The 230,686-nt window shown below is 53.5% G+C and carries 199 protein-coding genes, 14 pseudogenes and 1 riboswitch (1 of these 214 cut by a window edge); of the genes and pseudogenes, 90 read left to right on the forward strand and 123 right to left on the reverse strand.

All coding sequences use genetic code 11. From position 1 onward, the window contains the following. The 4 genes and pseudogenes from MELB17_RS04640 to MELB17_RS04655 all read left to right on the forward strand — a co-directional run. A partial coding sequence (locus MELB17_RS04640; protein ID WP_007348978.1) for a CoA transferase occupies positions 1-278 on the forward strand: 278 nt, incomplete at its 5' end. A gap of 12 nt (positions 279-290) precedes the next feature. Beyond that, a pseudogene (locus MELB17_RS04645) lies at positions 291-1,520 on the forward strand (NAD-dependent succinate-semialdehyde dehydrogenase); the annotation flags it as partial. Positions 1,521-1,583: 63 nt separating this feature from the next. After that, on the forward strand, positions 1,584-1,982 hold the full coding sequence (locus MELB17_RS04650) for an aminotransferase class III-fold pyridoxal phosphate-dependent enzyme (RefSeq protein ID WP_007348980.1): 399 nt from the start codon (positions 1,584-1,586) through the stop codon (positions 1,980-1,982). Positions 1,983-2,205: 223 nt separating this feature from the next. Next, positions 2,206-2,409, forward strand: a complete 204-nt coding sequence (locus tag MELB17_RS04655) for a hypothetical protein (RefSeq protein WP_007348981.1) — start codon at positions 2,206-2,208, stop codon at positions 2,407-2,409. Between the two features lie 192 nt (positions 2,410-2,601). On the opposite strand, the gene MELB17_RS23150 is transcribed toward MELB17_RS04655, so the two are convergent. The 3 genes from MELB17_RS23150 to MELB17_RS04670 all read right to left on the reverse strand — a co-directional run bounded on the left by MELB17_RS23150 (position 2,602) and on the right by MELB17_RS04670 (position 7,142). Then, on the reverse strand, positions 2,602-5,088 hold the full coding sequence (locus MELB17_RS23150) for an EAL domain-containing protein (protein ID WP_007348982.1): 2,487 nt from the start codon (positions 5,086-5,088) through the stop codon (positions 2,602-2,604). A gap of 3 nt (positions 5,089-5,091) precedes the next feature. Next, positions 5,092-6,042 (reverse strand): spermidine/putrescine ABC transporter substrate-binding protein, encoded by a 951-nt coding sequence (locus MELB17_RS04665; RefSeq protein ID WP_227498798.1) that lies wholly within the window; start codon positions 6,040-6,042, stop codon positions 5,092-5,094. Positions 6,043-6,203: 161 nt separating this feature from the next. Next, positions 6,204-7,142, reverse strand: a complete 939-nt coding sequence (locus MELB17_RS04670) for a spermidine/putrescine ABC transporter substrate-binding protein (RefSeq protein WP_227498799.1) — start codon at positions 7,140-7,142, stop codon at positions 6,204-6,206. A 360-nt stretch (positions 7,143-7,502) separates the two neighbouring features. On the opposite strand from MELB17_RS04670, the gene MELB17_RS04675 reads away from it, so the two are divergent. The 5 genes from MELB17_RS04675 (at position 7,503) to MELB17_RS04695 (ending at position 11,656) form a co-directional block, all read left to right on the forward strand. Continuing rightward, positions 7,503-7,757, forward strand: a complete 255-nt coding sequence (locus MELB17_RS04675) for a hypothetical protein (protein WP_007348985.1) — start codon at positions 7,503-7,505, stop codon at positions 7,755-7,757. A 17-nt stretch (positions 7,758-7,774) separates the two neighbouring features. Then, a complete protein-coding gene (locus MELB17_RS04680) occupies positions 7,775-8,083 on the forward strand; it encodes a diguanylate cyclase domain-containing protein (protein ID WP_007348986.1) in 309 nt (102 codons plus the stop codon). Between the two features lie 161 nt (positions 8,084-8,244). Continuing rightward, positions 8,245-9,567: an HD-GYP domain-containing protein gene (locus MELB17_RS04685; RefSeq protein WP_007348987.1), complete on the forward strand. Its 1,323-nt coding sequence runs from the start codon at positions 8,245-8,247 to the stop codon at positions 9,565-9,567. 484 nt (positions 9,568-10,051) lie between these two features. Continuing rightward, positions 10,052-10,498: a YaiI/YqxD family protein gene (locus tag MELB17_RS04690; protein WP_007348988.1), complete on the forward strand. Its 447-nt coding sequence runs from the start codon at positions 10,052-10,054 to the stop codon at positions 10,496-10,498. A gap of 135 nt (positions 10,499-10,633) precedes the next feature. Continuing rightward, entirely contained in the window at positions 10,634-11,656 is a 1,023-nt protein-coding gene (locus MELB17_RS04695; RefSeq protein WP_227498800.1) for a PQQ-dependent sugar dehydrogenase, read from the forward strand. Positions 11,657-11,667: 11 nt separating this feature from the next. Here the strand turns inward: MELB17_RS04695 and MELB17_RS04700 are convergent, their stop codons facing one another. The 5 genes from MELB17_RS04700 to MELB17_RS04720 form a co-directional block, all read right to left on the reverse strand. Then, positions 11,668-12,183 carry a CIA30 family protein gene (locus MELB17_RS04700; RefSeq protein WP_007348990.1) on the reverse strand — a complete coding sequence of 172 codons (516 nt, stop codon included), beginning with the start codon at positions 12,181-12,183 and terminating at the stop codon, positions 11,668-11,670. Positions 12,184-12,244: 61 nt separating this feature from the next. After that, complete coding sequence (locus tag MELB17_RS04705; protein ID WP_007348991.1) at positions 12,245-13,009, reverse strand: sulfite exporter TauE/SafE family protein; 765 nt, start codon at positions 13,007-13,009, stop codon at positions 12,245-12,247. 10 nt (positions 13,010-13,019) lie between these two features. Continuing rightward, positions 13,020-13,934, reverse strand: coding sequence for an AEC family transporter (locus MELB17_RS04710; RefSeq protein ID WP_007348992.1), 915 nt, complete (start codon positions 13,932-13,934; stop codon positions 13,020-13,022). A gap of 186 nt (positions 13,935-14,120) precedes the next feature. Beyond that, complete coding sequence (locus MELB17_RS04715) at positions 14,121-15,098, reverse strand: GGDEF domain-containing protein (RefSeq protein WP_036183589.1); 978 nt, start codon at positions 15,096-15,098, stop codon at positions 14,121-14,123. A gap of 138 nt (positions 15,099-15,236) precedes the next feature. Next, on the reverse strand, positions 15,237-16,019 hold the full coding sequence (locus MELB17_RS04720) for a substrate-binding periplasmic protein (protein ID WP_007348994.1): 783 nt from the start codon (positions 16,017-16,019) through the stop codon (positions 15,237-15,239). A 269-nt stretch (positions 16,020-16,288) separates the two neighbouring features. Between MELB17_RS04720 and MELB17_RS04725 the strand changes: the two are divergent. The 4 genes and pseudogenes from MELB17_RS04725 to MELB17_RS23155 all read left to right on the forward strand — a co-directional run. Further along, a pseudogene (locus MELB17_RS04725) lies at positions 16,289-16,597 on the forward strand (IS5/IS1182 family transposase); the annotation flags it as partial. 11 nt (positions 16,598-16,608) lie between these two features. Beyond that, positions 16,609-16,764 (forward strand): annotated as a pseudogene (locus MELB17_RS25340) (isochorismatase family protein); the annotation flags it as partial. A 1-nt stretch (position 16,765) separates the two neighbouring features. Beyond that, positions 16,766-17,545, forward strand: a complete 780-nt coding sequence (locus MELB17_RS24945; protein ID WP_007348996.1) for a sodium:solute symporter family transporter — start codon at positions 16,766-16,768, stop codon at positions 17,543-17,545. Between the two features lie 5 nt (positions 17,546-17,550). Next, complete coding sequence (locus MELB17_RS23155; protein ID WP_007348997.1) at positions 17,551-17,847, forward strand: hypothetical protein; 297 nt, start codon at positions 17,551-17,553, stop codon at positions 17,845-17,847. A 289-nt stretch (positions 17,848-18,136) separates the two neighbouring features. Here MELB17_RS23155 and MELB17_RS04735 read toward each other — a convergent pair whose 3' ends face one another. Further along, positions 18,137-18,625 (reverse strand): Lrp/AsnC ligand binding domain-containing protein, encoded by a 489-nt coding sequence (locus MELB17_RS04735; protein WP_007348998.1) that lies wholly within the window; start codon positions 18,623-18,625, stop codon positions 18,137-18,139. 187 nt (positions 18,626-18,812) lie between these two features. Between MELB17_RS04735 and ald the strand changes: the two genes are divergently transcribed. After that, positions 18,813-19,937, forward strand: a complete 1,125-nt coding sequence (ald, locus tag MELB17_RS04740; protein WP_007348999.1) for an alanine dehydrogenase — start codon at positions 18,813-18,815, stop codon at positions 19,935-19,937. A 161-nt stretch (positions 19,938-20,098) separates the two neighbouring features. Here ald and secD read toward each other — a convergent pair whose 3' ends face one another. From secD to MELB17_RS04750, 3 genes are all read right to left on the reverse strand, one after another. Continuing rightward, a complete protein-coding gene (secD, locus tag MELB17_RS04745) occupies positions 20,099-21,724 on the reverse strand; it encodes a protein translocase subunit SecD (RefSeq protein ID WP_007349000.1) in 1,626 nt (541 codons plus the stop codon). Positions 21,725-21,848: 124 nt separating this feature from the next. After that, a complete protein-coding gene (locus tag MELB17_RS23160) occupies positions 21,849-22,106 on the reverse strand; it encodes a hypothetical protein (protein ID WP_007349001.1) in 258 nt (85 codons plus the stop codon). Between the two features lie 99 nt (positions 22,107-22,205). Further along, positions 22,206-22,580: a hypothetical protein gene (locus MELB17_RS04750; RefSeq protein WP_007349002.1), complete on the reverse strand. Its 375-nt coding sequence runs from the start codon at positions 22,578-22,580 to the stop codon at positions 22,206-22,208. Between the two features lie 173 nt (positions 22,581-22,753). Between MELB17_RS04750 and MELB17_RS04755 the strand changes: the two genes are divergently transcribed. From MELB17_RS04755 to nfsA, 3 genes are all read left to right on the forward strand, one after another. Continuing rightward, the gene (locus tag MELB17_RS04755) at positions 22,754-23,566 is read left to right on the forward strand and encodes a TlpA disulfide reductase family protein (RefSeq protein ID WP_036183599.1); all 813 of its coding nucleotides are present in this window, start codon (positions 22,754-22,756) and stop codon (positions 23,564-23,566) included. A gap of 39 nt (positions 23,567-23,605) precedes the next feature. Further along, a complete protein-coding gene (gene dsbG, locus MELB17_RS04760) occupies positions 23,606-24,451 on the forward strand; it encodes a thiol:disulfide interchange protein DsbG (RefSeq protein ID WP_007349004.1) in 846 nt (281 codons plus the stop codon). A gap of 113 nt (positions 24,452-24,564) precedes the next feature. Then, complete coding sequence (nfsA, locus tag MELB17_RS04765; protein ID WP_007349005.1) at positions 24,565-25,350, forward strand: oxygen-insensitive NADPH nitroreductase; 786 nt, start codon at positions 24,565-24,567, stop codon at positions 25,348-25,350. A gap of 146 nt (positions 25,351-25,496) precedes the next feature. Here the strand turns inward: nfsA and ovoA are convergent, their stop codons facing one another. The 3 genes from ovoA to MELB17_RS04780 form a co-directional block, all read right to left on the reverse strand. Next, complete coding sequence (gene ovoA, locus MELB17_RS04770) at positions 25,497-27,677, reverse strand: 5-histidylcysteine sulfoxide synthase (protein WP_007349006.1); 2,181 nt, start codon at positions 27,675-27,677, stop codon at positions 25,497-25,499. Positions 27,678-27,795: 118 nt separating this feature from the next. Continuing rightward, complete coding sequence (locus MELB17_RS04775; RefSeq protein ID WP_227498814.1) at positions 27,796-28,056, reverse strand: mechanosensitive ion channel family protein; 261 nt, start codon at positions 28,054-28,056, stop codon at positions 27,796-27,798. 190 nt (positions 28,057-28,246) lie between these two features. Further along, positions 28,247-28,795 carry a glutathione peroxidase gene (locus MELB17_RS04780; RefSeq protein WP_007349008.1) on the reverse strand — a complete coding sequence of 183 codons (549 nt, stop codon included), beginning with the start codon at positions 28,793-28,795 and terminating at the stop codon, positions 28,247-28,249. Between the two features lie 119 nt (positions 28,796-28,914). Between MELB17_RS04780 and MELB17_RS04785 the strand changes: the two genes are divergently transcribed. From MELB17_RS04785 to MELB17_RS04805, 5 genes are all read left to right on the forward strand, one after another. Continuing rightward, positions 28,915-29,454: a YqiA/YcfP family alpha/beta fold hydrolase gene (locus MELB17_RS04785; RefSeq protein ID WP_007349009.1), complete on the forward strand. Its 540-nt coding sequence runs from the start codon at positions 28,915-28,917 to the stop codon at positions 29,452-29,454. Positions 29,455-29,592: 138 nt separating this feature from the next. Further along, positions 29,593-30,618 carry a TRAP transporter substrate-binding protein DctP gene (gene dctP / locus MELB17_RS04790; RefSeq protein ID WP_007349010.1) on the forward strand — a complete coding sequence of 342 codons (1,026 nt, stop codon included), beginning with the start codon at positions 29,593-29,595 and terminating at the stop codon, positions 30,616-30,618. A gap of 126 nt (positions 30,619-30,744) precedes the next feature. After that, complete coding sequence (locus MELB17_RS04795; protein WP_007349011.1) at positions 30,745-31,335, forward strand: TRAP transporter small permease; 591 nt, start codon at positions 30,745-30,747, stop codon at positions 31,333-31,335. 50 nt (positions 31,336-31,385) lie between these two features. After that, a complete protein-coding gene (locus MELB17_RS04800; protein WP_007349012.1) occupies positions 31,386-32,672 on the forward strand; it encodes a TRAP transporter large permease in 1,287 nt (428 codons plus the stop codon). 15 nt (positions 32,673-32,687) lie between these two features. Then, positions 32,688-33,131 (forward strand): universal stress protein, encoded by a 444-nt coding sequence (locus MELB17_RS04805; protein WP_007349013.1) that lies wholly within the window; start codon positions 32,688-32,690, stop codon positions 33,129-33,131. 11 nt (positions 33,132-33,142) lie between these two features. On the opposite strand, the gene MELB17_RS04810 is transcribed toward MELB17_RS04805, so the two are convergent. The 8 genes and pseudogenes from MELB17_RS04810 to MELB17_RS04845 all read right to left on the reverse strand — a co-directional run bounded on the left by MELB17_RS04810 (position 33,143) and on the right by MELB17_RS04845 (position 42,183). Continuing rightward, positions 33,143-35,527: a GGDEF domain-containing protein gene (locus MELB17_RS04810; RefSeq protein WP_227498801.1), complete on the reverse strand. Its 2,385-nt coding sequence runs from the start codon at positions 35,525-35,527 to the stop codon at positions 33,143-33,145. 108 nt (positions 35,528-35,635) lie between these two features. Then, the gene (locus MELB17_RS04815) at positions 35,636-36,676 is read right to left on the reverse strand and encodes an extracellular solute-binding protein (protein ID WP_007349015.1); all 1,041 of its coding nucleotides are present in this window, start codon (positions 36,674-36,676) and stop codon (positions 35,636-35,638) included. Next, positions 36,673-37,440: a spermidine/putrescine ABC transporter permease PotC gene (gene potC, locus MELB17_RS04820; RefSeq protein ID WP_007349016.1), complete on the reverse strand. Its 768-nt coding sequence runs from the start codon at positions 37,438-37,440 to the stop codon at positions 36,673-36,675. Before potC ends, MELB17_RS04815 begins: the two co-directional genes overlap by 4 nt. After that, the gene (gene potB, locus MELB17_RS04825; RefSeq protein ID WP_007349017.1) at positions 37,440-38,300 is read right to left on the reverse strand and encodes a spermidine/putrescine ABC transporter permease PotB; all 861 of its coding nucleotides are present in this window, start codon (positions 38,298-38,300) and stop codon (positions 37,440-37,442) included. Before potB ends, potC begins: the two co-directional genes overlap by 1 nt. Next, positions 38,284-39,420 carry a spermidine/putrescine ABC transporter ATP-binding protein PotA gene (potA, locus tag MELB17_RS04830; protein ID WP_036183701.1) on the reverse strand — a complete coding sequence of 379 codons (1,137 nt, stop codon included), beginning with the start codon at positions 39,418-39,420 and terminating at the stop codon, positions 38,284-38,286. Before potA ends, potB begins: the two co-directional genes overlap by 17 nt. A 138-nt stretch (positions 39,421-39,558) precedes the next feature. Then, positions 39,559-40,623 carry a TRAP transporter substrate-binding protein gene (locus tag MELB17_RS04835; protein ID WP_007349019.1) on the reverse strand — a complete coding sequence of 355 codons (1,065 nt, stop codon included), beginning with the start codon at positions 40,621-40,623 and terminating at the stop codon, positions 39,559-39,561. 24 nt (positions 40,624-40,647) lie between these two features. Continuing rightward, positions 40,648-41,123: pseudogene (locus MELB17_RS04840) on the reverse strand (methyl-accepting chemotaxis protein); the annotation flags it as partial. Positions 41,124-41,169: 46 nt separating this feature from the next. Next, on the reverse strand, positions 41,170-42,183 hold the full coding sequence (locus MELB17_RS04845; RefSeq protein WP_007349022.1) for a DUF2235 domain-containing protein: 1,014 nt from the start codon (positions 42,181-42,183) through the stop codon (positions 41,170-41,172). 291 nt (positions 42,184-42,474) lie between these two features. On the opposite strand from MELB17_RS04845, the gene MELB17_RS04850 reads away from it, so the two are divergent. Further along, entirely contained in the window at positions 42,475-42,855 is a 381-nt protein-coding gene (locus MELB17_RS04850; protein WP_007349023.1) for a rhodanese-like domain-containing protein, read from the forward strand. Between the two features lie 39 nt (positions 42,856-42,894). Here MELB17_RS04850 and MELB17_RS04855 read toward each other — a convergent pair whose 3' ends face one another. Both MELB17_RS04855 and MELB17_RS04860 read right to left on the reverse strand, forming a co-directional pair. Then, positions 42,895-43,320 (reverse strand): hotdog fold thioesterase, encoded by a 426-nt coding sequence (locus MELB17_RS04855; protein WP_007349024.1) that lies wholly within the window; start codon positions 43,318-43,320, stop codon positions 42,895-42,897. A 170-nt stretch (positions 43,321-43,490) separates the two neighbouring features. Continuing rightward, positions 43,491-44,873 carry a ribonuclease J gene (locus MELB17_RS04860; protein WP_007349025.1) on the reverse strand — a complete coding sequence of 461 codons (1,383 nt, stop codon included), beginning with the start codon at positions 44,871-44,873 and terminating at the stop codon, positions 43,491-43,493. 103 nt (positions 44,874-44,976) lie between these two features. Between MELB17_RS04860 and MELB17_RS04865 the strand changes: the two genes are divergently transcribed. From MELB17_RS04865 to MELB17_RS04875, 3 genes are all read left to right on the forward strand, one after another. Beyond that, positions 44,977-45,660, forward strand: coding sequence for a type 1 glutamine amidotransferase domain-containing protein (locus MELB17_RS04865; RefSeq protein ID WP_007349026.1), 684 nt, complete (start codon positions 44,977-44,979; stop codon positions 45,658-45,660). Between the two features lie 139 nt (positions 45,661-45,799). Then, the gene (locus MELB17_RS04870) at positions 45,800-46,528 is read left to right on the forward strand and encodes a MotA/TolQ/ExbB proton channel family protein (protein ID WP_007349027.1); all 729 of its coding nucleotides are present in this window, start codon (positions 45,800-45,802) and stop codon (positions 46,526-46,528) included. Beyond that, a complete protein-coding gene (locus MELB17_RS04875; protein WP_007349028.1) occupies positions 46,525-47,571 on the forward strand; it encodes a peptidoglycan -binding protein in 1,047 nt (348 codons plus the stop codon). The genes MELB17_RS04870 and MELB17_RS04875 overlap by 4 nt, the downstream gene beginning before the upstream one ends. Positions 47,572-47,619: 48 nt before the next feature. Here MELB17_RS04875 and MELB17_RS04880 read toward each other — a convergent pair whose 3' ends face one another. The 8 genes from MELB17_RS04880 to MELB17_RS04915 all read right to left on the reverse strand — a co-directional run bounded on the left by MELB17_RS04880 (position 47,620) and on the right by MELB17_RS04915 (position 55,166). Continuing rightward, positions 47,620-48,810 (reverse strand): benzoate/H(+) symporter BenE family transporter, encoded by a 1,191-nt coding sequence (locus MELB17_RS04880; RefSeq protein WP_036183606.1) that lies wholly within the window; start codon positions 48,808-48,810, stop codon positions 47,620-47,622. Between the two features lie 151 nt (positions 48,811-48,961). Continuing rightward, complete coding sequence (gene benD / locus MELB17_RS04885; RefSeq protein ID WP_007349030.1) at positions 48,962-49,741, reverse strand: benzoate diol dehydrogenase BenD; 780 nt, start codon at positions 49,739-49,741, stop codon at positions 48,962-48,964. Further along, on the reverse strand, positions 49,738-50,766 hold the full coding sequence (benC, locus tag MELB17_RS04890) for a benzoate 1,2-dioxygenase electron transfer component BenC (protein WP_007349031.1): 1,029 nt from the start codon (positions 50,764-50,766) through the stop codon (positions 49,738-49,740). Before benC ends, benD begins: the two co-directional genes overlap by 4 nt. Positions 50,767-50,786: 20 nt before the next feature. After that, a complete protein-coding gene (gene benB / locus MELB17_RS04895) occupies positions 50,787-51,278 on the reverse strand; it encodes a benzoate 1,2-dioxygenase small subunit (protein ID WP_007349032.1) in 492 nt (163 codons plus the stop codon). After that, complete coding sequence (locus tag MELB17_RS04900; RefSeq protein ID WP_007349033.1) at positions 51,275-52,651, reverse strand: Rieske 2Fe-2S domain-containing protein; 1,377 nt, start codon at positions 52,649-52,651, stop codon at positions 51,275-51,277. The genes benB and MELB17_RS04900 overlap by 4 nt, the downstream gene beginning before the upstream one ends. Positions 52,652-52,683: 32 nt before the next feature. After that, on the reverse strand, positions 52,684-53,625 hold the full coding sequence (catA, locus tag MELB17_RS04905; protein WP_036183609.1) for a catechol 1,2-dioxygenase: 942 nt from the start codon (positions 53,623-53,625) through the stop codon (positions 52,684-52,686). A 97-nt stretch (positions 53,626-53,722) separates the two neighbouring features. Then, positions 53,723-54,013 (reverse strand): muconolactone Delta-isomerase, encoded by a 291-nt coding sequence (catC, locus tag MELB17_RS04910; protein WP_007349035.1) that lies wholly within the window; start codon positions 54,011-54,013, stop codon positions 53,723-53,725. Between the two features lie 34 nt (positions 54,014-54,047). Continuing rightward, a complete protein-coding gene (locus MELB17_RS04915; RefSeq protein ID WP_007349036.1) occupies positions 54,048-55,166 on the reverse strand; it encodes a muconate/chloromuconate family cycloisomerase in 1,119 nt (372 codons plus the stop codon). Between the two features lie 106 nt (positions 55,167-55,272). Between MELB17_RS04915 and MELB17_RS04920 the strand changes: the two genes are divergently transcribed. After that, the gene (locus MELB17_RS04920) at positions 55,273-56,175 is read left to right on the forward strand and encodes a LysR family transcriptional regulator (protein ID WP_007349037.1); all 903 of its coding nucleotides are present in this window, start codon (positions 55,273-55,275) and stop codon (positions 56,173-56,175) included. Positions 56,176-56,192: 17 nt separating this feature from the next. On the opposite strand, the gene MELB17_RS04925 is transcribed toward MELB17_RS04920, so the two are convergent. Further along, positions 56,193-56,972 (reverse strand): IclR family transcriptional regulator C-terminal domain-containing protein, encoded by a 780-nt coding sequence (locus MELB17_RS04925; protein ID WP_007349038.1) that lies wholly within the window; start codon positions 56,970-56,972, stop codon positions 56,193-56,195. 192 nt (positions 56,973-57,164) lie between these two features. Between MELB17_RS04925 and MELB17_RS04930 the strand changes: the two genes are divergently transcribed. The 14 genes from MELB17_RS04930 (at position 57,165) to MELB17_RS04990 (ending at position 68,843) form a co-directional block, all read left to right on the forward strand. Beyond that, positions 57,165-57,980: a CoA transferase subunit A gene (locus MELB17_RS04930; RefSeq protein WP_036183618.1), complete on the forward strand. Its 816-nt coding sequence runs from the start codon at positions 57,165-57,167 to the stop codon at positions 57,978-57,980. Then, entirely contained in the window at positions 57,980-58,756 is a 777-nt protein-coding gene (locus MELB17_RS04935) for a CoA-transferase subunit beta (protein WP_007349040.1), read from the forward strand. The genes MELB17_RS04930 and MELB17_RS04935 overlap by 1 nt, the downstream gene beginning before the upstream one ends. A gap of 9 nt (positions 58,757-58,765) precedes the next feature. Further along, a complete protein-coding gene (pcaF, locus tag MELB17_RS04940) occupies positions 58,766-59,968 on the forward strand; it encodes a 3-oxoadipyl-CoA thiolase (protein ID WP_007349041.1) in 1,203 nt (400 codons plus the stop codon). Positions 59,969-59,992: 24 nt separating this feature from the next. Beyond that, positions 59,993-60,781, forward strand: coding sequence for an alpha/beta fold hydrolase (locus MELB17_RS04945; protein ID WP_007349042.1), 789 nt, complete (start codon positions 59,993-59,995; stop codon positions 60,779-60,781). 165 nt (positions 60,782-60,946) lie between these two features. Next, the gene (locus MELB17_RS26295) at positions 60,947-61,876 is read left to right on the forward strand and encodes a methyl-accepting chemotaxis protein (protein ID WP_007349043.1); all 930 of its coding nucleotides are present in this window, start codon (positions 60,947-60,949) and stop codon (positions 61,874-61,876) included. Positions 61,877-61,913: 37 nt separating this feature from the next. Beyond that, entirely contained in the window at positions 61,914-62,156 is a 243-nt protein-coding gene (locus MELB17_RS04955; RefSeq protein WP_007349044.1) for a hypothetical protein, read from the forward strand. Positions 62,157-62,191: 35 nt separating this feature from the next. After that, a complete protein-coding gene (locus tag MELB17_RS04960; protein WP_007349045.1) occupies positions 62,192-63,367 on the forward strand; it encodes an ABC transporter substrate-binding protein in 1,176 nt (391 codons plus the stop codon). Positions 63,368-63,468: 101 nt separating this feature from the next. Further along, positions 63,469-64,332, forward strand: coding sequence for a branched-chain amino acid ABC transporter permease (locus MELB17_RS04965; RefSeq protein ID WP_007349046.1), 864 nt, complete (start codon positions 63,469-63,471; stop codon positions 64,330-64,332). A 13-nt stretch (positions 64,333-64,345) separates the two neighbouring features. Further along, positions 64,346-65,302: a branched-chain amino acid ABC transporter permease gene (locus MELB17_RS04970; RefSeq protein ID WP_007349047.1), complete on the forward strand. Its 957-nt coding sequence runs from the start codon at positions 64,346-64,348 to the stop codon at positions 65,300-65,302. Positions 65,303-65,304: 2 nt separating this feature from the next. Continuing rightward, positions 65,305-66,072, forward strand: coding sequence for an ABC transporter ATP-binding protein (locus MELB17_RS04975; RefSeq protein WP_007349048.1), 768 nt, complete (start codon positions 65,305-65,307; stop codon positions 66,070-66,072). After that, positions 66,069-66,782 (forward strand): ABC transporter ATP-binding protein, encoded by a 714-nt coding sequence (locus MELB17_RS04980; RefSeq protein ID WP_007349049.1) that lies wholly within the window; start codon positions 66,069-66,071, stop codon positions 66,780-66,782. The genes MELB17_RS04975 and MELB17_RS04980 overlap by 4 nt, the downstream gene beginning before the upstream one ends. 106 nt (positions 66,783-66,888) lie before the next feature. Further along, positions 66,889-67,611 carry a hypothetical protein gene (locus MELB17_RS04985; protein ID WP_007349050.1) on the forward strand — a complete coding sequence of 241 codons (723 nt, stop codon included), beginning with the start codon at positions 66,889-66,891 and terminating at the stop codon, positions 67,609-67,611. Then, a complete protein-coding gene (locus MELB17_RS25355; protein WP_227498802.1) occupies positions 67,590-67,892 on the forward strand; it encodes a hypothetical protein in 303 nt (100 codons plus the stop codon). The genes MELB17_RS04985 and MELB17_RS25355 overlap by 22 nt, the downstream gene beginning before the upstream one ends. A 117-nt stretch (positions 67,893-68,009) precedes the next feature. Then, a complete protein-coding gene (locus tag MELB17_RS04990; RefSeq protein ID WP_050774902.1) occupies positions 68,010-68,843 on the forward strand; it encodes an IclR family transcriptional regulator in 834 nt (277 codons plus the stop codon). Here the strand turns inward: MELB17_RS04990 and MELB17_RS04995 are convergent. Both MELB17_RS04995 and MELB17_RS05000 read right to left on the reverse strand, forming a co-directional pair. Continuing rightward, positions 68,789-69,742: an AraC family transcriptional regulator gene (locus tag MELB17_RS04995; RefSeq protein ID WP_007349053.1), complete on the reverse strand. Its 954-nt coding sequence runs from the start codon at positions 69,740-69,742 to the stop codon at positions 68,789-68,791. The two genes, MELB17_RS04990 and MELB17_RS04995, sit on opposite strands and share 55 nt — an antisense overlap. Before the next feature lie 210 nt (positions 69,743-69,952). Continuing rightward, positions 69,953-71,065 (reverse strand): S-(hydroxymethyl)glutathione dehydrogenase/class III alcohol dehydrogenase, encoded by a 1,113-nt coding sequence (locus MELB17_RS05000; RefSeq protein ID WP_007349054.1) that lies wholly within the window; start codon positions 71,063-71,065, stop codon positions 69,953-69,955. A 113-nt stretch (positions 71,066-71,178) separates the two neighbouring features. On the opposite strand from MELB17_RS05000, the gene MELB17_RS05005 reads away from it, so the two are divergent. The 7 genes from MELB17_RS05005 to MELB17_RS05035 all read left to right on the forward strand — a co-directional run bounded on the left by MELB17_RS05005 (position 71,179) and on the right by MELB17_RS05035 (position 77,502). Then, positions 71,179-71,766, forward strand: a complete 588-nt coding sequence (locus MELB17_RS05005; RefSeq protein ID WP_007349055.1) for a TetR/AcrR family transcriptional regulator — start codon at positions 71,179-71,181, stop codon at positions 71,764-71,766. Positions 71,767-71,834: 68 nt separating this feature from the next. Next, the gene (locus MELB17_RS05010; RefSeq protein WP_007349056.1) at positions 71,835-72,962 is read left to right on the forward strand and encodes an alkene reductase; all 1,128 of its coding nucleotides are present in this window, start codon (positions 71,835-71,837) and stop codon (positions 72,960-72,962) included. A 33-nt stretch (positions 72,963-72,995) separates the two neighbouring features. Continuing rightward, a complete protein-coding gene (locus tag MELB17_RS05015) occupies positions 72,996-73,745 on the forward strand; it encodes an SDR family oxidoreductase (protein WP_007349057.1) in 750 nt (249 codons plus the stop codon). 202 nt (positions 73,746-73,947) lie between these two features. Next, entirely contained in the window at positions 73,948-75,273 is a 1,326-nt protein-coding gene (locus tag MELB17_RS05020; protein WP_007349058.1) for a DASH family cryptochrome, read from the forward strand. A gap of 27 nt (positions 75,274-75,300) precedes the next feature. Beyond that, entirely contained in the window at positions 75,301-75,699 is a 399-nt protein-coding gene (locus MELB17_RS05025) for a YkvA family protein (protein ID WP_007349059.1), read from the forward strand. A gap of 72 nt (positions 75,700-75,771) precedes the next feature. Beyond that, positions 75,772-76,557, forward strand: coding sequence for a MotA/TolQ/ExbB proton channel family protein (locus MELB17_RS05030; RefSeq protein ID WP_007349060.1), 786 nt, complete (start codon positions 75,772-75,774; stop codon positions 76,555-76,557). 3 nt (positions 76,558-76,560) lie between these two features. Continuing rightward, the gene (locus MELB17_RS05035; protein ID WP_007349061.1) at positions 76,561-77,502 is read left to right on the forward strand and encodes a MotB family protein; all 942 of its coding nucleotides are present in this window, start codon (positions 76,561-76,563) and stop codon (positions 77,500-77,502) included. A 10-nt stretch (positions 77,503-77,512) separates the two neighbouring features. On the opposite strand, the gene MELB17_RS05040 is transcribed toward MELB17_RS05035, so the two are convergent. The 7 genes from MELB17_RS05040 to MELB17_RS05070 are packed head-to-tail and all read right to left on the reverse strand — an operon-like array spanning position 77,513 to position 90,700. Continuing rightward, the gene (locus MELB17_RS05040) at positions 77,513-78,637 is read right to left on the reverse strand and encodes a lipocalin-like domain-containing protein (protein ID WP_007349062.1); all 1,125 of its coding nucleotides are present in this window, start codon (positions 78,635-78,637) and stop codon (positions 77,513-77,515) included. Further along, positions 78,634-81,114 (reverse strand): ABC transporter permease, encoded by a 2,481-nt coding sequence (locus tag MELB17_RS05045; RefSeq protein ID WP_007349063.1) that lies wholly within the window; start codon positions 81,112-81,114, stop codon positions 78,634-78,636. The genes MELB17_RS05040 and MELB17_RS05045 overlap by 4 nt, the downstream gene beginning before the upstream one ends. Before the next feature lie 5 nt (positions 81,115-81,119). Next, a complete protein-coding gene (locus tag MELB17_RS05050) occupies positions 81,120-81,797 on the reverse strand; it encodes an ABC transporter ATP-binding protein (protein ID WP_036183713.1) in 678 nt (225 codons plus the stop codon). Continuing rightward, a complete protein-coding gene (locus tag MELB17_RS05055) occupies positions 81,794-85,003 on the reverse strand; it encodes an efflux RND transporter permease subunit (RefSeq protein ID WP_007349065.1) in 3,210 nt (1,069 codons plus the stop codon). The genes MELB17_RS05050 and MELB17_RS05055 overlap by 4 nt, the downstream gene beginning before the upstream one ends. Beyond that, positions 85,000-86,229: an efflux RND transporter periplasmic adaptor subunit gene (locus MELB17_RS05060; RefSeq protein ID WP_007349066.1), complete on the reverse strand. Its 1,230-nt coding sequence runs from the start codon at positions 86,227-86,229 to the stop codon at positions 85,000-85,002. The genes MELB17_RS05055 and MELB17_RS05060 overlap by 4 nt, the downstream gene beginning before the upstream one ends. Positions 86,230-86,246: 17 nt before the next feature. Further along, the gene (locus MELB17_RS05065; protein WP_007349067.1) at positions 86,247-89,612 is read right to left on the reverse strand and encodes an efflux RND transporter permease subunit; all 3,366 of its coding nucleotides are present in this window, start codon (positions 89,610-89,612) and stop codon (positions 86,247-86,249) included. Further along, the gene (locus tag MELB17_RS05070; protein WP_007349068.1) at positions 89,609-90,700 is read right to left on the reverse strand and encodes an efflux RND transporter periplasmic adaptor subunit; all 1,092 of its coding nucleotides are present in this window, start codon (positions 90,698-90,700) and stop codon (positions 89,609-89,611) included. Before MELB17_RS05070 ends, MELB17_RS05065 begins: the two co-directional genes overlap by 4 nt. An 838-nt stretch (positions 90,701-91,538) precedes the next feature. Here MELB17_RS05070 and MELB17_RS05075 point away from each other — a divergent pair. The 4 genes from MELB17_RS05075 (at position 91,539) to MELB17_RS26070 (ending at position 97,094) form a co-directional block, all read left to right on the forward strand. Then, entirely contained in the window at positions 91,539-92,852 is a 1,314-nt protein-coding gene (locus MELB17_RS05075; RefSeq protein ID WP_007349070.1) for a sensor histidine kinase, read from the forward strand. Positions 92,853-92,874: 22 nt separating this feature from the next. Next, a complete protein-coding gene (locus MELB17_RS05080) occupies positions 92,875-93,408 on the forward strand; it encodes a response regulator transcription factor (RefSeq protein WP_007349071.1) in 534 nt (177 codons plus the stop codon). 360 nt (positions 93,409-93,768) lie between these two features. Beyond that, positions 93,769-94,818, forward strand: coding sequence for a GAF domain-containing protein (locus tag MELB17_RS26300; RefSeq protein WP_007349072.1), 1,050 nt, complete (start codon positions 93,769-93,771; stop codon positions 94,816-94,818). Further along, positions 94,758-97,094 carry an EAL domain-containing protein gene (locus tag MELB17_RS26070; RefSeq protein ID WP_264673212.1) on the forward strand — a complete coding sequence of 779 codons (2,337 nt, stop codon included), beginning with the start codon at positions 94,758-94,760 and terminating at the stop codon, positions 97,092-97,094. The genes MELB17_RS26300 and MELB17_RS26070 overlap by 61 nt, the downstream gene beginning before the upstream one ends. 34 nt (positions 97,095-97,128) lie before the next feature. Here MELB17_RS26070 and MELB17_RS05095 read toward each other — a convergent pair whose 3' ends face one another. The 4 genes from MELB17_RS05095 to MELB17_RS05110 all read right to left on the reverse strand — a co-directional run bounded on the left by MELB17_RS05095 (position 97,129) and on the right by MELB17_RS05110 (position 103,740). Then, the gene (locus MELB17_RS05095; protein ID WP_007349074.1) at positions 97,129-97,788 is read right to left on the reverse strand and encodes an energy-coupling factor ABC transporter permease; all 660 of its coding nucleotides are present in this window, start codon (positions 97,786-97,788) and stop codon (positions 97,129-97,131) included. Between the two features lie 61 nt (positions 97,789-97,849). After that, positions 97,850-99,577, reverse strand: a complete 1,728-nt coding sequence (locus MELB17_RS05100) for a SulP family inorganic anion transporter (protein ID WP_007349075.1) — start codon at positions 99,575-99,577, stop codon at positions 97,850-97,852. Between the two features lie 7 nt (positions 99,578-99,584). Next, positions 99,585-100,457 (reverse strand): MBL fold metallo-hydrolase, encoded by an 873-nt coding sequence (locus MELB17_RS05105; protein WP_007349076.1) that lies wholly within the window; start codon positions 100,455-100,457, stop codon positions 99,585-99,587. 280 nt (positions 100,458-100,737) lie between these two features. Further along, positions 100,738-103,740, reverse strand: coding sequence for a Tn3 family transposase (locus tag MELB17_RS05110; RefSeq protein WP_007349077.1), 3,003 nt, complete (start codon positions 103,738-103,740; stop codon positions 100,738-100,740). 387 nt (positions 103,741-104,127) lie between these two features. Here MELB17_RS05110 and MELB17_RS05115 point away from each other — a divergent pair, with 387 nt between their 5' ends. After that, positions 104,128-105,087 carry a sensor domain-containing diguanylate cyclase gene (locus MELB17_RS05115; RefSeq protein ID WP_007349080.1) on the forward strand — a complete coding sequence of 320 codons (960 nt, stop codon included), beginning with the start codon at positions 104,128-104,130 and terminating at the stop codon, positions 105,085-105,087. 127 nt (positions 105,088-105,214) lie between these two features. On the opposite strand, the gene MELB17_RS05120 is transcribed toward MELB17_RS05115, so the two are convergent. Then, positions 105,215-106,003, reverse strand: coding sequence for a putative bifunctional diguanylate cyclase/phosphodiesterase (locus MELB17_RS05120; RefSeq protein ID WP_157133252.1), 789 nt, complete (start codon positions 106,001-106,003; stop codon positions 105,215-105,217). Between the two features lie 801 nt (positions 106,004-106,804). On the opposite strand from MELB17_RS05120, the gene istA (MELB17_RS05130) reads away from it, so the two are divergent. From istA (MELB17_RS05130) to MELB17_RS05150, 4 genes are all read left to right on the forward strand, one after another. Then, positions 106,805-108,319: an IS21 family transposase gene (gene istA / locus MELB17_RS05130; protein ID WP_007349082.1), complete on the forward strand. Its 1,515-nt coding sequence runs from the start codon at positions 106,805-106,807 to the stop codon at positions 108,317-108,319. Positions 108,320-108,352: 33 nt separating this feature from the next. Further along, positions 108,353-109,920, forward strand: a protein-coding gene (locus tag MELB17_RS23600) for an IS3 family transposase (RefSeq protein ID WP_085988694.1) whose coding sequence is annotated in 2 segments (ribosomal slippage) — positions 108,353-108,838 and positions 108,841-109,920 — 1,566 coding nt in all. Because the reading frame shifts where the segments join, the coding sequence is not laid out codon by codon here. A gap of 66 nt (positions 109,921-109,986) precedes the next feature. After that, positions 109,987-110,745 (forward strand): IS21-like element helper ATPase IstB, encoded by a 759-nt coding sequence (gene istB, locus MELB17_RS05145; protein ID WP_007348138.1) that lies wholly within the window; start codon positions 109,987-109,989, stop codon positions 110,743-110,745. Then, positions 110,742-110,927 (forward strand): hypothetical protein, encoded by a 186-nt coding sequence (locus tag MELB17_RS05150; RefSeq protein WP_007348139.1) that lies wholly within the window; start codon positions 110,742-110,744, stop codon positions 110,925-110,927. Before istB (MELB17_RS05145) ends, MELB17_RS05150 begins: the two co-directional genes overlap by 4 nt. Before the next feature lie 101 nt (positions 110,928-111,028). Here MELB17_RS05150 and MELB17_RS23170 read toward each other — a convergent pair whose 3' ends face one another. The 30 genes and pseudogenes from MELB17_RS23170 to MELB17_RS26415 form a co-directional block, all read right to left on the reverse strand. After that, positions 111,029-113,764: a bifunctional diguanylate cyclase/phosphodiesterase gene (locus MELB17_RS23170; RefSeq protein WP_007349085.1), complete on the reverse strand. Its 2,736-nt coding sequence runs from the start codon at positions 113,762-113,764 to the stop codon at positions 111,029-111,031. 55 nt (positions 113,765-113,819) lie between these two features. Further along, entirely contained in the window at positions 113,820-115,373 is a 1,554-nt protein-coding gene (locus tag MELB17_RS05160) for a PAS domain-containing methyl-accepting chemotaxis protein (RefSeq protein ID WP_036183628.1), read from the reverse strand. 252 nt (positions 115,374-115,625) lie between these two features. Next, entirely contained in the window at positions 115,626-115,760 is a 135-nt protein-coding gene (locus MELB17_RS25375) for a hypothetical protein (protein ID WP_227498803.1), read from the reverse strand. A gap of 80 nt (positions 115,761-115,840) precedes the next feature. After that, a pseudogene (locus tag MELB17_RS05165) lies at positions 115,841-116,098 on the reverse strand (recombinase family protein); the annotation flags it as partial. A gap of 291 nt (positions 116,099-116,389) precedes the next feature. Next, the gene (locus MELB17_RS05175; RefSeq protein WP_036183631.1) at positions 116,390-117,109 is read right to left on the reverse strand and encodes a hypothetical protein; all 720 of its coding nucleotides are present in this window, start codon (positions 117,107-117,109) and stop codon (positions 116,390-116,392) included. A gap of 92 nt (positions 117,110-117,201) precedes the next feature. Next, positions 117,202-117,876, reverse strand: a complete 675-nt coding sequence (locus tag MELB17_RS05180) for a hypothetical protein (protein WP_007349090.1) — start codon at positions 117,874-117,876, stop codon at positions 117,202-117,204. A gap of 125 nt (positions 117,877-118,001) precedes the next feature. Next, positions 118,002-120,323, reverse strand: coding sequence for a class I SAM-dependent DNA methyltransferase (locus MELB17_RS05185; protein WP_007349091.1), 2,322 nt, complete (start codon positions 120,321-120,323; stop codon positions 118,002-118,004). A gap of 103 nt (positions 120,324-120,426) precedes the next feature. Beyond that, complete coding sequence (locus MELB17_RS05190) at positions 120,427-123,540, reverse strand: type I restriction endonuclease subunit R (RefSeq protein ID WP_007349092.1); 3,114 nt, start codon at positions 123,538-123,540, stop codon at positions 120,427-120,429. Continuing rightward, on the reverse strand, positions 123,537-124,826 hold the full coding sequence (locus MELB17_RS05195) for an AAA family ATPase (protein WP_157133246.1): 1,290 nt from the start codon (positions 124,824-124,826) through the stop codon (positions 123,537-123,539). The genes MELB17_RS05190 and MELB17_RS05195 overlap by 4 nt, the downstream gene beginning before the upstream one ends. Then, on the reverse strand, positions 124,819-125,988 hold the full coding sequence (locus MELB17_RS05200) for a restriction endonuclease subunit S (RefSeq protein WP_007349094.1): 1,170 nt from the start codon (positions 125,986-125,988) through the stop codon (positions 124,819-124,821). The genes MELB17_RS05195 and MELB17_RS05200 overlap by 8 nt, the downstream gene beginning before the upstream one ends. Then, on the reverse strand, positions 125,985-126,701 hold the full coding sequence (locus tag MELB17_RS05205) for a type I restriction-modification system subunit M (RefSeq protein WP_085988695.1): 717 nt from the start codon (positions 126,699-126,701) through the stop codon (positions 125,985-125,987). Before MELB17_RS05205 ends, MELB17_RS05200 begins: the two co-directional genes overlap by 4 nt. 51 nt (positions 126,702-126,752) lie before the next feature. Continuing rightward, complete coding sequence (gene istB, locus MELB17_RS05210) at positions 126,753-127,493, reverse strand: IS21-like element helper ATPase IstB (protein ID WP_007349096.1); 741 nt, start codon at positions 127,491-127,493, stop codon at positions 126,753-126,755. Between the two features lie 11 nt (positions 127,494-127,504). After that, positions 127,505-128,287: pseudogene (locus MELB17_RS05215) on the reverse strand (Mu transposase domain-containing protein); the annotation flags it as partial. A 116-nt stretch (positions 128,288-128,403) separates the two neighbouring features. Further along, positions 128,404-129,399 carry a tyrosine-type recombinase/integrase gene (locus MELB17_RS05220; protein WP_007349098.1) on the reverse strand — a complete coding sequence of 332 codons (996 nt, stop codon included), beginning with the start codon at positions 129,397-129,399 and terminating at the stop codon, positions 128,404-128,406. Further along, positions 129,392-130,330, reverse strand: coding sequence for a tyrosine-type recombinase/integrase (locus tag MELB17_RS05225; RefSeq protein WP_007349099.1), 939 nt, complete (start codon positions 130,328-130,330; stop codon positions 129,392-129,394). Before MELB17_RS05225 ends, MELB17_RS05220 begins: the two co-directional genes overlap by 8 nt. Continuing rightward, a complete protein-coding gene (locus MELB17_RS05230; protein ID WP_036183635.1) occupies positions 130,327-131,571 on the reverse strand; it encodes a tyrosine-type recombinase/integrase in 1,245 nt (414 codons plus the stop codon). Before MELB17_RS05230 ends, MELB17_RS05225 begins: the two co-directional genes overlap by 4 nt. Positions 131,572-131,701: 130 nt before the next feature. Beyond that, positions 131,702-132,466 (reverse strand): annotated as a pseudogene (istA, locus tag MELB17_RS05235) (IS21 family transposase); the annotation flags it as partial. 180 nt (positions 132,467-132,646) lie between these two features. Further along, on the reverse strand, positions 132,647-133,600 hold the full coding sequence (locus tag MELB17_RS05240) for a type I restriction-modification system subunit M (RefSeq protein ID WP_007349102.1): 954 nt from the start codon (positions 133,598-133,600) through the stop codon (positions 132,647-132,649). A gap of 94 nt (positions 133,601-133,694) precedes the next feature. Then, entirely contained in the window at positions 133,695-133,898 is a 204-nt protein-coding gene (locus MELB17_RS05245; RefSeq protein ID WP_007349103.1) for a helix-turn-helix domain-containing protein, read from the reverse strand. Positions 133,899-134,105: 207 nt separating this feature from the next. Continuing rightward, on the reverse strand, positions 134,106-134,558 hold the full coding sequence (locus MELB17_RS05250) for a hypothetical protein (protein WP_007349104.1): 453 nt from the start codon (positions 134,556-134,558) through the stop codon (positions 134,106-134,108). Continuing rightward, positions 134,539-136,572, reverse strand: coding sequence for a hypothetical protein (locus tag MELB17_RS23175; protein ID WP_007349105.1), 2,034 nt, complete (start codon positions 136,570-136,572; stop codon positions 134,539-134,541). Before MELB17_RS23175 ends, MELB17_RS05250 begins: the two co-directional genes overlap by 20 nt. Further along, entirely contained in the window at positions 136,569-138,299 is a 1,731-nt protein-coding gene (locus MELB17_RS05260) for a hypothetical protein (RefSeq protein WP_007349106.1), read from the reverse strand. The genes MELB17_RS23175 and MELB17_RS05260 overlap by 4 nt, the downstream gene beginning before the upstream one ends. Beyond that, positions 138,292-139,557, reverse strand: a complete 1,266-nt coding sequence (locus MELB17_RS05265; RefSeq protein ID WP_007349107.1) for a site-specific integrase — start codon at positions 139,555-139,557, stop codon at positions 138,292-138,294. Before MELB17_RS05265 ends, MELB17_RS05260 begins: the two co-directional genes overlap by 8 nt. A 71-nt stretch (positions 139,558-139,628) precedes the next feature. After that, positions 139,629-140,612 carry a hypothetical protein gene (locus MELB17_RS05270; RefSeq protein WP_007349108.1) on the reverse strand — a complete coding sequence of 328 codons (984 nt, stop codon included), beginning with the start codon at positions 140,610-140,612 and terminating at the stop codon, positions 139,629-139,631. Between the two features lie 110 nt (positions 140,613-140,722). Continuing rightward, on the reverse strand, positions 140,723-142,432 hold the full coding sequence (locus MELB17_RS05275) for an ATP-binding protein (RefSeq protein ID WP_007349109.1): 1,710 nt from the start codon (positions 142,430-142,432) through the stop codon (positions 140,723-140,725). 60 nt (positions 142,433-142,492) lie between these two features. Then, on the reverse strand, positions 142,493-145,930 hold the full coding sequence (brxC, locus tag MELB17_RS05280; RefSeq protein WP_007349110.1) for a BREX system P-loop protein BrxC: 3,438 nt from the start codon (positions 145,928-145,930) through the stop codon (positions 142,493-142,495). Positions 145,931-145,944: 14 nt separating this feature from the next. Further along, the gene (locus tag MELB17_RS05285; protein WP_007349111.1) at positions 145,945-146,493 is read right to left on the reverse strand and encodes a BREX protein BrxB domain-containing protein; all 549 of its coding nucleotides are present in this window, start codon (positions 146,491-146,493) and stop codon (positions 145,945-145,947) included. Further along, complete coding sequence (locus tag MELB17_RS05290; protein WP_007349112.1) at positions 146,480-147,268, reverse strand: hypothetical protein; 789 nt, start codon at positions 147,266-147,268, stop codon at positions 146,480-146,482. The genes MELB17_RS05285 and MELB17_RS05290 overlap by 14 nt, the downstream gene beginning before the upstream one ends. Continuing rightward, positions 147,261-147,464: a helix-turn-helix domain-containing protein gene (locus MELB17_RS05295; RefSeq protein WP_007349113.1), complete on the reverse strand. Its 204-nt coding sequence runs from the start codon at positions 147,462-147,464 to the stop codon at positions 147,261-147,263. The genes MELB17_RS05290 and MELB17_RS05295 overlap by 8 nt, the downstream gene beginning before the upstream one ends. A gap of 521 nt (positions 147,465-147,985) precedes the next feature. Beyond that, entirely contained in the window at positions 147,986-148,303 is a 318-nt protein-coding gene (locus MELB17_RS26415; RefSeq protein ID WP_227498816.1) for a tetratricopeptide repeat protein, read from the reverse strand. Between the two features lie 205 nt (positions 148,304-148,508). On the opposite strand from MELB17_RS26415, the gene MELB17_RS05305 reads away from it, so the two are divergent. The 3 genes from MELB17_RS05305 to MELB17_RS05315 all read left to right on the forward strand — a co-directional run bounded on the left by MELB17_RS05305 (position 148,509) and on the right by MELB17_RS05315 (position 152,205). After that, complete coding sequence (locus tag MELB17_RS05305) at positions 148,509-149,354, forward strand: DUF4102 domain-containing protein (RefSeq protein ID WP_007349115.1); 846 nt, start codon at positions 148,509-148,511, stop codon at positions 149,352-149,354. A 196-nt stretch (positions 149,355-149,550) separates the two neighbouring features. After that, positions 149,551-150,795 (forward strand): DDE-type integrase/transposase/recombinase, encoded by a 1,245-nt coding sequence (locus MELB17_RS05310; RefSeq protein ID WP_198136447.1) that lies wholly within the window; start codon positions 149,551-149,553, stop codon positions 150,793-150,795. A gap of 33 nt (positions 150,796-150,828) precedes the next feature. Further along, a complete protein-coding gene (locus MELB17_RS05315) occupies positions 150,829-152,205 on the forward strand; it encodes an IS1380 family transposase (protein ID WP_083796350.1) in 1,377 nt (458 codons plus the stop codon). Positions 152,206-152,466: 261 nt separating this feature from the next. Here the strand turns inward: MELB17_RS05315 and MELB17_RS05320 are convergent, their stop codons facing one another. The 3 genes from MELB17_RS05320 to MELB17_RS05330 form a co-directional block, all read right to left on the reverse strand. After that, a complete protein-coding gene (locus MELB17_RS05320) occupies positions 152,467-152,868 on the reverse strand; it encodes a hypothetical protein (RefSeq protein ID WP_007349118.1) in 402 nt (133 codons plus the stop codon). A 22-nt stretch (positions 152,869-152,890) separates the two neighbouring features. After that, on the reverse strand, positions 152,891-153,643 hold the full coding sequence (locus MELB17_RS05325) for a Crp/Fnr family transcriptional regulator (RefSeq protein WP_036183759.1): 753 nt from the start codon (positions 153,641-153,643) through the stop codon (positions 152,891-152,893). A gap of 238 nt (positions 153,644-153,881) precedes the next feature. After that, on the reverse strand, positions 153,882-155,321 hold the full coding sequence (locus MELB17_RS05330) for an IS66-like element ISMrsp5 family transposase (protein ID WP_007349120.1): 1,440 nt from the start codon (positions 155,319-155,321) through the stop codon (positions 153,882-153,884). A gap of 493 nt (positions 155,322-155,814) precedes the next feature. Here MELB17_RS05330 and MELB17_RS05335 point away from each other — a divergent pair. Then, a pseudogene (locus MELB17_RS05335) lies at positions 155,815-156,348 on the forward strand (diguanylate cyclase); the annotation flags it as partial. Positions 156,349-156,392: 44 nt separating this feature from the next. On the opposite strand, the gene MELB17_RS05340 reads toward MELB17_RS05335, so the two are convergent. The 4 genes and pseudogenes from MELB17_RS05340 to MELB17_RS05355 form a co-directional block, all read right to left on the reverse strand. After that, positions 156,393-157,334, reverse strand: a complete 942-nt coding sequence (locus MELB17_RS05340) for an IS1595-like element ISMrsp2 family transposase (RefSeq protein WP_007349122.1) — start codon at positions 157,332-157,334, stop codon at positions 156,393-156,395. Positions 157,335-157,390: 56 nt separating this feature from the next. Next, positions 157,391-158,348: pseudogene (locus tag MELB17_RS23605) on the reverse strand (IS1595 family transposase). A 361-nt stretch (positions 158,349-158,709) separates the two neighbouring features. Beyond that, positions 158,710-158,892: pseudogene (locus MELB17_RS25380) on the reverse strand (IS4 family transposase); the annotation flags it as partial. Positions 158,893-159,092: 200 nt separating this feature from the next. Next, a complete protein-coding gene (locus MELB17_RS05355) occupies positions 159,093-160,349 on the reverse strand; it encodes a tyrosine-type recombinase/integrase (protein ID WP_007349125.1) in 1,257 nt (418 codons plus the stop codon). A 609-nt stretch (positions 160,350-160,958) separates the two neighbouring features. On the opposite strand from MELB17_RS05355, the gene MELB17_RS05360 reads away from it, so the two are divergent. Together MELB17_RS05360 and MELB17_RS05365 are read left to right on the forward strand one after the other, a co-directional pair. Further along, entirely contained in the window at positions 160,959-162,236 is a 1,278-nt protein-coding gene (locus MELB17_RS05360) for a PD-(D/E)XK nuclease family protein (RefSeq protein ID WP_007349126.1), read from the forward strand. A 123-nt stretch (positions 162,237-162,359) separates the two neighbouring features. Next, the gene (locus MELB17_RS05365; RefSeq protein WP_007349127.1) at positions 162,360-162,707 is read left to right on the forward strand and encodes a hypothetical protein; all 348 of its coding nucleotides are present in this window, start codon (positions 162,360-162,362) and stop codon (positions 162,705-162,707) included. Between the two features lie 45 nt (positions 162,708-162,752). Here MELB17_RS05365 and MELB17_RS05370 read toward each other — a convergent pair whose 3' ends face one another. Together MELB17_RS05370 and MELB17_RS05375 are read right to left on the reverse strand one after the other, a co-directional pair. Continuing rightward, a complete protein-coding gene (locus tag MELB17_RS05370) occupies positions 162,753-163,007 on the reverse strand; it encodes a M48 family metallopeptidase (protein WP_007349128.1) in 255 nt (84 codons plus the stop codon). Positions 163,008-163,174: 167 nt separating this feature from the next. After that, positions 163,175-166,176, reverse strand: a pseudogene (locus MELB17_RS05375) (Tn3 family transposase). Between the two features lie 206 nt (positions 166,177-166,382). Between MELB17_RS05375 and cobS the strand changes: the two are divergent. The 3 genes from cobS to MELB17_RS05395 all read left to right on the forward strand — a co-directional run bounded on the left by cobS (position 166,383) and on the right by MELB17_RS05395 (position 168,846). Beyond that, positions 166,383-167,168, forward strand: coding sequence for an adenosylcobinamide-GDP ribazoletransferase (cobS, locus tag MELB17_RS05385; RefSeq protein ID WP_007349131.1), 786 nt, complete (start codon positions 166,383-166,385; stop codon positions 167,166-167,168). Positions 167,169-167,248: 80 nt separating this feature from the next. Further along, the gene (locus MELB17_RS05390) at positions 167,249-168,001 is read left to right on the forward strand and encodes a HipA family kinase (RefSeq protein WP_007349132.1); all 753 of its coding nucleotides are present in this window, start codon (positions 167,249-167,251) and stop codon (positions 167,999-168,001) included. Further along, on the forward strand, positions 167,998-168,846 hold the full coding sequence (locus MELB17_RS05395) for a DUF3037 domain-containing protein (RefSeq protein WP_036183646.1): 849 nt from the start codon (positions 167,998-168,000) through the stop codon (positions 168,844-168,846). Before MELB17_RS05390 ends, MELB17_RS05395 begins: the two co-directional genes overlap by 4 nt. A 15-nt stretch (positions 168,847-168,861) precedes the next feature. On the opposite strand, the gene MELB17_RS05400 is transcribed toward MELB17_RS05395, so the two are convergent. The 8 genes from MELB17_RS05400 to MELB17_RS05440 form a co-directional block, all read right to left on the reverse strand. Next, positions 168,862-172,113: a type I restriction endonuclease subunit R gene (locus MELB17_RS05400; protein ID WP_007349134.1), complete on the reverse strand. Its 3,252-nt coding sequence runs from the start codon at positions 172,111-172,113 to the stop codon at positions 168,862-168,864. Between the two features lie 35 nt (positions 172,114-172,148). Next, positions 172,149-172,469, reverse strand: coding sequence for a helix-turn-helix domain-containing protein (locus MELB17_RS05405; protein ID WP_198136449.1), 321 nt, complete (start codon positions 172,467-172,469; stop codon positions 172,149-172,151). Further along, positions 172,456-172,692 carry a type II toxin-antitoxin system RelE/ParE family toxin gene (locus tag MELB17_RS05410; protein ID WP_198136450.1) on the reverse strand — a complete coding sequence of 79 codons (237 nt, stop codon included), beginning with the start codon at positions 172,690-172,692 and terminating at the stop codon, positions 172,456-172,458. Before MELB17_RS05410 ends, MELB17_RS05405 begins: the two co-directional genes overlap by 14 nt. 121 nt (positions 172,693-172,813) lie before the next feature. After that, the gene (locus MELB17_RS05415; RefSeq protein WP_007349137.1) at positions 172,814-173,140 is read right to left on the reverse strand and encodes a type II toxin-antitoxin system HicB family antitoxin; all 327 of its coding nucleotides are present in this window, start codon (positions 173,138-173,140) and stop codon (positions 172,814-172,816) included. 458 nt (positions 173,141-173,598) lie between these two features. Beyond that, positions 173,599-174,909 carry a restriction endonuclease subunit S gene (locus MELB17_RS05425; protein WP_264673214.1) on the reverse strand — a complete coding sequence of 437 codons (1,311 nt, stop codon included), beginning with the start codon at positions 174,907-174,909 and terminating at the stop codon, positions 173,599-173,601. A 49-nt stretch (positions 174,910-174,958) separates the two neighbouring features. Further along, positions 174,959-176,560 (reverse strand): type I restriction-modification system subunit M, encoded by a 1,602-nt coding sequence (locus MELB17_RS05430; RefSeq protein ID WP_007349140.1) that lies wholly within the window; start codon positions 176,558-176,560, stop codon positions 174,959-174,961. Positions 176,561-176,782: 222 nt separating this feature from the next. Beyond that, complete coding sequence (locus MELB17_RS05435) at positions 176,783-177,289, reverse strand: YSC84-related protein (protein ID WP_227498817.1); 507 nt, start codon at positions 177,287-177,289, stop codon at positions 176,783-176,785. A 153-nt stretch (positions 177,290-177,442) separates the two neighbouring features. Further along, positions 177,443-178,111: a DNA-3-methyladenine glycosylase I gene (locus MELB17_RS05440; RefSeq protein WP_007349142.1), complete on the reverse strand. Its 669-nt coding sequence runs from the start codon at positions 178,109-178,111 to the stop codon at positions 177,443-177,445. Positions 178,112-178,338: 227 nt separating this feature from the next. On the opposite strand from MELB17_RS05440, the gene MELB17_RS05445 reads away from it, so the two are divergent. The 13 genes and pseudogenes from MELB17_RS05445 (at position 178,339) to MELB17_RS05505 (ending at position 190,030) form a co-directional block, all read left to right on the forward strand. After that, complete coding sequence (locus MELB17_RS05445; RefSeq protein WP_007349143.1) at positions 178,339-179,844, forward strand: YfcC family protein; 1,506 nt, start codon at positions 178,339-178,341, stop codon at positions 179,842-179,844. A 45-nt stretch (positions 179,845-179,889) separates the two neighbouring features. Beyond that, complete coding sequence (locus tag MELB17_RS05450; RefSeq protein WP_007349144.1) at positions 179,890-181,119, forward strand: arginine deiminase; 1,230 nt, start codon at positions 179,890-179,892, stop codon at positions 181,117-181,119. Between the two features lie 18 nt (positions 181,120-181,137). After that, positions 181,138-182,139, forward strand: coding sequence for an ornithine carbamoyltransferase (locus MELB17_RS05455; protein ID WP_007349145.1), 1,002 nt, complete (start codon positions 181,138-181,140; stop codon positions 182,137-182,139). Positions 182,140-182,173: 34 nt separating this feature from the next. Next, positions 182,174-183,097 carry a carbamate kinase gene (gene arcC, locus MELB17_RS05460; RefSeq protein ID WP_007349146.1) on the forward strand — a complete coding sequence of 308 codons (924 nt, stop codon included), beginning with the start codon at positions 182,174-182,176 and terminating at the stop codon, positions 183,095-183,097. Between the two features lie 91 nt (positions 183,098-183,188). Next, positions 183,189-184,555: pseudogene (gene atpD / locus MELB17_RS05465) on the forward strand (F0F1 ATP synthase subunit beta). Beyond that, entirely contained in the window at positions 184,552-184,962 is a 411-nt protein-coding gene (locus MELB17_RS05470; protein WP_007349148.1) for an ATPase, read from the forward strand. Before atpD ends, MELB17_RS05470 begins: the two are co-directional and overlap by 4 nt. After that, positions 184,959-185,297, forward strand: coding sequence for an AtpZ/AtpI family protein (locus tag MELB17_RS05475; RefSeq protein ID WP_007349149.1), 339 nt, complete (start codon positions 184,959-184,961; stop codon positions 185,295-185,297). Before MELB17_RS05470 ends, MELB17_RS05475 begins: the two co-directional genes overlap by 4 nt. Then, complete coding sequence (locus MELB17_RS05480; RefSeq protein WP_007349150.1) at positions 185,287-185,598, forward strand: ATP synthase subunit I; 312 nt, start codon at positions 185,287-185,289, stop codon at positions 185,596-185,598. Before MELB17_RS05475 ends, MELB17_RS05480 begins: the two co-directional genes overlap by 11 nt. Then, positions 185,598-186,359 (forward strand): F0F1 ATP synthase subunit A, encoded by a 762-nt coding sequence (locus MELB17_RS05485; RefSeq protein WP_007349151.1) that lies wholly within the window; start codon positions 185,598-185,600, stop codon positions 186,357-186,359. The genes MELB17_RS05480 and MELB17_RS05485 overlap by 1 nt, the downstream gene beginning before the upstream one ends. Next, complete coding sequence (locus MELB17_RS05490) at positions 186,356-186,643, forward strand: F0F1 ATP synthase subunit C (RefSeq protein ID WP_007349152.1); 288 nt, start codon at positions 186,356-186,358, stop codon at positions 186,641-186,643. The genes MELB17_RS05485 and MELB17_RS05490 overlap by 4 nt, the downstream gene beginning before the upstream one ends. Before the next feature lie 38 nt (positions 186,644-186,681). Next, positions 186,682-187,452, forward strand: a complete 771-nt coding sequence (locus tag MELB17_RS05495; RefSeq protein ID WP_007349153.1) for an ATP synthase subunit B — start codon at positions 186,682-186,684, stop codon at positions 187,450-187,452. 6 nt (positions 187,453-187,458) lie between these two features. Then, a complete protein-coding gene (locus tag MELB17_RS05500; RefSeq protein ID WP_007349154.1) occupies positions 187,459-189,108 on the forward strand; it encodes a F0F1 ATP synthase subunit alpha in 1,650 nt (549 codons plus the stop codon). Beyond that, entirely contained in the window at positions 189,092-190,030 is a 939-nt protein-coding gene (locus MELB17_RS05505; protein WP_007349155.1) for a F0F1 ATP synthase subunit gamma, read from the forward strand. The genes MELB17_RS05500 and MELB17_RS05505 overlap by 17 nt, the downstream gene beginning before the upstream one ends. A 3-nt stretch (positions 190,031-190,033) precedes the next feature. On the opposite strand, the gene MELB17_RS05510 is transcribed toward MELB17_RS05505, so the two are convergent. From MELB17_RS05510 to MELB17_RS05520, 3 genes are read right to left on the reverse strand one after another with little or no spacing between them, the layout of a single operon-like run. After that, entirely contained in the window at positions 190,034-190,822 is a 789-nt protein-coding gene (locus MELB17_RS05510; RefSeq protein WP_007349156.1) for an SDR family oxidoreductase, read from the reverse strand. After that, positions 190,809-192,998: an AMP-binding protein gene (locus MELB17_RS05515; RefSeq protein WP_007349157.1), complete on the reverse strand. Its 2,190-nt coding sequence runs from the start codon at positions 192,996-192,998 to the stop codon at positions 190,809-190,811. Before MELB17_RS05515 ends, MELB17_RS05510 begins: the two co-directional genes overlap by 14 nt. Continuing rightward, a complete protein-coding gene (locus MELB17_RS05520; protein ID WP_007349158.1) occupies positions 192,982-193,719 on the reverse strand; it encodes a thermostable hemolysin in 738 nt (245 codons plus the stop codon). Before MELB17_RS05520 ends, MELB17_RS05515 begins: the two co-directional genes overlap by 17 nt. Before the next feature lie 151 nt (positions 193,720-193,870). Here MELB17_RS05520 and MELB17_RS05525 point away from each other — a divergent pair, with 151 nt between their 5' ends. Then, the gene (locus MELB17_RS05525; RefSeq protein ID WP_007349159.1) at positions 193,871-194,557 is read left to right on the forward strand and encodes a response regulator transcription factor; all 687 of its coding nucleotides are present in this window, start codon (positions 193,871-193,873) and stop codon (positions 194,555-194,557) included. Next, complete coding sequence (locus MELB17_RS05530) at positions 194,548-195,987, forward strand: ATP-binding protein (protein ID WP_007349160.1); 1,440 nt, start codon at positions 194,548-194,550, stop codon at positions 195,985-195,987. Before MELB17_RS05525 ends, MELB17_RS05530 begins: the two co-directional genes overlap by 10 nt. 13 nt (positions 195,988-196,000) lie before the next feature. Here MELB17_RS05530 and bluB read toward each other — a convergent pair whose 3' ends face one another. From bluB to cobU, 11 genes and pseudogenes are all read right to left on the reverse strand, one after another. Then, positions 196,001-196,699 (reverse strand): 5,6-dimethylbenzimidazole synthase, encoded by a 699-nt coding sequence (gene bluB / locus MELB17_RS05535; RefSeq protein WP_007349161.1) that lies wholly within the window; start codon positions 196,697-196,699, stop codon positions 196,001-196,003. Beyond that, complete coding sequence (locus MELB17_RS05540; protein WP_007349162.1) at positions 196,696-198,204, reverse strand: cobyric acid synthase; 1,509 nt, start codon at positions 198,202-198,204, stop codon at positions 196,696-196,698. Before MELB17_RS05540 ends, bluB begins: the two co-directional genes overlap by 4 nt. A 3-nt stretch (positions 198,205-198,207) precedes the next feature. Further along, the gene (gene cobO, locus MELB17_RS05545; protein ID WP_007349163.1) at positions 198,208-198,819 is read right to left on the reverse strand and encodes a cob(I)yrinic acid a,c-diamide adenosyltransferase; all 612 of its coding nucleotides are present in this window, start codon (positions 198,817-198,819) and stop codon (positions 198,208-198,210) included. 55 nt (positions 198,820-198,874) lie between these two features. Further along, positions 198,875-199,030 (reverse strand): annotated as a pseudogene (locus MELB17_RS05550) (cobyrinate a,c-diamide synthase); the annotation flags it as partial. A gap of 25 nt (positions 199,031-199,055) precedes the next feature. After that, a complete protein-coding gene (locus tag MELB17_RS05555; protein ID WP_007349165.1) occupies positions 199,056-199,826 on the reverse strand; it encodes an ABC transporter ATP-binding protein in 771 nt (256 codons plus the stop codon). After that, a complete protein-coding gene (locus MELB17_RS05560; RefSeq protein ID WP_007349166.1) occupies positions 199,826-200,785 on the reverse strand; it encodes a FecCD family ABC transporter permease in 960 nt (319 codons plus the stop codon). The genes MELB17_RS05555 and MELB17_RS05560 overlap by 1 nt, the downstream gene beginning before the upstream one ends. A 30-nt stretch (positions 200,786-200,815) precedes the next feature. After that, positions 200,816-201,718 carry a cobalamin-binding protein gene (locus tag MELB17_RS05565; protein ID WP_050774903.1) on the reverse strand — a complete coding sequence of 301 codons (903 nt, stop codon included), beginning with the start codon at positions 201,716-201,718 and terminating at the stop codon, positions 200,816-200,818. A gap of 22 nt (positions 201,719-201,740) precedes the next feature. Continuing rightward, complete coding sequence (locus MELB17_RS05570) at positions 201,741-203,561, reverse strand: TonB-dependent receptor domain-containing protein (RefSeq protein ID WP_007349168.1); 1,821 nt, start codon at positions 203,559-203,561, stop codon at positions 201,741-201,743. A gap of 160 nt (positions 203,562-203,721) precedes the next feature. Next, positions 203,722-203,932, reverse strand: a riboswitch (cobalamin riboswitch). Positions 203,933-203,960: 28 nt separating this feature from the next. After that, a complete protein-coding gene (cobD, locus tag MELB17_RS05575; RefSeq protein WP_007349169.1) occupies positions 203,961-204,980 on the reverse strand; it encodes a threonine-phosphate decarboxylase CobD in 1,020 nt (339 codons plus the stop codon). Continuing rightward, a complete protein-coding gene (cbiB, locus tag MELB17_RS05580) occupies positions 204,980-205,942 on the reverse strand; it encodes an adenosylcobinamide-phosphate synthase CbiB (RefSeq protein WP_007349170.1) in 963 nt (320 codons plus the stop codon). The genes cobD and cbiB overlap by 1 nt, the downstream gene beginning before the upstream one ends. Next, entirely contained in the window at positions 205,942-206,460 is a 519-nt protein-coding gene (gene cobU / locus MELB17_RS05585) for a bifunctional adenosylcobinamide kinase/adenosylcobinamide-phosphate guanylyltransferase (RefSeq protein ID WP_007349171.1), read from the reverse strand. Before cobU ends, cbiB begins: the two co-directional genes overlap by 1 nt. 177 nt (positions 206,461-206,637) lie before the next feature. On the opposite strand from cobU, the gene cobT reads away from it, so the two are divergent. Both cobT and MELB17_RS05595 read left to right on the forward strand, forming a co-directional pair. After that, positions 206,638-207,729: a nicotinate-nucleotide--dimethylbenzimidazole phosphoribosyltransferase gene (gene cobT, locus MELB17_RS05590; RefSeq protein WP_007349173.1), complete on the forward strand. Its 1,092-nt coding sequence runs from the start codon at positions 206,638-206,640 to the stop codon at positions 207,727-207,729. Continuing rightward, a complete protein-coding gene (locus MELB17_RS05595) occupies positions 207,722-208,336 on the forward strand; it encodes a histidine phosphatase family protein (RefSeq protein WP_007349174.1) in 615 nt (204 codons plus the stop codon). The genes cobT and MELB17_RS05595 overlap by 8 nt, the downstream gene beginning before the upstream one ends. Before the next feature lie 43 nt (positions 208,337-208,379). Here the strand turns inward: MELB17_RS05595 and MELB17_RS25385 are convergent, their stop codons facing one another. Together MELB17_RS25385 and MELB17_RS25390 are read right to left on the reverse strand one after the other, a co-directional pair. Next, positions 208,380-209,018 (reverse strand): EAL domain-containing protein, encoded by a 639-nt coding sequence (locus tag MELB17_RS25385; protein ID WP_007349175.1) that lies wholly within the window; start codon positions 209,016-209,018, stop codon positions 208,380-208,382. 20 nt (positions 209,019-209,038) lie between these two features. Continuing rightward, positions 209,039-209,905, reverse strand: coding sequence for a PAS domain-containing protein (locus tag MELB17_RS25390; protein ID WP_007349176.1), 867 nt, complete (start codon positions 209,903-209,905; stop codon positions 209,039-209,041). Positions 209,906-210,184: 279 nt separating this feature from the next. Between MELB17_RS25390 and MELB17_RS05605 the strand changes: the two genes are divergently transcribed. Both MELB17_RS05605 and MELB17_RS05610 read left to right on the forward strand, forming a co-directional pair. Further along, entirely contained in the window at positions 210,185-212,062 is a 1,878-nt protein-coding gene (locus tag MELB17_RS05605; protein WP_036183772.1) for a putative nucleotidyltransferase substrate binding domain-containing protein, read from the forward strand. Further along, positions 212,052-212,789 (forward strand): 3'-5' exonuclease, encoded by a 738-nt coding sequence (locus MELB17_RS05610; RefSeq protein ID WP_007349178.1) that lies wholly within the window; start codon positions 212,052-212,054, stop codon positions 212,787-212,789. Before MELB17_RS05605 ends, MELB17_RS05610 begins: the two co-directional genes overlap by 11 nt. Positions 212,790-212,835: 46 nt before the next feature. Here MELB17_RS05610 and msrB read toward each other — a convergent pair whose 3' ends face one another. The 5 genes from msrB to MELB17_RS05635 all read right to left on the reverse strand — a co-directional run bounded on the left by msrB (position 212,836) and on the right by MELB17_RS05635 (position 218,957). Further along, positions 212,836-214,041: a peptide-methionine (R)-S-oxide reductase MsrB gene (msrB, locus tag MELB17_RS05615; RefSeq protein ID WP_007349179.1), complete on the reverse strand. Its 1,206-nt coding sequence runs from the start codon at positions 214,039-214,041 to the stop codon at positions 212,836-212,838. A gap of 95 nt (positions 214,042-214,136) precedes the next feature. Continuing rightward, on the reverse strand, positions 214,137-215,621 hold the full coding sequence (locus MELB17_RS05620) for an ATP-binding protein (RefSeq protein ID WP_007349180.1): 1,485 nt from the start codon (positions 215,619-215,621) through the stop codon (positions 214,137-214,139). 2 nt (positions 215,622-215,623) lie between these two features. Continuing rightward, positions 215,624-216,325, reverse strand: coding sequence for a response regulator transcription factor (locus MELB17_RS05625; protein ID WP_007349181.1), 702 nt, complete (start codon positions 216,323-216,325; stop codon positions 215,624-215,626). 200 nt (positions 216,326-216,525) lie between these two features. Further along, entirely contained in the window at positions 216,526-217,923 is a 1,398-nt protein-coding gene (locus MELB17_RS05630) for a sodium-dependent transporter (protein ID WP_007349182.1), read from the reverse strand. Positions 217,924-218,084: 161 nt separating this feature from the next. After that, positions 218,085-218,957 carry a carboxylate/amino acid/amine transporter gene (locus tag MELB17_RS05635; protein WP_036183777.1) on the reverse strand — a complete coding sequence of 291 codons (873 nt, stop codon included), beginning with the start codon at positions 218,955-218,957 and terminating at the stop codon, positions 218,085-218,087. 196 nt (positions 218,958-219,153) lie between these two features. Here MELB17_RS05635 and MELB17_RS05640 point away from each other — a divergent pair, with 196 nt between their 5' ends. Further along, positions 219,154-220,560, forward strand: coding sequence for an MATE family efflux transporter (locus tag MELB17_RS05640; RefSeq protein WP_007349184.1), 1,407 nt, complete (start codon positions 219,154-219,156; stop codon positions 220,558-220,560). Here the strand turns inward: MELB17_RS05640 and fghA are convergent. Both fghA and MELB17_RS05650 read right to left on the reverse strand, forming a co-directional pair. Beyond that, positions 220,521-221,378, reverse strand: coding sequence for an S-formylglutathione hydrolase (gene fghA / locus MELB17_RS05645; RefSeq protein ID WP_036183779.1), 858 nt, complete (start codon positions 221,376-221,378; stop codon positions 220,521-220,523). The two genes, MELB17_RS05640 and fghA, sit on opposite strands and share 40 nt — an antisense overlap. A 39-nt stretch (positions 221,379-221,417) precedes the next feature. Continuing rightward, complete coding sequence (locus MELB17_RS05650; RefSeq protein ID WP_036183782.1) at positions 221,418-221,849, reverse strand: CBS domain-containing protein; 432 nt, start codon at positions 221,847-221,849, stop codon at positions 221,418-221,420. Positions 221,850-222,075: 226 nt separating this feature from the next. On the opposite strand from MELB17_RS05650, the gene MELB17_RS05655 reads away from it, so the two are divergent. Continuing rightward, entirely contained in the window at positions 222,076-223,437 is a 1,362-nt protein-coding gene (locus MELB17_RS05655) for an alanine/glycine:cation symporter family protein (protein WP_007349187.1), read from the forward strand. A 182-nt stretch (positions 223,438-223,619) separates the two neighbouring features. Beyond that, positions 223,620-224,263: pseudogene (locus MELB17_RS05660) on the forward strand (peroxiredoxin). A gap of 108 nt (positions 224,264-224,371) precedes the next feature. On the opposite strand, the gene MELB17_RS05665 reads toward MELB17_RS05660, so the two are convergent. From MELB17_RS05665 to MELB17_RS05680, 4 genes are all read right to left on the reverse strand, one after another. Next, entirely contained in the window at positions 224,372-225,154 is a 783-nt protein-coding gene (locus MELB17_RS05665) for a MetQ/NlpA family ABC transporter substrate-binding protein (RefSeq protein ID WP_007349190.1), read from the reverse strand. Between the two features lie 148 nt (positions 225,155-225,302). Further along, on the reverse strand, positions 225,303-225,980 hold the full coding sequence (locus MELB17_RS05670; protein ID WP_007349191.1) for a methionine ABC transporter permease: 678 nt from the start codon (positions 225,978-225,980) through the stop codon (positions 225,303-225,305). Then, positions 225,980-226,987, reverse strand: coding sequence for a methionine ABC transporter ATP-binding protein (locus tag MELB17_RS05675; protein WP_007349192.1), 1,008 nt, complete (start codon positions 226,985-226,987; stop codon positions 225,980-225,982). Before MELB17_RS05675 ends, MELB17_RS05670 begins: the two co-directional genes overlap by 1 nt. Before the next feature lie 227 nt (positions 226,988-227,214). Beyond that, positions 227,215-227,847, reverse strand: a complete 633-nt coding sequence (locus MELB17_RS05680; protein ID WP_007349193.1) for a hypothetical protein — start codon at positions 227,845-227,847, stop codon at positions 227,215-227,217. Positions 227,848-228,080: 233 nt separating this feature from the next. Here MELB17_RS05680 and MELB17_RS05685 point away from each other — a divergent pair, with 233 nt between their 5' ends. Beyond that, positions 228,081-229,226: a hypothetical protein gene (locus tag MELB17_RS05685; protein ID WP_007349194.1), complete on the forward strand. Its 1,146-nt coding sequence runs from the start codon at positions 228,081-228,083 to the stop codon at positions 229,224-229,226. After that, positions 229,217-229,981 carry a sulfite exporter TauE/SafE family protein gene (locus tag MELB17_RS05690; RefSeq protein WP_007349195.1) on the forward strand — a complete coding sequence of 255 codons (765 nt, stop codon included), beginning with the start codon at positions 229,217-229,219 and terminating at the stop codon, positions 229,979-229,981. Before MELB17_RS05685 ends, MELB17_RS05690 begins: the two co-directional genes overlap by 10 nt. Positions 229,982-229,997: 16 nt before the next feature. Here the strand turns inward: MELB17_RS05690 and MELB17_RS25395 are convergent, their stop codons facing one another. Continuing rightward, positions 229,998-230,686, reverse strand: the 3' portion of a protein-coding gene (locus tag MELB17_RS25395; protein ID WP_007349196.1) for a GGDEF domain-containing protein. Its footprint extends 136 nt past the window's final position; only the last 689 of its 825 coding nucleotides appear in the window; its start codon lies off the right edge, out of view; its stop codon occupies positions 229,998-230,000.

A 230,686-nucleotide genomic window follows, 5' to 3' on the forward strand; every position in this document is an offset into this window, starting at 1 on the left:
TGCTTCTTAACGAGATTGGCGTACCCTGCGGCCCGATTCAGGATATCGCTCAAGTATTCGATGATCCGCAGGTTCAGGCGCGCGGAATGCAGATAACACTCGATTCCGCTCATGGCCCGGTGAAAGGGGTGGCCAATCCGATCAAGTACTCGAAAACGACGATTGAATACCACAAAGCGCCGCCAGCGCTGGGGGAAGACACTAACGCAGTGCTTGAGCGTGTGCTGCAAAAGTCCGCCAGTGAGATAAAAGCGCTAAAAACAAAGGGCGTGGTTTAGCCCCTAAAGCGTTTACGCGCTTGGTTTGAAGCCATCATGGCTCACCAGGAAGACCTCGCCCGACTGATGACCTTGGAGCAAGGCAAGCCAATTGCGGAGTCACGGGGTGAGGTTGCCTACGGGGCCTCCTTCGTAGAATTCTACGCTGAAGAAGCAAAGCGTATGGCCGGCGAAACCTTGCAAAGCCACGGTGTTGATAAGCGTATTCTGGTGTTTCGCGAATCAATCGGCGTTGTAGCGGCGGTAACGCCCTGGAACTTCCCGCTGGCAATGATTACCCGCAAATGCGCTCCGGCGTTAGCCGCAGGCTGCACAGTCGTGATCAAACCCGCAGAAGCGACACCCCTGACAGCTTTGGCGCTTGTTCGTTTAGCGGAACTTGCCGGGCTTCCTGCCGGCGTCATTAACGTGATCACGGCCAGCCAGCCGGCTGCCGTGGGCGATGTGTTGACCACCGATCCCCGCGTACGCAAATTTTCGTTCACAGGCTCCACGGCGGTCGGCAAAAAGTTACTCGCCCAGTGCGCGGGTACCGTTAAAAAAGCGTCTATGGAATTGGGTGGAAATGCCCCTTTTATCGTGTTTGATGATGCCGATCTTGATGCTGCTATAGAAGGTGCCATTGCTTCAAAGTACAGAAATTCCGGGCAGACTTGCGTCTGTACCAACCGTTTTCTGGTTCAGTCCGGCGTTTATGACGCCTTCGTCGAGAAGCTCGCAGCACGCGTCAAACAGCTAAAAGTTGGCAATGGTTTGGACGCAGGTGTCGTGCAAGGACCGCTGATCAACCAGGCCGCGGTTGAGAAAGTCAAAGCACATATTGCTGATGCACTGGAAAAAGGCGGGCGATTAATATGCGGTGGCAAAGCCCATGCCTTGGGCGGCACCTTCTTTGAGCCAAGCATCATTGCAGATGCCACAGGTGACATGCGCGTGGCCCAAGAAGAGACCTTCGGTCCGTTAGCACCGATATTCCGCTTTGACACCGACGAACAGGCCATCGCTATGGCGAATGCCACAAACTCTGGCCTGGCCGCTTACTTTTACGCAAAAGATTACCGGCGTATCTGGCACGTTATGGAAGGACTGGAGTACGGCATGGTGGCCGTGAATGAAGGTATTCTGTCAACGGAGCTGGCGCCTTTTGGCGGGGTGAAAGAGTCAGGACTCGGCCGTGAAGGTTCCCGCCACGGATTAGACGAGTTTACTGAACTGAAATACGTGTGCGTGGGCGGCCTCTAAGCATTACTCTCAACTGATAGGGAAAATTTGATAAATAACGCGCTTTAGTGCGAATTAAAACAGATGTATGTTGCCAACGGCGTCGCCAGCGCCGCTACACAGTTTGCGGATCGTACAGAGAATGCCGTAATTTGGAATGTGGGTGGCAATCGCATCATCAACTTTGCCGGGGGTATCGGGGTATTAAACATTGGCCATTGCCACCCGAAAGTTATGGCGGCGGCTCAGGCTCAGGTGGCACGCCTGATGTACACCTGTCAGACCGTAATTCCCTATGCCGGGTACGTCAGAGTCGCTGAGGCGGCCATGTGCAGGCTGGCGCGCGCGAAGGGATTGATTCTGATTGCTTGTGGTTTTTACGGCAACACACTTCGTTTCCTGATGCCGGTCACCGTTGAAGAAGAGGTGCTAGACGAAGGCCTGGCAATCGTCGAGGCATGTCTTGCGGAGCTTGCGGCTTAAGCTCTCGCACCTATACAAGCCATTCCAGCGTTAACTATCCGGCTATCACATCTTTTCAGTGATGGCCGGTTTTCGTTATGACGACGGATAAATGTCGCTTTCACTGATTCCTTCTATTGATTGTTCAGGGAACGATTAGAAATCGACATAGCTCGTTATGCCAAAGAGCTGCCCTTAATGGCTGCGAACCGGCTATAGTAGGGACTTTTCTCGGAGGCAAAACATGAGCATGTCTGAAAGAGGGAGTGGCACCAGTGTTTACTCCTGGAAGATCTCGGCGCTGCTGTCCGTAGCTTCTGTCATTGGCGCAGTGGTCAGCTTCGGTGATGTCTCGCCAATCATCACAGGCTTGATGTTACTGGCCGCCGTTGGTTGGGCCTTTACCGCCAGGGACAACAGGCGCGAATTGGAAAAAAGCGAAGCCTAAACGTATTACCTACGCATCAGCTCATCGAACGCCAAGCGAAACGCGCTCATTGCGCTAACCTGCAATTTACTGAATTACCTCGAGCACACCGGCGATTTCGCCGGACTCCCGCTCAAGCCGTTGAATCTGCCTTGAAGACGAGGTTACTATTTTAGAAATAGTGTCCTCCCATTTTTTATGTGCAAACGAATATCAATACGTCTTCAGTGTGGCTTGGGGGATTTCAATGTTTTTTCTACTCTTCAAAAACTCCGTCATCTCCGCTACTGGCAACGGCCGGCACAGCAGGTAGCCCTGAAGTTGATCACACCCTTCCTCCGCCAGGCGAGCCGCTTGCTCGGGCGTTTCGACACCCTCAGCGGTTGACTGTAACCCCAGACTTTTAGCAATAAACAGAACAGCCGAAACGATGGCTGCATCTTTCGGGTCTACCAGCATGTCTCGCACGAAGCTTTTATCGATTTTGAGTTTGCCTATGGGCAACTCCTGCAAAAGGCTCAAAGAAGAGTAACCAGTACCAAAATCGTCCAGTGAAATAGTGACACCTTTTCGACGCATTGCGTTCAAATCGCCGATGACTTCCGGCCGAATTCTCATCAGAGCGGTTTCTGTAATTTCGAGCTCCAGCTGCCAAGGGCGAAGCCCGTTATCCTTCAATACCTGGTCAACAATCGTGACAAGGTCTTGGCGCTGTAACTGTATCGCGGAGACATTGACGGAAACACACGCGTCGGTGAACCCCGCGGCATGCCATGTGCTCAATTGACGCCCCGCCTCACGCAGAACCCACTCACCCAGCGGCAGGATTAAACCGCTCTCCTCGGCGACAGGAATAAACCTGTCGGGCGGAATAATGCCGTCAAGCGGATCATTCCAGCGTAGCAGGGCCTCAAGCCCAACAATTTTGCCTGTTCTGGCCTGTACCAGCGGCTGATAATAAAGTACCAGCTCGTTGTTTTTTAATGCACGCCTCAGCCTGCCTTCCAGCGATATGTGTTCGAGCGCCGCAAGGTTGTAGGACGCAGAATAAAACTGAAAATTGTTACGCCCCTGTGACTTGGCCTGGTACATGGCGGCATCGGCGCGCTTTATCAGGTCATCCACATCACTACCGTCACTGGGAAACAGCGAAATCCCGATACTGCAACCGCTGTATATTTCATTCTCATTAAAATAAAACGGCAGCTTCATGATATCCAAAATACGCGAGGCAACCTTAGCCGCATCCCGGGAGCTGCTAACGTTCGATAGCAAAACAACAAACTCGTCGCCGCCCAGACGAGCGAGCACATCCAACGTATTTTGAGAGACTTCCTGGTGGATAACATCTTCCGCCCGCAGAACGACTTGAAGACGGATTGCCATTTCCATGAGGAGTTGATCGCCCACTTGGTGCCCCAAGGTGTCGTTAACTCGCTTGAAGTTGTCCAGATCAAGGAACAATACGGCCATCCTGCGGCTCTCGCGGTGGGCTAGAGAGATCATGCAGCGCAAGGTCTCATGAGCGCGAAATCGATTAGGCAAGCCGGTCAGGCTGTCGTGATAGGCCAAACGCTCGACTCTGACGCGTGATTTTTCCAGGTTGCCGGCCATCTCTTGAAAACTCAACCCCAACTTGCCCAGCTCGTCGCTGGTCGATAACGCAATCGTGGGTGCCAGGTTTCCACGCCCGATCTCGCGAACGGCGCCCATCAACTGTTTTAATGGGCGAACCATAAGAACATTCATGGAAATCAACAGCGCAAAAATCAACAGCACTATGGTGCCAAGTACGATCCAGCCAACACTATTACCCAGCCGCTGGCTTTCTTCGAGCAGCTCTTCCTTCGGCAGTATGCCGATCAGCAGCAGGCCCTCGTGCAAGCGCCGGGTCGCTAACAGACTGTCCGCCTCTTGATAGAGCGTAGGTACAAGCTCCTCGCCTTTCCCTGTCCCTAAAGCCTTCTTCAACAGTGGCGCCGATATGGTCTGGCCCAGCTGGGAGGGGTCATGATGGAAAAGAATTTTGCCGTCTGAATTGACGATTAACGTATGGCCATTTTCACCCATCCGGCTGCCGGCCATCTGCTCCGCCATGAAACCCAGCCCCATGGTGACTACCAGATAACCTCGCAGCGCCGGCTTGCCGTTTAGCGGGTCTTGAGTAGCCAAGTCGATCAGACGAACGGGCCGCGCGACCTGTAGCGATACCGTATAACTGTCAGGAGGAGTGGAAACCTGAACAAATGCATCGCCCTTGAACCGGCTGAGTTCTTGAAAGAACGGTGTCTCGCCCTCTTCTTCGGTGATATTGGGTATCGGTATCAGGGTGGTACGAGCGTCTTCATAGCCATCGGGTAGCAGGAAGCGGATCTCGGTGTAATCGGGATAGGCGCGCAGATAGCTGGAGAACAACTTCAACAACGAAGGCAGCATCAGTACATACCGCTCTTCCTCGTCTTCCGTCAGCGCGTAAGCGCGCATCAGCGAGGCATCGGCAAACAGTTTGGCGTTCGCTTTGGCAACGTCCTGATGCATCTGGAAATTGCGCGCCATTTGATCCATTAATGTTGTCATCTGGATCGAACTGCGCTCTACCGCCGTTGAACGCAGCTGATCGTAGGCGAGCCACCCTAATATCAACAGAGGAATAACCGCTAGGGGTACAACAACCAATAGTACCTTGGCGTGAAGACGCATGTGCTAGTACCAGGTCCAGTTAACGAGGCGCGAAAAAATCTCTGCACGAATTTTTTGCGTTCGGACAGGCAAGCGTTGATTGGTTTCCGACTTTTCCAGCGCCTTATCGTTCGGGTAGATGACCGGATCGCTCTTGAACTCAGCCGGAAGCAATGCTTCGGCGGCCAGATTCGGCGTGGCAGAATAGACGAACTGCGCCAGCCGCGCAGCGATCTCCGGCTCGTTGAGAAAATTGATGAACTGTTTGGCGGCGGCCTTATTGGCAGAGGCACTGAGAACACTTATGTAATCGACCCAGATATTACTGCCCTCCTTCGGGAGGACAAACGCAATCTCGTCATGGTGTTCCTGGACCATCAAGGCATAGGAGTTATACATCATGCTCATGGCGACCTGGCCATTCACCAAAGCGGAATTTGCATCCCGGGAAACGGTTTTGTAGGTTTTAACGGCCGGCGCCTGCGCCTGGAGTAGCGCCTCGGCTTCCTTGAGCTCTTGTATGTCGGTGCTGTTGAGCGAATAACCCAATGCCTTCAGTGCCACGCCAATCAGGTCTCTGGTGCCGCTGATCATCGCCACCCTGCCATGCAGTTCCTCGGCGGGCTGCAACAAATCCATCCAGCTTGTAACCGGAAAAGCTACCAGGTCCTGGCGGTAGGCTATGCCCAGCGTTCCCCAGAAGTAAGGCACGCTGTATACTTCGGCCTCCTCGTGGACAGTGCGCCAGCGCGGATCAATATGTGCCAGGTTGGGAATATCCGTTTCATCAATAGGTTCAAGCCAGCCACGTTTTGCCAGAATCCGAATCGAGGTGCCGTCGATAATGGCCAGATCAAAGCCTCTACCCCCCGTTCCAAGCAGAAGTTCATCCCGATCGGCATCAGACTCGAAATAGGTTTGTTTCACCGCAACGCCGGTGCGTTGCTTGAACTCCTCCAGAATCTGCGGATCCATATAATCCGACCAATTAAGGAATAACAGTTCCGTTAGCTCTGACGCCTGCAGCGGACAGCTGAGCACAATCAAAGTAAGCGCCAAGCACAAGGCCTTGTATTTGCTCATGCAGGCTTTGTTTTTATTCATAATAACAGGCCAATAAGATGAGGGTTCGGCGGTCAGTAGACAATCCGCGAGAAAATGGCCGCGCGATTTTTATGAGCCCGAGGTGGCAAGCGACGATAGACTTCCGAGTTTTCCAGTGCCTCGCCACTCGGGTAGATGACAGGATCATTCCTGAAATCCACCGGCAGCAATGCTTCAGCAGCCAGATTAGGAGTCGCATAGTAAACGTACTGCGCAAGCCGCGCGGCTATCTCCGGCTCATTGAGAAAATTGATGAACCGTTTGGCTTCAGCCTTTCGGTGGGAGGCGCTAAGAACGCTCAGATAGTCGGTCCAGATATTGCCGCCCTCTTTGGGAAGTACAAAAGCAATATTGTCGTTATATTCCTGCAACATCCGGGTATCGCCGTTGTACATCATGCTCATGACAACCTGGCCGGTTAACAACGCGGAATCTTCGTTCAGGGAAAGATAGCGGTAGGTGTTAACCGCCGGAGCCTGTGCTTCCAACAGCGCCTCGGCCTCTTTCATCTCATCCTCGTTGGTGCTGTTAAGCGAGTAACCCAAAGCCTTGAGGGCAACGCCGATCATATCCGCTCTATCGCCAATCATGCTGATTTTACCGTGCAGTTCCTCTACCGGCTGTAACAGGTCCATCCAGCTTGAAACCGCGAAGGGAACCAGATCCTGACGATAAACAATCCCAATCGTACCCCAGAAATAGGGCACGCCAAAATCTTCGGCTTTTTCAAATTCGATGCGCCGACGTGGATCAATGTGCTTCAGATTAGGGACACTCGACTCATCAAGGCGCTCGAGCCAACCGCGTTTCGCCAGAATTCTGATTGAGGCGCCATTGATGAGCGCCACATCGAAGCCTTTCCCCTCGGTCTCGAGCAGAAGTTGGTCCCTGGCAGTATCGGAATCGAAATAGCTTTGCTTTACCGTGATACCTGTGAGCTGTTCGAATTCCGCGATAATTTCCGGATCCATATAATTTGGCCAGTTAAGGAACACCAGTTTCTTCGATTCTGCCGCTTGCGCAAAAACAGCGGTAAAGAGCAAAAAAAATGTGATCACTTTAGCCTTACGAAAACACATAACCTTCCCCATCAATCACGGGCGACAATACTGTCGTCAACTCATTTCAGACAATATTCTAAGTTTGTCTTCAGCCACAATTGGCGACATTCCGCCGTTGAACCTATGGAACCATTATCAGCCATAGTAACCCACACGATCTGAAAAAATCAGCGTCTCCTGAAACTTCGCCAATGCCGGCCCGTAGCTGTCAGTAGCACATCCTGACAAGGTTCCAACTGGGTGGGCACAAACAACCGTTAGGAGTACGCAATGAAAAAGCAAGTACAAACCACCGCACTGATGGCCGCCCTTATTTCTGGCGCACTGACCACCGGCATCGCTCAGGCGGGCAACTATGCCGAAGCCAAGGTATGGGCAGATAACCAGGCTGTTTCAGAAGGCACTGTGACCGCCAAAAAAGTCACCGCTGAAGCCAACGGCGGGCTGGACTATCGGGATGCCTCGCTCGGCGGTGGCGAGTTTTATATCCAATTGTTGTGTATTCCAGACCAAGGTTGCCGCTGATAAACAGTAAACCCGTTATGAGCAGCTGGCGCAGAAGACAGAGCGACCAAATACTCATGACCATTGGCCAGCGCCTGACCGCTCTGGTCATGCCCAAGGTGACCGTTGCCCGGTTGAATGGAGATGAATTTGGCCTGTTGGTCCCCGGCTACACCTACCGGAACGACGTCATTCAGCTGGCCGAACAAACTGGCCAGATCGTGCACCTGGGCCTTTGGATTCTCCGGCAAGCCTGCATAGAAATAGCGGATTTTATTGCCAGCCGGGAGCAGGCACTGCGATATCTTGCAAGGGTACCTTTTTGCCCGACCAATGCCTTTGGCTGAATTGAAGAAGCTGCCAGACCTCTTACCGGTCAATACGGCGACATAGAGTAAGCCGTAAAACCGGCTCACTTTTACCGAGCCCATGATTGCCAGCCTTGCGCTCTATCGCCACAAAGCGACGTGTGCAATTATATGAATACATAAAATATGGGGTTTTTTTGATGCGCGACGAAACCGTAGAACTTGAGATTGACGTCTCTGAGCTTCGGCTGGGCATGCGCGTTATTCGTCTTGATTGCGTCTGGGAGGATACCGATTTTCTCTTTCAGGGATTCATTATTCAAAGTCGTGACGAGATCGACGCCCTCCAGACACAGTGCCGCAAGGTAGTTATCGAAGGTAAGGTGAAACGTGAATTTGACAAGATTCCTCAAGCCCCTTTGGATAAGCCCGATACAGCCTATTTCCAGCGGTTCTCAACGAATTCCGGGAACACCGGCACCACCAAAAAATCAGGAAAAAAACCACACCCGAACGCCCAGCGCAGCGCCAGGCGCGCTACCTACATCAACAAGGTGGATGTAAATACCGAAATTCGCACAGTCACCAATCACTACGCTGAAGCAAAATCCGTTGCCGCCGGCATCATGGCCGGCTTGCGAGTAGGGCGAGCTCTTGATATCAATCGTGCGCGCGAGGTGGTGAATAACTGCGTTGACAGTATTCTGAGAAACAACGATGCCCTGCTGTTGCTGATTAAATTAAAGCAGAAGGATGACTACACCGCAGAGCACAGTTTGAACGTGTCGATTCTGTCTGCGGCGTTTGGCAAGCGCCTAGGGTTGCTAGAAGAGGAGATCCGTACGCTCGGACTGTGCGGTTTGTTACACGACATTGGCAAAACAAAAATACCCCTGGAAATTCTTCAAAAGTCAGGCGGGCTGACACCCCAGGAGTACTGCATAATGCAGAACCACGCTAACTGGGGGCGCGACATGTTAATGGCGCTACCAAAAGTGGTTCATGCCACAATCGATGTTGCCTATAACCACCATGAACGTCTGGATGGCCGCGGCTACCCTCGCGGCCTGGTGGATTATCAGATCCCCTATAACGCGAAAATCGTAGCCATCGCTGACACCTACGATGCTATCACCAGCAACCGGGCTTATGATAGCGCCCGTTCATCCATGAGCGCGCTCGAAACTATTCACCGGTTGCGCGGTACGCAGTTTGATTCGGAGCTTGCTATGGAGTTCATCCTGATGATCGGCATTTACCCGCCCGGCTCCATCGTAGAACTGAAAACCGGCGAAATCGCCATTGTACTCACCAGCAACCCCAAAAACCGGCGCAAACCGCGGATTATACTGGTCAGAACGGCCGACAAAAAACGTATACCAAAATACGCGACGCTGGATTTAGACCTTCACCCGAAAACCGACAGCGGCGAACTGTTCACCATCTCCAAAGAATTGCCAGATGGCGCCTTCGGTGTGTTCATTCAGCGTTTTATTGAAAACGGGCTGGTACTTAACTATTAAATCCCAGGTTCGAGCATGTTTTGGTTTCAGGTCGCACCCCCTGTCTGCCTCTTAGCGAAAGCCGGGTGCCGCTGTAAACGTACTTTCACCCTACACCTTTAATGCGCTCACTTGGTTATCCAGCTCTGCAACCAGCGGCGGTGGCAACTGAAGACGCGCCGCTACCAAGAAACGATTCCGAAAGTTTATTCATATCAACCATGGCAATAAGCCCCAATGATAACTATTGATGTAATGGCACAGATTACCGATGCACGTAAACTGCTGCCCACACTGATAAGCGCCAGTGTTCAGTCACCTGTAGCCATATAAGACTGTCAGCTGACGCAGACGTTCCTGCAACCACACCGTTTTTAAAACGAAAACCCAGACCAGATTTATTTTCCTGCAAATAGATCGGCCCCGGATTAGAATAAATTTGGCGATCTGCCAAGCTAGATTCTGAACCACTCACACATAACGTTCACACACTCAGGAGCCTGCCATGTCCATCTGGGTTGATGCCGATGCCTGCCCGGTGCCCATTCGCGACATTATCTGCCGCGCGGCAGCGCGCTGGAAGGTACATGCCACGTTTATTGCCAACCACGTTGTTCCATTGCCACCGGGTCCGTTTATTCACACCCGCCAAGTGATGCAGGGATTTGACGTGGCAGACAATGAAATTATGGATCAGCTCAAGGCCGGGGATTTGGTGATCACACAAGATATCCCCCTGGCCGCAGAAGCCATTGAAAAGGGGGCAGATGTCTTCAACCCCAGAGGCCAGGCATTCACCAAGGAGAATATTCGCCAACGCCTGGCGATGCGTAATTTTATGGAAGAGATGCGCAACGCCGGCCAGGTTACGGGCGGCCCGGCACCTTTCGGCCAGAGCGACCGCAAAGAATTTGCGGACAAACTAGACCGCTGGCTGCAACGTAATCGGTAGTTGCTGGTCGAAAAAGTAAACAGGAGACTTCTATGCGAGTTTTACAGCGAGCCGTTATCAGTTTTGTCTTACTGGTCGGAAGCCTGCCACTCGCGTTCGGCCAGACCTTCCCGTCTAACGCAGGCCCCTTTCAGCTTGAAACCATTGCAGAAGGGCTGGAGCATCCCTGGATGCCTGGCGTTTCTGCCAGACGGCTCGGCTCTGGTCACCGAGCGGCCCGGAAGATTACGAATAATCCAGAACAGCTCGTTGGCGGCGAAGGCTATTCATGGTGTGCCCGAGGTGGCCGCATCCGGCCAGGGCGGGTTATTTGACGTCATACTGCACCCGGACTTTGCCAGCAACAACACCCTGTTTCTTAGCTACGCTCATGACTCGTCAGAGGGCATGACCACCCGGGTGGCACGCGCTGTACTGGACAATAACGAACTCAAAACCCTTAAGGTCATCTTCGAAGCCTTGCCTCGCTCGAACGGCACACGCCACTTTGGCGGGCGCATGGCTTTTGACAGCAGCGGCTATCTGTACATCGCCGTGGGTGATCGCGGTGACAAAGATCGTGCTCAAGACACCCGCGATGACGCCGGCGGTGTACACCGCATTACCATCGACGGCGAACCTGCACCGGGCAATCCAGGTTTGGGAAGCCCGGCTATCCGTGACACGTTCTACACCTGGGGCAACCGCAATATTCAGGGTATGACCGTTCACCCACAGACCGGCGAAATCTGGACCCACGAACACGGCCCCCGCGGCGGCGATGAAGTGAATATCCTTTCCGCCGGCACTAATTACGGCTGGCCAGAAATCACCTACGGCATCGGTTATTCGGGGCTACCGATCACTTCGGATACCCATAAAGAAGGCATGGCCCAGCCGTTGCACTATTGGGACCCGTCCATCGCACCGTCAGGTATGGTGCTTTACAGCGGCGAGCTGTTTCCACAATGGCAGGGTGATGTGTTTGTGGGCGCATTGAAACTGCGCAAACTGGTACGACTAGGGACAAACGGAAATGACAAAGTGATTGCGGAGGAAGACTTACTGACCGACCTGAACGAACGCCTCCGTGATGTTCGGTTTGGCCCTGATGGCGCTTTGTGGCTGCTGAGCGATGCCCGCCAAGGCAAGCTTTACCGTATGGCGCCCACACAATAGTGTGGGCGGGCTTATTCCGCCCTGATCCACTCTACCCGCAACTCGAACTCACCCGCGCGCTTGTCACCCAGTAGCAAGCCAATGGCTTCTACACGTTCAACATCCAGAGGTGGGCCGGAAAGCGCGCGGCCACGAAAACGCGGACTCAGCTGGGAAATCGCTATGACCGACTCTGTCCACTCGCCTGCGAGTGTCGGGAACTCGGCGGTGTAAGCAATGGGTGATTGGTCAAAACGGGCGTCGGTGTACAGCCTAAGCTGGTAACGGCGGCCATCGCCTTTCACCCGCAGTCGCAACGAATGAAAGGCACTCACGTCAAACTGGTGGCCACTGCTTTTCACCGACGAAAAACCACCGTTGTTCTCCAGCGATATCTGTCCGGAAAAAACCAGCTGGCCAGCCACAATTGCTGGTCCACCGCGAGATTCGCCACCCATGACGCCGTCATTAAAGGCGTACCACTCAGGCGCGGGTGAGGTCACAGAAAAATCCACCAAGGTGTAACCACAGTCCGCTTTTGTATTCACTGGTTTGTGCTCCTTTAAAAAGATCACTAAAACGCAAAACATACATGCATATCAGCCAGAGTCACAGAAAAAGAGCAGTAAGCGCTGAGCAGGCAATCAAGCCCAGCGTCAGCTTGCGAAACAACTGCTCGGAAGCCAGATGAAACAAACGGCTACCCAACCATGCTCCGAACATCATCGGTATCAACGCGATAGCAGAGAGCGACAACCACGCCATTTCAACCCGGCCCTGTTGCACCGTATACAAGGCCACCAGCACGCTATCAATCAGCATGAAATACACAATCAGGGTCGCACGCACCGTAAACGCCGGCGCTGACGTACGCAGCATCAACAACACCGCAGGTGGCCCGCTCATTCCGCTGATACTGCCAAACAAACCAGACAAACTGCCCGCCAGATAATTCTGCCGTGCAGTGGCGGCAGTGGGTGCCGCTTTTAGCCGGCTCTGCAGGGCCATTAGCCCCACGAACACCAATACAGTGATGGCTACCAGTGTCGCCAGCGTATCACCGGGCAACATACGCATCAGAGCAAAACCGGCCAGGCTGCCAAAAATCGCGGCCAACAGCATTTGCCGCACCGTTGCTGCAAGGGCATCTTTATAGACGCTGCGAACCAGCGGTAACGAAATCATCAGATCCGTCAGCACCACGACTGGTACGGCGATTACCGGGCCATACAGCGCACTGAACACCGGTGCCATGATCATGACCGAACCGAATCCGGAAAAACCGCGCACCATACCGGCGACAAAACACACCAATAAAAGCAAAAAAGCGCTGAACCCGGAGTCTGGAAGCGCGTTGGATAAGCTGAGGAGCACGAACTTTGCCCTACCAGAGGAAACTAAGAACCAGCGGAATGGACAGCACCGCCAACAGTGTTTGCCCGCTGATGATACCGGCCATCAGCGGTGCATCACCGCCTAGCTGGCGCGCAAGAATATAAGCCGAGGTGGCTGTGGGCAAGGCTGCCAGCAGAATCATGACCTGCACCAGCAAGAGTTCAAAGCCCAGAACATAGCCGATGCCCGCGGCAATCACAGGCATCACCAGTAACTTAAGAATTGACGACATCACAAACGGCATCGAAGCGCCGCGCAACACGTTCAGTTGCAGGCCAGCACCCACCGTCATCAGGCCCATAGGCAAGGCCAGGCTGCTCAGTGGCCCCAGGGTGCCTGCCAACAGCGGATGAAAGCCCAGCTCGAAGTAACCCCAGGTGATACCCAGTAGCGACCCGACAATCAATGGGTTGGTAATGATCATCCGCAGCACGGGCAGAAGCTGTATCCGCTGGCCAGCAGTCGTCAGCGAAAACATAACGATGCACAGCAGATTCAGCATGGGCACCATAATAGCCATCACGATGGCGGTCAGCGCCAGGCCCTCATCGCCCAGCAGCATACCCCCCGCCGCCAGTGCGACGTAGGAATTGAAGCGGGTGGCGCCTTGAAACACCGACGAGAACACCGGGCCACTCCAGCGCCAGAAGCGCTGGATAATGGCCAGTATCAGAGTCATGGATGCCAGTGTTGCACCAACCAGCACGGCAACATCGGCGTAAACCGACGGCGCCATGTGCGCCTGCCCCAACTTGTACACGAGCATGGCGGGAAACAGAACGTAATAGGTAAAGCGTTCTGCCTGGGGCCAGAATTCAGGCCCGGGGAAATTCCAGCGGCGAAAAAGGTGCCCCAGGGTAATCAGCAGAACAACCGGCACCAATGCATTGAAAAAAACGTTCATTGCCCAGCCCTGAAAAATGAAAAAACCAATGCAAAGCTTGCTATAGATTTACAGACAGAACAACCGGTACCTTTCAAGGCTATTGAATCAGACTGTTATCAAGATGTGCGCTACAACAGAGGATAGCCGTTACTAACAGGCTTTCGTTTTTCAGGGGAAAGTCATCAAAAAACTCGGCAGGGCTGATTATTCGTCGCTGAATACGGCACAGTCACGACCGCGTTCCTTGGCCAAATAAAGCGCCGTATCTGCACATTTTAGCCAGCTATCAGCGGTTGTACCCGGCACCCAGGCCGCAACACCAAATGACGCCGTCACTTCTGCTGCATCTGGCGTTTTCAGTTGGTTTTTAATGGCTTCTTGAAGGTTGCTGATAAACGCACGCTGCTGCTGTGAATCAACGCCGTACACCAACAGCGCAAACTCTTCTCCTCCGTAACGGTAAAGACGATCACCTTTGCGGATATTGTTGGTGACAATAGTGACCAGCTTTTTTAGTACTTTATCGCCGACATCGTGGCCATACTTGTCGTTCACCACTTTAAAAAAGTCCAGATCCAACATGACCAACGCCTGCTGCACATTGCTGCGTTCAGCATTAGAAAGCGCTGCGGCTATGTCTGATTCCAGGGCCCGACGGTTCATGGCACCGGTCAATGCGTCGATGGTATTCAGAATTTCCAGCAAGCGCAGCTGCTTCACACCCTGATTTGCGAACACAAAGGCGCTCATTGATAACATAATGATTGTTGCAACAAAGGAATCTAACGGGATTACATCAAAAATATCGGACAGGGCCACCAGAGCTATTCCGGCGACAAAATTAATCAGACAAGCCTCGACCGGTTTCACTAAAAAAAACATGGCCGCAAAGACCGGGTAAACCCACAAAAAACTGCCAACCCCGTTCACGATGGCTATCGTCACCACGCCAACAGAGATAAATATCGCGGCTACAAAGCTCGCAATTCGGGTTTTTTCGGTGCGCAAAGCATAAGCCACCAGCCCTACAATACCCAGTACCAAGGTCATATCAACCATCGCCGCGACGACGTTTCCTTGAACGAAGCGTATAACGACGAATGGCAAAACGCCCAGTACAGCTACAATGCCGAGTAGTAACAATGACGATAGACGATATTTTTTTTGCAGCTGTTTAAGCATAACGCCCTTGACATTAATTGCGCCATTACGAATAGCAAAACGACACGTTCGTAAGACGTAAGAGCACCGCACTTGATACCGTGATGGTGGTCAAGCTTTACAGCGACTCACATTGCATAAAAGAACCCCCAGCGAAACCTACTGGTAACGCTGTACAATCCGCTCCAGTTCGCCCGCGGCGCGGGCTTCGTCCAGCGCTTGCTGCAGGTCTGCCACAATGGCCGGGTCGGTTTCATTGCTGAACGCCAGGTACATGGGCGTTTCACGGAACGTAAGAACCGGCTTCAAGCCGCTAACGCCAAATTCTTTCTTGGCCACCAGTGGGCCAACCAAGCCGTCCGTTACCCAAAGGTCAGCCTGGCCCAGCACCAAGCGGCGAGTATTAACCTCACCCGAGGCTGCCATAATCACGTTAAAGCCCTGGGCGGTTAAATAATCCGACATAACATCGCCTTTATAACCGGCAATCTGCAGGTCTTTGGCGTCGTTCAGCGAATTCAAGGTAATGTCAGAATCCGGAGCCGCGAACAAGGTCCACTGAATGGAAGCCAGCGGGCCCACCCACTGGAACTGATTGGCGCGCTCTTCGGTTTTTGCAGTACAAAACAACGCGTGATTTTTTCGGCCCTGAACCCAGTTGTATGCGTAATTCCAGGCCCGCATTTTCATCATGTAATCATAATCAACCCGAGCCAGTGCAGCTTTGACCATGTCAGTACAAATACCGGTGATGTCTTCTTCATTATGGGCAACCGCTTTGCCAGAAAAAGTGTCGTTATAAGGCGGGTATTTTTCAGTAAAAATGTACAGTTTCTCAGCACCTACAGCTGTCGCCGTCGCGCTGAATAACAGCAGCGACAATAAGCCGTAGCTAATTCCTTTCACAGCACGAGCGGTCAGAGAATTCATGGCGGTCGGCATTCAACATGTCCTTATCACTGGTTTTGGCGCACAAGTTGCACCGTAAGTACGTTGGAATTGGACACCGTAACCACTGCTGATTGCAACCCAATCCGCCCAAACTTCTGACTCCGATCAAAGAAATGCCGAGCTAAAACCGATAGTTCTAGCTTAAGCACCCGTTAAGGCCGAGGCTGCCGTGCATACAGTAAGGCTGGCACTGTCGTGTATCCGTCAAAGCGGCCGGTTTTAAACGAAAAACACCCCGTTGCCGGGGTGTTTTTTGAGCTCAGCACAGTGCCGGGGCCGCAGCTGGCTACGACGAGAATATCGGTAAAAGCAGGGCTGGCAAAACCTCCAAGGTGCTACGTGACAAGGGAGAAACCCTCGGAGTGAGCGTTATTATTCCCAGAAAGAAAAACTCGATCAAGAGCAACAAGGGACTCGACTTGCCGTTGTACAAGCTCAGACATCTGATGAAAAACGCGTTTGCCAGACTCAAGCATTATCGGGCCGCCGCCACCCGATATGACAAACTGACTCGTCATTATGAGAGCATTGTGTCATTGGCTTGCGCATTTCTCTGGCTGCCGATGTGAATTGTCAACAGCCCCTAGCAAAGTGTTGTGACGAAGTTATACCACTGGAAACCCAACTGGTGATCAGCAAGCAATACGCCAGTGCATTTTTCGGCACGAATCTGGCCGCAACGCTAACCGCACAAGGCATGGACACTCTGGTACTGATTGGCTGTTCCACCGGCGGCAGTGGCCGTCTCCGTCGCCAGTTGCTTGTTTCTGATCCCTTATGCTGCCGTTCAACTGTCTGGCGTAGGCTATCTGATGCAGGGCATGACCGGTGGCGCGATTCCCTTTACTACCGGTCTCATGGTCGCAACCGCCCTGGCTATCCTGTTTTCTTACGTCGCAGGTATTCGCTCGGTCATGTGGACCGACTCCTTGCAGGCAGTCTTGATAATCGTTGTTTCGACTCTGGTTGCCCTGTTGGCGATTTCGGAGCTTGGCGGCTTTTCGGGTCTGTTCCACATCCTTGAAACCGAGCATCCGCAGTCCTTGTCGGTCCCCGGCAGCGGACTGTTCAGCTTCGTAACGTTCCTCGGCCTGACCATTCCCTGGTTCTTTTTCGCACTGACAAACCCCCAAGTCAGCCAGCGTTTGTTTATACCTTCGTCACTGAAAGCCATGCGTCAGATGCTAATAGGCTTCTTGGTATTTGGCTTCGTCTACACCCTGGTTTCCATCCTCTGGGGCTTTACCGCGCTGGCAGCCTTTCCAGGCCTGTCTAACGCCGACATGGCCACGCCAACGCTGCTCGCTTCTGACATGATTCCACCGGTGCTGAGCGTCCTTGTCATGATTGGCATCATGACGGCCGCCGTGTCGACCATCGACTCCATCATGCTGACGCTGGCGTCCATGTTGTCCCGGGACGTCTATGCCAACGTCAAGCCTGGCACCAGCTTACCATCGGTAAGATCGTCCTCCCGATCATCGCGGTATTGTCCGTTGCAGCCTCTTCGGGGCTGACAGTCATGGTTCCGGCGATCATTGGCGCCTTCTACTGGCGTCGCCGTACTGCAGCTGGAGTGCTCGTCAGCGTGATCGGTGCCGGCCTGTTCGTGGTCTATGCGTACATCAATGGCGGCAAGGTACTGGAAATCCCAGCAGGTATCTGGGGCGTTCCGCTCTCAACGCTGTTGTTTGTTGGTGTCAGCCTGCTCACCGAGGCCCCCACTGCGGTAGCTGACGAGTTCCCAAAGGAGGCCAACAACCATCGCAAAACGGCTCAACCTGCAGCAAGTGACAACCCGACGGTTAAGAACGCCTAGGGGCTGTTGACGCTTCATTAAATCGCAGCACTAGCACCTTCGTTTTTAATCTGTCCGCGAATCTTTTCAATGTCATAACCTATGTCCTGTGCCGAAGTGACGGGTGTCGTTGGACACAGTTATCCAGCAAGCACCGAAAAATGATGGTGACAGGCACCGCCACTAAATTAGGTACTCCCTTAGCCCGAGGAGCGGAGGAGCGGAGGAGCGGAGGAGCGGAGGAGCGGAGGAGCTGGCGATCAGAACGGGAGTGACTCGATTGGTGCAAGTACACTGCTTGATCGGACCTTTAACTGACCGCTCGGTCGGTCAAGGATTTGATGTCCAGCTCCTGACCTTCTTTACAGGTTTCCATAACGATATAGCTGCGTGAGTCCTTAACGCCGGGCAACGCCAGTATCGTCTCACCAAGCAAGGTCCGGTATTGTTCAATATCGGCGACGCGGGCTTTGATGAGGTAGTCAAAGTTGCCGGAAACTAGATGGCACTCCTGAATTTCCGGCACGCAGATGGCGGCCTGTTTGAACTGGGCAAACACGTCGGGGCCGGTTCGGGTCAGACTGACCTCAACAAAGACCACGAGCCCCATTCCCAATCTTCCTGCGTGCAGAGTGGCTCGGTAGTGCTTGATATAGCCATCCCTTTCGAGCTTGCGAACTCTTTCAAGACAAGGGGTTGGGCTCAGATTTACTCGGTTGGACAACTCATGGTTGGTAACTCGGGCATTGGTCTGCAGTTCGTCTAAAATGGCCAAATCGATGCGATCGAGTTTTCTCATATCACCTTGCCTTTCGCTTAGACATAGCTTCAAAGCAGTTAGTCATGCTGTTTTACGTGAAAATAAAGATGAATCTAGCGGTTTCTGGAGGATAATAAGCATTTAATTCTGCTGCGTCTATATACACTTATACTCTTGCTGTGGCTCATGGGTCACCGGTAAACGTTGCCTGAATAGGAGAGTGAATATGATTATTGGTGTACCAAAGGAAATTAAGAATAATGAATTCCGCGTTGGTTTAGGGCCCGAAGCTGTCCACGAGTTAGTTGCCCACGGTCATCATGTGGTGGTTCAGGCCAGTGCCGGTGCGGGCATTGATTTTACGGATGAGCAATACCTGGCTGCCGGTGCAAGTCTTGTGGCTTCTGCGGAGGAAGTGTTTGAGCAGGCTGAACTGATCGTAAAAGTAAAAGAACCCCAACCCAGCGAGCGAGCGTTGCTTCGCTCTCACCATACGTTGTTTACCTACCTGCACCTTGCCCCGGATGTTGCGCAAACCAAAGAGCTGTTGGAGAGCGGGGCCACCTGCATTGCGTATGAGACCGTGACCGACGGAAAAGGCGGTTTGCCGTTGCTGGCCCCGATGTCGGAAGTTGCCGGGCGTATGAGCATCCAAGCTGGGGCTCGGTGTCTGGAAAAATCTCAGAATGGTCGAGGTTTGTTGTTGGGTGGCGTGCCCGGGGTGCAGGCGGCGACGGTGGCGATCATTGGTGGTGGCGTGGTGGGCTTCGCTGCGACGCAGATGGCGGTGGGCATGGGCGCTCGCGTACTGGTGCTGGATAAGTCCATGGAGGTGCTAAGACGCTTTGATGCGATTTTTGGAAACCGGGTTCAGACCTTGTTTTCCTGTGCCAAGACGGTTGAGGAAGCGGTACTGCAAGCGGATGTTGTCATTGGTAGTGTGCTGATTCCGGGGGCGGCGGCGCCTAAGCTGGTGACTCGTGAGCTGATATCAAGAATGAAGCCAGGTTCAGTGGTCGTGGATGTTGCCATTGACCAGGGCGGCTGCTTTGAAACGTCAAAACCGACCACTCATGCCGATCCCACCTATGTGGTGGACGGTGTGGTGCATTACTGCGTTGCCAATATGCCCGGAGCCGTTGCCCGAACGTCTACTTATGCCCTTAACAATGCGACTCTGCCTTATGTGTTGCAGATCGCCAATAAAGGCCCGCGCAAGGCCCTGGAAGACAATGAACACCTACTGAATGGGCTAAACGTAGTGAAAGGCCAGCTTACCTGTCCATCTGTAGGCGTTGCGCAAAGCATCGAGTCCATAAGTCCGACACAGGGACTGAAGTTGATCGATTGAGATAGCGCGCTAGTCAAGTAGTGTGACCCACCCGCACCGAGTTCGCTTTCGAGCGGTGGGCGCGCTGCTGGATTGGCTGACAGCGCCCACGGGTTTGCTTCAGCCTGGAACTCCCATCTTATTAAGGAATTAACGCCAGCTCGGCATCACGCCCTTCGCGGCTAGGGCGAAGTTGCGGCAGGCCTTTTTGTTGACGGCGCAAGCCCAACCAGTACAGCAAAGGCGCCGCAATGAAGATCGATGGTTTTTGTCAGATCCAGCGCAATGGTCAAGGTTGCGGCGGCTGCAAAATGGGATTCAAAGCGAATCCACAAGTAGGCCAACATGCCGGCACCCGCCAGCAGAATCGCCAGAATCGTAGCATCGGAAAAACCGCCGCTGACTTTCGGCCCGACCATGTCTACTTTCGGGAATTCGGCCGTTGGCGAAAGAGTGCGCACCGCGGTTTTCAGCGAGTCCACCACGCTTTCTACCTTACTATCTGAATCACTCGCTGAATGATTCAGCACAGGCAAGCGCACCAGATACTGGCCTGCATCCGCCGGGCCTGACTCCTGAATCGCCGCACTGCCCAAGCCTGCAGTGGCCAGAGCCTGGCGCAGCTGCTCTACGCTGGTGTTTTCGGCCCGCACTTCCACCAGGGTGCCCCCGGTAAAGTCCACGCCGTATTGCAGTCCAGAACCAAAAAACAGCACGATGGAGCCGATCGACAGCAAGGCCGATAACGCCAAACCGATGAAACGGCCGCGCAGAAAATCAACACCGCGCTCGGCCAATCGGTCCAGCGTTTTTATGCCTTGAATGGCCAGAGGCTGGCGACCCATGGCCCGCACCCGCCATTCCATCAACAAGCGGGTGACCGCAATGGCCGTGAACATCGACGTCAACAAACCAATGCCAATGGTGACGGCAAAACCGCGTACCGGGCCGCTGCCGAACATAAACAGTAAGCTGATAGCAATCAGCGTGGTCACGTTGGAATCCAGAATAGTGCTGTAAGCGCGGCTAAAACCCTGGCGCACCGCCATAGGGGCAGAAAGGCCGTTACGGGTTTCCTCACGGATGCGCTCGTTAATCAGAATGTTAGCGTCTACCGCCATGCCAATGGTGAGGATAATACCGGCGATGCCGGGCAAGGTCAGCGTGGCGCCAAGCACGCTCAGCACACCGAATACCAGGCCTACGTTCACCGCCAGGCCGACACAGGCAATCACGCCCCAGCGGCCATAAAGGCCCAGCATAAAGGCGAATACCAAAGCAGCGCCCAGCAATCCGGTGCTTAAGCCCATGGCAATGGCATCGCTGCCCAAGTCTGGCCCGACGGTGCGTTCTTCGAGCACTTTTAACGGCACTGGCAAGGCGCCACCGCGCAGTAACAGGGCCAGGTTGCTGGCTTCGGCGCTGGTAAAACCACCACTAATTTCACCGCTGCCGCCTGCAATGGCACTGCGGATCACCGGCGCGGTGATCACTTTGCCGTCCAGCACCACCGCCAGCGGCCGGCCGATGTTAGCGCGGGTCATCTCGCCAAACTGGCGCGCGCCATTGCTGTCGAGTTTGAAGTTCACCACCGGTTGCCCGCTGTCAGAGTTAAAGCCTAGCTGAGCATCGCTAATGTGCTGGCCTTCCATCGCCACCCGCCGTTCCAGACTGTAGCGCTCGCCTTCCGCGCTGCCCGGCAGATTCATTAGCGCTTCGTTCTTGCCATTGGCAACCCAGTGAAAGGTCATTTTTGCGGTAGTACCGAGCAGTTTGCGAATACTGCTGGGGTCGGCCACGCCGGGCATCTGCACTAGAATGCCATCGTTGCCTTGGCGGGTTATGCTGGGTTCTACTAGGCCGCTTGCAGCTGCTCCGGCTTCTTCGCCATAACCACCACTGCGCCACTTTCAGCTTTTGGCCTGACACCGGTCACCCTGCGGCTACCAGCTTCGGCCCAAGCTCCTCCGCAATGGCGCGGGTTTCGGCATCAAACAGCTCGGCGGTGTCGGCCGCCAGCAACAGATGCGAGCCACCTTGCAAATCAAGGCCTAAAGATATTGTGGTACTGGTGTACCAGGCAGGAAGTTTAGCAACGGCTTGCGCTGGCAACAGATTTGGCAGCGCAGCTAACAGGCCCAACAGTATAACCAAGCCATAGACCAGAGCTCGGGCTTTCAAAGATTTCATGGCACATCCTCACAGGCGACGCCTGCCGGCAGCTTTAGCAGCGGCGGGCAAGCGTAATAACGGGAATTTCGGGCAGTGCGAAAAACAGTCGTTATGGCATTAAGTCAGAGGAGGAGCCCGCAGAATGGGCCAGAAACTGGGGTGATGGCGAACGACATGCGCGGCAACAGGATGGAAAACCACCTCTTGGCTGCCGGACTGGGGCAATAACAGAGACAGCACTGACTCCCATGCAGAAGGCGTTGGCAAGTTGTCGCCGCTGTCGGGCGCTGGCGCCAAAAACCGCAAGCGACTGCCCTGATGGCTGGCCACCAGGGCCTGATCACTGTGGTTGATATAACCGAGGTCAGAGTTTGCAGCCGGGGCAGAAAAACCACTCAGCAACAACCCGAGAGCCAACACCGCCAGCAGCAACGACAACCCGTAACCGAAGCGCGCGGCTGGCAGCAAAGTTTGGGACTGGCGTGGTTGCATGGGGGTGTCTCGCTGGTTCAGCGACTAATATGGGGCCGGCGCTGTAAATCGTCAACTCATTGTTTTCACCATTGTAATAGAGTTTCGATTAAAGGCGGCTGCATCCAGCGGGGAACTCTCCGCACCGTTGCGAGTCACACCGCGCCAACTGCTGTCATTTTTGAGGAGTAAGGATGCTTTCCGTAAATCTGGGGCCACTTAGCTTGCCCATGGGCCATCTGCTGCTGATATTCGCCTTCGTAGTGGCGCTGATAACCGGTGCTATAGCCGGGCGTAAAGAAGGTGTCCCCATCGCTAGCACCTTGGCGGATATTTTCCTGGTGGCCCTGCTGACAGCGCGCATTGGCTTTGTTGCGCTTTACTTTGAATATTACCGCGATGACCTGCTGGGCATTATTGATATTCGCGATGGCGGTTTCAGTGTGCTGGCCGGTATTGCCGGAGCGTTGGTGTTTATCGCCTGGCGCATGCGCCGGCACGCGCGAATACGCCGCCCACTGGCCATTGCCATGACAGCGGGCCTGATCAGTTGGGGCGCAATTGCCGGACTAATCGCCCTGATGGAGCAACAAACCGCCAGCCTGCCCCAAGCCAGCCTCGCCACTCTTGATGGCAAGCCCGTACAATTGTCTGAACTGGCTCCGGGCACGCCCATGGTGGTGAATCTGTGGGCCACCTGGTGCCCGCCCTGCATTCGAGAAATGCCGGTATTGGAACAGGCACAGAAAGATAATCCCGGTGTGGCCTTTGTTTTTGTAAATCAGGGTGAACAACCGGAAACGATTCGCCGTTTTATGCAAGAGCAGGGCTTAAGCTTGACGAACCTGATGACTGATTTCGGTGGCAGTCTGGGCCGCAATACAGGCAGCCACGGCCTGCCCACTACCCTGTTCTATAACGCCGAAGGCCGCCAGGTAAATGCCCAGATGGGCGAGTTGTCTAATGCCACACTGGCCCGCAGGCTCGAACAGTTTGAGGCTCCTTGAGCCGTGACCAATCTATCTGACACTTAAGGAGAAACCGACATGGCCTTACCCGTTACCTCTACAAGCGCCACCTATACAGCTCGCGCACTTGCACCCCGGACACCGGGCCGCTGGCAACCATTGTTAGTGTCGGCTTTGGCCGCAGCCACTCTCGGCGCCAGTGGCATCGCCTTCGCCCAGGAAAGCTACCCGCCTGCGGTGCAGCTGTTGATTGACCGCGGCGTGTCCATTGCTGACAGTTTCGAAGCACCCGGCGGCCTGACCGGCTACGCCGGCGATATGCAGGGTCGGCCAGTCGCGTTTTACCTGACTCCTGACGGCAACCATATTATTGTGGGCCCGATGCTGAATGCCAGTGGTGACAACCTCACGGAACCAAAAATACAGGAACTGGTACAGGGGCCGCTGAACCAGAAAGCCTGGGCACAAATGGAAGATAGCGCATGGGTACTAGATGGCAGCGCCGATGCGTCGGTCATCGTGTATACCTTTACCGATCCCAACTGCCCTTACTGCCACCGTTTCCGCCAAGCCGCAGAGCCCTGGATTGACGCCGGCAAAGTGCAACTGCGCCACGTGATGGTGGGCATACTGCGCGAAGATAGCCTGTCTAAAGCCGCCACCATTCTGGGCGCAGACGACCCCCAGGCTGCCCTGCGTGACAACCAGAAAAGTTACAACAACGGCGGCATAGAGGTGAACCGCAAGCTGGTCAGTGCCAACAACAAACGCATCACCGCCAACAACCGTTTGATGGGCGAACTGGGGCTGAGCGCCACCCCCAGCACCTATTACAAAGATGAAAATGGCCAAATACAGATGCAACAAGGCTTACCACGCCCAGAAGACATGCCAACAGTGATGGGGAGTGCCCAGACCCAATGACACTGTTAACCGGCCGTAGTAAACTGACCAAAATCCGGAATTTATGAATACCTCCGTATCCTGCTCCGCCATACAAAAGGATACGATGGTGTTTTTTTAACTTACGAGGCTCTATGACTTCTATCGCACCCATCCCTTCAGAATCCGCATCAGCATCGTCCTTCAACCCGGTGCTTGACCTGCTTAGCCGCCACCGCTCCATCCGCAAGTTCACTGACCAGAAAATTCCGGCCGAGCTGCTGTCTAATCTGCTGCACGCCAGCCAATGCGCCGCAACCTCCAGCCATGTGCAGGCTTACACGCTGATTCACGTGATTGATACCGCCAAGCGCGAGCGTTTGGTAGAGCTAACCGGTGGTCAAACCTATGTGGCTTCCGCATCGGACTTTTTTGTGTTCTGCGCCGATATGAAGCGCCCGACCGAAGCCGCAGCGCGGGCCGGTGCCGAAGTGATTACCGGCACCACCGAGCAGTTTTTGGTGGCTAGCATAGACGCTGCGTTGATGGCACAAAATTTGGTGGTGGCGGCGGAATCTGAAGGCTTGGGCATCTGTTACATCGGTGGTATTCGTAACGACCCAGCCGCCGTCAGTGACCTGCTGGAATTGCCCGATCAGGTGTATCCGGTATTTGGTCTGTGCTTGGGTTATCCAGATCAGGACCCGCAGGTAAAACCGCGCCTGCCGCTCAACGTCATTGTGAAAACTGACCGTTACAGCAGCGAGCAAGACAGCGAACTGATTGATGGCTTTGACGCCACTATGGAAACCTATTATCGCGAGCGCCTCGGCGGTAACAAAGCCAGCAATTGGTCGCAGCAGCTTAAGCCCCTGTTCACCAGCAAGCTGCGCCTGCATCTGAAAGAGTTTCTGGAAAAGCGCGGTTTGGGTCGGCAATAGGCGGGATGGGAAGATCGGGGACAGATTTAAAATCTGTCCCCTTTCAGAATAACAGCGTGGCGTCCAGCGACAGGTTTAAAATCTGTGCCCTTGGGAGTGTCGGCGCGGCATCTAGGGACAGGTTTTAAATCTGTCCCTTGGGAGTATCAGGGCGTGACCTTCTCCCACACTGTCAGTTCCGAGAGGCTGTGCTGATATTTATTGCGGGTTTCACGAATCACGAACGGCAGGCTGCGCGGCGCAGTCATCAGGCGAAAGTGCGGCGCCAGCAAGTCTTTCAAACCGTCCAGAGTGCTGTAATTTTCACCGTCTTTCTTGTACCCACCGACCCATTTTTCCCGCGGAGTGTATTCCTCCAACCAGGTATAGGGTGAGGCAATCACCAGCACGCCATTGTCGTTCAGACGCTCGTGAATGCGAGTCAGAAACTGCGCCGGATCGTACAGGCGGTCAATCAGGTTGCCAGCCACAATCAGGTCATAGTTATTGAACAACGGTTTCAGGTTACAAGCGTCGCCCTGATGGAACACCACACGCCCGGCGGACTCGGTCAAGCCCAATTCCTCTAGTGTGCGCTCGTGGTAGCTCACCAGATCGCCCTCTTCCGGGAGGGCGTAGCGAATCACTTTCTGTTCTGCCATCTCTACCCCTTTCTGGATGAAATTGGCTGAAAAGTCGATGCCATCCACATGTTCGAAGCGAGTAGCCAACTCAAAACTGGTGCGACCACAAGCGCAACCAATATCCAGGGCGCGACGGTAGCTTACGCCACTTTGATCAGCCGTAGAGCGCTCGTCGAGGGCGGCAATACCCGCCATCGCCAGTTCTTTGGGAAAGTTGGCTTCGCCGTGCCAGTTTTCGCCGAAATTAAATTCCGAGTACTGGGCAAGAATTACATCGTTTTCGTAATACGCGCTGGGGTGCTTCAATTCGGCCTCCGAGGCCACATAGCGGAATCCCGCATGCTGGAAGAAATGACGGCGGAACGCATAGCGGGCACTGAGCCGCGCCTCGTTACCGCAAGAAATCCACGACCCACCTTTAATCAGGTTGTGGCGATTATCAAATGTAGGTGTAGTGAAATCATCGTACAACGGATGCACCTCAAACCCGGCAAACGGGTACATCGGCGTTTCAGTCCATTGCCACACGTTACCAACAACATCGAACCACTGGCCGTGGCGGAAGCGGGTAACCGGGCATGAAGACGCGCCATGATCCAGGTGCAAGTTGGCCGCAGCGGGCTCGGCGCCCAATTCCGCTACCTGGGCCACTTCGGCCAGGCGGTGCCATTCGTCTTCGGTGGGCAGCCGCACAGGGCGGCCGCTATCCACCGCTTTCCATTCGCAGAAGGCTTTGGCTTCGTGGTAATTCACCTCCGCTGGCCAATCCCACCGCATTTCCACTTCTTCGGTCATCAACCGCAGAAACCATTGATTATGCCACACCCAGAAAGTGGGGTGACTGGCCTTGACAAATGCACGCCAGCCCAAGCCCTCTTCGCTCCAGTAGGCATCTTCGCTGTAGCCACCGGCTTCAACAAATTCCAAAAACTCTTGATTACTCACCAGGTATTTTGATGCGTCAAACACGTCTACGCTGGCTTCATGGCTGCCATATTCGTTGTCCCAACCGTAATACTCACCATCAACTGGCAGGCCCAGAGCCACATCGCCCGCCGCCACCGGCAGCAGTTCGTTCTGCGGTGCTTGCCCGCTCTGGGTATTGGGCGCCCACTCTGGCTGCGGCTGCACATACTCCAGCTTTTGCTGGCGAATCAGCACCGATGAGGTTTCCAGATGAATGCGCTCGTGATCGATACCCATCAAAATCGGCCAGAACGGGCTCTTCCAGCTCACCGGCACCTGCAAAGGCAAGGTGCGAATAAGATCCACCACCATGGCCCGAACTTTTTGGCGATAGGCCATAACCGCCGACACTTTAGGCCAGACGTAGTGGTCTTCGTTCAGGTCGTCCCAGCTCATTTCATCCACGCCCACCGCAAAGGTCGACTCCATCGCAGGGTCAATACGCTCGGGCAGAATTTTTGCCAACACCAACTTATTGACAAAAAAGGTCGCTGTATGGCCCAAATAAAACATCAGCGGATGGCGCAGAGGTATCGACTTCTTAAAATAAGCGTCGTCACCAGCCAACGTTGTAAACAGGGACTCGTAGGTGTCAAAAGTGTCGCAAAAACAACGCTCGATTTCCTCGCGCTTTTGCTGCACGTCACCTTCGGCCAGATTGACCGTGCGGCTAAACGGCTCAGCCGGCTTGGTGGCAGGGTCCGGCGCGGCAGCCAACTCAGCGGTTTTTTCAATCACTATTCTCTCCTGATTCCTTTCTATTTCTGATTATTTAAACGGCATAGACTTAACCACCGAACTGCCCGCAGGCAGATGCTGATAGGGGGGGATGTACGCTGATGCCGGGAAAACAGCTTCATTCGCCCCGGATTTTTTGCCCCTCGGCCGGATGCCAAGGCTCCAGTAACAGCTTCAGGCCAAGCGCACAATTTATAAGTAACTGGAGGTGAGGGAAAGGTATTTCAATACCGGCGTCGTCCAGCGCCTGTTTCACCCGTTCACGCAATTCGGCAATAATGCGCGGCTGCACATCCAGATTGTCTGGGGTAATCCACACCTGGATTTTAAGATCGACCGACGACGCGCTGAGGCTGTCCACCATGACCCTCGGCGCCAGCGACTCTTTGCACCAAACTGCGCCAACACCGTCAGCAAAAAATCAGGCCAGGTAAAGTAACGCAGAGCTGTCTGCACATGACCGATCACATAAGCCGCAACCGAGCTCTAGTTAACGTCCCCGGCGCCAAAGGCGCTCAGGGTGTCGCCCAGATTCTTCCTTAACTGCTCTATAAGGGTGGCACTCAGGCTTACAGTACCGATTCCACGGCCTGCGTTACCTGTTTGTCGCCAGGGCGTACACTGCTGGGGAAAGACTCCACTACCTCGCCGCGATCGTTCAATAGGTATTTCGTGAAATTCCACCGCGGCGGCTGGCTCTGTTGATTAATGTGGGCGAACACAGGCGTTGCGCCCGCACCGGTGACCGGCCCGGGAGCGATCATGGTGAAGGTGACGCCGAAATTTTTGAAACAGATGGTGGCCGCTTCTTCTTCGGTGTCTGCCTCCTGCCGGAAGTCGTTGCTGGCAAAACCAACCACCACCAGGCCTTCTTTACCGTAGCGCTGATGCAGCTGTTCAAGGCCTTTGAACTGGTTAGTGAAACCGCAAAAACTGGCGGTATTCACCACCAACATTGGTTTCCCAGCAGCCAGTTCGCACAGATTGACGCTTTCGCTAGAGTGAAGTTTCGGCAGATCGTGATCCAAAAACGCCGGGCAACCCGCTGTTTCGTCTGCCACAACCGGCGCAGCTCCCCACAGCAAAACCAGTGCAACGCTGATTGGCCATCTGAACATTATGTGTCTCCTGTTATTCTTGATAATAGTAGACAAAGTTACGCCATGGTGGCCGCAACGGTTTGCTGCGCCGCCGTTCATTGCCGCCGGGGAATCCATAAACGTTCAGGAGCCAAACAATGACATTACCAATTTTTCACGTATTTCTGTCCCACGGACTGGAAAGTGGCCCCGGCAGTACTAAGATTCAAGCTATGAAAGCGGTCTCGGAAAAATACCGGGGCGTGGTGGCCGAGGCGGTAGACCATCGCAGCAGTAAAGACCCAACAACCCGCCTGAAGCAGATGCAGGCAGCTATGGAGCGGGTTGGGGCTGACCCTCAGCGCACCGTTTTAGCAGGGTCCAGCATGGGCGGCTGGGTGTGCGCTCAAACGAGCGCGATGACCCCGGTACTGGGCTGCTTTTTATTAGCCCCCGCGCTGGCACTACTAAACTATCCACAATCCAGACCGCAGATTTGTGCCACTTTCAGCCAGATTATTCATGGTTGGGAAGATGACGTTGTTCCGGTAATGCCTGTGCTGGAATTGGCACAACAGCAAGGCATCAGCGTTCTGGTACTGAACGATGGCCACCGGCTCGAAAACAGCGTACAGCGAATAACCCAAGAGTTTGAACGTTTTTTGAAAACATGTCTGAAAGACCGGAATACGCCTTAATTCCAGCATGCTATTAACCAGGAAAAAGATAGCAAGCGAAGCTCAAGTTTTTATCTGTAAACTTGCGCTTCACTCGTTGTTTTGCCAGTCTAAAGGCACAAGAAAAACCAATTCAGAAAAAGAAGCGGAGATTACGCGATGAGCAGCATGAGTAAATTCAAGAAACTGGCAGGCCTTTCCGCGCTGACGTTTGCGGCCCTGACCGCAGCCAACTCGGTGAACGCTGCCAACTGGCGCTATGCCCACGAGGAATACGAAGGCGATGTTCAAGACGTTTTCGCGTACAAGTTTAAAGAGTACATCGAAGACAATTCCAAACACACGGTGCAGGTCTACCGCTTCGGTGAACTGGGCGAGTCTGATGACATCATGGAACAGACCCAGGCCGGCATTCTGAATTTTGTAAACCAGTCTCCCGGCTTTACCGGTGCCCTGATTCCGGAAGCGCAAATTTTCTTCATCCCCTATCTGATGCCCACAGACATGGATTCGGTAGTGACTTTTTTCCGTGAAAGTAAGGCCATTAACGAAGACTTCCCTAAGCTATACGCAGAGAAAGGCCTAGAGTTGCTGAAAATGTATCCGGAAGGTGAAATGGTAGTCACTCTTGATGAGCCCATTACGACACCGGAAGAGCTGCAAAACAAAAAAATTCGCGTGATGACTAATCCGCTGCTGTCGGAAACCTATTCCGCCTTTGGTGCCACGCCTACGCCCCTGCCTTGGGGTGAAGTTTACGGTGCCCTGCAGACCAACATGATTCAGGGCCAGGAAAACCCGATTTTTTGGATCCAGTCTGGCGGTCTTTACGAGGTGTCACCTCACCTGATCTTCACCGGTCATGGCTGGTTCACCACCGCAATGATGGCCAACCAGAATTTCTACGAAGGCCTGTCGGATGCAGACCAAGAATTGGTGCGCAAAGCATCTGATTTCGCCTTTGAAGAAATTCTTGACCATATCGACGGCCTGGCCGATGAGGCGTTGGCAAAAATTCAGGAAAGCAGTGATGAAGTCACCGTTACACGCCTGAACGAAGAACAGATTGCCGAGTTCCGCAAGCGCGCCCCACAGGTTGAGGCGAAGTTTGTTGAAATGGCTGGCGACAGCGGTCAACAACTGCTGAACCAGTTCAAGCAAGATCTGGAAGACGTCAAAAAATAACGGATTGTTATTCTTTTTGCAGCCCCTGGCCCCGCGGGTACTTGCCTGCGGGGCTCGAAGACTAACCCCGCCCAGCCGGGGCATTCCCCCTACCGGCCGGGACTTTGCCACTCCGGAGCATAGCCCATGACCGAGAACTCCCCGGATTTAGACGACACTGGCCATTATGACTCGGGACTACCCGGTTTCCTGGGAACCATCGATGAGTGGATTGCCAAAACCGAGGCGGTAATGCTTGCCGCTGGCATCATTCTGATGGCACTGAACACCTGCGTGAACGTGATTGCCCGCTTTGTATTCGGCGAAGGCATGTTTTTCTCGGGCGAGATCAACCGCATCCTCATCATTCTGGTCACCTTCGCCGGCATTGGCTACGCCGCCCGCCACGGGCGCCACATTCGCATGTCAGCGATTTACGACGCCATTCCCGCTAGGGGCCGAAAGGTGTTAATGATCATTATCGCTTTGTTCACCGCCGCGATGATGTTCTTCTTGTGCTACCACTCCTACGGCTACATCGTTACTTTGTACGATCGCGGTCGGATTCTACCCGCGTTGGGCATAGAGATTTGGATGATCTATGTTTGGGCACCCATCGGTTTTGCCGTTACCGGCATTCAATATTTGCTAACCGCCGTCAAGAATTTAACCAGTAAAGGCGTGTACTTATCCACCGGCGTGGTGGACGGCTATGCAGAGACCGAGACCGAAGTTTAAAGCAGCCTGAATCAGACCTGACCCTGAGCAGACCACAAAAGGCAAGAATCATGGCAACAATACTGATGGTCATTATGATCGGGCTCCTGCTAATGGGCTTCCCGATGATGATCCCGCTGACAACCGCTGCTGTTGTCGGCTTTGTAATGATGTTCGACGGCTTCGGCCAGATGGGCACCTTTATTCAGCAGATGATGGGCGGCATTCGCCCCGCGTCGCTGATTGCGGTGCCGATGTTCATTCTGGCCGCAGACATTATGACCCGCGGCCAGTCGGCTGATCGCCTTATTAATATGGTGATGGCGTTTATTGGCCACATCAAAGGCGGGCTGGCTATTAGCGCAGCCACCTCCTGCACCCTGTTTGGGGCGGTTTCGGGCTCTACCCAGGCCACCGTGGTGGCTGTGGGTTCACCGCTGCGGCCGAAAATGTTGAAGGCGGGTTATTCCGATTCTTTTACCCTGGCGCTGATTATTAACGCCAGTGATATTGCGTTTTTGATTCCCCCCAGCATTGGCATGATTATTTACGGGGTTGTCTCGCAAACCTCTATAGCTGAACTGTTTATCGCCGGCATTGGCCCGGGCCTAATGATTCTGTTCATGTTTTCACTCTATTGCCTGTTCTACGCCTATAAGAACAACGTGCCCACCGAACCTAAGGCTACCTGGGGCGAACGCGGGCGCGCCGTGCGCGATGCTCTGTGGCCACTGTTTTTCCCGGTTATTATTGTTGGTGGTATCTACGGCGGTATCTTCAGCCCCACCGAAGCAGCCGCGGTATGCGTGTTGTATGCCTTCTTGCTGGAATTTCTGATTTTCCGTTCGCTCAAGCTCGCGGACATTTATCGCATCGCTAAATCCACCGGCCTGATCACCGCCGTGGTGTTTATTCTGGTGGCCGTGGGTAATGGTTTTTCATGGATTCTGTCGTTTGCACAGATCCCACAAGCCATTCTGGAATCGGTGGGTATCCATGAGGCAGGCCCGGTTGGCGTTCTGGTTACCATTTGTGTCGCATTCTTTATAGCGTGCATGTTTGTGGACCCGATTGTGGTAATTCTGGTGCTGACGCCGATATTTGCGCCGGCCATTCAGGCCACAGGGCTAGACCCTGTGTTAGTGGGTGTACTAATCACCCTGCAGGTGGCCATTGGCTCTGCCACACCACCATTTGGCTGCGACATATTTACCGCTATCGCCATTTTCAAACGGCCCTATATGGATGTGATTCGCGGCACACCGCCGTTCATTGCGATGCTGATCGCCGCTGCCGGATTGATTATCGCGTTCCCGCAGATTGCATTGTTCTTGCGCGACCTGGCCTTTCCGGCCTAATCAGGAGACTGCGGAATGTTCAAACGCATATTAGTCGCCGTAGATGGCTCCAAAAACTCAATGAACGCGCTGGACAAAGCCATCGGCTTACAAAGGCTGATTCCTGACGTCGAGATCTTTCTGCTGTGCGTGTACAAGCACCACAGCCTGTTTGAGGCGTCTTTGTCTATAAACCGTCCAGACAGCATGGACATCCCCGACAAGGTACTTTCGGAGTACGCCAAGGAGGTTGTGAATCACGCCAAAGAACATGCCAAGGTGCAGAAAGCCACTCATGTGCGCGGTTTTGTCAAAAGCGGGCGGCCGTCCAAAGTGATCGTACAGTTCGCCCAAGACAAAGAAGCTGACTTGATTGTGGTGGGCACCCGCGGCACCCATAGCGACAAAGACGGCATACTATTAGGCAGCGTGTCGCACCGGGTAACCAGCCACGCCAAGTGCCCGGTGCTGGTGGTCTGACTGGCCCGGCCTCAACCGCTGGAAGACACCTCCACGCGGTTGCGGCCGTTTCTTTTCGCTCGATAAAGCGCCTTATCCGCCAACCCCATCAGCTTTTCTGGATTGAGGGTACTGTCCGGCCAATTGGCCACCCCCACTGACATCGTCAAAGGCCGCAAAGCCACACCCTCATGCTCAAGCCTGAGGCTCTGTACCCGCTCACACAGCCCCTTCGCTTTTGCCTTCGCCTGGGCACTGCTGGCACCGGCCATAATGATCACAAATTCCTCGCCGCCGTAGCGGCAAACCACATCGCTTTCGCGAAACGCTGGCGCCAACTCACTGGCAATGCGTTGCAGCACCAGATCGCCAACTTCATGGCCGTAATCGTCATTGAAGCGTTTGAAGTGGTCCACATCCGCAATCAGTAACGTCAGCGGGCGTTGACTGCGCAGACACACCGCCAGCTCGTGTTTTATCAACCGATCGAAAAAGCGGCGATTGTGCAGCCCAGTGAGCGCGTCTTCGTAAGAAAATCTTTGTAAATCATCCTGTAATAATACACCGGACAGCGTAAGCCCGATTTTCTGGATAATCTGATCCATTGAAAAATACAGACGGGCGATGCCATATTCAGTTGTGTTGGCAGAAAAGTATTCCGGCATTTCCAGCTGCAACAAACCAATAGTGTGACTCCCGCTCTCAGCCTTTTGCACGTTAATCCATAAACACAGGTTGTGCAGAGCGGCGGGCAAATCGGTATCGTCTGACGGCAAGTCGTGGATATCCGCAAACAGACGAGTGGGCGGCGGCAGGCTTATTAAGCCATCAAACGTCTCTGGCAGCGGTCTGGGGTTGGTGAAAGTGCTGGAAGAGTTAGAGTTGTAACCCCAGCTCACAACCTGGCGCCAGCAGTCCTCAGGCAGGTAGGTGCATAGCGCATCCGGCTGGTACAGAACACCCCGTAGTGGACTGGTCAAGGCAGGAAGTTCGAGCACCAGCAATTCCATGGCCTGGGTTAACGAAACGCAGCGCTGCAGGCCCGCGACAACGACATCGGACAGGTGGTTTTTCTCATTTTCAAACGTCAACAGCTTTACTCGCCGGCGCTCACGGAGGGTCAGTGCCTCGGCTTTTGCCGTGCGTTCAGCCACCTCCTGTTCAAGACCCGCGTTCATTTGCTGAAGCTGGATCTGCATATGACGGTAATGCGCCACTGAAATGCTGATAACCGCCAGCAGAAATAACAGAACACCCCAGCTAAAGGGCACTCTTACCCAAGGCAGGAATCCGTGAGCCACCGCCATATCGGCCATCAACAAAAGACAGTAAACACCAAATACCGCCAGCAACAGTCTCTGCTCACCAGACATCTGGCGAATGTCGAACAACGCCATGGCCGACATGATGATCAAAGACACCAGAAACAGACCGTCAAACACTGGATAGGTAGATGCCAGAGTGACCAGCCCCAAAAGCGATGCCCCCAGCGCCAGCACCAGGTACAGCAGATGCAGCTGCCACAGCCGTCTGAGCAACCGCGCCGGCCTTGTTCCACGCCACTGCGTCAGCATCACCCCCAAAGCAACCGGCACCATGTAATAAGAGCCGGCTTCCAGATACTCCCACACTAACGGTTGGTGCCACAGCAGCTGGTTCGCATCAGTGCCGGCGAGCAGCAGGAGTGATGAGCTGGAGGCAAATAAAGCAATGCCACTAAAGCCCTGATCGTCTTTGCGCACGAACGCAAAAACCGCAGCCAGCAGTGCCAGCAGCGCGCACATTCCAGCCACGATCAGTGATTTTACCGAATTTTTCAGAATATAGGGCACCAGGGCCTGCTGTTCCATAACAGCCACTTTGCCCCACAAGCCAATATCGATGTAGTTGGAATAAATTCTGAAATACAGGGGCTTGTCGTGGTAATCCGGTGGCAGTGCAATAGCATGCCAGGGCCAGCCAGCAAACTCACCACGGCCCTCGGCATCGAACTCACCAAACTGGTAAATCTGCCGGTCGCCTTGCCAGACCTGCACAATCAGATCAACACTGAATATATAGAGCATCGGATCGTGCCAGTGGCCGGCCGGCAGTGTTACTCGGTACCACACGTTATTACGACCATTCCGGTTGGGCGGGTTTGAGGGGAAATTGATGGCGGACCACTGATCCAGGGCGGACGTTTCTGTCCATGTAGGGACACCGTTGGCGCCTATCGGGGAGTCGCCCCAGCGATATTCCCAGCCTTCGGTGACCGGTTGACTGGCAGCAGAGGCAACTGAAGAACCTATCGCCAACCAAAACAGGGCAGCAACAATGAGGCACGGGAGTGTCAGGGTCAGGCGGAGAGGTGCCAAGAACATCGAAGAAAGCGGCCTTCCAGCTGTGGCGATCACATGATTGTAGATCATTGCCATGTCTGACACCTACATTTACGACACATAAACGGCTGCGAGTTCGCTTTTGCACTCATCGGCCTGCCCGGCCGCTATTGCCACCAGGCAGGCCGCCTATAGCAGGCCAGATTAACGACCTGACTTCAGTTTTTCCCAATACTTGGCGTAAACCTGCATTGCTTCATCGCCAATGTCGGTCTGGAATTCAGCGTTCACCATGTCTGCCGCCGTGGGGTAGCTGGCGCGATTGTTGGCAACCGCATCGTCTAGCAGCTCACGGGCAGGCAGCACCGGTGTCGCATAGCCGATATCGGTGCTGATCAGGGCAGCAATTTCCGGGCGCAGCACAAAGCTGATGAACTTGTGGGCGGCATCTGGGTTCTTCGCATTCTTCGGAATAACGAAGCTGTCGAGCCACACGATAATGCCTTCTTCCGGATACACGTATTCCAGCGATTCCAGGACGTCTTTGCCCATCACCGCTTCACCGTTCCAGATCATGCCAATGTCCACTTCGCCTTCCAGAAACGGCATGCGCGGGGCATCAGAATTGAAGGTTCTTATCGAAGGCATCAGTTCGGTGAGCTTTTTATAAGCCTCTTCAATCTGCTGCGGATCGGTGCTATTACCGGAGTAACCCAACACCCGCAGTGCCATGTGGAACACTTCGCGCATGTCGTTGGTCAGAATGACCCGGCCGTTAAAGCGCTCCTCCCACAAATCCGCCCAGGCGGTGACCGGCTCACCGTCGATGGCGGCGATGTCTACGCCCAGCCCGGTGGTGCCCCACATGTAAGGCACGCTGTATTCATTGCCCTTATCGATGTCCAGATTGATCAGCTCCGGGTCAAGCTGGTCAAAGCCCTCAATCTTGCTGCGATCAATCGGCATCAGCAGGCCTTCGTTGCGCATTTTGCTCACGAAGTAGGTAGACGGCACGGCCAGATCGTAGGCGGCGCTGTCGTCCAGCAATTTCAAACGGGCGTACATGGCCTCGTTGCTGTCATAGGTGGTGTATACCACCTGTATACCGGTTTCTTCCTCGAAGCGGGTCATCACTTCCTGAGGCATATATTCAGACCAGTTGTACAGGTTCAGTACCTTGGGCTCTTCCGAGCTGCAGCCCACAAGGCCAGCCGTCAATATTCCCGCCAGTGCCAATTTTTTCATTGTTTGTTCCTCATCAATATCCATTGCGACAACAACAGCATCACCAGTGAAAACACCAGTAACAAAGTGCCTAAAGCATTCACTTCAGGTTTCAGGCCCACACGCACCATGGAGTAGATGCGCAGGGGCAATATTTCGTAACTGGGTCCGCTAACAAAAGTGCTGACGACCACGTCATCCATGGACAGTGTAAAGCCCAGCAGCCAACCCGCCAGCAGCGCCGGCATAATCACCGGAATCAGCACGGTGCGAGTCATAGTGAAGTCGCTGGCGCCCAAATCCCGTGCAGCTTCCGGCAAACGCTCGTCAAATCCGCTGAGCCGCGCCATTACGGTAATCACTACAAACGGTAAACAGAAGGTGACGTGGGCCAGCAGTAACGACACATAGCCCAGCTGGATACCCGCCAGCAAAAACAGACCCAGCAAGGATATAGCCAATACGATCTCCGGGGACATCATCACCACAAACAACATGCCTTTCAGCGCTTTTTTGCCGCGAAAACGATAGCGATGAAGCGCCAGTGCGGTCAACGCGCCAATCAGGGTAGACACGGTAGCAGCCGTGAGCGCCAGGAACAGCGAGTTGCCCAAGGCTTTCATCATGGCGTAGTTGTTAAACAGCGATTCATACCAGCGCAGGCTAAGCCCGCCCCAGCTATAGCCTGTGCGTGAATTGTTAAACGAGAACACCACCAACACGGCGATGGGGATGTACAGAAGAAGGTAGACCAGTGCCAGGTAAGTCCGCGGTAGCCAGCGCATCAGGAACTCTCCTCGCCCAGGCGTTGTTTGCTCAGGCGGTGGGCGAACATCAACAGCGCCATGGTCAGGGTCAACACGATGCTGGCGGCCGCACCAAAGGGCCAGTTGCGGGCATCCAGAAACTGATTTTTAATCACGTTGCCCACCAGAAGGTTGCGCGAGCCACCGAGTATGTCAGGCACAAAAAACAGCCCCATGGCCGGCAGCAACACCAGCATAACGCCGGCCAGAACACCCGGCAGGGTGAGCGGAATAATCACATTTTTGAAGGTGGCAAGGCGCCCTGCGCCCAGATCGTGGGAGGCTAATAGCACGTCCTGACGTAAATCATCAAACACCGCGTACAAGGGCAGAATCATAAACGGCAGCAGCAGATACACCAGCCCGATAATCACCGCGCCCTGGGTGTACAGCATTTGTAAGGGCTCAGAAATCCAACCCAGCCACAGCAGTGCACTGTTCAGCAGGCCGTTGGTGGCCAGAATCAGTTTCAGAGCGTAAACCCGCACCAGCGAATTGGTCCAGAAGGGTATGATCAATAAAAATATCAGCAGCATCTGCTGGCGTTTCTGCACTTTGGACAGCGCCCAGGCAAACGGATAGCCAATCAACAGGCATATCGCCGTGGTCAATGTCGCCATCCACAAGGAGTTTAAAAACACGTCCAGATACAGCGGATTGAACAACTGGCGGTAAGCATCCAGGTTCAGTGGCAAGGCGATAAACGTGGATGGGTCGCGGGTCATCACACTGGCACCCACCACCAGCAGGTTGGGCGCCAGCACCAGAAACAGAAGCCAACCCCACACCAGCACCAGAACAGCGGTTTTAAAAGGCTGTAGCCTAATGCTCAGCATCATCGGCGGCCTGCTCCTCTTCGTCGGTCAGCGGTTGGTCTTGTTCTTCGGCCAACAGCCATTCCCAGCCGTCTACCCAGCTAACCCGCACTTTCTCGCCAATGTTGTAATCGAAAGTTGGGTCGTCTTCATCAAAAAACTCGCTGGCCATCACCTGGCTGCCGTCTTCCAGCTCGATCACCGAATCCAGAGTGCTGCCTTTGTAATTACGTTCGACAATCTCGCCGGCCACGCCTTCGCTGTCGTCTGGCGCCAGCACGCGGATGTCTTCCGGGCGCAGCAGTACGTGCAGTGACTGGTTCAGGGTGACACGGAAAGAGGGCTTGTTCAGTACCCGCTTCAGGCCGAACACATCCACGCTGATCTCGCGATCGCCAATGCTGGTGACCTGTCCCGGAAAAAAGTTGGTCTGCCCCACAAAACGCGCGGTGAATAAGTTGGCCGGGCGCTCGTAAACTTCCCGCGGTGTGCCCAGCTGTTGGATATAGCCGTCTTTCAGCACCGCAATGCGGTCTGACATAGACAGCGCTTCCTCCTGATCGTGGGTCACGAACACAAAGGTAATGCCCAGTTCACGCTGCAGGCGCTTGAGCTCTACCTGCATGGTGCGGCGCAGCTTGTAATCCAGTGCTGACAAGGGTTCGTCCAGCAACAGCATTTTTGGACGCTTCACCACCGCGCGGGCGATCGCTACCCGTTGCTGCTGGCCGCCAGACAACTGATGCGGCTTACGCTTAACGAAATCTTCCAGCTGCACCATCGCCAGAACTTCTGCTACCCGTTCGCGGATTTCCGCCGTTGGGCGCTTTTCCATTTTCAAGCCATAGGCCACGTTGTCATACACTGACATGTGGGGAAAAAGGGCGTAACTCTGGAATACGGTATTGAGGGGGCGTTGCTCGGGAGGCTGGTCGGTAATGTCGACTCCGGCGAGGGTAACGGTGCCGTTATCGGGAAGTTCAAAACCCGCCATCATTCTCAACAGTGTGGTTTTGCCGCAACCGGAGGGGCCTAGTAGCGTGATGAACTCACCGTCAAAAATATCCAGCGTGAGCGAATCCAGTACGGTTTTACCGTCGAACTGTTTGCTGATTGTGCTCAGCGAAAGTAACGTTTTTTCCATCAAACCAGCCCAAATCGAAACGGTGTCACCGTGGGTGAACGCAAAAAGCAAAAGGGGCGTGAGGATAATCCACAACGCCCGCAGTTGCATTCTTTTTAACCAGTCTTTGACTCTGCCAAATCCTGGCGTTCCGCCTGTTTATTCGTTAACAACCGAGTTCAGATACGCCTTGTCAGAAATGTTAGTCCACTGGCGCACCTGCTTCAGGTACTCCTGCTGGGAAGTAATGATTTCCTTTGCCAACGGATCTGCGGCGCTGGCCTCTTTCAACAGTCTTTCGGTGACATCGCGCAGAGCGCTGATGACTTCCGGCGGGAAGATTTTGTGGGTAACGTCCGGGTAATCCTGCTGCATACGGCTCCAGGCCACACCGCTTTCATGGGTGCTCTGGATGTACATGTCATAGGCCGCAGTGCGCATGGCCACACGCAGAATTTCCTGCAGGTCTTCTGGCAGCTTGTTCCAGGTTTTCTCGTTAATCAGAAATTGGACTTCAGCGCCGGGTTCCTGCCAGCCGGAATAATAGTATTTGGCAATCTGGTGGAAGCCCATCTGTAAATCCAGAGCCGGGCCTACCCACTCAACGGCGTCGATGGTGCCCCTTTCAAGAGCGCTATAGAGTTCGCCCGGCGGAATGTTGGTTACCGCAACACCCAGCTCTGACATCACTTCACCCGCGAACCCCGGGGTGCGCATTTTAATGCCCTTCAGGTCATCCAATGAGGTGATTTCATCACGAAACCAGCCGCCCATCTGGTTGCCGGTGTTGCCACCGGGAAACGACAGCAGGCCAAAAGGCTGGTAAACCTTCTGTGCCAGCTCCATGCCGCCACCGTGATAGAACCAGGCGTACTGCTCTGGCGCTATCATGCCAAACGGCACGGTGGTGAAGTACATGGCGTTAGGAATGCTGCCCTTATAGTAATAAGAGGCCGTATGGCCCATGTCGTATTGGCCGTTGCGCACCAGGTCAAAAATGCCAAAAGGCGCTTTGTGCTTATTGGACGAATCGATGCGGATTTTCAGCCGTCCGCCAGACATGGTTTCTGCCATTTCTGCCATGTGTTTGGTGGTGTCCCCCAATATGGGCGAGCTGGGGCCCCAGGTCTCCGCCAGTCGCAGGTTATAAGTTTCCTCAGCCAATGCTGAGGATGTGGCCAGGGTTGCGGCCAGGGCCAAAGTGGCCACGATCAGTTTACGCATTGTTATGTCACCTTATTGTTGTGTTTAAACTTTGAAGTTTCCGATCAAATGTTGCAAAGACTCACTCAAACGCGCCAGCTCGTGGCTGGCCTCGTGGGTCTGACCAACCCCAGTATCGCTTTGCTGGGCCGCATCGACAAGACGCACCACGTTTTGATTTATCTCTTCGGCCACCTGGCTTTGTTGCTCGGAAACGGTGGCAATCTGGGTGACCTGATCGTGTATCTGCCCAACAGAGATTTCAATGGTGGCTAAAGCCTGAGCAGCATGGCTGATACGCTCGATGGTTTCAGCCGAACGCTCCCGCGACTGGTTCATACACTCGGCGGCGGCACGGGATTCGGTCACGATGCAATCTGATCGGTTTCCGAACCCTGCCGCTGAACCGATGCGCGGGTTTCGTTGGCCACGCTGCTCAGTTCTTCCGCAGCTGAAGCCACCTGATCGGTGGTGGCCGATACTTGGCGAATGGTTTCCTGGATGTTGATCACAAAGGTATCCTTACTTTATAATCGTACGTTAATTTCAGTCGTACTGATAAAGTGCTCAGCCTGCAAAGCCAACCGTTTTCAGGTTGGGCGGGCGATAATCCGGATCGCGACGCCAGCGTTCGCCAACCGACTCGTGAAGTCGGGTTTTGATGTTTGGCACCTGCAAAGGTCGAATTAATGGCCGGGCAAAACGGAACACATGACGTCGCGAATTATGCAGCTTGGCGCTGGCGCTCGGTTTGAGCGTTTCAACCAGGTGGTTTTCCACCCCCAGGCCCGTGGCCTCTGCTTCTTTTAACATCCATTCAAGCGGAGAGTCAGCGGCACACAAGCCCTTGTCATCTGGCCCGTAACCACCGCCAATATCACTGTGGGAGCCGGCAAACCACACCTGTTGCAAGTCCAGCTTAGGCCGTGGCAACCAGAGCGTCGGTTCAAAGTCTTCACGGCGCTCGTCAATGGCCAGCGCGTGGCGGGCAAAACTCACGTTACTACCCAGTTTGGTGTCGTAGAATTCGTCTTTGCTGTCAAACAGACCCATCAGGGAAAAAGGCACACCCAGGGCACCAACCGTATCCCACACGCCAACAAAACGAACCTGCCGGGACGGATGGCTGTGCGCTGCGCGAAAAGCCAGAGACTCCGCGCCTTCAGGTGCGTAGTCTTTTCCCGACTTTTTGTAGTGTTCAAATCCCTGCTGAATGCGCGCTGCGTCTACCCGTTTGAGAATGCCGCAGTTGTTGATCAACCCACACAGCGCCCGCACGGTGTAAGCCCCGCGACTGAAACCGAACAAATAGATTTCGTCACCCGGTGCGTAGTTCTGAACCAAATAGCGATAGCCATCAAGAATGTTCTTGTGCAGGCCCTGGCCCGTTACTCCACCAATCAGTGCGTTATGATACGAACCTATGCCCCAGTCATAAAACACCTGCTGTGGCAGTCCGTCCGCTGCGATAGGCGTTATCGCTCTGGCCAACCGCAAAACGTTGGTTGGAAAATCCTGTTGCAGGTCTTCTTCTGGCCTGTTCCAGGTGCCGTCTGCGCAAATAACAATCCGTTTTGCCATAGTACTGTCCTCGTTAGCCACACGGCGTATACCTGTTATTTAGTATAGTCGGGCTCTGGGTTTTCGCCGTAGCGCGGATCTCGACCCGCAAGGGCGCTGCCCGATACTGAGTGTTTTGGACAGCGGCAAAGTATTTCGCAGCCAGCACCAGGCCAAACACGCTGGCTGCAACAACTATGTGATTACCCCAAATTTTTTGGAGTCAGGTGCACTTTGAGTTAAAGGATAAAAGTGGCACAATACTGATTCGTTCAATTTTAGAATAACCTTATTCCAAAACGAGGATTCACCATGAAAACCGTTCACGACCTTGTCGCCGAGGCCAAATTACACATTCAGGAAACGCCACTGGCCAATGCCGATGAAGCTATCCAGAATGCAGATTTGCTGATTGACGTCCGCGACGGCGACGAGTACCGCCAAAGCCACATTCCTCACGCCATGAATATTTCCCGCGGTTTGCTCGAGTTCAAATTCAGCAACGACCCCACACTGGATAACCGTGGCCTGGGCATTGTGCTTTACTGCAAGAACTCAGGACGCTCGGCTTTGGCAGCCAAGGCATTACAAGAATTGGGCTATAGGAATGTACAGATTATAGAAGGCGGCTTTGAAGCCTGGCAGGCAGCGGACAAGCCGCAGGCCAAGCCAGAAATGCCCAGCTTCGATTAGCAGCCGGGTGCAGGCAATGGCAGGGTATAACAAGCAGGCCTAGCGAGCCTTGGTAACGGCCATGGTCAGGCGGGAAACGCAGGTTTTTTTACCTTGTTCGTTTTCAATCACTATGTCCCACACCTGGGTAGTGCTGCCAAGATGAATCGCTGTCGCAGTGCCGTAAACCCAGCCGTTGGTGACGGGGCGAAGATGGTTCGCATTGATTTCAAGGCCCACCGCCACGGTACCCTGATCGCGCAGGCAGTGGTTAGCAGCCATGCTACCCAAGGTCTCGGCCAGCAGAACCGAGGAGCCACCGTGCAGAACGCCAAATGGCTGAACAGTGCGCTTGTCAACGGGCATACGGCCCTTTAGGAAATTGTCACCCACTTCCAGAAATTCGATACCCAGGTGGCTGACAGCGGTGTTCTGACAGCTCTTGAGCAGATCTTCTTTGGTCGGAATTCGAGTCCATATCGCCACGGTTTGAGCCTTGTATGAGTGAGTATTTTTATGTTTGCAGGGTTTGGAAGTAGTCTATCCAGATAGCAAGCGAACAGCCAGACTGCGAGCGCCCACAAGTGCCCGGCAGGCTGACATTAATGCCAGCCAGGGAAGGAACATCATGCGTGCATCAGGATTTTTCATGGCGGCTAAACCACTCGCACCAACGCCTGCTTTAGCCAACCAAGGCGCCCTGTTTCGGTAATTTGACGGCGCATACCGGGCACCGGGCGAATCATGAACAAGTCGCCGTTGCGGCCCACCAGGGTTTTGGGCACCCCGATTTGCTTCGCCAGCCTTGCGTGCACGGCCATGTGTTCCTCTTCCCCGTGCACCGGAATGGCAACGGCGGGCTGAACCCAGCGATACATCGCCTCAAGCTCCTCCTGCGCCGGGTGGCCAGACGCGTGTATCGGTAAGTCGCACTGCTCGGCGGTAATAACCTTAACCCCCATTCCCTGCAGTTGGCCGATCAACGCGGCGATCAACTCTTCATTACCGGGAATGGCGCGGGCGCTGAAAATCACCGTGTCACCGGCTTCCAGTTCAACATCGGGGTGACTGCCATTGGCCAGACGGCGCAAGGCCGTGCGCGGCTCGCCCTGGCTACCCGTCGCCACGGCTAATACTTCGTGCGGCGGCAAGTAGCCCAGGTGGGCAGGGTTGATTAACTCGTCGGCACTGTGCCACAGGCCTGTGGCTTTGGCGGCAGAACTCATATTCACCAGCGATCGCCCCAACAGCCCCATATAGCGCCCGGTCTCGCGGGCAACCGCCGCCAGGGTGTGCAGGCGGGCAATGTTGCTGCCAAAACACGCCACCACCACACGGCCCTCCGCGCTTTTCACCGCACTTAAAAGACCTTTATGCAGGGCGCCTTCAGACACCGAATGGCCCTTGACCGTAGCGTTGGTGGAATCACACACCATGGCAGCTACGCCCTCGATCGCCAAATCCGTGAATGTCTGTTTGCTATAGCCATGGCCAATCAGCGGCTGGTCGTCCAGCTTCCAGTCGCCGCTGTGGAAAATATTGCCCACCGGCGTGCGGATCATCAGCGCGTTGGGATCGGGTATGGAATGGGTTAACGCCAACCATTGCACGTTGAAAGGCCCGATTTGACGCCGATCATTGGTTTCCATCACCACAATGGGAACCCGGTGCAGCATATCGAACTCGGCCAATTTGCGACGCAAAATCTCTGCGGTAAAGCGGTTGGTGTAAATCGGGCATTGCAACAATGACCAAAGGTAAGGCACGGCACCCACGTGGTCTTCGTGGGCGTGGGTAATCACCAGGCCACAGAGCGTTTCGCGGCGATCGGCAATAAATGCGGGGTCTGCCATTTGTACCGGCGGTTCGCCGTGATGGTGCATGCTGCCGTCTGCCGCCAAACGGCCCGGTTTTGGGAAGGTTACGCCGCAGTCCACCATTAGCCAACGGCCATCGTGGCCATACAAATTCAGGTTCATGCCAATCTCGCCGGTGCCACCAAGGGGTAAAAACCACAGGTCATTGGAATCCGGCATCATGATTAAAACTCTCTCAGGTTGAATTTGCGCCGTTATGGCACAAGCTATAATTGTACGGTGCACACACCGTAACTCACTTATTGCTTAACAAGGGCGGATGTTTATGAATATCCTGATGGTTTTGACGTCTCACGATCAACTCGGCGACACCGGCAAAAAAACCGGTTTCTGGCTGGAAGAGTTCACCGCTCCTTATTACGTATTCAAAGACGCCGGCGCTCACATTACCATTGCTTCGCCCAAAGGCGGCAAGCCGCCAGTCGACCCCGCCAGCGAAACCGAAGGTGCCTTAACAGACACCACAAAGCGCTTTTCAGAAGATGCACACGGTAAAGAGTCCCTGGCCAGCACCCGCAAACTCGCCGACGTGGACATGAACGACTACGACGCCATCTTTTACCCCGGCGGCCACGGCCCGCTTTGGGATTTGGCCAACGACAAGCATTCCATAGCGCTGATCAAACGCGCCTACGAGCAGGATAAAGTCATCAGCGCGGTTTGCCATGCGCCTGGCGTGTTCAAAAACGTAGAAGTGAAGCCCAACCAGAATATCGTCGGCGGCCGTAAAGTCACCGGCTTCTCCAATTCCGAGGAAGAAGCGGTTCAGCTGACCAAACTGGTGCCTTTCCTGGTGGAAGACATGTTGAAAGAAAACACCGGCAATTACAGCTGTGGCGACGACTGGGCACCTTATGTGGTGGTTGACGGCAAACTGATTACCGGCCAGAACCCGGCTTCCTCCGAGGGCGCGGCCAAGGCTGTGGTACAGACCCTGCTCGAAGGCTAAAGTTCGTAATGCCCAACCCTGGCTTGGCATTTTGCCTCGCTGGGGAACCCTCACTCCCATAATTTCCCGCCAATTAAGCATTAACATTCGCCAGTCTGTGCTAACGTTTTGACGAAAATCTCAACAGGGTGACTTTTTTATGAGCAATCCAAAGCATACCCTTTTCTGGATGACGTTTTTTCTGGCGATTGTTGCCGTCGTCGGCGTATTGATTCACCAACCGCTGATAACCGCCTTTATGGCCAACTGGGTTTTCAACCTGTTGATTCTTTGCGTACTCATTGTTGGCATCGGCCTCACCTATCGTCAGGTGTTCGTATTGTTTCCCGAGCTGCGCTGGATTTCCCAGTTCCGCACTGGCCAATCAGGCCTGTCAGTGCTGGAAGAACCCCGCCTGCTCAAGCCGCTGGCCCGGCAGCTGGGCGAAGATTCCAAACGTGACCGTTTTACGCTCTCTACCATGTCACTGCGTACGGTTCTGGATGGCATTCATTCCCGCATGGATGAGCAACGCGAGATCACCCGCTACTTTATCAACCTGTTGGTTTTTCTGGGGCTTCTTGGCACCTTCTGGGGTTTGCTGGGTACCATCAATGCGGTGGGTGCGGTGATTACCAACCTGGACATGGGCCAGGGTGATTTAAGCAAGGTGTTTGCAGACCTCCAGGCCGGGCTGCTAACGCCCTTGCAGGGCATGGGCACAGCCTTCAGCTCGTCGCTGTTTGGCCTTGGTGGCTCCCTGATACTCGGTTTTCTTGATATTCAGGCCGGCCATGCCCAGAACCGGTTCTATGACGGGCTGGAAGAATGGCTGACCGGCGTTACCAACCTGCTGGACCCCTTCAACAGCAATGAACGCCAGCGATGATTGGGTCCAGACGCCGTAGCCGAAGCACCACCAACGTGTGGCCGGGGTACGTAGACGCCCTCTCGGCCCTGCTGATGCTGGTGATATTCATGTTGCTGGTTTACGTGGTAAGCCAGCTTTTCCTGTCGCAGACACTGTCTGACCGCAACTCCGAACTGGCCCGACTGAACCTGCGACTAAGCGAACTGTCCCAATTATTGGGCCTGGAACAGGGCACAACGGCAGCTCTGGAGCAGCAAATGCTCATCGTTCAAAACAGCTTTAGCGATAGCCTGGCCGAGAACGAAAACCTACAGCAACAGCTGGAAGCGTCCCGCGACCAGTTAATGCGGCAGACCGCCGATGCCGAAGCCCGGGCTGAAAATCTGGCGGACATGAACCAGGAGCTGGGAAACAAGGATGAGCTTTCCAACAGCCAGCAGACCATGATCATGCGACTGTCCAATCAGATTGCGGCGCTTCAAAACCAGCTGCGACAGATAACCGCTGCGCTTAGACTGCAAAAAGAAATGACCGTTGATCAGGAAGACGAGCTGAAAAGTGTCAGCCGGCGCCTGAACACAATGCTGGCGGAGCGGATCAACCAGCTGGAGCAGTACCAGTCTGAATTTTTCTCACGGTTAAGAAACATTCTGGCCGCCAATGAAAACATCCGCATAGTCGGCGATCGCTTCCTGCTGCCATCCGAGTTGCTGTTCGCTTCCGGCTCGGCCCTTCTCGGCGCAGAAGGCAAACGCGAACTCGACAAGCTCGCCGGAGTACTGCTGGATGTGGTTGAAACCATTCCTGCAGATCTTGAGTGGATTCTGCGCATTGATGGCCATACCGATCGGATTCCCATCAATACACCGCAGTTCCCTTCCAACTGGGAGCTTTCAACCGCACGCGCTGTCGCGGTAGTGCGCTACCTGGCCGATCAGAGCGTGCCGCAAAACCGCATGGTCGCGGCGGGTTTTGGTGAGTTCTTCCCGGTTGCTGATGGAACCACACCAGAAGCCTTACAGGAAAACCGGCGCATCGAAATAAAGCTGACCGATCGTTAATTCGCTAACACCAACTAAGCCGATCATGAGTATAGCAAGCAGGCCTCTTTATTTGCCCTTTTGCTGAACACGAGCAAGGCTTTGACTTAACACCAAGTGACAAGCGTAGCCGATAACCACCCCCCAAAAGGCAGAAGACAGGCCAAATAAAGACATACCCGATGCAGTTACGATAAACGTAATCAGCGAAGCCTCGCGATCGCTGGGATTTTCCATAGCCGTGAACAAGTTCCCGGCGATAGCGCCGAGCAATGCCAGGCCCGCAAGCACCGCAACAAACGCTGAAGGCAAGGAGGTGAAAAGGCTGACGATGGTGCCGGCGAACAGACCACCGACCAGGTAAAATACACCGTTAAAAACACCGGCGACATACCGCCGTGAAGGGTCCGAGTGGGCGTCTTTTCCGGTACAGATAGCCGCCGTAATGGCCGCCACCACAATGGTGATACCACCAAAAAAAGCCATCGGTAGCGATGCCAAGCTGGTCACGGTGATAACCGGCTTCGCTTTTATGGAATAGCCCGCCCCCTGAATAATTGCCATGCCTGGCAAAAACTGTCCACTCAAGCTGACGAGTACCAGCGGAATCGCAAGGCTGAGCGTAGATGCAAACGTCCACTCGGGCTGAATGTATTGCGGCAACGCCATATCCCAGCGCACGCCCGACAGTGATGCATCCTCCAAAACCACAGCCAGAATGACGCCCACCACTAACAGCAAAACCAATGTATATTTTGGAACAAAACGGCGAAATACAACATAAAATGACAGCATTCCAATGGCCAAGGCCGGCGTAGACTCAATAGCCGTGAAGGCGCCAACTCCGAACTGGAAAATAATGCCCGCCATCATGCCAGCGGCGATCCCTTTCGGAATAATTCGTACAAACGCATCAAAAGTGCCAGAAACACCAATAATAAAGATGATAATAGCTGCGGTAATATAAGCACCAACAGCTTCATTCAGTGACAGCTCGGGAAACAACGATACAAGCAGAGCGGTTCCGGGCGCAGACCACGCGGTAATCACCGGCACTTTTAGCCACAAAGACAAAACAATTCCTGAAACGGCCGCCCCTACAGAAATAGCCCACACCCAAGACGTCATCATGCCTGGCGAAATGCCGGCGCTTTCACCAGCCTGGAAGAAGATAGCCAGTGGCCCTGAATAGGACACGAGTACAGCGAGGAAGCCCGCAACCACAGCTGGCATAGAGAGCTCTTTTAGAAATTTGGACATAGGCTTGAATCCATTGTTAGTTATTGTAGATTCGGTTCACAAAAAAAGGCCCTCGCACAAAAGTGGGGGCCAAAAAGGGCATGACTAAATGTCCGACCCGGGGCGCATCCGTGTTTTAATCAGCTCATCAATAAGGGCGATAACATCCACGTCACCCCAGGTCGCCGCCCGCTATTGGGAGTATTGTTCCAGTGATGTAACTGGCGGCATCCGATGCCAGAAACAGGATAGGATCTGCCTGTTCATCCAGCGTGCCGTAGCGTTTCATTAAACTGGTCGCTTTTGTCTGGTCAATCAGAGTCTGATACCAGGCTTTGTTTTGCTCACTCTGCTCGTCGTTGTTCCGCGGAGTCAGGCGTGGAGGTGCTTCAGTGCCGCCCGGCGCCGCGGCATTGACTCGAATGTTGTGCTCCGCGTACTCAAACGCCATATTCACGGTCATGGCATTCACACCGCCTTTAGCCGCGCCATATGGGACACGCATAAGCCCGCGGGTTGCTACCGATGATACGTTCACAATCACCCCACCCTTCTGCTCCAGCATATAAGGCAGAGCAGCACGGCAGCACCACAGCGTTGTGAATAGTGAGCGCTGAATTTCCTTTTCAATCTGCTCCGGAGTGTATTGGTCAAAAGGCTGGGCCCAGATTGTACCGCCCACATTGTTGATCAGAATATCAATGCGGCCGAAGTGTTCTTGGGCCTCTGCCATAACTTTTTCGGCGCCGATCCAGGTCTCCAGGTTGGCCTGAATGGAAACTGCACTCGCGCCCTGCTCACGCAATTCAGCGGCAACGTCATGCACATAATCGGCAATATCTACCAATAGCAAGCTGGCGCCTTCGGCGGCTGCCCGCTCGGCAACACGTTTGCCAATGCCTTGGGCCGAACCGGTAACCACAATTATCTTATTGGTGAAGCGGGCCTTCATGCCACTTTCTCTTCAGGCCCAGGCGCGCTCGGTGTGAATTTCTCATAGTGGAAGGAGTTCGGCTTAATACCTTGCTCACGGAAGTAGCCGAGCACGGAATCAACCATAGGGGGTGGCCCGCACAAATAGACATCCACATCACCCTCATTAAGTGGCGCTTTTTCCATGTGATGGGTGACGTAACCTTTGCGCGGATGATTGCTTTCGTCACTGGACACACAGGTAACGTAGCTGAAGTTGTCAATATCCTCAGCGAAGCGATCCAACGCGTCCAGACACACTAGGTCGTCGTCATTTCTGACGCCGTACACCAAGTGCGTCGGTACGTTGCATTCATTGGCTTTCATGTGTTCCAGCTTTGCCAACAAGGGCGCCAGACCAGTTCCCCCAGCAAGCATCAATATCGGCCGGTCAACGGGTCGCAGATAGAAGCTGCCCATAGGCCCGGTCAGGGTTAGCTTGTCACCGGTGCGTGCTTTACCTACAAGCCACGAACTCATCAGCCCGCCCGGCACATTGCGAATCAGAAAACTTAGATCACGGCTGCCAGGTTTTGAACTGAAGGAATACGAGCGGGTTTCCTCGGTATCCGGCACCTGAATTTTCACGTATTGCCCCGGCAGGAAAGCTAAGTCTTCGTCTGCTGTGATCTTCAATTCGATGGTTGTGGGCGAGATCAGGTTCACCTCGGTCACAGTCCCGGTTTTTTTGGCATTACCGGTTTTGCACATGTTGGAAGCCACCGGGACCTCCACCACACAATCACCAGAGGGCACCATCTGACAGGTCAACACCATGCCTTGCTCAACCTCTTCTTCAGACAGCGCTTCGTCAAGATACTCCTCACCCAAGTCGAACTCGCCCTGGTGGCAGGCAGCCTTGCAAGTGCCGCAGACGCCATCCGAGCAGTCCATAGGCAGGTTTATCTTTGCACGGTAGGCCGCATCAAGGACCGTTTCGCCTTCGTTACAGGACACAAAACGGGTAACGCCGTCTTCAAAGTTAAGCGCGATGTTATAACTCATTGTGATGCTCTCCCCATCAATTACAGGTGATAAACGTCCAGCACCTGATGGATGCGATCATTGTTCAGAACAATTCGTTTCTCCCGGATCAACGGTTGTTCACCGGTGATGTCCAAAGTGTAGAAAGAGGTTCCGAAGAATTCTGACGTTTTCTTGTAACGGTAGGCCTTGGTCAACCAGTTAAACCGTAGTTTCACTTCGCTGTCATTCTGGGACAGGATCTCCAGGTTGCTGGTGAAGTGCGAGGTACGTGGCTCCGGCATGGAGCTGGCACCAGAACGCTCAGTCTCGATCCGGTAAATCCGATCTTCCAGGCCGTCCTTGTTAGGGTAATAGATGAGCGAGATCTCGCTTTGCGGATCTTCGGTTAGCTCCCCATCATCGTCCCAGGCTGGCATCCAGTATGTAACGTCGTCGTGGTAGCATGCCAGCCAGTTGTCCCATTCACGATCGTCCAGGAAGCGGGCCTCGCGAATGATGAATTGTTCGATGTCGTGATAGTTAAGGCTCATGAGGACTCCTCCTCTGAAGTCATTGGAATGAAACGGGCGCGCTCGGCCTCAATGGCACGGGTCATCTCAACCTGCCAGTGTTTGTGGTGGTTCACGTAGAGGCCTTCGTCATCCGGCCTTGCTCCACTCATGGTCGGCTTCATGTCGATCTGGCTGGCGTTCTCATCCGGACCATCAATCCAATGTGTAGCACCACGACTCATGTCGTTCCAGCGCATGTCCCTGGCCTCATAACCGACCTGGCAGGCACGAAACTCTTCCATGTCGTCCGGTGTGCCCATACCGGTCACGTTGAAGAAATCCTCATACTGGCGGATACGCTTGGCGCGCAGTTCCGGAGGCTCGTTCTTCGGGCCAAAGGCATAGATGGTCACTTCCGTCTTGTTGACGTCAATCGGCCGCGTCACACGGATCTGCGTGGAGAACTGATCCATCAGGAACAGGTTCGGGTATAAGCACAGATTCTTGGTGGTGCGGACAATGGAGTCAGCACGAGCCTCACCGTAGACCTTCTTCAAGCGCTCCAACTGGCTGAAGATCGGACGTACTTCCGGGTTCAGCAGGCGAGTCCACAACATCATGTGACCGTTCTCGAAGGAATAAAATCCGCCTTCTGCCGACCAGCTCTTAGCGTCGACCGCCTCAGTGCCGCCCTTGTCGTAATTACGCTGCCCCATGGTGGACAAATAGTTCCAATGCACTGTGCTCACGTGATAGCCGTCAGCGCCGTTTTCTGCGGTCATCTTCCAGTTGCCGTCGTAGGTGTAAGTCGAGCTCCCCCGCAGGACTTCCAGCCCGTCTTCCGACTGATCCACAATGTTGTCGATGATCTTAGTAGTTTCACCCAAGTATTCCTCAAGGGACGCTACATCGGCGCTGAGACTGCCAAACAGGAAACCACGGTAATTGCCGAACTTTGGCATCTGCTTTAGATCGTGGGAACCATCGGTATTGAACTGCTCCGGGTACCCGCCAACCTTCTGGTCTTTTGCCTTCAAAAGCTGACCGTCATTGCGGAAAGTCCAGCCGTGGAACGGGCAGGTAAAGGCGGTTTTGTTGCCACGCTTTTTGCGACACAGAGTGGCGCCACGGTGGGAGCAGGTATTCAGGATGGCTTTCAGCTCGCCATCCTTGGCGCGGGTAATGACCACGGGCTGGCGACCAACGGTCATCGTGTAGTAATCACCCGGCTCTTGGATCTGGCTCTCGTGAGCCAGATAAACCCAGTTGCCTTCGTAGATGTACTTCATTTCCAGATCAAACAGTTCCTGGTCGATGAAGATGCCGCGATCGCACTGATATCGGCCGGTTTCCGGGTCGGCAACCACTGCATTGCGAACCTTGTCTGCGAGCTTTTCGAGTTTGCTGGTCATGTCGTTTACTCCGTTTTGTTCTTGGGTGGCGCTTAAGCTGTGCCTGTTTCCAGTGCGCGCGGACGGTTATGGCGCTCCTGAAGTTCAGGCTTGTCTGTGGCGACCAGAGTCACGTTAAACTCAACTTCGGTGATCGGCCCGGTAACACCGTGCTGGCCCGCAGTTTCTGACTGTTCGACGTGACTGGCAGCAACTACCAGCTCTTCGCGGGTTGCAAAGGCGAAATCATCGTAGGTGTACTTGTCGCCGGCAATGTTGATTTGCGTGGTCAGGTGCTTATAACCGGGTTTAGACACAAAATAGTGAATGTGTGCCGGCCGCTGGCCGTGGCGACCCAGATGATTCAGCAATTTCTGAGTGGAACCTTCCGGTGGGCAACCGTAACCCGAAGGCATGATGCTTTGGGCGGCGTAACGGCCTTCCGCATCGGTGGTAATGCGGCGACGCAGGTTGTATTCGCTTTGCGACTGATCAAAGTAGGAGTAGGCGCCTTTGGTGTCTGCGTGCCAGATATCCACAACGGCGTGGGCCAGCGGTGCACCGCTTTCGTCGGTAACTTGCCCCTTGACTAGAACAACCTCAGCCTCTTTGCTGGAACCATCGTCCATGCGGGCAAAGCTGTCGCTGATCGGAGCGCCCGCAACATATAGAGGCCCCTCAATCGTACGTGGCGTACCTCCGGCCAGGCCCGCCTCTTCGTCTTCGGCGTCTTGGCGAATGTCGAGATAACGGTCCATGCCCAAGCCCGGCGCCAGCAGGGCAGCTTCACCGTTGGCACCCAACTCACCCACGTAGTAAACCGCGCTCCAGAACTCTTCCGGTGTGACGTCAAAGTCTTCAACGATTTGGAAAATATCGTGCATAACGCGGTGAACGATTTTTTTCATACGTTCGTTGCCGCCACTCATGTCGAAGCCGGCAACTTTTTCCAGCAGCTCTTTAACTTCAGCAGATTGCATGGTTTTAACGGTCATTGTGATCTCCTCATTCTTTTGTTTTTGTTGCTCAATACGCAACATGTTGTGGTTTGCCCAACCAACAGGGCTTGGCACCGATAACGAATACGCCCAATCAGCTGTCGTCTTCACGAATTGAAGACGGATGACGACACAGAGGCGCAACGGTTATGTCCATGTAAGGAAACAACGGAAGATTGCTGATTAGGTCCTGCAACTCGGCGTTGTCTGCAACGTCGAAAATACTCACGTTTGCGTAGCTACCGGCCACCCGCCACAAATGGCGCCATTTGCCATTTTCTTGCAGGCGCTGGGCGTACGCCTTTTCACGGGATTTAATGTCTGCCGCGATATCAGCCGGCATATCGGTCGGCAAGTTCACTTTCATTTCGACTTTGAACAGCATGTCAGATTCTCCGCTTCGTGGTCTTGCAGTGTGATTATTTACGTCTGTAATGCATCAGTTTGTCTTCGTCGATTTCGACTCCCAGGCCCGGACCTGCCGGCAAATCGACACCGTTGTCATGAAAATTCAGTGGCGTGACGACGATGTCGTCTTTCATCAGTAGCGGACCAAACATCTCGGTTCCCCAATGCAGGGTTTCCAAGGTGGACCAGGCATGCAATGACGCGGCGCTGCCAATCGTTCCTTCCAGCAATGTGCCGCCGTATAGGCCGATACCAGAAGCCTGCGCAACCATTGCCTGCTCCAGCGCACGCGTTGGACCGCCCGCTTTTGCAATTTTCATTGCCACCGCGCCTGAAAACCCTGCAGCTGCAAGTGCGAACATGTCTTTAGCGTCAGCAACAGATTCATCTGCCAGAATCGGGATGTGAAATTTCTTAGACAGCCGCACCAGCGCAGCAAAATCTTTCATTGGGGTAGGCTGTTCAACCAAATCTATGCCCGCAGCTTGCAACTCAGCCATTCCTTTAGCGGCCGTTGCTTCATCCCAGGCTTGATTTACATCCACACGAACACTGGCATGGTCACCAACAGATTCTTTAATTGCGACCACATGGCGAACGTCATCCATCAAAGCGCGGGAGCCAATTTTCAACTTAAAATCGCGGTGGCGATTTTGGGCCAGAATACTGTGCGCTTCATCTATATCTTTTGCGGTATCGCCACTGGCCAGAGTCCACAGAACCGGAATATGCCGATGCAGGGCACCGCCCAACAGATCACAAAGTGGGCGATTTAGTCGCCTGCCTTGCATATCAAGCAGCGCGGTCTCAATGGCAGACTTGGCAAGATTATTTCCACGAACTGAGCAATTCAGTCTTATTCTGAGGATATTGATCTGATCCGCTGGCTGATCAATCAATAGTGGTTTGAAATAGGTGTCAATGGTAAGTTTCACGCTTTCCGGACTTTCAGGCCCATAGGCAAGACCACCAATTGTTGTGGCTTCACCCAACCCCTCAAAGCCATCGCCATCCTTGATGCGCACTATCACCATGGTCTGAACGCCCATGGTTGTCATAGATAACTTGTGCGGCCGAATGGTCGGAATATCGACCAGGATGGCTTCGATGGACTGAATGGCTGTGGACATATGTTCTCCGAATAGCAGATGAAAATATCTGTTATTCACAAAGTACGCAGTTTTACGGACATCAACCAATATTGATTAGGTAACAACCAATACCCTGGAGGTATGAATGGAACTTAGGCATCTGCGGTACTTTGTGGCAGTCGCAGAGGATTTAAATTTGACCCGAGCGGCAGAAAAGCTGTTTATCGCCCAACCACCACTAACCCGGGCGATCAAGCAGCTGGAACAGGAGATCGGTGCGGAATTGTTCATTCGCAAACCTCGCGGCCTTGAGTTAACCACCGGCGGTGTCTACTTCCTGGAGCAGGCGCGACAAATTTTGGATAAAGTAAACGCCGCGGTGAACGACACCAGGCGAATTGCCGAGAATCGAAAAACCGTATTCGCAATCGGATTTGTGCCCTCTGTATTCTATGGGCAGCTGCCGCTAATGGTGAGACGCCTGCGTCGTAACAAGAACCTCGAAATTATCCTGCATGAAATGAAAACACGGGAACAGGTCGACGCGCTCAAAGCGGGCAAAATCGATATCGGCTTCGGTCGAATACGCATTGAGGACCCGGATGTAGAGCAAGAACTGCTCTTTGATGAACCACTGATCGCCGCCGTACCTGCAGGCAGCCCGCTCACACGGCACCCGCCGTCTATGACGGAGTTATCGGAATGGCCGATGATCGCCTTTCCCTCCAGTGCCGGCCCAAACTTTACGGAACTAACTCAAGGGTTGTTTCATAGACGTGGCTTGCGCATCAATGTGATACAGCGAGTTAATGACTTGCAAACCGCTCTGTCATTGGTGGCTTCAGATATGGGATTTACTCTGGTGCCGGAACAGGTTAAGCGACTGCAACGAGAGGGCGTCGCCTACATGTCACTTGAAGACGACAACATCAGTGTCCCGGTGATTGCTTCTCGCCGGCAAGGTGAGAATCCAAACTCGGTAATGCGGCTGGCCAATACGATTTTAGCTGAACTAGTGGAAAATCGGCTTGCCGGACGCTATCCGTAGTTAAAGGGCCTGCCATTTTAATGCGCCATCTTGCTCACAGCAGCGGCTGCTTTCTGTAACCGGGGAAGATATACATCCACAAGCCTCGCCATATCTACCCGCGCTGCGTTGGTACTGATATTAATAGCCCCGAGTAACTCGCCACTTCTCGAAAAAACCGGCACCGCAACGGAACGAAGCCCTGAATCCAGCTCCTGATCTACAATGGCATAGCCATTTTTGCGAACTCTGCCAATTTCCTGTTTTAGGGAAGCAGGGTTAGTTATTGAGAATGCCGTAAACGCTTCCAGTTTTACGCGCTCAAGGAAAGCCCCTATATCAGCTTCCGACAATTGTGCCAACAGTACACGTCCCATGGAGGTGTAAGCCGCCGGCAAGCGAGTACCAACGGAAAGTGTAATGGCCATTAACCGGTGCCGTGCCGACGAACGAACGACATAGACCACATCGTCAGCGTCCAACACCGCCAGCGATGATGACTCGCCAAGCTCTTCGGTTATGTCCTCAAGTTGCTGCTGAATAACAACTCGATACTGATTCGATGCCTGGTAGGCGTAGCCAAGCTCCAGCACCCGGGGCGTCAGCTCAAACTGCCTGCCGTTTCGCTTTACAAACCCTAGGGCATGAAGCGTCAGCAGCAAACGTCGCGCCTTGGCTCGGTCCATCTCGGTTCGGGTTGCCACCTCGCTGAGGGTCATACGGCGGCGCTCAGCATCGAATGCCTGTAAAACCTCAAGCCCGGAGGCAAGCGCGCCAACATAGTCTCTGTCACCGGGCTTGAGAACCTGGTCGTTCATTTCTTCTCCTTCATCGCTCAAAAGACAAACTCGCCGCATCTTAGCGGCTCGTTCGGTGACCGAACATCCGTGCACCTTGCCGTTCGGTGAAAATTTGTACTTGACGGCGGCAAAATCTTCAAGTCATTATGTTCGCATATAAAACTTATATTCGCATTACGAACTTTTAAACACCACATTGGAGATAGTGTCATGTCTGAATTTCTCTCCCTTCAGGAGGCTGTGAGTCGCCACATAAGCAACGGCGATACGGTCTGTATGGAGGGCTTTACACACCTGATTCCTTTCGCAGCAGGCCACGAGATCATCCGCCAGGGCAAACGTGACCTTACGCTAATTCGCATGACACCAGATTTGGTTTATGACCAGATGATAGGCGCCGGCTGCGCCAAAAAACTTATTTTTTCCTGGGGCGGCAACCCCGGTGTTGGCTCGCTGCACCGCCTTCGAGACGCGGTAGAAAAGGGCTGGCCGAACAAACTGGAAATTCTGGAACACAGTCATGCCGCCATGGCCTGCGCTTATGAAGCCGGTGCCGCCGGTCTCCCGCTGGCCGTTATGCGAGGCTACATTGGCAGTGACTTGCCGAAGGTGAACGATCAGATCAAATTCATCGAATGTCCGTTCACTGGTGAGCGTCTGGCCGCCGTGCCCGCCATTCGTCCGGACGTGGGGGTGATTCACGCCCAGCGCGCCGACCGGAAGGGCAACGTGTTGGTCGAGGGAATTATCGGCGTCCAAAAGGAAGTGGTTTTAGCCGCCAAACGCAGCATCGTGACCGTTGAAGAAATTGTGGATGACCTGGGCGCCGGGGTGAATGCCTGCGTTATTCCATCGTGGGCTATCACAGCCATTGTGGAGGCACCGAGAGGCGCCAGCCCTTCCTACGCGCTGGGATATTACGACCGCGACAACGCTTTCTACAAGGAGTGGGACACCATTGCCCGTGATCGCGACACCTTCGCTGCCTGGCTAGACGACAATGTATTTGAAAAAGGAGCTGCGTGATGAGCCTTGAATTTACCTCTTCGGAAATGATGAGCGTCACCGCCGCTCGTGCTCTAAATAACAGCATGACCTGTTTTGTGGGCATCGGAGTGCCTAGCGAAGCCGCCAACCTGGCAAGGCTGACGCACGCACCGGACGTTACCTTAATCTACGAATCCGGCACGTTACAGACCAAACCCGATGTTCTACCCTTATCGATCGGTGACGGCGAGCTGTGCGAGTCTGCGCTTACAACGGTATCGGTGCCTGAAATGTTCCGCTACTGGCTACAAGGCGGACACATCAGCGTTGGCTTTCTGGGCACCGCCCAAATCGACCGCTATGCCAACCTCAACACGACCCTGATCGGCGACTATCGCGAACCCAAGGTTCGATTGCCCGGCGGCGGCGGCGCACCAGAAATTGCGACAAATGCAAAAGAAGTGTTTGTTACGGTGAAACACTCCAAACGCACGTTTGTCAAAGATGTCGACTTCGTAACAACCGTTGGCTTTGGCCGTGACGGAAAAGCCCGGGATAACGTGCCCAACATCGGCCAAGGCCCAACCATTGTCATTACCGATCTGTGCATTCTTAAACCAGACCCAAAAACCAAAGAGCTGGTGGTTACCTCCCTGCATCCATCGGTTACCCGAAAAGATGTTATTGACGCTACAGGCTGGGGCATCCGCTTCGCAGACGACATCAAAACAACACCGGAACCAACAGCCAAAGAGCTAAAAGTCTTACGTGACCTTAAAGCTCGTACCCATACCCATCATGCCGGCCAACAATGAGAAAACAACATGACTGACGTATTCTTGTGCCATCCGCGCCGCTCCGCCATCGGCCGCTTCGGTGGAGCGCTTGCCAGTGTTCGGCCAGACGATCTCGCCGCTGATATTTTCAAAGCCGTCCTCAACGAAGCTCCCGACCTGGATCCAGCTGCCATCGACGAAGTGATCATGGGGTGTGCCAACCAAGCCGGTGAAGACAACCGCAATGTGGCAAGAATGTCGGCCTTGCTCGCCGGCTTACCCACATCCATTCCCGGCACCACAATGAACCGACTCTGCGGCTCGGGTATGGATGCCGTAGGCACCGCTTTTCGCGCTATCCGCGCTGGTGAAATGGAACTGGTGCTGGCGGGCGGCGTGGAGTCCATGTCGCGCGCGCCCTACGTGATGGGCAAAGCCGACTCTGCGTTTTCGCGTAACCAAAGCATTGAAGACACAACCATCGGCTGGCGCTTTGTTAACCCGCTGATGCAGCGCCAGTACGGCACCGACGCAATGCCCGAAACAGCCGAAAATGTGGCAGAGCAGTTCAATGTGACACGCGAAGAACAAGATCTATTCGCTCTGCGCTCGCAGCAAAAAGCAGCTGACGCACAAGAGCGAGGTATCTTTGCCGAAGAAATCGTTGCAATTAGCATTCCGCGTCGCAAGCAGGACCCGTTGGTATTCGATACCGACGAGCACCCCCGCAGCACCACCCTGGAGAAACTGGCCGCCCTGCCTGCACCGTTCCGTGAAGGTGGCAGCGTCACCGCTGGCAATGCCTCCGGTGTGAACGACGGCGCCGCCGCCATGCTGGTCGCCAGTGAGAACGCGGTTAAGGCTCATGGGCTGAAGCCAATGGCCCGCATACTGGGCATGGCCACGGCCGGAGTGGAGCCACGCGTGATGGGCATTGGCCCGGTGCCCGCCGTTCGCAAACTGCTGAAGAAGCAGGGCATCAGCATCAATGACATCGACGTGATTGAACTGAACGAAGCCTTTGCCGCCCAAGGCCTCGCGGTCCTGCGTGAACTGGGCGTCGCCGATGACGATCCACGGGTGAATCCGAACGGTGGTGCCATTGCCCTCGGCCACCCTCTGGGCATGTCCGGCGCCCGGTTATTACTGACGGCAGCCCACCAACTCCAGCGTACCAATGGCCGTTACGCCATGTGCACCATGTGTGTCGGTGTCGGCCAGGGTATTGCTACACTCATCGAACGGGTCTGAAACAGACCAAAGTAAGGAGAGCACATGGCATTTCTCAAACACAACGGCCGCACCATCTGTTATCGCTTGCTGGGTGACAGCGCGAAACCGCTGTTGCTCATGGCGCATCCCCTGGGTATGACCCAGGGCGTATGGGACGACATGCTGCGAACATTATTGGGTAAATTCCGGGTACTGACCTGGGACCTGCCGGGGCACGGTGCCAGCAGCGCCTGGACGGAAGATTCCGGCCAGATCACCCCAGAAGACCTGGCGCAAGAAGCACTCGCGCTGGCCGCAGCTGCCGACGCTGAGAGTTTCCACTTTATCGGCACATCCATTGGCGGCGTGATTGGCCAGCAGCTCATCAGCCGGCATTCGGACCGATTGATCTCTACCACGCTCACCAACACCGGTGCCGTGATCGGCACGCATGAGGCCTGGACCAGCCGCTCGGCGAGTGTCATGAAATTCGGCCTTGATACTATGGCGGTAGACATCGTGCCACGCTGGTTTGGCCCTGCCGCCTGCGATCAGCAGCCAGCTTTGGTAGAAGGCTGGCGCGTAATTATGGGGCGCGGCGATAAACGGAGCTATGCGTTGCTATGCGAAATGTTGGGCCAGTGTGATTTCAGGAAAAAACTGCAAAACCATCGCGCGCCCTTGATGCTGGTGGGCGGGACCGACGATGTCGCGACACCGCCAGAGGCACTGCAAGCCCTGGCCCAGTTCACCGGCGCCGCCGCACCGATCATCCTGGCGCAGGTTGGTCACGTGCCCTCCGTGGAATGTCCGGAAAAGCTTAACCAGATTCTGCTTGAAAACCTGGCCTGACCACCAGCCCAGAAGCCAGGCCTCGTCGTCCAGGGTCTGGCTTCTGCTTTTCAATCTCGCTTTTCAGAATAAGGACAAACCTCTGCACTCGGCGGATAGATTTGCCGTGCGAAAAACCTTAGCATTCCTCCACGATGCGAACTAGTGCCCAGTGGAAACAGAATCATGCCCAATACCGTCACCCTTGAACCGGACATCTCTAACCCTGGACCTTCCAAGCCTCTGGTCTGCGGAGTACTGATTCTAGCAATTGCCAGCTCCGCTGCACTGCTGATCATAGCTGACGATTCGATTCAGGTCGTTCTCGCAGCCCTGACCGTCGGTTTGGCCGCCACCGCGCTGACACTCTGCGCCAAATTGAAGCCAGTGACGGTTACAATCCGGGAACAAGCGCCTGCCCCGGAACCGATACCCGAACCGGTGCAAGAGCCGGAGATACAAGCTTCGCCCCCAGCTCTGGAATTACCAGATCCCATGCTGATCAGTCACTTGGATGATCTGCGCAGCAACGTGGAGGTCATACTTGCGGAAATGCACGAGGCCGGAAAACTCGCGAAAGCGTCTGGCGCCAAGGTGAGCCAAAGCGCGAACTGCATTTCCGAATCCGAGGCGTCTATCCGGGAACTGGTCAACTTCATGAGCCGCATTGATGAGGTCTTCACCCAGCTTGGCAAGCAGTCCGAGGAGATCGGCAGCATCGTAGGTAACATTCAAGACATTGCAAAACAGACCAACCTGTTGGCTTTGAATGCCTCCATTGAGGCCGCTCGCGCAGGGGAACACGGTCGTGGTTTTGCCGTGGTCGCCGACGAAGTGCGCAATCTGGCGGTGCGTGCTAACGAATCCAGCGAGAGTATTCGCGCCATCGCTAACAGCCTCAATACAACCTCGGTCGAGGCCGGTAACGGCATGGACAGAATCCGGGAATCGTGCAACCAGTGCCTAAGCCAGTCGGGCGAAGCGCTGCAGACGATGAAGGATATTCAGGCCGGAGCGGTGGCTCGTATGGGAGTGGTCCAGGGCATTACTGACCGGCTGCAGGTTCAGCGCAACCTCACCCGTCAACTTTACACGGACCTCAGCGTAGAAGACTGACATGCCGTGCCGATATCGAGGAATTTACCACCAGTCAATGGGTAAGCGTAATGGAATAAGGAATACAGCACCCGTTCTGATTACCGGCCTGATACCGGATCAATCCTTGTTAAAGGTCTGTTTGGGAGCTAAAGATCTACCATTGCGCGAAGAGCTTCTCCGGCTCTTCGCGTTTTTTATTGGCCAACTGGCCAAAATTCAACGTGCCAATGATGCCTTGCAAGCACCGGACACCGCTGTGCAGAAAACGGATATTTCTGCATCGCTTTCACGCCTCTAATAATGACACTCACAACAATAATCTGAGGTGCAGAGATGAACAGAACCAAAACCCTTGCCCGCGCCATACTGGCAACAACTCTTTGCGCAGGGCTTTCGACCTCTGCTCTTGCTGCTGCTGGAGATCCGATAAAAATTGGCCTTATGCTCCCTTTTAGCGGTATCTATGCACAGCTCGGCGAAGCTGGCCGCGACGGTCTAAAACTAGCACTGAAGGAAAAAGTCTCAGAATTGCACGGGTCACCTATAGAATTTATTGAACTGGATACCGAAGCCAAGCCGTCGCGAGCGCCTGAACTGGCGTCTTCTTTGTTGAATCAACATAAGGTGGATTTTGTAATTGGTCCTGTTCACTCGGGCGTGGCCATGGGCATGATCAAAATGCTGCGAGGCAAAGACACCATCATGATCATCCCAAACGCCGGCTCAGCAGCCGCAACCGGCCCACTGTGCGCACCAAATATTTTCCGCACGTCCTTTTCTTCTTGGCAGCCATCTTACCCGATGGGCAAAGTTGCCCTCGAAAAAGGCTACAAGAAAATTTACGCCATTAGCTGGAACTATGGTATGGGCCAAGAGAGCCTGGATGCGTTTGAAGAGTCCTTTACCGCCGGTGGTGGTGAGATAGTCAAAAAGGTCCTACTGCCCTTCCCGTCGACGAACTTCCAACCCAACGTTAGCGACATTGCAGACCAGAATCCTGACGCAGTATTCACTTTCTTTGCCGGTGGTGGCGCTATCAAGTTCGTGAAGGACTTTGATGCCATGGGACTGCGCGGAAAAATCCCGCTGATGGGCTCCGGCTTTCTCACTGAGGGAACCTTGACAGCCCAAGGCGACGCAGCCGAAGGCGTTATGACTGGCCTTCACTATGCCGAGCAACTTGATGTTCCCAAAAACCACGAGTTCCGCGAAGCCTTCAACACGGAGTACGGGCACTACCCCGACATTTATGCTGTTCAGGGCTATGACGCGGGACAAGCGATCACCAACACCGTCAATCTTTTGAAGGGTGATATCTCTGACAAACAGGCCGTCATCAGCATCATGGAAGGCCTGATCATTGATAGCCCCAGAGGCGCATTCACGTTCTCAAAAGCCCACAACCCGATTCAGAATATTTACCTGCGCGAAGTGAAAGATGGCGTAAACGTGGTTCAAAGCATTGCCGCCGAAGCACTGGAAGACCCGGCGCGCGGCTGCAAACTCTGATCCCGGACTTTATTATTGCTCCCCGGCTTGCGCCGGGGAGGTTATCGAAACTGACCTCCCGCACACGCAAAGTAGCCTCCGAATAATCTTTGGATTTCAATATGTCTGCCGAATTGTTTTTTGTGCAACTCGTTAATGGTATTCAGTACGGGCTTCTCCTTTTTCTGATTGCCTCTGGTCTCACCCTGATCTTCGGCGTCATGGGCATTCTCAATCTTGCTCATGGTTCAATGTATATGGTAGGCGCTTATCTTGTATGGTACTTCGCGGCTGTCACCGGCAGTTTTACCGCTGCAGCTGCTCTTTCCGCCGTGATCGCTCTTGGCTTAGGAATTCTCATAGAAAGGCTCTTGATACAACGGCTTTACAATCGAAATCACCTGGATCAAGTACTGCTTACGATCGGTATGATCTTCGTATTCAACGCCCTACAAAGCATTCTCTGGGGTAACGACCCTCACGGCGTCAGCGTGCCGGACGCATTAAGCGGCTCTATTCCCTTTACCGACAACTCAAGCTACCCCATCTATCGCATTTTTGCGGCTCTAGTCTGCATCGGCATTGCGGCCGCTCTATATTTTGTCGTCAGCAAAACGCGGCTAGGCATGCTGATACGCGCGGGAGAATCTAACCGCGAGATGGTAGAAGCACTCGGCGTGAATATCAAAAACCTTTACACCATCGTGTTCGCCATCGGCGTTATGCTAGCCGCCATTTCGGGAATTATCGCCGCTCCAATAAGGTCTATTGTGCCGGGCATGGGCGAAAGCGTGCTAATTACCTGCTTTGTGGTCGTCGTGATTGGCGGCATGGGCTCTATTAAAGGTGCTTTCGTAGGTGCGCTACTGGTCGGCGTGATCAGCACCTTCGCTGCAGTGCTGATACCGAGCATGTCCAACATGATTATCTACATCTTTATGATCCTGGTGCTGCTGGTTAAGCCCCAGGGCCTATTTTCCAAGTAGGCGGGAGCCGACCATGATTTTCGAAAAACGCACTGAACGTATTTTCCTGGCAACTTTTTTTATAATCGCACTCTGTATCCCGCTTTTTCTGGAGTCCAACTCCTTCTTTGTAGGTAAGGCCACAACTATTCTGATCCTCGCCATCTTTGTAATGTCGCTGGATTTTCTGGTGGGACGAGTTGGCTTGGTTACGTTGGGCCACGCACTGTTCTACGGACTAGGCGGGTACCTTTTCGTTATTCTTACCCCGGAATATGAAGCGGTTAACTTTTGGATATACGCCATCTATGTCATGTGCGTCAGTGCTTTTGTGGCGCTGGTAGTCGGAGTAGTGGTACTGCGCACCTCGGGCATTTACTTCATCATGATTACCCTCGCGATATCACAGATGGTCTATTACTTCTTCTTCGACTCCCTACATTTTGGTGGTGGTGACGGCTTGTTTATTTTCATAAAACCTGACACCAGCATTTTTGGCCTTAGCTTTCTGAACCTAGACAATCCGACACACTTCTATTATTTGGCACTACTCGGAGTGTTGATCACGCTGCTGACCATCAAAATTGTTTTGCGCTCACGCTTTGGTCGTATTGTCGAAGCAAGCAGGCTGAATCCGGCACGAACTGAAGCTCTGGGCTACAACATCTTCAGCTTTAAACTAATCAGTTATGTCATAGGCAGCACCTTAGCTGCCTATGCAGGGCTTCTATTTGCTCTGCAGTACGGCTATGTCAATCCTCAGTTTATGACGTGGGAAATGTCCGGCACAGCCCTGGTGATGTCTATCTTGGGCGGTATGGGAACTATTTATGGTGCCATTCTTGGCACAATCACATACGAAGGCCTGCAATATTTCTTCGAGCATATGAGCAAAGACTGGATGTTGTTTATGGGTGGCTCCATCATCTTAATGGTTCTGTTGTTACGCAAAGGCCTTGCCGGCTACCTTGAAAAATTGCTGGAGAAGTAATTATGGCTAACAAAATTATTTTGGAAACCGAATCTCTGAGCAAACATTGGGGCGGCATTAAAGCGTTAGACGACATTTCTCTGCAGTTTCATGACAAGCAACTTCACGGTGTGGTGGGGCCCAACGGCGCCGGCAAGAGCACGTTGTTAAATATGCTGTGCGGAGCTTTGAAACCAAGCAGCGGCTGTATTTTTCACAACGGCGAACAAATTGAAGGCATGAAGCCGTGGAATTTTGTGCGCCGCGGTATTGGCCGCAGTTTTCAAAAAACCAATATCTACGCCGATATAACGTGCTTGGAAAACTGCGCCGTTGCGGCCCAACGCCGCTTTACCGGCAGTTTTAACCTGTTTGCATCACGTCATTCCAATAAAATGGTCACAGAAGCGGCTGAAAAAGCTCTCTACCAAGTTGGCCTGGGCAATCGGATTAGCTCCATTGCTGCTGAGATTTCCTACGGCGAGCAGCGGCAGCTTGAGTTGGCTATGGTATTAGCGACTGATCCGTGCATCCTGCTGCTGGACGAACCTATGGCCGGCATGGGGCACGAAGAGTCTTTACGCATTATCGAATTGTTAAACGAACTCAAGAAGTCATACAGCATTGTGCTAGTCGAGCACGATATGGATGCCATTTTTGAGCTTTCGGATCAGTTGACTGTGCTTGATAACGGCACGCACTTGATTACTGGCACAGTGGATGAAGTGCGCAATGAACCACGGGTAAAAGAGGCTTACCTGGGCAAAGAAGAGGAAGAGGAAACCGCATGAATAACAGCCTGTTGGAAGTTAAAAACCTCAATACTCTTTACGGTCGCAGCCATATCCTCCATGACCTGTCATTTTGCCTGGACAAAGGCAAGTCAATGAGCCTGATGGGGCGTAACGGCATGGGCAAAACCACCACGCTCAAGTCAATTCTCGGCATTGTTCCGCCCCGCAGTGGCCACGTTTATTTCGATGGTGAAGACATCACCAAACTTCCCACCTGGAAGCGAATGCGACGCGACATTGCATACGTGCCAGAAGGTAGGGGCATGTTTCACAACCTGACGGTGAAAGAACATCTGCAAATGGCGGCCCGCCCGAGCAGTAACGGCGACAAAAGCTGGGACTTTGATAGGGTGATGGCGACTTTCCCTCGCCTTCAGGAAAGGCTATCGAATCTAGGTACGGAGCTTTCTGGAGGCGAACAGCAAATGCTGGCCATAGGTCGGGCGCTCGCAACCAACCCGCGACTGATGATCCTTGATGAAGCCACAGAAGGGCTTGCGCCGCTGATCCGCGAAGACATCTGGAATGTAATCGCCACCATCAGGGAGTCTGGCATTTCGACACTGGTGGTAGACAAGAACATCAGAGCCCTTAGAAAATTGTGTGACCATCATGTTGTTGTTGTTAAGGGTAAAGTGCACTTTTCTGGCAGCTCTGAAGAGCTTGCTCAGAAGCTACAGGAAGTTGAAACAGCGCTTAGTGTTTAAACGTACAAGAAATGGATAGGAGTGTTCATTTACTGGATATTTGACAAAGAGTTAATAGCCGATAGTTCAAGCGTCAAAAAATAAGGAAACAATAAGGAGACAATAAATGAACTATCGTAACTCACTGTTGGCGTTGGCGGTTGCATCCACCGTCAGCGTTGCACCTTCCGCTTATGCTATCGAGCTTGGCGAGTTTAACGACACAACATTCAGCATTGGAGGGTATTTCAAGGCTGAGGCTATCTATGAAAAAGTAGATGACGGTGACTCCCACATCTTCGGCCGCTCCAATCAGAGTCGTGTTAATCTCAAAACTGTTACAGAAAAACAGGGCCACACGATTGTTGGTTTTGTTGAAAGTGATTTTTATGGCGGCACATATCCCGGTGAAAATAACGACCTTCGCTTACGCCATGCATTCATCAAGATTGATCAAACAACGGTAGGACAAACTTGGACCGGTCAGTTCTGGGTAGTCGCCTATCATGACTATCTAGATTTTTTGGGCGGCCCTCGAGGCACCCTTGGCGGCTTTAATTTCCGCACAAACCTGATAAGCCATGAAGTTGCAGGCTTTCGCCTGACCGCTCAAGATCCTGTGAATAACGATGCCGACACTCCCGACCTAGCCGTAAACTATAACCTGAATTTCGACGGTAGCCACCGTGTAATTCTGACCGCTTCTGGTCGTGGGCTGGCTAACGACGACTTTGCCGGTGGCGGTGCTATTGGCTCCAAGTTTATGCTTGGGCCCCACAGTATCAACCTGAATGCTCACTATGGCGAGGGCTTGGGCGCTTCACTGGTGTGGGCGCCAACAATAGCCTGAGCTCACCCGACACCGAGAACGGCGAAGCTGTTAGCCAAGCAGGTTTCGATATCGGCTTCCGCTATGTGATCAACCCTGAATGGCGAGCCAACGAGGCCTACACGGCTGTGGAAGTGGATGACATCGCCAACACGGATTATGAAGCTCAACGGGTCAACCTGATCCATACCGTTGCCCAAGGTCTTGAAGTTGGAGTTGAGTGGCGCAAGTACAATCTGGCGTTTGGCCCCCTCCTCCCCAAAGGCCAACAAGTCGAGATAATGGCTAAATACGCATTCTAGATCAAAAAGTTAGAATCATAACTTACAAGTTTGAAATAACAGGCGCCGACTGTCTTCCCGGCGTCTGTTATCATTTTACACCCGAATCAAGCTAACAACCTTACGACGGCACTATCCATGGCAGAAGAAAGTCCAAAAAGGCAAGGAATTGGCTCCCTAGAGATTGGCCTTCGTGTTCTTGACTACATATCTACGGCCGCAAAACCACCTACTTTGAAAGAACTGTCAGGGGCCTTGAATTTGTCCCCAAGCCGTGCCCACAAATATCTAGTGAGCCTTCTACGCGAAGGCTACATTAACCATGTCAATCAAACGCAGTACACACTGGGGAACTCAAGCCTCACGCTTGGCATCTCCGCACTGCGTCGAATCAACCCAATACAGTTGTCCTACGAAGCTGTTGACCTGTTAAACGAAGAAACTGACAAGACAGTCTCTGTGACTGTCTGGAACGGCAACGGGCCTTTAGTTATCAAGTGGCTCGATTCCAGCCAGCCGATAGCCGTTAACGTACGCCTGGGCGCTGAGCTTTCAGCTCTGAACTCGGCCTCTGGCCGTATATATCTGGCCAACATGCCTCTGGACAGGCGCCTGGAGCTGATTGGTAATTATTACCGGCAGTCTCGCACACTTCCCAAACACAACAGAAAAGACATACCTCGGGAGAAACTCGGAAGTCATCTAGAAATGGTGCGTGAAAATGGCTATTGCGCATTTTTCAGCGACTATCTGCCCGAAATCAATGTGCTCAGCATGCCTGTATTCGACTTGAATGGGAACATTGTCACCGTCATCACGCTGCTTGGCCTTGAACGAGATACGGACATCAGGGAAGGCTCTGAACTGTTCAGACAAGTACGTCTGTGCGCGACCAAGGTCACCCGTCAAATTTGTGGTCAGCCCACTAAACGCATGGTTTCAGAAGGCAATTCACCGAACAACTTGCGGTAGTCCGACGAAAAACGACCGAGGTGACTGAAACCGTAATCCAAAGCAACTTCGGTGACGTTACGGCAATGCCCCTGCAGTAAGTCGTTCCTCAGATTTCTAAGCTTGACGAGCTTCACATAGCTTTTAGGTGTCGTTGAAAACGTCCGGGAAAAACCGTTGTAGATAGAACGAATACTCATATTCGAAACTTGGGAAAGCGTTTCAAGGTCAATATCTTCTCTAATATTTTTGTCAATATAGGCAACAATTCGCTTCATCGAAAGAGGAATTGGTTGGGCATTGTCCGAAGCATTCCAAGTGTTGGGAAATACTTTGAGCAGCTTCTTCAATATGATTTCGCGATACGACAAAGAAATAGGCCCAAAACCTGTATCACCGGACTCATCGAACTCTGAAAATACCGCAGCAAGCAAGTTGGTAAGAGATGGATTTAGCCTCATGTCAACCGGAATTCGATTGAAACGCACCGGCTGCCCCCCGGCAGAGGCTCCACTGCTACAAACCGATCTCATCAAGTCCACAGGAATCTTAATAATAATCTTTTCGCATTCCTGAGTGTATTCCAGATCAATAGCTTCATCTGGATTAACCATCAGTGCCTGCCCACGACGTACTTTTAAACTCTCGTCCCCTTGACGCCAGCGGCACTCCCCTCGGGTAACCACCTGAAGATGGTAGATTTCATCCAGCGCAGAGGTTTTCACTCTGACCGAGCTACCGTAGCTAATTTTTGATAATCCGAAGCCTGCAAACTCGCCGAAGCTCAGGCTTGCAGCGCGGTTCTCGCCACCCAACATGTCCAAGCTGTGGCCTCCGATATGCTGATTCACAAACGCTGAAACTTCTTCAGGATGCGCACCGTGAAAGATCGTTGAAGTAGCGAGCGACTGAGAGAACATGATTCACACCATTGTATTTATTATTAATGAGTTTACCTTATATGAACGAATGGCTGCGATCAACACTCAAATCCATACCTGAACTTGCAAGGCTGTTTGATCTCGAACACAAAAAACCCGACAGAGAAACTCAATCGGGTTTTTTATGCGAACTTGCTAGCGATGTTGGAGCAAAATCACTTATGCCGTCAGCATCAGATGCTCACCGCGTCAAAAATGAATCACCGTCCGAATGCTCTTCCCCTCATGCATCAGATCAAACGCCTTATTGATGTCTTCCAACGGCATTTTGTGGGTAATAAACACGTCCAGTGGAATGTCACCGCTCTCGGCTTTTGCCACGTAGCCCGGAAGTTCGGTACGGCCTTTTACACCGCCAAAAGCAGAGCCTTTCCAGACCCGGCCGGTAACCAGCTGAAATGGGCGAGTGCTGACTTCCTGGCCGGCGCCAGCCACGCCGATGATGATGGATTCACCCCAGCCCTTGTGGCAACACTCCAGCGCAGCGCGCATTAGCTGCACATTGCCCACGCATTCGAAGGAATAGTCCACACCGCCGTCGGTCATTTCGATGATCACGTCCTGAATAGGCTTGTCGTGGTCTTTCGGGTTGACTACATCGGTGGCGCCCAACTGCTTCGCGATGTCGAACTTTCCGGGGTTAATGTCAACAGCAATAATACGACCGGCTTTGGCCATTTTGGCGCCGATAATGGCCGCCAGGCCAATGCCACCCAAACCGAAGATTGCGACCGTGGCCCCTTCTTCTACCTTGGCGGTGTTCAGCACGGCGCCAATGCCGGTGGTTACACCGCAGCCCAGCAGGCACACTTTGTCCAACGGTGCTTCTTTGGGGATTTTTGCCAGCGAGATTTCCGGCAGCACGGTGTATTCAGAGAAGGTTGAGCAGCCCATGTAGTGGTAAATAGGCTCGCCCTTATAGCTGAAGCGCGAGGTACCATCTGGCATCACACCTTTACCCTGGGTTGCGCGCACAGCGCCACACAGGTTGGTTTTACCCGAGGTACAGAATTTGCACTCGCCGCATTCGGCGGTGTACAGCGGGATAACATGGTCGCCCACTTCCAGATTTTTCACACCCGGACCCACAGCTTCAACAATGCCGCCACCCTCGTGGCCCAGAATGGTCGGGAACAGGCCTTCGGGGTCGGCGCCCGACAGGGTGTAGGCATCGGTATGGCACACACCGGTGGCCACAATACGCACCAGAACTTCGCCTTCCTGGGGCGGTGCGACATCCACTTCTACAATTTCCAGCGGCTGATTGGCAGCGAAGGCCACGGCGGCACGGGATTTAATCACGGGATATCTCCTTGCAGGCAGAGTTAACGTTAGAGAGTTAAAATAGAGAGTTACGGTTATTCCGGATACTAAGAGTTTGACGGATTATAGACGACCGGTCTAGTATAGGTGCCATGACGACGAACGACACACGCAATCTTATTATTCAAACAGGCGCTGACCTTATCGGCACGAAGGGCTTTGGTGCAACCGGCATCAATGGCATCCTCACGGTTGCGGGCGTACCTAAAGGGTCGTTCTATCATTATTTTAGCAGCAAAAATGACTTCGGCCTCGCGATCATTGATACCTTCGCCGACGAATACGATGCGAAGCTGGACCGGATGCTCAACGACAGTAGTCGTTCCTGCGTGGATCGCCTGCGCGCCTACTTCGATATTGGCTTTGAAAACATGACCAACTGCGACTGTACCCGTGGTTGCCTGATTGGCAACTTAGGACAGGAGCTTGCAGGGCAAAATGAGACCTTCCGCGTTCGACTGGATAAGGTATTCACCGGCTGGGAAAAACGCTTCGAACGTTGCATAGCCGAAGCACAAACCGCCGGCGACATTGACTCCTGCATTGACCCTTCAGATGCTGCCAGTGTTTTGTTGTCTGGTTGGGAAGGCGCCATTCTGAGGTCAAAAGTTGTGAAATCAACGGATCCCATGGAACGGTTTGCACGTGTATTTTTCACTCAGTATCTTGGCATTGTCTGATTTTTTTTCGCGCAGTTACTAGTAGACTGGTCTAATTAATATTAATTAATCTAAAACGAGTACATTTTATGAGCAACCAACAACCGAATGATCCGCTATTTCAGCCTTTGACTATGGGCAGCCTCACACTGCCCAACCGGGTTCTGATGTCACCGCTAACCCGTTCACGTTCAAGCCAACCGGGCGATATTCCGAACGACATGAACACGCAGTATTACCAGCAGCGAGCCAGTGCTGGGCTGATCCTGAGTGAAGCCACTCAGATTTCTTCCCAGGGCAAGGGCTACGCCTTCACGCCGGGAATTCATTCTCAGGAACAGATTGATGGCTGGAAAAAGGTAACCGACGCAGTGCGCCTGGCCGGCGGTCGTATCCACATGCAACTGTGGCACGTTGGTCGCATCTCCCGCCCCGAACTGCAGCCGAATGGCCAGTTACCGGTTGCACCGTCTGCCATCAAACCGAAAGGCGCCAAAACCTATATCAGTGCCGATTCCGGCATGGTGGATGTGCTTGAGCCCCGGGCGCTGGAAACCCACGAGATGGCCGGCATTGTCGAACAGTATCGCCAGGGCGCCCTGAACGCACAAAATGCAGGGTTTGACGGCGTTGAGGTTCACGCCGCCAATGGTTATCTGTTGGAGCAATTCATAAAAAGCGGCAGTAACCACCGCACCGACGAATACGGTGGCTCATTGGAAAATCGCCTGCGCCTGCCGCTAATGGTGATTGAAGCCGTCATCGATGTGTGGGGCAAAGACAAAGTGGGCGTTCGTGTTGGCCCAACCGGCAGCTTTAACGGCATGCACGATGACAACCCCATCGAAACCTTTACGGCCTTTGCCAAACACCTGAACGACCTGGGGATCGCTTATCTTGAGGTGGTAGAAGACTCATTCCAGGGCAATCACGCCAGCGGTCGCCCGGAAGATATCATCGACGCGATTCGAGCTGTTTATGAAGGCACTTACATCGCCAACGGCGCCTACACAGCCGAAGAAGCCCGCACGCGCATCAGCGAAGGCCGTTGCGACCTGGTGACCTTCGGCCGCCCGTTTATTGCCAACCCGGACCTGCCCGAGCGGTTCCGCCAGAATGCAACGCTCAACGGCTGGGATGACAGCACCTTCTACGGTGGCGATGAGCACGGCTATACCGATTACCCCACACTGCAAGAACTCGATATTAGTGCCTGATCAGAATTTTCTGATCAAAACAGGAGAAAAATTATGAGCAACACCAACGATCCGATTAATGGCAAGATTGTCATCATCACAGGCGCCAGCAGCGGTTTGGGCGAGTCCACCGCCCGCCACCTGGCCGACCGTGGTGCCAAACTGGTACTGGCAGCCCGCAGGGAAGACCGTCTGAAGTCTTTGGCCGAAGAGCTGGAAGCAAAAGGGGCAGAAGTCTTGTGGCAGGTCACCGATGTTACCGATCGCACACAGGTCGAAAGCCTGGCTGCAGCAACCAAAAAGAAATTTGGCCGTATTGATGTTCTGATCAACAACGCTGGCCTTATGCCCCTGGCGCCGCTGGATGCCCTGAAGGTAGACGAGTGGGAACAGATGATAGACGTCAACATCAAGGGCGTTTTGTATGGCATTGCGGCCGTGTTGCCCACCATGCGCGAACAACACAGCGGACACGTGATCAACTTATCTTCGGTAGCCGGGCACAAAGTGTTTCCGGGCGGTGCAGTTTATTGCGCGACCAAATACGCAGTCAGAGCCCTGTCTGAAGGCTTGCGCATGGAAGCCGGTGACGAGATTCGCAGCACCAACATTTCACCGGGTGCGATTGCCACCGAGCTGACCAGCACTATTACCGACCCCGATGCAGCCAAGGCAGCGGAAGAGCTTTACAAGGTCGCGATCAACGCCGATTCGGTTGCCCGTGCCATTATCTACGCCATTGAACAGTCCCATGACGTCGATATCAACGAGATCATCCTGCGCCCTACGGCTCAGGAGATGTAAACCCGCTTTCGAGCTGGTGAAGTTCCGGGCGCCGACCCTGTTGGCGCCCGGCAATACCCCCTACATATCCGGGACCTTCTGGTTCACATCCAGAATGGCACCGTCAGGCTTAAACGAACCCTCATAGAAGCGTTGTGGATAATCCTTTTAACCCGCGGAAGCGTAGTGTTATAACCATACGGGGCTTAATGAGGAATTTACGTTGCGCACGCTTTACTGGTTTACCAGAGATCTTCGCTTACACGACAACGCCGCCTTGCTGGCAGCGTCCAAGTCGGACATGCTGCTGTGCGTTTACGTTGTAGAACCACGATGGTTCAAACCTGGGCCGTTACAGTGCAAAACCATGGGCCACCACCGCTGGCGCTTTTTATGGCAAAGCCTGATTGGGCTGGAACGCAGCCTGCGCGCCTTGGGCCAGCGCCTGCACATCGCCTGGGGCGACCCGGAAACCGTGATTCCTGCGTTGGCCCACGGCCACGTCATCAGCCGAATTGTGCGTTCGCGCCAGCCCGGTACCCGTGAAGCCGTGCAGTGGCAAACTCTTCAGGACAAACTCCCGAAAATAGCGTTCACGCAATACGAAACCCTCGGCCTGTTTACTGAAAGCCTGCTGCCTATGCCCTTGCAGGACTTGCCGACGACCTTTTCCCAGTTTCGTAAACTGATTGAAAAAAAGGGCGACCGGGGGCCATCGCGGTTGCGCATTCCAACGTTAAAAATGCTACCGCCGGCACCGGGTTTGCCAGACGATAATCGCGGCGAATGCCCGGCCATTCAGGAGCCGACACAGCCGCAAGCGTTCAGGGGCGGCGAGCAAGCAGGCCTGGCGCGCTTGCAGGATTTTTTAGCGGGCACTCATGCCATTGACACCTACAAGGAAACCCGCAACGCGCTGGACGACTGGAATTCATCGTCCAAGTTCTCGCCCTGGCTTGCCCATGGTTGCCTGTCAGCACGCGAAGTAGCAGACAGCATCAGCCTTTATGAGCAGCAACACACCAGCAACGAATCCACCTACTGGCTCTGGTTTGAAGTTCTTTGGCGTGAATATTTTTACTGGTATGCCCTGCGGCACGGGTCTGAGCTATTCCGTCGCGACGGTGTGCAAGGCAAGCGCCAGTCCGTGACTTTCTACGGCCACCGTTTCAAGGCCTGGTGCGAGGGCAATACCTCGTATCCGCTGGTGAATGCCGCCATGAACCAGCTGCGGGAGACCGGTTACATCAGTAACCGCAGCCGCCAACTGGTCGCCAGCTGCTTTATTAACGAGCTTGAGCTGGACTGGCGCTATGGTGCAGCCTGGTTTGAGCAGCAATTGATCGATTATGATGTGGCCAGCAATTACGGGAACTGGCAATATCTGGCAGGTGTGGGCGCCGACCCCCGCGGACTGCGCCGTTTCAACCTGGACAAGCAAGCCCAGCAATACGACCCCAACGGTACCTTTGTTGAGCGCTGGAACGGCCACGCCGATCAGCCCGTAGGGCTGCACACCGTGGATGCGGCTGACTGGCCGCTCTCCTGACTTAAGGGCCTTCATTCAGGACACGCTATGGCATCTTTCAGTGAACGCACCGCCCACAGGCAGCTGAAATCGGAGTCTGACAACGTCAAGCAAGCCGATATTCAACGCCTGTTAGAAAAGCAGCAAGCGGTAGAGGAAAAAGTTAAAAATAGTGGTAAACTCGATCGGTTCACAACCGACATAAAACTGATGTTTTCATTGGTGAGGGACTACTATAATGGTCGCTATCGCAGCATACCGTGGAAAAGCATCGCCGCCATTGTTGGCGCACTGATTTACGTTTTAAACCCGCTGGATCTGATTCCAGACCTTATCTTGACCATCGGCTTTGTGGACGATGTGGGCGTGGTTGCGTTGTGCCTGAAACTGGTGGAGTCAGACTTGCACCGTTATGCAGCATGGAAAGAACTGCAGGACACGGACTGAAAAGGCCCGCGTAAAAACGGTCGGTAACACCGGCCCCTTCGATAACAACAACTTGAGTATTCTGGAGTTACTGTGGATTTTGCCACTCTGATTGGCCTGGTTGGCGCGATGATGTTGATCGCCTCGGCGGTTATTTTAGGCGTGTCACCGGACGTGTTTCTTAACGTCCCGGCGCTGCTGATTGTTATTGGAGGTAGTCTTTTGGTGGTTTTGGCCAAATTCAGTTTTGAGCAGTTTCTGGGCGCATTTAAAGCAGCGATCCGCGCTTTCAAGTTCAAACTTCCGGAAACCCGCGCAGCCATCGACGAGCTGGTAGATATTGCGAATGTAGCGCGGCGCCAAGGCGTGCTGGGCCTGGAAGGGCGCGAGGTAAGTTCGCCATTTCTTGGTAACGGCATTCAGATGTTGGTCGACGGCCAAGACGGTGCCACCATCAAACAACTGCTCAGTAAAGAGCAACTGATGACCCTGGAGCACAACCGCTCCGGCGCCAAAGTGTTTACCGCCTTCGCAGATGTGGGCCCTGCCATGGGCATGATCGGCACGCTGATTGGCCTGGTGCAAATGCTGGCCAATATGGAAGACCCGAAATCGATTGGCCCTGCCATGGCGGTGGCGCTTCTAACAACGCTGTACGGTGCCATGATGGCGACCATGATTGCCTCGCCTATTGCGGACAAGCTGTCATTGCGAATGACCCAGGAAGCTCGCATGCAGTCGCTCTATATAGACGCTCTAGGCGCAATTCAGGAAGGCGTTAACCCGCGAATTATCGAGCAGATGCTGTCCAGTTATCTGTCACCCAAAGAGCGCGAAAAAGTGCCTGAAGATGCCAGCGCAGCTGCGGCAGACAGTTAACCGATGGAAGACTTCCCGGAAGAAGAAAAGCCTGGTATCCCGGCGTGGGTTGTGACATTTGCCGACTTGATGTCGCTGTTGCTGTCCTTTTTTGTGCTGTTACTGTCGTTTTCTGAAATCGACGCTCAGAAGTTCAAGCAGATTGCCGGCGAACTGTCCGCAGCCTTCGGTGTTCAACGCGATGTGCCTGCAGTGGAAGTGCCTATGGGCACCAGCATCATATTCGACAATTTCTCGTCGGCTCCGGCGGAGCCGACCGTAATCAATGAAATAAAGCAGACCACCACCGATCAGAAGCCAGAAGTGGATACCCTGCGGGGCGCCGTCGACAGCGCTGCCTTAGCCGAAGCTACCAAAGCCGCGAAAGCCGCCGAGCAGGAAAAAATTCAGGAGCAGCTGGAACAGCTGCGCAAAGTGCTGGAACCGGCGCTCAATGACGGCCGCATCGCCGTGACTCAGGAACAACACCGTATTGTGATTCGGGTGGAAGAAAAAGGCTCCTTTCCGTCGGGATCTGCCAAGCTGACCTGGGAGTTCGAGAGCCTGTTGCTGGAAATAGCAGAAGTATTGGCCAGCATTCCCGGAGAGTTAACGATAGAGGGCCACACAGATAATGTGCCCATCAGTACTGACCGGTTTTACAGCAACTGGGACCTGTCTGCCGCCCGCGCCGCCTCTGTAGCCAACGCGTTGCTGGCCAGTGGAACCGTCGAACCCGACCGACTGGCGGTAAAGGGCCTGGCGGATACCGCGGCACGGGTGGATAACGATTCGGCGGAGAACAGAGCGAAAAACCGGCGGGTTGAGATCATTATTGATCTGTCAGACCCTCTGGAAGAGCAGGAAATTCAGCTGCGTGACATCATCGACGGCCAGCTACCGGGCCAGGATACGGTGATCGACATACAATACGGGCCGGTTCCGGTAGAAAACATCACCTGGTAACCACCGCCCATCACGGTGAACCGCGGTACCCGGTCAGTTCCATATAGCCCTCACCACTGTGGCTGCCAGACACGCTCAACGGACTTTCCCAATAGGGAAAGAGCCCGTTATTGATATAGCTGCCGGCAGGTGCCGCCAGATTAATATCCACCTGATATTGCGGTATCTGCAGGCGCCATAGATTGGGCGTAGCACCACTGAAACCCAGCGGTGTCAGGCTGAGCGCATCAGGCGGCAATGCCACCGACTCGCCGGACTCTGGAATCCAGGTGCCCGACAGAAACCCACCGTCCTGCTGCCGTAACTGAAACGCCATTACCTTATCGCCAGAATCCAGGTGCAGAGCAAACCAGTCCCAGCCCTGCTGCCCGGCTTTCAAAAACTGGCTGCTCCACTCCCGATCAAACCATCCTCTGCCAGCGACCGTTTGGGTTTCGCCCTTAAGGGTCAGCTCACCGCTGATAGCGATGTCGACCAGGCTAAAATACATTGAGCCCTCGCCGCTTGCGGACTTCGCGCTGAAGCCCTGATCGCCATGGGCCACCGGCTCACCCTGAACTCGCAACAACAGATCGTAACCCCACTGGGGCGTGTTCACCTGCAGGCGTAAGGCGCCGTCAGGCTGTTGGGTCAGCCGCCAGTCATCAAGCCAGATATCCAGTGGGTTGGCCACGGCCCCGGCCTGGCCAATGTCGCCGCGGGCGAATTTTTCGGCAAACCGGTGTTCACCTTCAAGGCTGACCGCCGCATGAGCCATCCAGGCTGCCTGCAACGGCCACAGTTCTGCTGCCGGCGGCTCTTCTGACGCAGGGCGCGGCTCAATAGCCTGGCGAAACTGGGTCCACTGCACGCCCACCGGCTCGCCGTCTGCGGTTTTTAGATTGGCCGTTAAATACCACCATTCAATACGATGTTGCGGGTGCGGGCCCCAGTCATCGGGAAAACGCAACCGATCCCCCGGCCCTGGCTGCAAGAAGGGCTCACTCTGACTGCCGTCGATGGCCTGAGCCAGGCCGGCAAAACCACCGGTGTCTGACTCTTGCGAGCACCCTGCCAACAACACAGAGACGGATAGCAGCACAAGAGTTGCGGCTTTTTGAAAAAAACCTGTGAGCCAGTTTTGTGTTTTTATCATCGTTCATCACCCCTCAGGCTGGCGGCGGAAACCGGTTTTGGGCTGCTTCCGCCAAGCTGGCTGCGCATCAGCAGCGTAATGCTAAGCCCGATCAACACACTCACAACCCCCAACTGAAGCCAGAATCCTGGGTAGATCGCCATGGGTAAAGACCAGCCAAAAGCCAATGGATTAATTCGATGCACCAGAACCCAGGTCAACCAGACGCCCAGGGGCAATGCCAACAGGGTAATCGACAGGGTCAGGGTAAGCGCCAGCCAGCCCAGCTGCGCCAGAACCTGGCGCTTGGTGAGCCCCCACACCTGGAGCAAGCGGAAATACCAGGCCCGGGTGCTGAAAAACACCCAGCCCATAATCAGTAAGGCAACCGCCGCCAGCACCAGAGTGACAAAGGTCATGGCGCGGGTCAGCAAAAACGTCTGGTCAAACACCGCATCGGCCAACTCGCGGATTCGCTTGTTATCACGTACCCGCACGCTTTCTACCTGCCACAGCCGTTGAAGGCCATCGGTTATCATCGTAATGTCGCTTGCGCCTGGGCTGATCGAAAAACTTTCAAACACCGGCACAAACTCGTCCGGCAAGAGTTCAAGGTTGATCAACACTTCCCCGGCTGGGCGGCCGTAATCCGCATAAATCGCCAGCACCGGCCGTTCAAGCCGGGTGTTCGCCAATGTCAGCACCAAGGTATCCCCTACCGCCAGCGGGTAACGACGCGCCAGCTGCTCGTTCACCATAACGCCTTCACCCGCAGCAAAACCCTGCCAGGGCTGGTCACCGGCGGCCTGCAGGCTCCACATGGTCAGTAGCGGGCTAACGGGCCCTAGTGCAAACAAGTCAACCGACTGCGCTTTTCTGTCCGTTTTTGAACCAGCCATTTTTGAATCAGCCATTTTTGGGTTATCCATTTTTGGATCCGCCATTGCTGGGTCATTCGCCGCTGCCGGCAGTTGCGCTACGCCGCGCACCACTTGATGCCAGTCACCGCTTTGCGCCAGCTCCGGCTGCGCAGCCAGCCACTGCGCGGCCGCATTCGCGCTGGCACCGGCAGGCACTTCAATAAAATAATCGGCGGCCAGGCGCTGACCCAGCCACTCGTCAAAGGTGACTTCAAACACGGTTACCAATGCCTGCACCGCCAACACCATCGCCAGCGCAAACTGCAACGCAACCAAAGGCAGGGCCAGCCTGCGGGCCATAACCCCAAGCTCGGTGTGACGCCAGCACGCTAATGGCTCCCGCGTTTTCCGGGCAAGTGTTGCAGACAGCGCGGCAATGGCAAATGGCGCGGCAATACCGGTAGCGGCAAACACCAGCGCAACCGCAAAAAACACCAGCGGCAGCGACTGCGCCAGTAGCGCCACCGCCAGGCCTATCGCAGCCAAAGGCAGCGCCAACCAAGGCCACGGCCTCACTCCAAATCCAGTCAAAAGCTTCGCCGGTAAAGCAAACGACAACACGGCCGCCGTGCGCAGCAGCAGCGCCTGCACATTCTGCGCCAGGCACACCACCAGCACGATGGCCATCATGGTCGCTATCGACGTAAGCCAGTTTTCTGATTGGCCGGCGTACAGCGGCGTATCGAAAAGGCTGTCCAAAGCTTGACCAAAACCACCGCTCACGGTGCCCGCCAGCAGGCGTCCAAGCCACACACCCGGTACCACGCTCAGCAGCGCCAGCAGCAGAATTTCAACCAACAATACCCGGTTAATGGCTGACGGCATAACGCCAAACCGCTGCAGCAGGGCAAAGCTGTCACGACGCTGGGCCATGCCCAATTGGTAAACGCTGCGCAGCAGCAAGGCCGTAATCAACAGCACCAAAAATCCCAGAGCGTCTAGATTCAGCAGAAAGCTGTCGCCCAACTCGCCGGTGTCAGGGCCTAATGAGAAACCCGTCATCCGATAATCTGCGGGCAAAGCGGATGCCGGCTCAGGCGGCACGATTAACAGGCTCAGGCTTACGTTGCTCGGGGCAACATTTTGCGCCAGCTCCGCGGCTTCGCTAATGTCGATAAAAGGGTCACCGTTTAACACCGGGGTCCAGGCCGGCTCAGGTTTTTTTGATGATTCAGGGCTGTCTATTCGTTCAGGGCTGTTATTACCGGCGGCAGGGGCAGTTTGCGCAAAGCAACCAGCGGCCAGTGGGTCTACCCCCACCAACCGGCCGCCCTGCCCCGGGCGTTCCACTTCCAGCCAGGGCGTTACACACAGTCCGGCACGGCGCAGGGTTACAAAATCGGCCACCGTCAGTGCCTGGCCATCAACGCGTTCTAACTGACTGCGTGCGGCCGCGGCCTGCTCGCTCTGGCCCAGACTGGCTCGCGCCTGAGTCGTCAGGTGATTCACGCCGGTCCACAACATGGTGGCCAGCATAATCATCAGCGCCAGCGCCAGCAGTTGCAGGGGGTGGCGGCGATAATGGCTGAACAGAACGGAGAACAGGTTTGAAAACTGAGACGCTGAAAACAAGAACATGAACGCTAAGCCCCCATTTGAGCGAGGTCCAGACGCTGGCCACAGCGGGCAGCCAATGCCGAATCGTGGGTGGCCAGTATCAACGCACAACCACTGGCGGCTTGCTGGTGAAACAGCTCATCGGCCACCTCAAGTGCGGTGCGGACGTCCAGGCTGCCGGTAGGCTCGTCTGCCAGTATCAGTGACGGGCGCATGGCAAACACCATGGCCAAAGCCGCGCGCTGGCGCTGGCCACCGGATACCTGATCCGGGTAGCGCTGCGTCAGTTCGCCAATCCCCAGGCGCTTTAGCCAGTCACCGCAATGCTGGTCGCTTTGCCCTGCAAGCCTGGCCCGCAGACGCACATTGTCCAGCAACGACAACGCCGGCATCAAGTTAGCTTCTTGAAACACCACACCAATACGCTGGCGCCGCAGCATGGCCCAGCGTTGCTGGTTTGGCCCGCTTGCGCTCGAATCTGCCGCAAAGTGTTCACCCGCAATGCTCACAAAGCCGGCGTCGGGCTGCTCCAAGCCGCACAGAATGTTCAACAGGGTGCTTTTGCCAGAGCCGGAGCGGCCCATCAGCGCCAGGGATTCGCCCGGCGCCAAAGTCAGCTCAAGCCCAGACAGCACGTTTACCGTTTGCCCGGCGCTGGCAAAGTGCTTACCCAGGCCGCGTACTTTCAATAAGGGTTCAGTCACGCTGGTTCCCTGGCCCACCAGGCCCTCAGTTGCTCAAGGTAAGACAGCAACGCCGGAATCACCAGTAGCACCAACAAGGTCGACAGGCCCAAACCAAAGGCAATGGAGGTGGCCATGGGAATCAGGAACTGGGCCTGCAAAGAGGTCTCAAACAGCAGTGGCAACAGCCCACCAATAGTGGTCAGCGACGTCAGCAATACCGCACGCACCCGCTGCACCACGGCTTCGTTCAGGGCTGCGTCAACTTCCAGCCCCGCTTCCCGCTGCTGATTGTAAAACGACACCAGTATGATGGCGTTGTTCACCACAATGCCGGACAAGCCAAATAGCCCAAACAGCGACAGCACCGTTAACTGCATCCCCATCAGCCAGTGGCCCAGAATGGCGCCCACCAGAGCAAAAGGAATAATCGCCATCACGATCAACGGCAGGCTCCAGGACGCAAACACCCAGGCCAGCACCACATACATCAGCGCCAAGCCAATGATCAGGCCGGTTTTCATATCGTCGATGGTTTCACGCTGGTCAGCGGAGCGGCCTTCGAAGCTGTAACGCACGTTATAGCGGCTGACGATGGCAGGCAGCGCTTCGGCTTCCAGGCTTGCAATAACATCGCTGGTGGTGCTGACGTCTGTGTTCAGCGACGCTGACACTTCTATCGCCAGCAAGCCATCGGCGTGGCGCAGGGCCTCAAAGCCCTGCCGGTGATCCAGCATCACCACCTGAGTAAGCGGCACAAAACGACCATCAGGCACGCGAATGGTGATTTGCGACAGGGTGGCAAGGCGCTCGCGCTGATATCTCGGCAGCTGTACCCGCACTTCCATTTCATCGCGACCGTCCTGATAGATCTGTGCAACCCGACCATCAAAAGCAGCTCTCAGTTGGCGCCCCAGATCGGTGGTGGAGAGGCCCATGGCCCCTCCCCAGGGGCTGACCTGATAGATCAGCTGTTCGCGACCCCACGGCATATCGTCTTCTGCGTCCAGCACCCCCGGTAACACGGCCAGTGCCTGCACCACTTCTTCAGCGGCACGCTTCAGATTGGTCGCATCCGGGCCGGTCAGGCGCACGTTAATGTCGCTGCCAGGAGGGCCAGCTTCACGTTCAGTAATGCTCAGATTCTCCAGCCCCGCCGGCAATGGCAGGCGCGCGCGCAGTTCACTGATAAATTCGGCGTTGCGCACGCTGCGCTCGTCGGACGGCATCATTTCGATCATCATCGAGCCCAGCTCTTCGCCATTGCGGGAACTACCACCCGCGCCGAGGGTACCGCCGCGCGTGGTAACCGCGTGTAACAGCAGATTGCCACCCAGGGCCTCCTCGTTAGCGGTCAAGCTTTTCGCCATGGTGGCCATAAACTGGTCTACCCGGCGGCTGTCCGTGCCGGCAACAAAGCTGGCGTTGGCATAGAGCACCGAAGGTTCGGGCGTGGGGAAAAAGTTGAACCCAATACGGCCTCCGCTGAGCAGCCCGACGGTCATAATAGCGAGGCCCAATGCAACGGCAAGCGTAAGCCCCCGATGGTGCAGGCTGTAGCGGGAGAAACGCCGGAAGCGGCCTTCGCGGAATCGATCGAAGCCCTGTTCAAAGCCAGACCGCAGGCGCCTGACAACCACCGCTGGCGCCAGCACCAGCCTGGCCCCAGCGCTATTGTTGACAGCTTTGGCTTTGCTCGGCACAAAGGCGTGGCGCAAGTGCGCCGGCAACACCACAAAACATTCCAGCAGCGAAGCGATGAGCACACAGATCATCACCAGCGGAATGTCGCCCAGAATATTACCGATCACCCCACCCACAATCAGCAGGGGCGTAAACGCCGCAACCGTGGTCAGTGACGACGCCAGAACCGGCCACACCATGCGCTTTGCCGCACCCTCAGCGGCAGCTATTGATGGCTGCCCCAGCCGGGCGTGGGCATCGGCGTCTTCGCCTACCACAATGGCGTCGTCCACAATCACACCCAGCGCCATAATCAGCGCAAATAGCGAGATCATGTTAATGGAGCCACCCACCAGCCACAAAATAGCCAATGCCGCCAGAAAGGCTGTGGGAATACCGACAGCCACCCACAAGGCAACACGCCCAGGCAGAAACAGATACAACAACAGTACGACCAGCACTAAACCGCCCAGGCCATTGGTTATCAGCAGCGAAATGCGATCATCCAGCAGTTGCCAGGTTTCGTCGTACACTTCCAGTTGCAGATTCGGGGGCAAGGTGGCGCGGGTATCCGCCAGCCAGTCTTTCAGCACTTTAGCGGCTGCCAGGGAATCGCCGTCCTCGGCCCGCCGCAGCTGCAGCTCGACGGCGGGAAAATCATCGCGGGTTAGCGTGAGCGGGCTGTCGCGGGATTCCTGGCGGATACTGGCAATATCCCCCAGGCGCAACTGGATGCGATCACCACTGAGCAACGGAATTTCGCCGAACTGCTGTGGGCTGCGGGCCTGCTCCACCGCGCGCAATTCCCGGGTGGCGTCTTGCTGGCCCAGCAGGCCGGCGGGCAAATCCCGCGATACGGCAGCCACGCGCTCGGCAATCTGCTCCAGCGACAGACCCAGGGTTTCCAGTCGCTCCACCGGTACATCGATGCTGATCTGCTGTTCCGGCAGGCCGCGAATCGATACTTTGTCGATGCCGCGTTGTAGCAATTCGTCTTCAAAACGGTAGGTCAGATGGCGCAGTTCATCGGCGTCCACATCGCCGTACAACAGCAGGCGCGCCACCGGCTCATAGCGTTCAATTCGCGAGACTCGCGGTTCTTCGGCGTCGGCCGGCAGGTTATTGAATTCGTCCACCCGCTGGCGGGTGTCGTCGAGCGTCTGAATCGGGTCGCTGCCCTCCTGAAACTCCAGTGTAATGGACGACACACCCTGGGCCGAGGTGGACGTCATCTTTTTCAGGCTCTGTACGCTGCGTAAGCGCTGCTCCAGAGGGTTGGTAATACCCTGCTCGATGTCTTCCGCGGAGGCGCCGCTCCACACCACGCGCACGCTGACCACATCCAGAGCAAAGGTAGGAAAAAACTGCACATTCATGCGAGTCAGTGCCAGCACGCCGCCCAGCAGCATCACCAGCATCACCAGATTGGCCGCCAGTTTGTGATGCACGAAAAACCCGATCACGCCGCGGCGCTGTGGTGAGGTGCCGGAGCCGGAGCCGGAATCGTTGATTTCAGGCTTTTCAGTGGCGGGCTGGTCGGTCACTCGCTCTGCACTCCGGCGATGTCCACTTTTAGGCCGCTCATGGCATTGGGCAGGTGGGTGGTAATAATACGCAGGCCGGGCTGCAGCTTATCACTGCGTACCAAGAGGTTGCGATCGGCACCGGCACGGACTTCACCTACCCGTTCTACCCGCAGCCGTTGCAGCCGGAAGTCTTCACCCACAACGTATAACGTATCGGCGCCGTAAAGAGCGCTAAAAGGCACACTGACCACCTGTTGCTGAGCCGGGCGCTGCAATGTCACTGGCAGCAAGCTGCCCGGACGCAGGCCATCCGCTGAACCATCAGCGACCAGTATCGCTTCGGTGCCCGCGGCGCTGCCAGTGCCTGCAAAGCGTTGCAGAGTGAAGCGGTAGCGACCGTCTTCAGTGATCGCCTGCAGTTTTTCACCGCGGTTCAACGCTTGTTGCAGCTCGGCCACAAAGACTTCTGGCACCCGCGCTCGCAACTCCAGCCCCAGACGCGGGTACAGGCTCAATAACGCCTGGTTTTTGCTAACCCGGTCACCCGCGGCCACCTGCACATCGGTAATCACGCCGTCAAACGGAGCAATAACCCGCGCCCTGCCGGCATCACGCTCAATACCTTGCAGATTGGCTTTGGCATTGGCCAACCGTGCCTGCAGGCTGGCCAGGCGCGCTGGATGCTCGCCCAGCGCGCGCTGGCGCGTGCTGACAGTCAGTTCAGCGCGGGCATAAGCGTCGGTAACGGCATCCAGAGCTTCGCGAGAGGTGAGGTTGCGCTTGAGCAACGACTGGTTGCGTTCAAGTTGACGTTGAGCGCTGGCCAGAATGGATTGTTCGCTTTTCAGTGCACGCTGATCGTTGCCGTGGCGCAGCTGTTCGGCCTCAATCTGCGCTTGCAGGTCCGCCACTTCGGCTTGCGCCTGGGCAAGGGCTGGCGCCACATCGGCATCATCCAGGGCCACCAGCAGAGTGCCTGCGGCAACCGCCTGGCCTTCAGACACCGGGCGCTGGGCGATCTGCCCGGGCAACGCCGCTGTTACGGTCAGCTGTTGCGGGGCAACTACCTGGCCGTACAAAGGCAGCAACGGCGTAGCGTCAATTAATTCAGCGCTTTGCACTGCCACCAACCAGGCGCGTTCCTGGGCTTCGGCCTGAACCAGCTCTGGGCGGGTCATTCGTAGCACCATAAACACAACAATGGCCAGCAGCAGAACAAGCCAGGGCAAAAATCGTTTTATCATCGGGGAAAATTTCCTGTTCAAATCCACCGCCGCCGCGCCATCGCATAATACGACAAAGGCACCACAATCACGGTCAGAAGGGTAGACACAGCAAGGCCAAATACCAGTGATATAGCCAGGCCATTAAAGATCGGATCATTCAATATAAAGTAGGCGCCGACCATCGCCGACACTGCGGTCAGCGCAATCGGCTTGATCCGCACCGCACCGGCCTGGACTACAGCGTCTTCCAAACTCATGCCTTCGTCCAGCAGCTGGCGAATAAACACTACCAGCAGTATGGAGTTACGTACGATAATGCCGGCAAGCGCGATCATTCCAATCATGCTGGTGGCGGTGAATTCCCGCCCCAAAAGAGCGTGGCCCGGCATAATGCCCATCAGCGTCAGAGGTATGGGCGCCATGATCACCAGTGGCAGCAGATAGGAACGGAACTGCGCCACCAGCAGCACAAAAATCATAAAAATACCCACGCTGTAGGCCATGCCCATATCGCGGAAAGTCTCGTAGGTAATCTGCCACTCGCCGTCCCATTTCAGGGCGCCGGCTTCGGGTAAGTCCGGCTGGCGAATGAAAAACTGCTCGGGCGCGTCTGCTCGTTGCTCCAGCTGGTCGACCATGGCAAACATACCGTAGAGCGGTGAATCAATAGCGCCTGCCATGTCCGCGGTCACGTAGGTAACCGGCAACAAGTTCTTGTGATAAATCGCACCCTGCCAGTCTGCCTCACGGATGTCCGCAATGCTGGCCAACGGCACCAGCCCGCCGTCGCGGCTGCGCAGATTCAGCGACAGCAAAGCCGGGGGACGGGCTTTGTTGGCGTCTGACAGAATCACCCGGATGGGCACCGGATATTTGGCGTGATCGTCGTGCAAATAACTCACACCGCTGCCGCCCAGAGCAGTTTGCAGCGCTATTACTACCTGCTGCTGCGACACACCCAGGCGGGCAGCGCGGTCACGATCAACTACCACTTCCCACTGGCGGATAGGTGCTTCAAGCGTGGTGTCGATGTCTACCAGGCCGGTCACATCCTGCATACCGGCGGCCACAGAGCGCGCCAATGCTGCCCGCTGCTGCGGATCTACCGAGTAAATCTCTGCCACCAGCGGCGACAGTACCGGCGGACCCGGCGGCACTTCTACAATTTTCACACTGGCGCCGTAACGCTCGCCAATGGCGGTCAACGGCTGGCGCAGCGACTGGGCAATAATGTGGGATGGCTGATCACGCCGGTCGCTGCCGCTGAAGTTGACCTGAATATCCCCATGATACGGCTCAGAACGCAGATAATACTGGCGAATCAGACCGTTAAAGTTGATCGGCGCTGCCGTGCCGGCGTAGGTCTGCCAGTTGTCGACGTCTTTTACCGTTTCGAGATAGTGGCCCATTTCCATCAACACTCGCGCTGTCACCTCAACGGGCGTGTCTTCGGGCATATCCACGACCACCTGCAGTTCGGATTTGTCGTCAAACGGCAGCATTTTCAGAATCACCGCCTGGAACACCGGCAGTGCCGTCGCACCCAGAGTCAGCAGGATAACCACCGATGCCAGCAGGCCTCGGCGCAGGCGGTGGTCTCCTAAAAACGGCACCAGTACGCGGCTGAACAGACCCAGCATGCGGGAGTTCACGCCTTCGGCCGAGCTTTCGGAAGAGCCTTCAAAAGAACTGTCAGAGGAGCTATCAGATTCGTTTTCCGGCTGCGCCAGTTCGCCTTTTTTGTGACGCAGCAGGCGCAGGGCCAGCCAGGGCGCCACTATAAAGGCCACAATCTGCGACAGCACCATACCGGCCGAGGCGTTAATGGGAATCGGGCTCATGTAAGGCCCCATCAAGCCGCTAACAAACGCCATAGGCAGCAAGGCCGCCATAATCGTCAGGCTGGCCATAATGGTGGGCGTACCCACTTCGTCCACCGCCAGCGGGATTATCTCTCTGATTGGGCGACGCGAGTTCTGAATACGACGGTTGATGTTTTCGGTAATCACTATGCCATCGTCCACCAGAATCCCGATGGAGAAAATCAGCGCAAACAGCGATACCCGGTTCAGGGTAAAACCCCAGGCCCAGGAAAACACCAAGGTTAGCAGCAAGGTAATCAATACCGCGACACCCACAATCAGCGCTTGGCGCCAGCCCATGGCGACCAGTACTAGCAGCACCACGCACAGGGTGGCGGATATCAGATCGGAAATCAGCTTGCGGGCTTTTTGCGAGGCGGTTTCGCCGTAATCCCGGGTTACCAGCACCTGCACATCCGCCGGCAGGGCGCGGTTGCGTAATTGCTCTATGCGCTGCTCAATGGCGCGGGTGATGTCTACCGCGTTTTCACCGGGCTTTTTGGCGATGGCCAGGGTGACCGCCGGGAAGACTTGCCCGGGCTGGCCTATGAACGCCGGGTTGTTATTATTCTGCTGATTACTCTTCTGAAAGGAACCCTGATGAGCCGGACCAAAGCCCGTCATCACGCTTTGATCAGCTATCGTATTACCGCGGCTAACGCTGGCGACATCCTCCAGATAAACCGCCGCGCCCTGATCCATACCCACAACCAGGCGGCGCACTTCATCTACCTGGGTTAGCAGCGTACCGACCTGAATAGGGATCGATAAATTGTTACGGGTGATTCGGACTTCCTGGGAACTGCTGTTCGCGGCCAGCAGGGCCTGTTGCAGATCGTCAACGGTCAAGCCAAAACCGGCCAGCAAAGCCGGGTCAAAACGAATATCCACCCGGTCGGGTATACCGCCCACGGTGTAGACATCGCGGGTGCCGGGCACCCGCTTCAAGGCCACTTCTAACATGTGCGCAAGGCGAGTGAGTTCTTCGCCGCTGTGACCGTGTTGTGGGTCGTACAGGGTGAGCGTCATTATCGGCACGTCGTCAATGCCTTTGGGTTTGACCAAGGGCTGGCTGGCACCCAGGTTGGCGGGTAGCCAGTCCTGATTGGAATACACCTGATTGTAAAGCCGCACCAGCGCCTCCTGGCGCGGTATGCCCACTTTGAACTGCACGGTAATCACCGCCTGGCCCTGGCGCGATACCGAATACACATGCTCAACGCCGACAATTTCACTCATTACCTGTTCGGCCGGGGTGGCAATGGCGCTTTCCACTTCGCGGGCGCTGGCGCCAGGAAAAGACACCATGATATCGGCCATGGTGACATCAATTTGCGGCTCTTCTTCTTTGGGTGTAACCACCACCGCCAGAACACCCAGAATGACGGACAACAGCATAATCAGCGGGGTCAGGTGATTGTCCTGAAACAACCGCGCAATGGCGCCAGAAGGGCCAACTTCTGAAGGGGTTGATCGCGCAGCGGGAGAAGGCTGCGAGGGAGAGTCCGAAGGTGACGTTGGTGGCAGCGACTGGCTCACAGCGCTTGCTCCGGCGCCGACGGGATTGAAAGGAGGGCGCTACCCAGCAATTCGGTGGCATTGAGCACTACTTGCTCGCCAGCGCTGACGCCCGCCAGAATTTCGATCTGGTTATCGGCTATTTTACCCGTGCGAACCTGACGCAGGCGCGGCTTGCCGTCACTGTCTATCACATACACAGCGCGCAGCTCACTGTGCTGCACCAGACTGCTGGCCGGCACCAAAAGTGTTTCCGAACGGCTTACCGGCACCTCCACTTTTACCAGCATCCCCGGAAACAGCGAGCCATTGGGTTCGGTGAGAGCCATGCGTAAGCGAAAGGTGTGGGTTTTTGCATTGGCGTAGGGGTAGAAGGTCATTTCGCCAGTTTTCAGCACCCGGCCATCAGCCAGAGTAACAGTGGCCTGACGCTCGGCGCGGGCGCTGGCGGCGTAGCGTTGAGGCAAATCCACCACCACCCGCAACTGTTCCAGTGACAGACCGCTGAGCAGGGCCTGACCGGGGCTAACCGACTCACCAACTTCTACATGACGTTCGGTCAAAATACCACCGTAAGGGGCTTCAATACGGGTGTAACTGAGCTGTTCGCGGGCCTCAACCATACCCGCATCGGCACGCTCGGCGCGGGCCTGGGCGCCGGCCAGATTATTGCGGGCCTGATCAAACTCCTGGCCCGATACCAAACCTCGTTTATGCACGCTTTCGATACGGGCAAACCGCTGTTTCGCATCCGACAATGCGGCCCGGGCTTCGTCAACGGCAGCTTGCGTCTGGCTAACCCGAGCCCGCTGCTCGCTGTCTTCCAGCTGCACAATCAGATCGCCAGGGCGAACGGAATCGTCCACATCGAACGGCAGTTGCAGCACCTTGCCGCTGGTCTGGGCCGATACCGTGCTTTGCTGCACGGCTTCAATTACGCCGTCCAGTAATACGTTTTCGGCCAGAGAGCGGCTTTCTACCGCTGCCGTGGCCAGCTCGCCAGGCACTGACTGCGCTTGCGCGCTGCATGTAAAACCCCACAAGAGCAGGCCGACGACAGCGCCCACATAAGCCCGCAACGGGCGGCTGATCAGCTGATTGTTCACCACCGAATACTCCTTGTTTCGCAGCTTGTTCAACCGCGAACGCCGAACTATAAAAGTTATTAGCTAATAACCGGAGGTTATCAGAATACGGCTTGCGAGAACACCGCAAGCCGGCACAACTATGACTACGGCCATGGCTGACAAAAGCATAGCCCATGGCGCCAACACCAACTGCACACAACCCGCCATAAAAAAACCCCGTGCACGGCGTTTCGCACCGGCACGGGGTAAAATGGTCATCCACCGGCTATTGAAGCGGACAACCCCCAATTTCATGCACTACCAGCGTGCAGTTAACGCAGCCCGAACAGCACGGCCTGGCTCATTTACACGCACTGCCTCGGGATTAAACGGATCACTGTTACTGCGGCTGACGTGGGGCGCCCAGGTGTTGTCAAACAGGTTGTCCAACGCCCAGTTAAAGGTGAGGTATCTGGTTAATGGGTGGCTACCAAACAGGTTGAATACGCCGTAACCGGGTCAGACCGCCCAGTGAGCATACAATCAAGCGTGGCAGTGATTTTTTCTCATTTTTCGTCCTTCACACCAGCACGCGTTAAAAATTTACGGCCAATGGTAACCATCTGCGCGCCAGCTCGCCTGTGGCACGTTGCCGCAGTTCAAAAGAGGCACCCCCACAGAACGCAGGACTGGACGAAAACCGGAACCCATTTTCCAGGATGCCCGCTTGATGCACGGCCCGGGTAAGGCCGCATCATGATCAAAATCCACAAGAGCTGCGATGAGACCGCTGCGAAAACTGGCAGGCGATCTGCTCAGCCAGGCTCTGGTATGCTACCGCCAAGACTGACTCCACGCGCTAACGGGTAACCAACGCCCTATGGAATGGCTGACACTCTCCCAAACCGGCTTTCAAGGTGCCGCCCGCTATTTGCTGGGTATGCGCCTGGCTATAGTAACCATCATGTTACTGGCCATTGCGGTCACCGATACGTTTATAACCTTGAGCCACCGAGCCGAGGCCCTGCTGCTGTGCCTGGCCTATGGCGTGCTGGCGACTCTGGCCTGGCTTTGGTTCACCCGGCGTCCGCCTCAATCCATACTGCCAGTCACCATGACGCTTGGGCTCGATCTGTTGTTGATAGGCTGCTGGCTTTATAACACCGGGGGCTACACCAACCCACTGGTGTCATTGCTGTTGTTGCCACTGGCTATCGCCCTGGTATTGGTGCCCCTGAATCACGCCATTGGCCTGACGATAGGCAGTGTGCTGATATACACCCTGCTAATGCTGTGGCACCAGCCCATCAGTTCAGACGCTATTTCTGACACTATCTTTGCCACTCGTTCCGGCGCCGTCTCTGGCATGGCCCACAACCACGGTGCAAACCTGGCCCAGCTGCACCTGATAGGCATGTGGGTCACGTTTGTGCTGACGGCGGTTATTCTGGTGCTAGCGGTCGGCACCCTGGCGCACCAGTTGCGAGGCCAGCAACTGCGGCTATCCCAAAGCCGGGAAACCCGCCTGCGGGATGAACAGATTATTTCGCTGGGGCTGTCGTCCGCCGCTATTGCCCACCGCCTGGGTACTCCAATGAACACGCTGACACTGCTGGTAGAGGAGCTTAAAACACTGCCACCCGATGCTGACATCCGTGCCGACCTGGAACTGATGTCATCGCAGCTGGCGCTCTGCGGCCAGCATTTACAACAGCTATCTGCATCCGCCATGCAGGCCAAACTGTCGCAGCTGGAAACCCTGAGCCTGGAGCAGTGGTTGCAACGCCTGCAGGAATCCACAACCTTGCTCTGGCCAGAGGCGAACATACACTGGCAACGACCGTTTCCGCCGCGTAACGTGCAAGTAGATGCCACTCTGGACCAGGCCGTGCTGAACCTGCTGGCCAATGCCATTACTGCCAGCCCGCAGTGGGTTGCTGTCAGCGCACAAGCCCCCGACGCAAACTGCATAGAAATCATTGTGGAAGATCAGGGTGACGGCTTGGCATCGGCGCTGCTGGATTCACCCGGCTCCTGCATCGTAAATTCAGAAACCGGCATGGGCGTTGGGCTGTTTTTGTCGAACGCCACCATCGGCCGCCTTGGTGGCAAGCTAAAGGCGCGCTCAAACAGCACCGATGGACGCGGCACCACCATGATCATTGAGTTGCCGACCGCGGAGTATTCTTTATGAGCAATCGGATGGGTCAGCCGTCATGAGCAACCAGCCACTGTGGTTATTGATTGACGACGACGAAGCGTTTTTACAGGTTCTGCAACGTTCACTGTCGCGCCAGAATATCAAAGCCACAACCGCACAAACGGCCCAACAGGCAATCTCAGCGCTCGCCGACCACCACTTCAGTCACTGCGTTCTAGACCTTAACCTGGCTGGCGAAAGTGGGTTGCAGTTGCTGCCTGAGTTGCTGAGCTGCAAGCCGGGCCTGGCCGTTCTTGTGTTGACCGGTTACGGCAGCATTGCAACCTCGGTTGAGGCAATGCGCCGCGGCGCCGTGAATTATCTGTGCAAACCGGTAACGGTGAACCAGCTAATCGCCGGTTTTGAATTCTTGAACAAAACTCCGGAGGTACGGTCGGAACCGCCTTCGGTGGAGGAAATGGAGCGCGAACACATACAGCGCGTTCTTGACGAGCACAGCGGCAACATATCCGCCACAGCAAGAGCGTTGCACATGCATCGCCGGACACTTCAGCGCAAGTTGCAGAAGCACTCCCATTGGCGCAACTGAGCACAGGTTTTCTCTCTACACGCCTTGCCGCGACGACGGCTTAACATCCATTAGTCTCATTCCAGGCAAACCGCTTGTGCTAGCCCTCACGCACTGTTATCAAAGAAGCTGGTCGACGATTTATGGAGCACGCATCAGAATTGTCGTTGCGGCAACCGCCCTCATCACTTTTTTCGCAATTCATCCCTGTGCTTCAGGCTCTGAACAGACCGTAGTTACCGATTCAGAACCGTCATGCATGGGAGTACGTATAAGTTCTCTGCTAATACGATCTAAATGTAAACAGCACGACCTCCACCTCACTTTTTTGGTGAGTCCAGTGATTCTTTCTCAAGAACCAGAACACCATTTGGAGGCATTGTGGGCGCACCTGTCTATCCTGCTGATGAGGTTGAGCGCTTGTCCGCGCTTCGGAGTACAGGACTCCTGGATACGCCACCGGAGGAACGTTTTGATCGCATTACTCGCCTAGCCGCGCGTTTCTTCGGTGTTGAGACTTGCTTGCTGTCTCTGGTGGACAGCGACAGGCAATGGTTTAAGTCCAGAGTAGGTCTGGAGGAAAACCAGCTGGGTCGCGATATTTCTTTTTGCGGCCACGCAATATTGGATCGCGGAATCCTTACGGTTACGGATGCGCTGCAGGATGCACGTTTTTCTGAAAATCCATTGGTAACAAGTGCTCCGCACATTCGTTTCTACGCCGGTGCGCCTGTGCGCGAGCCAAGTGGTCTGCCGATCGGAACGTTGTGCCTCATTGATCCTTCACCTCATTATTTTTCTGACGAGCAAAAACAAGCGCTGCGTGACTTTGCGGATATGGTTGAGCACGAAATTGCTCGTATCGATCAAGCTGATGAATCTCAGCGAAGATTGGCCGCCAGTGCGATCAGAGCGTCATCCATACTCGCGACCATGCCCGATATGGTATTTGTGATTGATCGCCACTTTCGTTTTCTGGTGTGCAACGAACATCCAGACCTGCTACAACCGAGGCTCAAGGTATTGGGGCGAACCATTGAAGAAGTTCTGCCTGGTGAGCTAGGTGTGCAGCTAACAATGAATGTGCAAAAAGCATTCAGCTATAGAGAAGTGATTCAACACAATTATACCCTCGCGAACAATACGTCATTTGAGGCGCGCCATGTAGAGATTGACCAGAACGAAGTGCTGGTTGTTATCCGTAATACGACGGAGCAAACCTTGATCAGTGCCGAGCTTAGCCGCCTTTCAGATGTGGCCAAAAAAACCACAAACGGTGTGGTTATAACTGACCAAAGTGGCTTTATTTTATGGACTAACGAGGCCTTTAGTGGAATTACGGGTTACAGTCCGGATGAGATGGTCGGGAGATGGTCGGGAGCCGGCCTGGCGTCCTACTACAGGGAAAAGACACCGACCCAGCCACTGTAGAGGCAATGCAAAAGGCCACGGCCGGCCGTAAAAGTTTCAATGTTGATGTGATTAATTATACAAAATCTGGCACGCCTTACTGGGTCAGAATTGCTTGTGATCCTCTCTGGGATAATAATGGACAATTCAAAGGCTGCATTGCTATCGAGACTGACATTACAAAAGAGAAACGTGATGCAGATTTAATTAGCTACAATGAAGAAATGCTCAAGTCGGTGATTAACGCTAACAATATTGGCACATGGCGGCTTAATCTGCAAAGTGGCGAACTTACAATCAACGAAAAATGGGCACACTTGCTGGGTTACAAACTCCATGAGTTAATGCCGACTGACCGTAAAACCTGGGAAAACCTGACTCATCCAGAAGATCTCGCCTACTGTATTTCAGAGTTAGAAAAGCACTCCATGGGGCAAGTACCCGCGTACGAAGCGGATATTCGAATGAAACATAAGAATGGCGAGTGGGTTTGGATAAATACTCGTGGCCAAGTATTGTCCAGTACTGAGGATGGCAAAACAGAATGGTTAATAGGCACCCATTTTGACATCAACGATCGAATAACGGCGCAACGCAAATCAAATGAACAATCAAAACAGATGCATGCGATTGTTGAGAGCATGCAAGACGGCGTCGTCACTATTAGCAACAAGGGAGTAATTCGCACATTCAACCGTGGTGCCGAGTGCATCTTTGAATACGGTCGCGACGAGGCAATAGGTCTAGACGTAAATGTATTAATAAATACACCGAACCGAGATTATCTCAATAAATATATATCAAACTATATATCTAGGAATACAGGAAATGCTATTCAACGTTATCACGAGCTCGATGCGATAAATAAATATGGCACCGTTTTTCCCATCGAAATCGGAATGACCCAAATGCCGCCGTTGGGCGATATTGACTTTGTTGTTATTGTAAGGGATATCACCCAGCGCAAAAAGCGTGAAGACGAGATACGTCAATTGGCGTATTATGATCCGTTGACGCGGCTGCCTAACCGCCGCTTGCTTAAAGACCGGCTGCAGCAAGTTATTGCTAATTGCGGTAGGCAGAGCCGTTACGCTGCTCTTTTTTTTCTGGATCTGGATAATTTTAAGAATCTTAACGATAGCTTAGGTCGCACCAAAGGCGACCTGTTGCTATGTCAGGTCGCAGCACGTCTTATTGAGTCAGTTCGGCACGGGGATACCGTTTCGCGTTTGGGCGGTGATGAGTTTGTGGTGCTGATCGAGGGACTCAGTTCCGATCGGAATGAAGCGGCCGTTCAGGTTGAAGCTGCAGCCGGAAAAATCAATGTCCAGTTGACGCAAAAATTTGATTTAGACGGCTCTCCTTACAACGGATCGGCAAGTATTGGCGTAACCACGTTCAATAGTAACGATTCATCGCTTGAGGACTTGCTCAAACAAGCGGATATGGCTTTGTACAAAGCCAAAGCAGCCGACCATAGTAGCGTGCATTTTTTTGATCCACAAATGCAAGTTGTAGCTAGTTTACGTGCAGCGATGCAGCAAGACCTGTATGAAGCTCTTCGGAAAAATCAGTTTCAACTCCACTACCAAAAACAGATTGACCAGCACGAGGGGTTGATCGGAGTTGAAGCACTTCTGCGCTGGGCTCATCCTACCAAGGGCTTCATTTCTCCCGCACAGTTTATACCGTTGGCGGAGGAAACCGGCCTTATTGTGCCTATCGGGGAATGGGTTTTACGTGAGGCATGCCAAACACTGGCCCAGTGGGCCTCCGATCCAGCAAAGGCTAATTTGACAATTGCCGTCAATATCAGTGTTGTGCAATTCAATAAGAAGGATATTGTCCATACGGTGCTCAATGCGCTGAACGCGTCGGGCGCCAAACCGCATAATCTCAAGCTGGAAATTACCGAAAGTCTTCTGGCGAGCGACGTCGAGAACGTTAAAGTCAAGATGTTGGAGTTGCAGCGCCACGGAGTTACCTTTTCCATTGATGATTTCGGTACAGGTTACTCCTCCTTGTTTTATCTCAAGCAGTTACCACTACACCAGCTGAAAATCGACCAAAGCTTTGTCAGGGATATTATTAATAGCCCCAACGATCAAGCCATTGCACAGGCGGTAATCACCCTTGCCATCGCAATGCATCTGAATGTGATCGCCGAAGGTGTTGAAACAGAAGCGCAGCGAGCAATGCTTCAAGATTTGGGCTGCGGTGCGTATCAAGGTTACCTCTTCGGAAAGCCCTGTGCACTTCAAGACCTGTTCATAGAAACGCAAGAAAGGCGCAGCTGAGCACAGGTTTTCTTTGTGAACGCCTTGCCGCAACTTAGCGGTAACGACGCTGGTCCAGAGTGGTCAGGCGGTCTGGGTTAAACACCATCATCCCGGTTACAAACGCGCCATTGGCAAAGCCCTCCGGAATCATGAACAGCGGAAGATAGCTAAGATATTCGTGCACCAGTTCGGCGAAGGTGTACACGCCGCTGGTCCATAGCATCAGGCACATCACCACACCCGCCACAGCCACCGCAATGGCCGAACCAAAAAATCCGCAGACAAAAATATAAGCAAAGAAATTATTAAAGTCACGGTGGCGCTCCCACAGCATGATGGCGTAGCTGACCAGCGCCGGCACCATCACTGTTATCAGGCCATTGGCCGCAAACATGATCAGCGGTTCACGGCCGGTAATCACCATAATCACCAGTGCCAGCAAGCCGGCCAACACGGCCAAGCCCCAGCCTAACATCAGCGTAACAAGGGTGATGCCAAAGACGTGAATGGACAGCCCCGGTGAGATACCGGCGCGCAACTGCCACAAAAACCCAAGCGCTACGGCAGCGCCAAAAAAGGTGTGCTGCAACGAGGTGTCTTGCCGTAACTTATGCCAATCAACACTGCGCACAGCCGCCAGCAAAATAACGGCGAACAGTAAGGCCGTAATCACCCATTGGGTAGTGGAGAGCAGGTTTTCGGTCATGCCCATATGTCTGGCCCGTCTGCGTAGTCAGCAGCAATCGGATACCCGCCATGCTGATCTCTATCGGCTATGAATCATCGTTTTTGGCGCCAGTCACCAGCGCTTTCCAGCCCTCATGGGCACTCAAAAATACGCCGCCACTCAAATGCTGACAAAACTCCGTGCGTTTGAGCCGGTCCATCACCGGCCCCTTCACATCTGACATGTGCAGGCGCACACCAGCGTCTTTCAGGCGTTCATTAATCGCCTCCAGGCTTTCAAGCGCCGATGCGTCCACCAAATTCACTGCCGGGCACACCAACACCAAATCCGTCAGCTGTGGTTCGCGGTTCACAATGTCTAGCACCGTTTCTTCCAGGAATCGGGCGTTGGCAAAATACAGGCTCTCGTCTACCCGCAAAAATGTCACCGTCGGGCATACGTCTACTTTATGGCGCAGAACATTACGAAAATGCTCGCTGCCTGGCACCCGTCCAACCACGGCACAGTGGGGCCGGCTGGTACGATACAGAAACAGCCCCAGAGACAGGGCTACCCCCGCAATAATGCCAGCTTCTACACTGTGCCCCAGAGTCAGCACAATAGTGGTCAGCATGGCACCGAAATCAGCGCGCGAATAGTGCAAGGTACGTCGCAGCGCCGGCATATCAATCAGCGTAGACACCGCCACTATAATCGTTGCCGCCAGCGTGGCCTGCGGCAACCAGGCAATGGCCGGGGTCAGAAACAGGGTGGCCACCGCAATACCCACCGCCGTATAGATTCCGGCCGCCGGCGTTTCGGCACCGGCATCAAAATTCACCACCGAGCGGGAAAACCCGCCGGTTACCGGCATACCACCGGAGATACCCGAACCCAGATTGGCCGCGCCCAGCCCGATCAGTTCCTGGTCGGGGTCAATTCGTTGGCGGCGTTTGGCCGCCAAGGTCTGGCCTACCGACACCGATTCCACAAACCCGACCACGCTGATCAGCAATGCGCTCACCGCCAACTGCTGCCAAAGCGCCCAGTCGGCCTGTGGCCAGGTTAACTGTGGCAGCCCAGAGGGAACATGCCCCACCAGCTTTACGCCCTGGAGCTGCAACTGCCAGAACCAAGCCGCCAGGGTGGTCAACACTACCGCCAGTATGGGCGCCGTTTTGGTGACTACATCGGCCAGCTGCGGTGCCACTCCTAACGCCAGCAAGCCAAGTTTAAGGCGAGTACGCGCCAACACCAAAAACACCAGAGTACTCACACCAACCGCCAAGGTGGCCGGATTGATGTTATTCGCCGATGCCCAAAGCGAACGGCCTATATCAAACAGGTTATGGCCCGATCCGGTTATTCCAAATACGTGCTTGAGTTGGCTCGCCGCGATCACAATGCCGGAAGCTGTGATAAAGCCCGAGATAACCGGATGGCTAAGAAAATTAGCCAAAAACCCCAGACGTAACACGCCCATCAGTACCAGCATCAACCCGGACATCAGCGCTAACACAACGGCACCCACTATATATTCGGCACTACCTGCCTGCGCCAAAGGCGCGAGCGCCGCTGCCGTCATCAGTGACGCGACCGCGACAGGCCCCACCGACAAGGTACGGCTGGTACCAAACAGAGCGTATACCACCAACGGCAATATGCTCGCGTACAGCCCGATTTGAGCGGGGAGCCCTGCCAACAAAGCATACGCCAATGATTGCGGTATCAGCATCACCGTCACAATTAACGCAGCAACCAGATCGCTGCCCGCTTGCTGGCGGTTGTACTGCGTACTCCATTGTAATACGGGCAGGTAACGGGATAGGTTCATCAGCGGCTCAGAACAGATTTAAAGGGATTTTCACGTAGGCCTGGCCGTTGTCTTCCGCTGGCGGCAACTCGCCGGCGCGCATATTAATCTGCACCGAAGGCAGAATCAGCCGTGGCATATTCAGGGTGGCGTCACGTTCATTGCGCATGGTTGCGAAGTCGTCTTCGCTGACTCCGTTGTGCACATGAATGTTGTGCTCGCGCTGCTCCACAACGGAGGTTTCATGGGCGTAGCTCTCTCGGCCGGGCGCCTTGTAATCATGGCACAGGAACAGACGGGTTGTGTCTGGCAAGGCCAGAACCCGGCGAATTGAGCGGAACAATACATGGGCATCGCCACCGGGGAAATCGCAGCGCGCCGTACCGTAGTCCGGCATGAACAGCGTATCCCCCACAAACGCCGCATTGCCAACAACATACGTCAGGCAGGCGGGCGTATGGCCGGGCGTGTGCATGACCTGAGCCTGCAACCCACCAATAGCGAAACTGTCGTTGTCTTTAAACAGCCGGTCGAACTGACTGCCGTCACGGGCGAATTCCGATCCGGCGTTAAACGCCTTGCCGAAAGTCTCCTGCACCTGGCAAATATGTGCGCCAATGCCGGTTTGCCCGCCCAACTGCGCGTGCAGATAAGGTGCCGCCGATAAGTGGTCTGCGTGCACGTGGGTTTCCAGAATCCACGCCACTTGCAAATTGTGCCCGTGCACATAAGCAATAATAGCGTCTGCACTGGCCGTGCTGGTGCTGCCAGCGGCGTAATCAAAATCCAGTACCGAGTCGATGATGGCGCAGGCGTTGGACGTAGGGTCTTGCACCACGTAGCTGAACGTATTGGTGGGCTCGTCAAAAAAATGCTGAACGGTTGGATTGGTCGTGGTCATCACTAAACTCCTTTCGAATTCGCAAACATCGAACCTATTAATAAGCTCTAAGCATATACTAAGATAGAATATATAATGAAGTGATGTTTTCTTCTAAGCAGCCGAGCTGACAGAAGAATGTTGTGGCAACAAGGTCGAGGGCCATCAGGCACAAGACCTGTCTTAAGCATTTTAACTGAGGCGTTACGGCCACTGAAGCATAATGGGGTTCTGGGGACATTCCGTCCTAATGTAACACTTATCGCTACAGCCCTTGCCTCATAGGGTGTCCAGAGGTGTCTTAATTTTCATTTTGCACGATTGATTGCATAATCTCATCCAAGTCGAGCGGATTTTGTTCAAAGCTGAAGCTGTAGGTCCCGTTCAAATTGATATTATGCCAGGCCACTGGTGAAACCTGCTTGATAATTTCGAGCTTCTTATCGTCACCTTCCTCTTCAAAATACTCGAGTAATCGCGTCAGTATCAGCGAGTTAAAATAAATAATGGCGTTGGTTAATAGCCTCGCACATTCATTCCACAAGACGATTTCATCGTCTGATTTCCCTCTGAAACGATTACCATTCACATGAGCAATGGCACGGCGTAGTTGATGATAAGCCTCTCCGCGATTCAATGCTCGCTGCACATAAGTTCTTAAGCTGGCATCATCAATATAGTCCAGTAAGTACATGGCCTTGAGCATACGGTTGTACTCAGTTAAAGCTTTCAGCAAGGGATGGTTTTGACTATAGCCGGAAAGCTTTCTAACAAGTGTTGCCTGCGTTATCGTCTTTTGCTGCAGCGATACAATAATGCGTTGAATAGTATCCCACTCATCGATAATTAGTGCTGTATTGATAGGCTTTTTCAATGAGAGCGTCGCCTTATTATCTTCTCCCTCACTTACATCAAATAAGTCTGATATCACCGTTCCAAACTGAGCATAGCGCGGTGCAAAGGTATAGCCAAACAGGTCCAGCAAGGCAAAGTTCACATGATTAACCCCGTGCGTATCCGTTGATAATATATCCGGCTTAATTTCAGAGGTGTTGTTATGAAGCAAGTCCAAAATAAAGTGTGATTCATGTTCATTAGCACCGATAATTCGGGCATTCAATGCTACATGATTGGCAATCAGGTTCATCGATGTCAGTCCTTTGTTTGTGCCAAAATATTTCGATGAATAGCGGGTTTTAAATGTCTCTAACCGTGATTCGAATTTCTGCCCATCGGCACTCGCATGAATGAGTCCTTCCTGGATATTGTAATGTTTGAAGATTGATAATTTCGCTGTCGCATCGTTAATGGCATCATTGCCGAGGTTTAGCGTTTCAGGTCGCAAATAATTGGCTTGCACTGTGCGTAGGTGTTCATATGACCGATCAGAGATACTGGCCATGCCATGCAAGCCGTAATAAGTTCCATTGCCAATGACTGCTGCCAGCAAATCATTCAAATGATCGCTCTGGCCGGACTGTATCTGACGAACATGCTCAAAGTGCTTTAAAAAGCCTGTCTCCTGATGAACGAAGCGCAATACGTCAGCAACGTTGATGGGTTCCATGCGATCAAAAAAAGGATTGTTTAGAGCAGTTTTAGCACCGGAATACGGAAGCCGCCATTGGGTTTTACCCGAACGATTACGCAATATCACATTTCGATTGTCGCCGTCATCAATACGTTGGCAGACCCGCTGCAGCTTATCGGTCATCTCTTGTTCCATTGACTTGACCAGCTGGGCAGGCTCGGTATTCATACTGCCTAACATGGAATCTTTGAGCAATTTGTCTTTCTCAGCCCAAGGGATATCCCCAACCAGATCATCGTGTAATGCGCGATATTTTATGGCTGTGGGTATAAAAAGTTTGCCATCCAGCTTATTTTGGGCCGCTAAATACAGCATAATCTCGTAACGTTCAGAGAGTACCTTGTTATCCGCATCGATCACATAAAATTGATGTTTGGATGAAATTAATCGCCGGTCTGTAGACGCCAATTCCCCGGTATCTAACAACTCCTTTTGCATTCCATTTAATTGTGCAGCTAATGCCTGTGTATTGCCTGACCCTTCAAACGTCAGACATAAAAAGATGGGGCGTATTATGTGTTGAATCAGCTCATTGTTCTTATCATAAAATTCCCAGATGTAATCATTGTTCGTACGTTTTTGTTTTTTTAGATACAGGCACAGTAATTCAATTTCCCGTGCTCCAAGCAAGTCTTGTACCCGTTTTTTTATTTGTCTAAATGACACTTGGTCATCAATTGTATCGTCAATAAAAAAGTATAATAGTTCAGCGGCTTTGCTAATATTTGCTGCTGCACCTTCCCAGTCTTTATAGGCCATTTCCTTGGCATGCGCTTTGGCTTTTTCACGCAATTTTCGAACGTGGTAGATAAATCCATCGGCCAGACGTTCAATATTGATTTGCGCCCTCTCCTGAAGGTAACAAAGTAAATAAAGCTGCTGCGTGACTCGGTAAAAGCGTTTAAGCTTGGTAATAGAGTAGTAATCAACCATCGTCGCATAATGCAGTTGGTTTTTTTGCGATAGTGACAAAGCAGATACCACCTGATTTACTTCATTCATCCAAGTCTGAATCAGCTTATTCACGTTCAACTCTTTCTCCAACTCTGAAACATTAAAACTTTTCGCAGCCTGCTTAAGTTCTTTGACCGTTAGTGTACTTTCTCCATCGACTAAATCCGCCAGTTTCTCAGCCAAATCAGCAGATATAGTTGCTTTTAATGTGTCAGAAAGTCGCTTACGCTCCTGCTTGATTACCTGACTTATAATCCGTTGAAGTACAGTATATTTTGGAATAGCTATATGATTCCGAGCCAGATATTCGGTACAGGCATCAAATAAAAAGCGTGGTTCTATCCAGGATTTAGCAACCTTTTGTAAATAGCTAATGAGAGGTTCCTGATGTTGCTTTGCATCCCATGTTTTAAAACCCTGCAGGTTGAGAATCTTGTCGTAGATACGTGCCTTTTGCATACGACTAACACTAAAGCGAGGAACTTTAAATTTAGCGAAATATTCTTCAGCAATAAAGGTTAGATCTTCCTGCAATTCCTTGTAAGGCGGGTTGTGTTGGATCGGTTTGATTTTAAAATAACCGAGAAGTGCTATGGCATAGCATTTATGATTGCGATTCCTGATGGATTTAATAACGTCCTGTTCCGGGTCATTCAGTGCAAAACTGACACGTTTTCCTTCAAGCGAGAGACTGGGAATGCCATATAGGTCGTTAATTTCAGCTTCGTGAAGTATGGTCAGGCGTTCTTTATAAGACATGGGCTTCTCGCGAAACCTGGAATACTACTATAAACTGGATATTACAGCGATTTTGAAAATTAAGGTGCCTCTGGATGCCTTATGACAGTTGGGCTGTAGCGATAAGTGTTACATTAGGACGGAATGTCCCCAGAACCCCATTGTGGTGGCTGAAGGCATCGAGACGGCAGAGCATCAGCAGGACCTAGTTCATCGCGAGTGCGACTTGCTGCAGGGCTTTCTTTTCTCTAGGCCAGTACCGTTGGGCGACTTGATGGCCTTGCCAGAAGATTTGACCGCTAATGGCTGATTTGAGAACGAGTTCAGGCCTTGCTATGGTGAGTAGGAGGTCTTGTTTTTGATAGACTTATACTGACAGAAGCCTTTTTGTAAAACAAAGGTAGCCCCATGATTAAACCTGAAATTCCAGAGAACGAAGCCGAGCGTTTACACGCTTTGCGAACGCTAAAAATCCTTGATACCGCTCACGAAGAGCGATTTGATCGCGTGACCCGCATGGCTAAACGGATGTTTGGCGTATCTGTTTCGCTTGTAAGCCTTGTTGATGAGGATCGCCAGTGGTTCAAATCCTCGCAGGGTCTTGAAGCCACTGAAACTCCAAGAGACATTTCTTTTTGCGGGCATGCAATCAATCAAAACGGGCTATTTATCATACCGGACGCTATTGAAGATGTGCGTTTTGCTGACAATCCGCTTGTAACCGATGCTCCTAATATCCGTTTCTATGCGGGTTACCCTTTGGAAATCCGGGAAGGATTGAAGATAGGTACGTTATGTCTGATCGATCAAAAACCCAGAGTTATGGATGAAGAAGACCAACAGCTGTTCAAGGATCTGGGCGCTATGGTGGAGCAGGAAATTAAATCGATACAGTTAGCCACTTTGGATGAGCTGACCTTAATTTCCAATCGGCGCGGCTTCTTGAACCTCGCGGATTATGGTTTAAAGATGTGCCGACGAAATCGGGTGTCAATGTCGTTTTTGTTATTCGACCTTAACAAATTCAAAGCGATTAACGATCAGTATGGGCACCATGAAGGTGATTTTGTATTAACCAAATTTGCTCGAATATTGCTCGATACGTTTCGGGACAGTGACGTCATCGGCCGGCTGGGTGGGGATGAGTTCGTTGCCATGCTCACTGATTCCGACAAAAAGAATTCTGACGAAATTCTAGCAAGGTTTGCAGAAGCGGTTAAAGAGACGAATGCGACGATGAACAAACCCTACAAGATCGAATACAGTGTGGGCATTGAACATTTTCAACATGATACGACAAAAACGGCAGAAGAAATGATTCAAGAAGCGGATGCCGCGATGTATAAACATAAGAAAAGCGGGGTTTGACAGGTTATCCTTCAATAGACGATTAGAAGGGTTTGCCCCAATAGAAACTGGCCATGGAGGCCTTCTTTCCACTTTTAAATTCCACCAAAAGTGGGGTAATGCCATTGCAGTTCTGACTGCGTCATAGTTAAATTTTGTCGCTTTTTGTCCTTTTGGCTGCTGGCGAAGATTCGTTCCACTGGCGTATCCAGTCAGGCATAGCCTCTGCAGGCATAGGACGTGCGATACCGTACCCCTGGCCAAAATCACATCCGAGTTTTACCAGTTGTTCACTGTGTTCTGGCGTCTCGACACCTTCTGCAATCACGCCAAGACCGAATGATCTGGCCAGCACCAGAATGCCCTGAACAATGGCAAAATCGCTGGGATCAATCAGCATATCGCGAACAAAACTCATATCAATCTTGAGTTTTTCCACTGGCAGCCGCCGCAAGTAAGACAATGACGAATAGCCGGTGCCAAAATCGTCCAGTGAGCAAATAACACCCAGCTTGCGACAGGCTTCGATCGTCTTGGATACAACCTCCAGATTATCCAGGGAGGAGGTTTCGACAATCTCCAGCTCAATCTGTCCGCTCGAAATCGACGGATAAAGGCTGAGTATTGCCTCCAGTCGTTCTACGAAATTGGGCTGCCTGAGGTGTAAGGAATTGATATTGACACTGACGGGTATAAGAACGCTCTGCTGCCGCCATTCCATCATCTGCGACAGGGCTGAGTTCAGTACCCACTCGCCCAGATCCACACTCAGCGGATGGTGTTCAATGAGCGGCAGAAAGTCATTGGGCGCAACCAATCCCCGCTCCGGGTGCTGCCAGCGAATCAGGGCTTCAGCCCCCACAACCTCACCCGATTTAAGATTAACCTTGGGCTGATAAAAAAGCACAAACTCGTTCCTGTTCAGGCCCAGCTGAATGCACGTCTGATCCTCGTGAAGGCTACTGTAAACACCGGTCTAAAAGCGCTGCTATTTGCCGAATATCCACACAGTCAGATTTTTCCTCAGATCGAAAATCCATAAAACATTGCACAATTCAGGCGGGTCATTCACGAGATTGGAAATAGATAAGCCAAGCAATATCGTTTTACTCGGGCTATAAAGATGCTGTCGGTGAGAAAGGTATGACGCCAAGAATGATTTGACAGTCCTAACTGACGCCATACCCCTCAAAATCGTGCAGGCGCACGACCCAATGATTGTTACACACTTTGGGATCAAATCCAGCCCTCATCGACCTTTAGCTGTCGATGCAAACTTCAAGTCGCCTATATCACTGCCTCCTTTGCCATGCACAAGTCATTATTTGTTCTCGTTGTGATCGCGGTCATCGTTATTGCACTGATGGGTGTTCTGAAAAAGCCCGTCGAGTATCCCTTGCTCGTGCCTCAAAAAAGTATCAAGAAAGTCGCGTTGGGTGCTTCAAAAATGCCGAGCGTCAACAGCGATTTCGTCAACAAAAAAAGCACAAAGTAACGCATCAGTCTTCCCAGATAATTACCCTTAATGATGTACTCAATGCGCAACGAAAAAGTCGTAAAAGGGTGATCCCGCCGCTAAAACACAGCACCTTTATGGTCTGCCATCATTGTGGTGAGGTCTGTAGTCCCTTTTTACGACATGACTTTTTACGCGGGACGATCTTTAAAGAACGACTGAGGTGTTAAACCATCTTACGGCAGCATTTAGATCCGACGCTTAGTGAATAAGGCTGGATTAATGACCATAAATAAAGACATGGAAGCAAAGATATTGCGCTATCACTTTGTGGAGAAATGGCGCACCGGCACCATTGCCACACAATTAGGTATTCACCATAGCGTGGTTGACAGAGTGCTGTCCCAAGCGGGCTTGCCTAAAGTAGAACGCACTGAACGCACGTCTATTCTGACGCCCTATTTGCCCTTCATCATTCAAACCTTGGAGACTTACCCCACACTCACCGCCGTGCGCTTGTATGAAATGGCGAAGCAGCGCGGTTATCCTGGCGGGCCCAGTCAGTTTCGCCACCGTATTAGCGAGCTTAGGCCCCGTAAGCAGCCCGAAGCGTATTTACGCTTAAAGAGCTTACCCGGGGAGCAAGCACAGGTCGATTGGGGGCACTTCGGGCACCTACAAATCGGCCAGGCAAAGCGCGCATTAATGGCGTATGTGATGGTGTTGAGTTGGTCAAGGCAGATATTTTTACAGTTTTATGTCAATCAGCAAACAGCCAGTTTTTTACGCGGGCAAGTGGCGGCGTTCGAGGCATTTAACGGCGTGCCCAAGGTCTGCCTTTTTGACAACATGAAAACGGCGGTGCTTGAGCGCAATGGCAGCGCTATTCGATTCCACCCTGCGCTGCTCGATTTATCCAGCCACTATCACTTCGAGCCTCGGGCCGCTGCGCCGGCCAGAGGCAATGAGAAGGGGCGAGTGGAAAGAGCCATTCGCTATATCCGCGATAACTTTTTTGCCGGTCGTCATTACTCATCGCTTGAAGATTTAAATGCGCAAGCGGATGAGTGGTGTAAAGGCACAAGCGCAGAGAGGCGCTGCCCTGAAGACCCTCAACTCAGCGTAGGAGAGGCCTTCTTGCAAGAGCAACCTGGCTTATTGGCACTGCCAGACAACCCCTTCGATACGCGTGAGCATGTGGTGGTGCGCGCACAAAAAACACCTTACGTCCGGTTTGATAGCAATGATTACTCGGTGCCTCATCAGCACGTCCAAACATCCTTAACCGTGAACGCCTGCCTAAAAGAGGTGCGTATTATTAGTGGCACGAATGTTATCGCGACTCATTTACGCAGTTTTAGCAAAGGCGAACAAATAGAAAACGAAGCGCACGTGAACGCTTTATGGCTGATGAAAACGAACGCCAAACAACATCGCGCACAAGATAGGCTGTGCCAAATATCCTCCCATGCACAGCCGTTACTGCAGCACATCATTGACCGAGGCCATGCGCTGAAAGGCGCCGTGAATCGCTTAAACCAATTACTGGATGATTATGGCGCCACTGAATTGCATCAGGCCATGGGCGAAGCCATCGAGAAAAACGCACCTTATGTAGAAGGCGTCGCACAGATCCTAGAATACCGCAGAGAAAGGCGTCAACAACCGCCACCCATTGCGGTGAGCGTGCCCAATAAAGTGAAGCAATACTGCGTCAAACCCGCCAACCTGACTCAGTATGACGCGCTGAGCACCCCCCTCTGCCAGCCTAGTTGTCCAGTTGGCGATTTCGCCTAAATTCATGTCAGATTGGGCGGAGTGAGAGCAGTCATGCCACGTTATTCCGAGGAACGTAAAGCGGCCGTGTTGAAGAAGTTGTTACCTCCGCAGAACCGCAGTGTGGTGCAGGTGGCCGCAGAGGAAGGCCTATCGGATGTGACTCTGTACAATTGGTTAAAACAGTGTCGACAACAAGGGGTGCCTGTGCCGGGTTATCGTAATGCTGGAGACGATTGGTCTCCTGATGCCAAGTTAGCCGTCGTGATCGAAACGGCGTCTATGTCCGAAGCTGAACTGAGTGCGTATTGCCGCCAGAAAGGTCTGTATCCCGAGCAGGTACAACGCTGGAAAGACGCCTGCCTACACGGTGCCGGTCTGCAAGAAGGGCAAGGGAAAGCCGCTCAGAAGCAGCAGCGTGATGCCCGCAAAACCATCAAGAAGCTGCAAGCGGAAGTGCGCCGTAAGGATCGGGTTCTGGCAGAAACGACCTCATTGTTGGTGCTGTCAAAAAAGCTCGAAGCCTTGTACGGCGAGGACCCGGACAGCGAGGACAGTTAACACCGCTGACCGAACGTACAAGGCTTTTAAACGACTATGACGAAGCTGTCGCCAGTGGCGCAGCCCGGTACAAGGCGGCCGACTTGATGGAGCTGAGTCAGCGCACGTTGAAGCGCTGGCGACAGGCTAATGGCGCTGTAGCGGAAGATCAACGCCCGCAAGCGGAGCGCGTTGTGCAGCCACACCAGCTCACTCACGCTGAAGAAGCGGCCATTCTAGACACCTGCAATGAACGGGAGTACCAGAGCTTGCCACCGTCCCAGATCGTGCCTCGACTGGCTGATAAAGGGCTTTACCTGGCCTCTGAGTCCTCATTCTACCGAGTGCTCAAAAAGTACCAGCAAGTGAATCATCGGGGCCGCATGAAACCGCCGCGCAAGGTCCCTGAGCCCACCAGCTTTACCGCCACAGGCCCGAACCAGGTGTGGAGCTGGGACATCAGCTATTGCCCCTCAGAGGTGCGCGGTCAGCACTGGTATCTGTACCTGATCATGGACATCTACAGTCGCAAAATCGTGGCGTGGGAAATCCACGAATCAGAGTCCGGCGAGCTTGCCAAAAAGCTCATTGATCGAGCTCTGTTACGCGAGAGATGTTGGCAAAACCCACCGGTGCTGCACTCAGATAACGGCGCGCCGATGACGTCCTACACGCTGAAAGCGCGGCTGGCAGACCTGGGTATGCTGATGTCTCACAGCCGACCCAGAGTAAGCAACGACAACCCTTACTCAGAGTCGTTGTTCAAGACGCTAAAGTACTGTCCAAAATGGCCAGCCAAGGGCTTTTCATCACTAACGGCGGTGCGCAAATGGATGCTGTTGTTCGAGCAGGCTTACAACGAAGAGCACCTGCACAGCGGCATCAACTTCGTGACGCCCGCACAACGGCACCAGGGTGTTGATGCAGAGTTGTTAGCCAAACGTGAAGCGGTTTATGAACGAGCAAAGAGTCTGAATCCTAGGCGTTGGTCTGGTGATACTCGAAACTGGGCAGTCGCCGGAGCCGTATCGCTCAACCCTGGAAAATTGCAGGAAATTGAGCGTAATAAACAGGCTGCTTAAGTGCAGCTATATGGACAACTGGGTTGCAAATCACCGGCACGGTAGAAATGCAAGGAGATGATGACGATGAATGAACATCAGACCCTTAAAGCCCAGGCATCTGCCCTTAAACTGCATGGCTTGCTCAGCCACTGGAATGAATTAACGCCCGAGCAAACACCCTGGCTGGCAGAACTATTAGCGTGGGAAATAAGCGAGCGTAAACAGCGCTCACTTGAGCGCAGATTAAGCAGCGCCAAACTCGGTCGGTTTAAATCATTAACCGAATTCGACTGGCAATGGCCAGCAAAAATAGACCAACAAGCAGTGCACCGTGTCATGCAGCTCGACTTCATTCAGGACCCAAGCAACATCATCCTCATTGGCAGTAACGGTGTGGGCAAATCGACCATCGCGCAGAACGTAGGCTATCAGGCGGTTATGCAAGGACACACCGTTCTATTCACTTCTGCCGCCAACATGCTTAACGATTTAGCGGCGCAAGATGGTGATAACGCACTTCGACGACGATTAGCTCATTACAGCAAGACGACGTTACTCATCATCGATGAAGTGGGCTACCTGTCCTACAGCAATCGCCATGCCGACTTACTGTTTGAAATCATCAACCGCCGTTATGAGAAAAACGCGACCCTCATCACAACGAATCGGCCGTTTAGCGAATGGAATGACGTGTTCCCGAATGCAGCCTGCGTGGTATCGCTAATCGACCGCTTGGTGCATCACAGCGAAGTGATTGCGATTGAAGGAGACTCTTATCGCATGAAAGAAGCACAAGAGCAGGCATTAGCACGGGGAAAAGTTAAAAGAGGAAAGACAAAATGAAAGTGCTGAAAATCACCACCCATTGGACAACAGAAGAAGCGGCATGTGTTCACGAAGCGCTCGACACGTTACAAACCGCTATCTGGGAAAGTTACGGCAAAGATATTACCGGAATGTACAGACATATTGCCAACGAACAAAAGGAAAAAAGCGAGCAGTCTAATGCCGGCATGGACTTCTAAGGACTAAGGCATCCAACTCAACGGCTATTGAAAAATGGCAATAAACGTCGTTTTATCGCCATTTTTAAACTGCGGCAAATAACAGCGGATCTTCACCGGCGCTAACAGCTACGAACCGCCTTGTCGTTTTCAGTGTCAAAGTACTGAAACTGGTTTCTGCCCTTCTGTTTGGCAACGTACATCGCCTGGTCTGCCTGACGCAGAAGCTGATCGGCGTCCAGAGTCTCGCTTTGCGGATAAAATGTCACGCCAATACTGGCGGTTATAAAAATCTCTTTCTCCGCCAAGGTCACTTTTTCAGCGATGGCCAGGAGAATCCGACTTACGACGCTTTCTGCCCTTTCCATTTTGCCAATCTCTGGCAGAACCACCACAAACTCATCACCACCAAATCGGGAAAAGGTATCACTGCCGCGCAGTTCCTGTGCTACTCGCCAGGTAATCTTCTTCAGCAGGTCATCCCCCACGCCATGGCCCAAGGTATCGTTGACCTGCTTGAACCCGTCAAGATCAATAAAAAGCAGCGCCAGTCTTTCGTTGTTTCGTTCAGCCAGTCGCATCGCCTGGGTCAGGCGATCACCCAGTAACACGCGGTTCGGCAGTTCGGTAAGCGCATCGTATTTGGCCATGCTCTCAAGCTGCTTCTGGTACTCTTTGACCTCTGTTATATCGTTCAAAAGAAAAACATATCGACGTATCTCGCCGCGCTCGCCACGAATCGCACTGATGCTTTGACGAACAATCACCGAATTTCCATGTTTGTTGGTGATGTCCAGATCGCTCTGCCATTCGCCAACCTCATCAAGCGCTTGCAAAGCCTGAGGCGTAAGCACGCCATTTTGTCCGCTGGAATAAAGCTGCTTCGGGCTTTGCCCCACGGCCTCACCCTTCCCATAACCGGTAATTTTTGTGAAGGCCGCATTCACATCAAGAATTGAAAAATCGGCGCCGGTAATAAAAATGCCTTCATTCGCGTAACGAAAAACACTGGCCGACTCATGCAGTTTACGATCAGACCAAAAACGCTCAGTGGCAATGGCGATCAGCCATGACGCTTTTTCAAAAATCGCTATATTTTTTGCCGAGAGCTTAGGTTCCTCCGCCCAGAAAACCTTTAGCACGCCCAAAGATCGTTTCTCCGAATCAATAATGGGCACCGGGGTTGACTTGCCGTGGCAGAGCGGCTTTATGCTCCCCTTATCGGTGTTAATAAAGCAGGTTCTTGGGACATAAAGGTCTGCCTCGGTTTCCATAGCATCGAATTCAACAACACAGCGCGCCGCGATCACGGCTTCAAGGCTTGCGATGATGTTGATGTAGATATCTTCCAGCGCGTCGTTTCCAGCAATCTTTTCCAGCGCCTTACTGCCAAATCGCTCCAGATCAGCGATGTCTTTTTGCTCTGTTATATTTGTCTGAAACGCCATCGACCCCTGCAATACGCCATCTTCGCTGTATAGGGGCTCGCAATTGATACGTACCCAGTAACCCTGGCCATCCTTACCATAATTGAAAATTTCTTCATCAAAAGCTCGCCGCTCGCCCAAAGCTTGGCGAATCCGGGCCACGGTTTGCGGATCGGTACGCTCACCTTGAAGAATATGGCCCGGCTTTTTCCCTCGCAGATCAGCCAACCGATACCCGGAAATATGGGCGAAACCCTGGTTAATCCACTCAACCCGGCCGTCAATACCGGTAATGATGATGCCATTGGTTGCACTGTTCAGCGCCGTTGACAGGCGCCAGAGGGGTATGGTCAGAAGTTTACTCAGCGCAAGGGATACGAGAATACTTAAAAGAAGCAAGCCGCCCAGTAATATCAGAAACAGGAGGCTTTTCTCTTCCATTTCTTTCACAACGGGCAAAGCCGGCGTTTGAACAATAAAGGTACGGGGGGAAGTGCCTCCGACTGTCTGCGTCATCTCATAGCGCCCTTCACGCCAGCTCTGCATGGTCGACAGGTTGCGGTCGGGTTCAATAAGGCGCAACCCTTCCGTCAGCGTAGATCCTGGTTTTGTGTTTCCCGATCGAATCCATGGATCGCCTTGGCTTGCCAGTACCGTGCCTGACTCGTCCAAAATCGCAAGAGCCAAACCGTTGCCAGGATATTTCTGCAACAGGAAGTCGGCGAGAAAATCGCTTTCGGACTCTCGGAAAACGCTGAAATTAGCCACAAAATGATTCAGATGCCCTGACAGTTGTGCCACCAGAAGGTTTTCTCTGTTTTGGCGTTCCATGCTGCCGTAGAGAATGACCGGGACCGTTCCTGCGACTATTGTCAACGCAAGCATCGCCTGAAACAGAATGTTTTTGATCTGGCCGCTGGTGAGATACACCGGCGACATTCTGTGGCGCGCAAGGTCCAGCAGGAACAGGATTAAAGCAGCGATGACAACATTGAATATTCCGTTGATACCCTGTTTGAGAGCAACAAGCGCAGACGCCTCCAGCGACAGTGCAAGAGCCTGGCTGTAGAAGAGGATAACCATTGGAACGCCGATAATGAGCCAGAACAGACCGTCGGCCAGCAGTAACGACTTGCCCTTCCGGCGATTCAGCCAGTAAACGAATACGGCTTCCGTGCCGACAACAACCATGGCATACGGATGATCCCACAACATCCAGGTATAAAGTCCGCCTGCGATGGCAACAAGAAACGTAGGCAACCCACCGAGATAAGCCACGGCGATGAAGACAAAGACAGATCCGAAAATCAGGTGTATCCCGGAGAAAAGGCTGATCGAAAAAACGTTACCAAGGAACGCAAGCGTTGCCAGTAAAGCTGTTAGACACAGCATTACCACTCTGTGGCTAAACACCGACTTCAGGGCGAACATCGTCAAACTCTTTTATGCTCCTTTGCTGCAATACAGTGGATTTCATCTGCAACTGCTACTTAAATCTTACTACTAGCTCATGAAGCTCACCAGCAATTGTCTCTATTTTCTGGACACTCGCCGTGGTGTGTTCACCCTTTACTAAGCTGTCTGCGGCCAGAACGGAGATTTTCTCGACCTGCTCATTGATCTGATCAGAAACCTGAGACTGCTCTTCAACGGCCGCCGCCATCTGAATCGCCATTTCTGCAATATTGCCAACAGATTCCGTAATCTCGTTCAGCGTCCCTTCGGCCTCCAACATGCGCTCAAGACCCTTATTTGCGGCTATGTTTCCCTCACCGGCAATAATCACAGAGGCGGACGAACGCGCGAGCAATGTTTCTATTATGCTGTGAATTTCTCTCGTGGACTCCTGCGTCCGCCTGGCAAGATTTCGTACCTCGTCAGCCACTACCGCAAACCCTCGACCATGCTCGCCAGCTCTGGCGGCCTCAATCGCAGCGTTAAGCGCAAGCAGGTTGGTTTGATCCGCGATGGCTTCAATGATCTTTGCCGCTTCTGCAATTTTCTCGCTTTCGTGAGCAAGCTCGCCTACAGACTCACTGATATTGTGAACCGTATCCTTCAGGTTCTGAATAGACTCGCGAGTGGCGGCAACCACGGATGTCCCGCGACCGGCAAACTCTCTGGCCTCCTCGGCTTTACGGGCTGTTTGCTGAACATTGGAAGACACTTCCCCAATGGTTTGCGACATCTCATGAACCGCCGCTGCAACCTGTTCCGTTTCGGCCTGCTGCCTACGCAGGGTTTCCTGAGCTTCAACCGTGACTTCCAGCCCATTAACCGCTTCCGTTTTAACATGGCCTGCGGCATCTTCGATTCGTGTCAGTACCGCGTCTAGATGAGCTTGCTGGGCAATCACCGCTACTTTAATGCGCCCAAGCTGGAGGTCATCGTCGGTATAGCTTCTTGCGGCCAAATCATCAGTGAATGTTTTGGCCATGAGCTTGGTTATCGACTGAATCAAATGGCGCTTTGACAAACTCATCCACACGCCATAGAAAGCGGCGCCCAAAGCCAGCACCACCTCAGAGACCGTTGCCTGCCCTACAAATAGAAGAATCGCAGCCAGACCAAAGGTTGAGATCAAAAACAGCGTGCTTGGAGCCAGTCTTTTCCACCAGGGCGTACCGGTTTTTCCTTTACGCATTTTGGCGTACAGCTTTTCAGCGCGATTGACGTCCTCTCTGTTGGGGCATGATCTGACCGACTCGTAACCCACCACTTTTCCGCTGTTGGTCACTGGCGTGATGTAAGCACTTACCCAATAGAAATCGCCATTTTTGCAACGGTTTTTAACCACCCCCATCCAGGGTTGCCCGGCTTTGAGATGCGACCACATATTTTCATAAGCGGCCGGTGGCATGTCAGGATGTCGAACCATGTTATGGGGTTGGCCAATGAGCTCATCACGGGAGAAACCGCTGACGTCAACGAATGGGTCATTGCAGTGGAGAATTTTACTCGTGAGGTCTGTAGCAGATATTAATTTCTGCTGTGCTGGAAACGTCCTTTCTCGATCGGTGATCGGCAGATTCTTGCGCACGTGTTGTTCCCCGCTTTAAATTTTATAAAAAAGTCATCCATTTTCTTATTATCGGCGTACACCCTATATCCTGCAGTTTTTTTTTGTAACCGTAACGTTCATACCAAAGCGCGGTAATCTCAAACTACATAACCTGATTGCGTGACATCACAGAGACTCTCCCGGTAGTCGACGTTTAGTTCTTGCTAAATATTAGAAATACCCCTTCCAGATTTAAGCCGATCTACCCGGGAGCGGAGAGGAGCCTGCATCCTATATTTCCAAATTTCGACTAAGCGAAGCGTTTAATGTTGTTCGGCTAACCTTAAAATGCTCGGCCACTTCTCTCTTAGTAATATTTGAGTCCGACAGCATAGCTGTCGCTTTCCTGATGTCCGAGTTCGACATGGATGGTTTTCGACCACCTTTACGCCCCTTGCCCTAGCAGTCTGAAGTCCAGCGATCGTACGTTCACGAATCAGGTTATGTTCAAACTCAGCCAGTGCCCCAAAGATATGAAATGCAAGCCGACCACCGGAGCTGGTTGCATCAATGGTTTCAGTGAGCAATTTAAATCCGACCTCTTTATCGCTGAGTTCTTGAACTATCTCAACCAAGTCCTTGAGGGATCGAGCGAGCCTATCCAGTTTCCAAACAATCAGAGTATCTCCCGCTCGGAACATACGGAGGCATTGCGACAGTTCCGGTCGTTCTCGTAGTTTGCCCGTTACTTTTTCCTGAAAGATCTGTTCACCATAACCGCGATTATGCGCAGTAAAAGGCCGGGCTTTGTTTGTCTTGTAGCTGGCGCCAGCCGTTCCTTAAAGGTGCCGGGCGGAACTGGTAGTTGATCACAATCATAGCATCTTGAACTGGCAGCAGGACTTGAAATGGGAGGTTGGCTTTGGCCAGGCGACGCTTTATCCGTTTGCCCAATCTTGCCAAACCAAAAGCGTGTGCCAGGGTTTCTGCTCCCTCATTCCAACCGCATGCGCGGACGCCAGAATGCAGACGAATCCGCAATATAATTACCACTATTAAATTTTTAAGTTTGACGCTGGCTTATAAACTTGGCGAGTAAATAAGTCGTTTGCAACGGGAGAAATACTAAGATCGTGCCTTTCAAAGGCGATATCGAGATCACTTTCCAGCTTTTTTACCCGCTTTTCTATATGAGGCAAAATTTCCGAAAGATTAGCTTGGCATCCTCCAACTAACAAGCAGATGTGACCCGTAGGCCAGGTGAGTTTAGTCTCTATTCTTGGCCATTTAAGCGTTGGCTCGGTTTTTAGAGTTCCTGGACGAATAGTGCAATACCAGAGCTCTGTCGGCGAAACTTGGTATCCGGTTAACCAAGTAAGAACGCCAAGCCCAGCAGTGTCCTTAGATGCAACACGGTCGGCTGCTGCGCTGCAATGATCGGCAATGTCCCTAATCTTTTTGAATGACTGGGCGGCATCCTGCAAACTGGGCTCGCTGCCTGCCTTACGAATCATGTCAGGGAAGTTTTGATACAGAAGCCGAAACTTATCTACTGCGTCCACCAAAGCCCATGCGTCAAGAAATGCGTGAGGTGTTACTAATGGCAACTCATTAGCCGATGGGGGATTAAGCGCTAATTCTGTAAGTGTGCTGCGAAGTCTGCTATGTGCCAATGCGATTATTTCTGCGGAGTGACGAATACCATCAATGAAAACCGCCTGTTTACGATTTAACGAAGCAGGAACCCGCCTTAAGCTTGAATTTTCAGAAAGCATAGCCTCGTACTCCCAAATATTTAACGCGGAGCACACCGGTATGACCTTGTCGTAGCGAAGCGGAGATAAGGTCATCTATTTGACGCGAGTTATTAACTTTCAGACTCGGCCCCTCCGTCGGAAATATAGCGGACCAGAAGCTGACCTAAAGGCGAAATTTCTAGAGTTGGACCATTCTGCTTCAATGTCGCCAAACCAAGGCGCAGAAGTGTATTTTTGTAGCCGTCTTGAAGTGCTGAACGATCGGCTTCTTCTTGAGACACACCATAGCTTCTGGACGCCGGGTTAAGAATATCCGGGTACTGGTCCGCCAATTCCTTATGGTAGGGTGAGGCATACCCTTGGGACTCTGAAATATAAATTAGCCAGATCAACTCTGGATCGGTCAGCTCACGGTAGAGGTTCAGTAGCTTTCTACTTTCATTGTACCTTAGGGATTCGGACGAAAGAGATCTGCCCACAATCGCAGCCAGCCACTTTTGACGATCCTTAGAAACAGATCTGGCCGCCTGGAGCATCCCTTCTTCTAATATATCTAGCCCTTCGGGAGTTGCAGAATTACGCTCGATCCGGCTCAGCCTAGACTGAACCTGAGCAAAATCCTCTTCCAGAGTTTTCAAGAAGCTGATGACTCGATCCAATCGTTGGTCTGGAATGAGTTGTCCTATCGCTTCCGAAATTATAGGCCCGATCAGTGGGCATGCCCCTGAGACCCCTTTAGCGACAGACACCAATCGGTCACGGATGTTTGTGTCCAAGTCAGGCATCAAGGCTCCTATAAGTTAATAACATCTGCACAACGTAATTCCGGCAGTGGTTTAGCGTACCTTTCGCGATCCTACCACAGCCGGAAAATGGGTTTAGTGGAACTTCCCTGTGCTTATGTTTGAGGTTATACAGTGTGCCAAGTTTGGGTTTCCGCTTCAAACTCAGCAACCCCCACCGCAACAAGCGATTGCAGGCCCTCCTCCACAGACTTTCTGGGCTTCCGCTTGAACATTTCTGCCAGGCTGTCCGTGGTGTGCGACCGTTCGGCCAGAGCCTGTCGCAGCACTCGTAGCTGCTCGGGGATAGCTTTCGGGAAGGCAGTTTTGCCCTTGCCTGTAGCGGCTTCCGGTTTTGCTGCGGTTTCCTTGGGTGCGATGTCTACTTCCTGTTGGATAACATCTGGTGCCTGGTAATTTGGTCGAAGCCAACGGACAACCCCTTGAGCTTCTTCCTGGGCACGCTGTTTGTTGAGTGCCACCAACCGCATCAACAGTTCTTCCTCAGCCTCGGCCTGGTCGGCCGGTTTATCCGATAGGGGCGTTGTCGCGCCGGGCTGGCCAACTAGTTTTTCGGCCAAGTCTGGCCAGCCATAGGCCTCGAAAACAGCGCGATCCAGGTCGTCGTGAAGTTCCCGGAGGACGGAAAGCAGGCCTTGTTGATGGATAGTCTTGTCTTTAATGGTAAGTTCCTCGTCAGCCCTGAGCTTTTCAATAACGTTGTACATACCAGTTAGGGTTAGACGGGGGTGCTCAGATTGTTGACGCTCTCTATGATCTCCGATTTTTTCTGCAATATGGGAAATTTTCGATTCAGTTTCTGAATTTGAAATAAGAAACGGGAATGTCTCGAAGCAGCGAGTTTTGTTATAGCGGGGATCATTTCCGACTCCGAGCCGCCCCCCTGCGAAGAATGCCCATAATGAGTGTATTCTGGAACTTAAAACCCCGAAATGCTGAGCAGTGGGAAGGGAGAACATAACGGTTGTGCTATCACAAATTGTCTTGGAATCAACCCACATGAAGATTCTGTGTTTTGCGGTCAAAGAGGTGGCGATAGCTCTAAGGGTATTTTTTAATGATTTTCTAAAACCATCCCTTGTTCTGGCATATATCCACCATGCCTCCCTCAAGGAAGCTACGCTGTTTTGTTCTCGTTCGGGCTTTACTCGGTCTAATACCCATTGATAAATATCTGGATATTGCCCTTGTAGCTGACTCAGATTGAGCCCAAAAGCGTCTATAGCCCATAGCCTTCGAGGGCTTTGAGTAATATCTTTTCCGCTAAGCATTGGCTTGATCACCGACAAAGGCCGGGATTTTGATAATAGAATTTTTTGCGCTTCAGTTATTGTGAAACCTTTTCCTGTTAACTGATAACCAACACTCGATACATCTTCGTTGGCTTGGAGTATTTCAGTTTTTCCTGGGTCAACTCCAATACTTAGATTTGGCGTAATCAGTCCACGTTTGGAGTTCAGCACAACCCTATATTCGTTCTCTCCTGATTTTTCTTCCTTAACAACCCTTGCAACTTCTCCGTCACTACCATCAGATCCGACTCCAATTAGACTTACCCTCACTGCGGCCCCGTCTGAACTATCGACCCAAGGGTGATCAGGAATTACATACTTAATGGCTAGATTCGAGTATTTATAGAGATAGAATTCCACTACCTTTCTAGAAAAGGTCTGCCGTAGGCTGTTTGTGGTTATAAGACCAAAGCGTTCCGTGCTGCCATTTCCAACATATTCTGCAGAACGAGCCCACCAATACATAACATAGTCCGCATGCTCGGGAATATCAGAGTACACACCTCGCAAGGCTTGCAAATAACCATCACCTAAGGCGGACCTGATTCGCCGGGCACCAATGTAAGGAGGGTTGCCCACTATATACTCGGCTTCTGGCCATTCGGCCCTGCGAGGATTGTGATAGCGGTAGACAGTAGCTCGCCCTGATTCATCGGGGATCAACTCGCCCGTAATCGAGCTGACCTTCATGCTGATGCTATCCCAGATCGTCACCGGATCACCGTTGTCATCCAGCTCCGGTTCTCGGCTGTCGTATTCGATCAGGGCATCCCGGCATTCGATGTTTTTGAAGTCTCGGAGGATCGGCTCTGGGAGGTCCAGGCGATCGTTAAGACGGTAATGCCACTGCAGGTAGCCGATCCAAAGAACGAGTTCAGCAATCTGGGCGGCCCGGGGGTTGATCTCCAGCCCAAGGAATTGGTGAGGATCGACGGTTAGCCCTTCACTTTCCAGGACACCCTGGCCCTGTGTCAGCTCGGAGAGAAACCCGAGAACTTCACCTTCCAGTCGCTTCATGTGTTCCAGGGCCACATAAAGGAAGTTAGCGCTGCCGCAGCACCCGTAACATTCACTACTGGTGACATTGGCTTCAGGCCATGATTTATCTGCATTGTAGTCGATTCCCAAGTTGTCCATAGCTTACCACTCTATATGGTGACATTTTTCAATTTTTGTCACCACATAATCACAATCAATCAATGTGGTGTAACCCGATAATAAGTACTGCTTTGTCCATTTATTAAACTTTCCCACCCACACCTTTAAACTTCTCCACAAACGCGGCGATCTTTTGAAACACACTCTGTTTCTTGGTGAGGTATTGCGGATTTAACGGGCTCATCTTGGGCAGAATGGTATTAAGCTCAGTTCCTGCGTCGCTGGCGTACTCCCGTTTGAGCGAGGTGGTGATATAGCGTCGAGCTTCTTCAGCATTCAGGCTTTCTGCGTTGATCAGCTCCTCGGCTTCTCGTTGCTGCTCAACTTGGGCGAAGGAAAAGAATGCTTCAATCACGCTGGACTTTTCGCCAATCTGATCCAGGTCGGTTTGATTGATGAAATCCACTAACAGGCTTTCTTTCGCGCGGTTGCCGAGGCTGGCGCGGATCACCCTGCGCACTTCGTCAACCAAATCGGCTTTGCTTTTGATTTTCTTGTTATGCTCGAAAATCAGCTCAAGAATGTAATCTAAGTTGATTTCCTGGGATTTCAGCAAGTCTATCTCGAACACCACGTCATCCCAGTCGATGGTGGATTTTTCTTTTCCTTCTGCTGATTTTTGTCGGCGCTGCCAATCGCGAATATCGTTGTAGGTAGAGCGGTAATCCTGAATCTTTCGTTCGGCTGGCAGGCGTATGGCCTGTAACTCAGCCAGTTTTTCATCATCCAAATAATGTTCTGCTTTAAACGCTTCAACCGCTTCGGGGTCGGTCATGTCAAGGCTTTGCAGGGATTTCAGGCTGGCAAACTCATCATAGTTTTGCAGCACGTTCTCTACGCGCAGGTATTCGCCAAAGAGTTTGGCAAAGTCTTTTTTATCGGACTCTTTTTCAATGGCGGGCGGATCAGGAAAGCGTTGCTCTAGCTCGCTCACCACATCCATAAAGCCGCGTCTGGCTTCACCGGTCACCACATCGGTAAAGCCTTCCATGTATTCCTTGTAGCTCTTTTCTAGCACCACGTTTCTGGTGTTTTTATCGCCAAATAGGGTGATAGCATCCACGGTTGCCATTTCCAGATCTCGGAATGTGACAATATTACCGAAGGTTTTGGTGGCGTCATAAATGCGGTTGGTGCGCGAAAAGGCTTGCATCAAACCGTGATAACGCAGGTTTTTGTCCACAAACAGAGTATTGAGCGTAGGGGCATCAAAGCCGGTGAGGAACATTCCCACCACTATAAGCAAATCGATTTCCTTGGTTTTCACCCGCTTGGCCAAATCACGGTAGTAATTCTGGAAGCCGTTGCTATCGACACTAAAGTTGGTTTTAAAGAAGGCGTTGTAATCGCCTATCGCCGCGTTTAAAAACTCTTTGGCGCTGCTATTCATGGCTGAGACATCAAAGCTTTCGTCCAGAATATCACCCACCGCATCCTGCTCTTCATTGGCAGCAAATGAGAATATGGTGGCGATTTTCAGAGGCTTTTCCTTGTTTTTATATAAAGGGTCGGCCTGCAACTTATTCAGCGACTCATAATAGAGTTTAGCTGCATCCACACTGCTCACGGCGAACATAGCATTAAAGCCATTGGCGTTCGCCTGCAATCGGTGGGTCTTCTGGCGATAGTTGTTCAGAATGTACTGGGAAATTTCGCGAATGCGCTCTGGGTGCAATAGGGCCTCTTTGTTTTCGGCGGCAGATAGTTTTTCCTCATCCTGTTCAGTTTCAATAGCCTTAAATTTGTGGCGCACATCGTTATAGTCCACCTTGAACTTGAGCACTTTCTCATCGCGTATCGCGTCGGTAATCACATATGCATGCAATTCACGGCCAAATACGCTGGCGGTGGTTTCCGCACCTAAAGCGTTTAGCGGGAAGATGGGCGTGCCGGTAAAGCCAAACTGATAGAACCGTTTGAATTTCTTGTTCAGGTTTTTCTGAGCTTCACCAAACTGGCTGCGGTGGCATTCATCAAAAATAAACACCACCTGCTTGTTGTAGATGGGCAGATCGCCTTCGTTTTTCATCAGGTTGTTGAGCTTCTGAATGGTGGTGACTATGATCTTATTATCATCTTTATCCAGATTGCGCTTTAAACCTGCGGTACTGTCTGAGCCGTTCACACTGTCGGGTGAAAAGCGCTGATATTCTTTCATAGTCTGGTAGTCAAGGTCTTTTCGGTCGACCACAAAAAACACCTTGTCGACAAACGCCAGTTCTGTAGCCAAACGCGCGGCTTTAAAGCTGGTTAAGGTTTTACCAGAGCCGGTGGTATGCCAGATAAAACCGCCACTTTCCGTGTTGCTCCAGTTTTTTGCCTCATAAGTGCTTTTCACCTTCCACAAAATACGCTCGGTGGCAGCAATCTGGTAGGGGCGCATAACAAGTAATGTGCCGCTCACATCAAACACCGAATAATGCAGCAACACATTGAGCAGGGTGTTTTTCTGGAAGAAGGTGGCGGTAAAGTCTTTTAGGTCCTTAATCAGACTGTTGTCTGCCTTCGCCCAGTGCATGCTGAAGTCGAAGCTGTTTTTGTTGCGCTGGGTGGTATTAGCAAAATAGCGGCTATCGGTGCCGTTAGAGATGACAAACAACTGCAAGTACTTATACAGCGAATCCTCGCTGTTAAAGCTTTCTTTGCTGTAACGATGCACCTGGTTAAAGGCTTCACGAATGGCTACGCCACGCTTTTTCAGCTCGATTTGTACCAGCGGTAAGCCGTTCACCAGAATAGTCACATCATAACGATTGGCATGGCTGCCGGTTTGTTCAAACTGTTTGATCACCTGCACTTTGTTGCGGGTGATGTTGTTTTTATCAAGCAGATAGATGTTTTGAATGCGGCCATCGTCAAACACAAAGTCGTGAATATAGTCATCGTGGATCTTGCGGGTTTTATCCAGGATGGTGTCGCTAGGTTTGTCCAGATAAGTCTCCACAAAACGTCGCCACTCACCCTCGGAAAATTGCACATTATTCAGGGTTTGCAATTGCTCACGCACATTGGCCAGCATGGTTTGCGGGTTATTCAGGGCAGGCAGGTACTCATAGCCCTGATTTTGCAAATCCTGAATCAACTCGCGCTCTAACGCACCTTCGCTCTGGTAACTCTCGGCCACTTTCCATTCTTTGTTGTATTTATCAAGAACGATAAAATTGTTCGATTCGGCGATGGTTTTGTAGTTGGTCATTGTGCTTCCTGATTCCTGAAATCATAGGTTTCAATCAAATATTTTACTAAAACATCCAGTTTCTCTTTGTCTTTATCTTCAATATCTGCGACTTCTTCGCCTGCATGGGCAGAGTGGCTGGATAGATTAAGAATTCGTTTGGCAAATGGATCGGGTTTACCTTCTGCTGTTTTCGGCAATAGCGCAGGCCAGTAGTTGTAACCCAAAAATGTTGCCATCTTCTCCAAGATATTCCGGATAAAGTTGAAGTGATACTTTCTGATTTGACCGTTCTCTATAGCCACCTGAAGCTCAGATAAGAGAAAAAGGTGATACGAAAACGGTGAGTCTGTTGGTTGCTCTATCATCTGAAATAGGCCGTCAGCCTTCTTTTCTAACCGGTATTTCTTAAATTCTTTATTAGGGTTGTATGTTAGTTTGTATGTTTCATCAGGTTGCTTTTCATGGGCCTTGTTGCTTAGCTCATTACATAGCACGTTATAAAATAGTGGACTGTGTGTAGTAATAAAAAACTTAAGATCAGATTTACTTGACTTAACCAATCCAGCCAGGTCGACCGCCAACTCGATTAGGTGGCTATCATCAAGCGAACTTACTGGGTCATCAATAAACACGTATTCCAGTTTATCGAACTGATTATCATCACGTTTAGACGGATCTGGCTCATCCAGAATCGAAGTAACCTCTTCCAGTAACGTGTAGAAAACACTCCAGACGAAGTTACTTTCCTCGCCCTTAGATATTTTAATGCTACCAGTTCGCTCCGTTCCTCGATCGTAGGAGAACACTACTTCTGGAAAGGTTTTGGTTACAACCCGCTTTCCACCTTCATGTATTGACTTGTCTTTCTCAATGAAAGTTGGTGTCAGCTTGTCATCCGTATAGCGTTGAAAGTTTTCAATAATATTTCTATCCTGCCCTCGGTCTCTTAAAATCCAATCCGTAAACGAATTCGGCTGAATTTTAAGTTTCGGTTCGGCATCACCTTCCAAATCGTTATCCCAATAGAACAAGTCTTCGGTAAAGGCATTGTAGTAGAGTATTTTGTTGCGTGAAAGCTCAGCTTCTTCACCTTCCTTAGGAGCGACCACCTGCTTAAATTCACGAGACAAGCGCGTTTTTCCCGAGCCATTAAATGCATAAATAAGTTGCATTTTAGGTATAGGCTTAGCGTTCTTTACTTGAGTATTATTTCTCTTTTTTTTCTTTCCCGATAATTTGACCATCATTAAATCGGTTTCGGGTGTACTTAATTTTTTGGCTATTTCAGTTAATGTATTACTCATATCGGGCGGCGACCTTGGCATCTAGCTTTGGGAAGCTCAACAGAAAATCGCGGTAATACTCATATTGCTGTTGGCGCAATGCAATTTCACGGGGTAAGCCTTCGGTGATTGAGCTGGTTAAAGTATCGAATTTATCTAAGGTGGCGACTATACGGGCTTGAACACCTGGAGATGGGACAGGAAATTTTTTATCCTTTACCATCGGTTTGGTAAGTTGAGGAATGCCATTTTGGGGTACGTTATAAGCATCCTCTATAGTTTTCATAAAGTAGTAAGCATACTTCAAATTCAAGTCAATCTTTGGCGATAAAACTAGTAAACGCACTATAGGGAAAAATGGTTTATCTCTAAAGCTTGTCCAGCCTATCGTGCCTCGCGCAGATATTGTTAGACTTGGTTTTTCTATTTTTGCTTTATTAGTCCAACCATACAAAGACCTGTCTCCTATTCCATTAGATAAAATTGGCACATTGAACTCTTCTGTCTCTATATTTGACAATGCTCCTTTAGGCGCGTCGCCACCTGCAAAAATATCAAACACATCATCCAACTCCTTCCACTCCACTTCCCCTTCTCCAAAACTCAACAACTGGTCGCGATAGTAGTTGTATTGTTTTTTGCGGGCGGTCAGCTCGGCGGTCAGCTCGGCGGTCAGCTCGGTGAAGGTGTCCAAAATGCGGACGATTTCGGCTTGGATTTCTAGCGATCTTTTTGGGTTTTCTGGGCATGGGATGGAGATGGGAATTTCAACCATTTTCCCTTTAGTTAGCTTTGCTCGCCCTCCACCCGTTAAAAATGAGATGAAATTAACAATACAAAGATAGTGATATAAAAATCTTGTGTTCAGTCCAGACTTTCCACGAATAACATGAACATGATTATTCGCCCAAAATTTCCCGCTGACATATTGAATAGAGTAATTTTCTAGACTTGCTGAGCCGTCCTCAGCAATAAGAACATATTCGCCATCGTGAGTATGGCCATCGACATAATCCTGAATATTATTCGCACCGTAGTATGGTGTTTTTCCAGCTACACGTAGGGACGCTTTTACAGGCTTCCGTCCACTATTCGCCACCTCAACAAAGTCGTCATCCCCCAGCGCCTTCCATTCCACCTCAACGCCATCCAGCAGCTTTTTCATAGTGCTCAGCTTGCTCATGCCTTAACCTCTTCGCTTTCAATTTCGGCCACAATCCCATCAATATCCTTACGCAGTTGATCGATCTTGGTGACGGTGATTTTTAACTCGGCATTGAGCGTTGTAATGTCGGTCACTTCGCGATTGTCTTTGGCTTCCACATAGCTGCTCACCGACAGGTTGTAGTCGTTGGCAGCTATGGTTTCAAAAGGTATGGACTGGGCAAGGTGTTCGGCATTCGCTTTGCTATCGAACACCTGCATGATCTGTTCAATGTGTGCATCGGTCAGGGTGTTGGTATTGGTGTCTTTTTTAAATAAACCACTGGCATCAATAAACTGGGTTGTGGTATCGATTTTATGTTTGGAGAGCACCAGAATAGTCACCGCAATGGTGGTGCCAAAAAACAGATTGGGCGCAAGTGAAATCACCGTTTCCACATAGTTGTTATCCACCAGATACTGGCGAATTTTCTGCTCGGCACCGCCACGGTAAAAAATACCGGGGAAGCAGACAATGGCAGCGCGGCCTTTGCTGGAAAGGTAACTGAGTGCATGCAGCACAAAAGCAAAGTCGGCTTTGGATTTGGGCGCAAGCACACCGGCGGGGGCAAAGCGATCATCGTTAATCAGGGTTGGATCATCACTGCCTATCCACTTCACCGAATACGGCGGATTGGAGACGATTGCATATTCCGGCGAACGTGAACACTCATTCCGGTTGAACGTGAACACCTTTTTTCTTAACGCATTACCCACCGAGGTTTTTACCCCGGGTGTTCACGTTCAGTCAATATCCTGAAGTCTTTTTCTCATTGATTCTCCGTTCAGAGCCCAGCGATGGGCGTTGTGCATCAGCCGGTCCAGGATGGCGTCGGCCAGGGTGTTGTCACCAATGGCGGCATACCACTGATCGATGGGCAGTTGGCTGATGATCATCGTCGAGTGAGTGCCGTGCCGGTCATCCATGATCTCCATCAGGTCGTTTCGGTGCGCCGGGCTCAGGGCTTCCAGTCCCCAGTCGTCCAGAATAAGCAGATTTACTTTGGCCAGCTGGTTGAGGGTTTTCTGGTAGGTGCCATCCGCTTTGGCTTGTGTCAGTTCCAGTAATAACCGGGAGATCCGGTAGTACCGGGCACTGAGACCGTTCAGACAAGCCTGATGGCCTATGGCACAGCCCAGGTACGTCTTGCCGCTGCCACAGGGGCCGGTGATCAGCAGGTTTTGTCCTCGCTCCAGCCAATCGGTCTGGGCCAGCTGAGCCACTTGGGCTTTTTTGAGATTGCGCGGGTGCTGGTAGTCGATGTCCTGAACCGAGGCCCGGAGCTTGAAGCGGGCCTGGCGAACCAGGCGATCCTGTTTCCGGTGTTCCCGGGTCTGGAACTCCCGGTCGAGTAACAACTCCAGACGTTCGGTGAACGACAGCTCGTCATAGGTGCCCGGCTGGTTTTGTTGATGCTCCAGGGCGGCGGCCATGCCGCCCAGTTTCAGGTCTCTCAGTCGTGTCAGGGTCTTGAGGATGCTCATGGTGGTGTCTCCTAGTGGAAGCTCTTCGGGCCACGGATGTTCTCGTGGTATTGGGGCAGGTCTGCGTGCAAGGACAGTTGTTCCGGCAGTGTGTCGCGGTTGCTTTGGAGAATGGCCTTGATGTGTTTCAGCCGGTTCAGGCCCTCCCGATTAGCGATACGGCAACTGGCATTCAGTCGGGGGCCGGGGTAGGCCTTGCTCAGGTTAAGTAACCCGAGACAGACCCGGTAGGCCTGTTCCGGATGTTCCCGCTCATCCAGCCGGCCAGTGACCCAGATTAGGGTGTCTGCCCCAATGTCCCGGGCCCAGTTCTTGAGACGACCCGGCGTCCACTGTTGTTGCTTTCGGTGGCGGGTGGGCATGTGCCCTGACTCGGTGGTGATGCCGAACGAATGACTGTGTGGGTGGCTTGCGATCTGTCGCTGCCGGAAGTAGATCTGCACCAGGCGCTCACTGGCATGGATGTCCACCTGCTCTCCCACATACTGGTGTGGCACCGAGTAATGATGCTGATGGAACTCGATGTGGTAATCGATATTGACCCGACAACGTCGGATCTCGACGTACTCATAGGGGTGTTTGGGCAATGCCCTCAGGACTGGCTGATCCAGCTTCTCGAAGGCTTCCTGCCGGTTGCCCGGCAGTCGTTTGAACGGCCGGCTGTTCAGGTCATCCAGCAGAGTCCGGATGCACTGATTCAGGTCGGCCAAAGTGAAGAAGGTGTAGTGGCGTAACCGGGCCAGGATCCAGCGTTCAACGATCTGTACACCCACCTCCGCCTTGGATTTGTCCTTGTTATGGACTCGAGTCCATAACAAGGATTATGTCCTGCCGAAAATTATGTGCGGTCCAGCTTCACAGCTCGCATTCTGATTGACGTTGCGGGTCGAGAACGCTACATAATTTTTGTTCATAATGTCCTCAGGAACTCTATTAGGTCGGGCTGATCTCGCCAACGTGTTCTAGCGACTACCCCCTCAGAAACGGAGCAGGCTGCTAACGCCCGAGCCTTGGTTTCCAGATCGATTTCGGCATAGATGTTGGTGGTGGTCAGGGAGACATGTCCCAACCAGGCCCTAATCGTGTTGATGTCGACGCCTGCCTGCAATAGATGGCAGGCGGTGCTATGCCGAATGACATGAGGGCTTACCGGTTTATTCAGTAGCGAAGGCGCACGAGCACAGGCACGGGCAGCGCAACGTTTGACCAGCGTGTGGATCCCTGAACGGGTCATCGGCTGATGACATCGATTGAGAAAGACCGGCTGAGTTGCTTCTCGCCCATCAACCAGCACGTGCAATCGTTCGAGTGTGGAAGTCCAGAGTGGACAACGCCGCTGTTTGTTTCCCTTGCCGACAACCCTGACGCACTGGGCATGCCAATCAATATCCCCAATCTTCAGTTGCACTGCCTCACTGACCCGTGCCCCGGAGTTGTAAAGGAACAATAGCAAGGCCTGCTCGCGCCGCCCTTGCTCGGTATGATCATCGGGTGCCGCCAACAACGCATCCATCTCCGGTTTATCCAGATATATAATCGCCGGTTGGCTGGTCTTCTTGAACGGAATCAGGCGAATCTGAGCACACCAACCGATATGCTCTGGGCTGTGCTCAGCAATGAATCGCGCCAGGGCATGAATGCCCCCGAGGCGCTGATTGCGGGTGCTTATTGTGCAGTTGCGTTGTTGTTCCATATGGGACAGGAATAGACGGACGGCCTGCGGGGAGAAATCATCAACCGTTAAACGGTCGATCGCTTTATTAGCTTTTCCAGCCAAATAGGGAAGCAACTGCATAAGCATGTCGCGGTAGCTTTTTTGGGTATTCAAGGCGAGATTGCGCTCGGCCACCAGGTGTTCGAGCAGGAAACGTCGGATCCAGGGACCCAGAAAAATTGAATTAGTCATGATGCTCCCCCTTGGAGTAACGCTCAAAGCGCATGCTTGCTTCGCGCAATAATTCTGGGGTCATCGTGAGGTAGCGTTGCGTAGCGGAGAGATCGATATGACCGAGGTAAGTGGCAAGCTGCGGTAGCAAGCGTTGTAGATCGGCCCCGCTACGATACCAAAACACCAATCGATGGACGGCGCCAGTGTGCCTCAAATCATGTAATCGTGGCTGGTAGCGGGCGCTGTCATTGCGCTGAACGCCCGCTTGGGAGCGCAGTCGTCGAAAAGCGCTCCGCACCGCGGACTGACTCAATGTGTGGCCATCCCGGAAACAGAAGAAGGGTGCAGTAGCTTCCTTGCAATGAGTGGCATTGCGTCGCAGTGCGTACTGCTTCAATACCAGATTCAGGTCCTGCCCTAGCGGCACCAGCCTCGTCTTGTAGAATTTAGTTTTCTGAATACACAGGATGGCCTGATCAAGATCGACATCGTTCATTGTCAGACGCAGCGCTTCGCCAAGGCGAAGGCAGGCGCCATATAAAAGCAGGATCAAGGTGCGAAAGACATACGCGTCCATCGGGACCTGCCGACCACAGGCCCCCGGCGTGGCGTCCAGCAAGCGCTTGAGTTCGGCCGGCGAATAGATGTAAGGGACTAAAGGAGGGGGAAGCTTAGGGCGGCGGCAAGGTAGCGGAGAAGCGTCGACATAACCGCGCGGCAGCGCGAAGCGATATAAGCCGGAAAGAGCCGTATACTTACGCTGCCAAAAACTGGAAAGCGGCGTATCACCGTCCAAAAAGGTCCGTATCTGATTGGCCGTAACAGAGATCAGCGGTACATCTCCCGCGCGACGGCAGAATGATCGAAGGATGTTGGCGTCGGTATAGAAGCGCATGCCAAGTGCGCGTTTATAAGCCACATATTCGTCCACGACATCGTAGAGTCTCATAGCAATCCCTCCAAATTGAGTTCCGCTACCTGCCGAAGCCCATCAAGATCAACCTTGGCGTACACCCGTGTAGATGAAGCGCTTCGATGGCCGAGCTGATCGCCGATTTGCTTCAGAGAGAAGCTGGCTGCCAACAGGTGCCGAGCACAGGCATGCCTCAAGCAATGCGCACCGCGCCGCGGAACATGAATACCGAGGGCATCGAGACGTGAATGGACGATAGGGGTTATGCATTTGGGCATGAGGGGACGAATAGGTGCATTGAGCGCCATAAACAACTGGCGAGAGGAGCATCGGGGTCGAGCCTCCTTCAGGTAACGCAGAATCGCATCACCCACTTCCGGATCCAAAGGGTATTGTTGGGTGCAGCGTTGTTTTGGCCTCGTTATGTGGAGGATCTCGCCTACCCAGTCCACATCCCCCAGGCGAAGCCGCGTCACTTCACCGCTGCGCAATCCATAGACGGCCAGCAACAGGACGATGGCGCGATCACGGATATCCACTGCGTTATTGCTGGAGAAACTGGTAATGAGTTGTTGTACTTGCTCCCAAGTGGGTCCGAGGGGTAAGTCTTCCTGTGCATATATTCGTGGAGCATCTACGGACGCCGCGATTCCGCTGCTCCACCCTTGCGCTTCTGAATAGCGGAAAAAACTGCGCAATGCATCTGCCAGGGTGTGTAGCGACGTCCTGCTCCAACCATGGCTGCCCTGATAAGAAAGATAAGCGTCGACATCGTTAATGGTTATCGCGGCCAGCGAAATGTCGGGGCCGCAGATAGTCGAGAGAAAGTGGGTGACTTGTTCACTGCGGAACGTAATGGTCGCGGGCGATAGCCCACGCTCATCGCGCATGAACTTGACGAACGTGTCGATCTGCTCTGCAAAGCGTTTCGGTTGGTTTTGGGGCTCCTCCAAGCGGCCCAGGAAGCGTAACCATGCTGTCGCGACATGGATAAACATCAGTCGCGAGCTTCTTGAGTCTGTGGCGTGCTCCGGTCGTCGGGCATAACGGATACGATGCTCTACCGCATATACGATTTCCTGCCGTGTTATTCGATCCGGTCTGCTCAGGTCAATGCTTTGCGAAAAGACCAACAGTACCCAGGCGATTTTCTGCAATGACGAACGAGGATAGCCTTGATTTGAGCAATGCTCGAGAAAGCGTATTCTGGATTCTGCATGGGGGCCGGTACGGTGGCGAATCAGCGCACTTGGGCGGATGAACAGAGTGTTGAACATGGTGTGTCCTCCTTTGCGGATGTAGACATACCAGTATCAAGTTGATTACTTATGTTGCGTAGTCGCAACCCTTACCCTTGCGTCGCGTGGTCTTGGCGCGTTGCCAGCACATAATTTTCGGCAGGACATAATCCTTGGGTTTGTAGGGCCGTGCCGGCAGCACCGCGACCTGATAATGCGCCGCCAGTTGCTGGTAACTGGGGTTCAAATCCGGATCGTACCGGCAGGCTTTGCTGACACCGCTGCGCAAATTATCGGGAACTACCATCTCCGGAACGCCGCCAAAAAATTCAAAGGTGCGCCTGTGACTCAGCAACCAGTCCTGCAAGCCCTGGCTCCAGGTGGCTTCTGCGTAGGTGTAATTCGACGCACCCAGCACGGCGACAAACACCTGAGCCGTGCGGATCTCGCCCGTTTGCGGGTTAATGATGGGCACGGTGGGGCCGCAGTAATCCACGAAGCACTTCTCACCGGCCTTGTGGGTCTGGCGCATGGAGCGCCTTTGCTGCTTCAGCCAGTGGCGGTAACGGTCGCAGTACTGGGAGTAGCTGTAGCACCGGTTGGGGTACCGAGCGGTGTACTCCTCCCACAGCAACAGCTTGGTGACGTCTTTGCGCTTGAGCTCCTGATAAACCGTCGTCCAGTCAGGCACCTGATGGCGTGACGATGTGGTGGGATCGGAGCCGGGATAAAACATGGCCGCCAGGCGGCCATCGTCCAGATCCTCTGGCAACGGCCAGACAATCTCTAAGGCATCGGCCCGAGCCAAGACCTTCTGAATGGCTCCGACACTGGTCTTGGTGCTGGCGCTGATCTGCCGGATTGAGAGCCCGGCTTCCAGCCGCAGACGAAGTACTTCTCTGATTTTACGCATTGGCATTCTCTTTGCTGACATGGCCCTGATCCCCAAAAAAAGGAATCAGAGTAGCAAGCGGTTGAATAAACAATGCGTTAAGAAGGATTCTGGTTGAACGTGAACAGCGATTCCGGGAATGTGAACACCGATTCCGGAAAATCACTGAAAAGTGTTCACCTTCAGCCGGAATGGCTGTTCACGTTAAACCAGAACGGGTGTTCACGTTCGTCCGGAATGGGTGTTCATGATGGGCCGGAATATGCAGACGATGGCATCAAAGGGTTTGTCATCTAGAAAATGCGGGTCTATTAGGGTATTGCCCAGCTGTATATTGAACTTGTCGTAATTGATGTTGTGTAAAAACATGTTCATCCGCGCCAGGTTGTAAGTGGTGTGGTTGATCTCCTGGCCGAAAAAGCCCTCTTCAATAAAATGCGGGCCGACGTGTTTGGTGGCTTGCAGCAGCAGCGAGCCGGAACCACACGCTGGGTCATAAATCTTGTTAACGCTGGTTTGCTTGTGCATGGCAAGCTGGGCAATCAGCTTGGAAACGTGCTGCGGGGTAAAGAATTCACCACCGGATTTACCAGCATTGGCGGCGTAGTTGGAGATGAGGAATTCGTATGCATCGCCGAACAAGTCAATCTGGGCGGCATCACTCTTTTCATAAAAATTATGGCCAAAATCCAAGCCCGCCACGCCTTTCAACACCGCCGCTAAACGCAGGTTTTTGTCTTTAACGGTATTGCCGAGTCGGTTACTGGTGGTATCGAAATCGGCAAACAGACCTTTGATGTCGTCTTCGGAGGGGTAGCCACTGGCCGAGGCTTCGATAGCGGCGAAGATGGCGGCCAAGTCAGTATTCAGGCTTTCGTTGCTGTTGGCATTTTTGGCGACATTGGCAAACATCTGGCTGGGGTAGATGAAGTAACCCTTGGTTCTAATGGCATCGTCTTTGATGTCTGGCGTGATCACCTCATCGCTAAGCGCGGCGTAATTGATACTGTCGTCACCGGCTTCAATATAGAGGGCAAAGTTCTCGCTGATAAAACGGTAAAACAGGGTACCAAGTACGTATTGTTTGAAATCCCAGCCGTCTACTGAGCCGCGCACATCGTTGGCAATGGCCCAGATTTGGCGTTGCAGGGCGGCGCGTTGTTGGATGCTTGTCATGTTTTTTTTCCTGTTGCTTTTCTTGGTGTTAGTCGTTTACTAGGTGTCGTTAAATGTCTTATCAAATGATTTTTATCTTTAACGGGCACCTTGTTTATTGTTGTGTCAGCTCAAGTAGATCGCCTACTTGGCATTCAAACAGTAGGCACAGCTTCTCAATGGCTTCCAGATCCACTTTCTGGGCCGTTTCTTTATAGAGCAGCGTTATCGTAGCGCGGCTGAGCCCCGTTTCTCTGGCAACGTCGGCAATACGCATCTTGTGTTCGCCCATCATGCGGGCGAGATGGCAGCGGATCATGGTTGTGCCTCTAGCGTTTCGTTTTAGAAATAGCACCTGAGCATACCACTAATTATTGATTTTCGTAGCATTTTGTGAGCTGAAATTGAATTATGTAGGCCTGACACTAAAAAAGTGACTTGGTTATTTTCAAATTACGCGGGGTTACGAGCTACATGCGTAATTGCGTGTAACTTCAGTATAATCGGGGCATCGCGCCATTGGAGGCTACCGCTTCGATGGATCTGAAAGGTGCCGGACATTGCTCTCTGGCAGTTGGGCACGGAGCCGTTGGTTCTCCAGGGTAATATCCAGAATGCGTGCTTGGGCATCCAGCAATTGGCCTAGAGCCTTATCGCGCTGCTCCTCCAGAGCCTTGTATTTCTCTTTTAGATCCCTGTTTCTCGACCTTTGAGCAAGCATCATTTGCCTAGGCGATTTTTGGGTTTGCTCATCTTTGTGGGTCTCGATCCAATCTTGAATCTCTGAAACCAACTCAGGAAATCGTGCTCTACGAAGCGCAGAAGAATCTACGCCAGCTTCTTTAGCAACATTGTTCTGGCTCAGTGGTGTGCCTTTGGGGAGTATGTCTGTCTTTCCAAGTTTGAGACGTTCAAAGGCATCTCGAAACTTTAATTCAGCTTTACTTATTTTCTTTGGCTTAACGGCTTTCGATGACATTGATTGCTCGCTCCGCAGATTCTAATTGTGCCTGTAATGATTCATGCATAGGTGACCCTTCTTCAGCCTCATTAATCTGAATAGAAACCACTTCTCTAAGCTGATTTATTACCGGTAGTTTTTCTTTATTCAATAACGCGGATATACATGGTTTTTTTTCACCGAACCCCATACATGAGCTTATATTGCTAATACCGCCCAATGGGCAGGGTGGCCCTGAGTTTGCACAACCGCCCAAGAAAGTTTGTCGGTAACTTATCCGACCTGCTTTTGCCGCATTGATTAGCTGTTTATGATCTTTCTCAGATATCTCGTGCAGAATCTGATCTTTCCGTTTTTCACCATGGGGAGAAACATATTGATCGGATTGTAAAGACTTAAATTCACGGACCATTGCCTGGTACATTTCACGGAGGTAATAACCACGAGCTTCGTCGTTCAGAGGTTCTTTTAGGCGATAATAGTTTTTGCCGTAGTATTGGCTCATGGCACGACTGGCATGCTTAAGTTGGTACTGAAGTGAAGCTTCACTCACCAAGCCACTGGCTAGCATATTTACCGCACCGGTGCGCCGTAGTTGATGCCACGCTAATGGCCATAGCTTTCCTACGGCAAATTTTTCCGGATCAAGTCCGTCAGTCAACCGGTTAGCCATCTCCAGATCTGATTCTGTGATAGTCAGTTCTTTAGCATCAAATAGTTTTGGCCAGATATTCCATATGTCTCCATAGGATCTCGCCTTTTTGAATTTTTTAATTGGCTGTGAGCGCGGTGTCCTTGGGCTCCATGGCTCATGAGTTAGAGACTGCAAGACTGGATTATCAATATCCTCCTTAGCTAATTCGATGAACGGGTTTTCTATGGCAGCTTTCATTCGCATACTTGCAATAACTGTCATCGCTTCAATTGCAATATCTACAGTTGGTGAAACAATCCAGCGTGCGTCGCCATCTTCAATAGTTTTAGTCGTAATACCTTTTAAAAGATGAATATCATTACCCAACGGGTCGGACTCGACCTCATAACAGTCGGTTCTTAGTTTTCCACCTTCTTCAACACGCATCAAAGAGAAGTTCAGAATATACGCAAGGCCAACCTGGCAAACTAGACTCAAATAGCTAGAAAGAGTGACTGGTGCCATCTTATTTTCAGTGTTACACCACTTTTCTAGAAGCCGTTCTATTTTATAATTCCTAGTTGTTTCTCGAAATATGCCATAAAACACCTTACCTGATCTCTGCAAGCCGACAGAACGGGCGCCGTTAAACGGGGAATCATCTCGAAGCCCTCCAAAAGCCATCGACAGACTGCCTCCCGCATTCTTTTCATAAGCATCTAAACAAAAATTGTAACAAGCTTCGATGTCATCTTTATGGGCTATAAAGTCATCTAGACATTCTCGCAATCTGGTAATCTGGTAATTCCATATGCGAACTGGAATATAGGCTGTTTGTGTTTCCTGAATATTTGGCAAAGCTTCGCTGAGAATTTTCATCCCTTTTTCGTTGAGTACGGTAAACCCTAATTGCTCCTCGGCATAACTCAACGCATTTAGGTATGAGATAAGCTGATTTCCCCTAGCAATGTAATAGTTAGCAACGTCTTTTATTACTCTGGGGAACTTATATAACTCCGTCGCCAATATGCCGTTGTCTGTGCATGCTACAAATAGCGGTTTGATAGACTCAAACTTATAAACCAAAGAACGGGCCGAGCGTACAGCCGCCGTGCCCCAAAGCCACCAAGCAACTATTTGACGCAACAAAGCGGCATTCTCTGGACTTATTCTTTTTCCTTGCCCTGGACCATCTCCAAAATGAATGGTTAGCGTGTGGCCTGCCCATGGCGATAGATCCCAACGAACGTCACCATAACGCGAAACCACATTGCCTTGAGCATCAGTAATCACTGGAAAATCCGTCGAAGGTGGCCAACTAGTCGGCTTAAAGTTTTCAGCATCCGACGTAACTATCGTTGAATCAATTTGTAATCCCGGAAGCTCAGCGATATTCATACAAGCACCTCTAACAGCCTGATATGTCCGTCCCAATATGGGTGATACCTGCCAGAGCGTATTGAATCTTTAGCTTCTTTAACCCACATAGCTCGAATCTGACTACCCGAGGCAATCGCATCAAGTTTTTGAGTGATTCGATCGATGACGCGATAACCTGGATGTATTTCTTGTTTCTGTGATGGTTTATACAAAGCTGTTTCTAAACTTTTGATATGTAAATGAGAAGCAAGTTTCCAGCAATACTCGGAACTCATAATATCTCGATGTTTGGTACAAAAAAGACAGCCCTCCGGGCTAATGCAGTCCGGTTTTGGCGCTTCGTTTGCGAGGCTTGGGATTGACTCGGGCTCGTGACTCTCATCAATGCAAACGCCTGGACCAGGCGGCGAAAAAGTAGGATCAGTAGCGCAGTGAAATTTAATAATTTCTGCTGCTGCTGATTGATGGTGTGGCATCTCATAGTCACGTAGAAGGACACCTTTATCGTGTGCCATTTGTTCAGCAGTCAGATCTAGATCTCGGCTACGTCTAAGCAACCAGTTTACACGGGTTTTACGCAGTTGCTGAGGTCCAATAAACGCTAGATTTATTTTCTTGAACGTCACTTTGGTGGTAGAAAACAGCACCTTAGCGCCTTTCACGCGAATCATGCCTCTACTCAAAAGAGGGAATAATCGATTGTCATGATCACTAAACCCCGTTCCATTTAGCCAAACCATATATTTTTCTAGGTGCTCCCTATACGATTTGAAACAACGAAAAATGGCCTCACCACTACGGCGGCCTTTATAAACCCGAAAGACCTCAAGATCTTCACCGTTTGATTTCCACCGATAGCTCTCTTTTTCAAGGCTCGCTGCTTGTGTCAGATTCATTCCAGTTTGCGCAATAAATATAAGCAATTCTGCTTCTACTCTTTGGTTCAGTATTCCAGAGCGTTTATGCTTATCGAACAGGCTTTCATTATTCTTCAATGGCGCTCTGGCAATCTCAGCATTGCGCCTTATAGTCATATCTTTTATAGAGTTTGTATCCATTTCTAGGTCTATTAAATTCCCCGCTAATGTCAGCACCGTATCACTGCCGACATCTATGAATATCGGGAGTTTTCCTCGTACCGTTGTGAGATCCAATGCGCCGCATATTTTTGTTAATACATGGCCATACTCGAATGTGTGACTTAGATTCTGCTTATCCTCATTTGTCCCTAAAACGTGCTTCTTATCTGGCGGTTTTCTCATTCTTGTTTGCAGTAATAAGGTTCCTCCGGGTTTAGCCCCTGGAAGTTGCAATACTTTTGCGATTAGATTTGCCATTTTTGATGTTTGACGATATGCAGAAATGGCGCTTATTTCGTTTTTGATTTGATATCTATGAATTTGTAACTCAGTCCATCGCTTAAAAATATCGATTAATGTTTCTCGAGAGATGTGTTCTGAATTGGTGTCCGACCATGCTAAAAAGTGCCAAAGAACTTCTAAGCTAGACCCAATCAGTGCCCGCGATTTTCCGAGGCTAATCATAGAAGAAATAGCTTCATGAAATGCAATAACTAGTGGAAATCGTTCTTCGATTGGCTCTCCAAATGCCCCATCGTCAATCAAACTCATTGCCTTTTTACGAGGTATCGTTGCAGCATCTTTGAATAACAGTATTCTTAAATTCCACGGAATTTGATGTGTGCCTAGAGGAAAACTGGGAAATGTTAGGTTGAGGTCATTCATCAGCACATCCTTTTGCAAGCCCCATGAATAAGTTAGTAAATTCATCTGCTGCTTCAGCCATTGCCTTATTCGCTTCGATGAACTTTATGTATTTCATTGTTGTGCTTTCATCTCTGTGCAAACAGGATTCTCTTACAAACTGAATTGCATCACTAACGGGCATAAACTTAAGTGCGACCTTCATTAACTCAGTTGCGAAGGTTGCTCGAGTTCTATGAAAGTGAAAGCCTCGCAACACTTTTAGTCCTATCTTTTTACCAGTAGCTCGAAGTCTAGACATTTCCACATTGACGGCTCGGCTATCATCACCACTATATGAGTTTCCATAACGTGTAAGAAAAAGCAGGCCTTGATCTTCAAGGCTTGCTAATGCTTGCCGCTTTAAACGCCTTGTGCTAATTGAATAATCGAGCAGAAGATCAAGTAACTCTTCTGGAATTGGCACCGCTCCGGAAACACTATATTTTGTTGCTACTGGCGGCCTTGCTCCGGGTCCAACTACTAAACGCTTCCAACCAACCTCTGGAACAATCGTGGCATCCTGTAATGTTTTTACTTTAAGGTCAGTGATGGAACCTAATCGTAATCCAGTAAAGAAGCCTATCCTAAGCATCAGCGAAAGCTCTTCAGACGACGTTTTATCTGCCAAAGCCAGTATTTCTTTCATTGCCAAAATGGACACGGGCAATAAGCCATCTTCTAATTGGATTGCTCCGGCGACTTTGCGATTAGGTATCGAGAGATCAGTACTAGCCACGCGCATCGTGTGTTCGAGACCAAATGAGTTAGTGAGAGTTATTCCTACAGAGCGTTCTTCCCACATTGGCCATTCCGGTGAAATAAGCCGACGTGATTGCATCCATTTGTAGAAACGGATCACTGCCGCCATTCTTTGTGACGCAGTGCTTGGAGCAAGCTCGCCATTATTTCTTGCTGCTACTAAAGCCCCCCTAAATCGTATAAGGCATCGCTCACTTTCTCTTTTTGGAAAATGCCACCAAGTAATCGACTCGGCTTCCAACCATTTCGCATAGCCAAGAAGGTGGCCCAAATTAGAGCGGACTGTTTTTATATCACGCTTTGAGGATGTTGCTTGGCCCAAAGCCCATAGGTTGGCTTCTGCCCAGGTTGAATTATCTTCCCAAACAATTTGTGGAAGATTTTTGATTGGTTTTCTTTTTAAATCTTTCCACTGAAATGAGCCATCATTTATCTCTGCTCGTCGTGGTAGGTAATGAATAAACTCAAGACTGGCCATTTGGTTCCCCCTTGAACAGCTCAATGCTATTCAGTAAGGGTTTCCATCTGAACAAAGAGCCTTTTAATTTGTCACCATTGAAGCATGTGTGGTGTGGGATTAAAAGAAGGTATGTAACGTTTACCGCAGCAGGGGTCTAACGTTTTCAGGTCGGCTAGATTTTCCGGCCAGGCATCGAAGGTGCCGGAAGCTGGGGTCCAGACCTCGCCTTCTCCCTCTCCCGCATGGGGAGAGGGCACTTTAACGAATCGCAGGTAGTCGAGCGGTACGCCGGGAATTGCTGCCTTTTGGCGAAGTTCCTCTTCGCTTTGGGCGTTTTTCAGATCATCTTCCGTCAGCTTGCGGGCTGCCCACCAGGCGCCGAGACTATTATCGAGCAAAAAGCTGACCATGTAGGGCTCGGTGAACAGCTGAGTAACGGCGGGCAGTTCTCGGGCGCCGATTTTCACTTCGGATTTATTGATGCGCTCTTTATTGTTGGCCTGCCAGAACTGATACACCCAGCCCAGGCTGTCGGAGGCAATGAAGGTTTCCTGTGGCAAACCAGAGACCAATTGCTCCAGGGCTTGTTGGTGCTCTGGCGGCAGGTTGAGCTGGAACACCGGAGAATCTAGCCGGAAGATTTGCGGCAGCATCTGGGCAGCATAGCGGGCGGCCAGTTCCCAGCCGTTGGCAGCGCCTTCGTCGGCGGCCAGGTCTTCGCATTCTTCCAGGGTAATGGCTACCGGGTCGTCTGGGTCGGGGTACATGAGCAGGTTGTTTTCCGCTAGGAACCGAGCAAACAACATGCGATGCCAATGCTCGTAGGCCACTTCTTCCACCAGGCGGTCCATGCTCTGAACTTTGCCCCCATTCAGGGAATCTCCTAGCTGGCGGCCATGGGCGCGCAAGCGACGGCGCAGTTCCCGGTCAGTGTCGCTCAGGTGCGCGGCTGCTGCGGGGTCGGCTACCCCCAGCTGGCCCAGCGCTGCGTGGGCGCCTTTTTCGGCGGTGTCGCGGGCGTTTTTAACGGCGCGTTCCAGTTGGTTTCTGAGGATTTTGTCCAGTGGCTGCATGCTTCTTCCATCCGATTGTACTTTAATGCTCGATTGATTGTTGAGTCAGCAATGAATCGAGCATTCAGGAGTTCTAATGCTGTTTTTAATGCTCAAATGCAAATCATGCATCATTGCTTGAATTCATATCGCGCGTATTTGCCTCTTCCCGGTGGCTGCAGGTTGGGGTTTTCCTGTCGAAGTTCGGTCATCAATCGATGCACTTGGTTGCGGTCAAAACGTGTGATCTGTCGAATTTCTTTGTTGCTCATCCCCAGCTCGCCCCGTTTCGCCCGCTCCATCAGAACGCTGAGCACGCGCGTTTTCGCGGCGTCCCAGCCGATTCGTCGGCGCGCGTCACTCTGGCCATCCTCGGCGAAGCGATTGTAGAATTCGGGCTGAATACACCAGTAAGCTCCCCGCCCGGTGCCTCCGTGTTCGATGTATCCGGCTGACTCCATTGTGGATAACTTTTCGCGCATTTCTGCTTCGCCACGCTGGCATAGGGCAGCGGCGGTGTTGGTGTCTACCTCTGGATGCTGAAGTAGGTACTGCAGCAGCATCAGTTCGTCTACTCCCAGTTTGCGACCCTGTTCGCTTTCATCTGCCACAAATAGGCGAAAGGTGGCGTTCAACTCGCGTTTGGGAAAGCTCACCTGCACGGAATCCCCCACTTCCCGGATCTGGGGCGGCTCTTTACCTTCCATCAACAGCGCAGAAAACATGCGGTTAATGCCCAGATTGCTGCGGTTAACCAGGCGCAGGCGGGTAAGTGCCTCAACCAGTAAAGGATTTCTGGCGGCAGGTTGGTGGTGCAGAATGTTGTTGGCGGTAATGCCGGCGATAAATCCGCCGTTATTGCTGATTTCCAGCCGGTCTGCATACAGTTTGACCATTATCGGCCCGGCAATACGAAGATCTGCATGGCAGAACGCGTTCATCAGGGCCTCGCGCACGGCGATTTCCGGCCAGGTGCGGTATTCGTAGTGGAACATGCCCTGCTTATAGGTGGTGATGGGGTTAAAGGGTACCAACAGTTCTTCAATGCGCTGGACGGACAAAGGTAAGGCGCTGGCGCGATCTTCCCGGATACCGTAGTCGGTATCGGACGTCATCTGCAGAAAGGTCCAGTTGTGGCCGGGCAGGTGTTCACGAATAGCTGCTTCAGTACCTGCCAGCAAGATGGCCGCACGGGTCAGCTTGCCCTGTTTGATTAACCCCAGAGTGGACAGTAATTCGGCATCCGATAGTCTTAGCAAGTCATCTGGCGCACGTTCTCTGCTGGCCTGATTACGCAGGGCTTCCAGCGCGGTAGCAGACAGCAAGGCGTCATCTATAGGCGCCACTGCTTCTGCCGTGTAATCGGTTTCACCGGTTTCCACGCCAATCTTTCGGCGGACAGTGCCGGTTAAAGGCACGCAGTCTTTACTGACACGGATGGTGCCTCGGCCTGCGGTGTCGGTATAGGGTGGCATTCCGGGGTGGATCTGCATCAGCAACACGCGGCCCGTGCCTTCCGGTACGGTTAGCTCTTCGAACACCGGCATGATTTTCGGATCGGTTTGGTCGTATACCGCTTTTTTTAACATATTCGCATCGATTTCCGGTGGCACTCCCGGAATGGCGTTCTTCCGCCCTTGTATGCGATCTGCCACACCAAACACTACGGTGCCACCGCCGCCGTTAGCCATGCACACGGCCATCTGGACAACAATTCTCACCGCTTTGTCACGGCTTTTGGTGTCCCACTGTTTGAAGTCGAGATCCTGGTCCTCCAGATCGTCGGCTATGCAATGGTCCAGCTCTGGCAGCAGTTCCTCAATATTGGTGAGGGTTCGCATGGCTTTGGCAGTCCTCTTTTTGGCGGTCCTGTTTTTGACAGTTCTTTCTTTGATTGACCGTTATTTGACTGAGACTGGGCCCTTTACCAGTGCGTTTTTGAGCTGGTCTTTCACCTCTTCAGCCCAGGTATCAATGTCTGCCTCGGTTTTCAGGGTACGTCGCGGTACTGATACAAACTGGATTTCCGGTTCACACAGCTCAGCGGCGGATACCGCCACGTTATCAAAGCGGCTGGGCAACGCGACTACCCGGTCGGCGAACATGGCTAGTGAATAATGATCCAGGGTGTTCAGCACCTCGTCGGTGGACTGGACAGCTACTTTAGGTTGATCAGCCAGGGTTAGCTTCTGCCTGGAGAGCAACTGATTGCGATGTTCTGGTTCCAGTTGCAGCCAGTTACCATCCGTCTCCAGGCGCTTCATGCCCTGCTTATGCCGGGCCTGGTAGTCCTGGTTCAGTGTGTTCAGGGCATCCCGCAGGCTTTGGGTCAGGCTGGCCGCCAGCGGGGTGATCGGGTCCGGGTCTTCCAGCAGTTGCCGTTGTTGTTCGATAGTGTCCACTTGGGCACGGTAGACATCGGCATCACTCAGGCCATTAGCGTGGTTTACGAGGAGCTTGAGGGTAGTCCAGCTGGGCCAACGCTGCTGGATCCGTTCGGCAAGGCTTTCCCAGCTCTCAATACTTTGAATTAGTTCATCCCGCCGGTTATAGAGCGCCAGCAGTTGTTCGTTACCAGTGGTCAGCCGAATATCATCCAGAAACTGGGTGTCCGGGCGTTTCAGCTTGGGCGCTTCGCCACCGGCTTTGTCGGCCAGTTCAGACACCTTCTGCAAAAACAGCGGCACATGGGCCAGCTCTTCACTCTGTTTGGCTGATACGCCGACTTTCTGCAGCAGTTTGCGGATCTGGATGCGCTGCGGTGTCGTGACATTGGCCGATTCGACTTTGAAAAAGGCTTTGCCGATGCTTTTGCGTTCTAGGGCAGAGGGCTCAATCGCCTGCCCGCGATCATCCTGGGCGCGAATCACGCCTGCTACCAGCAGTATCTGAAGGCCACCATCTACAGCATCGCGCGACCACCCATAACCCGAGCCTTCAAAGTTATCGCGAATATCTGTCCCTTTTTTGCCGCCAGCAATAAAGCCCAGAATAGTCTTGCACACTGGGTTCTTTGCGGGATCACCGTCGTCACCCACAGCTTTAAGGGCATCCGGCGCACCCTTTTGGGCTTTCTCGTAGGCCTTTTGCCAGCCACTATGATCAGCAATATGGAAATTAGGATACAGGCGCTGCAGGGCATTTTTCGCCGCTTCTAGCACCATCTCCTGCAAGTTATTGCCGAGAATTTCGTTACCTCCGCCTTGAAATACCCGGGCACCGGAGAAAACTTCACTGAGTAGCTCGCGGATTTTGCCCTCTGCTGTTTGTTTGATGGTTTCCATGGCAGCTTTGGCTTCGGTGCCTTCCGGGGTATTAGGAGAGCCGCGTTTATCCAGGGTGGCACTGGACGCTTTGAAGTCGATCAGGTGGTGGCGCAGGTCGTCTGCGGAACGCTTGGGGACAAACACAAAGATCGTTGGCGACTGGTTGCCTGCCTGCCGGGCATCGGCCCGAACGGAGTTTTCATCACCACTCCAGCCATCCCTTATCCACACGTAGATGCGCTGGCTGGCATCGTTCGGCAGTTGGGCATCAAACACCGGGTAAATATCCCGGGTAACTTTGGCTTCACCTTGTATCAGTGACAGCTTGCGAGCCACATCGCCGAACATACGGCGGATTCGGTCATCGCGTTCCGCGTGAATACGATGCGCTTCGTTAGAGAGTGCTGAGCGTTGGCTGAGAAATTCGTCGGTCCAGGCGGCACTTTCTTCGGTCTGGATGCGGTATTCCTCACCCACTTTCATCAGTAGCTCGCAGTTGTCCAACAGCCCGGGCAGTTTGCTACGCAAGCTACTGCTACCATTGGAAAGGTCCTTCACGAGCAGGTCCGCCAGGGAGTCCACGTTAGCCCGGATGCCGATTTCGTTGTTTTGTCCGCCCAATTTATTGATCAGGAAAACCAGACCGCAGGCACGAGCCATCAGGCGCTGATCCTCCGAACCCTTTATCCAACTCATGGTTTTTTCATGCACCTTGCGGGGCAAGATACGAGACTGAAGCAACTTGTCGGCGGAGTCGAAGTAGAGATAGTCCGCCGGTACCACATGGCCGAGTGGGTCATCCAAGTTGGTCTGAATGACTTTGTGGATCATGCTGAGCTGGTTGCGCAACTGGCTGTCGGTACCCGTCTGGTCCAGTATTCTCAGGGTGTTTTCCCAGAAGCGCCGACGTACCGGTAGAATTGGGTAGTCTTGGGGGAAATACGGCAAATCATCCTGGCGATGACCGATGGTTGTGCCGGCCAAGTGTCGGGAGATTTCCCCTAAGTTGGTTTGCAGGACTTGTTCGACAGGTGTCTTGGCTTCTGGCTTCTTGGCCAGGATGACCTGTCGGATAACCGCATCAACATCGGCATCGGACAGCTCAACGCGGATGGTGAAGCGGCCTTCGAGTTTCTTCAGGTTACTGGTGCCGGTGACGGCTGTTTGGCCGGTACCGATGAAGAGCAATTTGCCGCCAAAGTTTTTGCAGCACGCCTCTACGGCTTCTTGTACGGCGATGGAACGCTGACTGTCTTCGCCGATAAACTGCTGCACCTCGTCCAGAACGATCAACGTGAGCGGGAATTTACCGTCTTTGGTTAGTGTCTGGCGGATTGCTTTGAGCATATCGTCGCTGGAGATGTCCTGAACAAACGGATGAAGGTTATTCAGGGTTTCCACGCAGGATGTGGGCGACGAAAATAGCGCGGGCTTGGCCTGAACCAAAGCCTCATGCAGGCCTTCAGCCACGTAGAAGTTATCCAACTCTTCCTGCCACTCGTAACCTGCAGACTCGACGCTCTGGCGCACCTGGTCGTAAATACCCTCGTGCTTCAGCCACATCACGAAGCGGGCAACCGGATATTGCTCGGGCAGCCCTGCAGACTTGAACAGAATGCGCAGCAGCGCCAGTCGCACGCTGCCGCTGGCGCCAGAACCGAGGGTTCCAGATGCGGCGTGCAAGCCTCCATGGCGTTTAGCTTGGGTACTTAGTTCCTGTAAATGGTCGCGGACCCCTTGGGGCAGGTTAGCGATGCCCCGGGCAGTAGCACCGTCTTCAAACTGGCTATCGACCCACAGAGTTCGCAGCATTTTAACCAAATGGGATTTACCGGAACCGTAGAACCCGCTTACCCATACTGCTGGCTGCTGTGCCTGATCGATGTTCTTCAGGAAGGTTTCCAGAATGTGAGACATGCCCTTTTCGTACTGGCCATCGCAGACAAAGGTTTCCAGCTCATAGCGGAGCACCGTCAGGGCCTGACTGGTGGTGTCATCGTTAACAGTGGCCACCCCTTCGTTAACCAATTTGCGGGTAGTCGGATCTTTCTGATAAATCTCACGATTCTTCATGAACAGCCTCTTCCTTAATCCTTGTCTGCGGTTATCGGCACTGCGAGATAGTTCCACCCGTCGTAACCGTCCAATAACCGGTAGTTGTTGTTTTCATAACTGCCGGGAAACAAAACTAGCAGCCGCCCCTGTACCAAGGGCGCCAGCTTATCTACAACGTCTTTGACCTTGAGAAATCCGAACAGGGAGCCAACACCTTGTACAGCTACCACGGTATTGTTGTCTGCATTCTTCTCTTTCAGAACACGCTCTAAATCGCTGACGATGTAGTCGAGGTATTTGGGCAGAACAGTGGCCAACAGGTGTGGTTTCTGGAAATAGCTCTTGGCATACCGTTGGGTGCTTAGCCAGCCGGCGAAGCTGTTAGTCAGATCGAACAACGCCCAGTCGTGTCCCGACTGACGGGTGACTATTTCAAATTCGTCTACCCTGGCTCTGAGCCATCGCTCTTCGTTTTCGTTATAGACGCAGAAAATAACCCGCTGAGCGGCTGCGGCGTCATCTCGCCAGGGGATAGCAATGTGCCGTCCGTACGATTGAATCAGGCGTTTAACCCTGCTCACGCAACCACTCCTGTTCTTGCTGATTAATATGGCTGGGGAACAAGACCTCGATAACATTCCCAACCCGCTTATAGGTTATCCATCCCCTGCGGGAGGCCTGTTCGGCCAATTCAATGACTTGCTCCTTGGAGCAGTCCAGCAGCTTCGTATATTCAGAGCTGAACAAACCTTGCCCACGGGCGCCGGTTAAGTAACCCAGCAACAATGCATAGGCGGCGCTGCTCGGTGTCGGAATGGCCCGGCTTCTTGTTTTCTTGTTTCGCCCCGTCAGGTGGCCAGATTTAGTCCAGCTGGAGTTGATGTTTTGGGCTGTGGATTTCAGAGTCGCTTTGCTGAAGCGGCCTGGTTCCAGGCTGTCTAACCGTTCTTCGACCGAATCACGGGTGATGATTGAGCCTTTCGGTGCTTTGAGAATCAACGACGCACTGGTGCGAAAAATGGAGTCTCTGGCGTACGTTGCTAAAAGCGCCAGCATTGGTCTTCCTTCTTCATCGCGCTGCCAGAAATAAAGCAAGGCGCGAAAGAGCAGGTGATTCGTGTCGAGAGAATACAGCTCTGCTAAGTGTCTGTAGGTAAGGCGGCGAGTTTTACCGGAGCGTTTGCCCAGGCAGTTTTCTGCTTCTATGGCGTGCAGGTAATCGGCCTTTTTTGCCTCTGAGCGATCAACGTAGCTCAGTAGCGCCGTCAATTCGTCTAGCATCATGGTTCGCGAGCTGTGGGTGCCGCCGCGCTCAAATCGAAACCCAAAACGGGCAAGCTGTTTATCGTTAGACATTGGCGCTATTTCCATCGCTTGCGCCGCGATTGCGAACCCATCCATCGACTTCGTCCTTCTTAAACTTCCATGCCCGGCCTACGCGGTGAGCAGGCATCGTTTGCTTGTCAATCCACCTGTATACCGTATCGTTGCTGACCCCCAGATACTTGGCGATTTCGCTGACTGACAACCATCGGTCGTCCAGTTCGATCATGGGTTCGTTCCCCTGTTCTTGCATAGCGCTGTTCACAAGCGATTGGGCGACTGGAAAGCGCCCAAAATAATGAGCAATCAATATATAGCGCTAGTTCGCGTGTAACAACCGCATTGGTCGGTATAGACCTGCATAGAGCGAAAATGTTGGGCGTTTGTACGAATGTTACGCCAGTACTGCGATAAAAAAGTCGCTCTTTACAACCTAATGAGGCGTTTCACGTTCGAGGAGTGTTTTGAATAAAGGAGGGCCGATAAATATGGTATGTATCATGCGCGGAGTTCGGGAGACTCCGAGTAAGCGTCCGGTAATTCCATCTTGAGCCCATGCCGCAGCCGTCAAGATAGTGTGCGCTTATTCCTCAGCGGACACTTTTCATGAAAACCTAAACGCATCTCGCTCGTTTCGAAAACGCCGTCAGCGTTCGCAAGAGTATAAAGCCAGACTGGTTGCTCATCATAACCGAGTGTCTACTTTTCGTGGGTAATACCGCTGTTAGTCGTCGGTAAGCTCTCCTCGCTTTAGAGGTTGAGGTTAAACTTCGCAAGCTCGTGACCCTGTTCAGCGGCGCGCATATTCCACTTAGTAGCTTCACGATGGTTCTGCTCGACTCCTTCGCCATTTCTAAGCATTATCGCAAGATAATATTGTGCATCCGTATCGCCTTGTTTGGCGGAACGTCGGTACCATTGAGCTGCTTCGACAGCATCCTGCGGGACGCCATCACCAGTCTTAAACATAAAGCCAAGATTAAATTGTGCAACTGCATGACCTTGATTAGCGGCGTGGCAGGATTCGAACCTGCGACTCCTTCGTCCCGAATAAAATAGTGTAGTGATTCATTTCGGTTCATTTAGGTCTATTTCGTTTCCGTTTTAGTCTATTAACTGTATGTTTTTAATAGGTTTTTATAGAATACTTGGGTGTTGATTGAGTTCAGGTTGTTGCAAGGCGTTTTACAGGTACCCAACAAGTACCCAGGCCAGAACCTGCCCCCAATCAGTACCCAAGATTCTTTAAAATTAGCTATAACGGAGTTGGAAAATGGCAGTAAAAAATAAGGAGCTCCTTCCAAGGAGTGCCGATTCAGCAGACAAATTTATCCGGAAAGTAACCCCTGGCCAGAAAGATCTTTACATTCAGGACTCAACTGTTAAGGGCTTGGTGTTACGCGTTACGCCCGCTGGGAATAAAGCCTGGCATCTGAGATACAGCGTTCAGGTTGGTTCTGGTCAGTGGGTTGGGCGAAAGTATGCCCTTGGTGCGTTTGATGACGGACTGAGAACGCGTTCTGTTCGGGAATTGGCTGAGACTTGGCGAGTCCGTATTCGACAGGGAGATGATCCCCAGGAAGAAAAAAAGCGTCTTGCAGAAGCACGAAAGTCTAAATATCTGCAGGAAATTGCAGAGCGGCAGGCGTTGAGGACTGTGAATGATGCAGCTGCTGTGTATGCGGTTAGGTTGGCAAATAAGCAGAGCGGGCACAAAGATGGTGGAGTGCACGCAATGACGATGCTGAAAAACCACTTGCTCAAGCGCTTTGGGGACATGCCGATTAGTGAATTCAAGCGCTGTCACTTTTTTGCTGCTGTTGATCCTATTCTGGCGGCGGGACATAACTCAATGGCGAACACGATTTTGGCCTATACAAAGTCGTTGTTCCGAAATGCAGTTAAAAGAGAGTTTATTGAATATTCAGTTTTGGATTGCATCGAAAAAGTGGATGTTGGCGGGAAAGACAAAATTAGGAGTAGAGTCCTTTGCGCTACAAAAATGAAAGGTGATGAGCTGCAAGAACTTTACCGTAAATTGCCAAACTCTGGCCTGTCACTGAACCTAGCCCGGATTATTCAAAAAAGTAGGCGAATATCGCTTAACCAATTGATATAATTGGAGTTACGCTAATAACGCTACGTACGAAGCTTAAACGAGACCGCCTATGTGCCATTCTATCCCAACTCAACTCCGTTTTCCTGCTATAGCCTTGTCCAATATGAAATGAGTCTGAAGAGGGGCTGTATTTCTAATATCAAATGAGTCTGAAGCAAGCGCAGGATTTGTTCATGATGGCGGGATGAAAGCCATTATGAAGCTCGAAGATTTAACGACCATCGATCAACTGACGCACTTCCTGTCAGGAACTCAGGCAGTGGCCTTTTCGGTCACTAATGACAAAGACGCCTGTTACCGCTGGATTCAGCAAGCGTTAGTCAAATTCCGCTATCTGACACTTAACCGGCAGGGGAAAGGCGTCGTCATTCGCTACCTGATAAAGGTCAGTGGTTACTCGCGGCAACAGCTCACTCGGCTGATCGCCCAGTACCGCAAGACGGGACGATTACAGCGACGTCAGCGAGCCGTGTCCGGCTTCAAACGGAAGTACACTGAAAAGGATGTCCGGCTGCTGGCGGCGATGGACGAGCGCCATGACACGCCCTGCGGCCATGCCATCAAGAAACTGTGTGAACGAGCCTATGGGGTCTATGGCGAGACCGAGTACAAGACTCTGTCAGCAATCTCCGTCAGTCACCTCTACAACCTGAGAAAATCTACGACCTATTCCCGGCATCGACGGCATTTTGAGAAGACCCGGTCTAAGCCTTCCACCCTTGGTGAGCGCCGCAAGCCCCAACCCAACGGCATGGCAGGCTATATCCGCATCGATACCGTACATCAGGGGGATCTAGACAAGCAGAAGGGTGTTTACCATATCAATGCTGTCGATGAAGTCACCCAGTTTGAGGTTGTCTATACCGTTGAGAAAATCAGCGAACGCTACCTCATGCCCGCCCTGGAGCAGCTGCTTGATGCCTTTCCTTTCAGCCTACTCGGTTTCCACTCTGACAACGGCTCTGAATACATCAATAAACGGGTCGCCGACCTGCTGAGAAAGCTATTGATCGAGTTCACCAAGTCACGCTCTCGACAGAGCAACGACAACGCGTTGGCGGAAAGCAAAAACGCTTCCGTGGTCAGAAAACTGTTCGGATACAGTCATATTCCTCAGCGCTGGGCACCCCTCATCAATGCGTTTAACCAGCAGCACCTGACCCCCTATGTTAACTTTCATCGCCCCTGCTTCTTTCCTGAAACCAAGGTCGATGACAAGGGAAAGCAGCGCAAGATCTATCGTTATGAAAACATGATGACGCCCTACGACAAGTTCAAATCACTGCCTGGTGCCGAAGACTATTTGAAACCCGGCGCCAGCTTTGAAATACTCGACAAGGTCGCTCATCAGATCAGTGACAATCAGGCGGCGGACCAGCTACAAAAGGCCCGTCAGGAACTCTTCAAAACCATCCATGGACAAGCCCTGAGAACAGGCTAATAGAGAACCACTCCCCCTCTCTCCTTCAGACTCATTTATGGATTGGAAAATACTGCTATCGCCGGCTTCACGGTGCGCGCCGATTTCAATGGCGGGGCCATGTCTAGTGACTTTGGGGCCCTGCTGCTACAGGGCGTGGATCGTCAGACCGGCCTGATTGAGCGCCTGGCCTCAGCTATCGAGGATTGGCGGCACCCGTCTTATATTGACCACAGCCTGACGGACCTGTTGCGCCAGCGCATTTTCCAGAGTGCCTGCGGCTATGCCGATGGCAACGATGCCAACAGCCTGCGCCACGATCCGGCCTTCAAGCTGGCGCTCGGGCGTGCTCCCCTTGATGCGGACACCGCTTTGGCGTCCGCTCCGACCTTCTCTCGTCTGGAGAACGGGCTCTCTCGCAAGGACATCTATCGCCTGGCCCAGGCCTTCGTCGACGCCTTTATCGCCAGCTATGCCAGCCCGCCACCGGTGATGGTGCTGGACATGGATCATTCCGAAGACCGCACCCACGGGCAACAGGAGCTGGCCTTCTATAATCGCCACTACGGCAGCCACTGTTATCTGCCTCTGTTCCTCTTTGAGGGCCTGTCGGGCAAGCTCATTACCGCTGTCTTGCGTCCCGGCAAGCGACCTACCGGACGCGAGAACGCTGCCATTATCGGGCGGGTGTTGCGTCGGTTGCGTCAGGCCTGGCCAGACACCCACATCGTCCTGCGCGGCGATGGCCATTTCGCCAATCCGGCCTTGATGGCCCTGTGCGATGGCGATGATCAGCTCGATTTTCTCTTTGGCCTCGCCGGTAACAGCGCACTGACGCCCAGGGCTGAGCCACTGCTCGCCAGGGCTCGCACCCTGCATGAGCAATGCTGCGAGAACGCCCGTCGGTTACAGCAGACCACCCCCGCAGCAACCCGTCTTTACGACAATGTGGCCTACCAGGCCGGCTCATGGCCCGCCGCGTACCGGGTGGTGCTCAAGGCCGAGGTCATGAGTCTGGGTGACAATCCGCGCTTTGTCGTCACGTCGCTGACGGAACCGACGGCGGAGGCGTTATACCGGGATTTGTACTGCGCCCGCGGTCAGGACGAGAACTACATCAAGGCGGTGAAGAACGACCTGGCCAGCGATCGTACCTCCGACCATGGCTTTATCGCCAATCACCTGCGCCTCTTTTACGCTTGCGCGGCCTACAATCTGATCCACAGCCTGCGTGAACATACGCTGTGCCACACCGAACTGGCAAAAGCTCAGCCCATGACCCTCATTCTGAAGCTGTTCAAGCTGGCCGTGCGGGTAGTGCAGTACAAGGACAGGATCAAATTGCACCTGCCCAGCCGTTGCCCGATGAAGGGTCTGCTACACCGGGTGACCGAATTAATGTACCTGGCCCGACCGCCAACGCCCGCCTGACACCCCTGACAGGGATCGCGACCTAAAAACGACGATCTGGCACTGTCCAGAAGCTTCTGCTCGCCTGAAATCCACAAATTCGCCATCTGATCGGAGAAACTGGTCCCGGAACGCCATAGTCACGTCTATGCACGTCCCATTTTCCAGCCATGGTCGAGTCATTAGCCTGAAAATAGTCAGACAATGCCAGGCTCTGAGAGCGAGAGGGTGGTTTATGAAACATTCGGGCTAGCAGGCTATTGATACCTCCTCTATCTCTGATTAGCCGAGGCTAACCGCTTCGCCGCTGACGTCTAAAGGCAGATAATTGCCGACGTGGCCCATGCGAATGCTTTCGACCATCATGGTCATGGGCTGCTGTGCTTCGTCGCTGGACGGGGGCACGCCACCACGACCAGACATAGCCGCCACGAATACAACGTCCCAGTTCTGACCCGTGTTGCGGGACTCGTCCACCAGCTGACTGAAGTCTGCGACTTCGGCAGGGGTTTTATCCACGCAGATCACCGGCGTAAGTGCGCCGCCCTCGCCCCGCTCAAAAGCTGCGAGCTCCTCTGCAGAGGCCGAGTCTGGCAATTCGGCGCGGCAAAACACAAACAAAAGGCGCTGGGGTTCGTGCTCCTGCCCGGTCGCGGCAATCAATTCGCGGTAATTGCTGATCATTTCATAAATCCTTAAATGGTAACTATCGGCTTATCTGAATCAGCTTGCTCGGGTCGGAAATAAACACCCGGCTGCGATTTACCCGCACCAGGCCGTTGGATTTCAGGTCGGCCAGAATGCGCGAGAAGGTTTCTGGCTGCATGGCAAGACGCGACGCCACCAGGCATTTGGGCAGTGGCAATTCCACTTCACCACCCTGCTTGCTGCCTTCTGGTAACAAATCCACCAGATAGCGAATCAGCCGATCGCGGGCGCTCTGCACGGTCATGATTTCCAGATCGTGAAAATGAGTCACTGCGCGCATAGCGTAGTGGCGCAGAGCGGCCTGGGTATAGCTGTGATTGGTGTCCAGCAAGTCCTGATACGCTTTCACCGGAATCATCAGCACTTCGCTGGTTTTCAGGGCTTCGGCGTAACAGGCGTAGCGGGCGGGATCGGCGTATATCATCACTTCGGCAATGCAGTCGCCTGGCGCGATGCTGTCCAGAGTACGGTCGATACCAGAAGCATCCAGCCGATACAGGCGCAAGCGGCCAGACAACACAAAGAAGAAGTGGTGGGCCGGCATGTCCTGGCGATACAGTAACTGGTGATGGCCCAACCGCAAGCGGCGGGCATGATGCAGAAGCTCTTGCAGGTCGTCTTCTTCCAGAGCGCTGAACATAGCGTGGTTGCGCAACAGCGTCAGGCTGTCTTTTTGGTCACTGGATTTGACCGCCATCAGAACCGGTTTGGCGTAGTTCATGGGGGTATCGGCAGCCTGTATCATCGCCATGATGAAGTCCTCTTTGGCGTGTTCATGCATTCATAATCAATGTATGAATACTAGGGTCTGTTGACAATTGCTCGTAAGTCTTTGAAAGATAATAGCAAGCTCGTATAATGAAGTTCCACAACAACAATCATACGAGCCCGCAATGCCCAGATACATGCTCACAGAGAAGCTGTGGTCCAAGCTAAGAGAAGTATTGCTTCAATTCAGGTAACTATTCAGCTCATATTCACCATGATCATTAAAATAGAGTCTCATCGGTATCCATAAACGCAGGGCTTTTCCCCTGAAAGAGTAAAGCCAGAGCCTCTGTGGCTGATACCCCCTGCTTACGGCACGTTGACAGGTAACTGCGAACACGACAAAAGATCTTCGCCCCCGCCATGGATCGAAAACAACCGGATATTTTCTGCTGCACTTTCGTCATGCGCAGGTCGTTCTCCCCCTGATTGTTAGTGAAGGGGACGTACTCGACATCCATAAAACGCAGAACGTCGTGCTCAAAGTTTCGCAACCTTTCCAGCAAGTTTCGGGCTTTTGATCGTTTTAGCCTGCCTCGTTTCCCTGCCTCTCGCAGGCTCTTATCGGGAGGCGGACATTCGATATCTGCCTCTTCGAGACGTTGTCGATAGCGCTGTCGCCACCGTTCAGCATCAGTGGCTGGCAAGCGGCCACCGGCATCCGCTACCGTTTTGTTCATATCGATCAGCAGTACTTTCATCGCCTTGGCCCAGTGTTGATCGTCCTGCTCCCATGCCCTCTCCAGCTCCCGAAGATGGTGCGCATTGCACAGGGAATGGGTGCACGCGTAACGGTAGTACGGCTTCCAATGATCGTGACACAGCACCCCACTGAAGAAGGGTAAGACGCCCATCTCGTCCATGGCCTCGGTGCCACGCTTGGTGTGGGGATAGAACAGCGTCAATGCGCTATTGGACGCGCAGTGCAACCAGTGGCGCTTCCCGTCCAGGTTGATGCCGGTCTCATCAACATGCATGAGCTCAGATTTGGCGAGCTGAGCTTTCGCCCACTGCTCGAAATGATCCAGCTTCTCGTAAGCCTCTTTGTTGAAATTGAAGACAGCGCCGGCACTGACCGGAATGCCCATCTGCTCCTGAAAGTGGTCACGGATTCGGTCATAGGGCAACAGCTGAAACTGCGACATATAGACCGCATTGGCCTTGATGCCGATGCCATACTGAACCGACTGACTGACCCTGTCCGGAAAGGCAGCAACAAATCGATTCCCCTGGTCGTCTTTAATAACCTGTGCTCGGTATTCAGTCACGAATCGCGCGATATCAATATCGATGACCTGCCGTGTTTCATAACCGTCCTCTTGATACCGCCGTCCTTTTGGCAGAGAGCGTCGATCGACTTTCAGCTCTTTCACTGCGTCAGGACCATCGACCTGCTGCAAGGTGGTTCCGATACGCCCCTTCTGTCCGCCGGGTTTTCTATTGCTGGAACCCTTTTTGGAAGATTTGTCACGGTTCGGATCCGTTGAAGGCGGCTTACGACTATTTTTGCTATTGAGCGTCGTGCGGTTGAGCAGTAGCGCCACCAAAACGAGCAGCACTTCCAGAGCGGCCTTGAGTGAAGGCGACAGGTCACGCTCTTTCTCAAGAAGGTTCTTGACGGAGGCGATTGCCGAATCAACGTCGATATTGTCTATTTTCAATGTCTGCCCCCACCGGGATGGCTTTGTAAGACAGCCATTATCGCACGGGTTTTCAGGGCGACATTTTTGGCTCTGAGCGCTCTTATACGGCGATTAAAAAATCGATGCCGTCCCGTGATCGGTATCGGTAATTACAGCCTTTCAGCGGACCCTATGTCGTCGGTTATAGCCTGTCTGGTTGCATCAGTGCGTATGCCGATAAAGTCGAAAGATTCAGGCAAAAACCCTGTCAAGAACTTTCACAGGTTTTTTGAGCTGAATAGTTACGATCAAACTTGATTAAGCTCAGATTACGTCACCCCTGAATACAAATATTGATCTGCGTCAATGGACCACATCACTCTTGGAATCGAAAATTCAGGAAAGGTAGAAGCGAGCACATTTCTCCCGCCTTTTCGCGTATTTGCAGGGAATTCGGAGAGCAGGACTGCTATAGTTTGCAAGTGATAGACTGTTTGCTGTTATCAACCGTCCGGGTGGCTGAAGCGACGACATGCCCAAACTACTGACGCGCCTTCAACGTTTTCGCACGGGCTCTCCCCTGTCTTTCAGGTTGCTTGCCTGGATACTTCTGTTCAGCTCGGTTTTCACTCTGATCGCGTCTGCTATCCAGATCTATTCCGACTATTCGAAAGATCTTTCCCAGATCGACAGCCGCATGCAGGCAATTGAGTCCGGGTATGCCTCCAGCCTCGCCAGCAGCCTCTGGGCCCTTGATCAAAAACTGCTCCAGACCCAAATGGAAGGTATTCTCAGCCTTCCGGACGTCGTTCATCTGCGGCTGGGCATTGAACCGGACTCCGAACTGGTTATGGGTGAGATCCCCCGTGGAGCCGATACCCAGCCACACAACTTCGGTCTGGTTCATCAAGGCGATGGAATGCTCAAGCTCGGCGAACTCACGGTAACAGCCGATCTGGATCGCGTTTATCAGGACATGAAGGTAAAGGTTGGCATCATCATGGCCACCCAGTTCCTCAAGACTTTTTTCGTGTCCATACTAATCATATGGGTTTTCCAGCACTTTGGGGTTCTGGGGACATTCCGTCCCAATGTCATCAACTTACCTGATTACGCATAAGAGTCAGCCATCTTTAGCAGCCTATAGGGCATAGGCGGTGTCCGGGCTGCTACTGTCAGGAACCGCGGAAGCATGGCTTTGAGATCGTAGCGCCGATTGAAGCGGTATTCGAACTCAGCGAGGTAGCGAGGGGCATGCTGCCCCCGGATAGCGTGGTAAGTTCCAGTGATCGCGTTCTTGACGTTGCCGAGCAGGGTGTTGACCCAGTTGAACTCAGGATTCGCCACGCTGGCACGACCGCCTCCGGTGATGTGGCGCTCGTGGACGCAGGTGGCCGTGTCAAAGGCCCGGAAACAGTTGAGACCATCGCTGACAACGTGGCTTCCGGGCGCAATGGCCTGTTGGCCATAGCGACGCACCTCGGCCAGGGTAAAGCCACTCACACGGCGAAGCTGAACCCGCATCGGGTGGCCCTCGCCATTGGTTTGTACCGCAGCGACAAAGGGGAATTTATGCTCGGCACCACGACCTGGTTTTCCCGACCGTTCGCCGCCCAGATAGGCGTCATCAATCTCGATGCGGCCGCTGAGCCTCTCTCCCTGGTTGCGATCGTGCATGACCTGCAGCACCTTGTGTTTGAGCTTCCGGGCCGTGTTATAAGTGACACCGAGATCCCGAGACAGTTGCAATGCCGAGAGACCGCTCTTACGCTGGGTCAGCAGATAAATGGCCAGGAACCAGGTGGTCAACGGCAGGTGAGTCGCATGAAAGATAGTGCCGGCGGTCAGTGACGTCTGATGGTGACAGCGATGGCACTGGTAATGCCCCCTCGATAGCCGGCAGCCGGTAGCATTGCCGCAGTCAGGGCACACAAATCCCTTGGGCCAGCGGTGCTGGAAAAGGGCTTCCTGGCACTGTGCTTCTGTGCCGTATTGCTTGAGAAAAGCCGGCAACGACAGGCCGGGCTGGAACTGGATTGGGTTACGTGCCATGAGATTGCCTCCTGTACTGTATATAACAGGCGCTGTTGTGCTTACATGTTGGTAGGCTATTCCAAACTGGGAATCGCCCCCCGAACCCAAGCAACATCTTGAAACTCCTCCCTTTCATCCATAAAGCGGAACCACGCCAGGTAATTGTCCACGTGGGCCGTTCCGACACCGTGGAAGCGCTTAAGCCAACCCTTCCAGCGTTGGGTAAAATTGTTCAGGGTCTGGATGTGGTAAACACCCTCAACAACCCGGCTGTTATCCTTCGCAATCAATCGCTTATGCTCAAGATGGTCAAACGTCTTCACCATTTCTACATAGGAAAGGTTGCCATCTGTGCACAAGACGGAGTTCTCGCGGATCACTGAGGCCAAGGCTGCGATAATTTCCTCCTTAGTGTCGTGCTCTAGAACATGGTGGGTAATGTGTCCGGAGCGATCCAGCGCCAATGCGATGGGCACCAGAGTCACCTTACCGCCCCCCACGTTTACGGGCTGGCCGAGGCATCGTCTTTTTTCCCTTGAAGGACTCCGGCAGGAATGTCTCGTCGGCCTCGATGATGCCGGACAACGACGTAGCCTTATGATCTCTGGGACTGCTTAGAAAGGCATGACGCCAACGAAAGGCCGTGCGTAGGCTGACACCGGTCACCTTGGCCGCTTTGCGTAGGGATAGGCCATAGCGCATCGTTTCCACATACTCTAGCCAGAGCTCTTCTTTACGCATGCGGTACAGCGGGCTACCCACCAGCGCGTTGAAGGTCTTTGCGCAACGTTTACAACGGTAGCGCTGGCGCTCATTCTCGGATGATCCCCAGCGAATAAACGTCTTGGACTGGCAATAAGGGCACTGGGTAACCGCCTCTTCACTAGCCGTCAGCGTCTCGTAAACAGCCTCCAGTTTGACGCGTTTTTCAATATGATGTCGTAGCCTTTTCAGCTGTGGGGTGGTGAAGTCAGGAACGCGGCGTAGAAGGTCGTTGAAATCATCGTGCTGCACGGTAGCCTCCAAATACATTCAGGTATGGAGTAAGTGTAGACCACCAACAGGTAAGCACAACAGCGCCATATAACATCAGTATATGCCAGAATGGCGGCAGCGTGGCTGATTAACGTGAGTAATCAGGTCAACTTAAGCCCCAAAAGTCCATCATGACCCTCTGAGTCACCAAGATTACCAATCGTTAGACAGCCTATTATTGAATCGACAGGCGATTAAAATCAGAGTCTAACCCGAAATCAGCTCCAAAGACCGTCAATGGTGTATTTGCAGGTGCGCCAGAGCGATTTAAACACTATTCAGGGAGAGCATCATCCGACCGGTGGCCAGCACAGTCTGTCAGGAAACCTTGTTAAACGTCGTCGAGGTTTGGTGTCGGTCAGCGAGTCGGCTTGTACCCTTCACAGCCTTTGGTGGCCGGTCGTTTTCGGCGTCGTGGGCAGCCTCGCCCGGGGCGCACCGCACTCAGACTGTTACCACTCAGACGACACAGGTTATCCAGGGCCTCGCGGCTGGGGCGCACCAACAGGGCGACGAGGGTATGCTTCAGCCGGGATACGCCCGAGCAACCTCACCACCGCTAAGAAGGGTGGAAGTACTGCCCAGCGTCGCGATAACGACCATAAGGACAAACACCAACTCATTGCCGAGGTTTTCACAGTTGGCTTTCGCGGCTAACTCAATCCGGTCACCGCACAAGTCATAGGGCAGGGGGTCAAGACCGGTTAAATGGTTGGCGTACTGACGCAAGCCCGCCCTGACTTAAATCGAACGATCTCGATTAGCCAGGCGCCGACGAGTTTGATCCGAGTTAACGTAAACAGCTTCGGTAAACGCCGCGCTGGCGTGACCCAGCTCTTCCGAAACATGGCGAATATCAATGCCGGCTTCGATGGCCATGCTGGCGCCGGTATGCCGTAAATAGTGAGTTTCAGACGCTATGGCTTTCAATTGCATCGACTCGCTCTCTAATCCTTCAGTGCTCATTCTCTCAACTGCCAACATGAGAGCTTCCTCGCAAGTGCGCTCGACCTGTCGCGCACCCAAGCCACCGCCTCGCATGGACGGAAGAATTGGGGTGGCATCATTGGGTAGGGGTAAGGGAGTATCGCTGCCAAGGTTTTTTCTCCAGCGTTTCAGGTAGCCCATATAGGCATTCGGGCACGTAATTTTTCGGCCTTTTTCGCCTTTACCGAACACGTAAAACGTCCAGTATGCACCGCCTTTAAAAACTCGCTTCTGATAGTCCCCGAATGTGGGTAGCCGCGGTTCACCATCAATCGAGCGAACAGCCAGCTCACTAACCCTTAAAAACAAGGACTTCATGGTGATAATGACAAATAAGTGTCGTTCGTATCTAGGGTTCTGGTCTGCGGCAGCTTCAACTGTTTCCCGGATATACGCCCACTGCCAATCCGTGTACCGGCGGACGGACGCCTCGGGTTGCTCAAGCAGGGAGCCCGATTTAGCTTTTGTTTCGCGCTTGCGCACTTGCAAAAATGGGTCTTCGAGTAGTACTCGGCGAGCCATTAGAAAACGAAAATAGGAGGACAATGCGACCCGAGACGATTTCAGGCTTGCCGGGCTGGCCGAGTAAAGGGGACCCCGAGAGCGTTGCCGGGTAAAGGGTCGCCACTTGGGGTTAATGACGCGTTCACCGCCATGATTGGCAAACCCTGGCGCAATGTCGGGGGCGACCCAGGCTCCAGGTGGTGTTTTCAGGAATTTGAAGTAAGAAGCTACAACTTCTGAATCAACTTGATCCAGAGTGCGCTTAGCGATCACCCAGAGATAGTTGAGGAATCTCTGAACCTCACCACGGAAGCGATTGTATGTGCCTAGGGTACCGGTGTAGTCCTGCAGGTATTGAAGGCTTAGAGTTAGGTCGCGTTCCAATGAGTCTTGACCCATGGACAGCTCAGCAAGCCGTGAAAGGATAGCCTTGTATCCACCAAGGTCAGCCTGTTCAGAAAGTCGGTCTGCGGTATCAAACACGGGGAAACCGGGGAATTTTTCCATCAGCTACAGACTCTTTTTGTACAAATCAGTGTTGAAAATATTTTTGAAACTGCTTTTTGGCCTTAGTTGAAGGCGGAGTTATCCACGCTGCTCGTGACAAGTCGCTCAACAGGTTGGTGGGTTATAGAAACCATGTCGTTTGTCCCGATATAGTGAGTTTAGATGCGACAATAAAGTACCCAAAACCCCATGTCAAATACTTAGCAGTATTTGACATTATGGGCCTCTGACAGCATAGCTTTTCTAAATTTTATTGTTCTTATGAATGGCCCTAGCGTACGTTTTCGCATCGTTGGACTTCACACCCTTAATATTAGAACTGACTACGGTGGATCGTCATCGTTAAATCAACGCTTGAGCACGCAGTGCTGCTGACTACTGATATTTTTTGCCATCACCTCTGAAAATGACAAGACCTGGTTGAGATTGTCCAAAATCTCCATGATCGAGAAATCGGCTTCAAGTCACTGACAGAGACCATGCGTTGTTGGAAAGAATCAGCGCTGAGTGGGCTTCTATGAGACCGACGGACACGACCTCAGCATAAAGCTGCTGTACCCTCGGTACGTTCCCTTACCTTACACGCAGTCATCGCAAGGAAGCAGCAGTATGAGCAACCTCAATAATGCTTCAGAAAACGTAGAATTAACTCCTGGGTTCCACCGCCTGGCAGAGCTGGTCGATACATGCATGGAAAATGCGAACCGTCACGGCGAGCGGTTCAACATTTTCTCGATTCTTGGTCTCCAGCGGGATGAAACACGCACCCACTCCCGATATCTTGCGGAGTTGCTGAACCCGAGCGGAAGGCACGGTGAAGGCGCAAAATTTCTTGGTACCTTTATTAAAGATGTTCTGAAACTCCCCATGCCAGTTAGTGGCCAGGTCAAAGTCACGAGAGAGCTGGCCACCGAGGATCAGCGACGGGTAGATATCGTTGTTGAGTCGCCAAATCTGATTATTGGCATCGAGGTGAAAATTGACGCTGGAGATCAGAAGGCGCAGCTCCATGACTATTATGCTGAGCTAGCCAGCCGGGCTGGAAACCGGAAAACGCCGGTACTGGTCTACCTCACATTAGATGGCAAAGCCCCATCGACCTATAGCCTCAGAAACCTTGAACAGGAGAATGTTCATTGCCTGTCCTTCTCACAGGACATCCTCCAGTGGATCGGCGATTGCGCAGATGCCAGTGCGTACAAACCGGAATTGTCCTACGCCCTGATTCAATACAAGCGCCTACTCGAAAACCTCACCGGAGCCGGAACCTCTATGACCACCCTAATCGCCGATAACCTGTCCAATAATCGCGAAGACTTGGAAACCGCGTTGAATATCGAGAAAGCGCTGCCTAAGGCAAAGGCGAAAGTTATGCTCCGATTCTGGGAGGAGTTATCTTCCGCTATGGCCAGCGCGTTTGGTGAGGAACCTACGGTGTACGGCGGTAAAAATCTTAGAGCAATTTCTGAGAACTATTTCGACAGCAGCCGCGGTGGCAAGCACGTGGGTATCAAGCTCGCGATTGGGGAGATTAACGGTGAAAACCTCTGCTTATACGTGAACATTAATCATGTCATCCACTACGGGTTACGCATTGAGGGTGATTCAGACTCGCCGGTTTCCCGACCAGAAACAAAGTCGAAATTGCAGGAAACGCTAAACGATGGCAACGCGGTGGCAAATAAAGAGGCGGACTGGCTGATTTGTTACTACCACAGCCCAGAAGCGAACCAGGAACCTACCATCCTTAACTTTAATTCCTTTGACGGGCCGGTACTCGATCTCCTGGAGGACAAAATCCGGCAGACCATTATCAAAAACATGGTTGATCATCAGGCGAATTTGGTTCAAGCAGCCAAACTTCTTATCGAAACCAGCAACGCTTAAACGACAAACGACGTTGTATGTCGCTGTGGTGGGGCCTGATACGGGAGCGTATTACGAGACCTGCTACGGCTTGTTCGTAACTGGCGTAGCCTACACCGACCAAAACCATGAGAGTCATATTCTATGAATCCTGAACAATCTTTCGCCCAGAATCGTCTGCTCCAGCTAGCAGAGCAGTTGCTGAAAGAGACATCAATCACCGGGGACTTAGTGTTCTTTGCTGACGAAGATGAAGGAGGAATAAGCGGTGCGACTTGGCGATTTGAGGACGAAGACCATACCCTACTGAAAGACAGTGGTTTCAAATTCATGCTCATGGAGCTATTAGATTCCTTGATTCTCCGCCGGGCCAGCGAGGAAAGCACAGATGCCCTCAATGGAGTGATTCACCTTGAGAAGTCATCGCCCTCCATCCAGTGGATGACCGTTGATGAAGCAGAAAAAAAAGTTGATCAGACTGATTCGCGTTGAAAGAAAAAGATCAGACGGTAAGCTCGCTATCATCTCCGGCCTTGGTCAAAGACAAAGACAAAGACAAAAACAAAAACAACTCCACCCCCCGTCAAGCTGCTCCTTCACCAACCGCCACTCCGGCATAAATCGATCCAGGAGTCCATAGAACCGCGGGCTGTGGTTATGCTCCACCAGGTGATAAAGCTCGTGGAGCAGCACGTAGTCGATGGCCTGAGTCGTTGCTTTGATCAGATCTGGATTCAGAAGCGCCGTACCTTCCGGTGAGCAACTGCCCCACTGTGTTTGCGTTCCCAGCATTCGCCAAGCTGGCGCCTTCGTTGTTCACGGCAGGGTGTCGACCATCAGATCCAATCGACGCTGGAACGCATCTTCGGCCTGGCACCACTGAGGGGTTCTGGGGACATTCCGTCCTAATGTAACACTTATCGCTACAGCCCTTGCCTCATAGGGTGTCCAGAGGTGTCTTAATTTTCATTTTGCACGATTGATTGCATAATCTCATCCAAGTCGAGCGGATTTTGTTCAAAGCTGAAGCTGTAGGTCCCGTTCAAATTGATATTATGCCAGGCCACTGGTGAAACCTGCTTGATAATTTCGAGCTTCTTATCGTCACCTTCCTCTTCAAAATACTCGAGTAATCGCGTCAGTATCAGCGAGTTAAAATAAATAATGGCGTTGGTTAATAGCCTCGCACATTCATTCCACAAGACGATTTCATCGTCTGATTTCCCTCTGAAACGATTACCATTCACATGAGCAATGGCACGGCGTAGTTGATGATAAGCCTCTCCGCGATTCAATGCTCGCTGCACATAAGTTCTTAAGCTGGCATCATCAATATAGTCCAGTAAGTACATGGCCTTGAGCATACGGTTGTACTCAGTTAAAGCTTTCAGCAAGGGATGGTTTTGACTATAGCCGGAAAGCTTTCTAACAAGTGTTGCCTGCGTTATCGTCTTTTGCTGCAGCGATACAATAATGCGTTGAATAGTATCCCACTCATCGATAATTAGTGCTGTATTGATAGGCTTTTTCAATGAGAGCGTCGCCTTATTATCTTCTCCCTCACTTACATCAAATAAGTCTGATATCACCGTTCCAAACTGAGCATAGCGCGGTGCAAAGGTATAGCCAAACAGGTCCAGCAAGGCAAAGTTCACATGATTAACCCCGTGCGTATCCGTTGATAATATATCCGGCTTAATTTCAGAGGTGTTGTTATGAAGCAAGTCCAAAATAAAGTGTGATTCATGTTCATTAGCACCGATAATTCGGGCATTCAATGCTACATGATTGGCAATCAGGTTCATCGATGTCAGTCCTTTGTTTGTGCCAAAATATTTCGATGAATAGCGGGTTTTAAATGTCTCTAACCGTGATTCGAATTTCTGCCCATCGGCACTCGCATGAATGAGTCCTTCCTGGATATTGTAATGTTTGAAGATTGATAATTTCGCTGTCGCATCGTTAATGGCATCATTGCCGAGGTTTAGCGTTTCAGGTCGCAAATAATTGGCTTGCACTGTGCGTAGGTGTTCATATGACCGATCAGAGATACTGGCCATGCCATGCAAGCCGTAATAAGTTCCATTGCCAATGACTGCTGCCAGCAAATCATTCAAATGATCGCTCTGGCCGGACTGTATCTGACGAACATGCTCAAAGTGCTTTAAAAAGCCTGTCTCCTGATGAACGAAGCGCAATACGTCAGCAACGTTGATGGGTTCCATGCGATCAAAAAAAGGATTGTTTAGAGCAGTTTTAGCACCGGAATACGGAAGCCGCCATTGGGTTTTACCCGAACGATTACGCAATATCACATTTCGATTGTCGCCGTCATCAATACGTTGGCAGACCCGCTGCAGCTTATCGGTCATCTCTTGTTCCATTGACTTGACCAGCTGGGCAGGCTCGGTATTCATACTGCCTAACATGGAATCTTTGAGCAATTTGTCTTTCTCAGCCCAAGGGATATCCCCAACCAGATCATCGTGTAATGCGCGATATTTTATGGCTGTGGGTATAAAAAGTTTGCCATCCAGCTTATTTTGGGCCGCTAAATACAGCATAATCTCGTAACGTTCAGAGAGTACCTTGTTATCCGCATCGATCACATAAAATTGATGTTTGGATGAAATTAATCGCCGGTCTGTAGACGCCAATTCCCCGGTATCTAACAACTCCTTTTGCATTCCATTTAATTGTGCAGCTAATGCCTGTGTATTGCCTGACCCTTCAAACGTCAGACATAAAAAGATGGGGCGTATTATGTGTTGAATCAGCTCATTGTTCTTATCATAAAATTCCCAGATGTAATCATTGTTCGTACGTTTTTGTTTTTTTAGATACAGGCACAGTAATTCAATTTCCCGTGCTCCAAGCAAGTCTTGTACCCGTTTTTTTATTTGTCTAAATGACACTTGGTCATCAATTGTATCGTCAATAAAAAAGTATAATAGTTCAGCGGCTTTGCTAATATTTGCTGCTGCACCTTCCCAGTCTTTATAGGCCATTTCCTTGGCATGCGCTTTGGCTTTTTCACGCAATTTTCGAACGTGGTAGATAAATCCATCGGCCAGACGTTCAATATTGATTTGCGCCCTCTCCTGAAGGTAACAAAGTAAATAAAGCTGCTGCGTGACTCGGTAAAAGCGTTTAAGCTTGGTAATAGAGTAGTAATCAACCATCGTCGCATAATGCAGTTGGTTTTTTTGCGATAGTGACAAAGCAGATACCACCTGATTTACTTCATTCATCCAAGTCTGAATCAGCTTATTCACGTTCAACTCTTTCTCCAACTCTGAAACATAAAACTTTTCGCAGCCTGCTTAAGTTCTTTGACCGTTAGTGTACTTTCTCCATCGACTAAATCCGCCAGTTTCTCAGCCAAATCAGCAGATATAGTTGCTTTTAATGTGTCAGAAAGTCGCTTACGCTCCTGCTTGATTACCTGACTTATAATCCGTTGAAGTACAGTATATTTTGGAATAGCTATATGATTCCGAGCCAGATATTCGGTACAGGCATCAAATAAAAAGCGTGGTTCTATCCAGGATTTAGCAACCTTTTGTAAATAGCTAATGAGAGGTTCCTGATGTTGCTTTGCATCCCATGTTTTAAAACCCTGCAGGTTGAGAATCTTGTCGTAGATACGTGCCTTTTGCATACGACTAACACTAAAGCGAGGAACTTTAAATTTAGCGAAATATTCTTCAGCAATAAAGGTTAGATCTTCCTGCAATTCCTTGTAAGGCGGGTTGTGTTGGATCGGTTTGATTTTAAAATAACCGAGAAGTGCTATGGCATAGCATTTATGATTGCGATTCCTGATGGATTTAATAACGTCCTGTTCCGGGTCATTCAGTGCAAAACTGACACGTTTTCCTTCAAGCGAGAGACTGGGAATGCCATATAGGTCGTTAATTTCAGCTTCGTGAAGTATGGTCAGGCGTTCTTTATAAGACATGGGCTTCTCGCGAAACCTGGAATACTACTATAAACTGGATATTACAGCGATTTTGAAAATTAAGGTGCCTCTGGATGCCTTATGACAGTTGGGCTGTAGCGATAAGTGTTACATTAGGACGGAATGTCCCCAGAACCCCATAATGCGACACCCGGCGCAGCCAATCCGGTATTGTTCCCAAACTGATAGCCCATACGGAGTTCGCTTTGACAGGCCCAAATCCCACACATAAACAGACCACAACAGCCGCTGCTCGCGAGTGGCAGGCATTCTGGCTGGCCGTCGGATTTTTAACCCGCATACCCATGCTGGTATCGATTGATTATTCCCAAAAACTGATGAATCAGTGCAGCGTGTACTTTCCACTCGTCGGTTTGTTGCTGGGCGCTTTGTACGTCGGATTGTTTGCCCTATTGGGGCTGTTCTGCAGCCCGCTGGTCAGCATTCTGCTGGTGCTGTGTTTTCATCTGTTCATTACCGGCGCTTTTCACGAAGACGGGCTAGCGGATAGCGTGGACGCGTTTGGCGGCGGCTATACCGTTGAAAAGCGACTGGAAATCATGAAAGATAGCCGCATTGGCACCTATGGCACGGTTGCGCTTGTGCTTGCGTTAGCGCTCAAAGTCGCCCTGCTGGTGGAGAGCCATCACATCATGCTGGCGCTACTTCTGGCACCGGCTATCAGCCGGCAAACGCCACTTTTGTTGATGTCATTCCTGAACTACGTGACCGATCCCGACATCAGCAAAAGCAAGCCGGTCGCGGAGGGTTTTTCCCGCCGGAGGCTCTGGTACAGCAGTGGGTTTACCCTGCTGGTGGCATTGGTGTTCAGCGCCTGGTTACCAGGCTTGTGGCTGCTGGCACCGCTCGCGGTGGCTGGGATTGCTCTGCTGTGGGGTTGGTATCTGAAGCGCCAGCTGGGCGGCTATACCGGCGATGCGCTGGGGGCCAGCGTGGTATTTTGTGAACTGGTGTTGCTATTGGGGATGTGAACACCGCATTGACTCCCAATATCACGCCCTTATAGTAGAATGACTTTTAACAGGGACAAGAGAAAGGAATCAACTAACCTGTGTCGCCTCCAGAAAAATCCGTCGTCGAGATAGTCGAGGTTATCCGTCGCTCAGAGCAAGGTGTGACTCATCCATTTATTTGTCGGGGTGACGACGATAATTCGTATTTCGTAAAAGGGGTTGGTGCAGGCAGAGACAGTCAGATCAAGGAATGGATCGCGGGCAATCTTGCGCTAACCTTTGGTATACCCGTAGCGCCATTTAGCATCGTTTACGTGCCTGAAGAATTAATCGAATTACTTTCAGTCGAACATGCTCGTGATCTTGGTACTGGGCCAGCTTTCGGCTCAGTTGAGCAAATGGTGACGGAATTGTCGTACTCTCAAATTAGCAGCATCTGCCCGGAGGTTAGGCGCGCCGTCCTGTTTTTTGACTGGTGGATTTTCAATGCAGATCGCATGCTGACAGAGAGCGGGGGAAATCCGAACCTTTTTTGGGGGCCCGATACCCAGCGCTTAGTGGTCATTGATCATAACCAAGCTTTTGATTCAGAGTTCTCTAACGAAGATTTCTTTAAACTTCATATATTTAAAGATTGCGCACCGGGTATCTTCGATGACTTATTAGAACGAGACCACTATACTTTGAGAGCAGAGCAGGCTCTTCACAACTGGCAGTCCATTGTGAATCGTATTCCAGAAGAATGGCTTTATAGCGACCAGGAAATGACGATGAAAACCAACCTGAACCTGGACTTACTGCTTGAAAATCTTCAACGCTTTAACAACGGTGATTTCTGGAGCAGGAAATGACTAGGTTCGCTTGTCAATACGCCATAGTGCGATTTATGCCTTACATCGAAACCGGCGAGTTTGCCAATGTTGGTGTATTGTTGTGGATACCAAAAACACGCCACTTGAGCTTCAAATTATTGCGTCGAAAATACGCCCGGATTACCCAGTTTTTTGAAGAGCTGGACAAAGCCGTTTACCTGAAAACCATGGCTAATATAGAGGCAGAACTGTTTAGAATTCAAAGCATGCTGCTTCACAACACAACCACCGAGTTTAGTGGTCACGGTATGGAATACGGCTTCCATAAAGGCATCTTCGACGAGCTGATTCGTCCCAGAGAAACCATCGCGCGATTCAGCGAGCGGCGCAGCATTCTTTCTGAAGATCCACAAAAAACCCTGCAAGAGTTATTCAACTATTACGTTGGCCGGAACTTTGTAACTAGGGAATACCAGGAAACTATTCTGGAAAAAGGTATCAAAAAACTACTTGAACAAAGCAACCTGGCTCGCCACTTTTCAAAACGGAAGGTTGAAGATCACCTATACAGCGTCACATTCCCCTTTGTCGAACAAGACGACGACAAAGCGACTAAGGTTATAAAACCGCTATTTCTCGGGCAAGCGGATTCTACAGCGATTATTGAGCACGGCGATCACTGGAAGCTCAAGGTGAACCAGCTGAGGAAACGTAACTTGCTTCATGGCCCGGTTTTGTTCCCGGTTAAAGGGCCTGAAGACGTTTCCTCTGCAGACATCAGGTTCCAGGCATTCGAAGAAGCGCGGGATTCTCTGGCAGACGATGCCATTGAGGTAGTGCTATACACTGAAAAAGCCAAAATTCTGGAGTTCGCCGCTCATTAGTCGTTAAGCGCCACTTCAAGCTCCGCTGCTGGCCTGGTTTTGTTTGGAATACTGTTTAAAATTTTCCGCCTGCTCAAAAACCTCTTTGTACACCTCATCACGGTCTACCGGCGGGTAGCCGTGTTTTGCCAGCAGCAGAATCAGGCCAACTTTTAATTCCGCCTTGATGTCCTCGCGCTGGTTCCAATCGGTGTACTTCACCTTTTCCTGCACCACCACTTTCACCGCTTTCGCCAAAGGTAACAGCTTGTCTTCGGCATAGCTGAAGTCGTACTTGATGGCCAGATCTTTCAAAATGTCGTAAAAGGCTTTCTCTTCAAGATCAATGCCCAGTTCCTCAAAAGAACCGAGTTCCTGCTTCAGCGCCTGAATCAAATCCATGTAGCGGTCGATGATGGTGTCGGTGAAATCTTCCAGAACATGGCTGACTAACACATCGTCTTCCTTGCGCTCGTTGTAGTGCTCCACCAAGGCTTTGAGTTTCTTAGAAAAATCCACGCCCTTGGTTTTATTTACCTTTTTGAAGTCATCAATGGCTTTTGCCAACAACTGTTGTAGCAGCTTGATTTTGGTATTCGGTAGTTTGATCTTGTCGATTTTGGCCAGGTAATCGTCATCAAAAATGTCAGTTTCGCCCTGGCTCTCGCTGCCCATTTTGAAAATCTCTTCCACACCGTCACTTTTCAGCGCTTCGGCGACCATCTGCCGCACCTTGGCATTCATCTGAGCGCTGTCTGGCGCATTGCCACGGGTCAGTTTGAACACAATGGCGCGCACCGCCAGGTAAAAATGAATCTGGTCACGCTCACCCTGGCTAACACTCTCCGAGCCGCTGCAAATGTCGTAAGCCGCTTTCAGGCGCTTCACCAGATGCATAAAACGTTTTTCAAACTTGTCGGTGGTCTGGGCAAACTCGGCCGCTCTGTTCAGGCAGTGCAGCTGCTCCAAGGGGCTGCCGTGGTAATAGGGTTGGCTGTCGAACGGGTGAAACAGTTTGTCGAGCAGGTCGAGGTGGTCTTTCACCACCACAATGGACTGATTGATCTCTTCAATATTCTGCTGATCCGCTTTGTTGTAGTGCGCCAGTGCCAGATTCATCTGCTTTTTGATGCCAATGTAATCCACCACCAGGCCCTTATCCTTGCCCTCAAACTTACGGTTGACCCGGGAAATGGTCTGGATCAGGTTGTGGCGTTGAATGGGCTTATCAATGTACAAGGTGTCCAGAAACGGCACATCGAACCCGGTCAGCCACATATCCACCACAATGGCGATTTTGAAGTTGGATGTGGCGTCTTTGAACTGAGTGGCCAGATCCTTGCGGTAGTCTTTGCTGCCCAGCAGGTCGTAAAGCTCTTTTTCGTCATCCTGGCCCCGAGTCATGATCATTTTGACCCGCTCCAGAGGTTTGAGCGCCTTTCTTGCCTGGTCGCTCAAATCTGTTCCAGCTTCACACACCAGTACATCGTTCCAATGGGGCCGCAAGGCAATCACTTCCTGAAACAACGCCCAGGCAATATCCCGTTTGCTGCACACAAACATCGCCTTGCCCTTAACCGATGACCCCTCTTCCACTCGCCGATCATAATGGTTCACAAAATCCAGCGCCAAAGCCCGCAGTCGGTCCGGGTCGCCCAGAATGGCGTTCATCTGCACGCTGGCCTTCTTGCTTTCCTCAATCTGATAATCACTGGCGCCGTCGTCGGCACAGCGCGCGTAATAGGCTTCAATTTCTTCCAGCTTGCCGTTATCCAGAATTACCTTGGCCGCACGGCCTTCGTACACAATGCGCACGGTGATCTCGTCGTGCACCGATTCGGTCATGGTGTAGCTGTCCACCACCTCGCCAAACACATCCAGCGTGGCATCAATGGGGGTACCGGTGAAGCCTACGTAGGTTGCGTTGGGCAAAGAGTCGTGCAGGTATTTGGCGAAGCCGTAGGTGCGCTGCACGCCTTTCTCGGTTACGCGTACTTTCTGATCCAGGTTGATCTGGCTGCGGTGAGCCTCGTCGGAAATCACAATAACGTTGGTGCGGTCCGTGAGTAATTGGGTGTCTTCAGTGAATTTATGAATGGTGGTCAGAAACACCCCGCCACTGCTGCGGCCCTTGAGCAGCTCGCGCAAATTGGCACGACTTTCCACACTCACAACGGCTTGGTCGCCAACGTAGTTTTTGGCGTTGGTAAACTCGCGGGACAATTGATCGTCCAAATCGGTGCGGTCGGTAATCAGCACAAGCGTAGGGCTTTCGAAAGCCAGGCTTTTCATCAGCAAGCGCGCCAGAAACAGCATGGTAAAGCTCTTGCCGCAGCCGGTTGCGCCAAAGTAGGTGCCGCCCTTGCCGTCGCCTTCAGGCTTTCGGTGTTGCAAAATATTGGCATACAGCTTATTCGCGGCGTAAAACTGCGGGTAACGACACACCACTTTTACTTCCTGCTTGGACACATCCGGAAAGTAAATAAAGTGACGAATCACCTGGCGCAGCCGATCCTGATTGAATAGGCCCTCAATCATGGTGTGCAGGCTATTGATGCCATCCTGCCCAATGGTTTCGTTGCCGGTTACCTTGCGCCAGGTATAGAAAAACTCATAAGGCGCAAACAACGAGCTCATCTTGCTGTTGACCCCGTCGCTGATCACGCACAAGGCGTTGTACTTCATCAACTGGGGAATGTCCCGGGCATAGCGGGTGGTCAGTTGCTCGTAAGCATTGTGAATGGTGGCCTCTTCCCGCACTGCACTCTTGAACTCGAACACCACCAGCGGCAGGCCGTTTATATAAAGAATCGCATCGGGAATGCGCTTCTCGCTGCCGGTGATCTCCATTTGATTCACCAGCTTGTAAATATTCCGCGGGCCACCGTAGTTTTCCGGCACTTCCGCCGCCAGCGTGAGCACTTCCCCCTCACGGGGCAGCCGCATCTCGGCCAGACCCTGGTAATCAATCAGTTGGATATACAGATCTTTGCGGCTACGGTCTTCCCGTTTCAACAAGAAGCCGTCCGCGACCATTTTATGAATGGTTTTGTTGGATTCGTACAAATCCAATGCAGGCAGGCTTTCCAACCGGCGAATAATTGAAGCAATCTCCGCCCCGGTAATGTGATCAGCTGCGTAACGCTGTGTCAGAAACGCTGCTAAATCGGGTTTAATCAGCACATCGGAAGGTTCACGTACCAGCGAAGAACCGACGCAATGGGGGTAACCCTGAGCCTGCAGCAGTTCGATGATGGCTTGTTCCAGCCGTGCCTCATTAAAGCCCATTATTTACTCCGTGAAATTAACTCATTACCACGCGACTAAGCCGCCACCACAGAAACACGTCCTGGTGTTACCGTATGGCGGTCGGAACCGATGACAATCTGCACGTCTCGGCCCAGACGCGTGAGGCAGTCCAGCATTTTTGTTTCACTGATACCCCGAAACTTGCCATTTAACAAATTTGAAAGCTTCGGCTGGCTCAGATCCAAAATCTTGCAGGCCTCCGTCTGTGTCCATTGCTTAGCGCTGATAATGTTGCGAATTTGTGTCGCCAGCTGTGCTTTTATCAGCATTTCATCTGCATTGGTAAAGCCCAGATCTGTATAGACGTTGGTGCTTCCTTCTTCAATCATGGTCACTTTTCACCCCCTCGGCGTGTTCTTTCGCCGCTTTGCTACGCTCCACCACCTCCAGAACTCCTGCCCCACCAAACCCCTTTAAGGGCCTGGCTTTGTCGTGCTTTTCGCCGGCCTGCACCAGATGCAGAGCAAAGCCGAATACGTCTTGTACATCATTTGGCATGGCCACCAGGTCTTTTTTGGCTGATCCGATCCACATTAATTTTTTTGGTTGTGAGTTCATGAAAACTATACCTATTTTGGTATAGCTTGCAAGGCGGTTTTTATTGGATTGTCAGACGTGTGGTGGCTTTCTGCTGACAGCGAAGTAAAAGTTGTCCGCCTTCAATTAATTACTACATGAATCAGTGCAGCTTGCTCGAGATAAGACGGTTCAAGCTAACACCAGATTCAGCGGCCTGGATTACAAGCGAACGATGTGTGTCTGGCGGGACTCGCACCATAAATTTCCCACTGAATGACTTTGTAGCAATGGGCTGGGGTATATCCTGAGTCTCTTCCTGAAGATCTTTGATGCAATCCCGTACCAACTTACGAATACCCTTGAGGGCTTTTTCGGGTGTTTCTTCCAGCCAGCTTAAGCTCGGGAACTCAACGCACAAACCCACATGCTCTTGATCCTCTTCTGACCAAGTCACTCGGTATGTATATCGATCAATCGTTTTATCCATTTTTTACCTCCAGTCGTTCAACAGCCTGTAGCACCTGCTTCACTTGATAGGCCTTAGCTTTGCCTTTGGCATTCTGAATATTGACTCGCGGGTCGCCAAGCCATGGCGTCTTGTAGACCCTGTGACTGGACCCAGATTGTCGTGGCTCGCCGAAATACAGATCGCACACTTTGCACAAGTCAGAAAAGCGAACCCCTTTCGGGTTGTCTCGCATGGATTTGAGGAGATCGTCGAGTTTTACCATAGAAAAATAGTATCATTATTGATACCAAAGTCAACAAGGCAGGCCTCATCCTCGTTGCTAAAACTCAGGCTGTCACAAAAAATTCAAGGCTGTAATGCTGAACATCGTAGGTTTTGCCGTTGCCGGCAGTTGTCCGAAAGTTCCGGACAACTGCATTAGCAATCAACTACCTCTCTTCAAACAGGATGTTTGGGCTCCGCAAATTCGGTTGCGACTACATAACTTCAGCAAGTTGCGCTTCCGCATCCGGGACGCGGAGTTCGCCGGAGAGAAGTTTGGGAAGGAGGGTGTCGCGGAGCTTTGTAACCTCTTCGATATTCTCAGAGACGGATAGCACCTTTGAATATACCGCTTTTGCTTGCTGATTAAAGGCGTTCAGCACTCCCAAGTTCGGTACCAAAAATGGAATCGGCCGAAAGTTCTTTTTGCTGATCTCCATGAAGGTGCTTCCGTTGGCGCGATCCGTTATCTGCCACATATTGAAATAGGCCCATGAAAGCAGATACATGGCACCGTAACTGTCATTCGGCAACATAGCGATAATTCCCTGATTCACGGAAACTGGAATATTGCTGATGGCCAAATAACCAATAGGCGCCCTTGACGACATTAGCACTACGCCAGCGGGCAGCTGGCCGGATGTGATCTTTTGAACGCCAGCGTCGGTCAAATAGCGCTCTGTACGCGTCACGACAATCGAGTCGAGTCTCGACATATCTTTTGGAGTGCAGAACGCATGAACGCCGTCATCCCAGAAAATGGGGTTTTTAGTGCTGGGAGTGCCGCCGCCCATTATCTCGACTTGCTCGCCGACAGTGCTAATCTCCCAGCCCTCAGGCACCCATCCCATTTCCTCCGTTAACACAAACCGATCCGGGAACTGCTGTTGAATGGCGGCAGGCAGGGGTCTGCGCTGGTCACCCAAAGCTTTGCGGGCTTCGGCGCGGGCGTGGAAAGGCTCGGGGATGGGGTTGCCGGCGGCCAGGGCATTGTCGATCACCGGATCGAAGTCGACGAACCAGCTTTTGAACAGGGCTTGGGCCATGGTCTCCAAGGTGGTGTTCATTTGATGGTTTAGATCGATTTTAGCGTCAAGACTGCTAAGAACGCTGGCGATATGCTTCTGGATTGCCAGCGGTGGCAGAGGGATTTCTAACTGAGAGATTGCCCTACCAGTCAAATGCTGAATTGTGGTTCCAGTGAAATAGAGAGCAAGAATTCCGGTTCGGTAAGCTTCCGTGAACCAATAGTGAAGGTAATAGTTATTGAGACCTTGTAATGGCCTAATTCGGTGCAGCGCTTTTTGAATTTTCATACCGGGAATGTGATCTTTCCATATTGCGCAGCGGCCGGGTTCACCGCCCTCGCAAACAATCAAGTCACCAGATCTCAGGCCATAACGATCATGTTCATTTTTCTCAAATCGCATTTCAGCAAGATCATCTAGGTCGAAACTTCCCCAACGGACATTCTTGTTGCCGAGGTAGGGATAAAGTTCGCCACGATTCTTCGCTTTGTCGAGCATCTTCCCCAGGCAAGAATCAACATGGTCACCTAGCCGCACTTTGGGCCACTCACTCCCCATAACCTAACCCCTCCAAATTCTCCCGAATCACCGCATCTAACCGTTCCGCTTCCGCCATCTGCTGATAAAGAGTCTGGCTCAGTTCCGCCATTTTCACTTCAAAAAGAATGCCATCATCTTCAATCGCGGCGGCGCCCACGTAACGGCCGGGGGTAAGCGCGTAGTCGTTAGCTTTGATGTCAGCCAGAGCGGTGGCTTTGCAGAAACCGGGTAGGTCTTCATAACCGCCGTCTTTGGCTTCGCCCCGCCAGGCGTGGTAGGTGCGGGTAATTTCGGCGATGTCGTCGGCGGTGAGTTCTTTGTGGGTACGGCTGATCATGGAACCCATGTTACGGGCGTCGATGAACAGGGTTTCGCCTTCACGGTTGCGGTGATTGCTGTCGCTGTGGCCGGCAATGGCCTGCGCTTTTTTGTTCTTGGTAACGAACCACAGGCACACCGGAATCTGGGTGGTGTAGAACAATTGGCCCGGCAGGGCGATCATGCAGTCCACCAGGTCGTTTTCAATCAACTTCTGGCGAATGACGCCTTCGCCGCTGGTGTTGGTCGACATGGAACCGTTGGCCATAACAAAACCGGCGGTACCCTGGGCAGACAGCTTGGACACCATGTGCAGTATCCACGCGTAGTTGGCGTTGCCGGTGGGCGGCGCATCGTAACCGGCCCAGCGCGGGTCGGTGCTGAGCTCGTCCGCGCCGCGCCAGGCTTTCATGTTGAACGGCGGGTTCGCCATGATGAAGTCGGCTTTCAAATCCGGGTGCTGGTTTTTGAAGAAGGTGTCCGCGGGAACATCACCGAGGTTGCTGGCAATGCCGCGAATGGCCAAGTTCATTTTCGCCAGTTTGTAGGTGGTAGCGGTGTATTCCTGGCCGTATATGGAGATGTCTTTCTGGTTGCCTTCGTGGTTGCGCAAAAACTTCACGGACTGCACAAACATGCCGCCGGAACCGCAACAGGGGTCGTAAATTTTGCCCTGATAAGGCTCGATCATTTCCGCCAGCAGATTAACGATGCACTTGGGGGTATAGAATTCGCCGCCGCCCTTGCCTTCGGTGGCCGCGAATTTACCGAGGAAGTATTCGTACACCCTACCAACCAGGTCTTCTTCATTACCATCTGGCCCGGCACTGCTTTGGTCACTCACAGTGGCGATGTTATTGATAGAATCAATCAGCGCCGCCAGCTTGCTGACTTCCAGCCCCATGCGGGAAAAGTAGTTATCCGGCAATGCGCCTTTTAATGACGGGTTCAGCTTTTCAATGGCATAGAGTGCAGTGTCGATTTTTATCGCGATGTCGTCTTGCTTGGCCTGTTTTTGCAGGGTGTTCCAGCGGGCGTGCTCTGGCAGGTAAAACACGTTTTTCATGGTGTAAAACTCCACCATGTCTACGTAGGCTTCTTGCCCCTCAGCAATCAGCGCCTGCTTGCGGGCTTCGAACTTGTCACTGACGAATTTGAGGAAGATCAGGCTCAACACTACGTGCTTGTACTCCGACGACTCCACCGTGCCGCGTAGCTTGTCGGCGGTGTCCCAGAGGCTTTGTTCGAAGGTGCGGGTGTTCTTTTTTACGGAGGAAGACTGCTTGCTCATGAACTGCCTTTATTTACGGACGCGGTATTAAGACGCGTTAGCAACGGTTCGAATAGTGGGCAGTATGATAGCGCTTACCGGGAGTTTGGCCTAACTCTCTGCTGAACTCGCCGCTGGCAATAGAGAAACAAGTCTGCGGATGAGGAGATCACCCGCAGACTTGCCTGCGCGCTGTAGCTTAGCCGTCAATACGAGCTAGCTTAAGCGTCAATACTGGATAGCTTAGCGGTCAATGCGGGATATTTTAGTGCCTTCAATACTCAGCCCGGCCATCAGGCCCTGCTGGCTGAAGATAAACGCATAGGCATCGTCTTTCAGCGACGAGGTCGACAGGTTTCTAGCCACGCCTTCGTCAACCAGAACCACTGTCGGGCCAACGCCAATTTCCCAGCCGTTGGTTTTCTCAAGATAAGACACGGCGGCATCCGTCATCAGAAACACTGCGTACGCGTACGACTGTGCACCAGCCTGCAAGCCCCAGGAACCGGTGATGGAATTGTAGTAATCAGCTACCGCCGAGCCTTTCAATAGCACGCCTTCGCCATAGCTGCCGCCAAATACCAGGCCGGCTTTTACGATATTGGGGAACACCAAAATACCTTTGGCACTTTTTGATAAAGTTTCAGCCACCGGATGCACTTTATACAGTGTATCTAACGACTGCATTGCATTGCGGTCAAGATCTTCAGCGCTTGCCGCCAGCGCCGGATTCGCAACGATCATTGCCATGGCGGACGTCAGCGCGAATACAAATCCAAAAAAGGTTTTACCCAAACGATTCATGACACAGCCCTCCTGAGTGTTCACCAAACTATAGATCTTTTGGCTGAAAACTAACCGTTAAAGCTGGGACACATTGCCTTAATCATCGATTGACTTGCCTTAACCATCGATTGAATAAGCGGCTATTCGCGACAGTTGACTGTAAGGCAGGCCGGTTTCTCCGTGCCAGGCATTGAACGCCTCCTGCACCTGATACAGGCCTTTTTTACTGCTCGTTGATGCATCCAGAAGCTTGGCCTGGCGCAGCACCTGAATGACATCGTTGGACATAATAAAGCCGTCCCAGCCCACCCGGCGCAGAAAATACTGGGCGCTGTTACCGCCTAGGCGCGAACCGTGGCGCTTGAACCACAGCAGCAATCCGGCTTGGTCAGACGACGGCCACTGACGTAGAAACGCACCAAAACTGCCATGCTCGTGCACCGTGTCCATAATCATGCGGGCGTTTTCCGGCACCGTGCGGATTTTTTGCAGGTTGCGCACAATGCGTTCGTCGCAGGCCAAGGTTTCCAGCACGTCCGGCGGCACCTGCTGCCAGTAGGCCGGCACAAAGCCGTGAAAGGCGGCTTCAAAATCCGGCCATTTTTTGTCAATCACCCGCCACACGAAACCCGCTTTGAACACACAGCAGGTCATTTCTGCCAAATAGCGATCGTCACTGCGCTGCTCCAGCGCGCTGGCCGGTGGCGGCGTGGGTAACCGGGCGTTTAACTCTTCAACGCCACCTTTGCGCGCAATCGCGCGCTCATGAATTTCTGAAAAGCGCATAGCGTCTTGTCTTTTGGGGTGTGAATGGGTTGTTGAAGATTAATAGGTCATTCATTTAAGACTGACCTAACTCAATTTCGACTGGCCCTTTTTCAACTACTGTGAGGGCGAACAACTCAGAAATCGAAGTCCCACCTAGCTGGGCAAAGGTAAAACGTTCACAGCCGGGATCGGGATCTTTCATTGGCTCTATTTATCGCTGTTGATATGGATAAAGGAGAACGACTGTGAGCAATAAAAACCATCCCCCGAAAACCCCTTCTGACGATTTTTCAAATCCTGTCAATCTCTCTCCAAATAACGCTTCAAATAATCCGGAACACGATCTGGCAACGCGGTTTCCTACCGCCTACACCATTTTGTTTCTGCTGATTATCTTTGTGGCTGCGTTGACCTGGATTATACCTGCTGGCCAATACGACCGGGTGACGAACGAAGAGGTCGGCCGCGACGTGGCCGTGCCTGGCACCTACAAGGCTGTTGAGGCAAACCCTCAGGGTTTCGTGGACATAATGCTAGCGCCCACAGCCGGGTTTTATGATCCGGACAGCTACGTGGCCAACGCGATAGATGTTGCCCTGTTCGTCATTTTCCTGGGTGGCTTTCTGGGTGTAATGAATGCCACCGGCGCCATTGATACCGGCATACGCAGCGCTATGCGCCACCTCAAGGGCCATGAAATCTGGATGATTCCAATATTAATGACCCTTTTTGCCATCGGCGGCACAACCTATGGCATGGCCGAAGAGACCTTGGCTTTTTATGCCATTCTGATTCCGGTCATGATGGCCGCCGGATACGATGCTGTCACCGGGGTCGCCATTATTCTGGTGGGTTCCGGTATCGGCGTGCTGGGTTCCACCATCAACCCGTTTGCCACCGTTATCGCCGCCAATGCAGCCGACATTCCGTTTACCGATGGCATTGTGGTGCGTTTTATTCTGCTGGTTGGCGGGCTGCTTATTTGTGCCGCGTATGTGATGCGTTACGCAATGCGCGTTAAAGCGGATCCATCCCGCTCTGTTGTCGCCAAACAATGGGATGCTCACCGCCGCCTTTTCCTCCGCAAGCAGCATGACGGAGTTGATGATTCCACCCTCGACAAAACCCAGATTGTCGCCCTGCTGATTTTCGCTGCAACCTTTGTGTTTATGATCTGGGGCGTGTCTTCACAAGGCTGGTGGATGGCCCGCATGGGCGCGCTGTTTTTTGGCTCGGCCATTGTGATCGGTATTATTGCCCGCCTTGGCGAGAAAAAACTGACCAATAGCTTTGTCGATGGCGCCCGTGACCTTCTGGGTGTTGCGCTGGTGGTCGGACTGGCCCGCGGCATCGTGGTTATGATGGACCAGGGCATGATTGCCGACACCATTCTACACAGCGCCGAAAACTCTCTTGGCGGGCTGCCCGAGCTTGCGTTTATCAACCTGATGTTCTGGATTGAAGTGGGCATGAGTTTCTTTGTGCCGTCGTCTTCAGGCCTGGCCGTGTTGTCTATGCCGATTCTTGCACCGCTGGCGGACTTCGCCAATGTCGGGCGCGACCTGGTTGTGACCGCTTTCCAATCCGCCAACGGTCTGGTCAACCTGATCAACCCCACCTTCGCCGTTGTCATTGGCGGCCTGGCGATTGCGCGAGTGTCTTACGACCGCTGGCTCGTGTTTATCTGGCCCTTGTTGCTGATTCTTACAATTTTCATTTCGGTGGTCATCAGTGCTGCGGCATTACTTTGACATCTTTCGAAGTAATGACGAAGCCATACACATTGGGGATTAACCATGTCTGAACTAACACTTGGCGTGCATTCTGAAGCCGGAGCACTGCGGCAGGTTATTGTCTGCCGCCCTGGTCTGGCTCACCGCAGGCTGACACCGTCTAACTGTGATGACCTGCTATTTGACGACGTGTTCTGGGTAAAACAGGCTCAGAAAGATCATGACGTATTTTCCGAGCTTATGCGTTCACGGGGTATTGAGGTTTTAGACGTCAACGAACTATTGGCAGAAACTTTAGACATACCCGAAGCCCGCAAATGGATTCTCGATCATCGAATCACCTGGAACGATATCGGAGTCGGGATGATTTCCGACCTGCGCGCATGGATGGACGAGCTTCCCGGCGCCAAGCTTGCGGAATACCTGATGGGTGGCCTGGAAGTGGCCGACTTGCCCTTTGACCCAACCGGTCTTTTTGGTAACCACCTGGGGCACTACGGATTTGTGCTGCCGCCATTGCCAAACTTTCTTTTCACCCGCGATAACAGTGCCTGGATCTACGGTGGTGTCACACTTAACCCCATGCACTGGGCCGCGCGGAAACCCGAAACCCTGCTGATGGCCGGCATTTACCGTTTCCACCCGAAGTTTGCTGGAAAAGCAGACGTGCTTTGGGGCGACCCTACCAAGAATCATGGCCTGGCAACGCTCGAAGGCGGCGACATCATGCCCGTGGGCAATGGCACCGTGCTGGTGGGAATGGGCGAGCGCTCATCACCACAAGCCGTAGGGCAACTGGCCAACGCTTTGTTTGAAAAAGGCACCGCAGAGCGGGTGATTGCCTGTCAGATTCCGAAATCCCGCACCTCCATGCACCTGGACACCATCTTCACTTTCTGCGGCGGCAATGTGGTTACAGCGTTCAAGGAAGTAGCGGACGAAGTGATCTGCTATGACTTGCGCGCCGGTGAGGGCAAAAAACACCTGTCTTTCCGCCAGGACTCACGGCCGCTGTTTGATGTGGTGGCCGAGGTTCTTGGCTACAAATCCCTGGAAGTGGTTCCAACCGGTGGCGACGACCCGGCCGAGCGCGAGCGTGAGCAGTGGAATGATGGCAACAACGTGCTGGCCATAAGTCCGGGCGTGGTGATTGGCTACGACCGAAATGATGACACCAACGCGGCACTCAAAGCGGCGGGGATCGAAGTGTTGGCCATACCCGGCGCCGAACTGGGCCGTGGTCGGGGCGGCGGACGCTGCATGAGCTGCCCCACGATTCGTGACCCCATCTGACCGGAAAGGACAAAGACCATGGCTTTTAACCTGAAGAATCGGCACTTCCTGACCTTGCGGGACTTCTCCCCCCGGGAGATCAGCTTTCTGCTTAAGCTGTCGACCGATCTGAAAGCGGCGAAATACGCCGGCACCGAGATACCGCAGCTTGTCGGCAAAGAAATTGCGCTTATCTTTGAAAAGAACTCCACCCGCACACGAGTGGGGTTTGAGGTGGCCGCTTACGATCAGGGCGCCCGGGTCACCTACCTTGGGCCCTCTGGAACCCACATCGGCCACAAGGAGTCGGTAAAAGACACGGCTCGAGTACTGGGCCGGGTTTACGATGCCATCGAGTACCGCGGCTTCGGCCAGAAGATTGTCGAGGAGTTGGCCGAATATGCCGGTGTACCGGTCTACAACGGCCTGACCGACGAGTTCCACCCAACACAAATTCTCGCTGACTTTTTAACTATGCAGGAGCATGTTGAGAAGCCGCTGCACCAGGTCGCCTACGCTTTTCTTGGTGACGCCGCCAACAACATGGGCGATAGCCTGCTGATCGGTGGCGCCAAGATGGGCATGGATGTGCGCCTGTGTGCACCCAAAGTCTGCTGGCCTCAGCAATCCATTCAGGACGAAGCCCAGGCGATCGCGCGGGGAACCGGTGCCCGTATTACCATTACCGAAGATGTGGATACGGCGGTGGCCGGGGTCGACTTTGTCTACACCGACGTTTGGGTGTCTATGGGCGAGCCGAAAGAAAAGTGGGGCGACCGGATAAAACTGTTGATGCCCTACCAGGTGAACGCGGCGGTGATGGAAAAAACTGGCAACCCCCGTGCCCGCTTCATGCACTGCCTGCCGGCGTTTCACAATACCGACACCATCGTTGGCAAAGAAATCCAGGCAGAATTCGGAATCAGTGCCATGGAGGTAACCGATGAGGTTTTCGAAAGCCCGGCTTCGATTGTTTTCGACCAGGCGGAAAACCGTATGCACACCATCAAGGCGGTGCTGGTAGCCACCCTTGGGGCCTGAGTCTGGCGCGGATTGCTGAAAAAGGACACACACCATGCTGATTGTTGCAGCACTGGGCGGTAACGCCCTGTTGAAACGCGGCGAACCACTGACCGCCGAAGCCCAGCGCACCAATGTTCGAAAAGCCGCGACATCTCTGGCGGAACTGGTGCGCGCCGGGCACCGGCTGGTGATTACCCATGGTAACGGCCCCCAAGTGGGCTTGCTGGCGTTGCAGGGCGCCGCCTATAAGCCTGAAGAAGCCTACCCGCTGGATGTTCTGGGTGCCGAAACCGGAGGTATGATCGGCTACATGATTGAGCAGGAACTGGAAAATGCTCTGGGCCATGATCGCCCGGTAGCGACCCTGCTTACCCAGGTTGTTGTAGATCCGAACGATCCTGCCTTTGCCAATCCGACCAAATTTATTGGCCCGGTGTACGATAAAGCAGAAGCGGAATCCCGCGCCGCGGCCGCTGGCTGGCAGATCGCAGCCGATGGCGACAAGTGGCGCAGGGTAGTGCCCTCCCCTGCACCCAAAGAAATTCCGGATATGCGCGTACTGAAACTGCTGCTGGATCAAGAGGTGGTCATAATCTGTACCGGAGGTGGCGGCATTCCGGTGCTGCGTCGCAACGACGGCAGCATGACCGGTGTTGAAGCGGTTATCGATAAAGATGCTGCCAGCGCGCTGCTAGCACGAGAGTTGGGCGCCGACGCGCTCCTGCTGCTGACCGACGTGGATGCAGTCTATCGTGACTTTGGTAAACCCACTGCCGCTCCGGTTCGCACCGTTACACCGGCCGAGGCAAGAACGCTGGACGTTCCCGCTGGGTCCATGGGGCCGAAGGTAACGGCGGCCTGCGACTTTGCAGATACCGGGGGCATTAGCGGCATTGGCCGGTTAGAAGATGCGCTTGCCATTCTGGAGGCGCGTGCGGGAACACTCATCACAGGGTCAGCCACTCACAACTGTTAACTGTTCAGGCGCTTCGTCATGTTGAATCAAGCTATTCCAGGCTCAGATCAGGGTAGCCCGGAGCCTACTTCTGTTACTGAGCACCTCGCAAATGGCGAATTTGATGGAGAGGTAGTCGGCATTCGCGGTGGCGTTGTCGACGTTCTTTTTCCGCAAGACTCTCCGCGTATTCACGATTTGCTCTACGCCGGCAATCTGGCGCTGGAAGTCACGTCCCTTCTGGAAAGCGGCGCCGTGCGCTGTATGGCGCTGGCACCGGTACGCGGGTTGGGCCTGGGTGTTTCTGTGCGTGCTACCGGCGCACCCATTCAGGTCCCGGTTGGAAACGCTGTTCTGGGCCGCATGCTGAACGTTTTCGGCGAGCCTATTGATAACAAACCCGCCCCCGCTACCGACATTCGCCGCTCTATTCACCAGCCGCCACCGGCGCTGGAAGACCGAGTGGTGCACAGCGATATTCTGGAAACCGGCATCAAAGCCATTGATCTGCTGTCGCCTATCGAGCGCGGCGGCAAAACCGGGTTGTTTGGCGGCGCCGGTGTGGGCAAAACCGTGCTGATTACCGAGCTGATTAACAACACCGTGCAGGAATACGAGGGCGTCAGCCTGTTTTGCGGTATTGGCGAACGCTCCCGTGAAGCCGAAGAACTCTACCGGGAAATGGGCGACGCCGGCGTGCGCGACAAAACCGTGATGGTGTTCGGGCAGATGAATGAGGCTCCCGGTGTGCGCTTTCTGGTGGGCAAAACAGCGCTTACCATGGCCGAATATTTCCGTGACGATAAAAAGCAGGACGTTCTGCTGCTGATCGACAACATTTTTCGCTTTGTTCAGGCAGGCTCGGAAGTGTCCGGTTTGATGGGCCGTATGCCGTCACGGGTGGGCTACCAACCCACACTGGCCACCGAACTGGCCACCTTGGAGGAGCGCATCACCTCCACCCGCAACGGTTCCATCACCTCTATTCAGGCGGTATACGTGCCGGCGGATGACTTCACCGACCCTGCCGCTGCGCATATTTTTTCGCACTTGTCCGCTTCGGTGGTGCTGTCGCGCAAGCGCGCCAGCGAAGGCTTGTACCCGGCCGTCGACCCTCTTGCCTCGGCTTCTGTGATGCTGACGCCGGCGGTTGTCGGCCAGCGCCACTACGACATCGCCCGCGCGGTGCGGCGTACCCTGGCCGATTATGAGGACTTGCGAGACATTATTTCCATGCTGGGTATGGAAGAACTGTCGGCCGCCGATCGCGCCGTCGTGGCGCGGGCGCGACGTTTGGAGCGCTATCTGACCCAGCCGTTTTTCACTATTGGTTCGGTCGACGGCGACAACGGCAGGCGAGTGCCCATCAAAGACACGCTGAACGACTGCGAAACCATACTCAACCAGACTGAATTCAACGATAACGAAAGCGACTATTACATGATTGGCTCGCTGAAAGATTTGGCGTCATCGTCATGAGCCTGGCAAACGTGATGACGGTTACGCTAAGGCTACCTACCCGCACTCTGTTCGAAGGCCGCGCACAGCGGCTGTTTGCCACCGCCGTCAACGGTGCCTTTGGCATGCTGCCCAACCATACCGACTTTGTCACCGCGCTGGTGCCGTCGGTGCTGATTCTAACGGACGAAACCGGTGAAGAGCTGTTTTTTGGCATCGACGAGGGCCTGCTGGTGAAAACCGGCCATCAGGTAGACATCGCCATTCGCCGGGGTGTTCAGGGCGACAGTCTGGACACCCTGAACGACACCATACAAACGGCCTTTGTGGAGGTAGATGAAGAAGAGCGGGTAGCCCGGTCAGCGCTATCACGCCTCGAAGCCAACATTGTTCGACGCTTTGGCGACTTACGGAAACCCGCGCTATGAGCAGCCGCAAAGACCGTTCTGCCGACGATATCCGGCGCAGTACTGAACGACTTCAGCGCGCCCGCAAACAGCCCGGAGCCAGCCCATTAAGAGGCATCGGTGCCTTTGGCATGATTGGCTGGTCAGTAGCGGTACCTGCCGTTGCGGGGGCGTTTCTGGGGTTGTGGCTGAACAAGGTAGCGCCGCAGAATTTTTCCTGGCCCATCGCGCTGATTCTGGGGGGTATTGTGGTGGGCGCCATGATCGCCTGGAACTGGATTGATAAAGAAACCCAAAAAGCCGGCGGCGATAATAACCACACAGACGCCAACGAAGGAGACAAACATGACGGTTGACTGGTCAGCTGTATTGCTGGGATTGGCCGTAGGGGTGGCCGTCAGCAGCCTGTTTTTTGTCGGGCTGGCCTGGGGTATGAAACGCGCTCTGCGTTCGCGCCAGCCCGAAGCCCTGTTATTGCTCAGCGCAATCGTGCGCATCGCCATGCTGCTGGGCGTCGGTTTCTGGCTTGCCACCAGCAGTGCCACAGCCTGGCCCATGGCCGGTTTCGCCCTGGCATTTCTGTTAGTGCGTATGGTCGCGCTGCTTTGGGCCAGAAAACGCGACACCACATCTTTAACAGAACAAGAGGGCGCGTAATGCAGTTTTCACCGGACAACATCATTGTGCTCACCCTCGGTGGCTGGGGCTTGAACGCGACCATCGTAAATACCTGGATTGTGATGGTGTTGCTGGTGGGCATTTCCTGGTTTGTGACTCGCAACCTGCGCGCCGACGTGCCGCCCGACCGCCTGCGTACGGCACTGGAAGTGATCGTAAAACTGATTCAGGGCCAGATTGAGGAAGTCACCCAGAATTCAGCCCGTCACGTGATGTACTTCGCCGGCACTCTGTTTTTGTTTATTGCGTTGTCGAATCTGATGCTGGTGATTCCCGGCTTTTCGCCGCCTACCTCGTCTTTGTCGACCACCATGGCTCTGGCACTGTCGGTGCTGGTCGCCGTTCCGGTATTCAGCATTGCCAGCGGCGGCGTAAAAAGCTACCTGCGAACCTTTATTGAACCCTCGGTCATCATGCTGCCGTTCAACATTATCAGCGAATTTTCCCATGGTATCTCGCTGGCTATCCGCCTTTACGGAAACGTGATGAGCGGGGCTGTTATTGCCGCCATTCTACTGACCGTCGCACCGTTTTTCTTCCCGGTGCTGATGGACATGCTGGGCCTTCTCACCGGCATGATCCAAGCCTACATCTTTGCCATTCTAGCCACCGTCTATATTTCTTCTGCTACCGCAGGAAAAGAGCCACCAGCTTTAGATAGAGAGCCAACAGCGTTAAATAGAGAGCCCTTAGCTTTAAATAAAGTGCACACGACGTCACCCAACGAGGAACAATCATGACCGATCTTGCCATTATCGCTGCAATCTCTATTTTTACCGCCGGTTTCACCATAGCGATTGGCTGCATAGGGCCGTCCCTGGCTGAAGGGCGTGCGGCCGCGGCCGCTATTGCCGCCATTGCCCAGCAGCCAGACGCTGCGCCTACTCTGTCCCGTACCCTGTTCGTCAGCCTGGCGATGATTGAATCCACCGCCATTTACTGTTTTGTCGTGGCGATGATTCTTATCTTCGCCAACCCGTTTTGGGATGCGGCGGTACAGGCAGCGACGGTAACTGCCGGATAGCCTCCCATTTGGCTGATTCACCCAACAGGTCAACCATTATGTCCATTGACTGGATTACCGTTCTGGCACAACTCGCCAACTTTCTGGTGCTGGTGTGGCTGCTGAAACGCTTCTTGTACCGCCCTATTCTGGACGGTATTGACGCGCGCGAGGCTGAAATCACCAAAAGCATGGCCGCCGCCGGTGAAGCTCAGCAAAAAGCCCAAGCCGCACAAGCCGAGTTCCAGCAGCAGAAAAAACAGCTGATGTCTGACCAGGACGCCATGATTCAGAAAGCGCTGCGCGATACTGAAGGCCAGCGCGACAGCTTGCTGGCCGAAGCCCGCGCCCGGCTGGAGCAGGAACAACAAGACTGGCACAAGCACCTGGAACGGGAGCGGGCGAGATTTACCGCAAGACTGCAGCGGGCCGGACAGGAGACCCTGTTGGAACTCACCCGCAAGGCCCTTCGTGACCTGGCCGATGAAACCCTGGAACAGGCCATAGTGCGCCATGTAGGCAAGCGTCTGGAACCCTTGGTAGACGAATTAAAAAAAGCGGCAGCGGGCAGCACCCAAGCCATCGCAACCACCCGCAAGCCCTTGCCAGAAGCCGCGCAATCACAGCTGAAAACCGATCTCAACAAGCTGTTGCCAGCCATGGCACTGAGCCTTGAGACCGACGCAGACCAGGCGCCCGGACTGATTCTGCGAATAGGTGGCGCCCAGGTGGCGTGGACGGTTGACAGTTATACCGACGAATTTGATGCTCTGCTGAACCAACGCCTGACCGCCAGCGCTTCAGGCCGGGCGCAAGCTGAGGCTGAATGATTCACTATGAGCGATAGAGACAGCGGCAGCGGCAGCGGCAGCATTAGCAACATCAACAACAGCCCGGCGCAAATCCCTGCCAGCGCGCAGCCTCGGGTTCAGAACCAGAGCCAGGACCAGGATTTCGAACAGCAGTTCCAGCGCTGGCAGCAGGACCTGCTGGCTACACCGACACCCGCACCGGTGCTGACTGAGGTGGGTCGCGTTATTGAAGTGGGCGATGGCGTAGCCGTAGTGACGGGCCTGGCTCGCGCCCTGGCGGATGAGTTGCTGATATTTGCCTCCGGCGTACGCGGCATTGTGCTGGACCTTGAGCCCGGCAGGCTGGGCGTTATTCTGCTTGGCCCATCGGAACACATCCGCCTTGGCGAAGACGTGCGGCGCACCCGCAAGGTCATCAGCGTGCCCGTTGGCCCGGCCCTGTTGGGCCGCGTTGTGGATGCTGTCGGCCTTCCCCGCGACGGCCTTGGGGTCATCGCGGCAGTCGCCGAGCACCCGGTGGAAGCCGAGGCGCCTGGCGTTTTGAGCCGCTCGGCCATTTTCAAGCCGCTGGCGACCGGCATCAAAGCCATAGACGCCGCCGTGCCGGTGGGCTTGGGCCAGCGCGAACTGATCATCGGTGATCGCCAAACCGGAAAAACCTCCATCGCGGTGGACACCATGCTCAATCAGATACGGTCCGACGTGATTTGTATCTATTGCGCTATCGGCCAACGCGGCGATGCTGTGTCACGGGTTATCGGCGCGCTAAAAAAAGGCGACATGATGGCCCGCAGCATCGTAATGTCCGCCGGCGATGAGGAAACACCCGGCCTGGCTTACATCGCCCCCTATGCCGCGATGACCATGGCGGAGTATTTTTGCGATCAGGGCCGCGATGTATTGATCATATTTGATGATTTGACCCACCACGCACGCTCCTATCGCGAATTGTCGTTATTGCTGCGCCGGCCACCGGGGCGTGAGGCGTTCCCGGGGGACATCTTCTACGTTCACGCCCGCCTGCTGGAACGGGCCGGCCAGTTTACCGAAGAGGTAGGCGGTGGCTCTATTACCGCTCTGCCAGTGGTAGAAACCCAGGCTGAGAACCTGTCTGCGTATATTCCCACCAACCTGATTTCCATTACCGATGGCCAGATTTACCTGTCGCCACAGCTGGTGCAAAAGAACCAGTTCCCGGCGGTGCATCAGGGATTGTCGGTGTCCCGCGTGGGTAGCAAGGCTCAGAGCCGGGCCCTGCGCAAGGTTGCCGGCAACCTGCGGGTGACTCTGTCGCAATTTGAAGAACTGGAAGACTTTGCCCGCTTTGGTACGCGGCTGGATGACGCCACTCGCGCCCGCCTGAAGCGCGGTGCGGCGGTACGCAATTCCCTGCGCCAGGCCGAGCGCGACCCTATGCCGGCGGTTGAGCAACTCGCGGTGCTGATTGCGGCCATGGAAGGCTTACTTGACGGCCTGGAAGAGCAGCCACTGGTCGATGCCATGCAGCGCATACGCGTGCTGGCCAAGAAGCAGTTGCAGGAGATTGAACAACGCATAGCGGACGACAAAGAGTTACGGCCAGAAGACAGCGAGCGGGTGATCGTTATGGTTCGCTCGGCCCTGGAAGCTGATTTGGAGACTGATTTGGAGAACAGGAATGGCCCAATCTCTTGAAGCACTGGAGCGCCACAGCGACACGCTAACCAGCATCCGTAGCATTGTGCACACCATGAAAACCCTGTCGGCCATTAACGCCTCGCCCTACGAGCACGCCGCGCGTTCCATAGAGGCCTACCACCAGACTATTTTGCAGGGCTTTGCCGCATTTGCGTTCCGTACCGGTGGGCTCAGCCTGCAACAGGAGGCCAGCGCCAAGCAGCTGATCGTGGTGTTTGGCACAGACCACGGCCTTTGCGGCAACTACAACGAAAGCCTGGCGCAGCTGGTGAAGCAGCACCAGAACGCCCAAAGTGCCGGCAAGCCACGCCTGTTGTGCATTGGCGCGCAAATGCAGGATGCCCTCACCGATCAGGACTTGAAACCGGAAGCCACCTTACTACCGCCCGCCTCCGCCGACGGCATTGGCCGTCTGGCCGGCGACATTGTCAGCCGCATTGACGCTCTCAGCCGTGGCCAGTCCCTGTTTGGCGTCGGTGTTACCCTGGCGTTCACCCAGCGCGGTGAACACGGCACCCGCGAACCCGTCACCCGGCGCCTGCTGCCACTGGAACCGGCACTGTTGCAAAGCACCAAGCGCTGGAACTCCCGGGCGCTGCCGGATTACACCATGGCCGCTGATGCGCTGCTGTCGTCGCTGATTCGCAGCCACATCTTTGCCAGCGTATTTCGCGCCTCGGCCGAAGCCATGGTGACTGAAAACGCTGCGCGCCTGGCGCTGATGCAGCAGGCCGAGCAGTCGGTGGATGAGCGTATTGGCGTTGTAACGGGCGATTTGCGTTCTGTGCGCCAGACCGAAATCACCAACGAATTGATGGATGTGATTATTGGCTTTGAGGCGTTAAAAAAACGGCGGCGCCCAGCGGCATTTATGCCAACCAGAACGCCAGCCAAAGCACCAGCAAGAGCACCGTTATAACCGCTAGATTCCAGACACAGCTTTTGCATTGAGAAAGCGCCGAATCACCGGCAGTTGTTTAAGCATCGCTTTATCGACAATGCGCGGCAGTATCGCGTTAATCACCACAAACAATTTTTCGGGCCAGCCGAGAAACCGGCGGCGATCGCCGTTTTCCATCGCTTTCAGAATGGCTGTTGCCACTGCCTGGGGCGTGTCAACGCGGTTGCCAAGCGCACGATTCAACTCGTTCACGGCTTCCGCATTCATGTCGGTGGCAGTGGCCCTGGGCGCCACGTACACCACCTGCACAGCGGTATCCGCCAACTCCCTGCGCAGGGCTTCGGTAAACCCCCGCAGGCCAAACTTGGTGGCGCAATAGGCGGTATAGCCGGGGAAGCCTATGCTGCCAAAGGTCGACCCCACAAACACCAGCGCGCCGCTGCCCGCCTTCTCGAATCTGGGGGCAAAATGCCTGGCCACCAGCATGGCCGAGCGCAGGTTCACGTAAAGCTGGGCATCGAGCTCTTCAACCGACATCCTAGCCAGTCCGGCAAAACGATTCTGGCCGGCGCAATGGATCACGCCGTCGATCTCCGGGTAGGCCTCCGTCAGGCGCGCCAGCTGTTGGTCCAGATCAACGGCCGCCAGGTCCAGACACACCGGCGACACACCTTCCAGATGACCGATACGTTCCGGGTGGCGGGAGGCTACGATGACACGGCTGCCTGCCCGAACCAGCGGCTCCACCAGCGCCTTGCCAATACCCCCGGTTCCTCCCAATAGCAGAAAAACCCGATCATGCAGCTTCATGCTGTTTATCCTTGCGCGTGACCGGCAGCGGAATGCTGTGCAACATATCGCCGTAGAGCCGGTATACCACACGGGCAGAATCAATAATGGCCTGCTGATCGGTCGGGTCGGTAATGCCGTCCATCAGGTTGCGGAAAAACTCGAAGTGGTCTTGGTCGAGAGCGCCGTGGGAGTACAGATAACTGAACGCCTGATTCGGAAGCCCAAGGAGTTTCTGAATCTGCTCGGCCAGCGGCGTGGCCAGCTCTACGGAGGTGCCCTCAAGCACTTGAACCATGCCAAAGAACGCCGCCGGATTGCCCCGGTTAATCTGGTCGTACAGGTACGCCACCATAAGCTCTATGGACACATCCGGCTTGCCCGTGCGAATCGCTTCCTTGTCGGCGTTGCAGGCGTCCAGATCACTCAGAATCCACTCGTCGTGGCCGTACTCCTCGTCAATGTATTCAACCAGCGCCTTGCGAACGAACTCCATCCGCGAGGGCAGTTTTGCGCCACAAGCCATCATTAACGGCACCGTGTGCTTAACGTGGTGAAAGGCCTGGGTCAGAAACCAGGTATAGGACTCCAGGCTGAAACAGCCTTCGCCAATCGCTTTCACAACCGGCGCGCCGCTAACATGGGCCCGTGCTTGTGCTGTTTCCTGCTGCAATCTGTCAAAAAATGCCATGTGGAATTCTCCTGTTTGGTTGGCTAACGATGTCGACATGAATAAAGGAAAGGCTTTTGCCAACAGGGTCGGCAGATGGGCCTGAATGGTTAACCGCACCGGGCGGCCATTTGCAGTAATGTAACCTTCGGACTGGCTCAGGGGCTGGCGGTGGATATACACCGTGGCCAGGCGGGCGTAATCCGGCAGGCGTTGATTGAGTTGCCGCAATGCGCCGGCAAGGTCGTCTGGCGAGCGCCCGTCTGTCACTGTTATCATTGCCATTGGCTGCGGTTCACCGTCGCCGAACACCACCGCCTGGCCAATGCCCAGGCCCTGAACAAGTTCACTTTCCAGCCACTCCGGGCTGATATTGCGGCCAAAGCTGGTGATCAGCAGATTCTTCGAACGGCCATTAACCGATAAAAAGCCGCTTGGGTTGAGCACGCCCAGGTCGCCGGTATCCAGCCACTCGTCCTGCCCCGGCTCGTCACCCAGGTACCCCAAATGGGTGTTGCCGCGAACCAGAATGTGGCCGTCAGAATTCACCTTGATATCGATATGAGACAGGGGTTTACCCACGCTGCCCTCACACTCGGCAGCCGGCACGTTCAACGCCACCACAGAGCTGCACTCCGACAAGCCATAACCTTCGTACAGTGGCAGGCCAGCAGCGCGGCCACGGGCCAGCAGCTCGGCAGATACCCGGCCACCGCCAACGGCCATAAAGCGCAATGAGCGGCTGTTCAGCTGCCCCTGCTCGGCGGCACTGACCAGTGCCATCGCCAGCTCCGGCACCGAAATCAGCGATTGGGGTTGGTGTTGATTGATTCCCGCAACCAGCTTGCCCAGGTTCAAGCCGCTGCTGCCTGTCATGCCCAACTGCGCCAATGGCGCCACCATGACCGTAGCCCCCATAAGCAACGGCAGGTAAACGCCGGCAATATTCTCCAGAAGGGTCGCCAAGGGCAGAATGCACAAATGCGTTTGTAATTCGACGCCCGACAGCCGTTCTTTCAGGGCCAAAGTCGTTGCGGTCATCTGCGCCACCGACAAACACACACCTTTGGGGGTGCCGGTACTGCCGGAGGTGAAGGTGATTTTCGCCGTGTCTTTAGGTATCGGCGGCATATAAGCCATCTGCGGCACTGCTGCAAACGCCGGCAGCCTGCGCAGCCAGACGCCCTGGCCCAATGGCTCGCTACCACTTGCCTCTTCGCTGCACAGCAAGCCGTCCAGGCCCGCCCGTTCGATCAGGTGGGCGGTCTGGGATTCAGAAAAGAACACAGGTACTGGCACACAAACTACACCAGCCAACAGGCAGGCAAGGTCGGCCAGTACCCAGGCAATGGTGTTGTCGCCGCGCACACCGGCACGCTTTATACCCCGCACGCTCAGCTCTTCGGCCACCGCTTCTGCCGCCTGCATCATCCGCTTATAGCTGAAATCCGCTTCCGGCCCACGTAAGGCAATACGTGACGGGTGCGCCAGTGCCTGACGTTTGAGCAGTTCAGGCAAGGCGGCCATAAGCATCCTCCTGCTGCAAGTTGTCAGAACCGTCTGAGCTGCCAGACCCGTCTGAACCGATGTTGGATGACGCCGACTGAATCCGCCGTAGCAGCCCCCTCTGCTGCAAAGCGTGGAGGCTATCGGCCACTTTGATCGCCATCACGACGGGTTGATGATCGTAATAGCGCCCCCAACCAGCGCCACCATCGGGCAAACTCGCCGGGTTCGCATTGGCCAGCACCTGGGTGGCAATACCCATTCGGTGAAAACTGTTACGCAGCTGATCGGTGCCGGTACACACCACCCAGTCATAACCCGCGCCCTGCAGCCACACCGTCAATGAGGCAAACAAATGCCTGCTGACACCGGCTTCTACACCGGCCAAGTGTGCAATCTCTGCAATTTTGCTGCGCGCAATACCCGCCGACGGCATTACCGATTCGACCGGAACAGACAGGTAGTCTTCAAGAAACAGGCGTTCCCGGGCGGCACTACGAACGCCCACCGCGGCCAGAAGCGTACCCTGGGCCGAGGTCAACGCCAGCAATAGCGGTATCCGCAACGAAGGTTCGGCTCCATAGGCCTGCAAAAACCGCCGCCGAATAAATTGTGCAACCGTAGCCGCCAGAGCGGTATCGGGTGTAATCTCGTTCAACCAGCGCCCGGCACAACGAAGGGCCGGAACCAGCTCCGGCGAATCCGGTGGGCAGTGTATGGACATTGTAAGCGGGTCGCTCATATGTGCTCTCCAACAGCTTTTGGGCAGGGCGCCCGACATCGTGAGCCATCAGATTAACCAGCAAGCCTTAACCCAGCCTTAAGCTCTGGCAGCAGAATTCTTAAACCAGCCTTAAGGTTCTGACGATTTTTCCCAACACGGGCTCCGCTTGATGCGCATATTACTGGTAGAAGATGACCACCTTTTGGGCAGCACCCTGCTGGGCATGCTGAGGGCAGACCAGCACACCGTAGACTGGCTGAATGATGGCCAGCAGGCGCTGAATGCGCTGGTGGATGAGCATTTTGACCTGGCCATACTGGATTTGACCCTGCCCAGGGTAGACGGCCTCGATATCGTTCGACATACCCGGCAACAGGGCAATCAACTGCCCATTATCATTCTGACCGCCAGGGCTGAACTTGAGGAAAAACTGCAGGGCCTGGATGCAGGCGCAGACGATTACCTGACCAAACCCTTTGCCATGGCCGAACTCAAGGCCCGGATTCGGGCCGTTACCCGCCGCAGATCATCCACAAACGGGGATCAACTGATTGTGGGCCAGCTAACACTGGATCCGGCTTCAGCACAGCTAACCTGCGGCACAGGCACCGCAACTCTGCCGCGCAGCGAGTTTCAAATTCTTCAGTACATGATGCGTCACCCTGACCAGGTTGCCACCCGCAGGCGCCTGGAAGAGCAGCTCTATGGCTGGGAACCGGGCGCAGAGAGTAATGCTCTGGAAGTGCACATTCACCATCTGCGGCGTCGGGTAGGCAAGGCCACCATCAGAACGATCCGCGGCGTAGGGTATTTTCTGGACAGCCAAGCGGCCTCCGGAGTGCCGGAATGTCTCTGACTCGCACCCTCACTCTGCTGGTCACCTCAACGGTGCTGCTGATTGCCCTTATCGCCGCCGCCTGGAGTTATGTTGAAAGCAATCACGAGCTGGAAGAGCTGTTTGACGCCGAACTGGCGCAAAGTACGCGCATTGTGCAGGGGCTGGTTCGCCACCTGGCAGACACCCAGTCACTGGAGCAGTTACCGCAAACCCTGCGCGAAACGCTGACACTGTCTCTTGCTGAAGACATCGACCCGAAAGCAAATGGTGACGAAATTCTGCCCGGCAGTACAGGGCACAAATACGAGAAGAAACTGGCCTTTGAAGTCTGGACACCCGGCCGCGTACCCCTGTTGAATACGCTCAACGCCGATGATGCCGGGGGTTTGGCTCCGGGCTATTCATGGGCCGAAGCCCAGGGCTATCGTTGGCGGGTGTTCACACTTAAAGACGCGGCCACGGGCTTTTGGATCCGCACCGCCCAGCGCGAGGAAATTCGTGAGGAGCTGAGCCAGGAACTGGCCTTGGGTAACGTTCTGCCCCTAATCCTCGCGCTGCCGTTACTGCTGCTCGCTGCAAGCGCTGCCATTCAAATCGGTCTTCGCCCCTTGCTAAGGCTGGAGCGGCCGATACGCAATATGGCACCGGAACGTATCCATCCCCTTGATGACCGGCAGGCACCAAAGGAAGTAGCAGGCCTGGTGCAGGCCGTGAACAGCATGCTCAAGCGACTGAATCAGGCACTGGAACGGGAACGGCGCTTTTCAGCCGATGCCGCCCATGAACTACGAACACCGCTGGCAGCCTTGCGACTGAATCTTGAAAAAGCTTGTGATAGCAATCCGCAGCAGTTCAACACCCTGATCCAGTCCGTTGACCGCATGACACACCTGGTAGAGCAAATGCTGCTGCTGAACCGGGTCGACTCGGGCGCCGATTTTTCACCGCAACACCATAATCTGTCTGAGATACTCGAGCAGAGTATTGCCGATGTGGCACCGCTGGCACTGAAAAAGAACATCGAGCCGGTATTGCAGGACGATGCCGGCGAAGCCCTGATGTGTTGCCACAACGCCCTGGTCACCACCCTGATGCGATCCCTGCTGGCTAACGCGATTCAATACAGCCCGCAGCACACGGTGGTGGAAACCCGCCTGGTGCCCTCCGCCGACGGCTATCACGTTACTGTTTGCGATCAGGGCCCCGGCATTGCGGCTGCGGACCGGGAGCGGGCGCTTAGCCGCTTCGTGCGGCTTGACCAAAGGATTGGTGGCGGCGCGGGGTTGGGATTGGCCATTGCGCGGCGAATTGCGGAACTCCATGGCGGCCAACTGACCCTGAACACGCGACCCGACGGCCAGACCGGGCTCTGTGTCAGCCTTTGGCTGCCGGCGCGCACGGCGCTTTGCAACAATGCGGCAATGGTGAGCGGCAACGGTGAGCGTTAAGCTCAACCGGGCTTTAAGATTTCAACGCATTCAAGAGCGTTTCATCGTCCATCGGTTGTCCCCAGCGATTGCCGTGCATCAGCTCGGTCAGGGGCAGGCGCGAACGCCAGCCTTTTGCCTGAAGCTCGGGCTGGTCCAGAAACTCGCTGACGTAGCCAAGGCACAAATAAGCCAGCGGATACACGGTATCCGGCAGGTTCAAAATGCCTGCCAGTTTGGTTTGATCCACAATGCTCACCCAGCCTACACCTATGCCTTCTGCCCGCGCCGCCAGCCATAAGTTCTGTACCGCCAGGCAGGTGCTGAACAGATCCATCTCCACAATGGAACTGCGCCCCAGCACATGGGTGCCGCCACGGCTGCGATCACAGGTAATGCAGAGGTTCATGGGGCTTTCGATAATGCCCTGCAGTTTCAGGCTGCGATAAGTTTCCTGCCGCTCACCGCTGTAGTTGTTTGCCGCTTTGGCGTTTTCTTCGTGGTAGCTGGCCAACACCTGCTGGCGCACGTCCAGGCTGTCGATCAGGATAAAATCCCAGGGCTGCATAAACCCCACCGACGGCGCATGGTGCGCGGCTTTCAACAGCCGAGCCAATACGGGCCGGGGGATGGGGTCTGGCAAAAACTGGGAGCGCACGTCGCGGCGCTCAAAAATAGCGCGATACAGGCCCGCGCGTTCTTCGTCAGTGAAAGGACGATTAGAATCACTCATGGCTGCCTCATTGGCCTAGGCGTGGTTGTCACTGCCTCCAGCCCCAGCAAGTCGCGCAACCAGTGCGTATCAAGATGTTGCTCCACCTGATCCGCCAGCCGGTCAAGCTGGGCCAGGCGATGTTGCTGATAGTCTACCGCTGCGCCTGAGTGGTCCAGCCCGGCCCATTGCAGCAAGGCGTCACAAGCCCCAGGCTCATCAAAAATTCCGTGTACATAGGTACCCGCTACCTGACCGTCGGCACTGATAGCTCCTTCGTTTTTGCCGTTCATCCGGCCTAATGGGCGCGCCAGAGCCGCGCCTTCGCTCACACCGTTGTGCATTTCGTAACCGCTGAAACCCGCCTCTGTTTGGCCAGAATTCCGGGTTGGTAAAGTCAGTGTTCCGCAAACGTTTTTCAGCTGTTTACCGGCGACCATGGTGGTCGTCATATCCAGCAAGCCCAGGCCTTCGGTTGTGCCGCTGTTGCCTTCCAGCCCAGCCGGATCATCCACGCGCTCACCCAACATCTGAAAGCCACCGCAAATACCAAACACCTTGCCGCCGTAGCGCAGGTGTTTTTGGATAACCTGCGTCCAGCCCTGAGCGTGAAGAAAGGCCATATCGGTGCGGGTGCTTTTGCTGCCAGGCAGAATAATCAGGTCGGCCGCTGGAATGGGTTGGTCCGGGCCAATAAATTGCAGGTTTACACCGGGGTGCAGGCGCAGCGGGTCAAAATCGTTGTGGTTACTGATGCGCGGCAGCACCGGCACAATCACATTCAGCGCGCCGGCTTCGCTTGCGCCGCTGGTGCCAATGCTGTCTTCGGAGTCCACAATCAAGCCGTGAAGGTAGGGCAGTACGCCAATGACCGGTTTCCCAGTGCGTTCGGTCAGCCAGTCCAGGCCCGGTTCCAGCAGAGCAATATCGCCCCGAAAACGATTGATGATGAAGCCTTTTGTGCGGTTCTGTTCGCTGGCAGAAACCAACTCCAGGGTGCCTACCAGCTGGGCAAACACCCCGCCGCGTTCGATATCGCCTACCAACAGCACCGGGCAATCCGCCGCTTCGGCAAAGCCCATATTGGCGATGTCGTTGGCGCGCAGGTTGATTTCAGCGGGACTGCCAGCGCCTTCAGCGATGATCACGTCATAGCGCTCACTGAGCGCACGCCAGGCGTCCATGACCGCCACCATGGCCTCGGCTTTGTAGGCATGATAATCCAGCGCGTCCATATTACCGTGCACCTGGCCGCGCAGAATTACCTGGGCGCCGCAGTCGCTTTGTGGCTTCAATAACACCGGGTTCATATCACTGTGGTGTTCAAGGCCACACGCCAGCGCTTGCAGTGCTGTCGATCGGCCAATTTCGCCGCCGTCTATGGTCACCGCGCTGTTCAGGGCCATATTCTGCGGCTTGAACGGCGCCACCGACACACCCTGGCGCGCCAGCCAGCGGCACAGGGCCGCCACCACGGTGGTTTTGCCGGCGTCAGACGTGGTGCCCTGAATCATCAGTGTGACCATAATCTACAACTCAACGCCCTTTTGGGCTTTGATGCCCTGATCTTTGAATGCGTGCTTCACCACGCCCATCTCGGTAACGGTGTCTGCCAGGTCAATCAGTTCCTGCGGCGCATTGCGACCGGTAACCACCACGTGCTGCATCTCGGGCCGGCCTTGCAGATCGTCCAGTACCCGATCCAGGTCCAGATACTCGTACTTCAGCGCAATATTCAACTCATCCAACAGAATCATGTCGTAACTGTCGTTTTTCAGCATGGTGGCAACAATCTCCCAAGCGGCCGTGGCAGAGGCCACATCCTGTTCCCGGTTTTGGGTTTCCCAGGTGTAGCCCTGCCCCATCACGTGGTAATCCACATTAGGCAGATTGCGGAAAAAGGCTTCTTCGCCGGTGCTGAAGGCGCCTTTGATAAACTGCACCACGCCCACTTTCATGCCGTGGCCCAGGGCGCGGGCAACCATGCCGAAGCCGGAGCTACTTTTGCCTTTACCCGGGCCCGTCAGCACCAGCAAGACGCCTTGCTCTTTCTGGGCGCGGGCAATGCGTTCGTGCATCATTTTCTGCTTAGCCGCCATACGGCGGGCATGGCGTTCGGGGTCTTTGGCGCGATCACGCATGAGTGTTCTCCGTGTCGTTAGGAAATGTCAGTTTCTGGCCGCGGAAAATAGCGGCTACTAACGTGGGGTTCAGATAATCCGGGTCGTGCTTGAACACTCGCACCTTGCGCCCGACATTTCGATGCAGGCGCGCCAAGGCGGCTGTCACCAGGGATTTACCCTGCCCGGAGGCGGGTGCGGTCATCATTACTGCGGGTACGGTTATTGTCATTGATCAGCCAGATTCCAATGGTTCATTAGAAACTTACGGGTACAAAAACGGGTGCACCATCTGCTTCTACGGTGATTAATTTCTGGTTGTAGAGCCGTTCAAGCGCTGCCGGCTCCAACATATTTTTAGCGGGCCCCCAGCAGGCATCGCCGTTGGTGTAGAGCAAAAGTACGTGAGTGCACCAGCGCGCAGCCAAATTCAGATCGTGCAGGCACATGAACACGGTTTTGCCAGCACCCGCCTGATCGCGCAGCAGATTCATAACCTTCACCTGGTGGTGCAAGTCCAGGTGATTTGTGGGTTCGTCCAACAGCAAGATATCGGGGTTCTGGGTCATCAGGGTGGCGATAGCGACGCGCTGGCGTTCACCACCCGACAGGGTATTCAGCAGGCGATCTGACAGGTGGTTCACATCCAGCGTGGTCAAAGCCTGCTCCGCACGACGCTGATCTTCACCCTGCTCACTGTCCCAGGGCGATAACCAGGGGTGGCGGCCAATCAGAGCGGTTTCTAATACGGTCGCCGGAAAGCTGTCCTGGCGCTCTTGAAACACCAGGCCCAGTTGCTGGGCAATAACACGCCGTTTCAGTGCGGTGAGCGGCGCGCTGTTTAGTTGCACCTGGCCACTGCGAGCGGGCAGTAATCCGGCCAATGTGTGCAATAACGTGGTTTTACCGGCGCCGTTGGGGCCAAGCACGCCCCAGACCTGACCGGGCTCTATGCTCATGTTCAAGGCAAAACCATCGGGGCGGCCAGGTACGTTGATGACCAGATCACGGGTATTCAGCGTGCTCATCAGCGGCTCCGGTGCAGCAGGTATAGGAACGTGGGCACGCCCAGCAAGGCGGTAATCACCCCAACAGGCAGCTGTTCGGGCGCAATCATGGTGCGTGCAAGGGTGTCTGCCAATACCAGCAAGGTACCGCCAGCCAGTGCGCTGGCAGGAAGGATTATGCGCTGGTCGTTGCCCAGAATCAGTCGCAGCATGTGGGGCACAATCAAACCAACAAATCCGATACTGCCTGCGGTGGTTACCGCTGTTGCTGTCAACAAACTGGCCAGAACGTAAATTGTCCATTCCAGCGGTCGCACCGACACGCCCAGCGCCGCCGCCTGCATGGGGCCCCGTGCCAGCACGTTCAGGTTACGGGCCAAGGGCATAATCAACACCACCGCCACCGCCAGCACCACCACGGCTGGCCAGGGAGAGCGGGCGTAGGAAACATCACCCATCAGCCAATACAGCATGCCGGGCAGTTTGTAGGAAGGGGTAATGGCCAGCATGAGGGTAATCACCGCACCCCAGCCGGCCGCTACTACAACGCCGGTCAGCAACAGACGCGACGGTGTCCAGCTGCCAGTGCCGTGGGCAAGGCCAAACACCAGCACGGTTGCCAGCATGGCGCCGGCAAAGGCCGAGCCCGATATAATCAGCGTGCCCATTCCCATCAGCATGGCCAGTAATGCGCCTACCGCCGCGCCGCCTGAAAGCCCAAGCACGTAAGGATCTGCCAGAGGGTTGCGCAGCAACACTTGCATCAGGGCGCCCGCCACGGCCAACAGCCCACCCGTGCCAAACGCCGCAAGCGTGCGTGGCAGTCGCAAATCCAGCAACAGAGTTCGGTGCAGCGTGCTGCCTTCTCCCTGAATAACCTGCCATAAATCAGCAGGTGAAACAGTCACGCTACCCAGCGCCAGCGCCAAAGCCACAGATGCCAGGGCCAACAGGCCTAAGCTGAGCAAAGCGCGGGTCATCGGTTCAGAACCCGGGCTTTAGGGCCTTTTTTATAGTCGTTCACGGGCGTTTTCCAGTTTTTCACAGACTGTTTGTATGGCATCAAGCAGCCTCGGCGTGGGCCGGGAAATGGGCGAAGCCGGCACGAAAAGTAGATTATTTTTTTCCACTGCGGTCAGCCCCGCATACTTTTTCCATTCATCCAGCTGGTCGTCGCTGACGCCGTCAACGCTGCCGGTAAGAATGGCATCGGGGTCTGCCTGCAATACAACTTCCGCACTGATTCTAGGTATCAGCCGTTGCATATCGCCAAACACATTCACGCCACCGCACAACTGAAGCACTTTACCAATCAGGTGCTCGTTGTTAACCGTCATTAACGGTTTTTCCCACACTTGATAAAATATCGGTATGGGTTCAACGCTAACGTACCGCTCTGTTAAAGAGGCGATGCCAATACGGAAGCGCTCAGCTTCGGCAAAACCTTCCCGCTCAGTACCCGCAAGCGTGGCAAGCCGTTCGATAACGCTGGACACCCCCGCAAAGGTGCGGGGTTCTATAGCAAAAGTGGGTACGCCCAACTCATCAAGCAACTCGACCTGTGCTGGCGGATTACCCGTTACCCAGGTAACCACCAGATCAGGACCAAGGGCCATCAACGCTTCCATGTCAACACGGGTGTGGCTGCCGATCAAAGGGAGTTCAAGGGCAGCCGGGGGATAGTCACTGTAATTGACCACGGCCATTACTCTGTCACCGGCGCCAGCTGCAAACATCAGCTCTGTGGCGCCAGGCGACAAAGTGATGACGCGCTGGGCGGGGGCTGATAAACACAGCTCTTTCCCGGTGTCATCCATAGCGCAGCGCTGCATCTCACTCGCTGACGTCGGATACGCCAAGGTTGCTACTAGAAACCCTAAAGCAAACCTGAAATTCAACCAGTGAGAAACCACGTTTTACTCCAGTCTTTATGACTTACTGAATATCATAGCGAACGGACAGCATGGCTGTGCGGCCTGCGGAGATGTACTTCACACCGTCAAAACGCTCTGCTGTTGAATACTCTTTATCAAGCGCGTTAACCAGAGTCAGGCGGGTACTCCAGTTTGAAGAAAAGCTCCAACCTGCGCGGATGTCCAGTGTCCCAAAGCCCGCCAACTGTTCAGTGTTAGCTGCGTTGTCATAGCGATCTCCTTCGACAATCACCGATCCACCAAGCACAACGTTATTGATGGTTTTATCCAGATCAAATCGAGCCGTTTGCTTTGCGCGGCGTGCTAACTGGTTTTTGGTGTTACGGTCTTCAGGGTCCATGTAGGTTAGTGCAACCGCTGCCCGCCAGCCGTCGTGTTTGTAGCCACCCCCTAACTCTGCTCCGCGAATTCGTGCCTCGTCGACGTTAACGCGAGTATCAACGGTGCCAATCTGTCCAGAGCTAATCAGGTTCTCAATATTCATTTGATAAACAGCAAGGTCCCAAAACCATACCTGGTAGTTTCCGCTAACGCCCAGTTCATAGCTGTCTGATTTCTCGGGTTCCAGGTCAGGATTGCCCTGGTAGTTAAACGATAATGGCCAGTAGAGGTCATTGAACGTAGGCGCTCTGAACGCCGTACCGTAACTCGCGCGAACACGATGCGAACGATCAAAGCTGTAACCCAGAGCCAAACCACCCGTTTTGTTGGTACCGTAGGCTTCGTTGTCATCGCCGCGAAGGCTGAGCTGAGTATCAACCGGGCCAAAGTTCAGGCGCAACTGGCTGAATACCGCCGTATTGGTTCTACTGGTTTCTGAATAGTTCTGGGAGCTGCTGACCTCATCCTGTTGCCGCTCTGCACCCACAACCAGCTCATGGACATTGAACGAAAGGGTGTTTTCCCATCTAGCCTGGCGCAATCGCGTGTTATAAATGCTGTCGCCAAAGTTTGTGAACGACTCAGTTTCATCCCGTGATTCGGCAAACTGAATACCCATTCTCCAACTGTCAGTCAGTGGCGTCATCAACCCAAAACCGACAGTGCGGATTAGGTAGTCAATATTGCCACCTTCGTACTCGGTGTTGCCCTCAGACTGCAACAGCATGATGCTGGCTTCGCCGCCGTTATCGAGTGTGTGCACAACCCGGCCAAGACCGGCGGTATTGCGAAAGCCCTTATCTTCACCGTTCTCAATAATGGCCGTGCCGTCACTTTCTTTGTGCAAACCGCTCAAACTGAATGTCGTATTGCCAACGGAGCCAGAGCCTCCCGCGCTGACTTTTTGAGTGTCAAAGTTACCTGCACCAGCCTCAACCCAGCCCCGCTGACCCTGTTCCGGGTCCAACGAGAAAGCCTGAACCACACCACCCATGGCGTCTGCGCCGTAAAGCGAACTACGCGGGCCACGTACGACTTCCACGCGCTGAATAAGATCTGTCGGAACGTACTGCCAGGAGGCACCGCCACCCGTTGCAGAGTGCAGTTTTACGCCGTCAATCAGAAGAACGGTCCCGGCATTCTGTACACCGCGGATAAAAACGCTTGTTGATTTGCCAAAGGAGCCGTTACCAACAACGTTTATACCCGGCTGACCGCGCAGAAGATCGGCAAAATCAGCAGGCGCTTTTGAGCGAATCTCTTCTTCATCAATCACCGTGACGGAAGCCAAGCTTTCACCCACAGTTTTAGGGCCAAGCGTAGCGGTAACAACAATCGGATCGAGAGTCGCGCCGGTAGATTCTTGGGCAACCGCAATAGAAAGAGGACTTAATGCAAAAGGCACCAGCAGACTGCTGGTAACAAAGTGAAAAACGTTCATAAAATGCACTCAAAGCCACACCACGCGCACCCGCATGGCTGATTTTTTGGTGCTGTAAAGGGAAGCGAAAGCCGGCCGAAAACAAAGCGGGCGCCTTCCAAAAGGTGGGGAAATGCCGTGAAACAGGATCGGTGTTTACCCACCGCAACTGCCCTCCGCAGCGTTCGGTGTGTTAACAGGCCGGTCTCCGGACTTGTGAGCTGTATTACTGAACGGCGCAAGCCTTCCCATGCGTTTGCACAGTGGCACCTTTCTTAGCCGTTCACTCACTTACCGTTGCGGGGGCAGTGCCGGACTTTAACCGGCTTCCCGTTTCACTGTTGTCGCGATGATGATAACGCTCGAACAACACCTGAAAACGAAGGCAAGGCTAACAATGCGTTAATGTCTGGTCAATGATTAATCACAGACGGCGCCCGCCAATGCCTTGTCCAGGCGGCACCATTCGCTCTCGTCTGGCGCCAGGCCGAAGCGCACCATACCGGGTTGTTCGAATACTCTTACCAGCACGCCTTGCGCGGCAAGACAGTCCGCCAGCAAAGTCGGGGCTTCGGTGCGCACGGTATGGAACAAAGCGCTTCCACCCATCGGGTTCAGCCCGACTGAGTGCAATATGCCTCTTAGCCTTTGAGCGCTGCGCTGCAAGCGAGCACAGGCTTGTTGCTGCCAGTTTATATCCAGCAGTGCCTGCGCCATCACGTGGCGCGCGGGGCCATTCACCGCCCATGGCCCCAGCTTTTCCGTCAGCGCGCCCGCAAGATTCTTATCGGCAAGCACGAAGCCGGCGCGTATCCCGGCCAAGCCAAAGAACTTCCCCAGTGAGCGCAGAACAATCAGGCCCGGGCGGCCGCTCTGGCAGGCCAGGCTAAAAGCGGGCGTTGGGTCCATAAACGCTTCGTCCAGCACCAGCCAACCACCGCGTTTTTGCAAACGCCGGTGCCAACGCAATAACGTGGAAGGAGGAATGATTGCCCCCGTGGGGTTGTTAGGATTGATCCATACCAGCACGTCAAGCTGATCCAACCAGCGATCATCGCAACCCGAGGCACCGCCTTTGGTCTGCACAGGCTCAATTGGAACAACCTTGTGGCCAGCAGAGCGCCAATGGTGCCCATGCTCGCGATAACCAGGTACCGGTATGCCTACACGGCAGGGTTTGCGTAAGCTGGGCAGCGCCATAATGGCCGCTTGACTGCCGGCAACCGGCACACAACGAGCAGCCAAGGGTGTGCCTGACCAATGACGGATAATCTCTTCCAGGCCGTCGTCGTCTTCTGGCAGGCGCTGCCACACGTTCGCCGGCAACTGCGGCACCGGCCACCCCAACGGGTTGATGCCGGTCGATAAATCCAGCCACTGTTCGCGGGGAATACCCCAGCGCTTTACCGCGTTATTAAGCCGCCCGCCGTGCTGTAGCATCACAATCCCGCCACCACGGCAACAAGGCCGGTTATGGCGAATATAACAGCCAACCAAAGCCAGGTGCCGCGGCGTACCAGTGCAATAGCCGCCTGGATAGTGACTGCACTGGCCGGGTTAATACCGCCCAGTTGCGGGCGCTGCTTTACACCTTGCGGATAAGGCGACGGGCCACCGAGTTGAACATTTAGTGCACCCGCGCCTGCCGCCATCACCGGGCCAGCGTTGGGGCTGTCCCATTGGGACGCCTGCTGTCGCCAGCAGCGCCAAGCAAGCTTACGATTGCCTAACAGCGTATAAGTTAGCGCCGTAAGCCGCGCAGGCACCCAGCCCATTACGTCGTCCAGCCGCGCAGCCGCACGACCAAAATATAAAAACTGCGGGTTGCGATAACCCCACATGGCGTCCAACGTATTCACAGCACGATGCACAATCACACCAGGCATACCGCCCACTAAAAACCAGAACAGGCTGGAAAACACGGCATCCGCGCCATTTTCCAGCATGGACTCGGTGGCCGCAGCCGCTACGCCCTGCTCATCCAGCGCGCTGGCCCGGCGGCTGACAATGCGGCTAACCTGTTCCCTTGCCACATTTAGCTCGCCTCTTTGCAGCGGCTGGGCCACGGCCAGACCATGCTCTGCCAAGCCCCGGAGGGAAAGCGCGAAGTACAGTGCAGTAGCCTGGGCCAGCAGCAACCAAAAACCGCTGAGCACAGCAGACAACCAAATTGTTAAAAACAACAGGGGCAGCACCAGCGAACACAGGGCTAAAGTACCCAGAATAAGGCTACGCCAGGCATTTTGTGGCGCGTTATTAAGCAGGCGCTCCAAAACGCTGGCCAGAGTGCCAAAGCCCGCCAGTGGGTGCAATCGGCGGGGTTCACCCAATAATCGGTCAAGGGTGAGGCCAAGCAGGCAAACCAGAAAAGGCGCAAAAAAGGGAGAGAAAAAAGGGGCCATTACGACTTCAAAGTCACCGCCAAACCGGCGACGCTCATAACCACCGTATCGCAACGCTCGGCCAAGGCCTGATTCAACCAGCCCAGTTCGTCGCCAAAGCGTCGGGCAAGGGGGTCCATGCCAATAATACCCAGCCCCACTTCGTTGCTGACAATAATCAGCTTACCCGGGTACTGGGCCAGCTGTGTTAAAAACTCTTCCCGCTCCCACGCAAAAACGGTCTCGCCGGCGTGCAGCAGATTACTCACCCAAAGGCTCATGCAATCTACCAGAATGCACGGCGCTTTTTGGCTTGCGCTGGCATGGAGGGCAAGCACTGAGGCCAGAGCCAAGGGCTCTTCACTTAAGCCCCAGTTAACAGAACGTTGCCGCTGATGGCGGTCAATGCGCCTGCGCATTTCATCGTCGCCGGCCGTTGCGGTGGCGAGGTACACCACCTCGCCGTCAGTGTTGCGGGCAAGGCGCTCCGCCAACGCGGTTTTACCGGAGCGAATGCCGCCAATAACCAGAGTGTGCATGTTGGTTTCAGTCCTCGGGGTGGAAAAGTAGGTGGTAACCGGCAAGCTGGCGGGCCTTGAACTCTACCGGATCTGGACTACTCAGAGTATCATCCAGCGTTTGCCGCCTCGACATCGGTTTTTACATTGTTGGCCATTTCCGTGGCGCTACGCGTTTGCAGTTTACAGGTATTTATCATGTTATTTCCCGTCAGTTGGACCAACCCCCCCGCGCTTCCTTCCGCCCATTTTCTGGAACTTGCCATACAGCGCCAGAACACGCTGACCAAGCCTGCGGGATCATTGGGCCGGCTTGAGGCCATTGCGACGCAGCTGGCCAGTATGCAAAGCTCCGAGCTGCCAATAGCCGACAAGATTCACATCAGCATATTTGCCGGCGACCATGGTGTCTGTGCGGAAGCCATTTCTGCCTACCCGCAAGCCGTCACCGCTCAGATGATTGCCAATTTTGCCAACGGCGGCGCCGCCATCAGTGTGCTGGCAAGACTTTTAGGTGCAACGCTGGAAGTGATCAACCTGGGTACTGTTACCGACACGCCGGATCTGCCGAGTGTCATTAACGCTCGCATTGCGCCCAGCACCCGTAACTTTGTAGAAATAGACGCAATGACCAGCCAGCAAGTCACCAAGGCCATACACTTTGGCGATGAGGCCGCCCAACGCGCGGCTCGCGCTGGTTGCCACCTGTTTATTGGCGGCGAAATGGGCATTGGCAACACCACGTCTGCGGCCGCTATCGCCTGTGCGCTGCTGAACAAAAACCCGATGCGCCTGGCCGGGCCGGGTACAGGCCTGGACAGCGCCGGAGTGCGGCACAAAGCCGAAGTGATTATTCGGGCGCTGCAACGCCACAACGATGACCAAAACCCCATGGCGGTACTCAAAGCCTTTGGCGGCTTCGAAATTGCCGCTCTGGCCGGCGCCATTGCGGGCTGTGCTGCCCGGGGCATACCGGTGCTGATAGACGGTTTTATTGTGTCGGTAGCCGCGCTGATCGCGGTGAGTGAACAGCCGGATATTCGCGCCTGGCTGTTGTTTTCCCATCGTTCTGCCGAACCGGGCCACCAGGCTATTCTGGATGCATTAGAGGCCACCCCGCTATTGGATATGGGCATGCGGCTGGGCGAGGGCAGCGGTGCAGCGGTGGCGGTTCCGTTGATACGCGCAGCCTGCGCTCTGCACAATAATATGGCCAGTTTTGACACCGCGGGCGTAGATGACGGCCAGAATGATGCACCTCAATCCGGAGCGAACAGCCGCAATGACTGACACCACCACGATTTTTGATGTGATCCGCCATGGCGAACCGGAAGGCGGGCCCATGTATCGAGGCCGTAAAGACGACCCTCTTAGCCCCGTCGGGTGGCAGCAAATGCGCAACGCCATTACCAGCGCGGATCATTGGGACGCTATCGTAAGCTCACCCATGCTGCGCTGCGTTCATTTCGCGCGGGAGCTAGCGGAACGCTATCAAATCTCTCTGCACCTTGATGACGACCTGCGGGAAATCAACTTCGGCGATTGGGAAGGTCGCACGGCTGACGAAGTCATGGCCAACGATGGCGAACGCCTGAGCCAATTCTGGGCCAATCCGGTTGCCAACACTCCCCCCTCGGGCGAGCCCGTCAGCGACTTTCAGACCCGGGTAGTTGCGCGTTGGAATCACTGGCAGGAGCAGCTTGCGGGCAAGCGGGTGTTGATCGTTTGCCACGGCGGAATTGTGCGGATGATAGCAGCCGATGTGATGCACATACCGCTGGAACATGCGTTTTCCGGGCTGAGCACACCGTACGCCTGCCGCAGCCGCATTCAGGTCAACACCTCCAGCTACGGCCGATTTCAAAGCCTGATCGGGCACGGCCTGATCAGCGACTGACAGCTGGTCTGCAAACCGTTGGTGGGTCTCATCGGCTCAGATTTTAAGAGCGGTTTGCAGTGTACTGAAAAACAATCAACTCTTTAGCCGGTATCGGTTTACTAAAATAGTAGCCCTGAGCCAGATCACACCCTAATTCGTCCAGTAAAGTAAGTTGTTCCCGTATTTCCACGCCCTCGGCAACAACCAGCAAACCCAGGCTGTGCGCCATCGCTATGGTTGCTTTCACCAGGTCACAATCTGATTTTTTTAGCGTTATACCACTTACAAAGCTTCGATCTATCTTTAAGACATCGAATGAATATTTCCGCAAGTAACTTAATGAAGAATACCCTGTCCCAAAGTCATCCATTGACAATTTTACGCCCAGCTTATGGAGCTCGTGTAAGGCAGCATCAATATAGGATTTACCAATCATTAATACGCCCTCGGTAATTTCAAACTCTAAGTTATCGGGTTTGACATTTGCATCACCAAGAGATTTTTGAATAAAATCCATTAATCCTTTATCTCTGAATTGGCGAGGGGATAAATTTACCGCCATTGTATAATGTCGCTGGTGGGCATTCTGCCACTCACTCAAAAACCCGAGGGCTTGCTCAATAACGTATTCCCCAATGGGAACAATTAAACCCGTGCGCTCAGCAATTGGAATAAACTCGTCTGGCGTAACATTGCCCAAGACCGGATTTTTCCAGCGAATCAGAGCTTCTGCGCCGACAACATCTCCATATTTAAGATAAAACGATCAAGAGATAAGAAACGGTTAGGCAATAAGGTTAGACTGTCAAAATAAGCATGTTTCCGTATTACTTCGGCGGACTTATGCTTTTTTGTGATATCTCGAGCGATAACCACAACCTTCTTATCCGCTTTTAAGTAACTAATTCTTGCCTCGAAGTAAGTTGGGCCATGAGGCATATCTAACTCATACTCAAAACTTGACACACCGCCTTGCTTTACTACTTTAGCAGTATGAGATCTAAATTTACTAACGACCTTTTCAGGCAATAAGCCAGATATCGACTTGCCAATAAATTTTTCTGGCGAAACGTAGAGATTATTTTCGTCACCGCCATGATAATCAATAACCGTTCCATTCTCTTCCATTAAGAAGAACAAATCGGGAGTCGCTTTAAATACAGCTTGAAGCATATTTTCTTTAAGAATTAACTGCGCCTGAGCCTGCCTAACTTCAGCCAAATCAATATCAATACAATACATTTCTTTTTTATTATATTCATCATAAAATAACACATGGCTTGAAAATACACTGACTTCTTCGCCGCTCTTATTACACAAAGTAATTTCTGACGCAGGAATTTCGATTCCTCGACCGATCCAATTTTGATGCGCAGCAATAACATGGTCACGCATATACTCAGGAATAATCAGCTCTTCCAGTTTTCTGCCTAAAGCTTCTTTTCTGGTGTAGCCATAGATTAATTCGCTACCTACATTCCAGTAAACAACTCGCCGGTCTTCATCGTATCCTTGAACAGAAATCGCCTTCACCGCATCAAATAACTGATGGATAGCATCCCTTGTAGCTGCTTGATGAAGTAACATATTTCTAATTTGGTTGCCTCTAAGTTAGACGACACAAATCGTTATCAACCGTTAGTCTAGACCCTAACAATAAATGTTGGTACCAAGACCCTCCAGAAAATGCCGGGCCTGAGAAGTGTGACTCCATCGGGCAAGCGATCCGGCTTCAAGCCGGCGAAGGTAAGCGGTTTCATGGCTGCGCCCAGCACCGCCAGCCGTTTTGGCGCTATCACCCACGATCAAACAGTGCTTTCTGCTATAGTTTTGGCCAAGCACTATTTAATCCACTCTGGGGGCTGCATGCAGGCTGAACTGATCGACATTCGTAACCACCTTCTACAGCATTCGCCGTTTAACGAGATGCCAGAGGAACTGGTTAACCGTGTTACCGAAACCATCGAGATCGTTTATGCCCGTGCCGGCACCGAGCTTTTGCGCATAAACGATCCCAGCAAGGCCCTGTATTACGTGCGCAGCGGCGCGGTAGAGATTTTTCGACGCTCGGGCGAACTGTATAACCGGATTGGTGAGGGTGAAATCTTTGGCGAGTTTGGCCTGCTGATGAACAAACACGTGCGTTTTCCAGCTACCGTACTTGAAGACAGCCTGATTTACCGTATTCCGGCAGAAACCTTCCATTATCTGTTCGAACAGGACGAGGGTTTTGCGGACTACGTGGAAATTGAAGACCGCAGCCGTTTGCGCTCCGCGGTATCGCGGCGTGAAAAATCCAACCAGCTGATGACTTCGCGGGTAAGCCGGCTAATTTCACGCAAAACCGTGTCTGCACCTTATACCGTGCGACTGCAGGAAGCGGCTCGAATCATGACCGAAAACAGCGTGTCAGCGCTGCTTCTGATGGAAGGGGAAGGCGACCAGGCGCGACTGAAAGGCATTATCACCGATCGCGACCTGCGCATCCGCGCGGTGACTGAAGCCCTGCCGTCAGAAACACCGATTAGCGACATTATGACCGAAGGGCTAATCACCATACCGGCCAGCCACTATATTTTCGAAGCCATGCTGACCATGTTGCACAATAACGTACACCATTTGCCGGTGATGGACGATCACGAAGTGCGCGGAGTGATTGCGCTGTCTGACATCGTGAAATATGAAAGCCAGAGCAGCCTGTATCTGGTCAGCAATATTTACCACCAAACCAGCGTAAAAGGCCTGAAGAAAATCAGCCTGGAAGTGCGCGACAGCTTCGTACGCATGGTGAATGAAGACGCCAACTCGCACATGATTGGCAGTGCCATGGCGGGGATTGGCCGTAGTTTCACCCAACGGCTGTTGGAACTGGGCGAGGAGAAGCTGGGACCGCCGCCCGTGCCCTACTGCTTTATGGCCCTGGGCTCTATGGCGCGGGATGAACAGCTGGTGGTGACCGATCAAGACAACGCCATGATTCTGGACGACAGCTTTGTGGCAGAGGAACACGACGCCTATTTTCTGGAACTGGCGAAGTTTGTCAGCGACGGCCTGGCTGAGTGCAGCTACACCTACTGTACAGGTGACATCATGGCCACCAATGAGCGCTGGCGCCAGCCACTGAGGGTCTGGAAAGCCTACTTCAGCGACTGGATTGATAACCCCCAAGCCCGGGCCCTGCTTAACAGTAATATCTTTTTCGATCTTGACGGTATTTACGGGGAAACCGATTTTGCCGAACAGCTAAAAACTCTGGTGGCGCAAAAGGCTTCAAACAGCCAGCGTTTTCTGGCAATGATGGCGCGCAATGCTCTGAATCGCACGCCACCTTTGGGCTTCTTCCGTAATTTCGTGATGGAAGAAGACGGCAAGCACGGCAAGACCTTCAATCTGAAACGCCGTGGCACGGCGCCGCTGTCAGACCTTATTCGCATACACGCTTTGGCTTGTGGCTCCAAGGCCCAGAATTCGTTCGAGCGCCTGGACGCCATCGGCAAAACCCGCCTGATTCTGGACGATGGCATCGGTAACCTGCGGGATGCTTTGGAGTTTATCGCCATTGTGCGTATTCGCCATCAGGCGCTGGCCATTGAGGCCGGGCGCGAGCCCGACAACAACGTGCGCCCGCAGGATCTTTCGCCTTTCGAGCGGAACCATCTGAAAGACGCTTTTCAGGTGCTCAGCAACGCCCAGAAATTTCTGAAGTATCGCTACAACGCCCAGATTGCGCGCAATGTCTCTTGAAGAAATGGATACACCGCCATCCCAGCCCTTTGCCAATATGCCCTGGCCTGACCGCTATCAGACCCTGACAGAGGCCACTAACAACTCCCTATTGAAGGCTTTTTACCAGGCCGGCTGCTGCGACGCGAATACGCCTTTATCACAGGTGCCCATGGTGGCGATAGACTTTGAAACCACCGGTTTAAGCGCCACAGAACATTCCATCATCAGTGTTGGCCTGGTGCCGTTTACTCTGGAGGGTATACAGCTCAGCGCAGCCCGCCACTGGCTGGTGAAGCCCAAGCTTGCCTTGCACCAAACTTCGGTGACGATTCACGGTATTACCCACGCGGACCTGGAACAGGCGCCAGATCTGGTCGACATTTTGCCGGAGCTACTGGAGTGCCTGGCGGGGCGCTTGCCGGTGGTGCATTACCGCGATATTGAACGGCCGTTTCTGGATGTGGCTTTGCGTCACCGGTTGCAGGAGGGGATTCAGTTTCCGCTGCTGGATACCATGGCCATAGAAGCCCACCTGCACCCAGACCGCCGGCCCACCTTTTGGCAAACCTGGCGGGGCAAAAAACCGCTTTCTATTCGCCTGTCAGACAGCCGTTTACGTTATGGGTTGCCCCACTATGCCGCGCACAACGCCCTGATGGACGCCATTGCCACCGCAGAGTTGCTACAAGCACAAATCGCCCACCATTTTGGTGCGCAAACACCGGTGAGCGATCTGTGGCTTTAAGCTCACGTTTTAAGGTCAGGCTTGACTGTGACGTCAGGCTAAAAACTCAGTTAACGGATTCTACCGCGTCAATAAAATCGCCGTAGCCAGCGTCGGCCATCTGCGCCAGCGGAATGAAACGCATAGACGCTGAGTTCATGCAGTAACGCTTGCCGGTGGGAGCCGGGCCGTCATCAAACACGTGCCCTAAGTGGGAATCTGCATAGCTGCTGCGGATTTCAACGCGAGTCATAAAGAAGGCGCGATCTTCATGCTCCTTCACCATGCCCGGGTCCAGCGGGCGGGTAAAGCTGGGCCAGCCGGTGCCAGACTTGTACTGGTCACGGGAAGAAAAGAGCGGCTCGCCGGATACCACGTCTACATAAAGCCCGGGCTCTTTGTTATCCCAATAGGCGTTATTGAACGGGCTCTCGGTGCCGTCTTTCTGAGTCACATTGTACTGAATGCTGCTGAGCAACTTTTTCAGCTCATCTTGCGGCGGCTTTACAAAAGCCTCCGGGTTGAACCCCGCACTGGCGCCAGATGCTTGTTCCGCGTTCTGGTCTGCGCCCGCGTTGCCGCTGCTATTGGCAGCCGGCTTGAACTGGCTGAAGTCCAGCTCGTAGTCTTTGCCATACACGCTTTCAATAAACTGATAACGGCCAGAGTTGAAGGTGTAGAGCTTGTAGCGCACCGGATTCTTTTTGTAGTAATCCTGATGATAGTCTTCTGCCGGGTAAAAAGTGCCCGCCGGAACTATCTCGATCACCACCGGGTTGTCGTACACGCCGGATTCCTGCAGGGCTTTTTTGGCCGCTTCCGCTTTTTGCTTTTCTTCCTGGCTATGGTAGAAAATAGCCGGGCGATAATGGGTGCCACGGTCCACAAATTGGCCCTGATCGTCGGTTGGGTCCATCATCCGCCACAAGCCCTGCAAAAGCCCTTCATAGGTAATCTGCTGCGGGTCGTAATACACCTGCACGGCTTCGGTATAGCCGGTACCGCCAGAAGACACCGAGCGATAGGTCGGGTTTGGGGTTTCACCACCAGCATAGCCAGAAACAGCCTCCACCACGCCAGGGATTTTCTCGTAACCAGCTTCCACGCACCAGAAACAGCCACCGGCCACAGTTGCCACAGCCAGGTTCGAGTCGGTGGGCGCATAGGGGTTGCCTACGACGGTGTTCTTTTCAGCGGAGGCAAAGGCTGCATAAAACGCGCCGCTGGCCGCTATGACCACCGCAACAAGCACAGCTTGTAGTTTGCGATTCATAAAAAAGCTCCTAAGAATTAATGTCCGATGATCATCGTAGACCTGAGGCATCACCAAAACGTTCCTATATTGTTACGAATTTATAACGGCGTGGATTATTTTTCGTCGGCCAAAGGCAGCCAGAATAAAAATTCCGCGCCGCCAGCGGGGCGATTTTTCACCGTAATGCGGCCCTGCTGCAGTTCTGCCATGCGCCGGGCAATGGCCAGCCCAAGCCCGGCGTGGCCGTTGAGGTTAGCCCCGGGGGCCTGGTAGAACGGAGTAAAAATGTGCGCCAAGGCCTGTTCATCTATGCCTGGGCCAGAGTCTGCCACGTAAATGCTTACACCGGTTACGTCTGCCGCTACGCTCACCCGCACTTTAGTGCCCGCCGGTGAGTGGCTAATGGCGTTGCTGATCAGGTTGTCCAGCACCCGTTCGGTCATCGCGATATCAGCGTTCACCATGGCTGGTTCGATCGCGCCTATGCTCAGGCTGACGTCGTTTTGCACAGCACCAGGCGTATGCTTTTGCAGTACATCGTGCATCAGTTCGGCGACGATAAAGCGCTCCAGATTGGGCTGCTTTTCACGGGCGTCCAGGGCGGCCAGCTCGAACAACTCGTCCACCAGCTGGCCAAGGCGGCGGGTTTCCCCCAGGGCAATCGCCAGAAAACGGCGGCGCTGATCCAGATCCAGGGAGTCTTGCTTGAGGCTCAGGGTTTCCAGGTAGCCCTGCACAGCCGCCAAAGGCGTGCGTAAATCGTGGGACACCTGGGCTACAAGCTGGCGGCGCTGGTGGTCTTTATCTTTCAGCAGCTCAAGCTGACCGGCAATACGCTGGGCCATGGCGTCAAAGCGCAGGCTCAGGTAATCCAGATCATCACCCCGTTCGCCGGGCACCTGTGGCGGCTGGGGCTCTGAATTTCTATACGTTTTTGCTTCAAAGCCCTCTACCCGGGCAGTCAGCCGAGTCAACCGCCGGGTCAGCAGGTGGAAAAACACCAGCCCTGCCAGCAGGCCAACCGCCAGGCTCAAGGTCAGCGCGCCCGCAGCCATTTTTAGCAAGCGGTTGCCGTGCACCATGCTTTCGGCAAAATCGTACTGCTGGCCCCGCAGCACCACATAGAGGTAACCGCTCGGGTTGTCGGCACTGGGCACTGGCGTCACTGAGAACACTTTGCGGCGATCGTGGCTGCGGGGGTCATCACCGGGCAATGGGTAAACGTCAGGATTGGTCAGCAATGTCTGAATCGGCTGCAAAGACACCTGATTACGTTTGATCTTGTCGGGATCGGCAGAAAACGAAACAATCCGGCCCTGCAAATCCAGCAGGTAGATTTCAATGCTGGGATTGATGCTCATGTACAAGTCAAACAGGCGCTCCAACTCGCGATAGTCGATTCGATCACCGGTCACCAGATTACGGTCAGCGACTAAACGACTGGCCAAATCACGGTTGAGCTGGTGGTTTACGGCGGCACTGTATTCACGAACCGAGTAAAAACTCAGGGCGCTGAACAAGGTGCCAATCACCAGCAGCAGCAGAAACAGACCCAGGGCCAACCGGGCGTAGAGTGTTCGCAACAGAGGTAGAGCCATAGTCAGTCCTGGAACCTGTAACCAACACCCCATACCGTTTGCACATAGCGCGGTTCGGCGGGATCGGTTTCGATTTTGTTACGCAAGCGGTTGATGTGGGTATTCACCGTATGTTCGTAACCCTGGTGATTGTAGCCCCACACCGCATCCAGCAGCTGAGCGCGGCTGAACACCCGGCCGCGATGGCTGGCGAAATGCCACAACAAATCAAACTCACGGGCGGTCAGCTCTACCTCTGCATTGTTGACAAACACTCGCCGCCGCAGCGGATCTATGCGCAGGCCGTCTACTGCGATTTCACGGTTCTCTGGGGCATCTGTGGCGCGGGCTGACAAGGCATCCACTCGGCGGAACAGGGCTTTTATGCGGGCACCCAGCTCGGCCACGCTGAAAGGCTTGGTCAGGTAATCGTCGGCGCCCATTTCCAGCCCCAACACCCGGTCCAACTCGGTGCTTTTAGCGGTCAGCATCAGCACAGGCACGTAATCTGGCGCGGTGCGGATTTCACGGCACACCGCCAAGCCATCAAGGCCCGGCAGCATCAGGTCCAGAACCACCAGATCGATACCGCCCTGACGAAAACGTGCCAGGCCGTCGTCGCCGCGATTGGCTAGCACCGGCGCCATGCCCAGGTCACTCACCTGCATACTCACCAGTTCGGCGATGGCGGGGTTGTCTTCAATAATCAGTACGCTGCGTGTCATGGTGCTATGGCTCGTTTGTCTGGGCTGCAGGACTAAGGAGTGACGGTTTTTCAGTCTAACCCGAAAACGTCACAAACTCGTCACGCAGGCAGGCCACCAATAGAAAGCCAATGCTTGGCAGTTTCCAAGAAGACTAATTCCGGCGCATAAAAAAGCCCGCAAAGCATCGCTGCCTTCCGGGCTTTTCGCTTTTCCGCTATTTACCCCAACAGGTTATAAACAAAAACAATTACAACCGCGACGGGCGTTACATAACGCAGCAGATTCAGCCACAGCGCAAAAGTGGCGCCGTGCAAATTCAAGTCTGCTTTCAGCGACTCTTTCGCCACAAACCAGCCCACAAAGACGGCGGTTAGCAAGCCAGACAGCGGCAGCAGAAAGTTGGCGGTGAAGTAATCAAGCAAGTCGAAAATGGTTTTGCCTTCAAACGCTGCGAACATACCCAGCGGGGTCACGTCTGACCACACGTTCAGCGACAGAATCGAGGCAATACCCAACAGCCAGCACAGTATGCCCACCAAAATGGCACTGCCGGTGCGGCTCATATTGGTATTTTCTTCCGCCCATTCCACCACCGGCTCCAGCAGTGAGATGCCTGAGGTCCAGGCAGCAAACAGCAGCAACATAAAGAACAGTGTGCCAAACAGGCCGCCCATCGGCATATTGCCGAACGCCAGCGGCAAGGTCTGGAAAATCAGCCCGGGGCCGGCGCTGGGTTCCAGGCCGTTAGCAAAGACCACTGGAAAGATGGCAAGTCCCGCCAGCAGGGCGACCGCGGTGTCCATCAGCGCTACGGAAACCATAGTGCGGCCCACTGGAACATCGTTACCGAGGTAAGAACCGTAGGCCATCATAATGGCCATACCAAGACTGAGGGTAAAGAACGCGTGGCCCAAAGCAATCAGCACGCCCTCAATAGTCAGCTTGGAAAAGTCTGGCGTAAACAGAAAACTAACGGCTTCGCCGAAATGGCCGGTCGTCGTCGCATAACCCACCGCAACCACCAACAGCAGAAGCAGTGCCGGCATCAAAATGGTCACGGCGCGCTCCAGGCCGCCCTTCAAGCCCTGCGACACCACCAGTATCACCAGCGCCATAAACACAGTGTGCCAGGCCAGCAACTGCACAGGGCTGGCCAACAGGCCGCCGAACAGATCACCAATGGATTCCGCAGTGCCGCCGGTGAAGTCGCCCATGGCCGCATGGCCAACATAAGACGCCGCCCAGCCACCAATCACCGAATAGAACGACAGAATGGCAAAAGCCGCGATCATGCCGATCGCCGCTGAAATACGCCAGGCTGGCGATTTCAGATTGCGCTCAGCGACCAGGCGCATGCTGGTGATGGGATTGTGACGGCCGTTGCGGCCAATGAACACCTCCGCCATCATGATGGGCACACCAATAACAGTGATGCACAATAAGTACACCAATACAAAGGCACCACCGCCGTTCTCACCGGTTACATAAGGGAATTTCCAAATGTTGCCAAGGCCAACGGCAGAACCGGTTGCCGCCAGAATAAAGGCGAAGCGGGAAGACCAGAGACCACGGGACAAACCTACGTTGTTGCCCGAGGTCGTTTTCGACTGAGTCATGTTCTTGTCCTGTGCTTTGGGCTAAGGAATGAGTTTAAAAAGGATCGCCCTGGATCAGGCTAGGGCTCTTGGGGCGGAATTTTGCCAGCACTGGCCAGCTGATGCCAGCCAATTGCTCAGATTCTGCTCAGAGACTGCAAAACCTTGGCTAAAACCGCACGTCAAGCCGGCCTGGCCACGCTCCAGCGAGCTCGCAGCCACGAGTTCAGCCACAAAGATGCCAGAATAATAGCGCCGCCCAAAGCCAAGCGCGGAATATCTGCGTCGCGGTTCCAGATCAGCAGATTCACCAATAAACCGGCAGGCACCAGGGCATTATTCATCACCGCCAGCGTACCCGCATCAACGTAGCAGGCGCCACGGTTCCACAGAAACAGACCCAGGCCCGATGCCGCCAGCCCGAGCCAGGCCAGAATGCCCCACTGGGTGGGCGTGGCGGGCAGCTTGTCCGCGTTGCCAAAAATCAGAAACGACGGCAGCGCCACAATCAAAGCGCCAAAGAAAAAATAACCAAAGGTGCGCCAGGGTGGAATGGGCAAAGGGTAGCGTGCCATCACGTGTTTGTAGCCCACCTGGCCCGCGGCAAAAGTGATATTGGCCACCTGCAGCAATAAAAAACCAGTGATGAAATCTTCACTCAGGCCGTCATAGCGAATAACCCCGGCGCCCAGAGTGGCCATCGTGGCCGCCACCAGCCCCGCTGGGGAAAATCGCCGATTCAGGGCGTCAGCCACCAGAGTCACGTACAACGGAGTGAAGATGGTAAACAGCAATACCTCAGGTACCGACAGGTAACTGAAAGACTTGTACAGGCACACGTAGGTAATACCAAACTGCAGCATACCGCTAACCAGAATGCCTTTTTTCAGCCCGGCAGGCACACCGCGCCAACGGGTAAGCGGTAAAAACACCAGCGCCGCCAGCAACACCCGGGTAAGAACGGCAAAATAGCTGTCTACCCTGCCCGCCAGAAACTCGCCGATCAAACTGAACGAAAATGCCCAGAGAACAGTAACAAATACCAGAAAGCCCATGCCCGTTACGCCTGCAAAAATGAAGGGCGACATTTTACCCGCTTTTGCGATCGATTACAGAAGGCAAAAAAACCTATGCGGATAATGCGCAATGCCCCTGCGCACCCAGATCCGGTAACATCCGCTTCCCGATAGACGGCCCCTGACTGGTCATTCAGAGCCGCCACCGAATTCGACCGTATTTCGGACAACTGTTATGGATGAACTACACCAGCCACTGCCCGCTATCCGCCAGCCTTTCGCTACGCGGGTGCTGCTGGAATGGAAAACCCTGGCGGTACTTGGCGGGCCGATTCTGGTCGCGCAGGTTGCACAGATGGCAAACGGCGTGATTGACACCGTCATGGCCGGCCACGCCAGCGCTCAGGATCTGGCCGCCGTGGGTATTGGTTCCAGCTTATGGATGCCATTGTTCCTGTTTTTCTGGGGCGTTCTAAGCGCCCAGCAGCCGATCATTTCCGGCTATAAAGGCGCCAACAAACTGCGGCGAATTATGCCAACGGTCTGGCAAGGGCTTTATATTGCCGCCGCTGCGTCGGTGATCATGATTGTTTTGCTGACAAATGTGCACCCGGTGCTGACCCTGCTGAAACTGGAACCCGCCACCGCCGGCATTGCCCAAGGCTACCTGGATGCCTTCGCCTGGGGAATTCCCGCACTGCTGTTAATGGCCTCCCTGCGCGGGCTGACCGATGGCTTGGGCCATACTCGGGTGATTATGGTGTTTTCACTGATCAGCACCCTGTTCAACCTGCCGCTGAATTATCTGTTCATCTATGGCGGTTTGGGTATTCCCGCTATGGGGGGTGTCGGCTGCGGCTGGGCCACGTCACTGTCTAACGGTATCGCGGCGATCGGGCTGCTGGTTTACCTGAATCGCAGCCGGGTGTATCAGAATTTTCGTCTGCTGGCCTATGTCGCCCGCCCCAATCCGCGGGTGCTGCACTATGTGCTGCGGCTGGGTTTGCCCATTGGTTTTACCATCTTTGTTGAAGCCAGCATGTTTTCAGTGATCGCACTGTTTCTGGCGCCGTTAGGGCCAATAGTGGTGGCCGGGCACCAGATTGCGTTAAACGTGGTGTCTTTGTTATTTATGTTGCCGCTGAGCCTGGGCATGGCCATCACCTTGCGGGTGAGTTTTCTGGTAGGCGCGGGCTCGCCCGAGTCTGCGCGCCTGCTATCACGCAGTTCGATTATTTTGGCCGCCTTTATTTCGCTGTTGTTTGCGATTGTCCTGTTTGCATTCCGCGCGCCCATTGCCGCACTTTATTCCAGCGACCCCGAAGTGCAGGCAGTCAGCGTTACCCTGTTGATGTACGCCGCGTTCTTTCAGGTGGCGGATGTTATTCAGGTTACCTGCATCAGTGGCCTGCGAGGTTATAAAGACACACGCATTCCCATGATCATCATGCTGTTTTCATTCTGGGTGGTGGGTATGCCGCTAGGCTATACGCTGGCGTTTACCAGCGTTCTGGTGCCGGCAATGGGCGCCGCGGGCTTCTGGCTAGGGCTCACCGGCGGGCTGATCTCCGCCAGTATGCTAATGGGCTGGCGCCTGTTCGGCTACAACTGGGGCTGGGCCAGGCCCAAAGCTTCCGCGTGATGGTGCAGATGGTCGTCAATAAAAGATGCAATAAAAAAATAGCTGTGATCGTAGCCGGACTGCATACGCAGGGTTACCGGATGGTTAACGCTGTGGCAGGCCTGCACCAGCGCCTGCGGGTTCAGCTGCTCGGCCAGAAATTGGTCCGCAATGCCTTGGTCAATCAGTAACGGCAAGCGTTCCTGAGCATCCGCGATCAGCAGGGTGGCGTCCCACTGTTTCCACTTCTGCTGGTTGTCACCCAGATAGCCGGTAAAGGCTTTCTGGCCCCAGGGGCACTCTACCGGGTGAGCAACGGGTGCAAACGCGGATACCGACCGGTAAAGCCCGGGGTTTTTCAGCGCACATATCAACGCTCCGTGGCCGCCCATCGAATGGCCGCTGATGGATTTTTCAGCGCTGACGGGCAACTCGCTTTCTACCAGTTGGGGCAATTCCTTCACTACGTAATCGTACATCCGGTAGTGCGGCGCCCAAGGCTGCTCTGTGGCATTCACATAGAAACCTGCACCGCTGCCAAAGTCGTAGCTGTCGTCTTCCCCGGGCAAATTGACGCCCCGCGGGCTGGTATCCGGGCACACAATCGCCAGGCCAAGCTCAGCGGCCAGTTTCTGTGCACCAGCTTTTTGCATGAAATTTTCATCGTTGCAGGTCAGGCCCGACAGCCAGTACAACACGGGCACTTTACGGCCCGGCTCTGCCAGCGCCTGCGGCGGCAGGAAAACAGCAAATTCCATCTGGCATTCCAGCGTAGCGGCGGTGTGGCGATAACGGCGGTGCTCACCGCCAAAGCTGGCGTTGGTTGAAAGCAGTTCCATGGTGTCCTCGGCAGTGATGTGTTTGACCAAGCCTAACCCTCAGTCACCGGAGTTAGCAAACCTTGGTGTGCCCACGCTGCAACCTGCGTTAACAAGGTGTTCCAAGATGGCGCTACGGGTGACTATGCCTACCAGTTTACCCTGGTCAACAACCGGGTACACTTTCGGTTTGCCAGCGCCAAGTTTCTGGGCAAGGTCAACAATCGACGTGCCAGGTGAAATCGACAAGGGCTCACGGAACATAACATCGTCCACGATCGGGTCACCCTCACAGTGATAATTGCTCACCAGAAGCGCATGGATACAATCCTGCTCAGACACAAAACCAAGCAAACGCCGACTCGCATCGACCACCGGCAGCCCGGAAATATGATTCTCCAGCAGCGCCTTGACCACTTTGGTCAGGGGTGTCCCGCAGCGGATGGGCGCAATATGATTGGACATAACATCGGAAACTCTGAGTGCACACATGGGCAATTCCTCACATTTTTGCTTGACCCGGCCGGCATTGGCCAAACCTTCACCCTGTGCTGTAAACATAGGCAATATTCGCCGAATTCTCCAGCTTTCACCAAATGCGGGTTTACACAGGCCAATAACTGAGTAAGCTCAGTAAGTTATACCCCTTTCGGGTGAAATAAAAAAATCAAACCATGGCACATACACATCGAACCATGGCATATAAAAAAGGATTCTCATGGACGCTATTGAAAACGTGTTTAGTGCAATTAACGGGCTGGTCTGGGGACCACCTATGTTGATACTCATTCTTGGTGTGGGGCTGTTTTTAAGTCTCGGCCTGAAGCTGATGCCCATATTCAAGCTCGGAGCCGGTTTCCGCCTGATGTGGAACGGCCGCAGCGCCGCAGGTGCGGAGTCAGATGGTGAAATTCCGCCGTTTCAGGCTCTGATGACCGCCCTTTCAGCCACTGTCGGAACCGGTAACATCGCCGGCGTTGCCACCGCGGTTTTTCTCGGCGGCCCGGGGGCCCTGTTCTGGATGTGGCTGACAGCCCTGGTGGGCATGGCCACCAAGTACTCCGAAGCGGTGCTCGCGGTGCGCTTCCGCGAGGTCGATGAGCACGGCTCTTATGTCGGCGGGCCCATGTATTACATTCGTAACGGCCTTGGCAAAAAATGGGCCTGGATGGGCGTACTGTTTGCCATTTTCGCCGCTATTGCCGGTTTCGGCATCGGTAATACTGTACAGGCCAACTCGGTTGCAGACGTAATGGAAGCCACATTCGGCCTACCACACTGGATCAGCGGCGTTATCCTGATGGTTCTGGTGGGTATGGTTCTGATTGGCGGTATTCGCCGCATCGGGCAGGTAGCCAGTGCGCTCGTTCCTATTATGGCAGTGTCGTATCTGATCGCTGGCCTGGTTGTACTGGCCATTAATTTCGCCGAGATCCCCGCCGCATTTGCGCTGATCTTCGAGCATGCGTTCAGCCCCATCGCTGCAGAAGGCGGCTTTGCCGGTGCGGCAGTCTGGGCAGCCATCCGGTTCGGCGTTGCCAGGGGTGTCTTTTCCAACGAGGCCGGTTTAGGTTCTGCGCCTATCGCCCATGCGGCAGCGCAAACCAAGAACCCGATCAATCAGGGCATGATAGCCATGCTGGGCACCTTTATTGACACCATCATTATTTGTACGATCACTGGTCTGGTGATTATCACTTCCGGTGTATGGACATCCGGCGAATCCGGCGCGGCACTCACTTCCATGGCGTTCTCGCAGGCGCTTCCCGGCGTTGGCGATTATATTGTGGCCATAGCCCTGGCTGTTTTTGCCTTCACGACCCTTCTCGGCTGGTCATTCTACGGTGAGCGCAGCGTCGAATTCCTGTTCGGCGTAAAGGCTATAGTGCCTTATCGGATTGCCTGGGTCCTCGCCATCCCCGTTGGCGCAACCGTAAACCTGGGCCTGATCTGGCTGATAGCAGACACGCTGAATGCCATGATGGCACTGCCCAACCTGATTGCTCTTGCGTTACTCAGCCCGGTGGTGTTCAGACTGACCAAAGAGCATTTTGAGAAAGAAAAAACGGCAGGCCTCTGATATAACAGCCATTGCGGCTGAGTACCAGCAGACCCGTGCCGGATGAGGTGAATCTACTAACCCTTGCATTCCTGTCATCCGGCACCGCTCCATTTTTGTATATAATCAATAAACGGGCCCGACAGTTTACCTGCCGGAACCTCAAGCAACGCGATCAGATACTGCATCGAAGGAGAGCGAACATGAGTTTACGCCTTGGAGATACTGCACCGGATTTTGAACAAGACTCCAGTGAAGGCAAAATCAGTTTCCATAAATGGCTGGGCGACGGCTGGGGCGTGTTGTTTTCACACCCGGCAGACTTTACCCCAGTGTGCACCACCGAATTGGGCCTGACCGCCAAGCTGAAAGGCGAGTTTGCCAAGCGCAATGTGAAAGCCATGGCGTTGAGCGTTGACCCTGTTGACTCCCACCACGACTGGATCAAAGACATCAACGAAACCCAGGGTTGCGCCGTTAACTTTCCGATCATTGCTGACCACGACGGTAAAGTGGCTGAGCTATACGACATGATTCACCCCAACGCCAACAGCACACTGACCGTGCGCTCGCTGTTCGTGATTGATCCGAACAAGAAAGTGCGCTTGATCATCACTTACCCTGCCAGCACTGGCCGTAACTTCAACGAAGTACTGCGGGTTATCGACTCCCTGCAGCTAACCGATGAACACAAAGTGGCGACCCCGGGTAACTGGGAACGCGGCGGTGACGTGGTTATCGTGCCTTCGCTTCAAGACGAAGACGAAATCAAGCAGCGCTTCCCGAAAGCTACAAGCGGTAAGTCGTACTGCGTATGACTCCAGACCCGACCTCCCAACTGGTCTGACGATTAAATAGCGGCTGTTTGCCATTTCTATAAAATGCAAAAAAGGCCGGGGTGGTAAAGCAACCCGGCCCCTTTTTTTTATACATACACATCAGAATGCGTGTGCTCTTAAAAAACGGGGACGACCGCTCCCTGGTATTTCTCGTTGATAAAGTCTTTCACGTCTTCAGATGTCAGCGCGGCTGACAGCTTCTTCATCGCGTCGCTGTCTTTGTTGTCTGGGCGTGCCACCAAAATGTTGACGTAAGGTGAATCCGAACCTTCGATAATCAACGCGTCTTTGGTCGGGTTCAGACCAGCTTCCAGCGCGTAGTTGGTGTTGATCAGGGCAACATCTACCTGGTTCAGGATACGCGGCAGGGTAGCGGCCTCAAGTTCCTTGAATTCCAGGTTCTTCGGGTTGTCGGCAATATCACGCGGTGTCGCGGTGATTTTGCTGCCTTCCTTCAAGGTGATCAGTCCGGCTTTTTGCAGCAGCAAAAGGGCTCGGCCGCCGTTGGTGGGGTCGTTAGGAATGGCAACCACGCCGCCGTCTTTCAATTCGTCCAGGGATTTAATTTTGCTGGAGTAAGCGCCAAAAGGCTCAACGTGAACACCGGTAACGGTAACCAGGGTGGTGCCACGACCGGCGTTAAACTCGTCCAGGTACGGCTGGTGCTGAAAGAAGTTGGCGTCCATGGCCTTCTGATCGACCTGAACGTTGGGCTGGATGTAGTCGGTGAATACTTTTACGTCTAGCTCTACGCCCTGCTCGGCCAGCATCGGCTTAACGAATTCCAGAATTTCAGCGTGGGGGACCGGAGTCGCAGCAATGCTGAGTTCTTCGGCGCTGACAGCGGCAGAGAAAGTGGCCGCTGCAGCCAAGGCAATCAGTGTCTTTTTGAAGGTCATCGGTGTTCTCCTTGGGTGAATCTAAAGGTTATTAAAATCAGGAGTTTTATAATAAATCTAGGCAAATGTTTTTGATACTAACATCGGGTACTAAGGTTGTTCTTACCTGCACTTGCCACTGGATATTTGGTGCTAACGCCTAGAGCCGTTACTTACGACTGAAATGTATGACCAGACGGTCACCTAGCATTTGTAATAATTGTACGAAGATAACCAGCAATGCCACCGTAATAACCATCACATCCGTCTGGAACCGTTGATAACCAAAACGAATGGCCAGGTCGCCCAGGCCGCCGCCGCCGATCACGCCGGACATGGCGGCGTAGGACACCAGGGTAATTGCGGTGACGGTAACGCCGGCGATAATGCCCGGGAGCGCTTCCGGCAACAAGGCGCCGAAGACGATTTGCCGCACGTTGGCACCCATAGCTTGGGTGGCTTCGATAATGCCGCGGTCTACTTCCCGCAACGAGGTTTCTACCAGGCGGGCAAAGAAGGGTGCGCCGCCGGCGACCAATGGTGGTATCGCTCCCGCAACGCCCAGGGAGGTGCCTATCATCATCACGGTGAACGGAATCATCACAATCAACAGAATGATAAACGGCACCGAACGCAATACGTTCACTACAAACGACAGCACCGCGTAGGCTAAGGGCTGTTCCAGCAACTGGCGTTTACCAAACAAAAACAGCAACACGCCGATGGGCAGGCCAATCACCACACTGAACAGCAGCGACATGGCCACCATAATCAGGGTGTCCCAGCTGGCAATGCCGATTTCCACCCAGTCTACGTTGCTCAGTAAATCCTGCATCAGGGCTTCCATCAGTTCATCACCTCTACGTGCACATCTGCGGCTTCCAGCGCTGCCATGGCCACGGCCAGGTCGCCACCTACCAGCGCCAGGGTCAGCTGGCCGTAGGGCGTGTCTTTAATGTGGTCAATACGGCCGGAGATGATGCTGAAATCGACACCGGACTTGCGCGCCACGCTGCCCAGCAACGGGTCGTAGGTAGACTCGCCTTTGAAGGTCAGGCGCAGAATGCGGCCTTTGGCCTTTTTAAAATCCTGCTGCAGTTCCAGGCTATCGATATTTTCACTTTCGAAGACAAAGTCGCGAGTGGTGGGGTGTTGCGGGTGCAGGAACACATCGCTCACCGGCCCCATTTCCACCACGCGGCCTGCGTCCATCACCGCAACCCGGTCACACACCCGGCGCACTACGTCCATTTCGTGGGTAATCAGCACGATGGTCAGACCCAGCTCGCGGTTGATGTCGGCCAGCAGTTTCAACACCGATTGGGTCGTTTGCGGGTCCAGCGCGCTGGTGGCTTCGTCGCACAGCAAAATGGTGGGCCGGCAGGCCAGAGCTCGGGCTATGCCCACTCGCTGTTTTTGGCCTCCGGAGAGCTGGGATGGGAATTTAGTGGCGTGTTCAGACAGGCTAACCAGCTCCAACAATTCCGCAACCCGCTGCTGGATCTCGGTTTTTGAGTAGATGCAGGCCAGTTTCATGGGAAAAGCAATGTTCTCGTTCACCGTCTTCGATGACAGCAGGTTGAAGTGCTGGAAAATCATGCCAACGTTGCGGCGGAAAGCGCGCAGCTGGGAGGCGTTATAATGGGTAACGTCTTCGCCGTCGATCTTGATGCTGCCGCCGGTCGGGCGTTCCAGCAGGTTAATCAGCCGCACCAGGGTGGATTTACCAGCGCCGGAATGGCCGACAATGCCGAACACTTCGCCGGTTTCAATAGCAAAATTGGTGGGGTGCAGCGCAGGTATGGCCTTGCCCCCCACCTGGTAGGATTTCTCTATCTGGTCAAATACGATCACGGATCAGCCTTGTTGCGCCTTGGGCGTCAGTGTCTTGTCGGTGCAAATTTGGAAGGCCGCAATTATAGACTATTCGCTGATCAAACCCGAGTCCGCATTAACCGGCTGAGGTTCTCTATAAGAACTGGCTAAAGCTCTCGATCGGAACTGACCGAGGCTTTAGATAGCTACCGGCTGAGGCTCTGTGCCTGAGCAGGCTAACGCTCGTTTCGCTAAAACAGCGGCACTTAGTGCAAGGCCCGCAACTCACGAGGGTAGAGCGCGGCGCTTACCTCTGGCTCTTCCAGCAAATCTGAAAGTTGGCGGTCGGTGGCGGTTTCCTCGCCTTCGTTGGGCAGTGGGTCGAACAGGGTACTGAGCCACGCTGCAACCAAAGGCGCCTCATCGCGCTGGTAATCGGTAGACAGGGCTTTGATTTTACGGAAACCAATAATGCGCTGGTGCCGTGGATCACGGATTTGCTCGAAACCACGCCAGTAGATGTGGTCACGGGTGTGTAGTTGCACAAACAGGGTGTCAATGGGGCCATCCGCCTCATCTTCCGCACCCGCCTCGATGTCGTTCTCGCCATTGGGATCTGTGCCCGCAGCAGAATCGGTCGCCGGCCCTGACTTTTTGTTGCGGATGGTGGTCCAGGCCGGGTACAGCACCGCTACCGCGTCAGCTTCTACGTGCTCTCTCGCGGCGCGAAGAATCAGCCCCCAACGGGCCTTGTCGGCGTCGGTTTCCAGAGATTGAATGGGTAAATCGTAGCTGTGTTCGCTGGCCAGCACTATGGCCATCATCGGGGCATCTAACTCTCCCATGGCTTCCGCCTGGGCGACCGATACCAGTTCTTCGATTGCCATCGGTTGGTTCATAATACTCTAGCCTCCTCGATGCCATCAGAATAAAACAGGGAGAACCGCACTCCCTGTTTATCAGCATAGCCTGTTACAACATGGAAAGATAAACGTGAGGGCGATAACAGCAGATCACAAGCCCCGGTAAAACAATGAATCTGCTTTCAACAGGCATCACTTTTGCTATTGTGAGCCCTCATCCATACCTGTAACAACGTTGGCCGGCCAACGGGTCAACATTCAAACACTCAATGTTCGAAGCCGCCTTTATGACGCCTATTCTTTTCCCCGTAACCCGGCTGTTACAAGCTGCCTTGCTGGCAACCCTGCCATGGTTTTTCAGCGGCGCCGCGGCTAGCCCCGGCAAGGCCGACGCCTGGACCGATGTGGTGCGCGCTGCCCCGTATTGGTCCAGCCAGGGCGTCTATCGCAACGTGCTCACTATTCGCAGCTGGGTGTTGAACGAGGCCAGCTACTGCACCAACCAGAACCGTCACATTTTTTACGATATGCGCGGCCAGTTTTTAGGCTGGAGTGAAGACGCTGACACCGTCGAAGCCAACCAACAGCAGCTCAACAACACCCGTCAGGACATGTTCAAGGATGGCCGCAGCAGCGCCTGGGCCGCCGGCGCGGCGGATGTGACCGGGTATCCATTTGCACTGGCCTGCGACCAACCTCACGTTGACCTTCCCGGCTCTATTGCCCGCTACCTTGGCCAAAAAGAGGAAGATCGCCTGTGGGGCGCGTGGGATGACATCAAGGTAGGCGGCCAGGGCGATTCAGTGTCGCTGCATAAAACGCTGATGGCCGTGTACAAAAAGCGCAATAAACAGCAACGTTTAAGTGAACTCCCGCCGGCGTTACCGCGCTATTTAGCCGGGCAATTACTGATCGAAAGCGGCGGCCAAACCCGAGCCCATTCAACGGCCAACGCCCGCGGCATCATGCAATTGTCGCCTGCAGCGCTGTCGGACTGCCGTATTCCACCAGAGAATTACTGGCACAGGCTGGCACAGATGGACTGCGCTCTGCAGTTGAGCAATCAGAATGCGCGTAATTTGCGCCCGGCATTTACCGACCGCTTCGGTGAGTTGCCCGCGCAAAAACGCGATGAACTGTTCAGTTTATTGCTGGTTCAGGCCTACCACGGCGGTGCGGGCCGAGTGAAAAGCCTGCTACAAAATGAGCTGCTGAGCCGGCCTGCGGAATACTTTGCGCGCCACCAGGCCCGCTATTCAGCGGGGGATATCGCGTTCGGAATGATTTTCCACAACTTGGGGCGGGATCGTTTTGGCCTGTCGTCACTGTATTACGTGGCTGATGTACAGCTGGCCACGGAGGCCCTGTGTGAAAGCCGAGAGCTGAAAAACTCCGAGTTCTGTCAATGGAAATAACGCTGCTGCCAGATGGCTTGACCGCAAGTGTCGCTCTGCTGCTGTTACTGGCCTCGGTGCTTGGCTCGATGATCAGCGCCAGTCTGGGTGCCGGTGGCGGCCTGTTACTGATCGTTATTATGGCCAGCTGGATGCCCCCAGCCGCCATTATCCCGGTGCACGGGCTGGTGCAGTTGGGCTCGAACTGTGGCCGAGCCGCACTGACCTGGCGCCATATTGACTGGAAAGTGATTGCTGCCTTTGCTCCCGGCGTCGTGCTTGGAGCCGGCCTGGGAGCATGGTTACTGGTGGATTTACCCGTTCAAATCTGGCAGCTGACCATCGCACTGTTTGTTCTGTTTTTGTGTTGGGGACCAAAGCTGCCAAAAGCCGCCATCGGCGCTTCAGGAATTGTTATAGCTTCGGCGTTTACCAGTTTTATCAGCCTGTTTGTCGGGGCCAGCGGGCCACTGGTCGCAGTGTTTATCAAACAGATTCACTGCGACCGCTTTAGCACCATCGCCACGTTTTCAACCGCTATGGCTCTGCAACACGCACCGAAAGCCCTTGTTTTCGGACTGACCGGGTTTATGTTGAGTGACTGGCTGGTGTTGATCGTGACAATGATTGGCTGCGGCTTTATCGGCACTTGGCTTGGCCTGCGCCTGTTGAAAGCTTTCAGCGATCAGCACTTTGGCTTGGTGCTGAATCTGCTACTGACAGCCTTGGCTCTGCGTCTGCTTTGGCAGGCCGCTGCCGCAGGCGCTTGGTGGTAAATGATATCCGCAGGTTTTAGGCGCCTGACACCAAAACCACAACCACCTGATTACGGCCGCGGCCTTTGGCCAGGTATGAGCCCTCGTCAGCACGGGCCATAATGGCTTTTGTGCTGGTGTCAGTGGGGTTGATCTGGGCAAGGCCAATACTGGCGGTTACGCTGTAGTCTTCGCCTTCGTGTTCAACGATCAGGGCTTCGATCCCTGCGCGAATCCGCTCCGCCAGAGCCTCGGCGCGTTCCATATTGCAGCTGGGCAGAAGTATTCCAAACTCGTCCCCGCCCAGGCGCGCAACGGTGTCAGACTGGTGAACTGTCTGCCGTAGCAAATCAGCCAGGCGGTGCAGAAGCTTGTCACCGGTGAGGTGCCCGCCTTTGTCGTTCACCGGTTTGAAGTAATCAAGATCAATCAGCAACATCACGGTGGCCACCTTATTCTGGCCAGCTTCTGCCAACGCTTTGTCCAATCCCTGGCCAAAGGCGCGGCGGTTAAAAAGCTGGGTCAATGGATCGTGGGACGCTTCCCAGGACAGCCGTTCGTTTTCCTGGCGACGCGCGCTATCGTCGCGCAATACAAATACTAGGCGCTCCTGGGACTTATCGTTGCGAACCTTTAGCATGGTTAGGTCGATATCAAACTCGCCGCCGGTGTGATTGCACAAAATCGCGTAAAGATTATCGATTCTCTGGCTGGCCCGGAATTTCT

The sequence above is a fragment of the Marinobacter sp. ELB17 genome (genome assembly GCF_000169375.1).
In the GTDB taxonomy this organism is placed as follows: Bacteria; Pseudomonadota; Gammaproteobacteria; order Pseudomonadales; family Oleiphilaceae; genus Marinobacter.

What these genes read in the sequence shown, in the direction of transcription:
- MELB17_RS04650 (WP_007348980.1), top strand. Translation starts at nt 1,584, where the DNA reads ATGTATGTTGCCAACGGCGTCGCCAGCGCCGCTACACAGTTTGCGGAT.
- MELB17_RS04655 (WP_007348981.1), top strand. Translation starts at nt 2,206, where the DNA reads ATGAGCATGTCTGAAAGAGGGAGTGGCACCAGTGTTTACTCCTGGAAG.
- MELB17_RS23150 (WP_007348982.1), bottom strand. Translation starts at nt 5,088, where the DNA reads ATGCGTCTTCACGCCAAGGTACTATTGGTTGTTGTACCCCTAGCGGTT.
- MELB17_RS04665 (WP_227498798.1), bottom strand. Translation starts at nt 6,042, where the DNA reads ATGGATCCGCAGATTCTGGAGGAGTTCAAGCAACGCACCGGCGTTGCG.
- MELB17_RS04670 (WP_227498799.1), bottom strand. Translation starts at nt 7,142, where the DNA reads ATGGATCCGGAAATTATCGCGGAATTCGAACAGCTCACAGGTATCACG.
- MELB17_RS04675 (WP_007348985.1), top strand. Translation starts at nt 7,503, where the DNA reads ATGAAAAAGCAAGTACAAACCACCGCACTGATGGCCGCCCTTATTTCT.
- MELB17_RS04680 (WP_007348986.1), top strand. Translation starts at nt 7,775, where the DNA reads ATGAGCAGCTGGCGCAGAAGACAGAGCGACCAAATACTCATGACCATT.
- MELB17_RS04685 (WP_007348987.1), top strand. Translation starts at nt 8,245, where the DNA reads ATGCGCGACGAAACCGTAGAACTTGAGATTGACGTCTCTGAGCTTCGG.
- MELB17_RS04690 (WP_007348988.1), top strand. Translation starts at nt 10,052, where the DNA reads ATGTCCATCTGGGTTGATGCCGATGCCTGCCCGGTGCCCATTCGCGAC.
- MELB17_RS04710 (WP_007348992.1), bottom strand. Translation starts at nt 13,934, where the DNA reads ATGAACGTTTTTTTCAATGCATTGGTGCCGGTTGTTCTGCTGATTACC.
- MELB17_RS04715 (WP_036183589.1), bottom strand. Translation starts at nt 15,098, where the DNA reads ATGCTTAAACAGCTGCAAAAAAAATATCGTCTATCGTCATTGTTACTA.
- MELB17_RS04720 (WP_007348994.1), bottom strand. Translation starts at nt 16,019, where the DNA reads ATGCCGACCGCCATGAATTCTCTGACCGCTCGTGCTGTGAAAGGAATT.
- MELB17_RS23155 (WP_007348997.1), top strand. Translation starts at nt 17,551, where the DNA reads ATGGTTCCGGCGATCATTGGCGCCTTCTACTGGCGTCGCCGTACTGCA.
- MELB17_RS04735 (WP_007348998.1), bottom strand. Translation starts at nt 18,625, where the DNA reads ATGAGAAAACTCGATCGCATCGATTTGGCCATTTTAGACGAACTGCAG.
- ald (WP_007348999.1), top strand. Translation starts at nt 18,813, where the DNA reads ATGATTATTGGTGTACCAAAGGAAATTAAGAATAATGAATTCCGCGTT.
- secD (WP_007349000.1), bottom strand. Translation starts at nt 21,724, where the DNA reads ATGCCCGGCGTGGCCGACCCCAGCAGTATTCGCAAACTGCTCGGTACT.
- MELB17_RS23160 (WP_007349001.1), bottom strand. Translation starts at nt 22,106, where the DNA reads ATGAAATCTTTGAAAGCCCGAGCTCTGGTCTATGGCTTGGTTATACTG.
- MELB17_RS04750 (WP_007349002.1), bottom strand. Translation starts at nt 22,580, where the DNA reads ATGCAACCACGCCAGTCCCAAACTTTGCTGCCAGCCGCGCGCTTCGGT.
- MELB17_RS04755 (WP_036183599.1), top strand. Translation starts at nt 22,754, where the DNA reads ATGCTTTCCGTAAATCTGGGGCCACTTAGCTTGCCCATGGGCCATCTG.
- dsbG (WP_007349004.1), top strand. Translation starts at nt 23,606, where the DNA reads ATGGCCTTACCCGTTACCTCTACAAGCGCCACCTATACAGCTCGCGCA.
- nfsA (WP_007349005.1), top strand. Translation starts at nt 24,565, where the DNA reads ATGACTTCTATCGCACCCATCCCTTCAGAATCCGCATCAGCATCGTCC.
- MELB17_RS04780 (WP_007349008.1), bottom strand. Translation starts at nt 28,795, where the DNA reads ATGTTCAGATGGCCAATCAGCGTTGCACTGGTTTTGCTGTGGGGAGCT.
- MELB17_RS04785 (WP_007349009.1), top strand. Translation starts at nt 28,915, where the DNA reads ATGACATTACCAATTTTTCACGTATTTCTGTCCCACGGACTGGAAAGT.
- dctP (WP_007349010.1), top strand. Translation starts at nt 29,593, where the DNA reads ATGAGCAGCATGAGTAAATTCAAGAAACTGGCAGGCCTTTCCGCGCTG.
- MELB17_RS04795 (WP_007349011.1), top strand. Translation starts at nt 30,745, where the DNA reads ATGACCGAGAACTCCCCGGATTTAGACGACACTGGCCATTATGACTCG.
- MELB17_RS04800 (WP_007349012.1), top strand. Translation starts at nt 31,386, where the DNA reads ATGGCAACAATACTGATGGTCATTATGATCGGGCTCCTGCTAATGGGC.
- MELB17_RS04805 (WP_007349013.1), top strand. Translation starts at nt 32,688, where the DNA reads ATGTTCAAACGCATATTAGTCGCCGTAGATGGCTCCAAAAACTCAATG.
- MELB17_RS04810 (WP_227498801.1), bottom strand. Translation starts at nt 35,527, where the DNA reads ATGGCAATGATCTACAATCATGTGATCGCCACAGCTGGAAGGCCGCTT.
- MELB17_RS04815 (WP_007349015.1), bottom strand. Translation starts at nt 36,676, where the DNA reads ATGAAAAAATTGGCACTGGCGGGAATATTGACGGCTGGCCTTGTGGGC.
- potC (WP_007349016.1), bottom strand. Translation starts at nt 37,440, where the DNA reads ATGCGCTGGCTACCGCGGACTTACCTGGCACTGGTCTACCTTCTTCTG.
- potB (WP_007349017.1), bottom strand. Translation starts at nt 38,300, where the DNA reads ATGATGCTGAGCATTAGGCTACAGCCTTTTAAAACCGCTGTTCTGGTG.
- potA (WP_036183701.1), bottom strand. Translation starts at nt 39,420, where the DNA reads ATGGAAAAAACGTTACTTTCGCTGAGCACAATCAGCAAACAGTTCGAC.
- MELB17_RS04835 (WP_007349019.1), bottom strand. Translation starts at nt 40,623, where the DNA reads ATGCGTAAACTGATCGTGGCCACTTTGGCCCTGGCCGCAACCCTGGCC.
- MELB17_RS04845 (WP_007349022.1), bottom strand. Translation starts at nt 42,183, where the DNA reads ATGGCAAAACGGATTGTTATTTGCGCAGACGGCACCTGGAACAGGCCA.
- MELB17_RS04850 (WP_007349023.1), top strand. Translation starts at nt 42,475, where the DNA reads ATGAAAACCGTTCACGACCTTGTCGCCGAGGCCAAATTACACATTCAG.
- MELB17_RS04860 (WP_007349025.1), bottom strand. Translation starts at nt 44,873, where the DNA reads ATGATGCCGGATTCCAATGACCTGTGGTTTTTACCCCTTGGTGGCACC.
- MELB17_RS04865 (WP_007349026.1), top strand. Translation starts at nt 44,977, where the DNA reads ATGAATATCCTGATGGTTTTGACGTCTCACGATCAACTCGGCGACACC.
- MELB17_RS04870 (WP_007349027.1), top strand. Translation starts at nt 45,800, where the DNA reads ATGAGCAATCCAAAGCATACCCTTTTCTGGATGACGTTTTTTCTGGCG.
- MELB17_RS04875 (WP_007349028.1), top strand. Translation starts at nt 46,525, where the DNA reads ATGATTGGGTCCAGACGCCGTAGCCGAAGCACCACCAACGTGTGGCCG.
- MELB17_RS04880 (WP_036183606.1), bottom strand. Translation starts at nt 48,810, where the DNA reads ATGTCCAAATTTCTAAAAGAGCTCTCTATGCCAGCTGTGGTTGCGGGC.
- benD (WP_007349030.1), bottom strand. Translation starts at nt 49,741, where the DNA reads ATGAAGGCCCGCTTCACCAATAAGATAATTGTGGTTACCGGTTCGGCC.
- benC (WP_007349031.1), bottom strand. Translation starts at nt 50,766, where the DNA reads ATGAGTTATAACATCGCGCTTAACTTTGAAGACGGCGTTACCCGTTTT.
- benB (WP_007349032.1), bottom strand. Translation starts at nt 51,278, where the DNA reads ATGAGCCTTAACTATCACGACATCGAACAATTCATCATTCGCGAGGCC.
- MELB17_RS04900 (WP_007349033.1), bottom strand. Translation starts at nt 52,651, where the DNA reads ATGACCAGCAAACTCGAAAAGCTCGCAGACAAGGTTCGCAATGCAGTG.
- catA (WP_036183609.1), bottom strand. Translation starts at nt 53,625, where the DNA reads ATGACCGTTAAAACCATGCAATCTGCTGAAGTTAAAGAGCTGCTGGAA.
- catC (WP_007349035.1), bottom strand. Translation starts at nt 54,013, where the DNA reads ATGCTGTTCAAAGTCGAAATGAAAGTGAACTTGCCGACCGATATGCCG.
- MELB17_RS04915 (WP_007349036.1), bottom strand. Translation starts at nt 55,166, where the DNA reads ATGTCCACAGCCATTCAGTCCATCGAAGCCATCCTGGTCGATATTCCG.
- MELB17_RS04920 (WP_007349037.1), top strand. Translation starts at nt 55,273, where the DNA reads ATGGAACTTAGGCATCTGCGGTACTTTGTGGCAGTCGCAGAGGATTTA.
- MELB17_RS04925 (WP_007349038.1), bottom strand. Translation starts at nt 56,972, where the DNA reads ATGAACGACCAGGTTCTCAAGCCCGGTGACAGAGACTATGTTGGCGCG.
- MELB17_RS04930 (WP_036183618.1), top strand. Translation starts at nt 57,165, where the DNA reads ATGTCTGAATTTCTCTCCCTTCAGGAGGCTGTGAGTCGCCACATAAGC.
- MELB17_RS04935 (WP_007349040.1), top strand. Translation starts at nt 57,980, where the DNA reads ATGAGCCTTGAATTTACCTCTTCGGAAATGATGAGCGTCACCGCCGCT.
- pcaF (WP_007349041.1), top strand. Translation starts at nt 58,766, where the DNA reads ATGACTGACGTATTCTTGTGCCATCCGCGCCGCTCCGCCATCGGCCGC.
- MELB17_RS04945 (WP_007349042.1), top strand. Translation starts at nt 59,993, where the DNA reads ATGGCATTTCTCAAACACAACGGCCGCACCATCTGTTATCGCTTGCTG.
- MELB17_RS26295 (WP_007349043.1), top strand. Translation starts at nt 60,947, where the DNA reads ATGCCCAATACCGTCACCCTTGAACCGGACATCTCTAACCCTGGACCT.
- MELB17_RS04955 (WP_007349044.1), top strand. Translation starts at nt 61,914, where the DNA reads ATGGGTAAGCGTAATGGAATAAGGAATACAGCACCCGTTCTGATTACC.
- MELB17_RS04960 (WP_007349045.1), top strand. Translation starts at nt 62,192, where the DNA reads ATGAACAGAACCAAAACCCTTGCCCGCGCCATACTGGCAACAACTCTT.
- MELB17_RS04965 (WP_007349046.1), top strand. Translation starts at nt 63,469, where the DNA reads ATGTCTGCCGAATTGTTTTTTGTGCAACTCGTTAATGGTATTCAGTAC.
- MELB17_RS04970 (WP_007349047.1), top strand. Translation starts at nt 64,346, where the DNA reads ATGATTTTCGAAAAACGCACTGAACGTATTTTCCTGGCAACTTTTTTT.
- MELB17_RS04975 (WP_007349048.1), top strand. Translation starts at nt 65,305, where the DNA reads ATGGCTAACAAAATTATTTTGGAAACCGAATCTCTGAGCAAACATTGG.
- MELB17_RS04980 (WP_007349049.1), top strand. Translation starts at nt 66,069, where the DNA reads ATGAATAACAGCCTGTTGGAAGTTAAAAACCTCAATACTCTTTACGGT.
- MELB17_RS04985 (WP_007349050.1), top strand. Translation starts at nt 66,889, where the DNA reads ATGAACTATCGTAACTCACTGTTGGCGTTGGCGGTTGCATCCACCGTC.
- MELB17_RS04990 (WP_050774902.1), top strand. Translation starts at nt 68,010, where the DNA reads ATGGCAGAAGAAAGTCCAAAAAGGCAAGGAATTGGCTCCCTAGAGATT.
- MELB17_RS04995 (WP_007349053.1), bottom strand. Translation starts at nt 69,742, where the DNA reads ATGTTCTCTCAGTCGCTCGCTACTTCAACGATCTTTCACGGTGCGCAT.
- MELB17_RS05005 (WP_007349055.1), top strand. Translation starts at nt 71,179, where the DNA reads ATGACGACGAACGACACACGCAATCTTATTATTCAAACAGGCGCTGAC.
- MELB17_RS05010 (WP_007349056.1), top strand. Translation starts at nt 71,835, where the DNA reads ATGAGCAACCAACAACCGAATGATCCGCTATTTCAGCCTTTGACTATG.
- MELB17_RS05015 (WP_007349057.1), top strand. Translation starts at nt 72,996, where the DNA reads ATGAGCAACACCAACGATCCGATTAATGGCAAGATTGTCATCATCACA.
- MELB17_RS05025 (WP_007349059.1), top strand. Translation starts at nt 75,301, where the DNA reads ATGGCATCTTTCAGTGAACGCACCGCCCACAGGCAGCTGAAATCGGAG.
- MELB17_RS05035 (WP_007349061.1), top strand. Translation starts at nt 76,561, where the DNA reads ATGGAAGACTTCCCGGAAGAAGAAAAGCCTGGTATCCCGGCGTGGGTT.
- MELB17_RS05040 (WP_007349062.1), bottom strand. Translation starts at nt 78,637, where the DNA reads ATGATAAAAACACAAAACTGGCTCACAGGTTTTTTTCAAAAAGCCGCA.
- MELB17_RS05045 (WP_007349063.1), bottom strand. Translation starts at nt 81,114, where the DNA reads ATGTTCTTGTTTTCAGCGTCTCAGTTTTCAAACCTGTTCTCCGTTCTG.
- MELB17_RS05060 (WP_007349066.1), bottom strand. Translation starts at nt 86,229, where the DNA reads ATGATAAAACGATTTTTGCCCTGGCTTGTTCTGCTGCTGGCCATTGTT.
- MELB17_RS05075 (WP_007349070.1), top strand. Translation starts at nt 91,539, where the DNA reads ATGGAATGGCTGACACTCTCCCAAACCGGCTTTCAAGGTGCCGCCCGC.
- MELB17_RS05080 (WP_007349071.1), top strand. Translation starts at nt 92,875, where the DNA reads ATGAGCAACCAGCCACTGTGGTTATTGATTGACGACGACGAAGCGTTT.
- MELB17_RS26070 (WP_264673212.1), top strand. Translation starts at nt 94,758, where the DNA reads ATGGTCGGGAGCCGGCCTGGCGTCCTACTACAGGGAAAAGACACCGAC.
- MELB17_RS05095 (WP_007349074.1), bottom strand. Translation starts at nt 97,788, where the DNA reads ATGGGCATGACCGAAAACCTGCTCTCCACTACCCAATGGGTGATTACG.
- MELB17_RS05100 (WP_007349075.1), bottom strand. Translation starts at nt 99,577, where the DNA reads ATGAACCTATCCCGTTACCTGCCCGTATTACAATGGAGTACGCAGTAC.
- MELB17_RS05105 (WP_007349076.1), bottom strand. Translation starts at nt 100,457, where the DNA reads ATGACCACGACCAATCCAACCGTTCAGCATTTTTTTGACGAGCCCACC.
- MELB17_RS05110 (WP_007349077.1), bottom strand. Translation starts at nt 103,740, where the DNA reads ATGTCTTATAAAGAACGCCTGACCATACTTCACGAAGCTGAAATTAAC.
- MELB17_RS05115 (WP_007349080.1), top strand. Translation starts at nt 104,128, where the DNA reads ATGATTAAACCTGAAATTCCAGAGAACGAAGCCGAGCGTTTACACGCT.
- istA (WP_007349082.1), top strand. Translation starts at nt 106,805, where the DNA reads ATGACCATAAATAAAGACATGGAAGCAAAGATATTGCGCTATCACTTT.
- istB (WP_007348138.1), top strand. Translation starts at nt 109,987, where the DNA reads ATGAATGAACATCAGACCCTTAAAGCCCAGGCATCTGCCCTTAAACTG.
- MELB17_RS05150 (WP_007348139.1), top strand. Translation starts at nt 110,742, where the DNA reads ATGAAAGTGCTGAAAATCACCACCCATTGGACAACAGAAGAAGCGGCA.
- MELB17_RS23170 (WP_007349085.1), bottom strand. Translation starts at nt 113,764, where the DNA reads ATGTTCGCCCTGAAGTCGGTGTTTAGCCACAGAGTGGTAATGCTGTGT.
- MELB17_RS25375 (WP_227498803.1), bottom strand. Translation starts at nt 115,760, where the DNA reads ATGTCGAACTCGGACATCAGGAAAGCGACAGCTATGCTGTCGGACTCA.
- MELB17_RS05175 (WP_036183631.1), bottom strand. Translation starts at nt 117,109, where the DNA reads ATGCTTTCTGAAAATTCAAGCTTAAGGCGGGTTCCTGCTTCGTTAAAT.
- MELB17_RS05180 (WP_007349090.1), bottom strand. Translation starts at nt 117,876, where the DNA reads ATGCCTGACTTGGACACAAACATCCGTGACCGATTGGTGTCTGTCGCT.
- MELB17_RS05185 (WP_007349091.1), bottom strand. Translation starts at nt 120,323, where the DNA reads ATGGACAACTTGGGAATCGACTACAATGCAGATAAATCATGGCCTGAA.
- MELB17_RS05190 (WP_007349092.1), bottom strand. Translation starts at nt 123,540, where the DNA reads ATGACCAACTACAAAACCATCGCCGAATCGAACAATTTTATCGTTCTT.
- MELB17_RS05195 (WP_157133246.1), bottom strand. Translation starts at nt 124,826, where the DNA reads ATGAGTAATACATTAACTGAAATAGCCAAAAAATTAAGTACACCCGAA.
- MELB17_RS05200 (WP_007349094.1), bottom strand. Translation starts at nt 125,988, where the DNA reads ATGAGCAAGCTGAGCACTATGAAAAAGCTGCTGGATGGCGTTGAGGTG.
- istB (WP_007349096.1), bottom strand. Translation starts at nt 127,493, where the DNA reads ATGAGCATCCTCAAGACCCTGACACGACTGAGAGACCTGAAACTGGGC.
- MELB17_RS05220 (WP_007349098.1), bottom strand. Translation starts at nt 129,399, where the DNA reads ATGACTAATTCAATTTTTCTGGGTCCCTGGATCCGACGTTTCCTGCTC.
- MELB17_RS05225 (WP_007349099.1), bottom strand. Translation starts at nt 130,330, where the DNA reads ATGAGACTCTACGATGTCGTGGACGAATATGTGGCTTATAAACGCGCA.
- MELB17_RS05230 (WP_036183635.1), bottom strand. Translation starts at nt 131,571, where the DNA reads ATGTTCAACACTCTGTTCATCCGCCCAAGTGCGCTGATTCGCCACCGT.
- MELB17_RS05240 (WP_007349102.1), bottom strand. Translation starts at nt 133,600, where the DNA reads ATGACAAGCATCCAACAACGCGCCGCCCTGCAACGCCAAATCTGGGCC.
- MELB17_RS05245 (WP_007349103.1), bottom strand. Translation starts at nt 133,898, where the DNA reads ATGATCCGCTGCCATCTCGCCCGCATGATGGGCGAACACAAGATGCGT.
- MELB17_RS05250 (WP_007349104.1), bottom strand. Translation starts at nt 134,558, where the DNA reads ATGTCATCGAAAGCCGTTAAGCCAAAGAAAATAAGTAAAGCTGAATTA.
- MELB17_RS23175 (WP_007349105.1), bottom strand. Translation starts at nt 136,572, where the DNA reads ATGAATATCGCTGAGCTTCCGGGATTACAAATTGATTCAACGATAGTT.
- MELB17_RS05260 (WP_007349106.1), bottom strand. Translation starts at nt 138,299, where the DNA reads ATGAATGACCTCAACCTAACATTTCCCAGTTTTCCTCTAGGCACACAT.
- MELB17_RS05265 (WP_007349107.1), bottom strand. Translation starts at nt 139,557, where the DNA reads ATGGCCAGTCTTGAGTTTATTCATTACCTACCACGACGAGCAGAGATA.
- MELB17_RS05270 (WP_007349108.1), bottom strand. Translation starts at nt 140,612, where the DNA reads ATGCAGCCACTGGACAAAATCCTCAGAAACCAACTGGAACGCGCCGTT.
- MELB17_RS05275 (WP_007349109.1), bottom strand. Translation starts at nt 142,432, where the DNA reads ATGCGAACCCTCACCAATATTGAGGAACTGCTGCCAGAGCTGGACCAT.
- brxC (WP_007349110.1), bottom strand. Translation starts at nt 145,930, where the DNA reads ATGAAGAATCGTGAGATTTATCAGAAAGATCCGACTACCCGCAAATTG.
- MELB17_RS05290 (WP_007349112.1), bottom strand. Translation starts at nt 147,268, where the DNA reads ATGTCTAACGATAAACAGCTTGCCCGTTTTGGGTTTCGATTTGAGCGC.
- MELB17_RS05295 (WP_007349113.1), bottom strand. Translation starts at nt 147,464, where the DNA reads ATGATCGAACTGGACGACCGATGGTTGTCAGTCAGCGAAATCGCCAAG.
- MELB17_RS05305 (WP_007349115.1), top strand. Translation starts at nt 148,509, where the DNA reads ATGGCAGTAAAAAATAAGGAGCTCCTTCCAAGGAGTGCCGATTCAGCA.
- MELB17_RS05310 (WP_198136447.1), top strand. Translation starts at nt 149,551, where the DNA reads ATGAAGCTCGAAGATTTAACGACCATCGATCAACTGACGCACTTCCTG.
- MELB17_RS05320 (WP_007349118.1), bottom strand. Translation starts at nt 152,868, where the DNA reads ATGATCAGCAATTACCGCGAATTGATTGCCGCGACCGGGCAGGAGCAC.
- MELB17_RS05325 (WP_036183759.1), bottom strand. Translation starts at nt 153,643, where the DNA reads ATGGCGATGATACAGGCTGCCGATACCCCCATGAACTACGCCAAACCG.
- MELB17_RS05340 (WP_007349122.1), bottom strand. Translation starts at nt 157,334, where the DNA reads ATGGCACGTAACCCAATCCAGTTCCAGCCCGGCCTGTCGTTGCCGGCT.
- MELB17_RS05355 (WP_007349125.1), bottom strand. Translation starts at nt 160,349, where the DNA reads ATGGAAAAATTCCCCGGTTTCCCCGTGTTTGATACCGCAGACCGACTT.
- MELB17_RS05360 (WP_007349126.1), top strand. Translation starts at nt 160,959, where the DNA reads ATGAGCAACCTCAATAATGCTTCAGAAAACGTAGAATTAACTCCTGGG.
- MELB17_RS05365 (WP_007349127.1), top strand. Translation starts at nt 162,360, where the DNA reads ATGAATCCTGAACAATCTTTCGCCCAGAATCGTCTGCTCCAGCTAGCA.
- MELB17_RS05370 (WP_007349128.1), bottom strand. Translation starts at nt 163,007, where the DNA reads ATGCTGGGAACGCAAACACAGTGGGGCAGTTGCTCACCGGAAGGTACG.
- MELB17_RS05395 (WP_036183646.1), top strand. Translation starts at nt 167,998, where the DNA reads ATGACTAGGTTCGCTTGTCAATACGCCATAGTGCGATTTATGCCTTAC.
- MELB17_RS05400 (WP_007349134.1), bottom strand. Translation starts at nt 172,113, where the DNA reads ATGGGCTTTAATGAGGCACGGCTGGAACAAGCCATCATCGAACTGCTG.
- MELB17_RS05410 (WP_198136450.1), bottom strand. Translation starts at nt 172,692, where the DNA reads ATGAACTCACAACCAAAAAAATTAATGTGGATCGGATCAGCCAAAAAA.
- MELB17_RS05415 (WP_007349137.1), bottom strand. Translation starts at nt 173,140, where the DNA reads ATGGATAAAACGATTGATCGATATACATACCGAGTGACTTGGTCAGAA.
- MELB17_RS05425 (WP_264673214.1), bottom strand. Translation starts at nt 174,909, where the DNA reads ATGCTCGACAAAGCGAAGAATCGTGGCGAACTTTATCCCTACCTCGGC.
- MELB17_RS05430 (WP_007349140.1), bottom strand. Translation starts at nt 176,560, where the DNA reads ATGAGCAAGCAGTCTTCCTCCGTAAAAAAGAACACCCGCACCTTCGAA.
- MELB17_RS05435 (WP_227498817.1), bottom strand. Translation starts at nt 177,289, where the DNA reads ATGGCAATGATCGTTGCGAATCCGGCGCTGGCGGCAAGCGCTGAAGAT.
- MELB17_RS05440 (WP_007349142.1), bottom strand. Translation starts at nt 178,111, where the DNA reads ATGCGCTTTTCAGAAATTCATGAGCGCGCGATTGCGCGCAAAGGTGGC.
- MELB17_RS05450 (WP_007349144.1), top strand. Translation starts at nt 179,890, where the DNA reads ATGTCTGAACTAACACTTGGCGTGCATTCTGAAGCCGGAGCACTGCGG.
- MELB17_RS05455 (WP_007349145.1), top strand. Translation starts at nt 181,138, where the DNA reads ATGGCTTTTAACCTGAAGAATCGGCACTTCCTGACCTTGCGGGACTTC.
- arcC (WP_007349146.1), top strand. Translation starts at nt 182,174, where the DNA reads ATGCTGATTGTTGCAGCACTGGGCGGTAACGCCCTGTTGAAACGCGGC.
- MELB17_RS05470 (WP_007349148.1), top strand. Translation starts at nt 184,552, where the DNA reads ATGAGCCTGGCAAACGTGATGACGGTTACGCTAAGGCTACCTACCCGC.
- MELB17_RS05475 (WP_007349149.1), top strand. Translation starts at nt 184,959, where the DNA reads ATGAGCAGCCGCAAAGACCGTTCTGCCGACGATATCCGGCGCAGTACT.
- MELB17_RS05480 (WP_007349150.1), top strand. Translation starts at nt 185,287, where the DNA reads ATGACGGTTGACTGGTCAGCTGTATTGCTGGGATTGGCCGTAGGGGTG.
- MELB17_RS05485 (WP_007349151.1), top strand. Translation starts at nt 185,598, where the DNA reads ATGCAGTTTTCACCGGACAACATCATTGTGCTCACCCTCGGTGGCTGG.
- MELB17_RS05490 (WP_007349152.1), top strand. Translation starts at nt 186,356, where the DNA reads ATGACCGATCTTGCCATTATCGCTGCAATCTCTATTTTTACCGCCGGT.
- MELB17_RS05495 (WP_007349153.1), top strand. Translation starts at nt 186,682, where the DNA reads ATGTCCATTGACTGGATTACCGTTCTGGCACAACTCGCCAACTTTCTG.
- MELB17_RS05500 (WP_007349154.1), top strand. Translation starts at nt 187,459, where the DNA reads ATGAGCGATAGAGACAGCGGCAGCGGCAGCGGCAGCATTAGCAACATC.
- MELB17_RS05505 (WP_007349155.1), top strand. Translation starts at nt 189,092, where the DNA reads ATGGCCCAATCTCTTGAAGCACTGGAGCGCCACAGCGACACGCTAACC.
- MELB17_RS05510 (WP_007349156.1), bottom strand. Translation starts at nt 190,822, where the DNA reads ATGAAGCTGCATGATCGGGTTTTTCTGCTATTGGGAGGAACCGGGGGT.
- MELB17_RS05515 (WP_007349157.1), bottom strand. Translation starts at nt 192,998, where the DNA reads ATGGCCGCCTTGCCTGAACTGCTCAAACGTCAGGCACTGGCGCACCCG.
- MELB17_RS05520 (WP_007349158.1), bottom strand. Translation starts at nt 193,719, where the DNA reads ATGAGCGACCCGCTTACAATGTCCATACACTGCCCACCGGATTCGCCG.
- MELB17_RS05525 (WP_007349159.1), top strand. Translation starts at nt 193,871, where the DNA reads ATGCGCATATTACTGGTAGAAGATGACCACCTTTTGGGCAGCACCCTG.
- MELB17_RS05530 (WP_007349160.1), top strand. Translation starts at nt 194,548, where the DNA reads ATGTCTCTGACTCGCACCCTCACTCTGCTGGTCACCTCAACGGTGCTG.
- bluB (WP_007349161.1), bottom strand. Translation starts at nt 196,699, where the DNA reads ATGAGTGATTCTAATCGTCCTTTCACTGACGAAGAACGCGCGGGCCTG.
- MELB17_RS05540 (WP_007349162.1), bottom strand. Translation starts at nt 198,204, where the DNA reads ATGGTCACACTGATGATTCAGGGCACCACGTCTGACGCCGGCAAAACC.
- cobO (WP_007349163.1), bottom strand. Translation starts at nt 198,819, where the DNA reads ATGCGTGATCGCGCCAAAGACCCCGAACGCCATGCCCGCCGTATGGCG.
- MELB17_RS05555 (WP_007349165.1), bottom strand. Translation starts at nt 199,826, where the DNA reads ATGAGCACGCTGAATACCCGTGATCTGGTCATCAACGTACCTGGCCGC.
- MELB17_RS05560 (WP_007349166.1), bottom strand. Translation starts at nt 200,785, where the DNA reads ATGACCCGCGCTTTGCTCAGCTTAGGCCTGTTGGCCCTGGCATCTGTG.
- MELB17_RS05570 (WP_007349168.1), bottom strand. Translation starts at nt 203,561, where the DNA reads ATGAACGTTTTTCACTTTGTTACCAGCAGTCTGCTGGTGCCTTTTGCA.
- cobD (WP_007349169.1), bottom strand. Translation starts at nt 204,980, where the DNA reads ATGCTACAGCACGGCGGGCGGCTTAATAACGCGGTAAAGCGCTGGGGT.
- cbiB (WP_007349170.1), bottom strand. Translation starts at nt 205,942, where the DNA reads ATGGCCCCTTTTTTCTCTCCCTTTTTTGCGCCTTTTCTGGTTTGCCTG.
- cobU (WP_007349171.1), bottom strand. Translation starts at nt 206,460, where the DNA reads ATGCACACTCTGGTTATTGGCGGCATTCGCTCCGGTAAAACCGCGTTG.
- cobT (WP_007349173.1), top strand. Translation starts at nt 206,638, where the DNA reads ATGTTATTTCCCGTCAGTTGGACCAACCCCCCCGCGCTTCCTTCCGCC.
- MELB17_RS05595 (WP_007349174.1), top strand. Translation starts at nt 207,722, where the DNA reads ATGACTGACACCACCACGATTTTTGATGTGATCCGCCATGGCGAACCG.
- MELB17_RS25390 (WP_007349176.1), bottom strand. Translation starts at nt 209,905, where the DNA reads ATGTTACTTCATCAAGCAGCTACAAGGGATGCTATCCATCAGTTATTT.
- MELB17_RS05605 (WP_036183772.1), top strand. Translation starts at nt 210,185, where the DNA reads ATGCAGGCTGAACTGATCGACATTCGTAACCACCTTCTACAGCATTCG.
- MELB17_RS05610 (WP_007349178.1), top strand. Translation starts at nt 212,052, where the DNA reads ATGTCTCTTGAAGAAATGGATACACCGCCATCCCAGCCCTTTGCCAAT.
- msrB (WP_007349179.1), bottom strand. Translation starts at nt 214,041, where the DNA reads ATGAATCGCAAACTACAAGCTGTGCTTGTTGCGGTGGTCATAGCGGCC.
- MELB17_RS05620 (WP_007349180.1), bottom strand. Translation starts at nt 215,621, where the DNA reads ATGGCTCTACCTCTGTTGCGAACACTCTACGCCCGGTTGGCCCTGGGT.
- MELB17_RS05625 (WP_007349181.1), bottom strand. Translation starts at nt 216,325, where the DNA reads ATGACACGCAGCGTACTGATTATTGAAGACAACCCCGCCATCGCCGAA.
- MELB17_RS05630 (WP_007349182.1), bottom strand. Translation starts at nt 217,923, where the DNA reads ATGACTCAGTCGAAAACGACCTCGGGCAACAACGTAGGTTTGTCCCGT.
- MELB17_RS05635 (WP_036183777.1), bottom strand. Translation starts at nt 218,957, where the DNA reads ATGGGCTTTCTGGTATTTGTTACTGTTCTCTGGGCATTTTCGTTCAGT.
- MELB17_RS05640 (WP_007349184.1), top strand. Translation starts at nt 219,154, where the DNA reads ATGGATGAACTACACCAGCCACTGCCCGCTATCCGCCAGCCTTTCGCT.
- fghA (WP_036183779.1), bottom strand. Translation starts at nt 221,378, where the DNA reads ATGGAACTGCTTTCAACCAACGCCAGCTTTGGCGGTGAGCACCGCCGT.
- MELB17_RS05650 (WP_036183782.1), bottom strand. Translation starts at nt 221,849, where the DNA reads ATGTGTGCACTCAGAGTTTCCGATGTTATGTCCAATCATATTGCGCCC.
- MELB17_RS05655 (WP_007349187.1), top strand. Translation starts at nt 222,076, where the DNA reads ATGGACGCTATTGAAAACGTGTTTAGTGCAATTAACGGGCTGGTCTGG.
- MELB17_RS05665 (WP_007349190.1), bottom strand. Translation starts at nt 225,154, where the DNA reads ATGACCTTCAAAAAGACACTGATTGCCTTGGCTGCAGCGGCCACTTTC.
- MELB17_RS05670 (WP_007349191.1), bottom strand. Translation starts at nt 225,980, where the DNA reads ATGGAAGCCCTGATGCAGGATTTACTGAGCAACGTAGACTGGGTGGAA.
- MELB17_RS05680 (WP_007349193.1), bottom strand. Translation starts at nt 227,847, where the DNA reads ATGAACCAACCGATGGCAATCGAAGAACTGGTATCGGTCGCCCAGGCG.
- MELB17_RS05685 (WP_007349194.1), top strand. Translation starts at nt 228,081, where the DNA reads ATGTTCGAAGCCGCCTTTATGACGCCTATTCTTTTCCCCGTAACCCGG.
- MELB17_RS05690 (WP_007349195.1), top strand. Translation starts at nt 229,217, where the DNA reads ATGGAAATAACGCTGCTGCCAGATGGCTTGACCGCAAGTGTCGCTCTG.